General features: G+C 70.7%; 205 protein-coding genes, 4 tRNA genes and 4 pseudogenes (1 of these 213 running past the window's edge). 101 read left to right on the plus strand and 112 right to left on the minus strand.

Features of this window, described 5'->3' with window-relative positions; translation table 11 throughout:
- A protein-coding gene (locus ABIA38_RS03730; protein WP_424636929.1) for a carotenoid oxygenase family protein crosses the window boundary here: on the plus strand, positions 1-963 show its 3' portion. 324 nt of this gene lie to the left of the window's left edge; 963 of the gene's 1287 nt are visible here — the last part of the coding sequence; the start codon falls outside the window, past its left edge; its stop codon occupies positions 961-963.
- A 382-nt stretch (positions 964-1345) separates the two neighbouring features.
- Here the strand turns inward: ABIA38_RS03730 and ABIA38_RS03735 are convergent, their stop codons facing one another.
- The 5 genes from ABIA38_RS03735 to ABIA38_RS03755 all read right to left on the minus strand — a co-directional run bounded on the left by ABIA38_RS03735 (position 1346) and on the right by ABIA38_RS03755 (position 6399).
- The gene (locus tag ABIA38_RS03735; RefSeq protein WP_424636930.1) at positions 1346-1639 is read right to left on the minus strand and encodes a hypothetical protein; all 294 of its coding nucleotides are present in this window, start codon (positions 1637-1639) and stop codon (positions 1346-1348) included.
- A 102-nt stretch (positions 1640-1741) separates the two neighbouring features.
- The gene (locus ABIA38_RS03740; RefSeq protein WP_424636931.1) at positions 1742-2857 is read right to left on the minus strand and encodes a hypothetical protein; all 1116 of its coding nucleotides are present in this window, start codon (positions 2855-2857) and stop codon (positions 1742-1744) included.
- Between the two features lie 3 nt (positions 2858-2860).
- On the minus strand, positions 2861-3133 hold the full coding sequence (locus ABIA38_RS03745; protein ID WP_424636932.1) for a hypothetical protein: 273 nt from the start codon (positions 3131-3133) through the stop codon (positions 2861-2863).
- A gap of 527 nt (positions 3134-3660) precedes the next feature.
- A complete protein-coding gene (locus tag ABIA38_RS03750; protein ID WP_424636933.1) occupies positions 3661-4617 on the minus strand; it encodes a pirin family protein in 957 nt (318 codons plus the stop codon).
- Positions 4618-5154: 537 nt separating this feature from the next.
- Entirely contained in the window at positions 5155-6399 is a 1245-nt protein-coding gene (locus tag ABIA38_RS03755; protein WP_424636934.1) for an ROK family transcriptional regulator, read from the minus strand.
- A 174-nt stretch (positions 6400-6573) separates the two neighbouring features.
- Here ABIA38_RS03755 and edd point away from each other — a divergent pair, with 174 nt between their 5' ends.
- The 4 genes from edd (at position 6574) to ABIA38_RS03775 (ending at position 11791) form a co-directional block, all read left to right on the plus strand.
- The gene (gene edd / locus ABIA38_RS03760) at positions 6574-8433 is read left to right on the plus strand and encodes a phosphogluconate dehydratase (RefSeq protein WP_424637174.1); all 1860 of its coding nucleotides are present in this window, start codon (positions 6574-6576) and stop codon (positions 8431-8433) included.
- Complete coding sequence (gene glk / locus ABIA38_RS03765; RefSeq protein ID WP_424636935.1) at positions 8430-9449, plus strand: glucokinase; 1020 nt, start codon at positions 8430-8432, stop codon at positions 9447-9449. Before edd ends, glk begins: the two co-directional genes overlap by 4 nt.
- Positions 9446-10066, plus strand: coding sequence for a bifunctional 4-hydroxy-2-oxoglutarate aldolase/2-dehydro-3-deoxy-phosphogluconate aldolase (gene eda, locus ABIA38_RS03770; RefSeq protein ID WP_424636936.1), 621 nt, complete (start codon positions 9446-9448; stop codon positions 10064-10066). The genes glk and eda overlap by 4 nt, the downstream gene beginning before the upstream one ends.
- 819 nt (positions 10067-10885) lie before the next feature.
- On the plus strand, positions 10886-11791 hold the full coding sequence (locus tag ABIA38_RS03775) for an LPXTG cell wall anchor domain-containing protein (protein ID WP_424636937.1): 906 nt from the start codon (positions 10886-10888) through the stop codon (positions 11789-11791).
- Positions 11792-11874: 83 nt separating this feature from the next.
- On the opposite strand, the gene ABIA38_RS03780 is transcribed toward ABIA38_RS03775, so the two are convergent.
- Entirely contained in the window at positions 11875-12945 is a 1071-nt protein-coding gene (locus tag ABIA38_RS03780) for a PP2C family protein-serine/threonine phosphatase (protein ID WP_424636938.1), read from the minus strand.
- A 237-nt stretch (positions 12946-13182) separates the two neighbouring features.
- On the opposite strand from ABIA38_RS03780, the gene ABIA38_RS03785 reads away from it, so the two are divergent.
- From ABIA38_RS03785 to ABIA38_RS03795, 3 genes are all read left to right on the plus strand, one after another.
- On the plus strand, positions 13183-13809 hold the full coding sequence (locus ABIA38_RS03785) for a TetR/AcrR family transcriptional regulator (RefSeq protein WP_424636939.1): 627 nt from the start codon (positions 13183-13185) through the stop codon (positions 13807-13809).
- Positions 13810-13975: 166 nt separating this feature from the next.
- Positions 13976-15670 (plus strand): N-acyl-D-amino-acid deacylase family protein, encoded by a 1695-nt coding sequence (locus tag ABIA38_RS03790; RefSeq protein ID WP_424636940.1) that lies wholly within the window; start codon positions 13976-13978, stop codon positions 15668-15670.
- Positions 15671-15694: 24 nt separating this feature from the next.
- A complete protein-coding gene (locus tag ABIA38_RS03795; protein ID WP_424636941.1) occupies positions 15695-15820 on the plus strand; it encodes a hypothetical protein in 126 nt (41 codons plus the stop codon).
- Positions 15821-15871: 51 nt separating this feature from the next.
- Here ABIA38_RS03795 and ABIA38_RS03800 read toward each other — a convergent pair whose 3' ends face one another.
- Positions 15872-16270, minus strand: coding sequence for an SseB family protein (locus ABIA38_RS03800; protein ID WP_078976240.1), 399 nt, complete (start codon positions 16268-16270; stop codon positions 15872-15874).
- A 217-nt stretch (positions 16271-16487) separates the two neighbouring features.
- On the opposite strand from ABIA38_RS03800, the gene ABIA38_RS03805 reads away from it, so the two are divergent.
- Entirely contained in the window at positions 16488-18314 is a 1827-nt protein-coding gene (locus ABIA38_RS03805; RefSeq protein WP_424636942.1) for an acyl-CoA dehydrogenase, read from the plus strand.
- A 180-nt stretch (positions 18315-18494) separates the two neighbouring features.
- Positions 18495-19781 carry a M18 family aminopeptidase gene (locus ABIA38_RS03810; protein WP_424636943.1) on the plus strand — a complete coding sequence of 429 codons (1287 nt, stop codon included), beginning with the start codon at positions 18495-18497 and terminating at the stop codon, positions 19779-19781.
- A gap of 322 nt (positions 19782-20103) precedes the next feature.
- On the opposite strand, the pseudogene ABIA38_RS03815 reads toward ABIA38_RS03810, so the two are convergent.
- A pseudogene (locus ABIA38_RS03815) lies at positions 20104-21549 on the minus strand (thioredoxin-like domain-containing protein); the annotation flags it as partial.
- A gap of 175 nt (positions 21550-21724) precedes the next feature.
- Between ABIA38_RS03815 and ABIA38_RS03820 the strand changes: the two are divergent.
- The 3 genes from ABIA38_RS03820 to ABIA38_RS03830 all read left to right on the plus strand — a co-directional run bounded on the left by ABIA38_RS03820 (position 21725) and on the right by ABIA38_RS03830 (position 23596).
- Positions 21725-22282, plus strand: coding sequence for an LURP-one-related/scramblase family protein (locus ABIA38_RS03820; protein WP_424636944.1), 558 nt, complete (start codon positions 21725-21727; stop codon positions 22280-22282).
- Between the two features lie 70 nt (positions 22283-22352).
- Positions 22353-22916 (plus strand): SigE family RNA polymerase sigma factor, encoded by a 564-nt coding sequence (locus ABIA38_RS03825; RefSeq protein ID WP_424636945.1) that lies wholly within the window; start codon positions 22353-22355, stop codon positions 22914-22916.
- A gap of 11 nt (positions 22917-22927) precedes the next feature.
- Positions 22928-23596, plus strand: coding sequence for a hypothetical protein (locus ABIA38_RS03830; protein ID WP_424636946.1), 669 nt, complete (start codon positions 22928-22930; stop codon positions 23594-23596).
- Between the two features lie 19 nt (positions 23597-23615).
- On the opposite strand, the gene ABIA38_RS03835 is transcribed toward ABIA38_RS03830, so the two are convergent.
- Complete coding sequence (locus tag ABIA38_RS03835; RefSeq protein ID WP_424636947.1) at positions 23616-24389, minus strand: carbon-nitrogen family hydrolase; 774 nt, start codon at positions 24387-24389, stop codon at positions 23616-23618.
- 149 nt (positions 24390-24538) lie between these two features.
- On the opposite strand from ABIA38_RS03835, the gene ABIA38_RS03840 reads away from it, so the two are divergent.
- Entirely contained in the window at positions 24539-25360 is an 822-nt protein-coding gene (locus ABIA38_RS03840) for a maleylpyruvate isomerase family mycothiol-dependent enzyme (RefSeq protein ID WP_424636948.1), read from the plus strand.
- Positions 25361-25369: 9 nt separating this feature from the next.
- On the opposite strand, the gene ABIA38_RS03845 is transcribed toward ABIA38_RS03840, so the two are convergent.
- The 4 genes from ABIA38_RS03845 to pdhA form a co-directional block, all read right to left on the minus strand.
- On the minus strand, positions 25370-26704 hold the full coding sequence (locus ABIA38_RS03845; RefSeq protein WP_424636949.1) for an MFS transporter: 1335 nt from the start codon (positions 26702-26704) through the stop codon (positions 25370-25372).
- A 99-nt stretch (positions 26705-26803) separates the two neighbouring features.
- On the minus strand, positions 26804-28204 hold the full coding sequence (locus ABIA38_RS03850; protein WP_424637175.1) for a dihydrolipoamide acetyltransferase family protein: 1401 nt from the start codon (positions 28202-28204) through the stop codon (positions 26804-26806).
- 32 nt (positions 28205-28236) lie between these two features.
- The gene (locus ABIA38_RS03855; RefSeq protein ID WP_424637176.1) at positions 28237-29202 is read right to left on the minus strand and encodes an alpha-ketoacid dehydrogenase subunit beta; all 966 of its coding nucleotides are present in this window, start codon (positions 29200-29202) and stop codon (positions 28237-28239) included.
- A 35-nt stretch (positions 29203-29237) separates the two neighbouring features.
- Positions 29238-30365 carry a pyruvate dehydrogenase (acetyl-transferring) E1 component subunit alpha gene (gene pdhA / locus ABIA38_RS03860; RefSeq protein WP_424636950.1) on the minus strand — a complete coding sequence of 376 codons (1128 nt, stop codon included), beginning with the start codon at positions 30363-30365 and terminating at the stop codon, positions 29238-29240.
- 364 nt (positions 30366-30729) lie between these two features.
- Between pdhA and ABIA38_RS03865 the strand changes: the two genes are divergently transcribed.
- Positions 30730-31392, plus strand: coding sequence for a response regulator (locus tag ABIA38_RS03865; protein ID WP_424636951.1), 663 nt, complete (start codon positions 30730-30732; stop codon positions 31390-31392).
- A gap of 9 nt (positions 31393-31401) precedes the next feature.
- On the opposite strand, the gene ABIA38_RS03870 is transcribed toward ABIA38_RS03865, so the two are convergent.
- The 6 genes from ABIA38_RS03870 to hisC all read right to left on the minus strand — a co-directional run bounded on the left by ABIA38_RS03870 (position 31402) and on the right by hisC (position 42139).
- Positions 31402-32460, minus strand: coding sequence for a medium chain dehydrogenase/reductase family protein (locus ABIA38_RS03870; protein WP_424636952.1), 1059 nt, complete (start codon positions 32458-32460; stop codon positions 31402-31404).
- Positions 32461-32554: 94 nt separating this feature from the next.
- Entirely contained in the window at positions 32555-34309 is a 1755-nt protein-coding gene (locus ABIA38_RS03875; protein ID WP_424636953.1) for a GAF domain-containing protein, read from the minus strand.
- 106 nt (positions 34310-34415) lie between these two features.
- A complete protein-coding gene (gene cydD / locus ABIA38_RS03880; RefSeq protein WP_424636954.1) occupies positions 34416-38009 on the minus strand; it encodes a thiol reductant ABC exporter subunit CydD in 3594 nt (1197 codons plus the stop codon).
- A 135-nt stretch (positions 38010-38144) separates the two neighbouring features.
- Complete coding sequence (cydB, locus tag ABIA38_RS03885) at positions 38145-39182, minus strand: cytochrome d ubiquinol oxidase subunit II (RefSeq protein ID WP_424636955.1); 1038 nt, start codon at positions 39180-39182, stop codon at positions 38145-38147.
- 12 nt (positions 39183-39194) lie between these two features.
- Positions 39195-40631 carry a cytochrome ubiquinol oxidase subunit I gene (locus ABIA38_RS03890; RefSeq protein ID WP_424636956.1) on the minus strand — a complete coding sequence of 479 codons (1437 nt, stop codon included), beginning with the start codon at positions 40629-40631 and terminating at the stop codon, positions 39195-39197.
- A gap of 386 nt (positions 40632-41017) precedes the next feature.
- Positions 41018-42139: a histidinol-phosphate transaminase gene (gene hisC / locus ABIA38_RS03895; protein WP_424636957.1), complete on the minus strand. Its 1122-nt coding sequence runs from the start codon at positions 42137-42139 to the stop codon at positions 41018-41020.
- A 205-nt stretch (positions 42140-42344) separates the two neighbouring features.
- Here hisC and ABIA38_RS03900 point away from each other — a divergent pair, with 205 nt between their 5' ends.
- The 5 genes from ABIA38_RS03900 (at position 42345) to ABIA38_RS03920 (ending at position 47268) form a co-directional block, all read left to right on the plus strand.
- Positions 42345-43364, plus strand: coding sequence for a LacI family DNA-binding transcriptional regulator (locus ABIA38_RS03900; protein WP_424636958.1), 1020 nt, complete (start codon positions 42345-42347; stop codon positions 43362-43364).
- A gap of 277 nt (positions 43365-43641) precedes the next feature.
- Entirely contained in the window at positions 43642-44583 is a 942-nt protein-coding gene (locus ABIA38_RS03905; protein WP_424636959.1) for a metallophosphoesterase family protein, read from the plus strand.
- Between the two features lie 169 nt (positions 44584-44752).
- Complete coding sequence (locus tag ABIA38_RS03910; protein ID WP_424636960.1) at positions 44753-45376, plus strand: hypothetical protein; 624 nt, start codon at positions 44753-44755, stop codon at positions 45374-45376.
- Positions 45377-45508: 132 nt separating this feature from the next.
- Positions 45509-45718: a hypothetical protein gene (locus tag ABIA38_RS03915; protein ID WP_424636961.1), complete on the plus strand. Its 210-nt coding sequence runs from the start codon at positions 45509-45511 to the stop codon at positions 45716-45718.
- Between the two features lie 122 nt (positions 45719-45840).
- Positions 45841-47268 (plus strand): flotillin family protein, encoded by a 1428-nt coding sequence (locus ABIA38_RS03920; RefSeq protein WP_424636962.1) that lies wholly within the window; start codon positions 45841-45843, stop codon positions 47266-47268.
- Between the two features lie 14 nt (positions 47269-47282).
- Here the strand turns inward: ABIA38_RS03920 and ABIA38_RS03925 are convergent, their stop codons facing one another.
- Both ABIA38_RS03925 and ABIA38_RS03930 read right to left on the minus strand, forming a co-directional pair.
- Complete coding sequence (locus tag ABIA38_RS03925) at positions 47283-47489, minus strand: hypothetical protein (protein WP_424636963.1); 207 nt, start codon at positions 47487-47489, stop codon at positions 47283-47285.
- Positions 47490-47546: 57 nt separating this feature from the next.
- Positions 47547-48122, minus strand: coding sequence for a Uma2 family endonuclease (locus tag ABIA38_RS03930; protein ID WP_424636964.1), 576 nt, complete (start codon positions 48120-48122; stop codon positions 47547-47549).
- Between the two features lie 171 nt (positions 48123-48293).
- On the opposite strand from ABIA38_RS03930, the gene ABIA38_RS03935 reads away from it, so the two are divergent.
- Positions 48294-49646: a phosphomannomutase/phosphoglucomutase gene (locus ABIA38_RS03935; RefSeq protein WP_424636965.1), complete on the plus strand. Its 1353-nt coding sequence runs from the start codon at positions 48294-48296 to the stop codon at positions 49644-49646.
- Positions 49647-49782: 136 nt separating this feature from the next.
- Here ABIA38_RS03935 and ABIA38_RS03940 read toward each other — a convergent pair whose 3' ends face one another.
- From ABIA38_RS03940 to ABIA38_RS03960, 5 genes are all read right to left on the minus strand, one after another.
- Positions 49783-50094, minus strand: coding sequence for an antibiotic biosynthesis monooxygenase family protein (locus tag ABIA38_RS03940; protein WP_424636966.1), 312 nt, complete (start codon positions 50092-50094; stop codon positions 49783-49785).
- Between the two features lie 183 nt (positions 50095-50277).
- The gene (locus ABIA38_RS03945) at positions 50278-50673 is read right to left on the minus strand and encodes a VOC family protein (RefSeq protein ID WP_424636967.1); all 396 of its coding nucleotides are present in this window, start codon (positions 50671-50673) and stop codon (positions 50278-50280) included.
- Complete coding sequence (locus tag ABIA38_RS03950; RefSeq protein WP_424636968.1) at positions 50648-51109, minus strand: deaminase; 462 nt, start codon at positions 51107-51109, stop codon at positions 50648-50650. Before ABIA38_RS03950 ends, ABIA38_RS03945 begins: the two co-directional genes overlap by 26 nt.
- Complete coding sequence (locus tag ABIA38_RS03955) at positions 51102-51791, minus strand: RibD family protein (protein ID WP_424636969.1); 690 nt, start codon at positions 51789-51791, stop codon at positions 51102-51104. Before ABIA38_RS03955 ends, ABIA38_RS03950 begins: the two co-directional genes overlap by 8 nt.
- A gap of 591 nt (positions 51792-52382) precedes the next feature.
- Entirely contained in the window at positions 52383-53222 is an 840-nt protein-coding gene (locus ABIA38_RS03960) for an SDR family oxidoreductase (protein WP_424636970.1), read from the minus strand.
- 91 nt (positions 53223-53313) lie between these two features.
- On the opposite strand from ABIA38_RS03960, the gene ABIA38_RS03965 reads away from it, so the two are divergent.
- Positions 53314-53685, plus strand: coding sequence for a winged helix-turn-helix transcriptional regulator (locus ABIA38_RS03965; RefSeq protein ID WP_424636971.1), 372 nt, complete (start codon positions 53314-53316; stop codon positions 53683-53685).
- A gap of 492 nt (positions 53686-54177) precedes the next feature.
- Here the strand turns inward: ABIA38_RS03965 and ABIA38_RS03970 are convergent, their stop codons facing one another.
- From ABIA38_RS03970 to ABIA38_RS04000, 7 genes are all read right to left on the minus strand, one after another.
- Positions 54178-54534 (minus strand): hypothetical protein, encoded by a 357-nt coding sequence (locus ABIA38_RS03970; RefSeq protein ID WP_424636972.1) that lies wholly within the window; start codon positions 54532-54534, stop codon positions 54178-54180.
- Between the two features lie 173 nt (positions 54535-54707).
- Positions 54708-54878 (minus strand): DUF397 domain-containing protein, encoded by a 171-nt coding sequence (locus ABIA38_RS03975; protein ID WP_424636973.1) that lies wholly within the window; start codon positions 54876-54878, stop codon positions 54708-54710.
- An 8-nt stretch (positions 54879-54886) separates the two neighbouring features.
- On the minus strand, positions 54887-55126 hold the full coding sequence (locus ABIA38_RS03980) for a DUF397 domain-containing protein (protein ID WP_424636974.1): 240 nt from the start codon (positions 55124-55126) through the stop codon (positions 54887-54889).
- 48 nt (positions 55127-55174) lie between these two features.
- Complete coding sequence (locus tag ABIA38_RS03985) at positions 55175-55354, minus strand: DUF397 domain-containing protein (protein ID WP_424636975.1); 180 nt, start codon at positions 55352-55354, stop codon at positions 55175-55177.
- Positions 55355-55794: 440 nt separating this feature from the next.
- Entirely contained in the window at positions 55795-55995 is a 201-nt protein-coding gene (locus tag ABIA38_RS03990; protein ID WP_424636976.1) for a DUF397 domain-containing protein, read from the minus strand.
- 134 nt (positions 55996-56129) lie between these two features.
- On the minus strand, positions 56130-56324 hold the full coding sequence (locus ABIA38_RS03995) for a DUF397 domain-containing protein (RefSeq protein WP_424636977.1): 195 nt from the start codon (positions 56322-56324) through the stop codon (positions 56130-56132).
- The gene (locus tag ABIA38_RS04000) at positions 56321-57178 is read right to left on the minus strand and encodes a helix-turn-helix domain-containing protein (protein ID WP_424636978.1); all 858 of its coding nucleotides are present in this window, start codon (positions 57176-57178) and stop codon (positions 56321-56323) included. The genes ABIA38_RS03995 and ABIA38_RS04000 overlap by 4 nt, the downstream gene beginning before the upstream one ends.
- A 756-nt stretch (positions 57179-57934) precedes the next feature.
- Here ABIA38_RS04000 and ABIA38_RS04005 point away from each other — a divergent pair.
- The gene (locus tag ABIA38_RS04005) at positions 57935-58387 is read left to right on the plus strand and encodes a hypothetical protein (RefSeq protein ID WP_424636979.1); all 453 of its coding nucleotides are present in this window, start codon (positions 57935-57937) and stop codon (positions 58385-58387) included.
- Between the two features lie 420 nt (positions 58388-58807).
- Here ABIA38_RS04005 and ABIA38_RS04010 read toward each other — a convergent pair whose 3' ends face one another.
- From ABIA38_RS04010 to ABIA38_RS04030, 5 genes are all read right to left on the minus strand, one after another.
- Positions 58808-59038 carry a FitA-like ribbon-helix-helix domain-containing protein gene (locus ABIA38_RS04010; RefSeq protein ID WP_424636980.1) on the minus strand — a complete coding sequence of 77 codons (231 nt, stop codon included), beginning with the start codon at positions 59036-59038 and terminating at the stop codon, positions 58808-58810.
- 119 nt (positions 59039-59157) lie between these two features.
- On the minus strand, positions 59158-60936 hold the full coding sequence (thiC, locus tag ABIA38_RS04015; RefSeq protein ID WP_424636981.1) for a phosphomethylpyrimidine synthase ThiC: 1779 nt from the start codon (positions 60934-60936) through the stop codon (positions 59158-59160).
- 182 nt (positions 60937-61118) lie between these two features.
- Entirely contained in the window at positions 61119-61319 is a 201-nt protein-coding gene (locus ABIA38_RS04020) for a hypothetical protein (RefSeq protein WP_424636982.1), read from the minus strand.
- 147 nt (positions 61320-61466) lie between these two features.
- Positions 61467-62132: a thiaminase II gene (gene tenA, locus ABIA38_RS04025; protein WP_424636983.1), complete on the minus strand. Its 666-nt coding sequence runs from the start codon at positions 62130-62132 to the stop codon at positions 61467-61469.
- Between the two features lie 94 nt (positions 62133-62226).
- Positions 62227-62544, minus strand: a complete 318-nt coding sequence (locus ABIA38_RS04030; RefSeq protein WP_424636984.1) for a cupin domain-containing protein — start codon at positions 62542-62544, stop codon at positions 62227-62229.
- Between the two features lie 83 nt (positions 62545-62627).
- Here ABIA38_RS04030 and ABIA38_RS04035 point away from each other — a divergent pair, with 83 nt between their 5' ends.
- From ABIA38_RS04035 to ABIA38_RS04050, 4 genes are all read left to right on the plus strand, one after another.
- Positions 62628-63005: a phage holin family protein gene (locus ABIA38_RS04035; RefSeq protein ID WP_424636985.1), complete on the plus strand. Its 378-nt coding sequence runs from the start codon at positions 62628-62630 to the stop codon at positions 63003-63005.
- A gap of 103 nt (positions 63006-63108) precedes the next feature.
- Positions 63109-64230 carry a cystathionine gamma-lyase gene (locus ABIA38_RS04040; protein WP_424636986.1) on the plus strand — a complete coding sequence of 374 codons (1122 nt, stop codon included), beginning with the start codon at positions 63109-63111 and terminating at the stop codon, positions 64228-64230.
- A 73-nt stretch (positions 64231-64303) separates the two neighbouring features.
- A complete protein-coding gene (locus tag ABIA38_RS04045) occupies positions 64304-65203 on the plus strand; it encodes a LysR family transcriptional regulator (RefSeq protein ID WP_424636987.1) in 900 nt (299 codons plus the stop codon).
- A gap of 109 nt (positions 65204-65312) precedes the next feature.
- The gene (locus tag ABIA38_RS04050; RefSeq protein WP_424636988.1) at positions 65313-65774 is read left to right on the plus strand and encodes an NUDIX hydrolase; all 462 of its coding nucleotides are present in this window, start codon (positions 65313-65315) and stop codon (positions 65772-65774) included.
- 33 nt (positions 65775-65807) lie between these two features.
- Here ABIA38_RS04050 and ABIA38_RS04055 read toward each other — a convergent pair whose 3' ends face one another.
- Genes ABIA38_RS04055 through ABIA38_RS04065 form a run of 3 tightly spaced genes read right to left on the minus strand, consistent with a single transcriptional unit; the run spans position 65808 to position 69996 of the window.
- A complete protein-coding gene (locus ABIA38_RS04055) occupies positions 65808-66476 on the minus strand; it encodes a response regulator (RefSeq protein ID WP_424636989.1) in 669 nt (222 codons plus the stop codon).
- Entirely contained in the window at positions 66473-67798 is a 1326-nt protein-coding gene (locus ABIA38_RS04060) for a sensor histidine kinase (RefSeq protein WP_424636990.1), read from the minus strand. The genes ABIA38_RS04055 and ABIA38_RS04060 overlap by 4 nt, the downstream gene beginning before the upstream one ends.
- A 23-nt stretch (positions 67799-67821) precedes the next feature.
- Positions 67822-69996, minus strand: a complete 2175-nt coding sequence (locus ABIA38_RS04065; RefSeq protein ID WP_424636991.1) for an MMPL family transporter — start codon at positions 69994-69996, stop codon at positions 67822-67824.
- Positions 69997-70269: 273 nt separating this feature from the next.
- Here ABIA38_RS04065 and ABIA38_RS04070 point away from each other — a divergent pair, with 273 nt between their 5' ends.
- Complete coding sequence (locus ABIA38_RS04070; protein ID WP_424636992.1) at positions 70270-70446, plus strand: hypothetical protein; 177 nt, start codon at positions 70270-70272, stop codon at positions 70444-70446.
- On the opposite strand, the gene ABIA38_RS04075 is transcribed toward ABIA38_RS04070, so the two are convergent.
- Together ABIA38_RS04075 and ABIA38_RS04080 are read right to left on the minus strand one after the other, a co-directional pair.
- Entirely contained in the window at positions 70428-71087 is a 660-nt protein-coding gene (locus ABIA38_RS04075) for a sensor domain-containing protein (protein ID WP_424636993.1), read from the minus strand. The two genes, ABIA38_RS04070 and ABIA38_RS04075, sit on opposite strands and share 19 nt — an antisense overlap.
- A gap of 163 nt (positions 71088-71250) precedes the next feature.
- Positions 71251-72867, minus strand: a complete 1617-nt coding sequence (locus tag ABIA38_RS04080; protein WP_424636994.1) for an MFS transporter — start codon at positions 72865-72867, stop codon at positions 71251-71253.
- A gap of 46 nt (positions 72868-72913) precedes the next feature.
- Between ABIA38_RS04080 and ABIA38_RS04085 the strand changes: the two genes are divergently transcribed.
- Positions 72914-73804 (plus strand): LysR family transcriptional regulator, encoded by an 891-nt coding sequence (locus ABIA38_RS04085; protein ID WP_424636995.1) that lies wholly within the window; start codon positions 72914-72916, stop codon positions 73802-73804.
- A gap of 159 nt (positions 73805-73963) precedes the next feature.
- Here the strand turns inward: ABIA38_RS04085 and ABIA38_RS04090 are convergent, their stop codons facing one another.
- Positions 73964-74533 (minus strand): TetR/AcrR family transcriptional regulator, encoded by a 570-nt coding sequence (locus tag ABIA38_RS04090; protein ID WP_424636996.1) that lies wholly within the window; start codon positions 74531-74533, stop codon positions 73964-73966.
- Between the two features lie 70 nt (positions 74534-74603).
- Between ABIA38_RS04090 and ABIA38_RS04095 the strand changes: the two genes are divergently transcribed.
- Positions 74604-75497: an NADP-dependent oxidoreductase gene (locus tag ABIA38_RS04095; protein WP_424636997.1), complete on the plus strand. Its 894-nt coding sequence runs from the start codon at positions 74604-74606 to the stop codon at positions 75495-75497.
- Between the two features lie 216 nt (positions 75498-75713).
- On the opposite strand, the gene ABIA38_RS04100 is transcribed toward ABIA38_RS04095, so the two are convergent.
- Positions 75714-77003 carry an FAD-dependent monooxygenase gene (locus tag ABIA38_RS04100; RefSeq protein WP_424636998.1) on the minus strand — a complete coding sequence of 430 codons (1290 nt, stop codon included), beginning with the start codon at positions 77001-77003 and terminating at the stop codon, positions 75714-75716.
- A gap of 293 nt (positions 77004-77296) precedes the next feature.
- Entirely contained in the window at positions 77297-79939 is a 2643-nt protein-coding gene (locus tag ABIA38_RS04105; RefSeq protein ID WP_424636999.1) for a replicative DNA helicase, read from the minus strand.
- 403 nt (positions 79940-80342) lie between these two features.
- On the opposite strand from ABIA38_RS04105, the gene ABIA38_RS04110 reads away from it, so the two are divergent.
- Positions 80343-81779, plus strand: a complete 1437-nt coding sequence (locus ABIA38_RS04110) for an MATE family efflux transporter (protein WP_424637000.1) — start codon at positions 80343-80345, stop codon at positions 81777-81779.
- Between the two features lie 45 nt (positions 81780-81824).
- Here ABIA38_RS04110 and ABIA38_RS04115 read toward each other — a convergent pair whose 3' ends face one another.
- The 10 genes from ABIA38_RS04115 to rpsF all read right to left on the minus strand — a co-directional run bounded on the left by ABIA38_RS04115 (position 81825) and on the right by rpsF (position 90678).
- Positions 81825-84209: a heavy metal translocating P-type ATPase gene (locus tag ABIA38_RS04115; RefSeq protein ID WP_424637001.1), complete on the minus strand. Its 2385-nt coding sequence runs from the start codon at positions 84207-84209 to the stop codon at positions 81825-81827.
- 125 nt (positions 84210-84334) lie between these two features.
- Positions 84335-84544 carry a heavy-metal-associated domain-containing protein gene (locus tag ABIA38_RS04120; protein WP_424637002.1) on the minus strand — a complete coding sequence of 70 codons (210 nt, stop codon included), beginning with the start codon at positions 84542-84544 and terminating at the stop codon, positions 84335-84337.
- A gap of 186 nt (positions 84545-84730) precedes the next feature.
- Positions 84731-85696: a hypothetical protein gene (locus ABIA38_RS04125; RefSeq protein ID WP_424637003.1), complete on the minus strand. Its 966-nt coding sequence runs from the start codon at positions 85694-85696 to the stop codon at positions 84731-84733.
- A gap of 5 nt (positions 85697-85701) precedes the next feature.
- Positions 85702-86814 (minus strand): hypothetical protein, encoded by a 1113-nt coding sequence (locus ABIA38_RS04130; RefSeq protein WP_424637004.1) that lies wholly within the window; start codon positions 86812-86814, stop codon positions 85702-85704.
- Complete coding sequence (locus ABIA38_RS04135; protein ID WP_424637005.1) at positions 86811-87266, minus strand: DUF4188 domain-containing protein; 456 nt, start codon at positions 87264-87266, stop codon at positions 86811-86813. Before ABIA38_RS04135 ends, ABIA38_RS04130 begins: the two co-directional genes overlap by 4 nt.
- On the minus strand, positions 87263-88807 hold the full coding sequence (locus tag ABIA38_RS04140; RefSeq protein WP_424637006.1) for a phenylacetate--CoA ligase family protein: 1545 nt from the start codon (positions 88805-88807) through the stop codon (positions 87263-87265). Before ABIA38_RS04140 ends, ABIA38_RS04135 begins: the two co-directional genes overlap by 4 nt.
- Before the next feature lie 158 nt (positions 88808-88965).
- Positions 88966-89412: a 50S ribosomal protein L9 gene (gene rplI, locus ABIA38_RS04145; RefSeq protein ID WP_424637007.1), complete on the minus strand. Its 447-nt coding sequence runs from the start codon at positions 89410-89412 to the stop codon at positions 88966-88968.
- Between the two features lie 17 nt (positions 89413-89429).
- Complete coding sequence (gene rpsR, locus ABIA38_RS04150) at positions 89430-89666, minus strand: 30S ribosomal protein S18 (protein WP_020557174.1); 237 nt, start codon at positions 89664-89666, stop codon at positions 89430-89432.
- A gap of 66 nt (positions 89667-89732) precedes the next feature.
- The gene (locus ABIA38_RS04155; RefSeq protein WP_424637008.1) at positions 89733-90311 is read right to left on the minus strand and encodes a single-stranded DNA-binding protein; all 579 of its coding nucleotides are present in this window, start codon (positions 90309-90311) and stop codon (positions 89733-89735) included.
- Between the two features lie 76 nt (positions 90312-90387).
- Positions 90388-90678, minus strand: a complete 291-nt coding sequence (rpsF, locus tag ABIA38_RS04160) for a 30S ribosomal protein S6 (RefSeq protein WP_020557172.1) — start codon at positions 90676-90678, stop codon at positions 90388-90390.
- Positions 90679-90923: 245 nt separating this feature from the next.
- Between rpsF and ABIA38_RS04165 the strand changes: the two genes are divergently transcribed.
- The 3 genes from ABIA38_RS04165 to ABIA38_RS04175 all read left to right on the plus strand — a co-directional run bounded on the left by ABIA38_RS04165 (position 90924) and on the right by ABIA38_RS04175 (position 93727).
- Positions 90924-91250 carry a hypothetical protein gene (locus ABIA38_RS04165; RefSeq protein ID WP_424637009.1) on the plus strand — a complete coding sequence of 109 codons (327 nt, stop codon included), beginning with the start codon at positions 90924-90926 and terminating at the stop codon, positions 91248-91250.
- A 196-nt stretch (positions 91251-91446) separates the two neighbouring features.
- Positions 91447-92565 carry a lipid II:glycine glycyltransferase FemX gene (locus tag ABIA38_RS04170; protein ID WP_424637010.1) on the plus strand — a complete coding sequence of 373 codons (1119 nt, stop codon included), beginning with the start codon at positions 91447-91449 and terminating at the stop codon, positions 92563-92565.
- Positions 92566-92695: 130 nt separating this feature from the next.
- Positions 92696-93727: an alanine racemase gene (locus tag ABIA38_RS04175; RefSeq protein ID WP_424637011.1), complete on the plus strand. Its 1032-nt coding sequence runs from the start codon at positions 92696-92698 to the stop codon at positions 93725-93727.
- Positions 93728-93775: 48 nt separating this feature from the next.
- On the opposite strand, the gene ABIA38_RS04180 is transcribed toward ABIA38_RS04175, so the two are convergent.
- Complete coding sequence (locus ABIA38_RS04180; RefSeq protein WP_424637177.1) at positions 93776-95215, minus strand: glycosyltransferase family 87 protein; 1440 nt, start codon at positions 95213-95215, stop codon at positions 93776-93778.
- A 97-nt stretch (positions 95216-95312) separates the two neighbouring features.
- Positions 95313-97868, minus strand: coding sequence for a transglycosylase domain-containing protein (locus ABIA38_RS04185; protein ID WP_424637012.1), 2556 nt, complete (start codon positions 97866-97868; stop codon positions 95313-95315).
- A gap of 374 nt (positions 97869-98242) precedes the next feature.
- On the opposite strand from ABIA38_RS04185, the gene ABIA38_RS04190 reads away from it, so the two are divergent.
- From ABIA38_RS04190 to ABIA38_RS04210, 5 genes are all read left to right on the plus strand, one after another.
- Positions 98243-98905, plus strand: coding sequence for a PadR family transcriptional regulator (locus ABIA38_RS04190; protein WP_424637013.1), 663 nt, complete (start codon positions 98243-98245; stop codon positions 98903-98905).
- Between the two features lie 48 nt (positions 98906-98953).
- Positions 98954-100033: an inositol-3-phosphate synthase gene (locus tag ABIA38_RS04195; RefSeq protein ID WP_424637014.1), complete on the plus strand. Its 1080-nt coding sequence runs from the start codon at positions 98954-98956 to the stop codon at positions 100031-100033.
- Positions 100034-100176: 143 nt separating this feature from the next.
- Positions 100177-101496, plus strand: a complete 1320-nt coding sequence (locus tag ABIA38_RS04200; protein WP_424637015.1) for an MFS transporter — start codon at positions 100177-100179, stop codon at positions 101494-101496.
- A 133-nt stretch (positions 101497-101629) separates the two neighbouring features.
- Positions 101630-102073: an LppU/SCO3897 family protein gene (locus ABIA38_RS04205; RefSeq protein ID WP_424637016.1), complete on the plus strand. Its 444-nt coding sequence runs from the start codon at positions 101630-101632 to the stop codon at positions 102071-102073.
- A 146-nt stretch (positions 102074-102219) separates the two neighbouring features.
- Positions 102220-102942: an LppU/SCO3897 family protein gene (locus tag ABIA38_RS04210; protein ID WP_424637017.1), complete on the plus strand. Its 723-nt coding sequence runs from the start codon at positions 102220-102222 to the stop codon at positions 102940-102942.
- Positions 102943-103005: 63 nt separating this feature from the next.
- On the opposite strand, the gene ABIA38_RS04215 is transcribed toward ABIA38_RS04210, so the two are convergent.
- Positions 103006-104493 carry a CCA tRNA nucleotidyltransferase gene (locus ABIA38_RS04215; RefSeq protein ID WP_424637018.1) on the minus strand — a complete coding sequence of 496 codons (1488 nt, stop codon included), beginning with the start codon at positions 104491-104493 and terminating at the stop codon, positions 103006-103008.
- Between the two features lie 128 nt (positions 104494-104621).
- Between ABIA38_RS04215 and ABIA38_RS04220 the strand changes: the two genes are divergently transcribed.
- The 9 genes from ABIA38_RS04220 to ABIA38_RS04260 all read left to right on the plus strand — a co-directional run bounded on the left by ABIA38_RS04220 (position 104622) and on the right by ABIA38_RS04260 (position 117186).
- Positions 104622-105083: an NUDIX hydrolase gene (locus ABIA38_RS04220; protein WP_424637019.1), complete on the plus strand. Its 462-nt coding sequence runs from the start codon at positions 104622-104624 to the stop codon at positions 105081-105083.
- The gene (locus ABIA38_RS04225; protein ID WP_424637020.1) at positions 105080-107512 is read left to right on the plus strand and encodes a DUF6049 family protein; all 2433 of its coding nucleotides are present in this window, start codon (positions 105080-105082) and stop codon (positions 107510-107512) included. Before ABIA38_RS04220 ends, ABIA38_RS04225 begins: the two co-directional genes overlap by 4 nt.
- A gap of 52 nt (positions 107513-107564) precedes the next feature.
- Positions 107565-110168 (plus strand): murein biosynthesis integral membrane protein MurJ, encoded by a 2604-nt coding sequence (murJ, locus tag ABIA38_RS04230; RefSeq protein WP_424637021.1) that lies wholly within the window; start codon positions 107565-107567, stop codon positions 110166-110168.
- Positions 110169-110590: 422 nt separating this feature from the next.
- On the plus strand, positions 110591-112534 hold the full coding sequence (locus ABIA38_RS04235; protein WP_424637022.1) for a protein kinase family protein: 1944 nt from the start codon (positions 110591-110593) through the stop codon (positions 112532-112534).
- A gap of 85 nt (positions 112535-112619) precedes the next feature.
- Positions 112620-113333 (plus strand): RNA polymerase sigma factor SigM, encoded by a 714-nt coding sequence (gene sigM, locus ABIA38_RS04240; RefSeq protein ID WP_424637023.1) that lies wholly within the window; start codon positions 112620-112622, stop codon positions 113331-113333.
- Positions 113330-114307, plus strand: coding sequence for an anti-sigma factor family protein (locus tag ABIA38_RS04245; RefSeq protein WP_424637024.1), 978 nt, complete (start codon positions 113330-113332; stop codon positions 114305-114307). Before sigM ends, ABIA38_RS04245 begins: the two co-directional genes overlap by 4 nt.
- A gap of 166 nt (positions 114308-114473) precedes the next feature.
- On the plus strand, positions 114474-115421 hold the full coding sequence (gene trxB, locus ABIA38_RS04250) for a thioredoxin-disulfide reductase (protein WP_424637025.1): 948 nt from the start codon (positions 114474-114476) through the stop codon (positions 115419-115421).
- 65 nt (positions 115422-115486) lie between these two features.
- Entirely contained in the window at positions 115487-115813 is a 327-nt protein-coding gene (trxA, locus tag ABIA38_RS04255) for a thioredoxin (protein WP_424637026.1), read from the plus strand.
- A gap of 194 nt (positions 115814-116007) precedes the next feature.
- Positions 116008-117186, plus strand: a complete 1179-nt coding sequence (locus ABIA38_RS04260) for an N-acetylmuramoyl-L-alanine amidase (protein ID WP_424637027.1) — start codon at positions 116008-116010, stop codon at positions 117184-117186.
- 147 nt (positions 117187-117333) lie between these two features.
- Here ABIA38_RS04260 and ABIA38_RS04265 read toward each other — a convergent pair whose 3' ends face one another.
- From ABIA38_RS04265 to rpmH, 8 genes are all read right to left on the minus strand, one after another.
- Positions 117334-118446: a ParB/RepB/Spo0J family partition protein gene (locus ABIA38_RS04265; RefSeq protein WP_424637028.1), complete on the minus strand. Its 1113-nt coding sequence runs from the start codon at positions 118444-118446 to the stop codon at positions 117334-117336.
- Positions 118443-119375, minus strand: a complete 933-nt coding sequence (locus ABIA38_RS04270; protein ID WP_246126980.1) for a ParA family protein — start codon at positions 119373-119375, stop codon at positions 118443-118445. Before ABIA38_RS04270 ends, ABIA38_RS04265 begins: the two co-directional genes overlap by 4 nt.
- A gap of 270 nt (positions 119376-119645) precedes the next feature.
- On the minus strand, positions 119646-120407 hold the full coding sequence (rsmG, locus tag ABIA38_RS04275; RefSeq protein WP_424637178.1) for a 16S rRNA (guanine(527)-N(7))-methyltransferase RsmG: 762 nt from the start codon (positions 120405-120407) through the stop codon (positions 119646-119648).
- An 82-nt stretch (positions 120408-120489) separates the two neighbouring features.
- Positions 120490-121041, minus strand: coding sequence for a protein jag (locus tag ABIA38_RS04280; protein WP_424637029.1), 552 nt, complete (start codon positions 121039-121041; stop codon positions 120490-120492).
- Positions 121042-121109: 68 nt separating this feature from the next.
- Positions 121110-122279, minus strand: coding sequence for a membrane protein insertase YidC (yidC, locus tag ABIA38_RS04285; RefSeq protein WP_424637030.1), 1170 nt, complete (start codon positions 122277-122279; stop codon positions 121110-121112).
- A gap of 2 nt (positions 122280-122281) precedes the next feature.
- On the minus strand, positions 122282-122626 hold the full coding sequence (gene yidD / locus ABIA38_RS04290) for a membrane protein insertion efficiency factor YidD (protein WP_424637031.1): 345 nt from the start codon (positions 122624-122626) through the stop codon (positions 122282-122284).
- A complete protein-coding gene (gene rnpA, locus ABIA38_RS04295; protein WP_424637032.1) occupies positions 122623-123126 on the minus strand; it encodes a ribonuclease P protein component in 504 nt (167 codons plus the stop codon). Before rnpA ends, yidD begins: the two co-directional genes overlap by 4 nt.
- Before the next feature lie 16 nt (positions 123127-123142).
- A complete protein-coding gene (gene rpmH, locus ABIA38_RS04300) occupies positions 123143-123280 on the minus strand; it encodes a 50S ribosomal protein L34 (protein WP_010849920.1) in 138 nt (45 codons plus the stop codon).
- A gap of 351 nt (positions 123281-123631) precedes the next feature.
- Here rpmH and dnaA point away from each other — a divergent pair, with 351 nt between their 5' ends.
- From dnaA to ABIA38_RS04345, 9 genes are all read left to right on the plus strand, one after another.
- A complete protein-coding gene (gene dnaA, locus ABIA38_RS04305) occupies positions 123632-125617 on the plus strand; it encodes a chromosomal replication initiator protein DnaA (protein ID WP_424637033.1) in 1986 nt (661 codons plus the stop codon).
- Positions 125618-126460: 843 nt separating this feature from the next.
- Positions 126461-127594: a DNA polymerase III subunit beta gene (gene dnaN, locus ABIA38_RS04310; protein ID WP_424637034.1), complete on the plus strand. Its 1134-nt coding sequence runs from the start codon at positions 126461-126463 to the stop codon at positions 127592-127594.
- Between the two features lie 256 nt (positions 127595-127850).
- Positions 127851-128774, plus strand: a complete 924-nt coding sequence (gene gnd / locus ABIA38_RS04315; protein WP_424637035.1) for a phosphogluconate dehydrogenase (NAD(+)-dependent, decarboxylating) — start codon at positions 127851-127853, stop codon at positions 128772-128774.
- An 18-nt stretch (positions 128775-128792) separates the two neighbouring features.
- Positions 128793-129938, plus strand: coding sequence for a DNA replication/repair protein RecF (gene recF / locus ABIA38_RS04320; RefSeq protein WP_424637036.1), 1146 nt, complete (start codon positions 128793-128795; stop codon positions 129936-129938).
- Positions 129931-130443: a DUF721 domain-containing protein gene (locus ABIA38_RS04325; protein WP_424637037.1), complete on the plus strand. Its 513-nt coding sequence runs from the start codon at positions 129931-129933 to the stop codon at positions 130441-130443. Before recF ends, ABIA38_RS04325 begins: the two co-directional genes overlap by 8 nt.
- A gap of 395 nt (positions 130444-130838) precedes the next feature.
- A complete protein-coding gene (gene gyrB, locus ABIA38_RS04330; protein WP_424637038.1) occupies positions 130839-132875 on the plus strand; it encodes a DNA topoisomerase (ATP-hydrolyzing) subunit B in 2037 nt (678 codons plus the stop codon).
- Between the two features lie 80 nt (positions 132876-132955).
- Complete coding sequence (gyrA, locus tag ABIA38_RS04335) at positions 132956-135580, plus strand: DNA gyrase subunit A (RefSeq protein WP_424637039.1); 2625 nt, start codon at positions 132956-132958, stop codon at positions 135578-135580.
- A 390-nt stretch (positions 135581-135970) separates the two neighbouring features.
- The gene (locus ABIA38_RS04340) at positions 135971-136390 is read left to right on the plus strand and encodes a DUF3566 domain-containing protein (protein WP_424637040.1); all 420 of its coding nucleotides are present in this window, start codon (positions 135971-135973) and stop codon (positions 136388-136390) included.
- Positions 136391-136475: 85 nt separating this feature from the next.
- Positions 136476-136549, plus strand: a tRNA-Ile gene (locus ABIA38_RS04345).
- 82 nt (positions 136550-136631) lie between these two features.
- Here ABIA38_RS04345 and ABIA38_RS04350 read toward each other — a convergent pair.
- The 6 genes from ABIA38_RS04350 to ABIA38_RS04375 form a co-directional block, all read right to left on the minus strand.
- Positions 136632-137396, minus strand: a complete 765-nt coding sequence (locus ABIA38_RS04350; RefSeq protein WP_424637041.1) for a class E sortase — start codon at positions 137394-137396, stop codon at positions 136632-136634.
- Positions 137397-137461: 65 nt separating this feature from the next.
- Complete coding sequence (locus ABIA38_RS04355) at positions 137462-138532, minus strand: class E sortase (protein ID WP_424637042.1); 1071 nt, start codon at positions 138530-138532, stop codon at positions 137462-137464.
- A 215-nt stretch (positions 138533-138747) separates the two neighbouring features.
- A complete protein-coding gene (locus tag ABIA38_RS04360) occupies positions 138748-139386 on the minus strand; it encodes an aminodeoxychorismate/anthranilate synthase component II (RefSeq protein ID WP_424637043.1) in 639 nt (212 codons plus the stop codon).
- The gene (locus tag ABIA38_RS04365; RefSeq protein WP_424637044.1) at positions 139383-139637 is read right to left on the minus strand and encodes a hypothetical protein; all 255 of its coding nucleotides are present in this window, start codon (positions 139635-139637) and stop codon (positions 139383-139385) included. The genes ABIA38_RS04360 and ABIA38_RS04365 overlap by 4 nt, the downstream gene beginning before the upstream one ends.
- A 63-nt stretch (positions 139638-139700) precedes the next feature.
- Positions 139701-140408, minus strand: coding sequence for a class E sortase (locus tag ABIA38_RS04370; protein ID WP_424637045.1), 708 nt, complete (start codon positions 140406-140408; stop codon positions 139701-139703).
- 34 nt (positions 140409-140442) lie between these two features.
- Positions 140443-141192 carry a DUF881 domain-containing protein gene (locus tag ABIA38_RS04375; protein ID WP_424637179.1) on the minus strand — a complete coding sequence of 250 codons (750 nt, stop codon included), beginning with the start codon at positions 141190-141192 and terminating at the stop codon, positions 140443-140445.
- Between the two features lie 130 nt (positions 141193-141322).
- On the opposite strand from ABIA38_RS04375, the gene crgA reads away from it, so the two are divergent.
- A complete protein-coding gene (crgA, locus tag ABIA38_RS04380; protein ID WP_355530707.1) occupies positions 141323-141574 on the plus strand; it encodes a cell division protein CrgA in 252 nt (83 codons plus the stop codon).
- Between the two features lie 198 nt (positions 141575-141772).
- Here the strand turns inward: crgA and ABIA38_RS04385 are convergent, their stop codons facing one another.
- Both ABIA38_RS04385 and ABIA38_RS04390 read right to left on the minus strand, forming a co-directional pair.
- The gene (locus tag ABIA38_RS04385; protein WP_424637046.1) at positions 141773-142654 is read right to left on the minus strand and encodes a rhomboid family intramembrane serine protease; all 882 of its coding nucleotides are present in this window, start codon (positions 142652-142654) and stop codon (positions 141773-141775) included.
- A 59-nt stretch (positions 142655-142713) separates the two neighbouring features.
- Complete coding sequence (locus ABIA38_RS04390) at positions 142714-143244, minus strand: peptidylprolyl isomerase (protein ID WP_424637047.1); 531 nt, start codon at positions 143242-143244, stop codon at positions 142714-142716.
- Positions 143245-143456: 212 nt separating this feature from the next.
- On the opposite strand from ABIA38_RS04390, the gene ABIA38_RS04395 reads away from it, so the two are divergent.
- Positions 143457-144068 carry a DUF5324 family protein gene (locus tag ABIA38_RS04395; RefSeq protein WP_424637180.1) on the plus strand — a complete coding sequence of 204 codons (612 nt, stop codon included), beginning with the start codon at positions 143457-143459 and terminating at the stop codon, positions 144066-144068.
- A 136-nt stretch (positions 144069-144204) separates the two neighbouring features.
- On the opposite strand, the gene ABIA38_RS04400 is transcribed toward ABIA38_RS04395, so the two are convergent.
- From ABIA38_RS04400 to ABIA38_RS04410, 3 genes and pseudogenes are all read right to left on the minus strand, one after another.
- Positions 144205-144277, minus strand: a tRNA-Ala gene (locus ABIA38_RS04400).
- 136 nt (positions 144278-144413) lie between these two features.
- The gene (locus tag ABIA38_RS04405) at positions 144414-144551 is read right to left on the minus strand and encodes a DLW-39 family protein (protein WP_424637181.1); all 138 of its coding nucleotides are present in this window, start codon (positions 144549-144551) and stop codon (positions 144414-144416) included.
- A gap of 175 nt (positions 144552-144726) precedes the next feature.
- A pseudogene (locus ABIA38_RS04410) lies at positions 144727-145284 on the minus strand (NAD(P)H-dependent oxidoreductase); the annotation flags it as partial.
- Positions 145285-145341: 57 nt separating this feature from the next.
- On the opposite strand from ABIA38_RS04410, the pseudogene ABIA38_RS04415 reads away from it, so the two are divergent.
- Positions 145342-146255 (plus strand): annotated as a pseudogene (locus tag ABIA38_RS04415) (helix-turn-helix transcriptional regulator).
- A 90-nt stretch (positions 146256-146345) separates the two neighbouring features.
- Here the strand turns inward: ABIA38_RS04415 and pknB are convergent.
- The 6 genes from pknB to ABIA38_RS04445 all read right to left on the minus strand — a co-directional run bounded on the left by pknB (position 146346) and on the right by ABIA38_RS04445 (position 154719).
- The gene (gene pknB, locus ABIA38_RS04420; protein ID WP_424637048.1) at positions 146346-148238 is read right to left on the minus strand and encodes a Stk1 family PASTA domain-containing Ser/Thr kinase; all 1893 of its coding nucleotides are present in this window, start codon (positions 148236-148238) and stop codon (positions 146346-146348) included.
- A 206-nt stretch (positions 148239-148444) separates the two neighbouring features.
- Positions 148445-149974, minus strand: coding sequence for a peptidoglycan D,D-transpeptidase FtsI family protein (locus tag ABIA38_RS04425; protein ID WP_424637049.1), 1530 nt, complete (start codon positions 149972-149974; stop codon positions 148445-148447).
- Positions 149975-150011: 37 nt separating this feature from the next.
- Entirely contained in the window at positions 150012-151712 is a 1701-nt protein-coding gene (locus ABIA38_RS04430; RefSeq protein WP_424637182.1) for an FtsW/RodA/SpoVE family cell cycle protein, read from the minus strand.
- Complete coding sequence (locus ABIA38_RS04435; protein WP_424637050.1) at positions 151678-153276, minus strand: PP2C family protein-serine/threonine phosphatase; 1599 nt, start codon at positions 153274-153276, stop codon at positions 151678-151680. Before ABIA38_RS04435 ends, ABIA38_RS04430 begins: the two co-directional genes overlap by 35 nt.
- 5 nt (positions 153277-153281) lie before the next feature.
- Positions 153282-153818, minus strand: a complete 537-nt coding sequence (locus ABIA38_RS04440; RefSeq protein WP_424637051.1) for an FHA domain-containing protein FhaB/FipA — start codon at positions 153816-153818, stop codon at positions 153282-153284.
- A 10-nt stretch (positions 153819-153828) separates the two neighbouring features.
- Positions 153829-154719 carry an FhaA domain-containing protein gene (locus tag ABIA38_RS04445; protein ID WP_424637052.1) on the minus strand — a complete coding sequence of 297 codons (891 nt, stop codon included), beginning with the start codon at positions 154717-154719 and terminating at the stop codon, positions 153829-153831.
- 387 nt (positions 154720-155106) lie between these two features.
- Between ABIA38_RS04445 and ABIA38_RS04450 the strand changes: the two genes are divergently transcribed.
- Positions 155107-155190 (plus strand) — tRNA-Leu (locus ABIA38_RS04450).
- Positions 155191-155303: 113 nt separating this feature from the next.
- Positions 155304-156686, plus strand: a complete 1383-nt coding sequence (locus ABIA38_RS04455) for a DUF2252 domain-containing protein (protein ID WP_424637053.1) — start codon at positions 155304-155306, stop codon at positions 156684-156686.
- A gap of 274 nt (positions 156687-156960) precedes the next feature.
- Here ABIA38_RS04455 and ABIA38_RS04460 read toward each other — a convergent pair whose 3' ends face one another.
- A complete protein-coding gene (locus ABIA38_RS04460; protein WP_161358939.1) occupies positions 156961-157548 on the minus strand; it encodes a TetR/AcrR family transcriptional regulator in 588 nt (195 codons plus the stop codon).
- Positions 157549-157730: 182 nt separating this feature from the next.
- On the opposite strand from ABIA38_RS04460, the gene ABIA38_RS04465 reads away from it, so the two are divergent.
- Together ABIA38_RS04465 and ABIA38_RS04470 are read left to right on the plus strand one after the other, a co-directional pair.
- Positions 157731-158552, plus strand: a complete 822-nt coding sequence (locus ABIA38_RS04465; protein ID WP_424637054.1) for a hypothetical protein — start codon at positions 157731-157733, stop codon at positions 158550-158552.
- Between the two features lie 246 nt (positions 158553-158798).
- Entirely contained in the window at positions 158799-159131 is a 333-nt protein-coding gene (locus ABIA38_RS04470) for a rhodanese-like domain-containing protein (protein ID WP_424637055.1), read from the plus strand.
- A gap of 24 nt (positions 159132-159155) precedes the next feature.
- Here the strand turns inward: ABIA38_RS04470 and ABIA38_RS04475 are convergent, their stop codons facing one another.
- Positions 159156-159845 carry a PaaI family thioesterase gene (locus ABIA38_RS04475; protein WP_424637056.1) on the minus strand — a complete coding sequence of 230 codons (690 nt, stop codon included), beginning with the start codon at positions 159843-159845 and terminating at the stop codon, positions 159156-159158.
- 122 nt (positions 159846-159967) lie between these two features.
- Here ABIA38_RS04475 and ABIA38_RS04480 point away from each other — a divergent pair, with 122 nt between their 5' ends.
- The 16 genes from ABIA38_RS04480 (at position 159968) to ABIA38_RS04555 (ending at position 178982) form a co-directional block, all read left to right on the plus strand.
- Entirely contained in the window at positions 159968-161614 is a 1647-nt protein-coding gene (locus ABIA38_RS04480; RefSeq protein WP_424637057.1) for an AMP-binding protein, read from the plus strand.
- Between the two features lie 159 nt (positions 161615-161773).
- On the plus strand, positions 161774-162598 hold the full coding sequence (locus tag ABIA38_RS04485; RefSeq protein WP_424637058.1) for a DUF5819 family protein: 825 nt from the start codon (positions 161774-161776) through the stop codon (positions 162596-162598).
- Entirely contained in the window at positions 162585-163874 is a 1290-nt protein-coding gene (locus tag ABIA38_RS04490) for an HTTM domain-containing protein (RefSeq protein ID WP_424637059.1), read from the plus strand. Before ABIA38_RS04485 ends, ABIA38_RS04490 begins: the two co-directional genes overlap by 14 nt.
- Before the next feature lie 66 nt (positions 163875-163940).
- Positions 163941-164687, plus strand: coding sequence for a TrmH family RNA methyltransferase (locus tag ABIA38_RS04495; RefSeq protein WP_424637060.1), 747 nt, complete (start codon positions 163941-163943; stop codon positions 164685-164687).
- A 127-nt stretch (positions 164688-164814) separates the two neighbouring features.
- Positions 164815-165669 (plus strand): NTP transferase domain-containing protein, encoded by an 855-nt coding sequence (locus tag ABIA38_RS04500; RefSeq protein WP_424637061.1) that lies wholly within the window; start codon positions 164815-164817, stop codon positions 165667-165669.
- Positions 165670-165689: 20 nt separating this feature from the next.
- Complete coding sequence (locus tag ABIA38_RS04505) at positions 165690-166880, plus strand: molybdopterin molybdotransferase MoeA (RefSeq protein ID WP_424637062.1); 1191 nt, start codon at positions 165690-165692, stop codon at positions 166878-166880.
- Entirely contained in the window at positions 166877-168025 is a 1149-nt protein-coding gene (locus ABIA38_RS04510; RefSeq protein WP_424637063.1) for a potassium channel family protein, read from the plus strand. Before ABIA38_RS04505 ends, ABIA38_RS04510 begins: the two co-directional genes overlap by 4 nt.
- A gap of 9 nt (positions 168026-168034) precedes the next feature.
- Positions 168035-169015 carry an NAD(P)H-quinone oxidoreductase gene (locus ABIA38_RS04515; protein WP_424637064.1) on the plus strand — a complete coding sequence of 327 codons (981 nt, stop codon included), beginning with the start codon at positions 168035-168037 and terminating at the stop codon, positions 169013-169015.
- A 165-nt stretch (positions 169016-169180) separates the two neighbouring features.
- Positions 169181-169882, plus strand: coding sequence for a hypothetical protein (locus tag ABIA38_RS04520; protein WP_424637065.1), 702 nt, complete (start codon positions 169181-169183; stop codon positions 169880-169882).
- 201 nt (positions 169883-170083) lie between these two features.
- Positions 170084-170848, plus strand: a complete 765-nt coding sequence (locus tag ABIA38_RS04525; protein ID WP_424637066.1) for a hypothetical protein — start codon at positions 170084-170086, stop codon at positions 170846-170848.
- 101 nt (positions 170849-170949) lie between these two features.
- Positions 170950-171528 carry a PadR family transcriptional regulator gene (locus tag ABIA38_RS04530; protein ID WP_424637067.1) on the plus strand — a complete coding sequence of 193 codons (579 nt, stop codon included), beginning with the start codon at positions 170950-170952 and terminating at the stop codon, positions 171526-171528.
- Positions 171525-172274 (plus strand): ABC transporter ATP-binding protein, encoded by a 750-nt coding sequence (locus tag ABIA38_RS04535; protein ID WP_424637068.1) that lies wholly within the window; start codon positions 171525-171527, stop codon positions 172272-172274. Before ABIA38_RS04530 ends, ABIA38_RS04535 begins: the two co-directional genes overlap by 4 nt.
- Positions 172271-175093 carry an FtsX-like permease family protein gene (locus ABIA38_RS04540; RefSeq protein ID WP_424637069.1) on the plus strand — a complete coding sequence of 941 codons (2823 nt, stop codon included), beginning with the start codon at positions 172271-172273 and terminating at the stop codon, positions 175091-175093. Before ABIA38_RS04535 ends, ABIA38_RS04540 begins: the two co-directional genes overlap by 4 nt.
- A gap of 27 nt (positions 175094-175120) precedes the next feature.
- Positions 175121-175654 (plus strand): bacterial proteasome activator family protein, encoded by a 534-nt coding sequence (locus tag ABIA38_RS04545; protein ID WP_424637070.1) that lies wholly within the window; start codon positions 175121-175123, stop codon positions 175652-175654.
- 200 nt (positions 175655-175854) lie between these two features.
- A complete protein-coding gene (locus ABIA38_RS04550) occupies positions 175855-177024 on the plus strand; it encodes a protein kinase domain-containing protein (protein WP_424637071.1) in 1170 nt (389 codons plus the stop codon).
- 395 nt (positions 177025-177419) lie between these two features.
- The gene (locus ABIA38_RS04555) at positions 177420-178982 is read left to right on the plus strand and encodes a protein kinase domain-containing protein (protein WP_424637072.1); all 1563 of its coding nucleotides are present in this window, start codon (positions 177420-177422) and stop codon (positions 178980-178982) included.
- An 88-nt stretch (positions 178983-179070) separates the two neighbouring features.
- On the opposite strand, the gene ABIA38_RS04560 is transcribed toward ABIA38_RS04555, so the two are convergent.
- The 4 genes from ABIA38_RS04560 to ABIA38_RS04575 all read right to left on the minus strand — a co-directional run bounded on the left by ABIA38_RS04560 (position 179071) and on the right by ABIA38_RS04575 (position 182675).
- Positions 179071-180045 (minus strand): phosphotransferase, encoded by a 975-nt coding sequence (locus tag ABIA38_RS04560; protein WP_424637073.1) that lies wholly within the window; start codon positions 180043-180045, stop codon positions 179071-179073.
- A gap of 169 nt (positions 180046-180214) precedes the next feature.
- Positions 180215-181021, minus strand: coding sequence for an HAD family hydrolase (locus ABIA38_RS04565; RefSeq protein ID WP_424637074.1), 807 nt, complete (start codon positions 181019-181021; stop codon positions 180215-180217).
- Between the two features lie 86 nt (positions 181022-181107).
- Positions 181108-181995, minus strand: coding sequence for an LLM class flavin-dependent oxidoreductase (locus ABIA38_RS04570; RefSeq protein ID WP_424637075.1), 888 nt, complete (start codon positions 181993-181995; stop codon positions 181108-181110).
- A gap of 41 nt (positions 181996-182036) precedes the next feature.
- The gene (locus tag ABIA38_RS04575; RefSeq protein WP_424637076.1) at positions 182037-182675 is read right to left on the minus strand and encodes a TetR/AcrR family transcriptional regulator C-terminal ligand-binding domain-containing protein; all 639 of its coding nucleotides are present in this window, start codon (positions 182673-182675) and stop codon (positions 182037-182039) included.
- 105 nt (positions 182676-182780) lie between these two features.
- Here ABIA38_RS04575 and ABIA38_RS04580 point away from each other — a divergent pair, with 105 nt between their 5' ends.
- From ABIA38_RS04580 to ABIA38_RS04590, 3 genes are all read left to right on the plus strand, one after another.
- Positions 182781-184247, plus strand: coding sequence for an MFS transporter (locus ABIA38_RS04580; protein WP_424637077.1), 1467 nt, complete (start codon positions 182781-182783; stop codon positions 184245-184247).
- 202 nt (positions 184248-184449) lie between these two features.
- Entirely contained in the window at positions 184450-185235 is a 786-nt protein-coding gene (locus ABIA38_RS04585; RefSeq protein ID WP_424637078.1) for a FadR/GntR family transcriptional regulator, read from the plus strand.
- A complete protein-coding gene (locus ABIA38_RS04590) occupies positions 185232-186464 on the plus strand; it encodes a CynX/NimT family MFS transporter (protein WP_424637079.1) in 1233 nt (410 codons plus the stop codon). Before ABIA38_RS04585 ends, ABIA38_RS04590 begins: the two co-directional genes overlap by 4 nt.
- Positions 186465-186638: 174 nt before the next feature.
- Here the strand turns inward: ABIA38_RS04590 and ABIA38_RS04595 are convergent, their stop codons facing one another.
- Together ABIA38_RS04595 and serS are read right to left on the minus strand one after the other, a co-directional pair.
- Positions 186639-187430, minus strand: coding sequence for an HAD family hydrolase (locus ABIA38_RS04595; protein ID WP_424637080.1), 792 nt, complete (start codon positions 187428-187430; stop codon positions 186639-186641).
- A complete protein-coding gene (gene serS, locus ABIA38_RS04600) occupies positions 187427-188704 on the minus strand; it encodes a serine--tRNA ligase (RefSeq protein WP_424637081.1) in 1278 nt (425 codons plus the stop codon). Before serS ends, ABIA38_RS04595 begins: the two co-directional genes overlap by 4 nt.
- A gap of 185 nt (positions 188705-188889) precedes the next feature.
- On the opposite strand from serS, the gene ABIA38_RS04605 reads away from it, so the two are divergent.
- Both ABIA38_RS04605 and ABIA38_RS04610 read left to right on the plus strand, forming a co-directional pair.
- Positions 188890-189705 (plus strand): phosphatase PAP2 family protein, encoded by an 816-nt coding sequence (locus ABIA38_RS04605; protein WP_424637082.1) that lies wholly within the window; start codon positions 188890-188892, stop codon positions 189703-189705.
- Between the two features lie 30 nt (positions 189706-189735).
- On the plus strand, positions 189736-191379 hold the full coding sequence (locus ABIA38_RS04610; RefSeq protein ID WP_424637083.1) for a diacylglycerol kinase family protein: 1644 nt from the start codon (positions 189736-189738) through the stop codon (positions 191377-191379).
- Positions 191380-191486: 107 nt separating this feature from the next.
- On the opposite strand, the gene pheA is transcribed toward ABIA38_RS04610, so the two are convergent.
- Entirely contained in the window at positions 191487-192434 is a 948-nt protein-coding gene (gene pheA / locus ABIA38_RS04615) for a prephenate dehydratase (RefSeq protein ID WP_424637084.1), read from the minus strand.
- A 232-nt stretch (positions 192435-192666) separates the two neighbouring features.
- On the opposite strand from pheA, the gene ABIA38_RS04620 reads away from it, so the two are divergent.
- A complete protein-coding gene (locus ABIA38_RS04620) occupies positions 192667-193416 on the plus strand; it encodes an ABC transporter permease (RefSeq protein WP_424637183.1) in 750 nt (249 codons plus the stop codon).
- Here the strand turns inward: ABIA38_RS04620 and ABIA38_RS04625 are convergent.
- A complete protein-coding gene (locus tag ABIA38_RS04625) occupies positions 193386-194222 on the minus strand; it encodes a BRO family protein (protein ID WP_424637085.1) in 837 nt (278 codons plus the stop codon). The genes ABIA38_RS04620 and ABIA38_RS04625 overlap by 31 nt on opposite strands.
- 652 nt (positions 194223-194874) lie before the next feature.
- Here ABIA38_RS04625 and ABIA38_RS04630 point away from each other — a divergent pair.
- The 3 genes from ABIA38_RS04630 to ABIA38_RS04640 all read left to right on the plus strand — a co-directional run bounded on the left by ABIA38_RS04630 (position 194875) and on the right by ABIA38_RS04640 (position 197212).
- Positions 194875-196503, plus strand: a complete 1629-nt coding sequence (locus ABIA38_RS04630) for an alpha/beta hydrolase (RefSeq protein WP_424637086.1) — start codon at positions 194875-194877, stop codon at positions 196501-196503.
- Positions 196504-196653: 150 nt separating this feature from the next.
- The gene (locus ABIA38_RS04635) at positions 196654-197046 is read left to right on the plus strand and encodes a hypothetical protein (protein WP_424637087.1); all 393 of its coding nucleotides are present in this window, start codon (positions 196654-196656) and stop codon (positions 197044-197046) included.
- A gap of 13 nt (positions 197047-197059) precedes the next feature.
- The gene (locus tag ABIA38_RS04640) at positions 197060-197212 is read left to right on the plus strand and encodes a hypothetical protein (protein WP_424637088.1); all 153 of its coding nucleotides are present in this window, start codon (positions 197060-197062) and stop codon (positions 197210-197212) included.
- Positions 197213-197542: 330 nt separating this feature from the next.
- On the opposite strand, the gene ABIA38_RS04645 is transcribed toward ABIA38_RS04640, so the two are convergent.
- From ABIA38_RS04645 to ABIA38_RS04660, 4 genes are all read right to left on the minus strand, one after another.
- Positions 197543-197701 (minus strand): hypothetical protein, encoded by a 159-nt coding sequence (locus ABIA38_RS04645; protein ID WP_424637089.1) that lies wholly within the window; start codon positions 197699-197701, stop codon positions 197543-197545.
- Positions 197702-198368: 667 nt separating this feature from the next.
- A complete protein-coding gene (locus ABIA38_RS04650) occupies positions 198369-198641 on the minus strand; it encodes a hypothetical protein (protein ID WP_424637090.1) in 273 nt (90 codons plus the stop codon).
- 86 nt (positions 198642-198727) lie between these two features.
- Positions 198728-199972 carry a helix-turn-helix domain-containing protein gene (locus tag ABIA38_RS04655; RefSeq protein WP_424637091.1) on the minus strand — a complete coding sequence of 415 codons (1245 nt, stop codon included), beginning with the start codon at positions 199970-199972 and terminating at the stop codon, positions 198728-198730.
- A gap of 241 nt (positions 199973-200213) precedes the next feature.
- Positions 200214-201026 carry a TetR/AcrR family transcriptional regulator gene (locus ABIA38_RS04660; RefSeq protein ID WP_424637092.1) on the minus strand — a complete coding sequence of 271 codons (813 nt, stop codon included), beginning with the start codon at positions 201024-201026 and terminating at the stop codon, positions 200214-200216.
- Positions 201027-201169: 143 nt separating this feature from the next.
- Here ABIA38_RS04660 and ABIA38_RS04665 point away from each other — a divergent pair, with 143 nt between their 5' ends.
- Both ABIA38_RS04665 and ABIA38_RS04670 read left to right on the plus strand, forming a co-directional pair.
- On the plus strand, positions 201170-202177 hold the full coding sequence (locus ABIA38_RS04665) for an ATP-binding cassette domain-containing protein (protein WP_424637093.1): 1008 nt from the start codon (positions 201170-201172) through the stop codon (positions 202175-202177).
- On the plus strand, positions 202174-202998 hold the full coding sequence (locus ABIA38_RS04670; RefSeq protein WP_424637094.1) for an ABC transporter permease: 825 nt from the start codon (positions 202174-202176) through the stop codon (positions 202996-202998). Before ABIA38_RS04665 ends, ABIA38_RS04670 begins: the two co-directional genes overlap by 4 nt.
- 117 nt (positions 202999-203115) lie before the next feature.
- Here ABIA38_RS04670 and ABIA38_RS04675 read toward each other — a convergent pair whose 3' ends face one another.
- From ABIA38_RS04675 to ABIA38_RS04705, 7 genes are all read right to left on the minus strand, one after another.
- Positions 203116-203547: a hypothetical protein gene (locus tag ABIA38_RS04675; RefSeq protein ID WP_424637095.1), complete on the minus strand. Its 432-nt coding sequence runs from the start codon at positions 203545-203547 to the stop codon at positions 203116-203118.
- A 5-nt stretch (positions 203548-203552) separates the two neighbouring features.
- Positions 203553-204821 (minus strand): iron uptake transporter deferrochelatase/peroxidase subunit, encoded by a 1269-nt coding sequence (gene efeB, locus ABIA38_RS04680; RefSeq protein WP_424637184.1) that lies wholly within the window; start codon positions 204819-204821, stop codon positions 203553-203555.
- A 1094-nt stretch (positions 204822-205915) separates the two neighbouring features.
- Positions 205916-207688 (minus strand): copper resistance protein CopC, encoded by a 1773-nt coding sequence (locus tag ABIA38_RS04685; RefSeq protein ID WP_424637096.1) that lies wholly within the window; start codon positions 207686-207688, stop codon positions 205916-205918.
- Positions 207675-208316 carry a copper chaperone PCu(A)C gene (locus ABIA38_RS04690; protein WP_424637097.1) on the minus strand — a complete coding sequence of 214 codons (642 nt, stop codon included), beginning with the start codon at positions 208314-208316 and terminating at the stop codon, positions 207675-207677. Before ABIA38_RS04690 ends, ABIA38_RS04685 begins: the two co-directional genes overlap by 14 nt.
- Positions 208313-209032 carry an SCO family protein gene (locus ABIA38_RS04695; protein WP_424637098.1) on the minus strand — a complete coding sequence of 240 codons (720 nt, stop codon included), beginning with the start codon at positions 209030-209032 and terminating at the stop codon, positions 208313-208315. Before ABIA38_RS04695 ends, ABIA38_RS04690 begins: the two co-directional genes overlap by 4 nt.
- 166 nt (positions 209033-209198) lie before the next feature.
- Positions 209199-209945, minus strand: coding sequence for a YcnI family protein (locus ABIA38_RS04700; RefSeq protein WP_424637099.1), 747 nt, complete (start codon positions 209943-209945; stop codon positions 209199-209201).
- A 120-nt stretch (positions 209946-210065) separates the two neighbouring features.
- On the minus strand, positions 210066-210728 hold the full coding sequence (locus ABIA38_RS04705) for a hypothetical protein (protein ID WP_424637100.1): 663 nt from the start codon (positions 210726-210728) through the stop codon (positions 210066-210068).
- A gap of 318 nt (positions 210729-211046) precedes the next feature.
- On the opposite strand from ABIA38_RS04705, the gene ABIA38_RS04710 reads away from it, so the two are divergent.
- From ABIA38_RS04710 to ABIA38_RS04725, 4 genes are all read left to right on the plus strand, one after another.
- Complete coding sequence (locus tag ABIA38_RS04710; RefSeq protein ID WP_424637101.1) at positions 211047-211481, plus strand: ATP-binding protein; 435 nt, start codon at positions 211047-211049, stop codon at positions 211479-211481.
- A 68-nt stretch (positions 211482-211549) separates the two neighbouring features.
- Complete coding sequence (gene larB / locus ABIA38_RS04715) at positions 211550-212338, plus strand: nickel pincer cofactor biosynthesis protein LarB (RefSeq protein WP_424637102.1); 789 nt, start codon at positions 211550-211552, stop codon at positions 212336-212338.
- Between the two features lie 178 nt (positions 212339-212516).
- Complete coding sequence (gene larC, locus ABIA38_RS04720; protein ID WP_424637103.1) at positions 212517-213710, plus strand: nickel pincer cofactor biosynthesis protein LarC; 1194 nt, start codon at positions 212517-212519, stop codon at positions 213708-213710.
- A 79-nt stretch (positions 213711-213789) separates the two neighbouring features.
- A complete protein-coding gene (locus tag ABIA38_RS04725) occupies positions 213790-215919 on the plus strand; it encodes a hypothetical protein (RefSeq protein ID WP_424637104.1) in 2130 nt (709 codons plus the stop codon).
- Here ABIA38_RS04725 and ABIA38_RS04730 read toward each other — a convergent pair.
- Positions 215852-217327 carry a hypothetical protein gene (locus tag ABIA38_RS04730; RefSeq protein WP_424637105.1) on the minus strand — a complete coding sequence of 492 codons (1476 nt, stop codon included), beginning with the start codon at positions 217325-217327 and terminating at the stop codon, positions 215852-215854. The genes ABIA38_RS04725 and ABIA38_RS04730 overlap by 68 nt on opposite strands.
- A gap of 49 nt (positions 217328-217376) precedes the next feature.
- Positions 217377-218138: a glycosyltransferase family 2 protein gene (locus tag ABIA38_RS04735; protein ID WP_424637106.1), complete on the minus strand. Its 762-nt coding sequence runs from the start codon at positions 218136-218138 to the stop codon at positions 217377-217379.
- 498 nt (positions 218139-218636) lie between these two features.
- Between ABIA38_RS04735 and ABIA38_RS04740 the strand changes: the two genes are divergently transcribed.
- On the plus strand, positions 218637-219290 hold the full coding sequence (locus ABIA38_RS04740) for a bifunctional DNA primase/polymerase (RefSeq protein ID WP_424637185.1): 654 nt from the start codon (positions 218637-218639) through the stop codon (positions 219288-219290).
- Positions 219291-219469: 179 nt separating this feature from the next.
- Positions 219470-220093, plus strand: coding sequence for a hypothetical protein (locus tag ABIA38_RS04745; RefSeq protein ID WP_424637107.1), 624 nt, complete (start codon positions 219470-219472; stop codon positions 220091-220093).
- Between the two features lie 335 nt (positions 220094-220428).
- Here ABIA38_RS04745 and ABIA38_RS04750 read toward each other — a convergent pair whose 3' ends face one another.
- Positions 220429-222666 carry an MMPL family transporter gene (locus tag ABIA38_RS04750; RefSeq protein WP_424637108.1) on the minus strand — a complete coding sequence of 746 codons (2238 nt, stop codon included), beginning with the start codon at positions 222664-222666 and terminating at the stop codon, positions 220429-220431.
- A 158-nt stretch (positions 222667-222824) separates the two neighbouring features.
- Here ABIA38_RS04750 and ABIA38_RS04755 point away from each other — a divergent pair, with 158 nt between their 5' ends.
- Both ABIA38_RS04755 and ABIA38_RS04760 read left to right on the plus strand, forming a co-directional pair.
- On the plus strand, positions 222825-223568 hold the full coding sequence (locus ABIA38_RS04755) for a response regulator transcription factor (RefSeq protein WP_424637109.1): 744 nt from the start codon (positions 222825-222827) through the stop codon (positions 223566-223568).
- A 119-nt stretch (positions 223569-223687) separates the two neighbouring features.
- On the plus strand, positions 223688-225244 hold the full coding sequence (locus tag ABIA38_RS04760) for a sensor histidine kinase (protein WP_424637110.1): 1557 nt from the start codon (positions 223688-223690) through the stop codon (positions 225242-225244).
- A 182-nt stretch (positions 225245-225426) separates the two neighbouring features.
- On the opposite strand, the gene ABIA38_RS04765 is transcribed toward ABIA38_RS04760, so the two are convergent.
- The 3 genes from ABIA38_RS04765 to ABIA38_RS04775 all read right to left on the minus strand — a co-directional run bounded on the left by ABIA38_RS04765 (position 225427) and on the right by ABIA38_RS04775 (position 228189).
- Positions 225427-226398 carry a DUF5926 family protein gene (locus tag ABIA38_RS04765; RefSeq protein ID WP_424637111.1) on the minus strand — a complete coding sequence of 324 codons (972 nt, stop codon included), beginning with the start codon at positions 226396-226398 and terminating at the stop codon, positions 225427-225429.
- A gap of 192 nt (positions 226399-226590) precedes the next feature.
- Positions 226591-227064: an ATP-binding protein gene (locus tag ABIA38_RS04770; protein ID WP_424637186.1), complete on the minus strand. Its 474-nt coding sequence runs from the start codon at positions 227062-227064 to the stop codon at positions 226591-226593.
- A 201-nt stretch (positions 227065-227265) separates the two neighbouring features.
- Positions 227266-228189 carry a glycerophosphodiester phosphodiesterase gene (locus tag ABIA38_RS04775; protein ID WP_424637112.1) on the minus strand — a complete coding sequence of 308 codons (924 nt, stop codon included), beginning with the start codon at positions 228187-228189 and terminating at the stop codon, positions 227266-227268.
- 429 nt (positions 228190-228618) lie between these two features.
- On the opposite strand from ABIA38_RS04775, the gene ABIA38_RS04780 reads away from it, so the two are divergent.
- Together ABIA38_RS04780 and ABIA38_RS04785 are read left to right on the plus strand one after the other, a co-directional pair.
- Complete coding sequence (locus ABIA38_RS04780; RefSeq protein WP_424637113.1) at positions 228619-230178, plus strand: trypsin-like peptidase domain-containing protein; 1560 nt, start codon at positions 228619-228621, stop codon at positions 230176-230178.
- 102 nt (positions 230179-230280) lie between these two features.
- Positions 230281-230369, plus strand: a tRNA-Ser gene (locus ABIA38_RS04785).
- 204 nt (positions 230370-230573) lie between these two features.
- On the opposite strand, the pseudogene ABIA38_RS04790 reads toward ABIA38_RS04785, so the two are convergent.
- Positions 230574-230681: pseudogene (locus ABIA38_RS04790) on the minus strand (hypothetical protein); the annotation flags it as partial.
- Between the last annotated feature and the right edge of the window lie 5 nt (positions 230682-230686).

A 230686-nucleotide genomic window follows, 5' to 3' on the forward strand; every position in this document is an offset into this window, starting at 1 on the left:
GGCCACACCTTCGCGCTCGTGGAGAGTTCGTACCCGTACCGACTCACCGAATCGCTCGACACGATCGGCCCGTACGACTTCGGCGGCCGGTTGCGCACCTCGATGACCGCGCACCCGAAGATCTGCCCGACCACCGGCGAGTTGCACTTCTTCGGCTACGGCTCACCAATCCCGCCCTACCTGACCTACCACCGCGCCGACGCGGCCGGCGAACTGGTGGTCAGCCGGGACATCGACGTGCCGGGCCACACGATGGCGCACGACTTCAACCTCACCGCCGAGCACGTGGTGTTCATGGACCTGCCGGTCGTCTTCGACCTGGCCCGCGCCCGGGCCGGGACCATGCCGTACGGGTGGGACGAGGGCTACGGGGCGCGGCTCGGCGTGCTGCGACGCGACGATCCGCACGGCGCGGTGCGCTGGTTCGGCATCGATCCCTGCTACGTGTTCCACACGCTCAACGCGCACGACGAGGGCCCGAACCGGATCGTGCTCCACGTGATGCGCCGCCCGTACCTCTATCGCGAGGGCATGGCCGACCCGGCGGCGACGTTGTGGCGATGGACGATCGACCTGCTCGCGGGGACCGTACGGGAGGAGCAACTCGACGACCGGCACGCCGAGTTCCCGCGCATCGACGACCGGCACACCGGACTCGCCGCGCGGTACGGCTTCGCCGTGGCCGGGCGGTCGGTGGTGCGCTACGACCTCGCCGACGGCAGCACGGTCGCGCACGACTTCGGTCTCGGGCGGACCCCGGGCGAGGCGACGTTCGTGCCGGCGGACGGACACGCGGGCGGGCCGGGGTGGCTGCTGACGTATGTATACGACGCGGCCGAGGACACCAGCGACCTGGTCGTGTTGGCCGCGGACGACCTCGGCGCCGATCCGGTCGCCGCGGTGCGGTTGCCGTGCCGGGTGCCGTTCGGGTTCCACGGCAACTGGCTGGCCGACGAGGGTTGACGAGTACGGATCAGCCGGCCAAAGGGGCAACGACCGTCCCGGGTCCAAGGGCCGGTGCCGGTGCCGGTGGCGACGCTGAAATCGCCGACCACGATCACCGCGACACCGGTGAACTCGGGGGCCGACGACCGAAGTTGATGCCGGCGACCCTCCTGGGTGCCGAGCACGTGCGGGTGTTCGCGGCGCGGCAGCTCCAGCACGAGCGGGTAGCACTCGCGCCAGGAGTTCGGCACCGGGTTCTCCGGCCCGCGCAAATTGAAGGTCAGCACGTGCAGGGGGTCGCTCATGTCCTGGGGACTACCTCCGAGACGACCACCGCACGCCCGACCGCATGTCGCATCGCCCGTGCCACTCGCGGAGGTTCACGAGTGCCGGGCCCGGCTCAGCTGAACGTGTCGCTGACCGCGTTGACGCCGGCCGTGACGAAGTGGTCGACCAGCTCGGAGAGCGAGGACGCCACCTGTGTGCCGGACAACATCACTCCGGCCACGAACGCCAGCACCAGGCCGAGGATCTTGTGGTTCTTGTGCGTGACCAGGTAGAAGAGGATGAAGATGATCAGGATCGGGACCCCGACGGTCACCCCGCGACCGACACTGCTGGTCTGGGTGGTCACCGCCGCGTGGTAGTCGACGATGTAGTCGGGCGCGGCAGCGGCCACGGCACTCAGCGACATGTGCATGATTCCCCTCCGGTCCCGCGGACGTCCCCCGGTCCCTGTTTGCCTTGGCGTACCCGTGATATGACGGTTCGTAAGCTACTCACGTCGCACGCACCGTCATCCGCCACCGATGGGGATGGTTGCCCCGGCCATCAGACCGGCGAGCACCCAGGCCCAGCGCATCAGCCGTAGCAACGGCCACTTCGCGCTGACGATCACGATCCAGAAGCCCATCATGAGCCACAGGCAGAAGGCCGCCATGAAGCCGGCCTCGTGGGAGCAGCTCACGAAGAGCCCGGCTCCGTAGTAGGTGGCGAATCCGGCGGGAACCAGCATGATCAGGTCGGGACTGCTGAACGGGCCGCGGCTGGGTCCGCCGTCCCCGCCGGCGAACGGCGGTTGCCCTCCGGACGTGCCCGAACCGCCCTGCGGATCGGAACCGGCGGCGCCGGCCGCCTCGTTGCCGGCGTTGCCGGTGACCTTCTTGCGCACGAATCCGGCCAGGCCGGCCGGGCCGGACGCGGCCGTCGGGGCGGTGTCGGCCCCCGTACCCGTCTCGGTGGCCTTGGCGGACTTGCGCCACAGGGGCTTGCGGGCGGGCTCGGCGGGGGGCGTGGGGGTGCTGGGGGGCGCCGGGGCCATCGGGGCCTTGGGCGGGTTGTACCGGCCGCCCGGGTCGCGCGGCCGCATCGCGCGCCGGACGGCGGAGGACGCGGACGGCGCGGCGGGCGTGGCCGGTTTGGCCGCCTTGGTCGCGGCGCCGGGCCCGGGCTCGGCGCGGAGGGCGTGCTCGACGTCGCCTCGGCGGGCACGATCGGTCTCGCCGCGGCGGGCGCGCTCGGGGCGGGACCGCTCGGCGCGGGTGGCGTCGTCCGCGGCTCGGCCGGAGCGCGGGTCGGGGGCGGCGGCGCCGCGGTCGGTGCCACGACGGGGTTGGGGCGTACGTCGAGGCTCGGTCGGCCGGCGGGACTCGGGGGCGACCTCCCGCTCACGCTCCCGGCGCGCGCGCAAGTCCCGCCGCCAGGACGGCTCGTCGTCGTCCCGGGGAGCGTACGTCGCATGTGAGTCGCGGGGCTCGCGCGGCTCGCGCCGGGGTTCGCTCGCACGTTCGGCACGCGCGGTGGGGAACGCCGGTTCCTCTTCCTCGGGATCGGAGAGGTGGCGTCTGCGCACCAGATCGCCGAGGCGAAGTCCACGTGCCTCGGGGGGCGGTGGCGGCTCGTACGCGCTCATCGCCTATCCCCCTCCCGACTGACGTGGACACGGCTTGCAGGTGCGACTGTGTCGATATGCCGCCAGTATCCACGGCACGGCGATCGCAAGCGCGAACAACTCGCCATCGCGCGCGCGTCCTTTGACATGCAGGACCACCGCGAACACCGCCGCGGTGCCGAGAATGAGCATGGTGAGCACGTTCGAGTGAATGATCCTGAGCGCGAGCCAATTCGTGGACGAGGTCCGGGTCTTGACCGTGTTCTCCACGAACTTCTTACGCCAGTCGGTGGCCATCACGGCCTCCGCGACCGGAACGCGCCGAGCCCACCGAACGAGCCGGTCACGGCGTTCGCACCGGTCACGGCGTTCGCACCGGTCGCACCGGTCGTATCGGCGGTACGGATCGCACCGGTTGTACCGATCGACACATTGGCGAAATATGAGGCATGGGGCGGCCGTCGGTCACCGTCGCCGATGCCGTGTGCCACCCGGGAGGGCCAGGACATACGCGGACTCCTCTCGTCCGGTGTCACATCGCACCCGTCGACCGGGGCCACTTCGACCCGGCGGCGGAGCTCACGGTGGTGAGGTGACGGCTCCACTCCTCTTTCCGCAGGCCGCGCTCATAGCGCGGCAAACCGGTACGTTCCATTTGACCTTGTTCAGTGTGGCCAGTGCGCGGGACAGCGTCAAGGGGCGACCGGTCGGCTGCATTGGGTAGCCCACGCGCTCGCCCCTATGAGGCATTCCCTTGCACTCTAAGGGCTCTGACGATGCGTCAGATCCTCGGCCGATGATCTTCGGCCACTGTTGATCGGTCGTCAGATCCGGTCCGCCGGGATCCGGCCCATCCGGCCCGCCTTGAAGTCGTCGAACGCCTGCGCCAGTTCGGCGTGAGTGTTCATCACGAACGGGCCATACCAGGCTACTTCCTCCCCGATCGGCTGCCCACCGAGAACGATCACTTCGAGGTTCGGCTTGTTCGAATCCTGCCGCGCGTCCGCCTGGAGGTCGATGGTGTCCCCGGCCCCGAACACCGCGAGCCGGCCGGTTTCGATCGGTCGCCGATCGGTCCCGACGGTCCCGGAACCGGCGAGCACGTAGACGAGCGCGTTGTAGTCCTTGCGCCAGGGCAGCGAAAGCCGGGCGCCCGGGTTGACCGTGGCGTGTACGAGGGTGATCGGGGTGTGCGTGATGCCGGGGCCGTCGAAGCCGCCGACGGAGCCGGCGATCAGCCGGACCAGCGCACCACCGTCGTCCGAGGCCAGCAGCTTGACGTCACCGGCGCGGATGTCCTGGTAGCGCGGGTCGGTCATCTTCTGCGCGGACGGCAGGTTGACCCACAACTGGATGCCGTGGAAGAGGCCGCCACTGGTCACCAGCGCCTCCGGCGGCGCCTCGATGTGCAGCAGCCCGGAGCCGGCGGTCATCCATTGTGTGTCGCCGTCGGTGATCACCCCGCCACCGCCGGCCGAGTCCTGGTGCACGAACTCGCCGTCGATCAGGTAGGTGACCGTCTCGAAGCCGCGGTGCGGGTGCCAGGGGGTGCCCTTGGGCTCGCCCGGCGCGTAATCCACCTCGCCCATCTGGTCCATCATGATGAACGGGTCGAGATAGCTCTGGTTGACGCCGGCGAACGCACGCCGGACCGGGAAGCCCTCCCCCTCGACCCCGCTCGGGGCGGTGGTGACGGCAAGCACGGGCCGCGGACGCGCGTCGAGACCGGGCTCCGGCAGACGCGGCAGGTCCAGCGGGTTGGAAACGGTAACGGCGGGCATGACCTGCTCCTCGAAACGAGTACGGTCCCGGCTTCCCCGGGCCTTGCACGCTCCAACGATAGTTGCCCTCTCAACATTCCCCACGCGGAGGATCCCCTTTCGGGCAGGCCGGAGCAACACCCGAGGCGAGACGAAGCCAATCCACGAGGACGGCACACGCCACGCACGAGGCACGCCAAAACCAACTCGCCCCGGCCGACACCTGAGCTCAACGCAGAGCAAGCCACGGCCGACTCTCCAACCCGGCCGACGCCCGAGCCCAACCCAGGGCGAGCCACGCCCGACACTCCAGCCCGGCCGGCGCTTGAGGCCACCCCAGGGCAAGTCACGCCCAAGGCGAGCCAAAAACAACTCAGCCCGGCCGGCGTTTGAGGCCAACGCAGGGCGAGTCACGCCCAAGGTGGGACGAAAACACTCCAGCCCGGCCGGCGCTCGAGGCCAAGCCAGGGCGAGCCACGCCCAAGGTGAGCCAAAATCAGCCCGGCCGGCGCTTGAGGCCAAGCCCGGCCGGCGATTAAGGCCAGAAACGGCCCGCCATCAAGCCGGCAAGGCCCGGTTCACGCTCGGCAGCGCCCGCCCACCCGCGAGCCGCGCCAGCGTCGTGTCCACCGAGTCGGGCGACAGGATCTGGTCCAACGCCATGAACGCACAGCCCGTGAGCCCCGCGGCCTCCCCCAACACACTGGGCACGATGCGCAGTTCGCGCGTGGCCACCGCCGTGGACCGCTTGTACACGACCTCCCGCACGCCCGCCAACAACGGATCACCCGCGTCGGCAAGGTCGCCACCCAGCACGACCACCGCCGGATTCAGCACGTTGACCACACTCGCCAGCACCTCACCGAGCATCCGCCCGGACTCGCGCACCAGCCGCACCGCCTCGGGCTGTCCCGCCGCCGCCAACGCCACGACGTCCCGCACGCTGGACACCTCGCGTCCGTCCGGGAAGCGTGCGCCGTGCGCGGCCAACGTCTCGATCAAGTGCCGCCCACTGGCCAGTACTTCGAGGCAGTCCACATTGCCGCACCAACACCGCACCCCGGTCCCGCCGGCCACCGGGATGTGCCCGATCTCGCCGGCCGCGCCGAGCGCGCCCCGGTAGACCTTGCCGTCGGCCACTATCCCCGCGCCGATACCGGTGGACGCCTTGACGAAGACCAGGTCGCCCGCGTCCGCCCGGGCCCGATACTCGCCGAGCGCCATCACGTTCACGTCGTTGTCCACGTAGACCGGTACCGGCAACCGGCGTTGCAACGTGGGGGCTATCGCCACCCCGTCCCATCCCGGCAGGGTCGGCGCACCGGCCGCCCGCCCGGTGTCCAACTCGACCGGCCCCGGCACCGCGACCCCGACCCCGCGCACCCGCGCCGGATCGAAACCCTCCTCCGCGAGCATCGTGTCGATCCAGTCCGGCAGGCCGGTCAGTACCGCATCCGGCCCGCCCTGGGCGGCCATCCGGGTCTCCCGGCTGGCCAGCACGCGCCCGGTCAGATCGCAGACCGCGAGCTGACCTCGGCTGCTGCCGAGCGAGGCGGCCAGCACCAGGCCGCCCTCGGGATTGAGTTCGAGGCGGATCGGCGGCCGGCCGCCGGTGGACACCCCGTCGGCGCGCTCGGCCAACAGCCCCGCGTCGACCAGTTCGTCGATCCGGGCCGCCACGGCGGATCGGGACAGCCCGGTGAGCCGGGCGACGTCCGCCCGGGTCTCGGCATCCCCTTCGCGCACCAGGCGAAGGACCTCGCCTGCACTGCTGTGCGGGATGGGGTTTGCGCGTCGGGCCATGCCATCCAGTGAACCAGGGCGGCTTTCCCTCGGTCAAAGCCCTAAGTTCACTACTTCGACACCCGAGCGTCACTCTTTTGCTTGCCAAGAGGCAAAAGTACCCCTAGTTTGGTACCCGAACCGGCAGAGCACGCCGCCGACAGCAGGGGCACGAAGACCGTGAGCGAGCAGAGGATCCACCCGACGGTGGCCGCAGTGACGGAGCGCATCGCGCGCCGCAGTGCCGCCACGCGTTCTGCTTACCTGGAGCGGATCCGGGCGGCGGCCTCCGAGGCGCCCGCCCGCGGTCAACTCGGTTGCGCGAACTTCGCGCACGGCTTCGCCGCCTGCTCGCCGAGCGAGAAGCTCGGGCTGCGCGGCGTCGGCCCGCAGGGTCCGGTCAAGCCCAACGTGGCGATCGTCTCCTCGTACAACGACATGCTCTCCGCGCACCAGCCGCTGCGCACCTACCCCGAGCAGCTCAAGGCCGCGGTCGCCGAGGTCGGCGGCGTGGCCCAGTTCGCCGGCGGCGTGCCCGCGATGTGCGACGGGATCACCCAGGGCCGCGCGGGCATGGAGCTGTCCCTGTTCAGCCGCGACGTGGTCGCGATGGCCGCCGCCGTGGCGCTCGCGCACGACATGTTCGACGGCGCGCTGATGCTCGGCGTGTGCGACAAGATCGTCCCCGGCCTGGTGATCGGCGCGCTGTCGTTCGGGCACCTGCCGACGATCTTCGTACCGGCCGGCCCGATGTCCTCGGGACTCCCGAACAAGGAGAAGGCCCGGGTCCGGCAGCGCTTCGCCGAGGGCAAGGTCTCCCGCGAGGAGTTGCTCGACGCCGAGGCGGGCGCCTACCACGGCATCGGCACCTGCACGTTCTACGGCACCGCCAACACGAACCAGCTGGTGATGGAGGTGCTCGGGCTGCACCTGCCGGGCGCCAGCTTCGTGCACCCCGACCAGCCGCTGCGCAAGGCGCTGACCGACGAGGCGGGTCGCCGGGTCGCGGCCACCACGTCGCTGGGCGACCCCACCTCGCTGGTCCGCGAGTACACGCCGATCGGCGAGGTGCTCGACGAGAAGGCGTGGGTCAACGCGGTGGTGGCACTGCTCGCCACCGGCGGTTCGACCAACCACACACTGCACCTGGTCGCGATGGCCGCCGCCGCCGGAATCACGCTCACCTGGGACGACTTCGCCGAGTTGTCCACCGCGGTGCCGCTGCTGACCCGGATGTATCCGAACGGCCCGGCCGACATCAACCACTTCCACGCCGCGGGCGGCACCGCGTTCCTGATCGGCACGCTGCTCGACGGCGGGCTGCTCAACGAGGACGTGCGCACCGTCGCGGGTGACGGGCTCAACCGCTACCGGCGCGAGCCGCAGCTGACCGAGGACGGCTCGATCGTCTGGGTCGAGGGCCCGACGGAGAGCCTGGACCTGGAGGTGCTGCGGCCGTACGACAAGCCGTTCGCGCCGGACGGCGGGCTGCGGATGTTGCACGGCGACCTCGGTCGCGCGGTGATCAAGGTGTCCGCGGTCGACCCGTCGCACCATGTGGTGACGGCACCTGTGCGGGTGTTCGACGGTCAGGCCGAGTTCCTCACCGCGTTCGAGCGGGGCGAGTTGGACCACGACCTGGTCGCCGTACTGCGCTACCAGGGCCCGCGTGCCAACGGCATGCCCGAGCTGCACAAGCTGATCCCCGCGCTGGGGGTGTTGCAGGACCGGGGCCACCACGTGGCGCTGGTCACCGACGGCCGGCTGTCCGGCGCGTCCGGGAAGATTCCGGCGGCGATCCACTGCACGCCCGAGGCGGCGGCCGGCGGCCCGATCGCCAAGGTCCGCGACGGCGACATCGTGACGGTGGACGCGGTCGCGGGGACGCTGACCATAGACGCCGACCTGAGTGAGCGTCAGGTCACCGGGGCGGCGCCGACGGATGCCGAATGGCTCGGTACCGGACGCGAGTTGTTCACCGCGTTGCGTGCCGGGGTGGGCCCGGCCGACCTGGGCGCGGGCGTGTTCGGCGCGGTCGCGGGCGGTGTGGCGTGAGCGCGACCGTGGCGCAGCCGACGCCCGAGCGGCCGTGGCTGGTCGCCGACATCGGCGGCACCAACGCGCGCTTCGCCGTGGTCAGCGAACCGGGCGGGCAGCCCGAGCGTGTCCTGGGCCTGCGCAGCGAGGACCACGTGGACCTGGCCGCCGCGATCGAGGACTACCTGGACCGCTCCGGCGCGGCCCGACCGAGCGCGATCTGCGCGGCGGTCGCGGGGCCCGTACACGGTGACCGGTTCCGGCTGACCAACGGCGCGTGGGTGTTGTCCATCGCGGAGACCCGGACCAAGCTCGGCGTGGCGGACCTGCACCTGATCAACGACTTCGAGGCGCTGGCCCTTTCCCTGCCGCACCTCGCCGGCGACGACCTGATCGTGGTCGGCGAGCGGCTGCCCGACCCGATGTTGCCGATGGCGGTGCTCGGTCCCGGTACCGGGCTCGGCGTGGCCGGTCTGGTGCCGATCCCGGGCGGCGGCTGGGTGCCGCTGCCGGGCGAGGGCGGGCACGTACTGCTGCGGCCGGCGCACGGTCCGGACGCCGCAGCCCTGGAGGTGCTGCGCGACGAGCGCGGCGGCCTGGGCACGGTGACCGCGGAGCACGTGCTGTCCGGTCCGGGACTGTGCCGGCTGCATCGCTGCACGGCCGCCGTGCACGGCGTCACCGCCGAGGCACTCAGCCCGGCGGACATCTCCGCCCGCGCGCTGGACGGCTCCGACAAGGTGTGCGTCGCGACGGTGGAGACCTTCTGCCGACTGCTCGGCACGTTCGCCGGTGGGGTGGCCCTGACGTTGGGCGCTCGCGGCGGTGTCTTCCTGGCCGGGGGCATCCTGCCCCGGATCACCGAGATGCTGCTCGAGAGCGAGTTCCGGATGGGCTTCGAGACCAACCCGACGATGGCGCCGTACCTGCACCGCATCTCCACCGCGCTCGTGGTGGCCCCGCATCCGGCCCTGCGCGGCGCGTCCGCGTGGTTGGACGCGCGCAGCACTCGACTCGTGGAGGTGGCGGCGTGAGCACGTCCGCTCTGGACCTGGCACCGGTGATCCCGGTGGTGATCGTGGACGACGTGGAGTCGGCCGTACCACTGGCGCGCGCGCTGGTGGCGGGTGGACTGCCGGCCGTCGAGGTCACCCTGCGCACGCCGGCGGCACTGGGCGCGATCGAGCGGATCGCGGCCGAGGTCGAGGGCGCGTTCGTGGGCGCCGGTACGGTGCTGACGCCGGATCAGGCCAAGGCGGCGGCGGCAGCCGGGGCCCGCTTCCTGGTCACGCCGGGCTGTACCGAGACGCTCTACGGGGCACTGGTCGAGACCGGGCTGTCCTTCCTGCCCGGGACGTCGACGGTGTCCGAGGTACTGCGGCTGCGCGAACTGGGCGTACGGGAAATGAAGTTCTTCCCGGCCGAGGCCTCGGGCGGCGCGCCGTACCTCAAGTCGCTGGCCTCGCCGGTGCCGGACGTGCGGTTCTGCCCGACGGGCGGAATCACCCCGGCGTCGGCCCCGACCTACCTGGCACTGCCGAACGTGGCGTGTGTCGGCGGGTCCTGGATGCTTCCCGCGGACGCGGTCGCCTCGCGCGACTGGACACGGGTGGAAAAGCTCGCTCGCGAAGCCTCCGGGCTGCGCGGGTAACAAATCGTCCCCTGGCGCGCTCTGCCCTGAGGTGCGCCAGGGGCACGGACCGCGGATGTTGGGCCGTATGAGGGTTCGGCCCACGAACGAGCAGGTCGTATGAGGGTTCGACCTGCGGAGACCGCGAATAGAGACCCGCTCTTCGGCGAGGAGAGCGGGTCTCTTCCTGTTTTGGGCGGCTTCGCCGCCGGCTCGCGAGGTGCCGCTTTTTTGCTCCCCCCGCTTCGCTCCTCCGCAAAAAAGCGGCACCTCGCTCGGGGCGCGGCGTCCCTCCGCTTCGCTCCGGGCCACCCCACCCAACCTTGCGGCTCCGCCGCTCTCCGCGCTTTGCGCGTCGATCACTTGGGGCGGCCCATCTCGTGGGCGCTGACGCGCCCGGTGGGGCGTCCCGGGTCGGGTACGCGGCCGAGGCGGGAGGCCGGGTCGCGGGTGGGGTGGGTGGTGAGCCGTGTTCGGAGCCGTCGCCGGGCCTCTCGGGCGGGCCGGACGAAGCGGTCGCCGGGGCCGGCTGTCCGGCGGCGAGCGCCGGCGCGTGGTGGTGGCCCCGGCCATCGTGCGCTGCCCCGGGTGCTGCTCCTGGGCGAGGCCGCGTCCCCCGGGTCGGGCGTCACGCCGAGGCCGCCGGCCGGGCCGTCGCCGACTACCTTCAAGATTGCCGGCAACCGGCCGCAACCCCCCTGGGGGGATGGGCGTCGTAACGGTTGAGAGCAAGCAAGACGGGAGCCCGGGATCGGGGCCCGCCACGGCATTCGGCTCCGCCTCGAAATTCTTCGGCACTTCTGTCTCCCGGGGGAGAACTCCGTCATGCACATGCCCGGTATGAACCATTTCACGAAGAAGGTCGCCATCTCCGGTGCGGCCGCCATCGCCTTCGCCCTCGCCACCCCGGTTCTGCCCGGCATGGCCGGAACTGCCTACGCCTGCGGGGGCGGCGGCGACTCCGGACCAGACACCACCGCGCGCACGGCCACCCAGGCGGACTGGGACAAGGTCTCCGCCACCCTGTCCGGTGTCCCGGCCAAGGTCACGCGGGGCAGCAGCTTCACCGCCAAGCTCACCGTGACCAACAACTCCAAGGTCGAACTCGGTCGCATCCCGGTGGGGGTCAGCCTCGGACTGCTCGACAACTCCATGAGCGCCCCCGACGGCCGGCTGCACCACGGCACCGCCAAGGACGTCTACATCAGCTACACGCCCCCCGGCCGAAGCCCGCAGACCCTCGCGGTCAAGCCCGGCTGCGACCCTGTCCTGAACGGACGGTTCGTCATCAGCGGCGGCGGCCACCCCGGCAGCAGCACCACCGTCGCGATCCGGGTCACCATCAAGGAGTCCACCCCGGTCCAGGTGGTCGACGGCCGGCTCAGCGCGGGCACCTTCCGAGGCGGCCAAGACTCCAAGGCGTTCACCCTCGCCAAGTCCACCCCGACCAAGCCCACCACCCCCGCCGAACCCACCCCCGCCAAGCCCACGCCGGCCAAGCCCGCCCCCGCGAAGCCCGTCGTCGACAAGGACGTCGCCAAGCCCGCCGTCCCGGTCACCGCGACCAGCCCGGCCGCCACACACTCGGCCGCGCCCACGACCGAGCCGCTGCCCGCCGCGCTGCCCAAGACCGGTGGACCGTCGCACCTGCCCGTGTTGGTCGGCGCCGCAGGTGGGCTCGTCCTGGTCGGCACCGCCACCATCGTCGTCACCAGGCGGCGCCGCAGTGCCGTCCCGACTGCCTGACGATCCGTCAATAACCGTGACGGCCCTGGGAGTTCCCTCTCCCGGGGCCGTCGTGTGGACGGCCGCCCGGGAAGCGACGCCGCCTACGCCGGATTCCGCGCCGGTTCCAACGTCCGCGCCGGTTTGACCACCTTGAGCAGCGGACCGGTCAGCGTCACCGCGAGCATCGCGGCGTCGTCCTCGAGGTTGCCGCCCACGTGGGCCAAGAGGCTTTGTTCGACCGCGTCCAGCATGGCCCCCGCGTCGTTGTGCGCGAATACCGCCAGGTGGCGGGCCAGCGCGTAGAACTCGCCGGCGGCGTCCCGGGCCTCGGTGACGCCGTCCGTGTGCAGCAGCAGGACGTCGCCGGGGCGGAAGGGGACCTGCTCGACGCGGCGGGCGGTGGCGGCCGGCAGCAGGCCCATGCCGAGCGGCAGACCCGCCTCGGCGATCACCTCGCCGACCGTGCCGCTGCGCACCAGCAGCGGGGACGGGTGGCCGCACGCGAGCACCTGCATCGTGCCCTCCCCGGGGCACAGTTCGACCATCACGGCGGTGACGAAGTCCTCGGCGCCGAGTTGCCGATTCAGGCTCCGGTCCACCCGGACGCCGACCTCGTCCAGGGTCGGCGCGTCATAGGCCGCCTCGCGGAACGCGCCCAGCGTTCGGGCCGCCATGTCCACCGCCTCCAGGCCCTTGCCCCGCACGTCGCCGAGCAGCACGCGCACCCCGTAGGGCGTCTCCAGCACCTCGTACAGATCCCCGCCGATCGACGCCTCCTCGGCCGCCGCCCGATAGCGGACCGCGAAGCCGAACCGGCCGATCTTCCTGGGCACCGGTCGCAGCAGCGCGCGCTGGGCCACCTCGGCCACCGACTGCACACGGTGCAGCCGGGCGTCCTGGCGCCGCCGTTCCCAGCCGACCCAGCAGCCGAACAGCGTCACGATCAGGATCGCGGCCGAGACGCCGGTGGAGTTCTTGTAGTCGCCGTTCTGCAGCTGCGGGTGCAGGAGCAGCCGGGTGACCAGGGCGATCAGTCCGGCCGCCGCGGTCAGCCACGGCCGGTAGGCCATCGCCACCACCGCCGGGACCGCGATCAGCACCGCGTGCATGTCCAGGTAGTCCGGGGCGAACACCCGACTCACCAGCACCGCCACGTACAAGCCCACTGCCACCGGAACTGCTCGGCTAGCGGGGAGGGCCAGGGCAGGCATGTGTCGGGACCTTTCGTTGACGCGCAGGGGGGACGTACCGACGACCGACTCCAACCATCGTCACCCGCGCCGAGGCACCTGGACAGGGGCGAAGGTCCCATTAGGTTCAAAACGTATCCAAACCTGGCCAAACAGGCACTTGACAGTGCCGCCATTCGGGTTCGAACCCGGGCCATTCCCAGGCCATATGCTGCGCGCATGCCCCGTGACTCCGGCCCCACCAGGCGCCGCATCGTCGAGGCCGCCGAGCTGTTGTTCGCGCGGCACGGGCTCGACGTGCCGTTGCAGGACATCACCCGCGCGGCCGGGCAGCGCAACGCCGGCGCGATCCACTACCACTTCGGCGGCCGCGAGGGATTGTTGCGCGCGATCGTCGAACAGCACGTCCCGGTGGTGTACGCGCGCCGCCAGGAGCTGCTGGCCGGCGCCCGGGAGCAACCGGCGGACCTGGCCGGCTTCGCGCGCGCGCTCGTGCTGCCGATCACCGAGCTGCTCAACGGCTCGCCGGCCGATCGGGCCTATCTGCAGATCTCGGTGGAACTGCTGCGCGATCCGAGCTCGCCGGTCACCCCGCTGCTCGGCGGCGCGGACGTCCAGGACGTGGTGGACGCGGTCGCGGCGGCCCGGCCGGAGCTGGGCTCGACGGCGCTGCAGACCCGGACGTTCCTGGTCACCCAGATGGTCGGGATGTTGTGCGCGGCCCGCGCGGCGCGATACAGCCGACCGCCCCGCCCGGACGCGATCGTGGCGACCGGCCTGCTCGGCCCGGACGCCTTCGACGACCACCTGACGGCGATCGTCGCGGGCGCGCTGGCCGGCGGCTGAGCCACCCGCGCGACCCGGCACCCGACGCGCCCCGATCCGACCCGGCCCGGGTCCGGCTGAGCCCAGCCCACACCGCGGAATCCCTTGACTCCTTCGACCCCTCGTATTAAACACACTCTTTAATTAACTGAATCCTGCGCAAGGGCTCGCCGAGGGAAGGAACGCCGTGGCGAACTACGACGTGGTCATCAAGGGCGGCATCGTCGTCGACGGTTCGGGAGGCCCGCGTTTTCGCGGCGACATCGCGATCACCGACGGGGTGATCAGCCGGATCGGCCGGATCGCGGCGGCGGACGCGGATCGGGTGATCGACGCGAGCGGCCTGATCGTCGCGCCCGGCTTCATCGACCTGCACACCCACTACGACGGCCAGGTCTTCTGGGACCCCTACCTGACCACGTCCGGGCCGCACGGGGTGACCTCGGTGGTCACCGGGAACTGCGGCTTCGGCTTCGCGCCGGTGCGCGAGGACATGCGCGAGCGCGCGATGTTGTCGATGACCGCCGTCGAGGACATCCCCACCGAGACGCTGCGCGAGGGCATGCCGTGGGACTGGGTCACCTTCCCCGACTACCTGGACAGCGTCGAGCGCACCCCCAAGGCGGTCAACGTACTCCCGTACGTACCGGTGAACCCGCTGCTGATCTGGGTACTCGGCCTGGACCGGGCCAAGGCCGGCGCCGAGCCCACCGACGCCGAACACGCGGAGCTGGCCCGCCTGTTGGCCGAGGCGATGGACGCCGGCGCGGGCGGCTGGTCGGCGCAGTGCCTGGGTGAGCCGGGCAACCCGAACGGGCGGCTGATGCAGGGCGACTTCGACGGCACGCCGATGCCCACCGACATCATGTGGCCGCAGACCCGTCTCGTACTGGCCGAGGTACTGGGCCGGCAGGGACGCGGCTTCATGCAACTGTCCGGGACACAGATCACCGAGGCCGAGTACGAACACCTGGTCGAGGTCAGCGGCCGACCGCTGATCTGGAACGCGGTGATCGCCAATTCGCGCAGCGGCGGGCTGTACAAGCGCAAGATCGAGTGGTTGCGCAGCTGCCAGGAGCGCGGCATCCCGATCTACGGCCAGGCGATGACCACCGACGTCCCGGTGCCGTTCAGCTTCCTGTACGGCGGCGTCTCCACTCGCCCGCCGGTGGCCACGATCTTCGCGGCCGAGACGGTCGAGGAGAAGATCGCGCTGCTGAACGATCCAACCGTGCGGGCCGAACTGCGGGAATTCGACCCGCTGTTCTACCACCTCTACCCGGACATGAAGCTGCACCGCACGTTCACCGAGGACTACCGACGGTTCGAGGGCCGGTCGTTCAAGGAGATCGGCGCGGAGTTGGACCGGCATCCGGTGGACGTGCTGTGCGACGTGACGATCGCGGACGGGCTGCGCACCGAGGTGCACACCGGCCAGTTCAACGCGACCTTGGCGGGATTGAAGGAACTCGTCGACTACGAATACCTGCTCCCCGGGCTGTCCGACGGCGGCGCGCACCTGAAGACGCTGAGCGCGGGCATGTACGGGACGGAGTACCTCGTCGAATACGTCCGCAAGCACGCCTGGACCTCATTGGAGCAGGCCCACTGGCGGCTCTCCGCGCTGCCCGCCCGCTGTGCCGGATTCACCGACCGAGGGGTGCTGACCGAGGGCGCCGCGGCCGACATCATCGTCTACGACTACGACGAACTGGCCTATGGCGACCCGAAGTTCGTCCACGATCTGCCGGCCGGCCAACTTCGCACGGTGATCGACGCCAAGGGCTACCGCTACATCCTGGTCAACGGCCGGGTCACCGTCGAGAACGACGAGCCCACCGGCACGCACAGCGGCCGACTGCTGCGCCACGGCGGCCGATAGCGGCGATCCCGGTGGGAACGGGGCATGAACGCGGCCCGCTCGGGGGTAAGCATGCGGCACGACGAGCAAGGGAGCGCGATGTCGAAGAAGACCCGCAAGCGCAAGTCCCGCCGCAAGCACCGGGCCAATCACGGCCACCGCCCGTCCTGACCGACTCCACCCGGCGCCGACGACCACACGGGTCGTCGGCGCCGCTGTGGTTCAGCCGTACATTCGGCGCATCGCGAAGGCGATCATCTGCTCTATCGCCTTGGCGTCGAACATCACCCGGTGCTCGCCGTCCAGGTCCAGGACGAAGCCGTAGCCGTTGGGGAGCAGGTCCAGCACCTCTGCACCGGTCACGGTGAAGTGGCGGGACTCCTCGCCGGCGTACTTCTTCAGCTCGGCGAGCGAGCTGAACATCGGGATCACCGGCTCGGGGGTGTTGTGCAGCGCCAGGAAGCCCGGCCGGTCGCCTCTGGGGCAGAAGACCTTCGACGCGATGAAGATGGACTGGAAGTCCTCGCCGTTCATGACGCCCGTGGCGAACGCGCGCACGGCGTCGGTGAGCGCCGGCGCCTCCGCCCGGGCCTGGGGTTCTTCCGTTGCGTAGCCGTACACACCACGAGGCTAGCGGGTCGGCGGCCCGGGTTTGCGCCCTCCGCCGAGACGGTCATCGGTACCTGGTGGTAACCCGATGGGAACCTCCTGGGCATTGAAAAAGTTACCCATGGGTACGATCATTATGTTACTGACCAGTACACTCGGATTCAGTGCGGTTCGGTTCGACCGGATCAACCAGTCAGTCCACACGACGCAACCACGGGCGGAGCCTGTCATGGGTCACTACAAGTCGAATCTCCGCGACCTGGAGTTCAACCTGTTCGAGGTCTTCGGGCGCGAGCAGGTCTATGGCACGGGTCCGTTCGCGGACATGGATGTCGAAACCGCGAGGTCGATCCTGGCCGAGGTGGAACGCCTCGCGGTCAACGATCTCGCCGATTCCTTCGCGGAGGCCGACCGCAACCCACCGGTCTTCGATCCCGCGACGCACTCGGCCACGCTGCCCGAGGCGTTCAAGAAGTCGTACAAGGCCTACATGGACTCGGAGTGGTGGCGCCTCGCGCTCCCCGAGAGCATGGGCGGCACCAACTGCCCGCGTTCGCTGCGCTGGTCGGTGGCCGAGCTGGTGCTCGGCGCCAACCCGGCGCTGTGGATGTACGCGGCGGGCCCCGACTTCGCCCAGGTGCTGCACACGCTCGGCACCGAGGAGCAGCGCAAGGTGGCCGGCTTCATGGTCGACCGCCAGTGGGGCTCCACCATGGTGCTGACCGAGCCCGACGCGGGTTCGGACGTCGGCGCCGGCCGAACCAAGGCGGTCCGCCAGGAGGACGGCACCTGGCACATCCGGGGCGTCAAGCGCTTCATCACCTCGGGCGACCAGGACATCACCGAGAACATCATCCACCTGGTGCTCGCGCGCCCGGAGGGTGCCGGCCCCGGTACCAAGGGCCTGTCGCTGTTCGTGGTGCCCAAGTTCCACTTCGACCCGGAGACCGGCGAACTCGGCGAGCGCAACGGCGCGTTCGTCACCAACGTCGAGCACAAGATGGGCCTGAAGGTCTCCACGACCTGCGAGCTCACCTTCGGCGAGCACGGCGTCCCGGCGGTCGGCACGCTGGTCGGCGAGGTGCACAGCGGCATCGCGCAGATGTTCAAGATCATCGAGTACGCGCGGATGATGGTCGGCACGAAGGCCATCGCGACGTTGTCCACCGGCTACCTCAACGCGCTGGAATACGCGAAGGAGCGCTACCAGGGCGCCGACCTCGCGCAGATGACGAACAAGGCCGCGCCGCGCGTGACCATCACCCACCACCCGGACGTGCGCCGCTCGTTGCTCACCCAGAAGGCATACGTCGAGGGCATGCGCGCCCTGGTGCTGTACGCCGCCGCGTGGCAGGACCGGATCGAGGGTGCCGCGCTCGTCGGCGCCGGCGACGAGACCGCGGACCGGGTCAACGACCTGCTGCTGCCGATCGTCAAGGGCTACGGCTCGGAGAAGTCGTACGAGCAGCTCGCACAGTCGCTGCAGATCTTCGGCGGTTCGGGCTTCCTCCAGGAATACCCGATCGAGCAGTACATCCGCGACGCCAAGATCGACACCCTCTACGAGGGCACCACGGCGATCCAGGGGCAGGACTTCTTCTTCCGGAAGATCGTCCGCGACCAGGGCAAGGCGCTGACCGTGGTGGCTGGCGAGATCCAGGAGTTCATCGCCGCACACGCCGAGGGCGAACTGGCCGCGGAGGTCGCGTTGCTCGCGACCGCCGCCGAGGACGTGCAGGGCATGGTCGCCGCGATGATCAACCAGCTGATGGCGTCCGAGCAGGAGATCGACTCGATCTACAAGGTCGGCCAGAACACCACGCGGCTCCTGCTGGCCGCCGGTGACCTGGTGGTCTCCTGGCTGCTGCTGCGGCAGGCGTCGGTGGCGCTCACCAAGCTGGCCGGGACGCCGGGGCGGGACGAGGCGTTCTACCGGGGCAAGGTGGCCGCGGCGAAGCACTTCGCCCGCGAGATCCTGCCGTTGCTGACGCCGCAGCGGTTGATGGTGGAGCAGATCGACAACACGATCATGGAACTGCCCGAAGCGGCGTTCTAGTCGCACGGGTTCGATCTCGAACGCCGGGCGGGCCGAATTCGGCCCGCCCGGCGTTCGGCGTTCCCGGGACCGGTGCCGAAATCCGCGCCTGGGCCTCCCGGGATCGTGGGTCGTAGGCTCTGGGGCGGAGACCCCGCAACGATCTTTCGCGGCCGATCGGTCGTGGACCTTGGAGTATGTATGAGTTCGCCTCGCTTCGACCGGAGTCACACCGACGATCTGATCGAGTTCGTCGGCGCCAGTCCCTCCCCCTACCACGCGGCGGCGAACGTGGCCGCCCGGCTGGAGGCCGCGGGCTTTCGCCGGCTCGCGGAGACGGCCGCGTGGGACGGCGAGGCGGGTGGGCGGTACGTGCTGCGCGGGGGCGCGGTGGTGGCCTGGTACGTACCGGAGGGGGCCGAGCCGACGCGTGGCTTCCGGATCGTCGGGGCGCACACCGACTCGCCGACTCTGCGGGTCAAGCCGCTACCCGACACCGGTACGGTCGGCTGGCGGCAGATCGCCGTCGAGATCTACGGCGGCCCGCTGTTGAACTCCTGGCTGGACCGCGACCTCGGGCTCTCCGGCCGGCTCGCGCTGCGCGACGGCGGCGAGCGACTGGTGTTCGTCGACCGACCGCTGCTGCGCGTACCGCAGTTGGCGATCCACCTGGACCGCTCGGTGAACGAGGCCGGCCTCCAGTTGGACAAGCAGCAGCACATGACCCCGATCTGGGGACTGGGCCCGGTGGACGAGGGCGCGCTGATCCGGTTCGTGGCCGAGGAGACCGGGGTCGCGGCGGGCGACGTGATCGGGTGGGACCTGATGGTCCACGACGTGCAGAAGCCGAGCTACCTGGGCCGCGATCGCGAACTGCTCGCGTCGCCGCGGCTGGACAACCTGCTGTCCGTGCACGCGGGCCTGGCCGCGCTGCTCGCCGCCGCGCACGAGGGGGTGGCGCACATCCCGGTGTTCGGCGCGTTCGACCACGAGGAGACCGGCAGCGCGTCCACGACCGGGGCCGCCGGACCGCTCCTGGAGACGGTGCTGAGCCGGATCGTCAGCTCGCGCGGCGGCTCGCCCGACGACCGGGCCCGGGCGTTCGCCGACTCGTTCCACCTCTCCAGCGACGTCGGGCACGCGGTACACCCGAACTACGTCGGCCGGCACGAGCCCGGTCACCACCCGGTGCCCAACGGCGGGCCGATCCTGAAGGTCAACACCAACCAGCGCTACGCCACCGACGCGCGCGGTCGGGCCGAGTGGACGTTGGCCTGCGAGCGGGCGGGCGTACCGGCGCAGATCTTCGTCGGGCTCAACTCGATCCCGTGCGGCTCCACCATCGGGCCGATCACCGCGACCCGGCTCGGCATCGAGACGGTGGACGTGGGTGTGGCGTGTCTGTCGATGCACTCCGCGCGCGAACTGTGCGGCGCCGACGACCCGTTCCTGTTGGCGTCGGCGGCGGCGGCGTTCCTGGCGGGCTGAACCCGGACGGGTCGGCGCGGTTGCGTTGCACTTGGCTCGGGAGGTGTACCCGCCCGCTCCACCCGTTGCGTTCGGCTCGATGGCTGCGGGATTTGAGGCTGCGGGGCGGGCTGGTCCGGCCCCGCAGCCCCCGCCCGGGGTGGCGACCGGGTTTGGTGGCTTGGCTGCGGTTTCGAGGCGGGCCTTTCCCGGGGCGCCGGCGGTGGCTGTGCCCCGGCGCGTCAGCGACCCCGAGATGGGTTGCCCCGAGTGATCGACGCGCGGAGCGCGGAGAGCGGCGGAGCCGCGCGCCGGCGGCGAAGCCGCCCAATGACTACGTGTGCGGCATGCGGATCTTGCGGACGCGGTGGGCGGCGGATTCGACGATGGTCAGGTATAGGTCCTCGTCCAGGTCCGCCACCACCGCGACCGCGGCAGGTTCGGCCAGGTCGGTGAGCAGGGTGGAGACGTAGCCGTCGGTGGGGTCGTAGCGGCGCAGCGCGCCGTTGTAGGTGTCGGCGATCAGCACCGAGCCGTCGGGCAGCGTGTCCACGCCCAACGGGTGTTGGAACAGCGCGTGTTCGGCCGGGCCGTCGCGGCGGCCGAAGTCGAACAGGCCGCGGCCGACCACCGTTTCGATGCCGCCGTCCACCAGCCGGCGCAGCGCCGAGCTCTCCGCGTCCACCAGCCACAGGGTGTGCCCGTCGGGCGACACCGCCAGGCCCGAGGGCTGGGCGAAGCAGGCCGTGTCGACCGGGCCGTCCGCCATGCCCTCGTCGGCGGTGCCGGCCAGCACCGCGACCCCCTCGCCGACCGGGTCGAACTCCCACAGCTGGTGCACACCCGCCATCGCCACGATGATCCGGCCGCCGAACCAGGCCACGTCCCACGGGCTGGAGAGGTCGATCGTGCGGGCCGCGCCGTCGTCGGCCGCGCCGCGCCGACGTTTGCGGCCGGTGCCCGCCACCGTGCGGATCGACCCGGTGGCCAGCGAGACGCCGCGCAGCGCGTGGTTGGCGGTGTCCGCGACCACCACGTCGTAGCGCACATGCGCGGCCACCTCCGGCGGCAATACGGCCATCCCGTGCGGCTCGGCCAGCATCGCGTGCCGGGGCCCGCCGTCGAGCAGCCCGCGCCGCCCCGTACCGATCCGGCGCAACACCGTGCGCCCGTCGTCGGAGAGTTCGGCCAGCGAGTGGTGCCCGGTGTCGGCGACCAGAAGCGCCCCGGACGGCAACCGCAACACCTGGCCCGGGAAGCGCAGGTCGGTGCGCGGCGCATCGGGCCGGTCGTACTCCTCGCCGGCCCGGCGCAGCGTGCCCTTGCCCTCGTGCTCGACCACCAGGTCGGCGATCAGCGCCGCGAGCTCGGCCGCGTGCCCCTCGCCGGAGAACCGGGCGACCACGTAGCCCTCGGGGTCGACGAGCACCAGCGTCGGCCATACGTGCACCGCGTACTGCTTCCAGGTGCTCGACTCCGGGTCGTCCAGGACCGGGTGCCGTACCTCGTGCCGCTGCACCGCGCGGACCACCGTGTCGTGCTCGGCCTCGTACTCGAACTTGGGCGAGTGCACACCGAGTACGGTCAGCACGTCGCGGTGTCGCTCCTCCAGGCCGCGCAGTTCGGCGAGTACGTGGTGGCAGTTCACGCAGGCCGAGGTCCAGAAGTCGAGGAGCACGATCCGCCCGCGCAGTTCGGCCAACGTCGGGCCGGGGCCCTCGGTGTTGATCCAGCCGCCGGACCCGGACAACTCGGGGGCCCGGGCCCGGGCCGGTCTCGCGCTGCTCATGATCCGAAGTGAACCATCCGGGTCGGCCGCCGGCGGCCGGCTCGCGCGGACCGAGACCGTGCCCCACCCGACCGGGCGTATCCGCGCCCGTCGCACGCCGGCGCGGCACAGCCGAACGGACGCCCGCGACTGAACGCCCCCGTTTCGGGCACTGTGCCGACAAGGTGGACGAACCATGGAGGCAGCGGTGTTCGGGGACGAGTACGACGGAGCGCAGCTCTATCCGGGCGCGGCGCCCGGTCGCTATCTGGTGCGCGAGCGGATGTTCGCGATCGGGGACGACTTCTGGGTCACCGACGAGGCCGGCGAGAAGGTCTACCTGGTCGACGGCAAGGCGTTGACCCTGCACGACCGGTTGGACCTCAAGGACGCGGCGGGCACGGTGTTGGCGACGGTGAAGAAGAAGATCGTCGCGATCCACCACACGATGAAGGTCGAGGACGCGACCGGCGCGACGGTGGCCACCGTGCGCAAGAAGATGTTCACCCCGCTGCACGAGGCGTTCGGGGTGGAGCTCGCGGTCGGCGGCGAACTCGCGGTGCGCGGCAACATGTTCCACCACGAGTACGGCATCACCGGTCCGCACGGCCCGGTCGCCCAGGTCACCCGCAAGTGGCTGCGGGTGCGCGACACCTACGCGGTGGACATCGCGCCCGGATGGGACCATGCGTTGATCATCGCGATCGCGGTGTGCGTGGACCGGTTGAGCGACGACGAGCACGACGACGACTGAACCGGGCTCGACCGGGCCGGGCATAGAAGGGCCGGCTCCCCCACGTTTGTTCGGGTGAGAGGGGGCACGGTTGAGATCCCACGGGGAAGAGGAGTTCCGGGCCTTCGTCGCGGAGCGTCGGACGGCTCTGGTGCGCACCGCGTACCTGCTGTGCGGCGATCGCGACGAGGCCGAGGACCTGGCCCAGGTCACGCTGACCAAGACGTATACGTCCTGGGCGCGGGTGGCCTCGGTCGAGAATCCGGACGCCTACGTGCGCCGGATCATGGTGAACACCAATCTGTCCAGGGTGCGTCGCCGGCGGGTGACGCACTTCCTCACCGACCGGCTGCCGGAGCGTGCCGGGCCGGATTCGACCGGTGGCGTGGCCGAACGCAGCGTGCTGATGGCCGCGTTGGCCCGGTTGCCGGCGGGTCGGCGGGCGGCGGTGGTGCTGCGCTACTGGGAGGACCGCTCGGAGTCCGAGGTCGCGCAGATCCTCGGGTGTGCGGTCGGCACGGTACGCAGCCAGACGTTCAAGGGACTCGCCCAATTGCGCAAGGATCCTCAACTCGCCGATCTGATCCCGCGTCAGACGGAACCCTCGACTTCGGACACGGAGGTGCGGCCATGGCCGACGACGGCACCGCACTGAGGGAGGCGTTCATGGCAGAGATTCGGGCGACCGAGCTGACTCCGCCGACGGCGGAGGCGGCGATCGAGCGGGCGGGCAGGCCGCGCAGGTGGCGCGGGTTCACGGTGGGGGCGACCCTGGCGACCGCGTTGGTGGTGGGCGGCGGCGGTGCGGTCATCGCCGGGGGTGTGCTGGACGAGAAGGGCCAGTCCACCGACATCGTCTCGGCCGACGGCGGCACCAGGCCGCCCGGTGCGGGCCCGGACATCGTGGGTGCGGGCGTGGTGGCCGGGAAACCGTGGAAGTTCCGAGCCTGGACGGAGGGTCCGACACGTACCTGCTACGACGAGGTCGAGAAGCAGTTGTTCCCGGAAACGATGTCGTGCGAAGAATCCCCCGGCCGGACCGCGCAGAGCAAGGCCGCCGAACGGAACCGCTTCGGCGGCGGCGGCACGACCGGCCGGGTCCAGGGGCAGAAGAACCTTTTCGCGGCGGTGTTCCAGGCCGAGGTGTCTCCCGACGTGGACCACTTGGAGGTCACCTGGAAGGGGTCCAAGGAACCCGTGGTGATCCGCCCCGTACAGATCGACCCCACCACGCGCGTCTACGTCCTCGTGGTGACCTCCCACACCGCCGACCCCGCGTACGACCTCAAGGCGTATGACGCGGCGGGCAAGGAGATCAAGAACATCAACCTGTAGACCGCAGACCCGCGCGGACTCAGAACACCCGGTTCCGCAACACCGGGAAGTCCTCCCGGGTCTTGGTCACCAACGCCGGGTCGATCTCGGCGGTCAGCACGGTCTGTTCGGTGCCCGCCTCGGCGACGATCTCGCCCCACGGGTCGATCACCATGCTGTGTCCGCCCATCGCCAGGCCGCCCTGCTCGCCGGTGACGTTGCAGGCGAGTACGAACATCTGGTTCTCGATCGCGCGGGCGCGGGCCAGCACCCGCCAGTGCTCGACCCGCCGCGCCGGCCACGCGGCGGGCAGCACCAGCACCTCCGCGCCCGCGTCCAGGATTCGTCGGAACAGCTCCGGGAAGCGCAGGTCGTAGCAGGTCGCCAAACCCACCTCGGCCCACGGCAGGCGCACCTGCGCGATCTCGGTGCCGCGCGAGATCCGGGTGGCCTCGCCGTCGGTGAAGCCGAACCGGTGGATCTTGCGATAGGTGGCCCGCAATGCGCCGTCCGGGTCGAAGACCAGCGACGTGTTGTAGAGCTCGTCGTCCGCGCCGCGCTCGATGATGCTGCCCGCGTGCAGCCACACCCCGGCGTCGCGGGCCGCGCGGGCCATGGTCTGCGCGAACGGGCCGCGCACCCCCTGGGCATCGCTCTCCCAGCCGTCGTAGACCCAACCGATGTGCCACCACAACTCGGGCAGCACCACCAGATGATCGCCGCGCCGACTGCGCACCAGAGCCGAGACCTCGGCCAGTCGTTCCCGGGCCGGCACCGCCGGATCGACGTCGAGTTGTACGAGCGAAACGCGCACTTTCCCCTCACCTACACCGCTTGCTTCCCGCGAACGGGCTGACCACGGGATCCTTTGCAGCGTAACGTGCCTGCCGGGATCCCGGACCCCGGCATTTCGACGGTCGCGCCCGTCCGGTCGACCGGTGACGCAGCGACAAGAGGTGGTACGTGACCTACGCGACCAACGACCTGAAGACGCACGCCGACGCCTGGGAGCAGTCGGTACGCTCCCTCAAGGATCTGGTCTCCACCCTGACCGAGGGTCGGTGGAGCAGCGCGACCGAGTGCCCGGGCTGGTCGGTCCGCGACATCGTCTCGCACGTGATCGGGATCGAGCTGGAACTGCTCGGCGAACCACGGCCGATCCATACCCTGCCGCGCGATCTGCGGCACGTGCACGACGAGTTCAGCCGCTATACGGAAATACCGGTGGACGTCCGGCGCTGCCACACCTCGCCGGAGATGACCGGTGAGCTGGAATACGTGATCCTGCGCCGGCGGCGGATGCTGGACGAGAACGATCGTGGTCCGGACGACGAGGTACGCGGCATCATGGGCCGCAGCGTCCCGTACCGATTCCTGCTCACCCAGCGGGTGTTCGACGTGTGGGTGCACGAGCAGGACGTCCGGCGCGCGATCGGCGAGCCGGGCAATCTGGACTCGCCCGCCGCGCTGATCACCCGCGACTTCCTGCTGACCGGGCTGGCCCGGGTGGTGGCGAAGGACGCGAAGGCGCCAGCCGGCGCGTCGGTGGTGTTCGACGTGCACGGGCCGGTGGAGTTCATGCGCACGGTCACCGTCGACGAGGGTGGTCGGGGGCGGCTGGACGGACGTGTCCCGCTGGGGCCGCTGGTGCTGATCTCCACCGACTGGGAGACGTTCGTGCGGCTGATGTGCGGCCGGGTGGCGCCGGGGCGGGCCGAGGCGCGGGTCGAGGGGGACCCGGATCTGGCCCGGCGGATCCTGGCCAACATGGCGGTCACGCCCTAGCGCCGGAGGTCAGCCGGCGTCGGGCACGCTCTCCCGATCCGGGGCGCGTTGGGCGACCACGCACACCGGTTCGGCCGAGCGGCCCCGGCCGGCGACCTTGCGGGCGTAGCGCAGCACCTGGACCACGCCCAGAAGCAGCGGCACCGCCTGCACGGCCATCGCGACCCGGTACGCGTTCAGCCCGTGGGTGCCGCCGCCCGGCTCGACCAGGTCCAGAACCAGACCGATCGCGAACAGGCACAGCGTGGCGGCGGCGAATCCGCCGACGTTGACGATGCCGGACACGGTGCCGAGCCGGTGCGGCGGATTGCCCGCGCGCGCGAACTCCATGCCGACCAGGGACAGCGCGCCGCCCGGGCCGATCACCAGTGCGAGCAGGACCAGCAGCCACAGCGGCGAGGGTGCGGCGGGGATCAGTACGGCCGCCCACAACAGCATGGCCAGCAGCGGCTGCCCCACGCACAGCGCGAGTCGGCTGCCCGGCCGGCGGGTCACCAGCGGGCCGACCACCAGGCACGCGAACATGTTGATCACGATCGCGACCGTGAGCACGGCGCTCGCGGCGCTCTTGCTCAGGCCCTGGCCCTCGACCAGGAACGGGAAGCCCCACAACATCAGGAAGACCTGTGGCAGGCAGCCGCACGCCCAGTGCGCCCACAGGCCGAGCCGGGTGCCGGGTTCGGCCCAGGCCGCGCGGACCTGGGACCACATGGTCGGCCCGCCGGTCGGCCGGACCCGGGTCACCGGGCCGGGGCTGTCGCGCAGTACGAGCAGCACCACGACCAGTACCAGCACACCGATCCCGGCGGAGACCGCGAACGTCCGGCTCCAGCCGAACGCGCGCAGCGCGCCGGCCAGCGGGGTGGCGCCGGCCAGGTTCCCGGCCATCCCGAGCAGCGCGGTCAGCTGGGTGAGCACCGCGACCCGGCGCACGGGGAACCAGACCGCGACCACACGCAGCACACTGACGAAGGTCATCGCGTCGCCCATGCCCACCAGCACCCGGGCGAGCACCGCGCCGGCGAAGCCGTGCGCGAACGCGAAGGTGAACTGACCTGCCGTCATCAACACCAGTCCGCAGCTGAGCACCCGCTTGGCGCCGAAGCGGTCGGTGAGCGCGCCGACGGGTATCTGCAGGCCGGCGTAGACCAGCAGTTGGAGCATCGGGAACAGCGACAGCTGGGACGCGGAGACGCCGAATCGCTCCTGCGCGTCGATCCCGGCGACGCCGAGACTGCTGCGGTGGAACACCGCGACCACGTATACCGAGGCCGCGACCGCCCACATGATCCAGGCGATTCGGCCGCCGAGCCGGGAGGGGGCTGGATCCGCAGATGGGTTCACAGTACATACACATTAGGGGACGCGCTCGGACATACGTACGGCCGGGCCCATTTCGGGTCCCGGCCGTACGTCCTGTTCGCCGCCGTTCGGGCCGAATCGTCAGCCGCGGGCGAAGAGCAACTTCGGCCGTTCCAGCATCTCGGCGACATCCGCCAGCACGCGCGAGCCCAACTCGCCGTCCACCATGCGGTGATCGAAGGACAGGGACAGTGTGGTCACCTGCCGCGGCTTGACCTTGCCCTTGTGCACCCACGGTTGCTCGCGGATCGCGCCGACCGCCAGGATCGCGGCCTCCCCCGGGTTGAGGATCGGGGTGCCGCCGTCCACCCCGAACACGCCCACGTTGGTGATGGTGGCCGTGCCGCCCGCCATGTCGGCGGGCGAGGTGCGCCCGTCCCGCGCGGTGGCCACCAGCTCGGTGAGCGCGCGGGCCAGCGCGGTCAGGCTCTTGGCGCCCGCGTCCTTGATGTTGGGGACGAGCAACCCGCGCGGCGTCGCGGCGGCGATGCCCAGGTTGACCCGGTCCCGGACGACGATCTCCTGATTGGGCTCGTCCCAGGACGCGTTGATCTCCGGGTGCCGGGCGATGGCCACCAGGAAGGCCCGGGCGACCAGGAGCAGCGGGGAGACCTTGGTGTCCGCGAAGTCGGGCAACTCGCGCAGGCTGCGCACGAGCCGGACGGTGCGGGTGACGTCGACCGTCACCCACTCGGTGACGTGCGGCGCGGAGAACGCGCTCGCCACCATCGCCTGCGCGGTCGCCTTGCGCACGCCCTTGACCGGGATCCGTCGCTCGCCCGGGATCGTCTCGCCGGGTCCGGTCGCCGGGAAGGCGGCCGGGACCGCGGCCGGCGCGGCGGGGCGGGCGGCGGCGTGAACGTCCTCGCGGGTGACCGTGCCGCCGGGGCCGGAGGGGTGCACCGACGCGAGGTCGACGCCCAGGTCCCGGGCCAACTTGCGGACCGGGGGCTTGGCGAGGGCGATCGTGCGTTGACCGGGGGCGGATGCGGCGGGGGCGGTCGGGGCCGGCGACCCGGAGCCGTTGACCACCGGTACGGAAACCGCGTCGCTCTTGCGGGCGCGGCGGCGGCCGGTGGTGGTGCGGACGCCGTAGCCGACCAGGACGGCGGTGCGGGCGTCCTTTTTGTTGCCCTTGGTCTCCTCTTCGTCCTCGGCCTCGGCCCCGGTCTGCTCCGGCTCGGCGGTCGCGACCGGCTCCGGTACGAGGTCGACCGCGAGGGCCGCGGCACGTGTCTCGGCGGCGGCCGGCACGGCCGTACCGCTCGGCGCCACCGTGATGATCGGCGCGCCGACCGCGACCGTGTCGCCCTCGGCGGCCAGCAGTTCGGTGACCACCCCGTCGTACGGACACGGCAGTTCGACCAGCGCCTTCGCCGTCTCCACCTCGACCATGAGCTGGCCGTCGTGCACCGCGTCGCCGACCTTGACGTGCCAGACGACGATGTCGGCCTCTTCCAGGCCCTCGCCGACGTCGGGCATCAGGAACTTCTGCACCTCGGACACGGGCTTCCTCACCAGGCCAGGGAACGGTCGACGGCATCGAGCACACGGTCCAGGTCGGGGAGGTACTCCTCCTCGACCCGGGACGGCGGATACGGCATGTGATACCCGCCGACCCGCAACACCGGTGCCTCCAGGTGGTGGAAGCAGCGCTCGGTGATGGTGGCGGCCACCTCCGCGCCGATGCCCAGGAAGGACGGCGCCTCGTGCACGACCACCAGGTGTCCGGTGCGCTTGACCGACGCCTCGACCGCGTCGAAGTCCAGCGGGGACAACGAGCGCAGGTCGATCACCTCCAACTCGCGGCCCTCCTCGGCGGCGGCTGCGGCGGCCTCCAGGCAGGTCGCCACCATCGGCCCGTAGGCCACCACGGTGCACGCGTCGCCCGAACGCACCAGGCGCGAGCCGTACAGCGGGTCCGGCGTCGCGGCGGTGTCCACCTCGCCCTTGGTCCAGTAGCGCCGCTTGGGCTCCAGGAAGATCACCGGGTCGTCGGCGGCGATCGCCTGCCGGATCATCCAGTAGGCGTCCGAGGGGTTCGAGCAGGACACCACGCGCAGACCCGCGGTGTGCGCGAAGTAGGCCTCGGGCGACTCGCTGTGGTGCTCGACCGCGCCGATCCCGCCGCCGAACGGGATCCGGATCACGATCGGCAGCCGGACGTAGCCGAGCGAGCGGGCGTGCATCTTGGCCAGCTGGGTGACGATCTGGTCGTAGGCGGGGAAGACGAAGCCGTCGAACTGGATCTCCACGACCGGCCGATATCCCGCCAGGGCCAACCCGATCGCGGTGCCGACGATGCCGGACTCGGCGAGCGGGGTGTCCACCACCCGGTCCTCGCCGAAGTCCTTCTGGAGCCCGTCGGTGACCCGGAAGACACCGCCGAGCTTGCCGATGTCCTCACCCATGATCAATACCTTGGGGTCGCTCTCCAGGGACTTGCGCAGCCCCGTGTTGAGCGCCTGCACCATCGACATCCGACGGGTCGTGCCCGTCGACTGTGTGGGAGCCATCAGTGCTCGTCCTCCCCGGCGTCGACGAAGGACGCGTGATATGCCTCGAACTCGGCCCGTTCCCGGTCCACGAGCGGGTGCGACTCGGCGTAGACGTGGGCGAACATCGACACCGGATCCGGGTCCGGCATGGTGCGTACGCCGTTGCGTACCCGCTTGCCCAATTCCTCGCTCTCGGTCTCGAGCGCGGCGAAGAACTCGGGGGTTCCGATGCCCTGCTTGTGCAGGTATGCCTTGAGCCGCTCGATCGGGTCCTTGAGCCGCCATTCCTCCAGTTCGGTGTTGAGCCGATAGCGGGTCGGATCGTCCGAAGTGGTGTGCGCGCCCATTCGGTAGGTGAACGCCTCGATCAACATCGGCCCCGCACCGCGTCGGGCCCGGGCCAATGCCGCCCTGGTCACCGCGAGACACGCGAGCACGTCGTTTCCGTCGACCCGAACTCCGGGAAAGCCGAATCCGGCGGCGCGCCGATACAGCGGCACCTTCATCTGGCGTTCGGTCGGCTCCGAGATCGCCCACTGATTGTTCTGGCAGAAGAACACCACGGGCGCGTTGAAGACGGCCGCGAAGGTGAATGCCTCGTTGACATCGCCCTGGCTGGAGGCGCCGTCGCCGAAATAGGTGACGACCGCGGCATCGCTGCCGTCGCGTTGCAGGCCCATCGCGTATCCGACGCCGTGCAGGCTCTGCGCGCCGATGACGATCGTGTAGAGCTGGAAATTGTTCTCGCGGGGATCCCAACCGCCGTTGTTGACGCCGCGGAACATGCCGAGCAGATTCAACGGATCCACGCCGCGACACCACGCGACGCCGTGCTCACGGTAAGTGGGAAATACATAGTCGTCCGAACCCAACGCCCGCCCCGAACCGATCTGCGCGGCCTCCTGGCCGAGCAGCGAGGCCCACAGGCCCAGTTCGCCCTGCCGCTGGAGCGCGGTGGCCTCGGCGTCGAAGCGCCGCACCAGGACCAGGTCGCGGTACAGGCTCAGGTATTCGTCGTCGGACAGGTCGATCGAATAATCGGGATGCTCGACCCGTTCGCCCTCCGGGGTGAGCAACTGGATCAGTTCTGGACCGGCTCCGGATTCGGGCGGAAACAATGTCCCGCCCGTACTGTCCACTGCCACGTTCTCTCCTCCGTCTGTCCGGTCCGCGGGGTCGCCGTGGACCGGGTCCGGATCGCCGGGCCCGGTTCCGCGCGGGGTGTGCGCGGCTACCTTGATGTGCAGACACGGCGATTGGTGGCTGTACTTCCTAGGATTTCCTAGGAATTCCCGGGTGAATCCGGGAGGCGCCTGCGCACAGGCATGCGGTTCGGAAACCGCACACCGCAACGTTACCCATCGGTCCGCCCGGTACGTAGTGGCGACCGGCCCGAAGGTTGCCGCGTGCTTTGTCGTCCCCCGACAAAGCGCCGCCGGTTCGGGGTCGAACCACCCGTTGTCGCGGCATCGCACGACACTCGAACGGTGCACATGCGAACCTGGACAAGTGAACGATCAAGGAAGTATCCGGGTATTTCTCCTCGATGATCACGAAGTGGTGCGCCGCGGTGTCCACGAGTTGTTGTCGATCGAGGACGACATCGACGTGGTCGGCGAAGCCGGCACCGCCGCGGAGGCGCTGGCCCGCATCCCGGCGACCCGCCCGCAGGTCGCGGTGCTCGACGTGCGACTGCCGGACGGCAGCGGGGTCGAGGTGTGTCGCGAGATCCGTTCGCAACTGCCGGACGTGCGCTGCCTGATGCTCACCTCGTTCTCCGACGACGAGGCACTGTTCGACGCGATCATGGCGGGCGCCTCCGGCTACGTGCTCAAGGACATCCGCGGCTCCGACCTGGTCGGCGCGGTCCGCGACGTGGCCGCCGGGAAGTCCCTGCTCGACCCGGCCGCCACGGCCCGGGTCCTGGAACGCCTGCGCAGCGGCAACCGAGGCGACGAACGCCTGTCCTCGCTGAGCGACCAGGAACGCCGCATCCTCGACCTGATCGGCGAGGGCATGACCAACCGCCAGATCGGCGCGCAGATGCACCTGGCCGAGAAGACGGTGAAGAACTACGTCTCCAGCCTGCTGGCCAAGCTGGGCATGGAACGCCGCACCCAGGCGGCGGCGTACGTGGCGAAGCAGAAGGCGGAGCGGGGACGGGGACGCTGAGGGGGCCGCTCAGCCCGCGTCGGGGACCAGCACGACCTTCCCGGTCACCGTGCCCGACTCGGCCAGGGTCAGCGCTTCGGCGGCGTGGCTCAGCGGGACGCGGGCCGCGACCTGGGCGGTGATCGCGCCGGCGGCCAGCAGCCCGAAGACCTCGGCGAGGTCGGTGCGCAGCCGGGTGCGGAAGCTCGCCGGGCGGCGCTTGCCGGTCCAGATGTTGTAGAAGTGTGTGCGTCGGCCGTTGGGCAGCAGGTGCCACCACATCAGCCGACCGATCAGCTTGAACACCGGCAACCGGGACGAGCCCGGCTGGTCCTTGGTGGCCGCCGTCCCGTACGAGACCAGCGTGCCGCCTCGGGCGAGCAGCCGGAACGAGTCGACGATGCCCTCCCCGCCGACATGGTCGAAGACCGCGTCGACGCCGTTCGGGGCCAACGCGCGCACCCGCGCCGGCAGGTCGGCCGCCCGGTAGTCCAGCGGGATCGCGCCCAGCGCCCGGACCGCGTCGTGGTGGCGCGGGGAGGCGGTGCCGATCACCCGGACGCCCGCGTGCGTGGCCAACTGGACCAGGGCCGAGCCCACTCCGCCGTTGGCGCCGTGCACCAGGATCGTCTGCCCGCGCCGGATCGCGGCCACGCGGTGCAACATCTGCCACGCGGTGATCCCGTTGACCACCAGGGTCTCCGCCTCGGCCGGGTCGATCCCCTCCGGCACCTCGACCAGTTCGGCGGCCGGCAGCACGATCCGGCTCGCCCAGCCGCCCACCTTGGTCAGCGCCGCGAACCGGCGGCCGACCAGCGCGGCGTCCACCCCGGGCCCGACCCGGGACACCGTGCCGACCAGGTCGTAGCCGGGCACGAACGGGAAGGCCGGCTGGTCGTAGTACTTGCCCCGGCGCATCTGCTGCTCGGCGAAGGACACCCCCGACGCCTCGACCGCGAGCAGCGCCTGCCCGGCCCCCGGCTCCGGCGTGGGGCGCACCCGAACCTCCAGGCCGGCGGGTTCGACCAGGCCCGGAAGCACGATCTCCGTGGTCTGCCCGAGCACGTTCGCGGCCCCGTTCACACTCATCGCGACTCCCGTTCAGCGACTACCAATAATGTTTGTTATGCCCTCTAACTTATGTGCGTACCAATAGACTGTCAAGCGTCGGCGCGGAGCTTCCCTAGAGGGGCACCGACCACGTCACCGTCGTCCCCGAGGCATCCGGTCCCGGTCCGAACTCCGCCCGGCCGCCCAGCTCTTCGGCCCGCCCGGCCAGGTTGGCCAGACCGCTGCGCCGGCCGCCGGCGGGGATGCCCACGCCGTCGTCGGTGACCTCGAGGGTGACCGTGCCGCCCGCCACCACCAGGGTCACCTCGACCCGGGACGCCCGCGCGTGCCGCGCCGCGTTGGACAGGATCTCCCGTAGCGCGGCCAGGAGTTGCTCGGCCGACTCGTCCGAAACGGTCGAGTCGACCGGTCCCACGAAGGTGACCGCCGGTTCGAAGCCGAGCGCCGACGCCGACGCGCTCACCTCGCGCAACACCCGGCCGCGCACCCCGGTCGGCCCCTCCCGCGGTGGGTTCTGCAGCGCGAAAATGGTGCTGCGCACCTCGCGGATGGTCGCGTCGAGTTCGTCCACCGCCCGGTTGATCCGGGCGGTCACCGCCGGCACCTTGGCCAGCCTGGCCGCGCCCTGGAGCATCATCCCGGTCGCGAACAACCGCTGGATGACCAGGTCGTGCAGGTCGCGGGCGATCCGGTCGCGGTCCTCGAACACGGCCAGCCGCTCCCGATCGCGCTGCGCGCCGGCCAACATCAGCGCGATCGCCGCCTGGCCGCCGAACGCCTGGGCCATCGAGCGCTCGGTCCGGTTGAACGGGACCGCGCCGATCCGCTTGTCCAGTTCGAGGGCGCCGAGGATGCGGCCGTTGGCGATCAGCGGGACGAACAGTCCGGGGCCGAAGCAGCGGGACTTGGCCACCATCACGTGCGGGTCGGTGCTCATGTCCGCGATGAAGATGCTGCGCCCGGAGACGATCGCCTCGGCGAGCGGCGAGCCCTGCTCCACGACGGTGCCGCCCAGACCCGCGAGGTCCTCGCCGGAGGTGACCTCGATCAGGTACGAACCGTCCGGCTGGGGCAGGTACATCGCGGCGAAGTCGGCCTCGGCGAGACTGCGCGCCCGCTCGGCGACCACGGCGAGCGCCTCGTCCGGGTCCTGCGTGGTCAGCAGCGCCGTGGTGACATCGGCCGAGCCCATGATCCACTTCTCCCGGCGGGCCGCGCTCTCGAACAGGCGCGCGTTCTCGATCGCCACCCCGGCGGCGGCGGCGAGCGCCCGGACGATCTGCTGGTCCTCGATGCCGAAGCCGGGCCGACCGCGCTTCTCGGTCAGGTACAGATTGCCGAACACCTCGTCGCGCACCCGGATCGGCACGCCCAGGAACGAGTGCATCGCCGGGTGGTTGGGCGGAAAGCCGTAGGAGGCCGGATGCCGGGTCAGATCGTCCAGGCGCAGCGGTTCGGGATGCTCGATCAGCAGGCCCAGGATGCCCCGGCCGTGCGGGAGTTCGCCGATCCGCTCGCGCTCGGCCCGGTCGATCCCGACGGTGATGAAGTCGGACAGGTTGTTCTCGCCGCCGATCACCCCGAGCGCGGCGTAGCGCGCGTCCACCAGCTCGGCCGCGGCCTCGACGATCCGGCGCAGCGTGGTGTGCAGGTCCAGGTCGGCGCCGACCGCGATCACCGCCTCCAGCAACCCCTGGAGTCGGTCGCCGCCGGCCGCCGCCGAGCCCAGCCGCTCGACCACCTCGGCGACCAGGTCGTCCAGACCGAGCTCGGCCGATTCGGGCGCCGTCCGCCGCCCGGGGCGCTCGGGCCGATCCGGCCCGTCGGCGCGGTCCGCGCTGTCGGAACTGCCGCTGGCGTTCACCATGGCTGAAGCCTACGTGTACAAATCGGTACGAAAGCGACTGAAACCCTTGGACACGCGTACGGATCCGCCTGCCGGGGCGCTGCCGGCGCGGGTCTTCCAGCCCCGCTCACGCCCCCGCCGCGACCACCACGTTCGGCGCCGCCGCGTACTCCCGCTCGAGCAGCGTGCGAAACGCCCCGGGGGTGCTGCTCAGTTCCGCCCACGTGCCGCGCTGCCGGACCCGTCCCTCGGCCAGGACCACGATCTCGTCCACCGCGTCGAGTCCGGTGAGCCGGTGGGTGACCAGCAGTGTGGTCCGCCCCCGGGTCGCATCCAGCAGGTCCGCGGTGAGTGCGTCGGCGGTGGGCAGGTCGAGGTGTTCGGCGGGCTCGTCGAGCAGCAAAATCTCGAAGTCGGCGAGCAGCGCGCGGGCCAGCGCGAGCCGTTGCCGCTGACCACCGGACAGCCGGGCGCCGTGCTCCCCGACCATCGTGTCCAGCCCCTCGGGCAGCGTGTCGACCCAGTCCAGGAGCCGGGCCCCGGCCAGCGCCGCGCGCAGCGCCGGCTCGTCGCAGTCCGGCCGGGCCAGCCGCAGGTTCTCCCGCAGCGAGCTGTCGAAGACGTGCGCGTCCTGGGCGCACAGCCCGATCACCCGCCGTACCTCGTCCCCGGCCAGGTCGGTGATCGAGACGCCGCCCAGGGTCACCGTGCCGCCCGCCGGCTCCAGGAAGCGCAGCAGCACATGGGCCAGCGTGGTCTTGCCCGAGCCGCTCGGGCCGACCACCGCGACCCGCTTGCCGGGGGTCAGGTCGAGGTCGACGCCGACCAGGGCCGGCGGGCCGTCCGGGGTCCAGCGCGCGGCCAGGTCGCGGACCCGCAACGCGCGCGGCGCGGCGGGCAGCTCGATCGGCGTGGCCGGCTCGTGCACCGGTTCCGGCGCGTCCAGCACCTCGAACACCCGGGCCGCCGCCCGTCGGGAGCCCTCCAGGTGCCGCCCGGCGGCGGGCAGTACGACGGTGGCCTCGAACGCGGCCAACGGGGTGAGTACGACCAGCGCGAGCAATACGCCGCTCAGCCGGTCGGCGTGCACGGCCGCGACGCCGACCAGGGCGGAGGCCCATACCGTGGCGCCGGCCACCAGCGCGGCCAGCCCGGCGCCGACGCCCGCGCCGCGCGCCTGGCCCGCCTCGGTGGCCCGCAGCCGGGCGTCCACCTCGGCCACCTCGGCGAGCCGGTCCGGCGCCCGGCCGGTCGCGATCAGTTCGGGGGCACCGCGCAGCAGGTCCACCACGGCGGCGGACAACTCGCCGCGCACGGCGGCGAGTCGACGTTCCGCCCGCCGGGCCACCCGGCCGGCCAGCCACGGCACCAGCACCCCGGCCGCGAGCAGCCCGAGCAGCAACACCCCGCCGGCCTCGGGCAGGACCAGGGCGACGGTCAGTACCGCGCCCGCGCCGACCACGGCCGCCACCGCCGCCGGGAGCAGTGCGCGCAGGAAGAAGTCCTGTACCGCGTCCACGTCCGCGACCAACCGGGAGAGCAGATCGCCGCGGCGGAACGCGGGCAGCCCGGTCGGCGCGAGCCGCTCCAGGCGTTCGTACACCCGGACCCGCAGTCGGGCCAGGATGCGAAACGCGGCGTCGTGCCCGATCAGCCGCTCGGCATAACGGAACACCGCGCGCGAGACGCCGAACGCCCGGACGCCGGTGACCGCGACCATCAGGGTGAGTACGGGCGGGTGTTCGGACGCGCGTGAGATCAGCCAGGCCGACGTGGCCATCAGGCCGACCGAACTGCCCAGCGCGAGCGCCCCGCACAACACGGCGAGGGCGAGTCGGCCGCGCAACGGGCGGGCCAGCGCGAGCAGGCGGCGACCGGGGCCGGCGGCGCCGGCCCGGCTCGCAGACCCGGCTTCGATTTCGGTTCCGGCACCGGTTCCCGCTTCGGCCTCGGCCTCGGGCAGTTCCGCCGGTCCGCCGACCACCTCCGCTCGGGCCACCTCCGCCTCGACCCGGGCCGCGACCGCCGCGTGTGCGCCGGCGGTCGGCGCCGAGCCCGAGCCCGAGCCCGACGCCGACGCCTGCGCGCCCGCCAACGCCACCACCCGATCGGCCAGTGGCAGCAGCGCCGGGCGATGTGCGACCAGCACGACCGTACGGCCCACCGCCAACCGCCGGACCGCCTCGACGACGCCCGCCTCGCTGTCCCCGTCCAGGTTCGAGGTCGGCTCGTCGAGCAGCAGGATCGGCCGATCGGCCAGGAACGCCCGGGCCAGCGCGAGCCGTTGCCGCTGGCCGGCGGACAACCCCGCACCGTCCTCGCCGAGCGGCGCGGTCAACCCGCCGGCGGCGGCCACGAATCCGTCGGCCCCCGCCGCGACCAGCGCGGCCCGTACCTCCGCGTCCGTCGCGTCCGGCCGGGCCAGCCGGACATTCGCCCCGATCGTCCCCGCGAACAGGTAGGGCCGCTGCGGAACCCAGGCCACCCGCGCCCGCCACGCGTCGGCGTCGAGGTCGGCCAGGTCCACCCCGCCCACGGTGACCCGCCCGGCACTCGGCCGGGTGAACCCGAGCAGCACCGCGAGCAGTGTCGACTTGCCACACCCGCTGGGCCCGGTCAGCGCGAGCGTCTCGCCGGCCCGCACGGTCAGGTCCAGGTCGGCCGGCGCGGCGTCCGCCCGGCCCTCGTGCCGCACACTCACGCCGGTCAGCACCAGGTCGGCCGAGCGCGGGTCCGGCACCGGCGCGGTCCCGGCGGGCGCATCCGGCACGGTCTCCAGGACCGCGAACACCCGGTCGGCGGCGGCGACTCCCTCGACGCTGGCGTGGTACTCGGCACCCACCTGACGCAGCGGCAGATATGCCTCGGGCGCCAGGATGAGCACCACCAGCGCGGTCTCCAGGCCCAGATCCCCGTCGACCAGGCGCAGCCCCACGCCGACCGCGACCAGCGCGACCGAGATGGTGGCGAGCAGTTCGAGGGCGAACGAGGACAGGAACGCGATCCGCAGCGTCTTGAGGGTGGCCCGGCGGTAGTCGTCGGTGATCGTCCGGATCGACTTCGCCTGCGCCTTGGCCCGGCCGAACACCTTGAGCGTGGGCAGCCCGGCGACCACGTCCAGGAAGTGCCCGGCCAGCCGGTTCAGCACCGTCCACTGCCGGTCCATGTACTTCTGGGTGGCCATCCCGATCAACGCCATGAACAGCGGGATCAGCGGCAGGGTGACCACGATCGTCACCGCCGAGATCCAGTCGCCGAGGACCACCCGCGCCAGCACCGCGACCGGCACCGTGACGGACAGGATCAACTGCGGCAGATAGCGGGCGAAGTAGCCGTCCAGCGCGTCCACGCCCCGGGTGGCCAGCGTGGTCAGCTCGCCGGACCGCTCCCGGTTCAGCCAGGCCGGCCCGAGTCGGATCACCTGCGCGAGGAGCCGGGCGCGCAGTTGCGACTTGACCGCCGCCGAGGTGCGCTGCGCGATCACCTCGGTGAGCCAGGAGATCGCCGAGCGGGCCACGATCACGCCCGCCAGCAGGCCCAGTTCGGGCCACAGGTCGCCCACGCCCGCGTGCTCCTGGAAGGCGGCCACGATCACCCGGGCGAGCAGGCCCGCCTGGACGAGCACGAGACCCGCGCCCGCCGTGCCCAGCACCACGGTCAGGGCCAGAAAGCCCCGGGTGGCACGGGCGTGGGTCAGCAGGCGCGGGTCTACGGGCTTCACGAGCCGCTCTCTCCTCGTTACTGCGGTACTTGCGGTACTTGCGGTACTTGCGGTACTTGCGGTACTTGCGGTACTTGCGGTACTTGCGGTGCTTGCGCGGTACTTCGGTACGTCCGCGACCAGGCCGCAGGGTGGCTACTTGCCTACCAGGTCGGCCTCGGCGGCGCCGAAGGCCGGCTTGGTCGGGATGCTCTTCGTACTGATCCGCTTGCGGAACACCCAGTACGTCCAGGCCTGATAGCACAGCACGATCGGGGTCATGAAGCCGGCGACCCAGGTCATGATCTTCAGTGTGTACGGCGTCGAGGACGCGTTGTGGATGGTCAGGTTCCAGGCCGGGTCCAGGCTGGAGGGCATCACGTCCGGGAACAGCGACAGGAACAACATCGCCACCGCGGCGATCACGGTCAGCCCGGACAGCGCGAACGCCCAGCCCTCGCGCCCGATCCGGTTCATCGCCAGGGCGCCGACCAGGGCGGCGATCGCGACGATCAGCGCGGCCAGGGTGCGGCCGTTGCCCTCGTCCACCTGGGTCCAGATCAGGAACACCGCGGCGACCACGGCGGTGACCAGGCCGAGCCGGCCGGCCAGCACGTTGGCCCGGACCCGGATGTCGCCGTTCGTCTTGAGCGCGACGAACACCGCGCCGTGGAAGGTGAACAGGACGGTGGTGACCAGGCCACCGAGCAGGGCGTACCCGTTGAGCAGGTCGAACAGGTCGCCGGCGAACTCCTTGTTCGCGTCGATCGGCACCCCGCGCGTGATGTTCGCGAACGCGACGCCCCACATGAACGCGGGCACCAGCGAGCCCCAGAAGATCGCCTGTTCCCAGGCGCGCTTCCAGCGCTCGTCGTCGCGCTTGGCCCGGTACTCGAACGCGACGCCGCGCAGGATCAGCGCGACCAGGATCAGCAGGAGCGGCAGGTAGAAGCCGCTGAACAAGGTGGCGTACCACTCCGGGAAGGCCGCGAAGGTGGCACCGCCCGCGGTGATCAGCCACACCTCGTTGCCGTCCCAGACCGGGCCGATGGTGTTGATCAGCACCCGGCGCTCGGTCTCGTTCCGGGCCAGCACCCTGGTCAGGATGCCGACGCCGAAGTCGAAGCCCTCGAGGAAGAAGTAGCCGATCCACAACACGGCGATCAGCAGGAACCAGAATTCGTTGAGACCCATGACACGTCTCCCTTAGTACGCGAAGGCGAGCGGCCGGTCGGCGTCTTCGCCGTCGCCCGACGGGTGGTCCGGGTCCTTGGCCGCGGCGGGCTTGATCGGTTCGGGTCCGGCCTTGACGTAGCGCCGGATCAGGCCGAGTTCGACCACCGCGAGCGCGCCGTAGAGCAGGGTGAACACGATCAGCGAGGTGAGCACCTCACCCGTGGACACGCTCGGCGACACCCCCGCCTCGGTCTTGAGTACGCCGAACACCAGCCACGGCTGGCGGCCCATCTCGGTGAAGATCCAGCCGAACGAGTTGGCGGCGAACGGGAACGCGATGGTCCACAGGCCGATTCGGTACACCCACGGATTGCTCGGCAGTTCGCGCTTGCGCCGGGTCAGCCACAGGCCGACCAGACCGATCCCGGCGGTGACCATGCCGACGCCGATCATCAGCCGGAACGACCAGTAGGTGACGAAGATGTTGGGCCGGTAGTCGCCGGGGCCGTACTTGACCACCGACTGCTCCTGGAGGTCGTTTATCCCCGGCAGCTTGGCGTTGAAGTCGGTCTTGGCCAGGAAGGACAGCGCGCCCGGGACCTCCAGGGCCATCCGGTTGCGGCCCTTGTTGACGTCGCCGACCGAGAAGATCGAGAACGGCGCGGGCTTCGAGGTCTCCCACAGCGCCTCGGCCGAGGCCATCTTCATCGGCTGCTGGTCGTACATCAGCTTGCCCTGCACGTCACCGGTGAGCGCGAGGCCGACGCCGGCGAGCACCGAGACCCACAGGCCGAGCCGCAGCGAGGGGCGGAACACCGCGACCTCGTTGCGCTTGCGCAGGTGCCAGCAGCTGATCCCGATCAGGAAGCCGCCGGCCACGAGGAACGCGGCCGGGAGGATGTGCAGGAAGGCGGCGATCGCGGTGTTGTTGGTGAGTACGGCGCCGAAGTCGGTCAGTTCGGCGCGGCCGGTGGTCGGGTTGATCTTGTACCCGACCGGGTGCTGCATCCAGGAGTTGGCGGCCAGGATGAAGTAGGCCGACAGGATGGTGCCGATCGCGGCGGCCCAGATCGTGGCCAGGTGGATCTTCTTCGGGAGTCGCTCCCAGCCGAAGATCCACAACCCCAGGAAGGTCGACTCCAGGAAGAACGCGACCAGGGCCTCGATGGCGAGCGGGGCGCCGAAGATGTCGCCGACGAAGCGCGAGTAGTCGGACCAGTTCATCCCGAACTGGAACTCCTGCACGATGCCGGTGACCAGGCCGAGCGCGAAGTTGATCAGGAACAGCTTGCCCCAGAACTTGGTCGCCCTGAGGTAGTGCTCCTTGCCGGTGCGCACCCACGCGGTTTGCAGACACGCGACGAGGATGGACAAACCCATCGTCAGTGGCACGAACAGGAAGTGGTAGACGGTTGTGATGCCGAACTGCCAGCGGGCTACGTCGAGTGTTTCGACGGCGAGGTCCATGGGCCCCTCATTCCTCCTGATCGCCGGTCGTGTCTCGCACGCGAGCGCACGTTTGGTTCACGATGCACACGGCGCTCCCGCGCACCCCGCCCGACACTCCGTCGGACGAACCCGGATGAACCGGGATGGATGTGCGGGTTTGCCGGGCACGACTTTGTGAATGGGTTCACAAAGTCGAGCTTGTGCATCCGTTCACAAACACTAGCGAGCCCTCCCCGGCACCCCTTGAGGGGGGTGCCCGAGAGGGCTCGAAGTGGTTCGAACGGACCGGAACGGCCGCAAACGCCGAGGATCGGCTGCTTCCGGGTCGGCTGCTTCCCGATCCGCTGCTTCCGAATCGGCTGCTTCCCGATCCGCTGCTTCCGAATCGGCTGCTTCCGGGTCGGCTACCTCTGAATAAACTGCGCGGCCTGCTCCAGGAAGATCGTGTTCGCCTCGGTCTCGCCGATGGTGATCCGGCACCCCTCGTCGCCGAACGGCCGCACCGTCACCCCGGCCGCCTCGCACATCGCGGCGAACTCGCCGGTCCGCTCGCCCAGTCGCAGCCAGACGAAGTTGGCCTGCGAGTCGAAGATCGTCCAGCCCTGGGTGATCAGCGTCTCCAGCACCCGGGTCCGCTCGCCGACCAACGCCTCGACCCGCTCCAGGAGTTCGTCCTCGGCGCCGATCGAGGCGATCGCGGCGACCTGGGCGAGCCGGTTGACCGCGAACGGCATCCCCGCCTTGCGCAGCTCGTCGGCCACCGCCTCGTGCGCGATCGCGAAGCCCACCCGCAGGCCGGCCAGACCGTACGCCTTGGAGAAGGTACGCAGCACCACCACGTTGGGCCGGTCGCGGTAGATGTCCACGCCGTCCGGGACCCGCTCGTCGCGGATGAACTCGCGGTAGGCCTCGTCCAGCACCACCAGTACGTCGCGCGGCACCCGGTCCAGGAAACGTTCCAGCTCGGCGCGGTGGATCACCGTGCCGGTCGGGTTGTTCGGGTTGCAGACGAAGATCAGCCGGGTGCGGTCGGTGATCGCGGCGGCCATCGCGTCCAGGTCGTGGCTCTCGTCGGCGAGCAGCGGGACCGGCACCGGCTTGGCCCCGGCCAGCAGGACCATCAGCGGGTATGCCTCGAACGAACGCCACGCGAAGACGACCTCGTCGCCCTCGCCTGCGGTGGCGATGACCAACTGCTGGGCCACCGACACCGATCCGGTGCCGGCCACGATGTGCGACGCGGGCACCCCGAAGCGCTCGCCGAGCACCTGGGCCAGCTCGGCGTTGGTCGGGTCCGGGTAGCGGTTTATCTCGCCGACGGCGTCGGCCACCACCTTGTGCACGCTGGGCAGTGGCGGGTACGGGTTCTCGTTGGACGAGAGCTTGTACGCCGGCATGCCCTCGGCGACCGCCGGCGGTCGACCCGCCTTGTAGATCGGCATCTCGGCCAAAACGGCCCGGAACTTGGGGATGCCGGCCGCGTCGGTGCCTGCGGCGTCGGTGCCTGGGGCGTTGTGCTGGGTCACGCCCGTCCTCCTCGGATACTGGTCGGGGTGCCTGGGCGCACGTCCCGGTCGTCTCACTCTATGGGCCCTCGGACGGCGGCGGGATTACCGGGAGGTGTCCGTTCCTTCGGCCAACCTTCAGGGGCAGGTATGGGACGATACGTTTCTTCGTAAAGCAATGACATGAACCCGACCAGGGCGGCGCATTCGGCCTACTGTCGGGACGATGACAGCGCCAGATGTACCGCGTGTGGGGCGGCGGATCCGGGTGGGCATCCGGGACGTCGCAGCGGCTGCCGGGGTGTCGATCACGACCGTCTCCGACGCGCTCAACGGCAAGGGCCGACTGCCCGACACGACCCGGCTGCATGTGCGCGAGGTCGCGGACCGGCTCGGCTACCGCCCCTCCGCCGCGGCACGCACGCTGCGTACCGGGCGGTCGGGACTGCTCGGGCTGACCACGACCATGCGCTCGACCGAGCCGTTCGCGCTGACCGAGTTCGCGTGGTTCGCCGAGCTCGTGCGCTCGGCCACCGCGACCGCCCTGGACCTGGGCTACGCGCTGGTCGTGCTGCCCGCGTCCTCGCCGCACGACGTGTGGGGCAACGTGGCGCTCGACGGCACGATCGTGGTCGATCCGGTGGACGACGATCCGCTCGTGCACGAGCTGCTGAGCCGGGGGGTGCCGGTGGTCAGCGGCGGGCATCCGGGCTCGACGCCGGTCTACGGCTGGGTGGACAACGACCATGTGGCCGCCGTGCGTTCGGTGCTCGACCACCTCGCCGAGTCCGGCGCCGGGCGGATCGGGCTGCTGGCCGCGGCGGACGGGCCGGGCGCGGACAAGGGCGTCGCGGGCTATCGGGCGTGGTGCGCGGACCGGGGTGTGCCGGCGATCACCGAGGAGTACGAGGCGCGCACCCCGGGAGCGGGGCGGGCCGCCGCCGCGCGGTTGCTCGACCGGGCGCCCGACGCGGTGTTCGGGCTGCACGAGGGATGCGCGGCGGAGTTGCTGGAGGCGGCCCGGGCGCGGGCCTTGCGGGTGCCCGAGGATCTGCTCCTGGCCTGCTGCGGCGAGGGGGCCGATCCGTCGGTGACCTCGCTGAGCCTGCAACCGGCGCTGGCCGGCGCGTGGGCGGTGGAACTGCTCGTCGGGGTGATCGAGGACGCCGGCTCCGGGCCGCTGTTGCCCGCGCAGCGTACGGTGCCCACCCGGTTGTCGGTCCGGGCCTCGTCCACGCGCGGCTGAAGCCTGCGGTCCCCTTCGTCCCTTCCGAGTGGGCTCGGTGTGGGCTGGGTGTGGGCCGTGTTTGGGCGAGTGGGGCCGCCGGACCGAAGCGGCGCGGGTCCACGCACAATTGAGCGTGGTCCGTTCCACCGTGCCCGCACGAGAGATACGGTCCAGGAATCATCCGAATCGGACCGGGTGAGCCGCAGCCGAACCCGGCTGCTGTGCGTCTTGGTTCACAACGGGTGTCGGCATCGCCGTACGGCGGTGGTGCGGACGTGAAGAAAGGACCCTTCTGGTGAGCAACGTCTCGGCTACACCGGCCCCGATGGGCGCCGCAGCGGAGCAGGACGCCCCGCTGTACGTGGTCGGCGACGTCCACGGTCATCTGGAGGAGCTCAAGGCCGCCCTGCGGGCCCGGGATCTGATCGACGCGGACGCGCACTGGAGCGGCGGCCGGGCCCGGTTGTGGTTCCTGGGCGACTTCACCGACCGCGGCCCGGACGGGATCGGGGTGGTCGAGTTGGCGATGGCGCTGGCCCGCGAGTCGGCCGAGGCGGGCGGCAGCACCCGGATGTTGCTCGGCAACCACGAGATCCTGCTGCTCGGCGTGTACCGCTTCGGCGACCACCCGGTGCCGGTGGCCGGCGGCTCGACCACCTTCCGGGAGATCTGGCTGCGCAACGGCGGCATGCAGTCCGACCTGGACCGCTTCACCGACGAACAGGCCGGGTGGCTGGCCGCGCAGCCGGTCGCCGCGGTCGTGGACGGGCATCTGCTGATCCACTCGGACAGCAACGCCTACCTCGAATACGGCGACACCATCGAAGAGGTGGACGGCACGGTCGCCGACATACTGCGCGAACCGGACCCGCTGGCCTGGTGGGACCTGTTCCGCAACCTGACCCGACGCGGCGCGTTCATGGGCGAGGTCGGCCCGTACGCGGCGGCCGACCTGCTCGGCGAGTTGGGCGGGCGGCAGGTCGTGCACGGCCATACGCCCATTCCGTACCAGACCGGCGAGGACCCGTCGACGATCGTCGGGCCGCGCGTGTACGCGGACGGGCAAGCGGTCAACCTGGACGGCGGCATCTATCTGGGCGGCCCGTGTCTGGTCGCGCGCCTGCCGCTGAACACGCCCGAACCGGGCGCCTCCGTCGTCTCGTTGGAGGAGACGCAGGGTCGCGAATACGACCTGGGCGCCCTCGGCGCCGGCCCCGACGAAGAACCCGAGTCGTAGGGAACTCCCTGCCCAAAAGGCGGAGGTGCACCCTATCATCAATAGGTATCCGCCTCGACACCGTCAGGTGCGCTTTTGCGGGTCGTTGATCCACCGACAGCTTGCACGGGTCCCCTGACGGGCCCGGCGGACGCGGGAAACGCCCGCGCGGCCTCATTCGGGGGATCCGATGCAACACTGGTTTGGAAGTGACGAGCACCGCCGTCAGTACGAGCAGTTCGTCGACGACGCACTGCACCTGGAGGAAACCCGCTCCGCACTGGCGGCAGTACCCAACCTGAACGTCGAACAACTGCGGACGGCCACGTTGGACGCGACACCGTCGATCGCCGAAGCGGCGCGCGACGAATACGACCGCTACGAACGTACAGAGCAGCGTTTCGAAACGGGGATCCGAGCGGACTTCGGCGCGTCGATGATCGAAGCCGGGGAAAGCTTCGGCTGGTTCGCCCTGGCCACCGCGATGGCGGTGATCGTGGCGGGCATCTCGGCGATCGTGTTCCTGATCGTCGGCTACGTCCTGCTGCCGCTCACCATGAACGACCCGAGCATGCAGGACACGATGCAACTCGCCGCGATCGCGGCCGTCGCCATCTCCCTGGGCGCGGCGGCGATCGGGGGACTCGCGATGTTGGCGGTCGCCGCGCGCAATCGCGCCCGGCCGACCGGCGAGGTCGAGGTGTACCTGGCTCGCGAGGAGTGGCGTCGGGCGGTCACACACCGGGGCATCCTGCCGTTCCTGCGCTCGCGCCTGCGCGAGGCATCGGACGAGGGCACCACACTCCTGGGCTGACGACCGACGCCGGCTCTTCCGCTCCCCGTTGGCCGGGGGCGGGAGAGCCGGATCACGTCGGGGTCGGCCGGCGGTCGGTCGGCGGTCGGTCGGCGGTCGGTCGGCGCCGTGGGAGCCGGGTGAGGCACCACAATGGGCGACATGGTCGGCAAACGCGGGAAGGTCACCGGGGGAATCGGTCCCGGGCTGGTGGGCGAGGTCATGATCGAGGTGCGCGGTGGTGTGGAGGCGTTCCTCGCGTACTCGGCGCTGCCCGGCGAGGAGCACGGGGTGGGCGCGTTGGTGGTGATCGTGGACTACCTGCCGCCGCGCACGGTCTACGTGGCCGCCGCCTTCGGCTGATCGGCGCGTCCCGCGCCGAACCGGCCGCAACTTCCGCTGCCTTTCCCCCATTTCCCCTGGGGAGCTCCCTCTTGGCGCCCGGCCGCCCGGCGAGGACACTCCGAATCAGGCAAACAGGGGGGATGCAGGTGCTCACTACCGTGCTCGTCGTGCTCGGCCTGTTGGTGATCCTGATCGTGGTCTTCAAACTCATGTGGCGTGTCGCCGAACCCAACGAGGCGCTCGTCATCTCCGGCTCCCGGCACCACACCGAGGGGCTGGGCGAGGGCATGGGATTTCGCATCGTCACCGGTCGCGGCACGCTGGTACTGCCGTTCGTACAGGCCGTCCGCAAGCTCTCGCTCGACCTGAACGAGGCAGAGCTGAGCGTTGAATGCGTGACCACCCAGGGCATCCCGCTGCGGGTGCAGAGCGTGGTCATCTTCAAGATCGGCGACGACTACGTCTCGATCGCCAACGCCGCGCGGCGGTTCCTGGACCAGCAGAAGCAGATGGAATCGCGGGTGCGCAAGGTGCTGGCCGGCCATCTGCGTTCGATCGTCGGCGGGTTGACCGTCGAGGACATGATCCGGGACCGGGAGAAGCTCACCGCGCATGTGCGGGCGGCGTCCGGGTCGGACATGGAGAAGCTCGGGCTGATCGTGGACAGCCTGCAGATCCAGGAGATCGACGACCCGACGGGCTACATCAAGAACATGTCCGCGCCGCACACCGCGGCGGTGATCCGGGACGCGCGGATCGCCGAGGCACTGGCCACCCGCAAGGCCACCGAGGCCGAACAGGACGCCAAGGCGCGGATGGCGCAGGCGACTCGGGACAGCGAGATCCAGCAGGCGGGCTACCAGGCCGAGCGGGACGAGGCGACGGCGCGCTCCCGGCAGGCGGGACCGCTGGCCGACGCCGCCGCCAAGCAGGAGGTGGTGGTCCAGGAGACCCGGGTGGCCGAGTTGGAGGCCATGCGGCGCGAGCAGCAGCTCCAGGCCGACGTACGCAAGCCGGCCGACGCGCGGGCGTACGAGACCCGCACCCGGGCCCAGGCCGAACGGGACGCCCGCATCTCGGCGGCCGAGGCGAATGCACGCGAGACGGAACTGGCCGCGATCGCCGAGGCGGAGGCGGTCAAGGTCCGCGGCCTGGCCGCCGCGGAGGCCACACTCGCCACCGGGAAGGCCGAGGCGGAGGCGGCCAAGGCAAAGGGCCTGGCCGAAGCGGCAGCCATCGCAGCCCGAGCCGCAGCCCTCGCCGAAAACCAGGAAGCGGTCGTCGCCCAGCAACTCGCCGAAAACTGGCCGGAGATCGTCCGGGCGGGCGCCGAAGCCTTCGGCAACATCGACCACATGGTCCTGCTCAACGGCGGCGACGGCATGAGCGACCTCTTCGCGAAGGCCCTCACCATGGGCGGCACGGGTCTGGGCATCGCCCGCCAACTCCTGGCCGCCACAAAGCCGGAGCCCAACGGCAGTGCGCCCAGGGAGGAAGCCGTCCGCATCGAGGTGGAGGTGGACGAGGTCCCGACCTCGACCCGGCTCACCAAGGACTCGGCGGGCTGAGCCCAGTTATCGGCTCACCCTTCGCCCCGCTTCTCGGCGTCGTGAAGGCGCTGCCACCCCTCGTAGTCCCAGGACCGGGCGGCCCGCATATGCCGGGCACGCCGGGCGGCCCGGTCCTGGCGTTCGGCGGCGACCATTTCCGCCTTGATCGCGTCGATCCGCGCGCGCTGCTCCGGAGTGAGGTTGGCCGTCAGATCGGCCATGGTGCCGAGCTCCATCATTCGTCGCCTTCCTTCGCCATACGTGGAGTCCCGGGCCCCGCCCGATGACCCGTCGACTCAATAGGGCAGCAGCACCGACGTGTCGAGGACGAACCCGAAAGGCTCGGGGATATGGACTTCTTCCCCGAAGTCGGCGTCTTCTCGCATCCGATATCGACCCGCTTCAGGCTCGCGGAAGAGCGTGACGCTCTTCCGGGCGGCGTCCACCAGCAGATAGAGCGGGATCTGCATGAGTGGGTAATCGCGGAGCTTCCCCACCCAGTCGTTCTCGGGGTTCGAGGGCGAGACGATCTCGACGGCGATCAGCGCGAGCTCGGCAGGGACCTGGTTCTCCGTGGTGACCAGGGCGTCTTCCGGGAGGTAGGTGAGGTCGGGATTTCGGAGCTTCGCCACCTGGGGAGAGCTCAGGTCCATATTCCCCGTGGGCAGATAGCCGACCGGTGCATGCGCCTCGAACTGGCGTCGGACGACGGAGAGGTTCCGCTCGTGGATGGCGGACGGGGGCCTCTGCATGATCACGGTGTCGCCGGAGATTTCAATCTTGACGTTCGACGGGGCGGACCTGCGCAACTCCTCGATCAGGGCAAGGTACTCGGGGTGTATATCTCCTCCAGGATCTCGGCCCGCCCCCACGCTACAGGTCGAACGGGTCGTTTACGGTCCCCGCGACGACGAGCCTCAACCCCGGTGTCGGCGCTCCGGCCTCCGCACAGGACCCGATGACGGCCGCCCGGCAGCTGTGTTCGAATGACCACCGTCGGTAGTGTCTCGTTCGACGAGCCCAACTCCCGGAAGGAAGGCTCCATGCCCGACTATTCGCGACTGGTCAAGGCGTACGACATCCGTGGCGAGGTACCCGTCCAGCTCGACACCGACATCGCCGGCAAGGTCGGAGCCCTGTTCGTCCGACTCACCGGCGCGAGGCGAATCGTCATCGCCCGCGACATGCGCGCGACCTCCCCCGACCTCGCCCAGGCGTTCGCGGCCGGCGCCAACCGGGCCGGGGCCGACGTCGTCGACGCCGGGCTCGGCTCCACCGACTACCTGTACTTCGCCAGCGGCAGCCTGGACATCCCCGGCGTGATGATCACCGCCAGCCACAACCCCGCCAGGGACAACGGCATCAAGCTCTGCCGGGCCGGTGCCGCGCCCGTGGGCGAGGACACCGGACTGGGCGAGATCCGGGCCTGGTTGGCGGCCGACGACATCCCCGCCACCGCCGCCGAGCCGGGCACCACCACGACCCGCGACCTGCTCGCCGACTACGCCGACCACCTCAACTCCCTCGTCGACCTCACCGCGAGCCGACGGCTCAAGGCAGTCGTGGACGCTGGGAACGGCATGGCCGGACACACCGTGCCGGCGGTCTTCGCCGACCTGCCCGTCGACCTGGTGCCGCTGTTCTTCGAACTGGACGGCACCTTCCCCAATCACGAGGCCAACCCGCTGGAGCCCAAGAACCTCCTCGACCTCCAGGCGAAGGTACGCGCGAGCGGCGCCGACATCGGCCTGGCCTTCGACGGCGACGCCGACCGGTGCTTCTTCGTCGACGAGCGCGGCAACGCCGTACCGCCCTCCGCGATCGTCGGCCTGGTCGCCGCACGCGAGTTGGCCCGCCGGCCGGGCTCGGCGGTCGTACACAACGTGATCACCTCCGCCGCCGCGGCCGAGATCATCCGCGAGCACGGCGGCACCCCGATCCGCTCGCGCGTCGGCCACTCGTACATGAAGGCCGAGATGGCCGCGCACGACGCGGTCTTCGGTGGCGAACACTCCGGCCACTACTACTTCCGCGACTTCTGGCGCGCGGACACGGGCATGCTGACCGCCCTGCACGTGCTTGCCGCGCTGGGAGAGCAGGACCGGCCGCTGTCCGAACTCCTTGCCGCATACTCCCGATACGCCACCTCGGGCGAGATCAACACCGTGGTCGGCGACATCCCCGCCAAGCTCGACGAAGTCGAGTCGGCCTACCGCCGATTCGACGGCGTCACCACGGACCGCCTCGACGGATTGACCGTGGACCTGGGCGCCGGCCGCTGGTTCAACCTCCGCCCCTCCAACACCGAACCACTCCTACGACTCAACGTCGAGGCCCGTGACCAAGCGGCCGTCGACGCGCTACGGGACGACGTCCTGGCTCTCGTCCGGGCCTGAACAGAGCGCAGCCGCCGGGCGGGCACCGAAGGAAAGATGAGGAGCGATCGGCCGAGCGACCTCGCGCTTCGAGCGCGCGAAGGCCGCGGCTGCGTCCGTCCGGCGGCGTCGGTCGGTCGGTCGGTCGGTCAAGGATTCAGCTCGGTTCACCGAACGTGAGGTGGTGGACCTTGACGTCGAACAACGCGAGCACGGGGTCGGCGCCGACTTCACGAAAGAGCCGGGGCGCTGCCGGGCCCTCCGGGGACGCGCGCATGGCGTCCAGGGCAGCGCGGTCCCGCCACAACGTCTGAATACGCCAGTGCCCGTCCTGTCCGCCCAGCAACTCGGTGCGCAGCAGCCCATCGGGCAGCGGAAGGGCGACAAGCTCGCGATAGGCCGCGACGAGGTCGCCCTCCCGCTCGGCCGCGACGACCGCACCGACCTCGGTCAATACCTGTCCGGTCATGACCCTCATCTCCTCCCCCTCCACGCTACGCGGCGGGCTCCGAGACTGCCTGAGCCAGGTGTCGTGCGCCGAGGGCTTCCGGTGGTGCCGGTGGCCCTCGCACGGAGTCGGAGCTCACCCGTGTGGGTGTGGTCGGCGTGAGCCGGGTGGGCGGCCAGTGGCGCGCGACCCCTTCCGTGGAGGTCAGAATCCGTCGATGCCGATCACGTTGCCGAATGGATCGGTGATCTGTGCGACCTTGCGGCCGGTGCCGTCGCCGACATCGAGGGGGCCTCGGTGGTGCGTACATCCGGCATCCGGCAGACACCGGCGTACGGCATCGACGTCGTCGACCGACCAGTACGGCACCGGGCTGCCGCCGCGCCGGTTGCGCTTCTCGTCCAGCGGGTGGAAGCCGAACTCGACACCGGCCACGTCCAGCCACGCGTACACGGAGCTGCCGTCGACGTCGAGATGAACCTCGGCGTCGAGCACACCTCCCCACCAGCGGGCCGACTTCTCGGGGTCTTCAGCGAAGATCATGATGGTGCGGATGCCGTTGAACACGTCGTCCTCAGGAGCCGGCGAGCAGATGGGCATTCACCGCGCGCACCAGTCCGGCGAGCGCGGGCATCTCGACCACCTCCACCCCTGCGGCGCGCAGCAGTTCGGCGCCCTCGCAGTCCACGAACAGCGACGGCTCGCGCCACGCGAACACCACCCTGGGGATGCCCGCCCGCAGGATCAACTCGGTGCAACTGCGCGGGCGCGACGCGCGGACGCTGCACGGCTCCAGCGAGCTGTACATCGTCGCGGACCGCAACCGGGGATCCTGCTCTCCCAGCTTGGTCAGCGCCGCCTCCTCGGCATGGTCGAGCGGGTCGCCTTCGCGCGAGTATCCGTCCGCGAGCACACTGCCATCCGCGCCGACCACGACCGCACCAACCGAGAACGCGGATGTCGACGGAGGGCAGTTCCGCGACAGCTCGACCGTGTATCGCAACCACCGCTCGTCTGCCGGCACGGTTTCAGGCATCGGGGGCGCCTCCCGTCAGGTAGCGCAGCAACACGCAGTCACCGATCTGCCGGGTCTCGGCCAGGTGCATGCGATGGCCCGCGTCATGCGGAAACACGCCGGGGTTCACGAAGCGTGGCGCCGTCGCGTCCCCCACGAAGAACGGCGCGAACACCGCGTGGATCTCGTCGACCAACCCGGCCTGGAGGAACAGGGTGTGGACATGGCCGCCACCCTCCACCATCAGCCGGCGCACCCCACGCCCATGCAGATCCGCCAGGACCGTTTCCAAGGACAGCGGCGATCCCGCGTCCACGACGGCGGCAATCGCGCCGACCCGGTCACGCGCCTTCTCGACGCCCTCGCCGGAGCAGTAGACCACCTTGTCCACGTCACCGGCGGTGAAGAACGCCGCGCCGGGGTCGAGATCGCCCGTACTCGACAACATCACCTTGATCGGGCTCTCCGTCAGCCCACGCGCCACGCGCGCCTCACGGTGCGCGGCCGAGCGAACGAGCAACCGCGGATTGTCCCGGCGAATGGTCGTCGCCCCCACCAGGATCGCGTCACACCCGGCACGGACCTCGTCGACCCGGGCGAAGTCCTCGTCGTTCGACAACAACAGCCGCCGGTCGGTCGCATCGTCTATGTATCCGTCCAAGGACGCGGCGAAGGAGAGCAGGACATACGGACGTTCGGTCACGCGAAGCTCCCGATTCGATGGTGACGAGCAGGTGTTCGATGAACCGGCCTCGACGTCACGACGGCGTCGAACCCAACGAACCCGATCATCCGCCACCCGGGCCCACAACGAAGAATCGGCCCGAATGAGCTCGCGGGATCGCCGAGCGGTGCCGCCTGGCGAGGAGATCGAAGCCACGCCCGCATGGGACATGGCCCTGGTCGTCCTCACGTGGGCAAAGAGCCTTCGACTCAGGATCGAAGCCGCCGTCCGAGAGACTCACGACCGGGTGGAGGCGCGGACTCGGGAGGCCGAGGGTCGAATCCCGAACCGTGGGCGTGACCGACCTCGTGCGAGCCGTCGGCGCCTGATCGTGGCATACGCCCAAAACGGGGTCGGAGAAGCCCCGCCACCCTCGCTGGGGAAGATGGCGGGGCGGAGGCGCGGGGACCCCCTTCGGTGGAGGGCGGAAGCCGTCGATGCCGATCACGTTGCCGAACGGATCGGGGATTCCGTGCGACCTTGCGGCCGGTACCGCAGTCCGTCCGCTACGACCGGCCCATCAGTGGGATCGCCGAGCACGCCGAGCGGTTCCGGCGGCGCTGACCAGGTTCAGCGGAACGCGGCGATATTGCGGGCGGCCCAGTCCGCGAACGAGCGCGGGGCGCGGCCGAGGACCCGCTGGACGTCCGGGCTGACGCGCAGTTCGGCCGGGTTCGGGGCACCGAGGATGTCCAGGGTGTCGTCGGCGAGTTCGGCCGGCATGCTCCGGGCCATGCCGGCCTTGGCCTCGTCGCGGGTGAGCTCGTGGAACCGCACCGGCGAGCCCAGCGCGGCGGCGATGGCCTGCGCCTGCCCGCGCGGCGTGATCACCGCCGGGCCGGTCAGCTCGTACACGCTGCCGGTGTGCCGGTCGTCCAGCAGGCAGGCCGCCGCGACCTCGGCGATGTCCGCCGGGTCGATGATCGGCACCCCGACATCGCCGAAGGGAGCGGCGACGACCTGCTCCGCCCGGATGGACTCGGCCCACCACAGAGCGTTGGAGGCGAAGCCGCCCGGCCGCAGGATGGCCCACTCCAGGCCGGACTCCCGCAGCACGTCCTCCAGGGCGCGCATCGCGATCCGCGTCGCGCCGAAGGGCCTGGTCGCCACGCCCAGTGTGGAGAGCAGGACGACCCGGCGGACCCCACACGCCGCAGCCTGGCCGATGATGTCGGCCGGGTTGGCTCCGGCGGCGTGCAGATCGCCGGACAGCAGCAGGAAAAGCGCATCCGCCCCGGTCAGCGCGGGTTCGAGGGAGACCGGCTCGGCCAGGTCGGCCACCACGTGGCGGACGCCGTCCGGCACCGCCGCCGCGTGGCGCGACACCGCCGTCACCTTCCGGCCCGCCTCGGCCAGTGCCTGGGTCAACGGCCGGCCCACATTTCCGGTAGCCCCGGTTACCACGATCATGTGCTGCTCCTTGTCAGATGTTCTATGTGGCCTTGACGGTAGGAGCCGGGCTAACTCTTGGTAAGGACATACCTCGGGGTAAGCTCATCACGTGACGGGAAGCGCGCAGCACACACGGGCCGAGGCAGCGGAGCCGTATGAGGTGTTTCACACCGACTGCCCCGCGCGCGACGTGGTCGACCATGTGACCAGCAGGTGGGGCGTCTGGGTGTTGATCTCCTTGCGGAACAAGGACCTTCGGTTCTTCGAGCTGCGCGAGAGCATCCGGGGCATCAGCGAGAAGATGCTCGCCCAGACCCTGCGCGCGCTGGTCCAGGACGGCCTGGTCTGGCGAGAGGTCGAGCCGACGACGCCACCCCAGGTCACCTACGGACTGACCGAGTTCGGCCGGGACATCGGCGAACCGCTGTCGGAACTCTTCGACCGGATTACGCAGCGACTCTCGCCAAGCAACGCGGGATAGCACGGTAGCGGCCGACCCCGAAACCGCAGCCGGCGTGACCGAACACCCCACGCCCCGAGGTCCTGGTCCGCCGGGAGGAGAACTTGAGCCACGCTCGGCTCGCGCCAAGGCGGCCGATGCTGTGCGCCGACGGGCCAGTGACGTCCGGGCCGAGCAACCGGCAACTGTCCGACGGAAGCGACCAGTTGGTCCCCCAGCGCCACGCACTCGCCGTCTGACACGCCGGTTCATGGGAGGTCGGCCTCCGACGAGTGCAATCGAGTCCTCCACCGGCAGGGCCGCCGCGCGGATGCGCTCGAACCCACCGGTGAAGGGTGCCGCACCGTCTCCTTCAACGTAGGAAGCTCCGCCGAGGTTCTCCAGCAGCACGACATCCGGCGTCGATCCGGGAAAGCCCACCAGGGCGCATCCGGGTTTTGCGGAATCCCGGGTGGGTCGCGTGCCGACTGCCTCGGGTCAGAAGCGGAACCAGCCCCCAATGAAGGGCGGGTATCAAGGGCGCAGCGACCGTTGAGCGGTGGCCAGCGTTACCTCGATGTCGTCGCTCCAAGAACAGACCTCCAGCCACGACAGGTAGCCACCCTGCGCGAAGACCAGGACCTCGCCGGGACACTCTCCATCCTCCGTAAAGATCAGGGCCTCGGCCGCCACCACGGTGCTCGGCCCAGACGGCGCCGGCTCCACCGCTTCCGTGTCGAGATCGAAGTATGCGGTGCCGCAACCACACGTGCAGCGTTCTCGCACACGAATGTGCGGCACCTGCCGGCGAAGTGCGACGTGAACGGGATCCTCCTCGCCGAGGAGGGCCTCCAGCACGAAGGCCACATCACCGGGCAGCGTCTCCGTCACGTCGTCACCGTATCCCCTGCCCAGATGTTCCATGTGCGGCCCAAGGTGCTGATGGGACCGGGCCGGTGGAGGTTCGACGAACGAACCTCGGTTCGGCGGTCAGCCGAGAATCCCGGCAATTCGGATGAGAACGAGTGGGAATCCGCCAGTTGCACTGCGACAGGACACCAAGCTCAGACGTCGAGCCGCAGCGCGCCGGTAAGGGACGACCACGACACGTGAGAGAACGTCAGATACCCAAGGCCCGGATCCTTGCCGTCTCGCACCGGGACAACCGCATAGCCATCGACAATCTCGACGCAGTTCCCTTGGTCGCCGCTATGAGCGGACTTACGCCATGCCATGGTCCGAGTCACTCTTCGCTCCCTTCGTTCCGAACCGCTCGGAACTGACTTGTCCGAGGCCAGTGTCGCGCCGAGTCTGTGAGTGCGCGCCACGAGATGGGAGGAATGACTATGAAACCTCGCGCCCGATCCTTGCTGTCCCGCACGGCGGTAACAGCACTCCCGATCGGGGCTACTTCAACACAGCTGCTTTCGGCGTTGGTGTAGGTCGATGTGCGCCAAGTCCACGAACTTTGAGGAAGTTCCATCGCCTCTCCCGAACAGGATTGACCGCGCCCCCAGTTCGCTGGGTGGGGTCAGCCTCGGAGCGCGCCGATGAGCACCGTCCACGCTGCCGAGCCGATCACCAAGTAGCCGGCGCTCGGGTCCTTACTGTCGCGGACGGGAACGATGCCCAGGAAGCCGTCGGCCACTTCGATACAGTCGCCTTGATCTCCGCTGTGGGAGGACTTGCGCCATGCGATGGTCCGAGCCACCTTCGATCCCTTCGTTCCGAGTTGCTTGGAACGCTGCCGACAACCGCTCTCGCATCTGACTCTCGCTTCGCAACCTACCCACGGCCGGCAGTTGTCAGCCCTCGCCGCTTGATCATCGGTGTCGCAACCGCGTGCCCGGTCAGACGTGGATCATGTAGCCCAAGATCGTCCGATCCGCTGACTGGACGATCGGGCACACAGCCTCAAGCACATATCCGCCGCCGTCAGCATGTGGCAGGTGATTCCGGGCATCGGTACGGGCGACGAAATGCAAAGCACCTTGCCCTAGTTGGACATGGGCAACCTGGCGGTCAGCACCTCGATCACCTGCATCACATCCTGCGCACGCCTCGCGTGGATCGTTCGAACCTCACTGAACACAGAGCTCGCGAAAGCCCCGCCACCCTCGCTCGGGAAGATGACGGGGCATCCGGTGTGCGCTATGAGCCCAAAGCGGCTGTCAGGGCCGCCCAAGAGGAGGCGTCGACAACGAGGTGACCGACGCCTGGGTCCTTCGAGTCACGGACTGCCCGCGCACCAGACTTGATCGACGCGGTTTCCACACAGTTGGCCCCGGAATCCGAGTAACTTGACTTGTACCAGTCCGAAACAATGTCCTGGTTCACAGTTCCCCTATTCATTCCGTCTTCGCTGTCATGAAACTTGCGGAGTCTTGGGTACTGAGAGCGCCGTGCGCAGCGTTGTCATACTTGATGTTCGTTTGCCGCAATCCGCCTGAACGGGGCAGACAGGGCTTCCGGTTCGCCGGGTGTGGTCAGCCCCGGAGCGCAGCAGTGAGTGTCGTCCACGCTGCCGCACCGATCATCAAGTGGCCGACGCTCGGGTCTTTGCTGTCGCGGACGGGAACGATGCCCCGGAAGGCGTCGGCCACTTCGACGCAGTCGCCTTGGGCTCCGCTGTACGTGCTCTTCCGCCACACGAAGGGATATTCGTTCTCGTTGTGCGTCACGTCATGTCCTTAACGATCTCAAGTGCCAGGTCTCGAGACTGCTCCACGTCTGATGCCGACGCACGAAGCAAGTCGAAGGCGTGGCCGTACGTCGTCAGATCATCGTCTCTTTCGAGGTAGAGACTACTCGTCGGCCCTTCGAGGTACACCAGGTCGAGATCCCCCTTGACCGGGAACTCCAAGTGCACGAACGACCCCAGTAACCCGGCGTGTGCGCCCGCTGAATACGTCAACGCTTGGAACGTGACGTGTGGTTGCTCGGCGGCTTCGAGTAGGCGGTTCAACTGCTTCCGCATGGTCGCCGACCCGCCCACCTTTCGGCGTAGCGCCGACTCATCAAGGATGCACCAGAGCTTGAGAGGGTCCTCCCGGTTGAACGCGGCACTTTGCCGCTGGATGCGGACATCGACGAGCGCGTTCACTTCGGCAGCCGTCAAGGCTGGTTCCAACGCCCGGGTAACTGCTCGCGCGTAATCCGGCGTCTGTAGCAACCCAGGGATGAGCGACTGTTGGAAGCTACGGGCCGAGACTGCCTCGGCTTCGAACACGATGAAGTTCGAATACCGCTGCGTCAGTACGTCGTTGTACGGCGTCCACCACACACGCACCTTGGAGTTCTTCGCCAGATCCGCCAACCCTTCGCGGACGTCATGGTCGTCGACTCCGTATACATCGAGCAGCCGCGTCAGTTCGGTCGGGCGGACGCCGGAGCGCCCGCCTTCGAGGCGGGACATCTTCGTCGGGTGCCAACCCATCCGGGTGGAAGCGTCCTCGGATGTCAGGTCGCGCCCCTCCCGAAGCTTGCGCAACTCCAAGCCAAGCATGCGGCGGCGCACGGTTGGGATCGCAGCCATGGTTACCCCTTTCGGCAGTCGTGCGCACAGTGTGGCGTGGCCTGGTTACCCGGCGCATGATTTCTCAGAAGTGCAACCTCACTTTGATGAAGCGGCTTGCATGATGGCTGGATCTGGAGCACGCTAACTGATAGCAACTCCCCTTTCACGGCGTGTTGTCACACGTGTCAGGTGTGTCCGCTTCGTCTGCGTTCGGTCGCCCTGGGAGTTGCCCCGGTACTCGTGCGAGTGAAGGGAACAGCACGTGAAATTCAACGCGTTCGCGCCGAACCCCGAGGGTTGCCGGTTGCTGGACGCCCTCAAGACCCAACCTGAGCGCGGTACCCGACCGGGCGTCCGAGTCGTCCCGGTGGCCGTCATCGACGGCATGGCCTACGCGCGGGTGCCGAGGCGGCGGGAATCAGAGCGCGGTCTGCCCGGTCGACAGGCGACGGGCGAAGGGGGTGGGGCTCGACCTGGAAAGTGGACCCCACCCCCGGCGTGCCCCCAACAGAAAGGACACGTACCTACGATGACAGATCAATTCGGGTGGACCCGATGCCGTTCGGCGCACGCTCCGGTGGTGGTGGATCGCGGCCAGCAGGACGAGCAGCTGACCCTGCTGGTTCGGACCTGGGTCGACGGGCCGGCTACCGGCACTTCCTCGGTCGCCTCGCCCCCGGCGCCGGTGCGGCGGCCCCGCCCGCTTCGGTGGTGGCGGGCCTGGCGGTTGTCGGTACGGTTTCGGGCGCTGCACCCGGGTGGACGGAGTACGCGGTGACCACGCGGCAGCGGCTGTCGGGGAGTACGCAGGAGGACATCGACCGGGGCCGAGCGTTCTTCGAGCGGTATCGGCATGCGTGGTGTCGCGATGCGTACTCGGGTCGTGAGGGTGTGCTGATGGACGTGCAGGGCCGGGTGGTTCACCTGCGACTCCGGAGCGGGATCGAATTCGCCTGCCGGGTCGGGGACTTGGTGATTCTTCGGCCTCCGCCGCCGATCCTGCATCAGAGTGTTCGGTACGTCGGCAGGGAAGACATGTCCACGCGGCCGGACGGCGTGCTCACGGAACTGTGCGCGGTGGACCAAGGCATGCTCGCGACCGTGCAACCCGCCGACGGGCCCGCATGGTTCGCGCTGTTGGCCGATCTTGAGCAAGTCGGTTGCCGCCTGGGCGCGGTGGCCGAGTGGGCGGAACCCCCGTTCCTGCCGGGTGAGGAGGCGGAGTGACTGCGGACTTCCCTTTCACCGTTGGGGACTTCGTGCACACGTACCACTCCGACGGCGACCAGATCGGTTCGGGTCACGTCGTGTCCGTGGACGTAGTCGGCGGCGACGTCACGGTGGACCTGAGTGACGGGCGACGGGCCTCGTTCCCGATCGATCAGGTCGAAGCGGTACCAAGCTCGCGACGCCGTAACGCGTGACGGCCGGACGCCCGGCCTCGGCCTTCGAACGCTCGAAGGCCGGGGCCCCAGCCGACCGGCGAACCGCCTCAGTCGGCCGGCGGCAAATACACGCGCCCGCCCGACGCCGCGAACTTCGCCGACTTGGCACGCACCCCCGCCTCGGCCACCCGGCTCCGGACGAGTTCGCCATCGGGGCTGTGGGCCGTGAGAGCCGGCACCAGAGCGGAACGGTCGATAGCGATCAACGCCCTGCTCGTCCCTCGTCGATGGCAGCGACAATGTCGGTGGCACTGACGCGGGCGGCGGTCTCCCGGTTCAACCGCTCCATCATCTCCGCCATCGTGGACTTGGACGCTTCCCTTGCGATCAGGTCTCGCATGAATGCCTGGAGCGACTTGCCGGCCTGGGCGGCGCGGAACTTCAGGATCTGGATCTGATCGTCAGGGACATCCCGGATGGTAAGCGCTGTCATATCTGCACTCTGGCATCGGCATTACTGGCTGCAAAATGCAGAAACCGGGGCAGGTTGGTCCTGTCCAGCGGCGAGCCCTCCCCCGCATCCGGGAGAGGGCTCGCCCATGCGCTGGAGCGTCAGTCCGCCAGTGGCAGGTAGACCCGGTTGCCGTGGGCGGCGAACTCCTCGGACTTGGCCTGCATGCCGGCCAGCGCCTCGGCGTCGAAGTCGGTCCGGACGGCGCTGGAGCCGTCGCCGTGCTCGTCACGGATCTTCTGGGAGATCTTCATCGAACAAAACTTCGGCCCACACATCGAGCAGAAGTGGGCCGTCTTCGCCGGCTCGGCCGGCAGCGTCGCGTCGTGGTACGCCCGTGCCGTGTCCGGGTCCATCGCCAGGTCGAACTGGTCCTGCCAGCGGAACTCGAACCGTGCATCCGAGAGCGCGTCGTCCCATGCCTGTGCGCCCGGGTGCCCCTTCGCCAAGTCGGCGGCATGGGCGGCGATCCGATACGCGATCACGCCCGCCTTGACGTCGTCCCGGTCCGGCAGCCCCAGGTGCTCCTTCGGCGTCACGTAGCACAACATCGCCGTGCCCCACATGCCGATCATCGCCGCGCCGATCGCCGACGTGATGTGGTCGTAGCCCGGCGCCACGTCCGTGGTCAGCGGGCCCAGCGTGTAGAACGGCGCCTCGTCGCAGATGCGTTGCTGGAGGTCGACGTTCTCCTTGATCTTGTGCATCGGAACGTGCCCCGGGCCCTCGATCATCACCTGTACGTCCATCGACCGGGAGATCCGGCCCAGTTCGCCCAGCGTCTCCAACTCGGCGAACTGCGCCGCGTCGTTGGCGTCGGCGATCGACCCCGGCCGCAGCCCGTCACCCAGCGAGTAGGTCACGTCGTACGCCCGCAGGATCTCGGTCAGTTCGGCGAAGTGTGTGTAGAGGAAGTTCTCCTGGTGGTGCGCCAGACACCACGCGGCCATGATCGAGCCGCCGCGCGAGACGATCCCGGTCTTGCGGCGCGCGGTCAGCGGTACGTAGCGCAGCAGCACGCCCGCGTGCACCGTCATGTAGTCGACGCCCTGCTCGCACTGCTCGATCACGGTGTCCCGGTAAAGCTCCCAGGTGAGTTCCTCGGGCTTCCCGTTCACCTTCTCCAGCGCCTGGTACAGCGGCACCGTGCCGATCGGGACCGGCGAGTTGCGCACGATCCACTCGCGCGTCGTGTGGATGTCCTTGCCGGTGGACAGGTCCATCACGGTGTCCGCGCCCCACCGGATCGCCCACACCAGCTTGTCGGTCTCCTCCTCGATCGACGAGGACACCGCCGAGTTGCCGATATTGGCGTTCACCTTGACCAGGAAGTTCTTCCCGATCACCATCGGCTCGATCTCGGGGTGGTTGATGTTGGCCGGCAGCACCGCTCGCCCGGCCGCGATCTCGTCCTGGACCAGCTCCGGCGCGAGCCCCTCGCGGATGGCCACGAATTCCATCTCCGGGGTGACCAACCCCCGCCGGGCGTAGGCGAGTTGGGTCACCGCCCCGGTCCCCGAGGCGCGCCGCGGCCGGGCCCCCGCGCCGGGTACCGCGAAGCCGGCCGGGGTCAACTCCGCGATCCGGCCGTCGTACCGGACCGTGTCGCCGCGCTCCTCGATCCACGCCTCCCGCAACGCGGGCAGCCCGCGCCGGACGTCCACCTCGAAGGCGGGATCCGTGTACGGGCCGGACGTGTCGTACAGGCGAACCGTCTCGCCGTTGGTCAGATGCACCGTGCGAACCGGTACGCGCAGATCCTCGCGCGAACCGGGGACATAACCGCGGTGGTGGGCGGGTGAAATCGGCCCGCTGGTGACCCCCTGCGAAGCAGAAGCAGAAGCAGCGGCAGCGGGCAGCGAAGTGTCGTGCGTGGTCATGGAAAGGCTCCCTACGCCGGCATTACCCGGTCAGGTTCTGCGGTCGGCGCGGCCTCAGCGCCCTCTCAGCCCGGTGCCCCGAGCTCCCGTGTATCTCCGTGTGGTGCGCCCCAACCCTCGCACACCGCCGCCCGCACGACCAGCGCCGGGTTCGGTCGATCGAGTTCGCCGGGTCCGCCGGTTCAGTCGAGCGGCTCGCGCGGTCCCCGCTCACCCGCCGCGGTGCGCACGAGCACGATCATCCCGACCACGACGGCCAGCCCCACGACACCCTTGACGATCAACATCAGGAACGCCGAGAACAGCCAGATCAGCAACCAGCACAGCAGTACCAGCGCCAGTACCGGCACGCCGACGCGCGCCCATCGCGGCCAACTCTCCATCGTCCAACCCCCAAGTCACGCGAACCCACGCGAGACGTACCTACCCGGGGACCACATTCCCCGGGAGGACACGTCGTACCCGGGCGGACCGGTTCCGGTCCGCGCGCACGCGACCCGGCGCCCCACCCGGCACGCGACCCGGCGCGCTCAGACCGGCCAACGCTCCCCGCGCCAGGCGGCGTCCCAGAACATCCATTCGTAGCGCGCGGTGGTGGTGAAGTGTTCCACCATCCGGGCCCGTTCCCGCACCGAGAGGTCCTCGCCGATCCGGTCCACCAGGTCGAGCACCGCGCGGACCGTCTCCTGGAACTCCTCGGCGCCGTACGTGGCTATCCACCGCGCGTACAGCTCGTCCGGCGAGCCCTTGGCCAGCAGTGCGTCACCCACCCGGGCGTAGATCCAGTAGCACGGCAGCACCGCCGCCACGCCCTCCGCGAACGAGCCGTTGTGCACCGTGGCCATCAGGTAGCTGACATATGCCCGCGTACTCGGCAATACCGGCTCGGTCGCCGTCGCGGCGGCCACCGAGCTGCCGAAGTCGACCATGAAGCCCTCGTGCAGCGACCGCTCCGCCGCGATCGCCCCGGCCGCATCGTTCGCGAACTGTACGGTCGTCGCCTCGTCCGGCGCCTTGGCCGCGCACACCGCGAGCGCCTTCGCGTAGTCGCGCAGGTAGTGCGAGTCCTGCACCACATAGTGCCGGAACGCCTCGCGCGGCAGCGTGCCGTCGGTCAGCCCGTGGATGAAGGGGTGGTCGAGGATCGCCGCGTAGACGTCCTCGATCCCGGCCCAGAGTTCGTCGCGCAGCGCCATCAGCCGTACTCCCGATCGTCGGATCCCGTGAAGCGATTGTCGTACACGGGCCCCCGCCGATCCGGGCCGGTGCGAGCCGGCCCGTACGTCCCCCTCACGACTCCGGCGGCGAGAAGAACACCAGCACCCGCAGCGGTTCCGTCACCCGATGGAAGTGGTGCGCCACCTGCGCCGGTACGTACACCACACTCCCACGCGCGACATCCGTCGACTCGTTGCCCACGGTCAGCGTGGCCCGCCCGCTGATCACCACGTACGCCTCGTCCTGCCGGTGCGGCTTCTGGGTGTCGGTCTCGCCCGGCTCCAACGCGTACAGACCCATCGAGAAGTTCCGCTCGTTGAGAAACCTCAGGTAGGCACCCTTCTCGAACGCACGCTCCGCGTCCAGGTCATCGAGCCGAAAGACCTTCATGTGTGACCAACTCCTTACCGACACGGACAGACTTTCTCGCCGGGCGCGAGCGGGAGAGACCCGCCGGGTGCCAGCATCAAGATATGAAAAGCCTGATCGTCAAACTTGTGGCCAACGCACTCGCCATCTGGTTCGCCAGCTGGTTCGTGTCCGGAATCGACCTCGCCGACGGCGCCTCGGCCGGCACCAAGGCCAAGACGATAGTTGTCGTCGCGCTCATCTTCGGCATCGTCAACACGGTAATCAAACCGATCGTCAAGCTGCTCTCACTACCGCTGTTCGTGCTGACTCTGGGGTTGATCACGTTTGTGATCAACGCGCTGATGCTCTACGTCACCCAGGCGATCTCCAACAAACTGAACTTCGAGTTCCACATCCACGGCTTCGGCCACGCGCTGCTCGCCGCCCTGGTGATCGGCCTGGTCAGCTGGTTCCTGAACCTGATCCTGGACCGCGACTGAGCACACACCTCGAGTGGTTTCACGTGAAACGTGAGCCATGGCACTCCGCGCACAACACAGAGGCAGCGACAGGGGCAGCGACAGGGGCAGCGAAGGAGTCGCAGTGAACAGCGCATGGAGCGACGGGACTCGCGCGGTCCGGGCCGGTAGCCCGGGCCGCGTCCCGGGCGACCCCTTCCTGCCCGGACCCGTGTTCGCCGGCACCTACCACCTGCCCGGCGAGCCCACCGGGCCCTACCAGTACGGGCGTTACGCCAACCCGACCTGGGTCGGCCTGGAGACGGCGATCGGCGCCCTCGAAGGCGCCGCCGACACGGTCGTGTTCGCATCCGGGATGGCCGCGATCTCCGCCGTCCTGCTCGGCCTCACCGCACCCGGCGAGGTGGTCGTGCTCCCCTCGGACGGTTACCCGGCCACCCGCACGGTCGGCGAGCACCTCGCCGCACGCGGGGTCACCGTACGCCTCGTCCCGACCGCCGGCGACCAGCTCGAACGGGCCGTCTCCAGCGCCGACCTGGTCTGGCTGGAGACCCCGAGCAACCCGGGCCTGGACGTCTGCGACATCGAGCGGATCGCCGAACTCGCGCACCGCGCGGGCGCCCTGGTCGCCGTGGACAACACGCTGGCCACCCCGCTCGGCCAACTCCCGCTCGCCCTCGGTGCGGACATCTCGGCGGCCAGCGGCACCAAGGCGCTGACCGGACACAGCGACGTCCTGCTCGGCTACGTCGCCTGCGCGGACGCCGAACTCGCCGACCGGGTACGTTCCTGGCGCTCGCTCACCGGCGCGATCCCCGGGCCGATGGAAGCCTGGCTGGCGCATCGCTCGCTGGCCACCCTCCAGTTGCGGGTGGACCGGCAGGCGGCCAACGCCCTGGCCATCGCCCAGGCGCTGGTCGGGCGCGCCGAGGTCGCCGACGTGCGCCACCCCGGGCTCGCGGGTGATCCGGCCCACCCGCAGGCCACCCGGCAGATGCGGCGGTTCGGCTGCGTCGTGGGCTTCACGCTCGCCGACGCGGACACCGCCCGGCGTTTTCTGGCCGCACTCGAACTGGTCGCCGACGCCACCAGCTTCGGTGGTGTACACAGCATGGCCGAGCGCCGCGCGCGCTGGGCCGGGAACGATGTGCCCGAGGGGTTCGTCAGATTCTCGGCGGGTTGCGAGGACACCGAGGATCTCGTCGCCGACGTGCTGCGGGCCCTGGCTGCCGCCGGCCGGGGCTGACCGGGCACTCGGGCAAGATCACGTGAGGTCCCCGGCTCTCGGGAGTGGTCGGGGGACACGAGACGGGGGACCCGTGGACCTGACGCTGTTGCGCACTTTCCTGGCCGTACACCGGGCCGGTTCGTTCACCCGGGCCTCCGCGTCGCTCGGGCTGTCCCAGCCGGCGATAACCGCGCAGATCCGCACCCTGGAAAAGCAGGTCGGCAAGCAGCTGTTCGAACGGCTGCCGCGCGGGGTCGCGCCCACCGGCCCCGCCGACGAACTGGCCCGCCGACTCGCGCCGCACCTGGACGCGATCGAGGAGATCGCGGCGCGCGAGGTGCGCGGCGTGGACTCGCTGCGCCGCACCGTGCATCTGGCCGGCCCCACCGAGTTGACCGCGCTGCGCGTACTGCCGTCGCTGGCCGACCTGATCCGGCGCGGCCTGCGGTTACGGGTGACCCTCGGCCCGGGCGAGGTACTGCTCGCGGGCCTCGCGGCGGCCCGGCACGACCTGGTGATCTCCGACATCCGGCCACGCGCGCGGGGCATCGTCGGCACGCCGCTCACCGACGAGGAGTACGTGCTGATCGGCGCGCCGAGTTGGGCCGCGCGGTTGCCGCAGAGCCGGATCCTGGCCCAGGGGCCGGCCGCCCTGGAGGGGATCCCGCTGGTCGGCGAGGCCGAGGAGCAGCCGCTGATCCGGCGCTACTGGTCCACCGTGTTCGACGCGAAGCCCACCGCGCCGGCCGCGGTCACCGTGCCCGACCTGCGCGCCGTCCTGGAGTGTGTGCGCGCCGGGCAGGGCATCGCCGTACTGCCGCGCTACCTGTGCGCCGAGGCGCTCGACCGGCGCGCGGTGGTGGCCCTGTTGGAGCCCGAACTACCCCCGCTGAACACGGTGTTCCTGGCGGTTCGGGAGGGCACGCTGAGTCAACCGCACATCGCGCGGCTGCACGGGGAGTTGCTCGCGCGCGCCGCGCGCTGGGAGTGATCCCGAAGGCGCCCCCGCACAGGCATAAAGCGCCCGGCCGGCCGGAAAGGGAGACTTGAGACGGGGGCAAGGCCTGGCACGGAAGCACGGAAAGCAGAGGGCACCGACGATGCGTTCAGTGGTGAAGCGGACGGCACGCGCGATCCTGCTCGACGACGAGGACCGGATGGTGCTGATCAAACGCACGAAGCCGGACAGCTCCCCGTATTGGATCACCCCCGGCGGCGGGGTCGAACCCGAGGACACCACGGTGGCCGAGGCGCTGCGCCGCGAGGTGTTCGAGGAACTCGGCGGCAAGATCGGCCGGCCGGTACCCGCGTTCGTGGACACCGTGCCCGAGCCCGGCGGGGTCAAGGTCCAGCACTTCTTCGCCTGCCGGCTGGAATCGATGGACCCCGCGCTGCGGCACGGCCCCGAGGTGGACGAGCCGAACGGCGAGTACGACATCGTCCGGGTCCCGTTCACCCCCTCGGGGCTGGCCTCGGTGGGTCTGGTCCCGGCGAGTCTGGCCGCCTATCTGCGGGCCAACATCGAGGGCATCCACACCCTGCTGGCGAGCGACCTGGGCTGAGTCGTGAGGGGACGCGGCGGCGCCCGGTGGTCCTCAGCCGCGTCCCGGCCGAACCATCCCCGACTCGTACGCGATCACCACCAGCTGCGCCCGGTCGCGCGCGCCGAGCTTGACCATCGCACGGCTGACGTGCGTCTTGGCGGTCAGCGGGGACACGAACAGGTGCTCGGCGATCTCGTCGTTGCTCATCCCGGCCGCGACCAGCGAGAGCACCTCGCGCTCGCGGTCGGTGAGCGCCTCCAGCCGATCCGGCGCGGCCACCTTGGGCTCGGGCTGGGACAGGAAGCGGGCCACCAGCGCGCGGGTGGCCCCCGGCGAGAGCAGCGCGTCGCCGGTGGCGACCGTCTTGATCGCCTTGAGCAGGTCCTCCGGGTCGGTGTCCTTGACCAGGAACCCGCTGGCCCCGGCACGCAGCGCCTCGAAGACGTACTCGTCCACCTCGAACGTGGTCAGCACCAGCACCCGGACACCGGCGAGTTCGTCGTCGCGGACCAGCCGGCGGGTGGCCTCCAGGCCGTCCATCCCGGGCATCCGGATGTCCATCAGCACCACGTCCGGCCGGGTCTGCCCGGCCAACGCGAGTGCCTCGGCGCCGTTCGCCGCCTCGCCGACCACCTCCAGCTCGGGGTCGCTGCCGACGAGCACCTTGAAGCCCGAGCGCACCAGCAACTGGTCGTCCGCGATCAGCACGCGCACCTTCATGAGGAATCTCCGTCCCGACGCGCGACGAGCGCGCCCTTGTGGTGCGGCAACACCGCGTGTACCGAAAAACCGCCGTTGGGGCCGGGTCCCACCGCGAGCGAGCCGCCCACGGCGACCGCCCGTTCCCGCATGCCGAGCAGCCCGTGTCCGGTGCCGTCGGCACTCTTGCCGCGCGCCGGCTCGGGGGTGCCCCGGCCGTCGTCGAGCACGTCCACCTCGACCGCGTGCTCCCCGTAGACGACCCGCACGATCGCGGACGCACCGTCGCCCGCGTGCTTCATCGCGTTGGTCAGCGACTCCTGGACGATCCGATACAGCGCGAGGCCGACCGGCGCCGACGGGCTGCGTACCTCGCCGGACTCCTCCAGGTGCACCGGCAGACCCGCGTTGCGGTAGGACGCCACCAGCGCCTCCACGTCGTCCACCCCGGGGGTCGGCTCGGTGGGCAGGTCGTTGTCGCCGTCCTGGCGCAGTACGCCGAGGGTGGTGCGCAGTTCGGCGAGCGCGTCCCGGCTGGCCACCTTGATGTGTACGAGTGCCTCCTTGGCCTGCGGCACGTCCCGGTCGATCACGTGCGCGGCCACCCCGGCCTGGATGTTGATCATCGCGATGCTGTGCGCGACCACGTCGTGCAACTCGCGGGCGATCCGCATCCGTTCCGCGGTGACCCGGCGCCGGGCCTCGTCCTCGCGCTCGTGCTCGGCGCGGGCCAACCGGGCCTGTACCTCCGCCCAGTAGGCCCGCTTGGCGCGGACCGCCTCGCCGATGGCGACCGGCAGATACATCCAGATCCCGGACAGGTACTTCTCCGGGGACAGGAACCCGTCCGGGGTCAGCCCTATCCGCATCCCGGTGTGGATCACCGCGACCGCCGAGGCGATCAGCACCGAGCGGCGCAGCTGCCCGCTCGCGGCCACCGTGTACAGCGCCACCATGGTCGGCATCAGGATCGGCCCGTCCAGGCCGTCGGCGGCCAGATAGAACACCTGACCCGCCTCGGTCAGGGCCAGCACCGTCAGCGGCCGGCGCAGCCGCCCCAGCAACGCCAGGGAGGTCACCGCGGCGATGGTCAGGTTGACCGCGTCGGGGTGACCGAAGGTGTGGTCACGGTTGGACCCGCCGATCGAGCCGCCGATCACACACGTCAGCACCAGCGCGACCAGCAACAGCTCGCCGACCCAGGGCGGGCAGGGCAACCACCGGGACAACGACCTGGGCACCGGCAGCAGCCCGGGCTCCACCGAATCGCTCGGCGGCGGGGAGCCGCCCGCGGACGCGGGAAGGCCCCGCACGGCGACTCGCGCGGGGCCTTCCCTGAGCATCTGTTCTCCTCGGTCCTACCGGATCACCGGTCCCCGGCGAATACCGGCTTCCGCTCCTGCTCGCCCCGACCGGCGGCCCGGGGCGGCGCGGCACGATCGGCGTGTCCGGGCCACCACGCGGCGTGCCCGATCAGGGCGGTCACCGAGGGGACCAGGAACATCGACATCACGAACGCCGAGATGCAGATGCCGACCGAGACCGCGAAGCCCATCTGGGTCATCATGTCGATGCCCGCCATCATCAGCGACGCGAACGTCCCCGCCAGGATGACACCCGCGGCGGCGATCGAGGGACCCGCGTGCTCGACCGCGAGTGCGGCGGCCTTCCTCGGCTGGTGCCCCTCCTTCGCCTCCTCGCGCAATCGGGCGACCATCAGGATGTTGTAGTCGGTGCCGATGGCGACCACGAACATGTAGATCATCACCGGCAGCATGAACATCACGCCGGAGTTGCCGATCAGCGTCTGGAAGACGAAGACCGTCGCGCCGATCGTGGAGATGAAGCCCAGGACCACCGCCAGCATCAGGTACCACGGGGCCACCACGCTGCGCAGCAGCAGGCCGAGCACCAGGGCGATCAGCAGACCGGCGACCGGGAAGATCACCGACAGGTCGCGGTTGGTGGCCTTGCGGATGTCGGTGAAGGCCGCGGTCTGGCCGCCGACCATCACCTTGGTGCCGTCGGGCTGGTGCGCGTGCGCGAAGTCGCGCAGCGGCGCGATGGTGTCCAGCGCCTTGTTCGCGAACGGGCTCTCCTTGAGCACGATGGCGATCTCGGCGGACATCCCGTCGGCACTGGCCTTGACGTGCGAGCCGTTGGCGTTCTCGCCGGCCTCGTTGAGGTCGCCGACGCCCTTGACGTCCTTGAGCGAGAGCGCGAACTTCTCCGCCGCGCCCGTGTCGATCGGCCGCCCGTTGGTGCTCTTGAGGTAGACCTGCGTCGGGTTGAGCGTGCCCGCCGGGAAGTCGATCTGCATGTCCTTCATCGACTTGGCCGACTCGGTGTTCCCGGGCAGCTGACCGAACTGGTCGTAGTCCGCCTTGAAGTTCAGCGCGCCGGCGGCGAAGGCCACCATGATCACGCCGGAGACCAGCGCGACCGCGACCGGCTTGCGCCCGACCAGGCCGCCGATCTTGTGGAACGCGGTGCCCTTGGGCTGCTGCTGCCAGGTCTTGGACGGCCAGAACACCTTCGGGCCGATCAGCGACACCACGGCGGGCACCAGGGTCAGCGCGGCGATCGCCATCACGATGACCGCGATGGCCAGACCCGGACCCATCGACTTGAACGCGCCGAAGGTGGCGAGCAACATCGCGCCGAACGCGATCACCACGGCGCCGGCGGCCGAGGCGATGGCCTCGCCGACCCGCTCGACCGAGACGATCATCGCCTGCTTCTTGTCGTCGCCCGCGCGCAACCGTTCCCGATAGCGGAACAGCAGGAAGAGGATGTAGTCGGTGCCGATGCCGAACAACACCACGATCAGGATCGTGTTGAGCGACTGGTCCACCTGCAGGCCGGTCGCCTTGCCCACGATCGCGATCACCGGCGACGCGACCTGGGATACCAGGGCGACCATGATCACCGGCAGCAGGGCCGCGATCGGGCTCCGGTAGATCACCAGGAGCAGCACGATGATCAGCACGATGGTGACGATGCCGACGATCGCCTCGGCCTTCTTGAAGGCGTCCTCGTTGTCGACGTTGATCGCCACGCCGCCGGTGAAGCCGAGCTTGAGGTCGGTCCCGTCGACCATCGGCTTGGCCTTGTCGCGCAGGTGCTTGAGCGCCTCGTTGACGAACTTGTCCTGCTGATTGCCCTTGATATAGGCATGGCCCAGGGCGATCTTGTCCTTGGCCGCGCCCGCCTCGACCTTGCTCACATGCTCGACGCCGGCCGCACCGAGCTTGCCGGTGATGTCCTTGACCCTGGTCTTGTCGGCCTCGGTCAGGTTCTTCCCGTCACCACGCTTGAAGACCATCAGCGCGGTCTGATCGGTGGACTGTGGGAATGCCTTCTCGGCCAGTTTCTGCGCCTGCACGGACTCGTACTTGCTGGGCAGGAAGCTCGACTGGTCCTGGTTGGTCAGATCGCTCAGCTTCGGCGCGAACATGACCAGGGCCACCGCGGCGATCAGCCAGGCGGCGATGACCTTCCAGGGGTTGTGGACGACGAGCCTGCCGAGTCGTCCGAACATTGATCTCTCCTCGGTCGCGTGCGCGATCCCGCGGTGTGACCGGCCCCCGAGGACAGTTTGTGATTGATTTCACAAGCCGTGCCGATCGCCGCACGAGCCGAGAGAACGCTGGTGGTGTCAGCCTCGAAGGTAGCCGGCGCCGAACGGGCACTTCAACCGAAATCACGACCGGGGACCCAAGTTCCGCCCCCGGGACTAGAGGGGCGCACCGCCGGCGCAGACACGTCCCCGACCTCGTACTCCAGCGGAAGTACGCGGGGATCGTGCGCGGGGATGAACGGTGATCCGACCGTCACCAAGCGCGAATCCGGCGAACGCCGGGCGGGCGGCGCCGCGCGCCCGGTCGAGCGATACACGCACGCCGCGGGCTGCCGGGACCCCCGTGCGTCCCGGCAGCCCGCGGCGTGCGCGGTATCGCTCGACTCGGTGCGCTACGCGGCGGCGGCGTAGGCGACCGGCATCACGCTCGGCTGCGGGGCGGCGGGCGGGGCCAGCAGCGTCCGGGTCCACCGGGCGTGCGCCCGCAGCAGCGCCGGACCGGTCAGGAAGCCGGCCACCACCGACACCGCGCCCAGCGCGACCGCCCAGTGCGCGTCCGAGGCGCCGCGCACGTGGATGAAGCCGTACCAGTTCGAGCCCCCGTGGTTCGCGATCGGCTCCCAGATGTACGGCATGATCAGGCCCTCCACGCCGAACACGATCAGCGCGATCGGGAGCAGCGCGAGCAGCACCCCGATCACCGGGTTGACCAGCGTCCACAGCAGATCCCGCCAGGTCGCCGGGTCGGACAACAGCGCGACATTGCGCCGCCACAGGCCACTGATCCCGCCGCCGGCCGCGGGCACCGGGCGGTACGGCTGCGCGATCTCGACCCCCGACCAGCGCGCGGCCTGTCGCCGCGAGCGCCGGGCCAGCAGCCGCGTCGCGTAGACGGCCGGCGGCAACATCAGCAGGCCGACGCCGGCCGGGATGGTCCCGATCGCGGTCGCCGTCACCGTGCACAACGCGACCTGCGGCACCGCCTGTGCGCCCAGCGCCAGCCCGCGCAGCGGTGCAACGGCCGTCGAGCCCAGGGTCCCCGTGGTGTTCATGATCGCGATGTCCTTTCGCTGTTCGTTCCGCTCGGCCGCCCCGGCCTCGCAGGAACAAATCTGCCGGCGCGCAGGGGGCGGGACACTGCGTCGAAACCCCGATCCGGGGTGGGTCTGGACCCACCCCGACCGGGGGTACGACGCCCCGCCGGGCGGGCCCGGGTCAGCTCGGCGTCGCCGCCGGCTCCCGAGCGGGCCGCGTGGCCGCCCGGTCGGCGGCCGGCGTCGGCGTCGGGCCCGGCCGCATCAGGAAGGTGACCAACCCGGCGGCCAGGACCCCGACGACGCCCGCCACCAGGTAGGTCGACTGCACGCCGGCCACCGCCGCGTGGTGCGCCGCACCGTCCAGGAACGCCCGGCCCTCCGGCCCGGCGGCCCGCACCAGGCCGGGCGTCTGCCCACCGGCGATCATGTGCGCCGTGCCCGCCGGGTCGGCTACCCCGCGCCCGGCCAGGTCCTCCCGGGCCCGCGCGGTGAACACGCTGCCCAGCGCGGCGATGCCGAACGCGAAGCCCAGCTGCCGGGTGGTGTTGACCGCGCCGGCGGCCATCCCGCCGCGCTGCGCCGACACCAGCGACATCGAGACCGAACCCAGGATCGGGGTGGCCAGCCCCACCCCCACCCCGACCAGCGCGAACCCCGGCACCAGCGCCGGCCACCCCGCCGAACCGTGCAGCAGCGCCGCGGTGACCAGCCCACCCGCCCCGACGAACAACAACCCGCCACCGATCACCAGATCCGGCCGGCGCCCGTGCAACATCCGCCCGAGCACCGCCGAGACGCCGAACGCGACGATCGACATCGGCAGCCCGGTCAGCCCCGCGCCGATCGGGCTCATCCCCCGCACCGACTGCAACCAGATCGAGGTGTAGGAGAACGCGGCGAAGGCCGCGAAGGTGAGCAGGAAGCCCGCGAGCAGCACGCCGACGAACGAGCGGTTGCGCAGCAGGGCGAGGTCGAACATCGCGTGTTCCGAACGCAGTTCGATCACCACGAACGCGGCCACCGCGAGCACCGAGGCGGCCAACAGCCACCAGACGCCGGCGTCCGACCAGCCGTCCTCATTGGCCCGGATCAGCCCGTAGGTCGCCGCCGCCGCGGCGACGGTGAAGCCGACCATGCCGGCCGGGTCCAGCCGACCCTTGACCGGAGTGTGCGCGTCCACCAGCACTCGCACGCACAACCCCATGGCCACCGCGCTGACCGGCAGGTTGACGAAAAAGATCCAGCGCCAGGACACGCCCTCGGTGAGCAGTCCGCCCAGGATCGGCCCCACCGCGGCCGACGCACCCGCCACCGCGCCCCACACGCCGTACGCGCTGCCCCGGTCGCGCCCGGTGTAGGCGCTGTTGAGCAGGGCGAACGTGGTCGCGAACATCGCCGCGGCGCCGATCCCCTGCACGGCCCGCGCCGCGATCAGCACCCCCGTACCCGGCGCGAGCCCGCAGACCAGCGACGAGATCGCGAAGACCGCGAGTCCGCCGACGTAGATCCGGCGGTGCCCGAACCGGTCGGCGATCGAACCGGCGCCGAGCACGAGTGCGGCCGGCGCCAGGGCGTAGGCGTCGATCACCCACTGCAGCGCGCCGAACGAGGCGTCCAGGTCGCCGACCATGTCCGGCAGGGCGACGTTCACGATCGTGACGTCGATCAACAACATGAAGGTGCCCAGGCACACCGTGATCAGTGGCAGCCACTTGCGCATGTCGATACCCGTGTTTCCGGCGAGGGTGGTGATGGGTCGGGACCGGCCCGGATGCCAAGTCTGATGGTCCGTCATCCAGAAATCCAACAGCTGGTAATGCTGCGAGCTAGAATCCACAGTCATGGAACTGAGGCAGCTCGAATACTTCGTCGCGGTCGCCGAGGAGCGGAACTTCACCCGGGCCGCGGAGCGCGTACACATCAGCCAGTCGGGGGTCAGCGCGCAGATCCGGCAGCTCGAACGCGAGCTCGGCGCCGAGCTGTTCGAGCGCTCGGCGCGTACGGTCACGCTCAGCGTCACGGGCAAGGCCGCGCTCGAACACGCCCGCGCGGCGCTGGCCGCCGTCGGGGCGGTCGGTCAGGCGGTCGGCGAGGTGACCGATCTGATCCGCGGCCGGCTCACCGTCGGCATGGTCATCGGCTGCACCATCACCCCGCTCTTCGACGCCCTCGCCGGGTTCCATCGGGCCCACCCGGGCGTGGAGATCTCGCTCCTGGAGGACAACTCCGACCGACTGATCGAAGCGGTCCGGGCCGGCACCACCGACCTGGCCCTGATCGGCGCCGCCGGCAGCACCCCCGAGGGCCTGGAGGCGCTGACCATCATCAGCGAACGCCTGGTCGCGGTCTTCCCGCCCGACCACCCGCTGGCCGACCGCCCGCACCTGACCCTGGCCGACCTGGCCGCCCACCCGATCGCCTGCATGCCCCCCGGCACCGGCCTGCGCACCGTCTTCGACCGAGCCTGCCTGGCCCGGGACGTACACCCGGTGATCGCCCTCGAAGCCAGCGCGGCCGACGCCATCGCCGACCTGACCACCCGGGGCCTGGCCGTCGGCATCCTCAGCGAGTCGATCGCCACCCGCTACCGCGACCACCTGACCGCGAGCACGATCGACGACGTCGAACTGCCGGGCCTATTGGCCCTGATCTGGAAGGACCCGCGCAACCCCGCCGTCCGCGAACTCCTGTCCCACACCCGCCGAGCCTTCGCGCGCCCCACCCCGCTCTGACCCGAAGCCACCCGGATCCGTCACGCACCACGGGCGGCACTCGGCTGCCGGACTGCGCGCCGAGCCGATCGCCGAACCGGAATTCCTCGACCGGGTACGCCGGATGCCCGCCGGCACCCGCTGCACCATCTCGGTCTGCACCCGCGCACGTCGAGAAGGTCAAGTGACCTCCCAGGCCGCCTCGATCATCGGGAAGATCTCGTCCACCGCGCCGTCCGGATCGGCCGCCTCGCAGGCCAGTGAATAGGCGTCGATCACGAATCTGGCGATCGCCCGGCAGGCCGTCGTGGTCCGTGCCGGGTCGAGTTCGGCGGCGATGGCCGTCGCCAGCGAGTCCGCGTGGCGCAGCCTCATCGACTCCTCGTACTCCCGCAGGGCACGGGATTCGTCGATCAGGCGCCGGATCGGGGCGGCGCCGTCCGCCGTGCAATGGCGCACCATGGCCAGGACCTCGCTGCGCAGCGCGGGGATCAGCGGCTCGTCCGGCGCCCGGCCGGTGACCGCCTGCGTGAGGCGTTGCTCGAAGTCCCGGTCCTGCTCGAACACCAGGGCCTCTTTCGAGGCGAAGTGGGAAAAGAGCGTGGTCACGGCCACGTCGGCCGCGGCGGCCACGTCACGGATGCCCACCGCGTCGTACCCACGTTCCAGGAAGAGCCGCAGGGCCGTGTCGGCGATCTTCCGGCGGGTCGCGGCCTTCTTGCGCTCACGGCGTCCGGGCGGCTCGATCATGGCGTGACACTATCAGATACAAAGCCGTAACCGTTGTTGAACACTAACCGTTAGTGTTATGTTCGCCCGCATGAAAAAAGTGAGCTTCGCCGAGTTCGGCGGTCCGGACGTGCTGCGCCTCGTGGACGCCGAGGAGCCCCACGCGGGCCCCGGCCGAATACGCATCGCGGTGCGGGCCGCGGGCGTGAACCCCGTCGACTGGCGGATCCGTGAAGGCCAGATCCTGCAGGCCCATCCGATCGAGTTGCCCGCCGGAGTCGGGCTGGACGCCGCCGGGGTGGTGGACGAGGTCGGCGAGGGCGTCGCCGATGTCCGGATCGGCGACCACGTGTTCGGCGAAGGCTCGAGCACCTATGCCGAGTTCGCCGTGTTGTCGGCCTGGGCCCGGATGCCCGATGGGCTGACCTTCGAGGAGGCGGCCGGATACCCCTCCGTGGTGGAGACCGCGCTGCGCGTCATCCGCGAGGTCGGCGTGCAGCCGGGGCAGACGCTGCTGGTCAGCGGCGCGTCCGGGGGAGTCGGCTCGGCGGTGCTACAGATCGCCCGCGACCGCGGCATCACGGTGATCGGCACCGCCGGGGCCGCGAACCAGGACTATCTGCGCGGCCTGGGCGCCGTCGCCACGACGTACGGCGAGGGCTGGGTCGAGCGGGTGGGCCGGCTCGGCCGGGTCGACGCGGCTCTCGATCTGGCCGGCTCGGGCGTGCTCCGCGAACTCGTCGAGCTGACCGGGGATCCGCAGAAGGTGATCTCCATCGCCGATCTCGCCGCGCCCGAGTTCGGTGTGCGCTTCTCCGGCGTGGCCGGGAGCGTGCCGGCCGCACTCGCCGAGGCCGCCGACCTCATCTCACGGGGAAGGCTGCACATCCCGGTCGAGAAGTCGTACCCCCTCGCCGAGGCCGCGGCGGCGCACATCGACAGCCGAGCCGGCCACGCACGCGGCCGCCGAGTCGTGATCGTCTGAGCCCTTCCCCACCCGATCACCCGCCCCGGCAGGCCGAATTCCTTCCCCGGAAGACCGGCCGGCCGGTGCAGGGTCTCGCGGCTCGTGTCGGACGCCGACCCCGTGACCGGCAAGTGCATCCGCCGGCTCGTGCCGGGTCGGATGTTTGGCGTCTCGGCTCGTGTCGGAAAACCGAGGGCGTCGCCGGCCGCCGGCCGCCAGGCGGCTAGGTGACACCTACGGCTTGGCCGACGAGGTGACCGCCGATCCGACCGGGACTGCCGAGTCCGGCACCCCGGCGTAGTCGGGCAGCTCGACGCCGTTGAGCGCGCGCCCGACCAGCTCCATGAACCATTCGCCGGCGAAATCGGGGCCCGGCTCGGCGTCCGGCCCGCGAACGTCGCGGCTGCGGGCGTTCAACCGGCCGATCTCCTGGTTGGCCTCGACGAACGAGCGCATCCGCGCCTCGTAGCGAGCGAACCCCACGTCGGGGTCCCATCCGGCGGCGGCCAGCTCTGCGGCCAGCACGTAGGCACCGACCAGGGCCAGCCCGGTGCCCTGCCCGGACATCGGCGACGAGCTGAACGCCGCGTCCCCGAGCAACCCCACCCGTCCACTCGACCAGCGATCCATCACCACCTGGGCGACCTGGTCGAGGTAGAAGTCCGGGGTGTCGTCCAGGTGCGCGAGGATGTCCGGGGTCAACCAGCCCAGGCCCGCCATCCGCTCCCGCAGCAGGACCTTCTGGGCCGCGACGTCACGGTGGTCGACGTCGAAGTCGGCCGAGGCGAAGTAGAACATGGCCATCGCCCGGGTGGCGTCCTGGATGGGCCGCAGAAGGGCGGAGCGCCCGGACTCCTGATCCTGGTACTCGAGCAACCAGCGGTCCAGCCCGAACTCGTTGGGCACACTGTAGAAGGCCAGCACGTGCCCGAGGTGGCGGAGAAACCGCTCATGCGGCCCGAAGACCATCGCTCGCAGCTCCGAGTGCAGCCCGTCCGCCCCGACCACCAAGTCGAAGCGCCGCCGGTTGCCGCCCGCGAAGACCACGTCGACCCCATCCGCGTCTTGGACGAGGTCGACGATTCGGTCTCCGAAGACGTACTCGATGTCGTCGCGGGTGTGGTCGTAGAGCACCTGGGACAGGTCCCCGCGCAGGATCTCGATGTCTGCGATGAACCCGTCGCCACCGTCGTCGTCGACCCGAAAGGTCTCCAGCACCTGCCCGTCCGCGTCCACGGTGTGCGCACCGGCGGTGTCGGTGCAGGCCGCGCGCACCGCCGCAGCCAATCCCATGCGCCCGATGACCTCCCTGGCGACCCCGCGCGCGTCCACCGCCTGCCCGCCGGGACGCAGCTCGGGAGCCCGCTCCACCACGGTCACCTCAGCCCCCCGCCGGCTCAGCCAGTGGGCCAGCGCGGGTCCCGCGATGCTCGCCCCCGCCACCAACACCCTGGGACCGCTCACCCGCGTCCCGTGCCCGCCCGTCCGGATCGCATGAACCTGGTCGGAGTCGTCGACGCTCATCACTGCCTCCTGTGCTTCCTCCCGCGCTGGAACGCTCCCGGCACAGGCCCATCGCTGTCGGTGTATCCAGCCGTATCGACCACGGATCCGCACAAAACTCATCGGTCACGGCAGACATTGATGAGAAACGCCAACTCCGATGAGACTCACATCAACCCAGACTGGTGCAAACCAGGCGAACCAGCCTGGCTGGGCCGCCGCCTGAGACTTCGCCAGATCTGCGCGCAACACAGTGAAACTCTGGAAAGACCAGTGAAAACGGGCACCGAAATTTGGGACCCCACAGCCGGGGCTCAGCTCTGCGCCATGTCCACGAACCGCGAGTAATGCCCCTGGAACGCAACGGTGATCGTCGCGGTCGGCCCGTTGCGGTGCTTGGCCACGATCAGGTCCGCCTCACCGGCTCGCGGCGACTCCTTCTCGTACGCATCCTCACGATGCAAGAGAATGACCATGTCGGCGTCCTGCTCGATCGAATTGTGGATGTTGATCCCGTTTGCAACGAAGTTGTGCGTGCCGAGCACGGTGGCGTCGTAGACCTCCTGCTCGCCGAGGCTCTCGATCTCGGTGATCTGGTCCCAGAACACGTCGCTGGTCGCGAGCAGATCCAGGTCCGCACTCTCCAGGATGCTTGCCACGGTGGCCAGCCGGGTCCGGCTCGGTGCCGCCTTGTACAGGGCCGAGCCGCAGTACTTGGTGCCCAGGGCGGCCTGGAAGGCGCGCGTGGTCATCCGGCGGTCCTGCATCGCCGCCTTGACCGCCTCCCAGACCTCGCGGGGGACGGTGTCCAGGTTGGTGTTCGCCGTGACTCCGTCGAGCCGCTCCAGGGCCGCGGCCGCCCGCTCCCCGCGCGCACCGTGAACGCCCACGTCGGCCAGGAAGCGCCGCTGATCCTCCACTCCGGAGATGTCCACGGTCCAACCCGGACGCCCCTTGGTGTTACCCACCCGGCGCAGTCGCGCCCGGATGTCCAGCCGCAGCAGCAACAGTTGCAGATCGCGGGCGAGCCGCTCACTGGTGCTCGCGTAGTAGACGCGTACGGCCCCTGCGGCCGACACCGTGACCGAACCGTCGGTGGCCCACACGTGCCGCAGGAACAGGCGCACCTGATCGTCGGGCAGCCCGAAGACCTCCGCCGGCAGGAACTTCTCGTGCGAGCGCTTGCCGTAGAGGCCGAACCGGTCGAGCCAGGCGGCGATCGGGTTCCGCCGACCGTGGGTGAGGCGCTGCGGAGCCGGCAGGTATACGTGCCACCACGTCTGCTGCGCCACGCGGCGCGGGGTGATCCCGAAATGGGCCGCCGCCTCCTCCACGGCACGGAGGTTGGCCTCGTCGTTGCTCGTGTAATGGATGGGCTGTCGCGGCGCGACACAGCCGTCCCCGAGCAGGTGCGCCAGCATCACCACCTCGGCCTCCGGCCAGGCCACCGGCGCCATGGGCGCGTCGATCCGGCGCGGCACGGCAACTCGCGCCCCGACGGCCAACGCGCCCAATGGCTGCCACCCGTCGTAGGTCTGGAAGGGGTGGTTCGCGGTCGCCTCGATCTCCCGCCCGGATGCCAGTCGTAGCCGGAAGACCTCCTTGACCCCGCTGGGAAAGACATGCGTCATGGTGCGCGGCACCAACCGCAACTGCTCGTCCAGCGACCAGACGGGAATGTCCCGGGCTCCGGTCGCCAGCAGTTCCCCCATGGAGACCTCGGCCCCGGTATCGGCCCGCAGCACCCGGGTCGAAGCCGTCACACAGCCGGATTCGCGAAGGTCGGAAACCATCGGTTTCTTGTCGGTTCGTTGTTCCGGGCCACGGTTCAGCTGGGACATCGCGACCACCGGGACCTCGAGTTCCTTGGCCAGGAGCTTGAGGTTTCGGGACATCTCGGAGACCTCCTGCTGCCGGTTCTCCGCCCGGCGGGAGCCGCCCGACTGCATCAGCTGGAGGTAGTCGATGATCACCAGCCGCAGATCGTGCTTCTGCTTGAGCCGGCGGCACTTGGCCCGGATCTCCATCATCGACAGGTTCGGCGAGTCGTCGATGTACATCGGCGCCGCGGTGACCTCGCCCATCTTCCGGGACAGCCGAGTCCAGTCGTCGTCGGTCATGCTCCCCGACCGCATGTGATGCAACGCCACCCGCGCCTCCGCCGACAGCAGCCGCATCATGATCTCGTTGCGCCCCATCTCCAGCGAGAAAATCACACTGGCGAGACCGTTTTTGATCGAACAGGCGCGAGCGATGTCCAATCCGAGCGTCGATTTGCCCATGGCCGGCCGCGCCGCGATCACGATCATCTGGCCCGAGTGGAGGCCGTTGGTGAGGGAGTCGAGGTCGGTGAAGCCGGTGGGGATGCCGGACATCTGGCCGCCTCGGGAGCCGATCGCCTCGATCTCGTCGAGGGCGCCCTCCATGATGTCGGCCAGCGGTGCGTAGTCCTCGGTGGTGCGCTGCTCGGTGACCTTGTAGACCTCGGCCTGGGCGTTGTTGACGATGTCGTCGACCTCGCCGTCGGCCGCGTAACCCATCTGCACGATCCGGGTGCCCGCCTCGACCAGGCGGCGCAGCACCGCCTGTTCGCGCACGATCCGGGCGTAGTACTCGGCGTTGGCCGCGGTCGGCACGGACGAGATCAGGGTGTGCAGGTACGGCGCGCCGCCGACCCGGCCGATCTCGGTGCGCTTGGTGAGTTCGGCGGCGACGGTGACCGCGTCGGCCGGTTCGCCCCGGGCGTAGAGGTCGAGGATCGCGTTGTAGACCAGCTCGTGGGCGGGCCGATAGAAGTCGATCGGCTTGAGGTTCTCCACGACGTCGGCGATCGCGTCCTTGGACAACATCATGCCGCCCAGGACCGATTGTTCGGCCGCGATGTCCTGCGGCGGGGTCCGCTCGAATCCCTCGCGGGCCGGTTCGGGCCGGGCCTCTTCGAACTCGGAGACGCTCATGCCCGAAGTCTCCTTTCACCAAGGCTCACGCGAGATCGCACCGCAGTAACACCGTGTCTTTCATACGCCACACGGCCGACAGATCCGCCGCACGACGCGGCGTGCGGCCCTTCACCGTACGGGTGGACCCGTGACCGGCCAAGGCGGTCATGCACAGGCCCTGTGGATAACTGTGGATAACCTGTGGAGAGGGGTGGGTCCAGCTGTGTAAAAGCTGTGCGCAGTCGGCCACGAACGCTTCGCAACCATGTCCACAAACCCCACCTGACCTGCGATTTCTCTATCCACCGGCTGTGTATGTGAAAAACTGTTGGGCGAATCATGCGGCTATCGCCCCACGTGTGCACCCGCGTACGCCCCGCGCTCGCCGGTAATGACCAGGAGCGCATTGTGGCCCTTACCTGTGGATGACTACGGTGGACGAGTGCCGTCCCCGGTCCCGTCCCCACCCCCCACGCAGCCCGGCCCCCAGCCGCCGGCCACCCCCGAACCGCCCACCCCGCAGGCCGACCAACCGCCGACCGAAGCCCCCCGACCACGCGCCCACGACCGCGACATCCTGCGCCTGGCCGTGCCCGCCTTCTTCGCCCTCGTCGCCGAACCACTGTTCGTCCTGGTCGACTCGGCGATCGTCGGCCGGCTCGGCACACCCCAACTGGCCGGCCTCGGCGTCGCGGGCGCGATCCTGACCACGCTGGTCAACCTGTGCGTATTCCTCGCCTACGCGACCACCGCCGCGGTCGCCCGCCTGCTCGGCGCCGGCGACCCGCGCGCGGCAATCCGCCAGGGCCTGGACGGGGTCTGGCTCGCCGCCCTGCTCGGCGCACTGCTCCTGGTGGTCGGCCTGGTCGGCGCCCCGTGGATCGTCGACGCGTTCGGCGCCTCGGCCAGCGCGGCCCCACCCGCGGTGACCTACCTGCGAATAGGCTCACTCGGCATCCCCGCCATGCTGATCGTGCTCGCCGCCACCGGCGTACTGCGCGGCCTCCAGGACACCCGGACCCCGCTCCTGGTCGCGGTCCTCGGGTTCGCTGCCAACCTGCTGCTCAACGTCGGCTTCGTCTACGGGCTGCACTGGGGCATCGCCGGATCCGCGTGGGGCACGGTGCTCGCGCAGACCGGCATGGCCCTGATCTACCTGGTCACCGTGGTACGCGGGGCCCGCCGACACGACGCGTCGTTGCGCCCGGACCGGGCCGGGATCCGTGCCTCCGCCGCCGCCGGCGCGCCGCTGTTCGTACGTACCGTCAGCCTGCGCGCCGTACTCGTGGTCGTCACCGTCGCGGCCACCAGGATGGGCGACACCTCGATCGCCACCCACCAGGTCGCCTGGCAGATCTGGACGTTCCTCGCCTTCGCGATGGACGCCCTGGCCATCGCCGCGCAGGCGATCGTCGGCCGAGCCCTCGGCGCGGGGGACGCGGCCGGTGCCCGGGCGGCGACCCGGCGGATGCTGGTGTGGGGGGTGTGGACGGGCGTCCTGTTCGCGATCGTCGTGGTCGCCGCACGCCCCCTGTACATCCCGCTGTTCAGCACCGACCCGGCGGTCCGCGACCTGCTCGCCGGCACGCTGCTCGCGGTCGCCGCGCTACAACCGCTCGCAGGCGCGGTGTTCGTGCTCGACGGGGTGCTGATCGGCGCGGGCGACGGCCGCTATCTGGCGTTCGCGATGCCGGTCGTACTGGCCGCGTTCTGTGCGGCCCTCGCCCTGGTCCTGGCCCTCGGCGGCGGCCTGCTCGCGGTGTGGTGGTGGGCGATCGGCACGTTCATGCTCAGCCGCGTACTGCTGCTCGGCCACCGGGCGTACGGGGATGCCTGGTTGGTGACCGGCAAGCGCTGACGTACGCGGGACGCGCGACCCCGTCCCGCGTACGCCAACACCCGCTCACCGCACCACAAGCTCGCGAACCGGCCGCTCGACCCCGGTCGCCGCCGCGAGCCCCGACGCCTGCGCCACCGACGCGAACCGGCGCAACCGCAGCGAGTTGCCGACCACGAACACCGACGAGAACGCCATCGCGGCCCCGGCGATCATCGGGTTCAGCAGCCCGGCCACCGCGAGCGGAATCGCCGCCACGTTGTAGCCGAACGCCCAGAACAGGTTGGTCTTGATCGTCCGCAGCGTGGACCGGGCCAGCCGGATCGCGTCCACCGCGGCGGTCAGATCGCCCCGGACCAGGGTCAGGTCGGCCGCCTCGATCGCCGCGTCCGTCCCCGTCCCCATGGCCAGACCCAGGTCGGCCACCGCGAGCGCCGCCGCGTCGTTGACCCCGTCGCCGACCATCGCGACCACCCGGCCACGCGCCTGCAACGCCTTGACCGCGTCCACCTTGCCCTGCGGCAACACCCCGGCGATCACCTCGTCGATGCCCACCTCGGCGGCCACCGCCCGCGCCGCCCGCTCGTTGTCACCGGTCAGCAACACCGGAGTCAGCCCCAGCGCACGCAGCCCGGCGACCGCCCGGGTCGAGGTGTCCTTGATCGTGTCGGCCGTCACCAACACACCCCGTACCTCGCCGTCCCACGCGACCGCGATAGCGGTCCGCCCGGCGCCCTCCGCCTCGTCCAGCGCGGCCACCAGTTCGACCGGGAGCGCGAGCCCCCAATCGGCGAGCAGCGTCGGCCGCCCGGCGACCACCGCGTGTCCCTCGACCACACCCTCCACGCCCAGGCCCTCGCGGTTGGTGAACCCCGCCACGGCGGGCAGCGGCCCGAACCGGTCCTCGGCAGCCGCGGCGATCGCCTTGGCGATCGGGTGCTCACTCGCGTGCTCCAACGCACCGGCGATCCGCAGCAGTTCGCCCGCATCGCCGCCGGACACCGGGACCGCCGCGGCGAGCGACATCCGGCCGGTGGTGACCGTGCCGGTCTTGTCCAGGACCACGGTGTCCACGCGCCGGGTCGATTCGAGCACCTCGGGACCCTTGATCAGCACCCCGAGTTGCGCACCGCGCCCGGTACCGACCAGGAGCGCGACCGGCGTGGCCAGGCCCAGGGCGCACGGGCAGGCGATCACCAGCACGGCCACCGCCGCGGTGAACGCCGCCTCGACCCCCGCACCCGTACCGATCCAGAACCCGAGCGTGGCCACCGCGAGCGCGATCACGACGGGTACGAACACCCCGGAGACCCGGTCGGCCAGCCGCTGTACCTCGGCCTTGCCGGTCTGCGCGTCGGACACCAACCGTGCCATCCGGGCCAGTTGGGTATCCGCGCCGACCCGGGTCGCCCGCACCACGAGCCGTCCGCCCGCGTTCAGCGTGGCCCCGGTCACCTCGTCGCCGGGACCGACCTCGACCGGCACCGACTCGCCGGTGAGCATCGACGCGTCCACCGCGGACGAACCCTCGACGACCACACCGTCGGTGGCGATCTTCTCGCCGGGCCGGACCACGAACCGGGTGCCCACGGTCAACCGGTCGACCGGAATCCGCTCCTCGCGCCCGTCGTCGCCCAGCACCGACACGCCCCGCGCGCCCAGTTCGAGCAGCGCCCGCAGTGCGGCACCCGCCTTGCGCTTGGACCCGGCCTCGAAATAGCGGCCCGCGAGCAGGAACACGATCACGCCCGCCGCGGCCTCGAGGTAGATCTCCGCATGTCCGCCGGTGCCCGCGGTCGGCGCGAACTCCATCTTCATCCCGGGCTCGCCCGCGCCGCCCAGGAACAGTGCGTACAACGACCAGCCGAACGCGGCGAGGGTGCCGAGCGAGACCAGCGTGTCCATCGTCGCGGTGCCGTGCCGAAGGTTCTTCGCGGCCACCCGGTGGAACGGCCACCCGCCCCACACCACCACCGGCGCCGCGAGCATCAGCACGGCCCACTGCCAGAACCGGAACTGCAAGGCCGGGATCATCGACACCACGATCACCGGAACGGCCAACGCGGTGCTCACCAGGAGCCGCTCCCGCAACGACCGCAACACCCCCGTGTGCTCGTCGACCGAATCCGCCGAGTCGGCCGATTCGGCAAAACCGCCGGAACCGGCGGAGGCCGCCGCCGAGCCGGCCCCGGCGCCCCGCTCCTCGATCGGCTTCGCGGTATATCCGGCCGCCTCGACCGCCGCCACCAACTCGTCCGGCCCGACGCCGGCCGGGTAGTGCACGGTCGCCTTCTCCAGCGCGAAGTTCACCGTCGCGCGCACCCCGTCGAGCCGGTTGAGCTTGCGCTCGATCCGGTTGGCGCACGAGGAGCAGGTCATTCCGCCCAGTTCGAGCTCGATCCGGGTCGACGGGTCGTCGGCCGGGACGGTCTTCGGGCTGTCGGTGCTCATCACTGCTCCTCGGGTCCTCGAGTCCGTTTCGAGTATCCCTACCGGGTAGGGGTACCGCGACGGCAGGGGTGTGCGCGGCGAAAAAATTGCCGTTCCGCCGGCCCACCCGGCGGAACGGCACGGGCTCACGCCCCGACTACCTGATAACCCGCCTCGACGACGGCGGCCCGGACCGCCTCGGTGTCCACGGGCTGCTCGGACGTCACGGTGACCAGACCGGAGGCCAGCTCGACCTTGACGTCGGTCACGCCCGACACCTCGGAGACCTCCTCGGTGACGGACGACACGCAGTGGCCGCAGGTCATCCCGGTGACGGTGAAGGTGGCGGTGCTCATGACGGTGTTCCTTTCGTCGACGCGGTGACCATGGTCGGCCCCACATCCCCGAAACTATACCCCCTAGGGGTATTAGGGCAACCCGGCACACCAACTCTTTCGAGCGGACCCTCGACACCGACCCACCGACTCACCCACCCACCCACCGATCTGTCGCACCACCGACCTGTGGACCCACCGCCCCCCTCAGTCCGTCAGCCGCGCCGACCGCACCGGCTCCACCACCGGCCGCCCGACCCGGAACACCGCCAGCGGCACCTCGCCCACCAGACCCGCCAACTCCCGCGCGGTCCGCCCGCAGTCGAGCAGCTGACTGATCGGATGCGTCGCGTAGCCGTGCCGAGCCAGCGTCAACCAGCACCGGAACAATCCCCGCCCCGGTTCGAGCAACTCCGCCGCCGACCCGGGCCCGGCCGGCGCGGTCAACACCAGCACACTCCCGTCGTAGCGCAGCGTCCCCCGCGACCCCGCCGCCAACGCCCCGGCCAACCCGACCCGGCGCAACACCCGATACGCACCCGGCCGCAACACCGCGTGCAGCGCCCGCGCCTGCACCCGGGACAGTGCCAACGCCGGCCCGGTCAACCCGTCCCGGGCCACCGTCGCCCCGGCCCGCACCGGCCGCAGCCGCAACCACCCCCGCAGCTCGGCGACCACCGCCGGCTCCCCGAACAACCACCGATCCGCCCGGTCGAGCAACGGCGCCAGCTCCCGCGTGCCGCCCCGCCACAACCCCGCCGACCCGGCGAGCGCGACCGCCGCCTCGGCGAGCAGCACATCCGGCAGCGCCCCCGGCAGATACGCCCCACGCGCGGTCCGCCGCCCGGCCAGATCCGCGGCCGTGAACGGCGTCGCGTAGCACTCCTCGGCCCGCACGAACCGGGCCGGCACCCGCGGCTCGGCCGGTGTACCCCACTCCACCCGCAGCGGCACCCCGAGGGCCGCCGACGCGATCAGGAACGCCTCCACGAACGCCCCGAGCGAGAGGAACAGATCCCGCCGCTCGGGATCCCCCACCGGCAGTTCACGCGCCGGATCCCAGGACAGCGCGTACCCGAGCGCCCCGCTCGGCGACACCGTCCACGGCTGGGTGTTGTGCGCACTCGGCGCCCGCCCGGCCAACCGCGACAACTCGGCAAGCTCCGTACTCACCGCGCTCACCCCGCACTCCCCACCTGTTTCACGTAAAACGTGTGCCCGTGCAACTCGCGTCCGCCGATCCGGCGGTACTGCGCCGCCGACGCCCGGTTGTCGTCCTCGACCCACGTGCTCCGCAACGTGTCGTAGCCGCCCGCGCGCAGCGCCCGATACTGCTCGCGCGCCAACAACGTCAGATAGCCGCGCCCCTGGGCACCCGGCACCGTCCCCTTGATGATCAACACCGCCTCCCGGCGGTAGCGCCCCCGGGTCGCCAACAGCCGCAGCTGATTGCCCATGTGCAGATCGCCGCCGATCCGGACCAGGAACTCCGAGATGTCCGGCACGGCCAGCGTGAAGGCGATCGGCGCACCGGCCCGCTCCAGGAACAGCAGCAGCGACTCGTCCAGCAGATACGCCAACCCGTCCGTCTGGGCCCGCAGTTCGTCGAGGCTGATCGGGGTGTAGTAGCCCAACTGCGCGAAACTCGCGTTCAGCATCGTGTGCAGGATCGGCAACTGCTCGGCCAGCCGACGCCGCGACCCGCGCCGGATCACCAACCCCTCGGCGGCGATCCGCGCGTCGTCGAACACATACGTCGCATCGGGATCGTCGGTCCGCTCCCGCAACCTCGCACAGATCCAGGTGGCCGCCGAGAACCGCCGGGCGAACCCGGCTCGTTCGTAGGTTTCCGGATACCGCGCCGGATTCCACGCCGAGTCCACGAAGCCACGCTCGGTGAATCCCGAGGTGATCACCCCACCGGTCTGATTCGGCAGCAGCGCCACCGGCCCGAACAAAAACCCCCGCCCGGAGTCCGTGGCGCGACGCGTCAACAGCTCCACCAGCGTCCCGAACACCGCCGGGTCGTCGGCGAACTCGGTGAGCCCGAACAGCTGATGCCGCCCGCCCAGCTTGGCGTCCATCCGCTCGTCGGTGTGCAGACACGTCCGCCCCACCGCCCGCCCGGCCCGATCGCGCACCAGATAGAGCCCGATCCCGTCCCGCGACCACTGCCGCACCTGGCCGCGCAGCACCGGTATGTAACGCCCCTTCGGGTGCAGCCGCAACGGGAGTTCGCAGAAGTCGCGCAACCCGCGCCGAGAGTCGACCCGCTCCACGGTGAGCGTCACGACGTCGCCTTCCGGTGCACCGGCGCGCCGGTCTCCTCGCGGCCGATCGGGGTGAACGCGTCGATGTGCGCCATCCCGTCGCCCTCGGCCCGCCACGCGCCGTTGCTGTAGCCGCTGGGCTGCGCGTCGAAGAGTCGGATGAACCCGGCGGTGCCGTTGTACTCGCCCCGGTCGGTCATCCAGCACATCAGATCCCGGTGCGCCTTGGACCGGGCGAACCGGAGCAGCGCGTCCCGGTCGGCGAAGACCGCGACCGTACCCAGGGTGAACGGCCCCTGGAAATAGACCTTGTGCCAGCGATAGCCGTCCATCCGCCGCATCGTGCGCACCATCCGCAACCACGGCCGGGCCAGCGAGAGCAGTGCGCGCAACCCGCTGTAGTGCGTGGCCCCGATGAACATCGCCTCGCCGCGCGCCTGCGCCGGCGCCGCCGAGAAGTCGGTGGTCCTCATCGTTGCTCCCCCTCCACGAGGTAGACGTTCTTGATCCGGCTGGTGCCGCGCAGAAACGGCCCGGTCCGGAAGTCGTGTACGAGCACCCGCACATCGGCGGCGGTCGGATCCTCCGCGAGCGACTGGGCGAAGTCCCGGCTGACCCGGGCCAGATGCCGCACCACGCCCGCACGGCACACCAGGGCGAGCCGGTCCCGCTCCGCATCCGCCAGCGAAGTACCGTCGCGCAGTTGGAGATTGACCACGGGCCGGCTCTCCAGATCGGCGTACTCGTCGACGGTCAGGCAGAACCCCTCCAGGTGCGCCGCCATCGGGTTGTCCTGGTACAGGCCGTACTCGACGTCCTGCGGATAGATGTTGGCGCCCATGTACGAGATCGTGCTGTCCTTGCGCCCGAACAGCAGAAGCAGCGGCAGGCGCATCCCCTCGACCCGCGCGGCGCGCTGCCAGTCGGCCCACGCCGCCGCGTCCGGCCGGATCAATGCCTCGACTTCGGGGAAGGTCAACAACCGACCCTCGTCGCCGATGTTGTAGCGCACCTTCGGACTCAGCACCGCGGTCGAGTTGATCGTGCAGATCACCTCGTCCTCGGCGTTGGTCTCCAGGTACGTCTCCATCGGGTTGTACTGGAACACCATCGGCACCCGACCCTCGTCCGGCCCGAGCAGCCGGGTGCGCAGCCGTTCGTCGGTCAGCAGCCGCTTGCGCAGCCACACCGTCGCGTCGCTCTCGCCGGCCATCCCGATGGTCAGGTCCGAGGCGCCGTAGCCGGAGCGCACCTTGACGAAGCGCTCCTCGAGGTAGTCGCGCAGCGCCTCGGTCATCCCCTCGCCGCCGACGAACCCGTACATCGCGTGCCGATGCCAGTCGAAGCCCTCGGCGTCGAGCCGATCGCGCAGGTGCTTGAGGAACGGGGGGTACGCGGTGACCAGGTAGGTGAAGCGCGGCCCGAAGTGGCGCAGCGTGTCCACGATCTTGTCGAGGTCGGGGCCGGTGTTCTTGACCATCGCCACCCGGGCCATCGCGATCCCGGTGTTGGTGCCGGTGGCCCACGCGCCCATCGAGTAGGCGTTGATCACGAACAGCCTGCGCCGGGGGAAGACCAGTGACGTGTAGCCGGCCAGGTTGCGGTGCACCGACTTGAGTTCGCGCCGCGAGCGCAGCCAGTTGTGCGGGGTCCCGGAGGAGCCGGACGACTCGTCCACGACCGTCCCGGCCACCGCCAACTCGCCCAGCCAACACCGGGTTTCCTCGGGGTAGGCCTTGACGTAGTTCTCCTTGGACGTCTCCGGGTACGAGGTGAGGTCGAACCAGCGAAAGCGCCACCGGTGCCGGCGCAGGAAGTCCCGGTAGGCGGGCACGTCCAGGGCGGCGAACTGGCAGGTCAGCCAGGCGTGTCGGCGGGCGAACCGCTGCATCCACGGCCGATAGTGCGTCGCGGTCCAGCGCCAGACCACGGGATGGACCCGGTAGAGCTGATACAGAGCGGTCAGCGCGAAGCCGACCGCGCGCAGCAACCACTGTCGGATGAATCTGGCCATGACCGTCCGCCCCTTTGCCCCGCCGGCCCGCCCGGCGTGTTCCTCCAGACTGGGCCGCGGCGGGTGGGTGGGGCATGAGTACCGCTACTCATTCGGTACTCGAAAAACGCCGAACGGCCCGACCCCGCAAGGGGGTCGGGCCGTTCGGATGCGTCCGGTCAGGCAGGCACGACGTCGAGGTCGAGCGCGGCCGAGACCTCCTGGTGGAGGCGAACCGTGATGCGGTGCGAGCCGACGGTCTTGATCGGCGTACCGATCTCGACGCGACGCTTGTCGATGTCCGGACCGCCGGCGGCCTTGATGGCCGAGACGACGTCCGCGACGGTGACCGAGCCGAACAGGCGACCCGTCTCACCGGCACGCGTCCGGAGCGTCACCTTGAGACCCGAGAGCTGACCCTTGACCTCGGCGGCCTGGTCGAGCGTGCGGATCTCGCGGACCTTGCGGGCGCGACGGATGGCCGCCACGTCCTTCTCGCCGCCGCGGCTCCAGCGGATCGCGTAGCCGCGCGGGACGAGGTAGTTGCGGCCGTAGCCGTCCTTGACCTCGATGATGTCGCCGGGCTCACCGAGACCGGTCACCTCGTGGGTGAGGATGAGCTTCATTACAAGATCACCCTTTCTCAGCGAGCAGTGCTGGTGTACGGCAGCAGCGCCATCTCGCGGCTGTTCTTGACGGCCACGGCGACGTCACGCTGGTGCTGCGTGCAGTTACCGGTCACGCGACGAGCGCGGATCTTCCCGCGGTCGGAAATGAACTTCCGCAGCAGGTTGGTGTCCTTGTAGTCCACATAGGAGATCTTCTCCTTGCAGAACACGCAGACCTTCTTCTTAGGCTTGCGCGCAGGCGCCTTCGCCATTGTGCTCTCCAGATCGTTTCAGAAGTCTTCAGCTCGGGATGCGAACCGTTCCCTCGGCCGTGCGGCCTAGAAGGGGGGTTCGTCCGAGTAGCCGCCCGGCGGGGGACCCCAGCCCCCCGCGCCGCCGCCGCCCTGCTGCTGGCCGCCCCCTGCGGGAGTGGCCCACGGGTCGCCGGCGGGTGCGCCACCGCCCTGCTGGGGACGGCCGCCATAGCCACCGCCACCCTGCTGTCCGCCGCCTTGCTGGCCGCCGCCGAACCCACCCTGACCGCCGCCACTGCGGCTGCTCTTGGTGATCTTCGCGGTGGCCCACTTCAGGCTCGGGCCGATCTCGTCGACCTCGAGCTCCACGACGGTGCGCTTCTCGCCCTCTTTGGTCTCGTAGGACCGCTGCTTCAGCCGGCCCTGGACGATGACGCCCGTGCCGCGCTGGAGGGATTCCGCCACGTTCTCGCCCAGCTGCTTCCAGGCCGAACAACGAAGGAACAGCGCTTCGCCGTCCTTCCACTCGTTCGTCTGCCGGTCGAACGTGCGCGGCGTGGACGCCACGGTGAAGCTCGCGACTGCGGCACCGCTTTGCGTCCAGCGCAGTTCCGGGTCGGCAGTCAGGTTTCCGACAACAGTGATGATGGTCTCGCCTGCCATGCTGACCCCTTCGCTGATTTCAGCGCAGTGCTGCGTTTCGACGTGCGGTGCGGTTGGTGGTGCGCGCGAGCTCGGACTAGCGCTGGTCGGGGCGCAGGACCTTGGTCCGCAGGACCGACTCGTTGAGGTTCATCTGCCGGTCGAGTTCCTTGACGGTCGCGGGCTCCGCGGCCAGGTCCACGACGGCGTAGATGCCCTCGGACTTCTTCTTGATCTCGTACGAGAGCCGGCGACGGCCCCACGTGTCGATCTTCTCGACCTTGCCACCGTCGTTGCGGATGACATTGAGGAACTGCTCGAGCAGCGGCGTGACCGCGCGCTCTTCGAGGTCCGCGTCGAGGATGACCATGAGTTCGTAGCTACGCATGTGAACACCCACCTCCTGTGGACTGATCGGCCACGGAATCTCCGTGGCAGGAGGGCTTGCGTAATGCCGCCACACCCGGGCGGCCCCCGATACGCGAACGCGCGGGGGTGCCGAAAGGGCAGCGGACGGTACAGCGTACCCGGACCGGGAGACAGTCTCGAAATCCGAGCATGCCGCCGGTCACCCCGGGGGATGGATATATGGACAAATTGGTCCGTCCCGCAGTCACTCACCGGAGGTGTGTGATGGCACATCCGACCCGCCACACGGCAACGGCGGCCCCCGCCGGAGCACACCGGCCCCGACTGACCCTCAACTCCGACGGCCGGGCCCATCCGCGCGAGAACGCGCTGGTGGCCGCGGTGGTGCTGTTCGCCCTGGTGGCGGGCGTCAGTGCGTTCTTCAAGGGGACCCACGTGCTGGGCGCGTGGACGGCCCTCGCGGGGGTGCTGACCGGTCTGATCAGCCAGATGTTCTCGGCGACCACGGAGGAGCGGGTGGTCACGGTGCTCGCACTGGGTGTGTCCGCCGTCGCCCTGTTCATGAACATGTTCCACGGCGGCCTGTACTGACCGGCCCGCATCCGCGTACCCGCCCCGACCGACTCGGCCCGCCGGATCCGGACCCGGCGGGCCGAGTCGGTCCGTTTCGACGGAAAAGGTCCGCCTCGTCCTCGTACGCTCCCCCTCGGGTCGCCCGGCCCGATCCATAGCGCCCAAAGGCGCAGTAACCTCTGTCACGGCCGCACCGAACCCGAGGAGCCCTTACATGTCTTTGCGCCTGAGGACGCTCACCGCCGAGGAGCATCTCGCCTTCATCAAGGGCAGGCCCTCCGTGAGCTTTCTTCAGTGCCCCTCCTGGGGCGCGGTGAAGAGTGAGTGGCGGTCCGAGAGCATCGGTTGGCTCGACGAGACGGGCGAGGTGGTCGGCGCGGCGCTCGTGCTCTATCGGCAACTGCCGAAGATCAAGCGTTATTTGGCGTACATGCCCGAGGGCCCGGTGATCGACTGGTTCGACGGCGATCTGCGCAAGTGGCTCGACCCGATGCTGGCGCACCTCAAGAGCCGCGGTTCGTTCTCGGTCAAGATGGGCCCGCCGGTGGTGATCGCCCGCTGGGAGGCGGAGACGATCAAGAAGGCGATCGCGGCCAAGTCGGCGAACCGGCTGCGCGATCTGACCCCGGACTGGACCGACGAGCGCGGCGCCGAGTTGGAGCGGCAACTGCGCGGCCTGGGCTGGCAGCAGGACGCCTCGGGCGGGGCCGGCTTCGGCGACGTGCAGCCGCGCTACGTCTTCCAGGTGCCGCTGGTCCGGCGCAGTCTCGACGACGTGCACGCGGGCTTCAATCAGCTGTGGCGACGCAACATCAAGAAGGCCGGCAAGGCCGGCGTCGACGTGGTCCAGGGCGGCTACGACGACCTGCCGATCTTCCACGAGGTCTACAAGGTCACCGCGGTGCGCGACCACTTCACCCCGCGGCCGCTGGCCTATTTCCAGGGCATGTGGAAGGCGCTCAACGCCGAGGACCCCGAGCGCATGCGGCTCTACCTGGCCAAGCACGAGGGCGAGGTGCTCGCGTCCACCACGATGGTCACCGTCGGCGACCACGTCTGGTACTCGTACGGCGCCTCCGCCAACCACAAGCGCGAGGTGCGGCCCTCGAACGCGATCCAGTGGCGGATGTTGCGCGACGCCTACGCGCTCGGCGCCTCGGCCTACGACCTGCGCGGCATCAGTGACACCCTGGACGAGAACGACCACCTGTTCGGCCTGATCCAGTTCAAGCTCGGCACCGGCGGCCAGGCCGTCGAATATCTCGGCGAGTGGGACTTCCCGCTCAACAAGATGCTGCACAAGGCGCTCGACATGTACATGTCCCGCCGCTGACGCAACGTCGGCGGCACCTGTGTCGTTGGCCTGTCACGAGACCATCGCGGCGCACCCGGCGTCGCGTGCCCCGCCTCCGCCCTGCGTCCGCCAAGGGCAAGTCCCGCACACGGAAGGCCCCGAAACGCCCATGTCGCTCACGCTCTACGTCGATGCCGCCCGCTGGCGCAAGCACCAGGACGAGGTACGCGACACGTTCCCCGGTCTGGTGCCGGTGATGAAGGGCAACGGGTACGGCTTCACCAATCCCCGGCTGGCCGAGGAGGCCGCCCGGATGTGTGTGGACACCGTGGCCGTGGGGACCACGTACGAGGCCGCGGTGGTCAAGGACCACTTCGACGGCAAGGTCCTGGTGCTCACCCCGTATCTGCGCGGCGAGGAGGCGGTCCCGCTGCCGGACCGCACCATCCGCACCGTCTCCTCGGTGCAGGCGGCCCGGGATCTGGTGGGCTGTCGGATCGTGGTCGCGTGCATGACCACGATGAAGCGCGACGGGGTCACCGAGGAGGAGTTGGTCAAGCTCCGCACCGGGATGGACGACGTGCGCCTGGAGGGCTTCTCGCTGCACCTGCCGCTGGATCACCCGGACGGCTACGACCCGGTCGCCGAGGTGGTGGCCTGGGTCGAGCGGCTGCGCGCGGCGCGGCTGCCGGTGCGCACGATGTACGTCAGCCACCTGACCGCCGGCGAACTGGCGGCACTGCGCGAGCGCTACCCCGACACCGAGTTCCGGCCGCGGATCGGCACCGACCTGTGGCTGGGCGAGCACGACGCGCTGGCCAGCCGAGGCACGGTGCTCGACGTGGTGCGGATCGCGCGCGGCGAGCGGTTCGGTTACCGCCAGCGCAAGGCGCCCAGCGACGGGCACCTGGTCGTGGTCAGCGGCGGCACCGCGCAGGGCGTGGGCCTGGAGGCGCCCAAGACGGTGCGCGGGGTGATGCCGCGTGCCAAGGGCGTCGCCCGCGCGGGCCTGGCCACGGTCAACCGGTCGTTGTCCCCGTTCACCTGGGCGGGCAAGCAGCGCTGGTTCGCCGAGCCCCCGCACATGCAGGTCAGCCTGCTGTTCCTGGCCAACGACGTGGCTCCGCCCAAGCCCGGCGACGAGTTGGAGGCGGCGCTGCGGCACACCACGACGCACTTCGACCGGATCGCCATCCGCTGACCCTCGCGGCGCCCGGAGCCGGGCGGCCCGCGGGCCGCCCGGTATCGCTCAAAGGCCCGCGCGGGCGAGCGGCGGGGTGAGCACGAACACGTCCGGTGCCCGGTCCAGCACCCCGCCCGAGGGATCGTCGCCGCCGTCCGCGCGCACCGGATCCCGCTCCGGACGCAGGATGTCGCGCACCACCACCAGGCAGATGTACGCCGTGCCGAGCAGGTGCAGCAGGATCACCACGTGGTACGCGTTCTGCGACAGGCCCTTGCCGGAGAACGAGGCGATGTACATCCACACGCCGAGGAAGTAGGTCACCTCGCACGCCTGCCAGATCAGGAAGTCCCGCCAGCGCGGCCGGGCCAGCACCACCAGCGGGATCAGCCACAACACGTACTGCGGCGAGTAGACCTTGTTGGTCAGGATGAAGACGGCCACGATCAGGAACGCGACCTGGGCGAACCGCGGCCGCCGTGGCGCGAACATCACCAGCGCGGCGATCGCGAGGCCGCACAACACCAGGCTCAGCGTGACGTAGGTGTTCAGATGCTCCAGCGTGCGCCCGTTGCGCTGCTGGATGATCAGCCACAACGACCCGTAGTCGGCGGGGCGGTCCTGACTGAACGTGTAGAACAACTTCCAGCCCTCGCGGATGTGCAGCCCGCCGTCGAAGTCCAGCATCACCGGCAGGTTCACCACCAGCCACGAGGCGGTCGCCGCGGCGGCCGTCTTGGCGAACGCGACCAGCTTCCCCGAGCGCAGACACAGCAGGAACAGCGGCGCCAGCAACAACACCGGATACAACTTCGCCGCGGTCGCCAACCCGATCAGCACCCCGGCCACCACCACGTTGCGCCGGGCCCAGGACCACATGCCCACCGCGGTCAACGCGACCGCGACCAGGTCCCAGTTGATCAACCCGTTGAGCGCGAGCGCCGGCGCGCAGGCCACCATCGCCGCGTCCCAGGGCCGGCGTCCGGAGGTGCCCTTGACCGCGATCACCGTGACCACGGCGCAGGCCATCATGATCAACGCGTTGATCATCACGAACCACAACTGCTCGTCCTGGATGTCACCGCCGGTGATGTCCCCGGCGGCGCGCGCCAGGGTCCCGGCGAAGGCCATCACCCCGCCGGTGATCACCGGATACTCCAGGAACTTCATGTCCTTGTCGCCGGTCTCCTGGAAGTACGGGATCTTCCCGTCCGCGAGACCACGATTGACGTACAGATGCGGCATGTCGCTGTAGCACGCGTGCGAGTACTGCGTGCTCCCGGAGAACCAACCGCCGTCGTAGCAGGGCTTCTTCTGCACGATGCCCAGCGCGAAGCAGACCACCGCGAGCAGCACCAGCACCCGGACGGGGGTCCACCACCGGTTCGGCACGAAGCGGATCCGGCGCCCGGCCGGCCCACCGACGAGTTCGCTGCCCGCCCGGACCACCGGATCGTCCCGAGTGGGCAGGACGGGTTCGGTCGATGTCGGCGTCATGGCGCCCATCCTCTCGTGCTCCACGAGGAGGTCGCCCTCGCCGGCCGGATACGACAACGCGTGCCCCACCGCCGAGGCGATGGGGCACGCGTAAGGCTAGTGCCGGTCAACCCCCGCCCCGGCCGCCGCCGATGATGAATCCGTTCGCGCCACCGCCGCGGGTCCCGCCCTGCGGTCCACCGCCCGGTCCGCCCGTCGTTTCGGTGGGCGGCGGCGTACTCTTCGGCGGCTTGGGGGTCTGGCTGCCTCCGGGATCGCCGGTGCTGCCCTGCGGACCGTTACCGGGCGGGGGCGTGTTCGACGGCGGCGGCGGCGTGCTCTGCGCCGGGCTCGACGGCGGCGGACTGGACGGCGCGCGCGCGCTCGACGGCGGGGCCGACGTCGACGGCGCGACCTTGTTCTTCTCGTCGTACTTCTCGCCCGGCTGGGCGAAGTCCTGGCTCGGCATGTTCTGCATGGCGGCCTTCATGTACGCGGTCCACACCAGCGTCGGAACATCACCGCCGTGCACCGCGTCGCGATTGCCCAGACCCTTGAGCGACAGGCGGGCGTGGGTGTTCGGGTCCTCCCGGAACAGCGCCACCGAGGTGGCCAGGTTGGGCGTGTAGCCCACGAACCACGCGGAGTTGTTGCCGTCGGTGGTACCGGTCTTGCCGGCCACCGGGCGACCCAGCTTCTTCGCCTCCCGGCCGGTGCCGTCGCCGAGCGGCGGGTTGTCCACGACCCGCATCATGACCTGGTTGACGGTGTCCGCGACGTTCTTGTCGAACACCTGCTTGGGCTCGTGCCTGGGCACGTCCTTCTTCGACCCGTTGGCGGTGATCTCCTTGATGAAGTACGGATCCGCGTGCAGGCCGCGAGCCGCGAAGGTGGCGTAGGCGTCGGCCATGTCCAGCGCGCTCGGCGGCGCGACCCCGAGGGCCATCGTCGGGGTCGCCTGGAACGAGGACAGGTCCGGCGGCAGACCGGCGTCGATCGCCGCCTGCTTGACCTTCTCCGGGCCGACGTCGGCGGCCAGTTGCAGGAAGACGGTGTTGACCGATTTCTCCATGGCTCTGGTGATGGGGATCGGCCCGTAGCTGGTATCCCCCTCGTTCGGCGCCAGGTAGGGCTGATTGGTCTTGTCGTCCTTGAAGATCTGCCCGTTCTGCAGCTTGATCGGGATCTTGCTGTTGCCGTCGTACATGCTGTCCGGCCCGATCGGTTTCCCGTCCGCGCCGCCGTTGCGCAACGCCGCCGCGAGCACGAACAACTTGAACGTCGAACCGGCCTGGATGTCGCGTCGGACCGCGTCGTTGTACTCCTGCTGGATGAAGTCCGGCCCGCCGTACAACGCGACCACCGCCCCGTCGCCGGGGACCACCGAGGCCAGACCGGTACGAACGTACTTGTCCGCCTCGTACTTCTCCGGCTTGAGCTCGGAGGTCAGCTGGTCATGGACCGCCGCGACCGCCGCGTCCTGCTTGTCCTTCTCGAACGTGGTGACGATCTTGTAGCCGCCCCGGGCCAGGTCCGCCTCGGGGATCAGCTTGTTCGCCTTGATGTACTGGTCGGTCACCTTCATCAGGTAACCCGCCTGACCCGCCTTGTTGGCGGCCGGCTTGGGCTTGATCGGCATCGGGAATTCGAGCTTCTCCCGCTCCGCCTTGTCCAGCCAGCCCTCCTTGACCATGCCGTCGAGCGCGTAGGCCCAGCGCCCCTTGACCTTGTCGATCTGGCCGGGGAACTCGATCACGTCGTAGATGCCCGGCGCGTTCAGCAGCGTCGCCAGATAGGCGCCCTCGGCCACGTTCAGGTCGCCGACGTTCTTGCCGTAGTAGGCCTGCGAAGCGGCCTGGATCCCGTACGCGTTGCGGCCGTAGAAGGCGGTGTTGAGGTAGCCGACCAGGATGTCGTCCTTGCGCATCTGCCGGTCGACCTTCAGCGCGATGAAGATCTCGCTGAACTTGCGCTTGAAGGTGCGTTCCTGGCTCAGATAGGTGTTCTTGACGTACTGCTGGGTGATCGTCGAGCCACCCTGCGTGTCGCCACCCTTGACCATGGTGACCCCGGCGCGCAGCAGACCCTTGGGCGAGACGCCGGAGTCGCTGTAGAACGACCGGTTCTCGGCCGCGATCACGGCCTTCTGCACGTGCTTGGGGATCTGGTCCACCGTCACGTTCTGCCGGTTGACCTGCCCGGTACGACCTATCTCGGTCTTGCCGTCGGCGTAGTAGTAGATGTTCGACTGGTAGGTCGTGTTCGCGTTCGGGTCCGGCACCTTGACCATCGCGTAGGCCAGGGCGGCCAGGCCCATGATCGACGCGAGGAAGAACAGGATCATCGCCAGGATCTGCTTGATGGACGGCAACCAGCGACGCACGCCGGTCTTGCCGTACCTGGGGTAGTCGATGAACCGCTTCTTCTTGGCCGGCCCTGCCTCGGCTCGGGATCGGCCGCCGGCCGTACTGCCGTTGGCGGCCCGCCGGCCACCCGAGCGGGCGGCCTTTCGGGCCTCCACGCGCGAGAGCGGGCGCTCCTCGTCGCCCCCTCCGGGCCCGTCGGGCAGCGCCGAGCCACCGGGCGGCGTCCCGCCGCCTCCGGCTCCGCCGGCGCCCCCCGAATACGAGTCACCGCGCCCCTCGGGACGCGGCTCTTGTGATCTACGGCGATGTTCACTCATGCGTTCGCTACTCCTCGGCCGTACGACGCGGAGGTCGGACGCACGGGTCGTGGCTCTCCGCTCCCCAGGACGCACGCGCGGGGGGGGGCGGTTCCGCAGGAAGCGGGGCTTGAGGTACCACACGGCGGAACAGACTACGCGGATCCGCTTTCGCGACCCCACTGTGACCTGTCTGTGACCCGAGTCACCGGCAGCCTCCTTGCCACCACACGGCAAGGAGACCTATCGTCTCGATGTATCGGTTCGATACATCGGGCCGGTACATCGAGCCTGGGGCACGGCAGCCCCGGCCGGACGAAGGTCGGTTGCGACCGTATCCCACGATCGCGGCAACACCCGGGTCCGGCCCGGCGCGCAGCGGATGGAGGAAGGCGATGAGCAGGCGCGGTGGCGTCCTCGAATTCGCGATCCTCGGCCTGCTGCACGACTCCCCCATGCACGGCTACGAACTGCGCAAGCGGCTCAACACCGTGCTCGGCTCGTTCCGTGCCATCGCCTACGGCACCCTCTATCCGTGCCTGAAGTCCCTGCTGGAACGGGGTCTGCTCGCGGAGGAGGTGCCCGAGGTGACGGCACTCGCCGGCAGCAAACGATCCCGGATCGTCTACCAGCTGACGGCACAGGGCAAGGAGCACTTCCAAGAACTGCTGTCCGAGTCCGGGCCCTCGGCCTGGGAGGACGAGAACTTCGGCGTGCACTTCGCCTTCTTCGGTCGAACCGACCACGAGGTGCGCATGCGTATCCTCGAGGGTCGGCGCAGCCGGCTCGAGGAACGCCTCGACCGGGTGCGCGGGTCGCTGACCCGGACGCGGGAGAAGCTCGACGGTTACACCCTCGAGTTGCAGCGACACGGCTTGGAGTCGGTCGAGCGCGAAGTGCGCTGGCTGAACGAGCTCATCACCGCCGAGCGGCATGCCGGAGCCACTCCGGACGCCACCGGCCCCGAACGCCCGGTCGACGCGTCGAAGGACGCCGACGACCGGCTTCGGACCCCCACCCAGGACGTGGCCTCGGACCCGTCCGCATCCAACAACTGAGGTCGCCGGTTCATGGCGACTTCGTCGAGATCACAGGGAGCAACCGGAATGGGTTCGGTTCGCGTAGCCATCGTCGGCGTGGGCAACTGCGCCGCTTCGCTGGTGCAGGGCGTCGAGTACTACAAGGACGCCGACCCGAACAGCCGCGTCCCCGGCCTGATGCACGTGCAGTTCGGCGAGTATCACGTGCGTGACGTCGAGTTCGTGGCCGCTTTCGATGTGGACGCCAAGAAGGTCGGCTTCGACCTGACGGACGCCATCGGTGCCAGTGAGAACAACACGATCAAGATCTGCGATGTGCCGCTGTCGGGCGTCACCGTGCAGCGTGGGCACACCCTGGACGGTCTCGGCAAGTACTACCGCGAGACCATCGAGGAGTCGACCGAGGCCCCCGTCGACGTGGTCAAGGTCCTCAAGGACCAGGCCGTCGACGTCCTCGTCTGCTACCTCCCGGTGGGCTCCGAGGACGCGGCGAAGTTCTACGCCCAGTGCGCCATCGACGCCAAGGTCGCGTTCGTCAACGCTCTTCCGGTCTTCATCGCCGGTACCAAGGAGTGGGCGGACAAGTTCACCGAGGCAGGCGTGCCGATCGTCGGCGACGACATCAAGTCGCAGGTGGGCGCCACGATCACGCACCGCGTGATGGCGAAGCTCTTCGAGGACCGCGGCGTCCTGCTCGAGCGCACCATGCAGCTGAACGTCGGCGGCAACATGGACTTCAAGAACATGTTGGAGCGCGAGCGCCTGGAGTCGAAGAAGATCTCCAAGACGCAGTCCGTCACGTCGCAGGTCGACCGCGACCTCGGCGCGGACAACGTGCACATCGGCCCGTCGGACTACGTGGCCTGGCTCGACGACCGCAAGTGGGCGTACGTGCGCCTCGAGGGTCGCGCCTTCGGCGACGTCCCGCTGAACCTGGAGTACAAGCTCGAGGTCTGGGACTCGCCGAACTCGGCCGGTGTCATCATCGACGCCGTGCGCGCCGCGAAGATCGCCAAGGACCGCGGCATCGGTGGCCCGATCCTGTCGGCGTCCTCCTACTTCATGAAGTCGCCGCCGGTGCAGTACTTCGACGACGAGGCCCGCAACGCGGTCGAGTCGTTCATCAAGGGTGACATCGAGCGCTGACCCGCTCCGCCCGACCGGCGCCCTCGCGGTGTCGTCGGGTGATCGAAGGCCCGGCTCCGCTCCAGGAGCCGGGCCTTCGGCGTGCCCGGCCGGATCGGTGCCGGTTTGGGGAGGGCCGACGCCGGCCGGCTACGGTGGGCGCCGTGCCCCTCATCCGTGATCTGCGCTCGTTGCTGAAGCTGCGCGACTTCCGTCGGCTCTTCGCCACCCGGTTGACCTCGCAGCTGTCCGACGGGGCCTTCCAGGTCGCCATCGCGGGACAGGCGTTCTTCGCGCCGGAGAAGCAGACCTCGGCCGGCGCGATCGCGACCGCGTTCGCCGTACTGCTGCTGCCGTATTCGCTGGTCGGGCCGTTCACCGGGGTGCTGCTCGACCGGTGGCGGCGGCGTCAGGTGCTGGTCCTGTGCAATGTGCTGCGCGCCGTCCTGGTCTCCGTGACCGCGGGTCTCGTGCTGCTCGGGGTGCCCGATCCGGTCTTCTACGCCGCCGCGCTCGTGGTGCTCTCGGTGAACCGATTCGTCCTGGCCGGGTTGTCCGCGTCGCTGCCGCGCGTGGTGCCGGCCGGGCAACTGGTGACGGCGAACTCGGTGTCGCCGACGGCGGGCACGGTCGCGGCGGCGCTCGGCGGCGGGGCCGCGGTGCTCGTGCACGCCTTCCTGGCCGCGGGATCCGGCGCCACCGCGCTGGTGATCGTGGTGTCCGGGCTGCTCTACCTGAGTTCGGCGGCGGTCGCCGCGACGATGCCGGCGGATCTGCTCGGGCCCGATCCGGATCGGGTGTTGCCCGGGCTGCGGGAGGCGCTGGGGTCGGTGGCGCGCGGGCTGCGCGAGGGGGCGGTGCACGTGTGGCAACGGCGGGCGCCCGCGCACGCGTTGGCCGCGATCACCGCGATGCGGTTCTGCTACGGCGTGCTGACGGTGATGACGGTGTTGTTGTGTCGCAACACCTTCAACGAGCCGAGCGATCCGGACGGGGGACTGGCCACCTTCGGGATCACCGTGAGTGTGTCCGCGCTCGGCTTCTTCGTCGCGGCCGTGGCAACACCCGCGATCACCACCCGGATCGGCGTGCCGGCCTGGATCGGCACCTGCGCGCTGGCCGCGGCGGTCCTTCAGGCGGCGCTCGGCCTGCCGTTCGCGTTCGCACCGCTCCTGGTCGCCGCGTTCCTGCTCGGGGTGACCTCGCAGGGCGCCAAGATCGGCGTGGACACGATCGTGCAGACCACCGTCGACGACGCGTATCGCGGTCGGGTGTTCTCGGTCTACGACGTGTTGTTCAACGTCGCGTTCGTGGCCGCCGCCGCGGTCGCCGCACTCGGCCTGCCCGACGACGGCCGCTCGCCGGGGGTGCTGCTCGGGGTGGCCGCGGTGTTCGCGCTGACCGGCTCGTTGTACACCCTGGCGTCACGCCGCCACCCTCCGGTGATCGTCGCGGCGTTGCCGACGGACTCCGGCCGGTCCTGATATCCCTTTTGGCAATACCCGGGGCTTTTCGCCGCGCGCTCGTCTCCAGGAAATTACTCGTGGGTAGTGCAATGCCGAGGCCGAGGTTCTAGCCTGCACATCCAGCGAATTTCGGCACCTCTGGAGATACTCCATGTCCAATAACGCCGGTTCAGGGGAAAACAAGCCGTTACCGTACGTACCGGCGTGGACCGAGAACACCACGCCGGACGCCGCACCGCCGACCGGCCGCCGGGCACGGGCCGGCAGTCGCTCGAGCCGGCGGCGCGGGCGGGTGGCGCTGATCACGCTCGCCGCCGCGCTGCTCGTCGGCGCCGGGTCCGCCGGGGGCTGGTGGTACGTGCACAAGGACGACGGCGGGCCGCGCATCCACGAGGGCGATTGTCTGCGCAGCAGGGCGAGCGTCGATCAGGACCCGGTGGACTGCGAGGACCCGGCGGCCCGGTTCGTGGTGGTCGAGCGGATCGAGTGGACGACGTCCGCCGCAGTGTGCGGTTCGGTACCGGGCGAGCCCATCCCACTGGCCTCGAACCCCGCCCCGGACGGCTTCGTCCTGTGTCTCGCCGCACGGAAATAAGCGATCGTGAATGCGAATAGCAGGGATATGCCCGTTATTTCGCTCACATTCCGTCGAGACAAGGGGAATCCCCGCTGCGCGTGTCCGGCCGGACCCCTAGTGTTCCGGACTGTCTCACCAGTCCCGTGCAACGGAGAAGCGTCCCCATGTCCAATCCCTTCCCGCCCGGCCCCGAGGGGCCCCAGCAGCCGAACCAGGGCTGGAACCAGCAGCCGGGCCAGCCCCAGCAGCCCCAGCAGGGTGGTTGGGGTCAGCAGCCGGGTCAGCCCCCGCAGGGTCAGCCGCCACAGGGCCAGCCCCCGCAGACCTGGAACCAGCAGCCCGGCCAGCCGCAGGGCGGTTTCCCGCCGCCCGCCGGCGGCTTCCCGCCCGGTACTCAGCCGGGCTTCTACGGCAGCCCGCCGCCGCCCCCGCCGCGCAAGAGCAAGCTGAAGAAGATCCTGATCGCGGTCGCGGTGCTGATCGTCCTCGCCATCGTGAGTTTCGTCGCCAAGAACGCGCTCAACAAGGACGACGCCACCAGCGCGAAGGCCGGCGACTGCCTCGGCCACATCGAGGGCGGCATCGGCAAGTCCAAGATGCCGAAGATCGCCAAGTGCGACTCGCCGGACGCCAAGTGGAAGATCGTCAAGAAGGTCGACGGCTCCTCGGACACCGGCAAGTGCAAGGACCTCCCGGAGAGCTCGGGCGTCTTCGCGACCTTCTACTGGTCCGGTACCAAGGACGGTGTGGTCTGCCTGGCCTTCACCTCGAAGACCACGCTCGCGGACGTCAAGGCGATGGACCCGATCAGCACGATGGGCGTCACCGAAGAGACGTTCGAGGCCGCCAAGAAGGAACTCGAGAGCAAGGGCGCCAAGTTCGAGTAACCCCGCGCCCCACTCGCACCTCGAAGCCCGCCGGTCGTCCCCACCGGCGGGCTTCGCGCGTACCTACACCCCGGCGTTCGCCGTCCACCACTCGCGCAGCGCGGCGACCGCCGCATCGTGCTCCATCGGGCCGTGCTCCAGGCGCAGTTCGAGCATGTGCCGATACGCCTTGCCGACCAGCGGGCCGGGCGGCACCTCGAGCAGCTTCATGATCTCGTTGCCGTCCAGGTCCGGCCGGATCGAGTCCAGTTCCTCCTGCTCGGCGAGCTGCGCGATCCGCTCCTCCAGCGAGTCGTAGGCACGCGCCAGCGTGGCCGCCTTGCGCTTGTTGCGCGTCGTGCAGTCCGACCGGGTCAGCTTGTGCAGTCGGTCGAGGAGCGGACCCGCGTCGCGCACATATCGGCGCACCGCCGAGTCGGTCCACTCGCCGGTGCCGTAGCCGTGGAAACGCAGGTGCAGCTCGACCAGGCGCGTGATGTCGTCGGTGACGTCCTTCGGATACTTCAGCGCCTTCAGCCGCTTGCGGGTCATGTGCGCGCCGACCATCTCGTGATGGTGGAAGGAGACCCGACCGTCCGGCTCGAAGCGCCGGGTGCGCGGCTTGCCGATGTCGTGCAGCAGCGCGGCCAGGCGCAACACCAGGTCCGGCGCGCCCGGTGCCTCCAGCTCCATCGCCTGTTCGAGCACGATCAGCGTGTGCTCGTAGACGTCCTTGTGCCGGTGGTGCTCGTCCACCTCCAGGCGCAACGTCGGCAGCTCGGGCAACACGTGCGCGGCCAGACCGGTTCCGACCAGCAGTTCCAGGCCCTTGCGCGGGTGGTCGGAGACGATCAGCTTGTTCAGCTCGTCGCGCACCCGCTCGGCGGAGACGATCTCGATCCGCTCGGCCATGTCCGTCATCGCCGCGACCACCTCGGGCGCGACCTCGAAGTCGAGCTGCGCGGCGAATCGCGCGGCGCGCATCATCCGCAGCGGGTCGTCGCTGAAGGACGCCTCGGGGGTGCCCGGCGTGCGCAACACCCGCGCGGCCAGGTCGGCGAGCCCGCCGTGCGGGTCGACGAAGGTGATCCCGGGCAGCGCGACCGCCATCGCGTTGACCGTGAAGTCGCGGCGGACCAGGTCGTCGTCGATGGACTCGCCGTAGGAGACCTCCGGCTTGCGCGAGGTGCGGTCGTAGGCCTCGGAGCGGTAGGTGGTGATCTCGATCTGGTAGTCGGGCGAATCGGCGAGCTTCTTGCGGCAACCCACCGTGCCGAACGCGATCCCCACGTCCCACACCGCGTCCGCCCAGGGCCGGACGATCGCCAGCACCTGTTCGGGGCGCGCGTCGGTGGTGAAGTCGAGGTCGTTGCCGAGCCGACCGAGCAGCGCGTCCCGTACCGAGCCGCCGACCAGCGCGAGCGAGTGCCCGGCCGCCTGGAAGCGGTGGGCGAGGTCGTCGGCGACGGGGGCGACGCGCAACAGTTCGGTGACGGCGCGGCGCTGTACGGCGCTCAGTTCGCCGGTGACCGGCGGGTCGTCCGGATGGGGTGTGTTCTTGGCGTTCGGCACGGGAGACAAGGTTACGGGTCGAGGCCGCGCCGCTCGCGCGCATTACCCCGCGGCCGGTGCCTCGACGGGCCGCATGACGCGGTGATCATGGCGCAATGGCGTGGCGCATGTCGCACTAAGCTTGGCGGATGCCTTCCGAGACCACGCCGCCGCGCCGTCGGTTGCAGGTGGTCGAGGAGATCTCGGCGGGCGGCCTGGTGGTCGATCGGCTCACCCTGCGGGCGGCGTTGATCGCCCGCCGGGATCGGCGCGGCCGACTGTTGTGGTCGCTGCCCAAGGGGCACATCGAGGACGGCGAGAGCGCGGTCGACGCCGCGCTGCGCGAGGTCGAGGAGGAGACCGGCATCGTGGGTCGGGTGTTGGCTCCGCTCGGCGTGATCGACTATTGGTTCACCGCGCCGGACCGGCGGGTGCACAAGACCGTCCACCACTACCTCATGGAGGCGGCGGGCGGGGATCTGTCGGACGACGACATCGAGGTCGAAGCGGTGGCTTGGGTTCCGCTCGGCGCGCTCACGGCGCGTCTCGCATACCCCGACGAGCGGCGGTTGGTCACGCTCGCTCCGGAGCTGTTGGCGGACAGCGCGTGAGCAATCGCCGGTCCCGGCCCGGGACCAGGGTCGGGCCGCCGCCGGGGCGGGTGTTCGGCGTGCTGATCCTGGCCCTGGTGCTCGCCGCCTCGCTGCTCGGCATGCTGCCGCCGACGCTCGCCCGCGCCGCCGACGGCGATCGGGTCCAGGTGCTGATCACCAAGATGACCCCGGTGGCCAGGGCCGGCGGCACGGTGAACATCGAGGGCCAGGTGCTGAACACCGGCTCCAGGGTGCTCGACCAGGTCGAGGTCGCGGTCCGGGTGCGCACCTCCGAGCCGCTCTACCGCGCCGGCATCGCCTCGCCCGAGGAAGCCCAGTCGACCGGCGCCCTGCTGAAGGACAAAACCGTCACGCTGCGCAATCTGGCCGTCGGGCCGGGCGCGGCCCAGCCCTGGGCGATATCTTTCCTGGCCAACTCGCTCGGCCTGGGCGAGACCGGCGCGTACCCGCTCACGGTCGAGGCCAGGGTCGGCGGCAAGCCGATCGGCAGCACGCGCACCTTCCTGCCGTGGATCGCCAAGAACGGCCTCAAGGACGTCACCCCCAACCCCCTGCGGGTGGGCCTGGTCTGGCCGCTGGTCGACCGGCCGCACCGGGACGGCACCACGCTCGGCGACGAGGGCCAGACCCCGGTGTTCCGCGACGACGACCTTGCCGGGCTCTTCGCCCCGGGCGGGCGGCTGTACGACCTGGTCAACATCGGCAACGGGCTCAAGGTGGACTGGGCGATCGATCCCGAGCTGTTGGATTCCGCCGCCGAGATGGCGGGCGGTTATCGGGTCGCGCCGCCCGGCAGCCTGGATCCGGACAAGCCGAAGAAGACCAAGGGCGGCAAGGCGCCGTCCGCCGAGGACACCGCCAAGGCGACGCCGAACCAGGTCGCCGACACGTTGGCCGGCGGCGGCGGTCCGGTCGCCGGTACCTGGCTGGAGCGGCTCAAGGCCGCCATCGGCATGCAGTCCGTACTCGCGTTGCCCTACGCGGACACCGACCTGGCCGCGGTCGCACACGCCCTCGACGCGGGCAAGGCGGACCTGCGCACCCAACTCGGCGAGGCCCAGCTCGAATCGACCGCGGTGATCCAGCGCACGCTGGGCAAGTCGGCGCGCACCGACATCGCCTGGCCGGCCGGCGGCGCGGTGGACGCGGCGGTGATCGATCTCGCCCGCGGCAGCGGCGCGAGCACCGTGCTCGCCTCGGGGGCGAGCCTGGCGCCGAAGGGGGAGTCCAACGTCACCCCACTGGCCACGGCCACCCTGCCGGGCACCGACGGCAAGGGCACCGCGCTGGTCACCGATCCGGACATCGACAAGATCCTGACCGCCGACACCAAGGCGCCGGGCCAGGCGGTGCTGACCACCCAGCAGTTGCTCGCCGAGTTGCTCACCATCGTGCTGCAGGAGCCCAACCTCAAGCCCGCGCGCAGCGTGCTGATCACCCCGCCGCGCACGATGGACGCCTCGCTCGCCGGCGTGCTGCGCGACGTGCTCGCCGCCTCGACCGACTGGGCACGCCCCGCGCCGCTGGCCGAGTTGGCCAACGAGCCCGCCCCGCTGCCCGCCCGCCGGCTCGCCGGCTACCCCAAGGACGTCCGCGCCGCCGAGCCGACCACGCAATACCTCACCGAGATCGACAACCTGGCCCGGTCGATGCAGACCTTCGCCTCGATCCTGACCAAGCCCGAGCGGGTGACCGGCCCGTTCAACCCCGCGCTGCTGCGCATGTTGTCCACCGAGTGGCGCGGCGACCCACCGGGGGCGGACCGCTATCGGCTCGGCGTCACCCGAGGGCTGCGCGAGCTGGAGAAACTCGTCTACATCATCCGCAGAACCGGTGTGACGTTGTCCGGCGACCAGGGCAGCATCCCGGTGACCGTGGTGAACAACCTCCAGCAGCCGATCACCGTGAAGATCGCGGCCACCTCGCATCAGCCGAACCGGCTCAAACTAGGCGATCCGGTAACCGTGACCGTGCCCGACGGACGCCGCCGCGAGGTGCCGATCTCGGCCAAGTCGGCGGCGAACGGCAAGGTCATGGTCAACGTCGAGCTGCTCACCCCGGACGGCCGGCAGGTCCGCACGCCCGAGTCGTTCTTCGTGAACACCACCACGATCGACGTGTTGACCCGGTGGATCATCGGCGGCCTGGCCTTCCTGCTCGCGGTCTTCTCGCTGCGCGCCTTCCTGCGCAAGCGGCGCGAGGCGGCCCTTGCCCGGGAGGCGAACGGCGAGGATGGTGAGGACGGCGACGCCGAGCCGGCCGATCCGGGTCCGGCACGGGACCCCGTCCCGGAGCCGAACGGGCCGATATCCGGGTGGCCGCCGGCCCACCCCGCGGCCCCGCACGCCGGCGCGAACGGACCGCCGGATCCGGCCGACCCGCACGGACACACACCGTCGGGATCCACGACCGACCGCCCCGAATGAGAAAGTGGGCACCGGACACTCAACCTGACCGAGAAGACGAGGGCCCGCCCGCATGAGCGACCGGAGCGACGAACGTCAGCCGTACACCGGCGGCTCCGCCGAGCCGGACGGCGGCGCGCACGACGATCCCTACCGGGGTCGGCCGCCCGCCGACCCCTACCTGCAGCAGTACGTCGATCCCTACGGACAGCCGGCCGACCCCTACGCCGCGCAGCCGCCGGATCCGTACGCGCAGCCGGGATACGCCGAGCCCGAGTATCCGCAGCAGGGCTATCCGAGTCAGGGCGGTTACGGCGCCGGTCCGGAGCCGGTCTACGGGGATCCGTACGCCGCGGGCGGCTACGACCCGTACGCCCGACAACAGCAACAGCAACAACAGCCGCCCGCGCAGGACGGCGGCGGCGCGTGGTTCCGGGACGAGCTGAGCGACCCGCCGGCCAACGACCCCTACGTGGGTGTCGAGGAGATCTTCACCCCGGAGCCGGCCCAGCAGCAGTACGACCCGGCCCAGCACTACGACCCGTCCGCCCAGGGGCAGCAGCACTACGGCGGCGGTGGCGGCGGCTACGGCTCGGGCGACCCGTACCAGCAGCAACAACAACAGGTCCCGCAGGCGCAGCACCACCCGCAGCAACAACACCACCCACAGCAACAGCCCCAACAACAGCCCTACCAGCAGCAGGCGTACGTCCCGCAACAACCGATCCCGCAGCAGGGCCAGGGCGGCTGGGGCGACTACGACCGTCCCGGCGGCTGGCTGATGGACCAGACGCTGACCGGGATCAACCTGGGCCTGGCCGGCGACGTCGCGGGCATGCCCTCCTACACCGAGGCCTACCAGCGCTACGAGACCCAGCACCGGGCCGAGGCGGCGGCCGCGTCGGCCTCCGCGAGCGCGGTCCTGGACGCCCCGCCGGTCCCGCTGAACCCGTCCACATCGCCCGTCTACCGGATGCCCGGCTCGGGCGCCGAGGAGCGGATGGCCGGGATCCCGGTCGGCGGGGAGGGCAAGAAGGGCAGCAAGCTCGGCGGCATAATGCGCTCCTCCGCCGTGATGGCGGCGGGCACCATCGTCTCCCGGATCACCGGCTTCGCCCGCAACCTGGTCGCCGCGGCGGCCCTGGGCACCGCGATCCTGGCGAACACGTACAACGTCGCCAACACGATGCCGACGCTGCTCTACATCCTGGTCGGCGGCGGCGCGCTGAACGCGGTCTTCGTTCCGCAGCTGGTGCGCGCGATGCGCCAGGACGACGACGGCGGCGAGGCGTACGCGAACCGGCTGCTCACGCTGGTGATGACGGTGCTCGCGGGCCTGGTGCTGATGGCCTGGCTGGGCGCGCCGCTGCTGATCCGGGCATTCGCCAACTCGCTGGCCAAGCACCATCAGGACTACGAGCTGGCGATCACCTTCGCCCGCTACTGCCTGCCGATCATCTTCTTCATGGGCCTGCACGTGTTGTTCGGGCAGATCCTGAACGCGCGCGAACGCTACGGCCCGATGATGTGGACCCCGGTCCTGAACAACATCGTCATCATCGCGACCTTCGGTCTCTACATCTGGGTGGCCGGCACCGCGAAGAACACCGGGCAGAACTCGGACACCATCACCCCGGACGAGATCCGGTTGCTCGGCCTGGGCACGCTGCTCGGGATGATCGTGCAGTCGATGGCGATGATCCCCTACCTCAAGGCGGCCCGGTTCCGCTTCCGACCGCGCTTCGACTGGCGCGGCTCGGGGATGGGCAAGGCGCTCGGGCTGGCCAAGTGGACGTTCCTGTTCGTGCTGGCGAACCAGGCCGGCTACCTGGTGGTGACCCAGCTCGCCACCGCGATCGACACCAACGCGCGGGACGAGAACATCCAATTCGGCGTCGGCTTCACCGCGTACAGCAGCGCGCTGTTGATCTGGCAGTTGCCACAGGCGGTGATCACCGTGTCGGTGATGACCGCGATGTTGCCTCGGATGAGTCGGGCCGCCGCCGACGGCGACCTGGCCAGTGTGCGTGGCGACATCTCGTCCGGCCTGCGGCTCTCGGCGGTGGCGATGATCCCGTGTGCGGCGATCTTCGTGGCCCTCGGCCGGGACATCGGCGGCTTCATCTTCGCGCCCACCGGCATTCAAAGCGCGCACTGGATCGGCTACATGCTGATGGCGCTGGGCCTGGGGCTGATTCCGTACTCGGCGCAATATGTGCTGCTACGCGGGTTCTACGTCTACGAGGACACCCGAACACCGTTCCTGAACACGGTGTGGATCGCGGGCGCCCAGGCGGCGTTCGCGGGTCTCGCCTACGTCGCGCTGCCCACCAAGTGGGCCGGTGTCGGCATCGCGGGCGGCTACAGCCTGGCCTATCTGGTGGGCGTGCTACTGGCCGCCCAGCGGCTCAAGAAGCGGCTCGGCGACCTGGACGGCCGCCGGGTGACCCGGACCTACACCCGACTGCTGATCGCCGCCGGAATCGGTGGGGCCGCGGCGTTCTTCGTGGCCCGGCTGTGCACCGGCCACTTCGGCTCGGCCATGGGCGGCTCGGCGATAGCGGTGGGCGCCGGGATGGTGACGATGCTCGTGGTCTTCTTCATCGCGGCCAACCGGATGCGGGTCGAGGAGATGACCGCGATGACCGGGATGATCAAGGGCCGACTCGGCCGCTGACCCGTCGGCGCGAGCGCCGGGACGACTGCGCCCGTCGAGTTCCCACCGGGAATTCGGCGGGCGAATCCGTGTGGGATGTACCACCATGGGCCAAGTGAGGGTGTGCGGCGCCGCGAAACCGGGGTAAAGCTCCCGTTACGCCGGTCTCGGTTTCCTTTCGGATCTTGCGACGAGGCAACCCGAGGTGGGGTCCGGGAGTCTCTTGTCGTGTAGAGGTCGTCCCTGACCAACGGCCCGAGATGCCTCACCTCTACCATGAGTATGCCGACGAGGAGGATGAGGCCGAGGTGACGGACCGAACCGCAGGATCCGTCGACCTAGCGACGGGTGAGGCAACCCCCGTACCGGCCAAGACTTCTGACGCACCGTCGGACAATCCGGTCGGTTCGGACGGCAAGGGCTCGGCAAACACCACCACGGTTGTGCCCATCGGTTCCGTACCCGAACCCGCCCTTGACGAAGTGGTCGGATCCGCGCCCGCCGAAGCCGACCCGGCCGCGAACGGGCCAGCCCTGAACGGCGCTTCGGCCCACCCCGGCAAACCCGTGGCCGAAGAAATCCCGTCCCCCCACCCCGAGTCCACCGAGCCCACCGAGTCCGCAGCGGTGAAGGACGAGCCGATCAAGAACGTGACACCCGACGTCGAGGCGACCGAAACCGAGTCGGCGTCCGACAAGTCGGCGCAGAGCAAGGCCGCCCCGGGCAGGCCCGCCGCCGAACCGGCACCGCAGCCGGCCCCGAAACCCGAACCCGAGCCGGACCCCGAGCCCGAACCCGCGCCGCCGCGGGTCAACCGCGGCACCCGGCTCGCCGAGCGCTACCGGCTCGAACACCGCCTGTCGCAAAACGGCCGCAGCGAGACCTGGCGTGCCGTCGACGAGAAGCTCCGCCGCGCGGTCGGCGTGCACATCGTGCCCGCCGGCGGCGAACACGGCCGCGCGGTGATCGCCGCCGCCCGCGCCGCCGCGCTGATGGGCGATCCGCGCTTCGTCCAGGTGCTCGACTGCGCCGAACAGGACGGCCTGATCTACGTGGTGAAGGAGTGGCTGCCCGACGCGGACAACCTCACCAAGGTCTTCGAGAGCGCGCCGCTGCCGCCGCACGAGGTCTACGAACTCGCCCGCGCGGTCGCCCAGGCGATGTCCGTGGCGCACCGGGCCGGCCTGTCGCACCTGCGGCTGACGCCGGAGAACGTGCTGCGCATGCACACCGGCCAGTACAAGATCGTCGGCCTGGCGGTCGAGGCGGCGCTGTACGGGCACGACACCACCGACGCGGCGCGCGACGACACCCACGCGGTCGGCAGGCTGATGTACGCGGCGCTCACCCGGCGCTGGGTCGACGGCGCCGAATACGGGCTCCAGGCCGCGCCGTTCACCGGCGGCAGGCTGTGCGCGCCGGGTCAGATCCGGGCCGGCGTGGACGGCACGCTGGCCGCGCTGACGATGCGCGCGCTCGGCCACGAGGTCAAGCACGAACCGGCGTTCGAGACGCCGGGCGAATTGTCCGCGGCGATCGCCTCGATCCCGGAGATCCATCCGCCGGAGCAGGGCGAGATCGTCGGCGGACCGGAGGCGGACGAGTACCCCGTCTACACGCCCACGCCGACCCGCACGGTCTACACGTCGACCGGCTACCCGGGCGGCGGCAACGGCCCGGCCCGCCCCCCGGTGGCCCCACCGCCACCGCTGGGCGGCCGATTCGGCGCGTCGGTCAAGGGCGTGGTCGCGGTGCTCGTGGTGCTGGCGATCGTGCTGGTGACGTGGCAGGTGGCGAGCCACGTGGGGGACGGGGAGAAGAAGCAGGACCCGCTGAAGCCGGGGGCTCAGACACCGACCTCGCTGCCGACGAGCACGGCCCCGCCGACCCCGGTCGTCAAGAGGCCGGTGGCCGGCAAGGAGATCTCCATCGGTGGTGGTACGCCGATCCAACCGGACGCCGTGAAGCTGACCTACGACGGCAAGGACTCGACCTACTGGCGCACGAACTACATGGTCGACGGCCCGGAGATCACCTTCAACCGCAAGGGCTACGGGATCGTCTACGACCTCGGCGAGGTGCGCGAGGTGCGCGGGGCCGAGATCAAGCTCGGCGCCGGCGGGTCGCACACCGACATCAAACTGCTCGCGGCGGCGCCCAACGCGAAGTCGATGCCAACCTCCGAGGACGCGTTCGTCGACGTCGGCAAGAACACCACGAACGACGACGACCTGAAGATCGAGGTCGACAAGCCGGTTCGGGCGCGGTACGTGCTCCTGGTGATGACCGCGATGCCCAGGGTCGACTCGAGCATCGGCGATTACCAGATCTACAACCCCGGCTACCAGAACGCGTGGCGCGAGGTCACCTTCACCACCGTGCCCTGACTCCTCCCGGCGATCGAGGCGAACCCCTCCCCATCCCGCGTGTCCTCCATGCCAGGATGATCCCGGGCCCAGGGGGAGGTAGGCGGTGAGCACCGAGCGCGGCGGATCGGCGTACGCGGACGTCACCGACGCCGAGTTGCTCTCCCGGCACACCGGCGGCGACCCCGACGCGTTCGGCGAACTGGTGCGCCGGCACCGCGATCGGCTGTGGGCGGTGGCCCTGCGCACCCTGGGGGACCGCGAGGAGGCCGCTGACGCCCTCCAGGACGCGCTGGTATCCGCCTACCGTGCGGCGGGACGGTTCGAGGGCCGTTCGGCCGTCACGACGTGGCTGCACCGGATCGTGGTCAACGCGTGCCTGGACCGGGCCCGGCGCCGGGCCGCGCGGCCGGCCGTACCACTGCCCGAGGACCTCGACCAGCGCCTGCCCGCGCCGCTCCAGGAGGACCCGGCGATCCGCGGCGAGACCCGGCAGGCGGTGTTCGCCGCGCTGGCCACGCTGCCTGCCGAACAACGCGCCGCACTCGTCCTGGTGGACATGGAGGGCTACCCCGTCGAGGAGGCGGCCCGGATCCTGCAGGTCGCGTCGGGCACGATCAAGAGTCGCTGCGCGCGCGGTCGGGCCCGGCTGTTGCCGCTGGTGCGACACCTGCGCGAGGCGGGGCCACCGGGACCGGACGGCGCGCGGGGGAACCCCGGAGCCGGACGATCCGTCCCATCGACGGACGACCACCCGCACGCCGACGGGCCGACCCCGAACCCGGGCGGCACGAGCATCGAGGGAGGTGGCACACGATGAGCGAGCACATCGACGTCGAGGTGCTGTCCGACCTCGTCGAGGGGCTGCTCACGGCCGAGGAAGCGGCGGCGCTCGACGCGCATCTCGCCGAGTGCGCCGAGTGCCGCGACACTCGGGATGCGCTCGCGGAGGTCCGCGAGTTGCTCGGCGGACAACCCGCCGAGCCGATGCCGGCCGACGTGATCGCCCGGATCGACGACGCGCTCGCGCCGGCCGCGCTGCCGCCGCCGCGTCCGGCCGAGCCGCCGGTATGGCTGCCGGCCGCACCGATCCCGGCCGGCCCGACCGCACCGGCACCGGTACCCGCCGCCAGGCCCGCGCCCGCCACCGAGCACCTCGTCGTCCCGCTGGACCGGGAACGCCGCCGACTGCGCCGCGGCCCGCTGCTGCTCGCGGCGGCCGCGGTCGCCGCGGTGGCGCTCGGCGTCACCGTCCTGGTCGGCACCGGCGACGACGAGAAGTCCGGCGGCAAGTCCGTCGCCGGCGCCGACCGCAAGTCCGACGCGTCCGCGCCACAGGCCGCCGCACCCACCGGTCAGGTGGGCGAACGACCGGGACAGAACGCGGAGGAGCAGACGCCGTCGACCCCCGCGAAGCCGTCCGGTGTGGCGCCGAAGATCTATACCCGGGACGGACTCACCGAGCAGATCGACCGGTTGCTCCGCTCCGGCCGAGCCCCCGCCGCATTGCCCGGATGCGTCGCCGGCGCGGTGGGACCGGACGCCGTCCACGCGCTGGCCACCGACACCGGCAGCTACGCCGGCGCGCCGGCGTGGGTGGTGGTCCTGCCCGGGCCGAACGCCGGCCGGGTCCGGGTGGACATCGTCGACGCGTCCTGCGTGCAGCGGTCCGCGGCGGACACCTCGGGCGGCTCCACCGGTACGTCGAGCGTTCCGCCGGCCGGCCCGTCGACCCTTCCCGCGACGCCGCTCGCGGGGTCCGTACTGCTGCGCACCGAGGTCCCCCGGAGGTGATCCCCGGCACGCCGCGCTCGTGCCGTTGGGAGCGGGGAATGGTGCGCACCTAGGATCCGTTGTCGAACGAGACACCGCATCTCATCGGGGCGCGGGACTCGCAGGCCCGCACAGCCGACGCCGGCCACCGGCACGAGGCTCGACAAGGAACCAGGAAAGGCTCAGCGTGAGCGACGTCCGCAACGTGATCATCATCGGATCCGGTCCGACCGGGTACACGGCAGCCGTCTACGCAGCGCGCGCGGACCTGAAGCCGCTGGTCTTCGAAGGCGCCGTCACTGCGGGCGGCGCGCTGATGAACACCACCGAGGTCGAGAACTTCCCCGGCTGGCCGGACGGCATCATGGGTCCGGACCTGATGGACAACATGCGCAAGCAGGCCGAGCGCTTCGGCGCCGAGCTGATCCCGGACGACGTGGTGGCGGTCGACCTCGCGGGCGACGTCAAGACCGTCACCGACAGCGCCGGCACCGTGCACAAGGCGCGCGCGGTGATCCTGGCCACCGGGTCGGCGTACCGCAAGCTCGGTCTGCCCAACGAGGACGCGTTGTCCGGGCGGGGCGTCTCCTGGTGTGCCACGTGCGACGGCTTCTTCTTCCGCGACCAGGACATCGCGGTGGTCGGCGGCGGCGACTCGGCGATCGAGGAGGCCACCTTCCTGTCCCGGTTCGCCCGCTCGGTGACCGTCATCCACCGCCGGGACGAGCTGCGCGCGAGCAAGGCCATGCAACATCGGGCGTTCGCGGACGAGAAGATCTCGTTCGCCTGGAACAGCGAGGTCGCCGAGATCCAGGGCGACGGCAAGCTCAGCGGGGTCAAGCTGCGCGACACGGTCACCGGCGAACTGCGCGACCTCGCGGTCACCGGCCTGTTCATCGCGGTCGGCCACGACCCGCGCACCGAGCTGCTGACCGACCAGATCGAGCTGGACGCCGAGGGCTACGTCAAGGTCGACGCACCGACCACGCACACCAACCTCACCGGGGTCTTCGCGGCGGGCGATGTCGTGGACCACACCTACCGCCAGGCGATCACCGCGGCCGGCACCGGCTGCGCCGCCGCGCTCGACGCGGAGCGCTACCTCGCCTCGCTCGCCGACGGCACGAGCGCCTGACCCACCACCTTCGTCCCACCCTCCTGCACCCGAGCAGACCGACCCGAGCACACCGAGGAGAAACCATGGCCGGGGCCACCACCACCGTCACCGACAAGACCTTCGACACCGACGTCCTGATGAGCGACAAGGCCGTCCTCGTCGACTTCTGGGCCGAGTGGTGCGGCCCGTGCCGCCAGATCGCCCCGGCGCTTGAGCAGATCGCGGCGGAGAACAGCGACAAGCTCACCGTCGCGAAGTTGAACATCGACCAGAACCCGGAGATCACCACGCGCTACGGCGTGCTGTCGATCCCGACCCTGCACGTGTTCAAGGGCGGCCAGATCGTCAAGACGATCGTCGGTGCCAAGCCGAAGGCGCTGCTCCTCAAGGAGCTCGAAGAGTACGTCTGAGTCGACCCGTTCGACCCGGCGGCCGATCCACGCGGAGGGCGCTTCCCGGAACCGGGGAGCGCCCTCCGCGCGTGTCCGGACGTATGCCCGGTCCGGCCCGCAATCCAGGCGCCGAGACCCCGCTCCGGTACGGGAACGGCCGGCCGCGCGCGTACGATCGAGTGTTGCGTCAAAACTCGGGAGGACTCCTTTCCATGACCATGCAGCGGCGGTACCGACGCGGTGACACCGGCCCCGCAGTGGCCGAGATCAGGTCCAAACTGGTGCTGCTCGGCCTCCTGCCCGCCGGTGCCGCCACGATCGCCGGCACCGGCGACGCGGCCGGCCACGACGGCTCCCCGGACGCGGTGTTCGACCACTCCGTCGACCTCGCCGTCCGGCACTTCCAGCAGCAGCGCGCGATGACCGTGGACGGCGTCGTCGGCCCGGAGACCTACCGCCACCTCGACGAGGCCCGCTGGCGGCTCGGCGACCGCATGTTGTCCTACTCGATCGGTCACCCGACGGTCGGGGACGACGTGGCCACCCTGCAGCAGCGGCTGCTCGACATGGGCTTCGACTGCGGCCGGGTGGACGGCATCCTGGGCCCGGCCACCGAGCGCGCGCTGCGCGAATTCCAGCGCAACTACGGACTCGGCGCGGATGGCACGTGCGGACCGGCCACGTTCCGAGCCCTCGACCGGCTCGCGCGCACGGTCGTCGGCGGCCAACCGCATGCGATGCGCGAGTCCGAACTGCTGCACCGCTCCGGCCCGTCGCTGGCCGGCAAGACCGTGGTGCTCGACCCGGGCCACGGCGGCACGGACCGGGGCGTGGTGGCACACGGTCTGGCCGAGTCCGAGGTGGTGTGGGACCTCGCCCGGCGTCTGGAGGGCCGGCTGTCCGCGCTCGGGGTGCAGGCGTACCTGACCCGGGGCCTGGACGTGGACGGCATCGGCGAGGAGGAGCGCGCGGCCTTCGCCAACGCCACCGACGCCGACCTGGTGATATCCCTGCACGCGGACCGCAACGACAGCCCGCGCGCGGCCGGCGTCTCGTCGTACTACTACGGCAGCGGCACCGACCGGTACGGGCGACGCTCGCCGACCGGGGAGCACTTCGCGAGCCTGGTCCAGCGCGAACTGGTGGCGCGTACCGGGATGGTCGACGGCCGCACCCACGGCAAGGCGTGGACACTGCTGCGGCGCACCCGGATGCCCGCGGTGCGGATCGAGTTGGGCTACCTCACCAACGCGGGCGACGCGGCCCGACTGGCCACGTCCGAGTTTCGCGACCACGCCGCCGAATCGATCGTGGTGGCGCTCCAGCGGCTCTATCTGCCGCCGGACGAGGACGTCCCCACCGGCATGTTGCGGCTGCCGGTCTTCACCTGACCGGCCGGCCGGCACCCGACCCGTTTCACGTGAAACACCCCCGCGCACGGCGGCCCGTTTCACGTGAAACATGAGCAGGGACAACGGGGGAAGGGGCCCGCGGTCGTCGACCGCGGGCCCCTTCCCCCGTTGTCCCTCGCACGCCGACTACGGAACCAGCACCGAGGGTTCCTCGTCCTGCGGCTCGGACCGTGCCTGCTCGGGGTGTTCCCGTTCCGGCTCCGCCGCCGAGTGTGGTTCGCTGAGTCGCTTGGCGAAGTGGTCGCCCTCGCCGGGGGCCATCGAGGCGAGGATCCGTTCGAGATCCTCGACCGAGGCGAACTCGACGACGATCTTGCCCTTCTTCGGACCGAGAACCACCTTCACCTCGGTCTCGAACCGATCCTTGAGCCGGTCCGCGAGCTGTTTCAGTGCCGGCGCGACGATCCCCCCGGCGCGCGGCTTCTGCGCCCTGGTCGGTCGCCGATCCTCGCCCTTGATCTGCGAGGCGATCTCCTCGACGGTACGAACCGTCATCCCCTCGCGGATGATCCGCTTGGCCAGCTTGGCCAGTTCGTCGGGATACTCCTCGATCTTGAGCAGCGCGATCGCGTGTCCCGCGAGCAGCGTCCCGGCCGCCAGACTGGTCCGCACCTCCACCGGCAGCTTCAACAGCCGCAGGGTGTTGGACACATACGGCCGCGAGCGCCCGATCCGCTTGGCCAGACTCTCGTGGCTGCACGCGAACTCCTCCAGCAACTGCTCGTAGGCCATGGCCTCTTCGAGCGGGTTGAGTTCGGAGCGGTGCAGGTTCTCCAGGAGCGCGTCGAGCAGCAGCTTGTCGTCGTGGGTGACCCGGACGATCGCCGGGATGTGCGTCAGCCCCGCCTCCCGGGAGGCCCGCCAGCGCCGCTCGCCCATCACCAGTTCGTAGGTGCCGTCGCCGGTCGAGCGGACCACCACCGGCTGGAGAACGCCCACCTCCCGGATCGACTGGACCAGTTCGGCCATCGCGCCCTCTTCGAACACCTCGCGCGGCTGGCGCGGGTTGGGCGTGATCACGTCGAGCAGCAGTTCGGCGTAGAGCGCGGCCGGGGCAGCCGGCGCCGCCCGCCGGGGCGAGTCCTGGACCGGTACCGACGCCGGCGACATGGCCGGCTCGTCGGTCGCTATTTCCGCCATCCTGCGCAGGGTCTCCGCTGCGGAGGAGGACGGCTTCAACGACCGGTTCGGGATGAGCGATTCGAGCCCCTTGCCCAATCCCCTGCGTTGTCCGCTCATACTTCCTCCTTCGCCTTCGCCACGCCGCGCAGCGCCATCTCCCGAGCCGCTTCAAGATACGACAACGCCCCGGTGGAGCCCGGGTCGTAGGTCATCACGGTCTGCCCGTAGCTGGGCGCCTCGGAGATCCGCACCGAACGCGGAATGGCGGTCGGCAGCACCTCGTCCGGGAAGTGGTCACGCACCTCCTGGGCCACCTGGGAGGCCAGCCGGGTCCGGGCGTCGTACATGGTCAGCAGGATCGTGGACACGCCCAGATTCGGATTCAGGTGCGCCCGGACCAGTTCCACGTTGCGCAACAACTGGCCGAGCCCCTCGAGCGCGTAGTACTCGCACTGGATCGGGATGACCACCTCGGCGCCCGCCACGAGTGCATTGACCGTAAGCAGGCCCAGCGACGGGGGGCAGTCGATCAGGATGTAGTCCAACGGCTGTTCGTAGGCCGCGATGGCGCGTTGGAGCCGGCTCTCCCGGGCGACCAGCGAGACGAGTTCGATCTCGGCTCCGGCGAGGTCGATGGTGGCCGGTGCGCAGAACAGGCCCTCGACGTCGCGGACCGGCTGTACGACCTCGGCCAGGTCGCGGCCCTCGACGAGCACCTCGTAGATGGACGGTGTGCCGGCGTGGTGGTCGACCCCGAGCGCGGTGGAGGCGTTGCCCTGCGGGTCGAGGTCTATCACCAGCACGCGGGCGCCGTGCATGGCCAGCGCCGCCGCGAGGTTCACGGTCGACGTGGTCTTGCCGACGCCGCCCTTCTGGTTCGCGACCACCATGACGCGGGTGCGCTCCGGTCGGGGCAGCCCCTCCGAGGCTCGCCCCATCGTCTCGACGGCCTGTCTGGCCGCTCGGGCGATCGGCGTGTCTTCGATACCGGGCGCCTCTGTTTCACGTGAAACGTCGACAGCGGCGCCCACTCGGGGCGCCGGCATCGAGGCTGTCGGATACTCGGACGGCAACGGTCCACTCTCCTCTCCTGCCGCGGCGACATGGGAACTCGGGCCGACGGAATGACCACGCACTGCGGCGGCACCCTCAGAGGGTGTCACGTTCCGGCGCGCCTCAGGCGAGTAGAAGCGTTTCCACGGAAGACGTTTCACGTGAAACACGATCGCGGGTACGGCGATCGCACAGCGTTCACGACACACCCCGAGCGGGCGGGAACGGCGTTTCAGCCGTCCGGCCCAACTCCGCCGGCCGGGCTACTTCGCGGGACGTCGCCGGGCCGTCTTGGCGGTTCGGCGCGCCTTCGCCGCCCTGGACTCCCGCGACTCCCTGGCCACCACCGTGCCGATCCGGACCCGGACCACCGTGGTCAGCGGATCCACGATGCCCGCCCCGGCGTGGGCGACGGTCCACGACACCGCGCCGAGCTTGCGCAAATCGGCCTCGGACTCCAGGAGTTCCTCGGCGGCCGAGTCGCCCTTGAGCGCGAGCATCTCGCCACCCGAGCCGAGCAGCGGCAGCCCCCATCCGGCCAACTTGGCCAACGGCGCGACCGCGCGCGCGGTGACCACGTCGGCGGAGGTACGCCCACGCAGCTCCTCGGCGCGACCGCGCAGCACCTCGACGTTGTCCAGGCCGAGTTCCTCGACCACCTCGTCCAGGAACGTGGTGCGCCGCAGCAGCGGCTCGACGAGGGTGATCCGCAGGTCCGGTCGGACCAGGGCGAGCGGGATGCCCGGCAGCCCACCGCCCGAGCCGACGTCGTGCACGATCGCGTTCTCCGCGATCAATTCGGCGACCACCCCGCAGTTGAGCAGGTGCCGCTCCCAGAGCCGGCCGACCTCACGCGGGCCGACCATGCCGCGGCGTACGCCGGGGCCGGCCAGCAGATCGGCGTAACGGATCGCCCGGTCCAGGTTGGCACCGAAGAGGCGGCCCGCCGCTTCCGGCGCCGCTGGCGCGCGCTCGTCCACCGGCGGGTCGGGGGTCGTGTCGTCCTGACGTTTCACGTGGAACATCATCCCAGGAACGGCGCCGGCCCCACCTGTGGTGCAGGTGGGGCCGGCGCGACGGTTTGCGGAAACGGATCCGTGGACCCGATCAGGCGGGCAGGACGACGACGCAGCGATTGGGCTCCTCGCCCTCCGACTCGCTGCGCAGTCCGGCCTCCGCGACGGTGTCGTGCACGACCTTACGTTCGAACGGGGTCATCGGCGCCAGCTTGAGCGAGGTACCCCCGGCCTTGACCTGTTCCACCGCCTCGGTGGCGATCTCCGCCAGGTTCGCCCGCTTGGCGGCACGGAACCCGTCCACGTCGAGCATCAGCCGGCTGCGCTCGCCGGTCTCCCGGTGCACGGCCAGCCGGGTCAGCTCCTGGAGGGCTTCCAGGACCTCGCCGTCGCGGCCGACGAGGCGCTTGAGATCGGCGCTCGAGGATTCGCTCTCCTCGCTTGCGATCACCGAGACCGACGCCCGGCCACCCTCGACGTCCATGTCGATATCGCCGTCGAGATCGGCGATGTCGAGCAGGGCCTCCAGGTAGTCCGCGGCGATCTCGCCCTCCTGCTCCAGCCGGCTGATCTCCTCCGCGGTGAGCGTGATCCGACGCGACGCGGCGGGTGAGTCGACGGCGGGGGTCGTGCCTTCCGTCACAGGGGAACTCCTTTGTGGGCGAGTGAGCGAGTCGTTGGCGTGGGCGGCGGCCGGCCCGTCGAGGGCGGTCACTTCTTCCTCGGGTGCTTCCGGCTCTGGGTCTGCTTGCGCGGCCCTGCGTTACGCGCGCCGGAGTGCGGCGTGCGCGCGGTCGAGCCCTTGACCGAGCCGTTCGATCGCGCGGTGCCGGTGGTGCCGTTGCTCGCCGCGGTGCCCGCCTCGGAGGTCTCCTCGGCATCCCGACCGGCGGCGGCGTCCGCGTCGTCTCGGGCGCGGGCCTTGCGCTGCGACTTGGTCAGCCTGGTGGGCTGCTGGCGGCGGGCGGCCTGGGCCTTCAGCTCGGCCTGCTGCGCGTCGTACTCGGCCTGGTCCATCAGCTTGCCGTCGGGGAGCAGCACCTTGCCCTGCTTGCGCGCCTTCTCCGCGAGCTTGTCCTGCCGCACCTTGAACGCCGGGCTGCCGGGGGTGGGGTTGCGGTTGATCACGAACAGCTGCTGGCCCATCGTCCACACGTTGGTGGTGAGCCAGTAGATCAGCACGCCGACCGGGAAGTTGATGCCGAAGACCGCGAACATGATCGGGAACGCGTACATCATCAGCTTCTGCTGCTTCGCGAACGGGTTGCCCACGAGCGAAGCAGGGTCGGTGTTCTTCGTCATCAGCTGGCGCTGGGTGAAGAACTGCGACCCGGACATCAGCACGATCATCACGATGGTGACGATCCGCACGGTGGTCAGATCGGCCCCGAGGCTCGCGATCTTGTCCGCCGAGTCGGTGAACTTCGCGGCGATCGGCGCGCCGAAGATGTGCGCCTGCTGGGCGCTGTTCACCAGGTCGCGGTCGATCACGCCGACCGTCTTGTTCTGCGAGACCCGCTGCAGCACGTGGAAGAGCGCGAAGAAGAACGGCGACTGGACCAGGATCGGAAGGCAGCTCGAGAGCGGGTTGGTACCCGTCTCCTTGTAGAGCTTCATCATTTCCTGGGACTGCCGCTCGCGGTCGTCCTTGTACCGCTTCTGGACCTCCTTGATCCGCGGCTGCAGGGCCTGGAGTCCGCGGGTCGCCTTGATCTGCTTCACGAAGAGCGGGATCAGGCAGATCCGGATGACGACCACGAGGCAGACGATGGACAGCCCCCACGACCAACCGCTGTTCTTGCCGAAGATCGGGCTGAACAACGAGTGGAATTGGACGATGATCCACGAGACGGCGGTATATAGGGGGTTAAGAATCCCCACGGTCAAGCTCCTCGGGCGGTGGTGTTCGCACCGGGCGCGGGCTCGGTACGGCCGGTGCTGGACGTCTGCTGCCGCTCGTGCGGCTCCGACTCCGAGCGCGACTTCCGCTCCGGAAGTCGCCACGGTCGGCGTGTGCGCGGCGGCACAGGATCGACACCGCCAGAGTTCCAGGGGTTGCAGCGCAGGATGCGCCACACGGTGAGGTAGGTGCCTTTGAACGCACCGTGCACGGACATCGCCTCATACCCATAATGCGAGCACGACGGGTAGAAGCGACACACCGGCCCCAGCATCGGGCTGATCGTCCACTGATAGACCCGGATGATCCCCATGAACAGGTACTTCACGCCGTCGCTCCCGGCTTGGCCGCGGGCCCATCCGCTCGAACCGCGACAGGGCGTCCGGTCCGGCCCAGGAGCCGGTCGAACGCTGCGTCCAGATCCCGTGCCAGAGCGGAATGGTCCGCCCGGGCCGCGGGTGGCAATGCCCGTACCACGACCAGGCTACCTGCCGGAAGCAGGGCCATCCGATCGCGTATCAGGTGGCGTAGTCGACGCTTGACGACGTTACGGACAACCGCGGGGCCGACGGCCTTGCTCACGACGAAACCCGCACGCGGTGGTGGAGCCAGCTCCACATCCGCGTGCGGGTCCTCTGCCACACATTGGCGCAGGGTGTCCGGCTCGGACGGCCGTGCGGTCGCCGGGGTGCGGGCGGACGTGTCGATCCCGCTCGTCTCCTGGCGATGCAGGTGGACGACCAGGTTCGGACGGCTGGCTCGACGCCCGCGGCGAACCGCGATCGCGAAGTCCTCGCGCCGCCTCAGCCGATTGTCGGCAGGCAGCACGGAGAGATCCGCGAACTCAGGCGGAAAGCTCCGCGCGGCCCTTGCGGCGACGGGCAGCAAGGATGGCGCGACCGGCACGGGTGCGCATGCGCAGCCGGAACCCGTGGGTCTTCGCCCGGCGACGGTTGTTCGGCTGGAAGGTGCGCTTGCTCACTCGGGGGCTCCAGGATTTGAATCGTGGGCCGGCAGAAAAGACCGCCGGCCACCACCGTACGTCCGCATCGACATGATCTCGGACATGCGGCAGCGGTCGTCAGACAACTAGACCGGCCCACGGTACGTACCAACAGGCGACGGGGTCAAATGGGGGATCCGGGGCACGTCGCCCACCTGCGAAAACGTCCTGCCGAGCGGTCTGTACACAGGCTGTGGACAACGGCTTGAGCGGGCTTCCGGGCGCCACTACCGTGAACAGGTGGAGTCGGACCGCAGCGCTCGCTCGCGGGGTCCGGGACACTGGGAGCCCTCCCGAGACCCGCGTCGATGCAATGAAAGAGCGTGCACTGTGGCTGACATCACCAGCGACCTCGCCGCGGTCTGGGCACGGTTCCTGGAACGACTGGCCACCGACGACTCGGTCACGGCCAAGGACAAAGGATGGCTCCAGCGCACGCAGCCACTGACCCTGTTCTCCGACACCGCGCTGCTCGCGGTGCCGAACGAGTTCGCCAAGGAAGTCCTGGAGACCCGGCTGCGCCAGGTGGTGACCGACGCGCTCAGCCACGGCTTCGGCCGGCCGATCCGCTTCGCGGTCAGCGTCGAGCCGGGCGCGGGCGAGCCGGAGCAGGTCCCCGAGCGGCACGATCGTTCGCCGCGGCACGACGACTACAACCCCGGCCCGTACGGGCGCCCGTCCTACGGCGGCGACCGCTACGGCCGCGACGGCTACCCGCAGGAGCCGTACGGCCAGCAGCCCTACCGCCAGGACCGCGATCCCTACGCCGAGCCGCAGTACCAGCAGGACTATCCGCACGACCGCTATGCGCCGGGACCGTATCGGGACCAGCGCGACCCGCGCGACTCCCGGGAGGCGCGTGAGCAGCGCGAGCTGCGGGATCCCCGGGAGGCACGCGAGCCCCGGGACGGTCGGGATCCGCGAGACCCTCGGGACCCGCGTGATTCGCGGGAGCAACGCGACCAACGCGAGCAATACGGATATGGCGGCAATCCGAATGGTTCATCGGATCATCCGGGAATTCCGACGTCCGATGGCACCCTCTTCGCCGATCGTGAAGACCTGTTCGGGCCGCCCGGCTTTTCCACACCTTCCGTCCACAGCTTTGTGGATAATTCGACACATCAATCCGGCGACAGAGAACCGTCGCCGGGTGCCGCGCAGCCGCCCCAGCAGCCCTCGCCGACCCACCAGCCGCCGCCCGCACCGCCGGCCGACGTGCCCGGCAATCGGCCGCTGCGGCTCGCCCGACCGGGCACCGGGCGCGAGCACGGGGTGGTCGAACACGAGCCGGCCGCCCGGCTGAACCCCAAATACCTGTTCGAGACCTTCGTCATCGGCTCCAGCAACCGCTTCGCGCACGCCGCCGCGGTGGCGGTCGCCGAGGCACCGGCGAAGGCGTACAACCCGCTGTTCATCTACGGCGAGTCGGGTCTGGGCAAGACCCACCTGCTGCACGCGATCGGGCACTACGCGAAGAGCCTGTATCCGGGCACCCGGGTGCGCTACGTGAGTTCGGAGGAGTTCACCAACGAATTCATCAACTCGATCCGCGACGGCAAGGCCGACGGCTTTCGCCGACGTTATCGAGATGTCGATGTTCTGCTGGTGGACGACATCCAGTTCCTGGAGACCAAGGAGCAGACGCAGGAGGAGTTCTTCCACACCTTCAATACGCTGCACAACGCGAACAAGCAGATCGTCATCTCCTCCGACCGGCCGCCCAAGCAGCTGGTCACGCTGGAGGACCGGCTGCGCAACCGGTTCGAGTGGGGGCTGCTCACCGACGTCCAGCCGCCCGAGTTGGAGACCCGGATCGCGATCCTGCGCAAGAAGGCGATCCAGGAGGGGCTCAACGCGCCGCCGGACGTGCTGGAGTACATCGCCAGCAAGATCTCCCGCAACATCCGCGAACTGGAGGGCGCGCTGATCCGGGTGACCGCGTTCGCGAGCCTGAACCGGCAGCCGGTGGACCTCCAGCTGACCGAGATCGTGCTGAAGGACCTGATCCCGGACAGCGCGGGACCGGAGATCACCGCGACCACGATCATGGCGCACACCGCCGCCTACTTCGGGCTGTCCGTCGAGGACCTGTGCGGTACCTCGCGCAGCCGGGTGCTGGTCACCGCGCGCCAGATCGCGATGTATCTGTGCCGCGAGCTGACCGACCTGTCGCTGCCCAAGATCGGCGCCCAGTTCGGCGGGCGCGACCACACCACGGTGATGCACGCGGACCGCAAGATCCGCTCGCTGATGGCCGAGCGGCGGTCGATCTACAACCAGGTGACCGAGTTGACGAACCGGATCAAGAGCTGATTCGGCGCTCTCGAGCCCGCTCGACGCGGCCGGCGTTCCCATTCGGGGGCGCCGGCCTTCCCATGTGTCGTGTGAGCTTCGTCACATCGGCTCCATTTGCGCCGAGTTATCCACCGATCGGCGCCGAGTCGGCCGTCCACACCGTGGGGATGACGCGTTTACCGCCGAGTTCCCCACAATGACTGCGGGAACCTGGGGAAAAAGCCGGCGAGCCGGCAGGTCAGGTTCCTGTGGTGATGTGGATCGGATTCCTCCACAGACTGTGGATAACTTTTCCGCAGCGAGCCGTCCGCCATCGTGTTGTCCGGTTGTCCACGTCCCGTCCACCGAAATTCCGACCTTGTCCCCAGGTTGTCCACGGATCTGTCCACAGTCGGGCCGGTTTCACCCCTTACGGTGAATCCGGAGCCGAGCGGCGTCCGCAGAGGGTGGGGACAAGTGGGCCTCAACCTGGGGATTGTTTGGGGACAAGTACGGGTACGGCTGGGGACGGCCTGTGGACCCAATTCGGGCATCCACAGACACAGGGGGTTTATCCACGGGTTCACCCACAGCTCGCAGTGGACAAAAAACCGGCCCTGACCTGCGCATATACCGGTTATCCACGGTATCCACACCCCCTACTACTACGACCACGCGTAGTTCAAGAGAGATCCCCGGAAAACGGTCGGGTCGGCCCGAATCTGTGGACTGCGGGTTTGCCGGGGGCTGCGCGGGCTGTCGGCGCGGTGCGTCAGACTGTGTCCCGGTGGTAGGCCCCGACGGCCCGACACCGATGCCGGACAACCGAACGGCAGACACACCACAGACAGACGGCCGGCAACGGCAGGAGGCGGTGAACCGGTGAAGTTCCGGGTCGAGCGTGACGTTCTCGCTGATGCGGTGGCGTGGACCGCGCGGAGTCTCCCGGCGCGGCCGGCGGTTCCCGTCCTCGCCGGATTGCTCCTGGAGGCCGCGGACCAGCGGCTGACGCTGTCCAGCTTCGACTACGAGGTCTCCGCCCGCGGCGGCGTCGAGGCCGAGATCGACGAGCCGGGCCGGGTGCTGGTGTCCGGGCGACTGCTCGCCGACATCTCCAAGAGCCTGCCCAACCGCCCGGTGGAGGTGTCCACCGACGGCGCCAAGGTGACCGTGGTGTGCGGCAGCGCCCGCTTCACCCTGCCCACGCTGCCCGTGGAGGACTACCCGGCGCTGCCGGAGATGCCCACCGCCGCCGGCGTGGTCGAGGGCGACGTGTTCGCCGCCGCGGTGGCCCAGGTGGCCATCGCCGCGGGCCGTGACGACACGCTGCCGATGCTGACCGGTGTCCGGGTCGAGATCGAGGGCGACCTGGTGACCCTGGCCGCGACCGACCGATACCGGCTCGCGGTCCGCCAGTTCCACTGGAAGCCCGAGGCCGACGGCCTGTCCTCGGCGGTGGCCCTGGTGCCCGCCAAGACGCTCAACGACACCGCCAAGTCGCTGACCCAGGGCGACAGCGTGCAGATCGCACTGTCCGGGGACAAGATCGGCGAGGGCATGATCGGCTTCGAGGGCTCGGGTCGGCGCACCACCACCCGCCTGCTCGAAGGCGAATTCCCCAAGTACCGGGCGCTGTTCCCGGAGCAGTCGGAAACCGTCGCGACGGTGGAGACCGCGCCGTTCGTGGACGCGGTCAAGCGCGTGTCGCTGGTCGCCGAGCGCAACACCCCGGTGCGGCTGTCCTTCTCCGACGGCCGGCTCGTGCTCGAAGCCGGTTCCGGCGACGAGGCGCAGGCCTCCGAGGCGATCGACGCGACCCTGGAGGGCGAGGAGATCTCGATCGCCTTCAACCCGACCTTCCTGCTCGAAGGGCTCAGCGCGATCGGTTCCCCGGTCGCCCAGATCTCCTTCACCACGTCCACGAAGCCCGCCGTGATGACCGGCAAGCCGGACGTGGAGGCCGAGGCCACCGACGAGTACCGCTACCTGATCATGCCGGTGCGCTTGTCCGGCTGAAAACCAGGCTGCGGCTGAAAACCGAGCTGCGGCTGAAACCGGTCCGATGTCGAGTCGACCGCGGCCGAACCGGGCCGATGCCGCGCCCGGGTTCGGGCGCGGCCGGCGTGCATGACCCCGCAGCGGCACGGGCAACCGCTACCCGCGTACCGTCGACGCGGTGAAAAGCCCCCGCCCCTACAAGGGCAGCGGGGGTGGAGAAGCGGCCTCGGTGGTGCCCCACCCGGCATCGCAGCAGCGAACGAAGGATTTCAGGATGCAGCTCGGACTCGTCGGCCTCGGCAAGATGGGTGGCAACATGCGCGAGCGTCTGCGGCGCGCGGGCCACACGGTGGTGGGCTACGACCGCAACCCCGACGTCGCGGATGTACACAGCCTCAAGGAACTCGTGGACACGCTCGCCGCGCCGCGCGTGGTGTGGGTGATGGTGCCGGCGGGCGCCCCGACCCAGGCCACCGTCGACGAGCTGGCCGAACTGCTGTCCCCCGGTGACGTGGTCGTCGACGGCGGCAACTCGCGCTGGACGGACGACATCAAGCACGCCGAGGCGCTCGCCGACAAGGGCATCGGCTTCGTCGACTGCGGCGTCTCCGGCGGCGTCTGGGGCCGGGACAACGGCTACGCGCTGATGTGCGGCGGCGACGCGAAGAACATCGCCACGGTCCAGCCGATCTTCGACGCGCTCAAGCCCGAGGGCCCGGCCGGCTTCGTGCACGCGGGCAAGGTCGGCGCCGGGCACTTCGCGAAGATGGTGCACAACGGCATCGAATACGCGTTGATGCAGGCCTATGCCGAGGGCTGGGAACTGCTCGAGGCGGCCGACGTGGTCACCGACGTGCGCGAGGTCTTCCGTAGCTGGCAGGAGGGCACCGTCATCCGCTCCTGGCTGCTCGACCTGGCCGTGCGCGCGATGGACGACGACGAGCACCTGGACGGCCTGCGCGGCTACGCGGACGACTCGGGCGAGGGTCGCTGGACCGTCGAGGCGGCCATCGACCACGCCGTCCCGCTGCCCGCGATCACCGCGTCGCTGTTCGCCCGGTTCGCGTCCCGCCAGGACGACTCCCCGCAGATGAAGATGATCGCCGCGCTGCGCAACCAGTTCGGCGGACACGCGGTCACCACCGCGGCGCCGCACGCCGACGCCGCCACGCCGTCGAAGGAGGCCGACGCGGGCTGACCGGCAGCCTGCTCGCCCATGCATGTAGCGCACCTGTCACTCGTCGACTACCGGTCGTACGCCCGGGTCGAGGTTCCCCTCGAACCGGGCGTGACCGCGTTCGTGGGTCCCAACGGCCAGGGCAAGACCAACCTGGTCGAGGCGATCGGCTACCTGGCCACGCTCGGGAGTCACCGGGTCGCCTCCGATGCGCCGCTGGTCCGGCTCGGCGCGGAGCGCGCGTACGTCCGGGCGAGCATCGTCCGCGAGGACGGGCGCAGCGCGCTGGCCGAGTTGGAGATCAATCCGGGCAAGGCCAATCGGGCCCGGATCAACCGCTCGGCCGCGACCCGGCCGCGCGATCTGCTCGGGCTGCTGCGCACCGTGCTGTTCGCCCCGGAGGACCTGGCCCTGGTCAAGGGTGATCCGGGCGAACGGCGCAGGTTCCTCGACGAGTTGCTGACCGCGCGTACGCCGCGCCTGCTCGGTGTGCGGCAGGACTACGACCGGGTGCTCAAGCAGCGCAATTCGCTGCTGCGCACCGCGGCGCTGGCCCGGCGGGCGGGTGGCGGGCGCGCTGGCGCGCTGAGCACGCTGGACGTGTGGGACCAGCATCTGGCCGCGACCGGCGCCGAGTTGACCGCGGCCCGGCTCGACCTGGTCGCCGCGCTGCAGCCGTTGGTGGACAAGGCCTACGACGCGTTGTCCACAGGCGGTGGACCGATCCTGCTCGACTACCGCAGTTCGATGTCGGAGGATCCGCTGCCCACCGATCGGGCCGGCATCCACGCCGTGCTGACCGCGGCGATCGCGGCGGGGCGGGCGGCCGAGGTCGAGCGTGGGCAGACGCTGATCGGCCCGCACCGCGACGATCTGGTGTTGCGGCTCGGTCCGCTGCCCGCGAAGGGCTACGCCAGCCACGGCGAGTCCTGGTCGTACGCGCTGGCCCTGCGGCTGGGCTCCTACGACCTGCTGCGCGCGGACGGCGGCGAGCCGGTCCTGGTGCTCGACGACGTGTTCGCCGAGTTGGACGTCACCCGCCGCGAGCGGCTCGCCGAGCTGGTTGCGCACGGCGAGCAGGTACTGGTCACGGCCGCGGTGGCCGAGGACGTGCCGGCCGCGTTGGCGGGCGCGCGCTTCGACGTGGCCGCGGGAGAGGTGCGGAGGGTGGTCGGGAGTGAGTGACGAGGGGCACACCGCGCCGAGCGGGCCGGGCGCACCGGCCGAGCCGCCGCGCGGGATCGATCTGGCCCGCGCCGCGCTGACCCAGGCCCGGGCCCAGGCACGCACCCGGCACGACCATCGCCAGGACCAGGCCCAGGCCCGACGTGGCTTGAAACGCAGCGGTTCGGGGCCCGACGACCGCGACCCGCAACCACTGCGCCAGATCATCGGACGCCTGGTCACCGAGCGCGGCTGGCAGACCCCGGCGGCGGTGCACGGTGTGCTGCAGCGCTGGCCGGAAATCGTCGGCCCGGCGATGGCGGCCAACTGTCGTCCGGAGCGCTTCGAGGACGGCGAACTGGTGGTACGGGCCGAATCCGACAACTACGCCACCCACGTGCGCTGGCTCGCGCCGAAACTGCTCGCCCGACTCAACCAGGAGCTGGGCGACGGCACCGTCACCTTCATTCGGGTCCTCGGGCCGGCGCAGGAGCGCCGCCGGGGACAGTGGCGCGCGCAGCCGTAGGCGGTTTCCGGCCATGGGCGCGCGCACCCGGGGTCGGCGCGGGCCCGCCGGCCCGCGCCGATTCCGGGCCACGTCCGGGGTCGATGTGTCCGGTGTCATACCGGTCTGACACGCTGTCACCACCCGAGTCGGCCGCACCGCGTGGACAGGCATGAGAGCGATTCGGGACCCCGGGGCAAGTGGGGGGACATGCGACAGGGCACATCAGGGCGCCACACGCGGACACAGGCCCCTTGGGAACCCATCTTTGTGTCGCCCCGACCGGTAGACTGAACCAGCAATACCGCTCATGCGGATCCTGTTTCGACTTCCGCGGCTCCGTGCCCGGGGGCGTGTCGGGTCCGGCTTGCCGCCGACCGACGCTCCCTGCCGATCCTGCTCCCGGGCAGGGAGCCGTGCTGTGCCAGAAAGGGCGCTTCGTGGCCGATTCCGGCAACCCCAAGGAGAATGACGTGGCCGGCTCGCCGGAAACCTCTGCCGCGACCAACGCGCAGTCCTACGGCGCGAGCGACATCCAGGTCCTGGAGGGCCTCGACGCGGTCCGGAAGCGCCCGGGCATGTACATCGGGTCCACCGGTGAGCGCGGCCTGCACCACCTGGTCTACGAGGTGGTGGACAACTCGGTCGACGAGGCGCTCGCGGGGCACGCGACGCACATCGAGGCGACCATCCTCGCCGACGGCGGGGTGCGCGTGGTCGACAACGGGCGAGGCATCCCGGTCGACATGCACCCGGTGGAGAAGAAGCCCGCGGTCGAGGTCGTGCTGACCATCCTGCACGCGGGCGGCAAGTTCGGCGGCGGCGGCTACTCGGTCTCCGGCGGCCTGCACGGCGTCGGCGTCTCCGTGGTCAACGCGCTGTCCTCGCGCCTGGCGGTGGACATCCGCCGGGACGGCTACCGCTGGACACAGGACTACAAGCTGGGCACCCCCACCGCGCCGCTGGAGCGGCACGAGGCGACCACCGAGACGGGCACCCAGGTCACCTTCTGGGCCGACCCGGACATCTTCGAGACCACGGTCTACTCGTTCGAGACGTTGTCCCGCCGGTTCCAGGAGATGGCCTTCCTGAACAAGGGCCTGACCATCTCGCTCACCGACGAGCGCCCGGACCACGTGAACGAGAAGGGCGAGCAGCTCTCCGTCACGTACCACTACGAGGGCGGCATCGCCGACTTCGTGCGCTACCTCAACTCGCGCAAGGGCGAGCTGGTGCACCCGTCGGTGATCGACATCGAGGCCGAGGACAAGGCGCGGACCATCTCGGTGGAAGTCGCGATGCAGTGGAACTCGCAGTACACCGAGGGTGTGCACAGCTTCGCCAACACGATCCACACGCACGGCGGCGGCACCCACGAGGAGGGCTTCCGGTCCGCGCTGACCGCGTTGATCAACCGCTACGCGCGCGAGAAGAAGCTGCTCAAGGAGAAGGACGAGAACCTCGCCGGCGAGGACATCCGCGAGGGGCTGACCGCGATCATCTCGGTCAAGCTCGGCGACCCCCAGTTCGAGGGCCAGACCAAGGACAAACTGGGCAACACCGAGGCCAAGACGTTCGTCCAGCGGGTCGTGCACGAGCACCTCACCGACTGGCTGGACCGCAACCCCAGCGAGGCCGCGGACATCATCCGCAAGTCGATCCAGGCGGCCACCGCGCGGATGGCGGCCCGCAAGGCGCGCGACCTGACCCGGCGCAAGGGCCTGCTCGAGACCGCGTCGCTGCCGGGCAAGCTCAGCGACTGCCAGAGCAACGACCCGTCCAAGTGCGAGATCTTCATCGTCGAGGGCGACTCGGCCGGCGGCTCGGCCAAGTCCGGCCGGGATCCGATGTACCAGGCGATCCTGCCCATTCGCGGCAAGATCCTCAACGTCGAGAAGGCCAGGATCGACAAGATCCTGCAGAACACCGAGGTCCAGGCGCTGATCTCGGCCTTCGGCACCGGTGTGCACGAGGACTTCGACATCGAGAAGTTGCGCTATCACAAGATCATCCTGATGGCGGACGCCGACGTCGACGGCCAGCACATCAACACCCTGCTGCTGACCTTCCTGTTCCGCTTCATGCGGCCCCTGGTCGAGGCCGGACACGTCTACCTGTCCCGGCCGCCGCTGTACAAGATCAAGTGGAGTCGGGACGACTTCGAGTACGCGTACTCGGACCGCGAGCGCGACGCGCTGCTCGAACTCGGCCGGCAGGCGGGCAAGCGGGCCAAGGACGACTCGATCCAGCGCTTCAAGGGCCTCGGCGAGATGAACGCCGAGGAGCTTCGGGTGACCACGATGGACATCGACCACCGGGTCCTGGGCCAGGTCACCCTCGACGACGCGGCCCAGGCCGACGAACTGTTCTCGGTGCTCATGGGTGAGGACGTCGAGGCCCGCCGCTCCTTCATCCAGCGCAACGCCAAGGACGTCCGGTTCCTGGACATCTGACCGGCCGGGGCATCCGCAACACGCGGATATCCACATCCGAGTCGGCCCCACGCCACAGCTCGAAAGGACTTTGACCAGCGATGGCCGAAGAGAACACCCCGGCGCCCGAAGGCGACCAGGCGGACGCGGTGAACAGCACCGGCGGTCTGCGGATCGAGCCCGTCGGGCTCGAGACCGAGATGCAGCGCAGCTACCTCGACTACGCGATGAGCGTGATCGTCTCGCGCGCGCTGCCCGACGTGCGCGACGGCCTCAAGCCGGTGCACCGACGTGTGCTCTACGCGATGTACGACGGCGGCTACCGGCCCGAGAAGGGCTTCTACAAGTGCGCCCGCGTGGTCGGTGACGTGATGGGCACCTACCACCCGCACGGCGACACCTCCATCTACGACGCGCTGGTGCGACTGGCCCAGCCGTGGTCGATGCGGATGCCGCTGGTGGACAGCAACGGCAACTTCGGCTCGCCGGGCAACGACCCGGCCGCGGCCATGCGGTACACCGAGTGCAAGCTCAAGTGGCTGTCCATGGAGATGCTCCGGGACATCGACGAGGACACCGTCGATCTCCAGGACAACTACGACGGCCGCAACCAGGAGCCGACGGTCCTGCCGGCGCGCTTCCCGAACCTGCTGGTCAACGGCTCCGCCGGGATCGCGGTCGGCATGGCGACCAACATCCCGCCGCACAACCTGCGCGAGGTCGCCTCCGGCGCGCAGTGGTTCCTGCAGAACCCGGACGTCTCCGCCGAGGAGCTCCAGGACGCGCTGATCGAGCGGATCAAGGGCCCGGACTTCCCCAGCGGCGCCCTTGTGGTCGGCCGGCGCGGCATCGAGGACGCCTACCGCACCGGGCGCGGTTCGATCACGATGCGCGCGGTGGTCGAGGTCGAGGAGATCCAGAACCGGCAGTGCCTGGTGGTCACCGAACTGCCCTACCAGGTCAACCCGGACAACCTCGCGCAGAAGATCGCCGACCTGGTCAAGGACGGCAAGATCGGCGGCATCGCCGACGTGCGCGACGAGACCTCCTCGCGCACCGGGCAGCGCCTGGTGATCGTGCTCAAGCGCGACGCGGTGGCCAAGGTCGTACTGAACAACCTCTACAAGCACACCCAGCTGCAGGACACCTTCGGCGCGAACATGCTCGCCCTGGTGGACGGTGTGCCGCGCACGCTCTCGATCGACCTGTTCATCCGCAACTGGGTCGAGCACCAGATCGAGGTGATCGTCCGGCGGACCCGATTCCGACTGCGCAAGGCCGAGGAACGGGCGCACATCCTGCGCGGTCTGCTCAAGGCCCTGGACGCGATCGAGGAGGTCATCGCGCTGATCCGGGCCTCGAACACGGTCGACGAGGCGCGCACGGGCCTGATCGGGCTCCTGGAGATCGACGAGATCCAGGCCAACGCGATCCTGGAGATGCAGCTGCGCCGGCTGGCCGCCCTGGAGCACCGGAAGATCACCGCCGAGCACGACGAGCTGATGGCGAAGATCACCGACTACCAGGCGATCCTGGCCTCGCCGGACCGGCAGCGGCAGATCATCAGCGAGGAACTGGCCGCGATCGTCGACAAGTTCGGCGACGATCGGCGCAGCGCGCTGGTGCCCTTCGACGGCGACATGTCCATCGAGGACCTGATCGCCGAAGAGGACATCGTCATCACCATCACCCGGGGCGGCTACGTCAAGCGCACCCGGACCGACCTCTACCGTTCGCAAAAGCGCGGCGGCAAGGGGGTGCGCGGCGCACATCTGAAGCAGGACGACATCGTCGACCACTTCTTCGTGACCACCACACACCACTGGATCCTGTTCTTCACGAACAAGGGCCGGGTGTATCGGGCCAAGGCCTACGAGCTGCCGGACACCGGTCGTGACGCGCGTGGACAACACGTGGCCAACCTGCTCGCGTTCCAGCCGGACGAGAAGATCGCCCAGGTGCTGGACCTGCGCGACTACGAGGTGGCGCCCTACCTGGTGCTCGCCACCAAGGCCGGGCTGGTGAAGAAGACCGCGCTCAAGGAATACGACACCAACCGCGCGGCCGGCGTGATCGCGATCAACCTGCGTTCGGACGAGGCCGGTGACGACGACGAGGTGATCGGCGCCGAACTGGTCTCCGCCGCCGACGATCTGCTCCTGGTCAGCAAGAAGGCGCAGTCGATCCGGTTCACCGCCACGGACGAGACGTTGCGGCCGATGGGTCGGGCGACATCCGGGGTGAAGGGGATGAGCTTCCGCGAAGGCGACGAACTGTTGTCGATGAACGTGGTGCGCGAGGGCACGTTCGTGTTCACCGCCACCGATGGGGGCTTCGCGAAGCGAACCAGTGTGGACGAGTATCGCGTCCAGGGACGTGGGGGCCTCGGTATCAAGGCCGCCAAGATCGTCGAGGACCGGGGTTCGCTCGTCGGTGCGCTCGTCGTGGACGACACGGATGAAATCCTCGCCATCACCCTCGGCGGCGGAGTGATCCGTACCCGCGCCGCGGGTGTCCGGCACACCGGACGTGACACGATGGGCGTGCAGCTGATCAACCTGGGTAAGGGCGACGCCGTTGTCGGCATCGCACGTAACGCCGAACCTGAGCCCGAGGCCGAGATCGACCCTGAGGTCGACGGGGCCGAAGCCGGTGCGGCCGATGGCACGCACGAGCCGACCTCCACCGTCGAAGGGGAGGTCGCGCCCGGCGGGCAGGAAGGGTGACGCGTGAGCACAGACCGGAAGTCGGCCGGCGGGAGAGGCGAGCGCGCCGACCGGGGTCGGGCCGCCGGCGGGCGCGCTGACAACACGGGCCGCGGCGAAGCGGCACCGCCCCCCACCGGGCCGGTGCCGCCGAGGCCGGTCGCCCCACCCCCCGCGAACGTGTCCGCTCCCGCCCGGGACGCGGCGGCCCAGCCGTCGCGTCCCGCGGGGCCCACCCCGTTCGCGTCCCCTTTCGCTCCGGCGGGCGAGGGCTCGGAGCGGCCGCCGGCCCCGGTCAACGGCAGGCAGGCCGCCCGGCCACCGGGCGGCGGCACGATCACCACGCCACGTCCGAGCCGGGGCACCCCGGCCGGCGGGGTCCCGTCGAGCGCTCACCAGGTGGGGCAGCCCATGGCGCAGCAGGGGCGGACCGGGCCGGAGGGGCCGATCCGGAGCGCGCGCACCCGACGGGCGCGGTTGCGCGCGGCGCGGGTGGACCCGTGGTCGGTGATGAAGGTCGGTTTCCTGCTGTCCCTGGCACTGGGTGTGGTGCTGATGGTCGCGGTGACCGTGTTGTGGCTGGTGCTCGACGGACTGGGCGTGTTCGCCTCGGTCGGCAAGACGGTCAAGGAGGCGACCCAGTCGGAGACCAACTCCGGCTTCGACCTCCAGCACTTCCTGTCGCTGAAGAACACGATGTTCTTCAGCGGCATCGTGGCCATCGTCGACGTCATCCTGGTCACCGCGCTGGCCACCCTCGGCGCGTTCCTCTACAACCTCACCGCCTCGTTCACCGGCGGCATCGAGGTCACCCTGGCCGAGGAGGACTGACCGCGTTCCGGGGCAGGTCATGGGGCAGGCCATAAGGATTTTGGTGGCGGGCAAGCGGTGCGGTACGCTCTTCGAGCACGCACGCGGGCCTATAGCTCAGACGGTTAGAGCGCTTCCCTGATAAGGAAGAGGCCACAGGTTCAAGTCCTGTTAGGCCCACTCTCGCAAGTGCAGATCAAGGGCACCTTCCCGGCTTCCGGAAAGGTGCCCTTGAGCGTTTTGCGGCGTCTTCGGGGGTGCTTCAGGAGCGATTCAGGGCCGCCGGCTTGCTTTTGTTGCCCTGCTTTTGGTCCGTGACGGTGAGTTCGCCCCAGTAGATCATTCGGTTCTTGGACGTGAACTCCGGGTCGCAGGTGGTCAGGGTGATCAGCCGGCGGCCGGACGGGCCGCCCAGGTCCGGGGGTTGGGCGGTCAGTACCGAGCCGTTGGAGGGCTTGGTGATGAACGGGCCCTTGACGATCGTGTAGGTGAACCACTGGGTCCTGGTCTCGACGACCACCTTGTCGCCCGCCTTGAGTTGGTTCAGGTGGCGGAACGGCTCGCCGTGGCCGTTGCGATGGCCCGCGAGGCCGAAGTTGCCCGGGCCACCGGGGCCGATGTAGGGCGGGTACGTGTAGTGGCCGACGCCCTTGGACAGCGAGTCCAGGCTCGAGCCCTCGATGATCGGCTGGGCCCAGTCCGAGCCGAACCGGGGGATCCACAGGATCGCGATCGTCTCGCCGCGGATGCTGCCGGGCGAACCGGGCACCTTCTGGCCGTCCTTGCCGCCGTCGACGCTGACATCGGTGGGGCCGTCCAGGACCTCGGTCGGTGCCGCCGCCGCGGGCGGTTCGGTGTCCGCGCGGGCCCAGTCCCGGTGCAGCTGTTCGACTTCGCTGCGGGCCTCGGCCCGGGCCTCGAAGTTGGTCCAGTAAAGCTGGTGTACACACAGCAGCAGACCGATCAGGCCGAGCGTCAGCAGGAGTTCCGCCCCGACCCGGATCGTCTTGCGCACGACAACGCCCATGAGCCGACAGCTTGGCACAGACAAGCAGTTTGGTCAGGACCCGGAGACCGGAATGTGATGCACCGTCACTTGGCCGCGGCCAGCAGCGCGTCCGGTTTGCCCTGGGCGCGCGGTCGTTCCTCCTCCAGATGGCCCCAGACGATCAGCCGATACGTCGAGGTCCCCTGGGGGGTGCACGTGGTCAGCGTGAGGTAGCGGCCGGGCTGCTTGTACGGGCCCTTGTCGGGGATCGGATCGATCACCTCGATGTGCTTCGGCGAGGTCTGCGGCAGGTCCGCGTCGATCGTGTAGGTGAAGTACGTGGTCGCGGTCTCCACGACCACCTTGTCGCCGGGCTTGAGCTTGTTGATGTCGTGGAACGGCTGGCCGTGCCCGTCGCGGTGCGCGGCCACCGCGAAGTTGCCCTGGGCGTCCCACGGCATCGCGGTCTTCGGGTCGCTGTAGTGGCCCACCAGGCCGTTGTTGAGCACCTTCTCCCGATCCGTGCCCTCGGCTATCGCCTGCTTCTCCATCCCGATCCGGGGGATGTACATCAGCGCGAAGCCCTTGTTCGGCGCGACGTATTGGCCCGGGTTGCGCGGATCGACCTGCCCCGGCGCGGTGTTCCAGCTCTGCTGTATGTCGTGCGCCTCGCTCTTGGCGTGCTGCTCCGCCACGATGTTGGTCCACCAGGTCAGGTAGACCACGTACAGCACCAGCAATACGCCCACGGTCATCGCGAGTTCGCCGACCAGCCGGGCACCGATGGTGAGCACCCGCGAGGCCGGCGACGGCTTGGCCGCCCGCCGCCGCGCGGCCCGACCGGCGCCCTCGGCGACCGCGGCACCGGTCGGGCCCGCCGGCGGCCGGGACGGGGCCGCCCGGCCGGGCTTTCGCCGCTGCTGTGCCCTGCGCCGAGCCGCCCGCCCACCGGGAACCGCCGCGCCCTCGACCGCCGGACCCGCCACCGAGGCCGTGGCCGTGGCCGACAAGGACGCCGCGGCGCCGATCGGCTCGGTTGTCGAACCGGCGGGCCCCACACCCGCGTCGGCCCGAAACCACGCGTCCAAGTCGGCCGCGGGCTCGACCGGCGAGGGCTCCGCGAGCCTGGGGTCCGGCACGATCCGGGACGGCGCCAACGGTGGCGCGGCCGGCATGTGTACCGTCGATTCCGACCGCGTTTCGGCCAACCGGGCCTGCGCGGCCCGCCGCCGGGCCGCCCGACCACCGGGATTCGGTTCCGAAACGGCGGGAAGGGCCGCTGTGGGCGGCGCCGCGAAGCCGGGCTCGACCAGGTCGCCCGTGTACTCCCCGGGCGCGTACGGCGCGATCTCGCCCGATCCGTACCCGCTGTCGGGTATCGGCGCGTCGGTCAGGCCGGGAGCGGCGTGCGCCCGACGACGGGAGCCAGTCCCGCCGAGCGGGCCGGCGCCGTCGGGTCCCCGCAGGCCACCAGCCAGTTCGCCAGCATCCGGTGGCCGTACTCCGTCAGCACCGACTCCGGGTGGAACTGCACGCCTTCGACCGGTCGGTCGCGGTGCCGCAGGCCCATGATCACGCCGGTCCCGGTCCATGCGGTCACCTCCAGTTCGGCCGGAATCGTGTCCGGATCCACCGCGAGCGAGTGATAGCGCGTCGCGGTGAAGGGCGACGGCAGGCCGGCGAAGACGCCCGCCCCCTCATGCACCACCGGGCTGGTCTTGCCGTGCAAGAGCTCGGGTGCCCGGCCAACGGTAGCGCCGTGCGCCGCCGCGATGGCCTGCATCCCCAGGCAGACGCCGAAGACCGGCACCCGGCCGCCCTCGCGGCGGACCATCTCCATGCAGATCCCGGCGCCCTCGGGTGTGCCGGGACCGGGCGAGAGCAGGACGCCGTCGAACTCCTCGGCCTCCTCGACGGTCACCGCGTCGTTGCGCCGGACCTCGCAGGTCGCGCCGAGTTGGTACAGGTATTGCACGAGGTTGAAAACGAAGCTGTCGTAGTTGTCCACGACGAGAATGCGCGCGCTCATCCGGGCAGTCCTCCTGCGGGCAGCGATGCCGGGGACGTCGCACCGGCCGGGCGCGGGGTGCCGCCGGGCCCGGTGGTGTTCGTCCCGTTCTGCTGCTGATCGACCGTCACATCGCTGAACGGCAGCAGCGGTTCCGCCCACGGGAAGATCCACGTGAACAGCGAGTACACGATCGCCAACACCAGGACCAGGGAAAGCACCAGCTTCACCCACACGTTGCCCGGCAGAGTGCGCCAGATCCAGCCGTACATCAGGCCCAGGCCCTCTCTCGCTCGCCGCCAGCGCGGCTCGACTCGCTCATCCCCGCACCTCGTTCATCCCTGCAACGCCGCCGGCTTGCCGGCCGCCAGTGGCGTGCGCGACTCGAGATGGCCCCAGACGATCAATCGGTGCGTGCTGCCGAACTCAGGTTCGCAGGTGGTCAGGGTGATGTATTTCCCGGGCGTCGTATAGGCCTTCTCCGGCACCGGGTCGAGCACGTGCACGTCCTCGGGGACGGTTTTCAGCACCGCCTTGTCACCGCTGAGGCTGACCGGCTTGTCGATCGAGTAGACGAACCACTCGGTGATCCCCTCGATCACGATCTTGTCGCCCACCTGGAGCTTGGGCACGTTCAGGAACGGGTCGCCGTAGGTCTTGCGGTGCCCCGCGATCGCGAAGTTGCCGTCCTCGCCCGCCTGCGCGCTGCCCTTGTACCAGCCCAGGCCCTTCTGCAGCTCGTGCGGCGAGACCCCGGGGCGGATCGTCTTGTACCAGTCGGAGCCGAACCTCGGCACGTACATCGTGCCGAACGGTTCGCCGTCCTCGTAGGGCGCCTGCTTGGGGGTCTGCGCGATCGGGATGTCCTTGGGCACGGTCGCCACGATCCGCTTGCGGGCCGCCTCCAGCTTGCGCATCTCGTCCGCCCGGGCCCGATCGGCCAGCACCCCGGTCCAGTAGAGCTGGTAGACGACGAACAACAGGATGACGACGCCCAGCGTGATGAAGACCTCGCCGAGGCCACGCATCGTGGTCCGCAACACTGCCGTCAGACTCCCCTCGGTGCATTGCCGGCGATCACGTCCCGGAGACTTTCGCATACTCCAGACCCAGGGGGCCGGTGTACCCCGGCGCATCGAGGCGCTTCTTTTCCTCGACCTTCCAGCCGAGCCCGAACGCCTGCACGTAGTCCGTGTAGTTGGACACGCTCTTGCTCTGTTCCAACGCGTGACGCAGCACATTGGTGTCGCCCACGGCCGAAATCACGTACGGCGGCGAGTAGACCCGGCCGTGCAGGATCAGCGTGTTGCCGACGCAGCGCACCGCGGAGGTGGCCACCACCCGCTGGTCCATGATCTGGATCGCCCGCGCGCCGCCGCTCCACAGCGCGTTGACCACACCCTGGATGTCCTGCTGGTGCACGACCAGGTCGTCCGCGGTGGGCTCGCGCACGCCGGGCACCCGCGACTTCGCGTCCGGCGGGGCGTCGGTCAAGGTCACCGTCAGCCCCTCGCCGGACACCGGGGTCACCCCGGCCGGATCCGCGACCGCGTCGATCCGGCCGCGCGCCTGGGGGTCGTTGGCCTGCTCCTGGACGAGCGAGTCCACGTCCTTCTGCAGCTTGGACAGATCCTGTTGGGCGCCCTCGTTGCGCCGGCCCTGGTCGCGGATCACGTCGGAGAGCCGGAGCATCTGCGCGTCGCTGCGCAGATTGGTGCCGTGCGAGGTGTCGGCGCTGATCCAGAACAGCAGCCCGGCCAGGGCGAAAACCACAAGAGCGGACAACCGGGGTACGATCGCTCGCCAGGACATCCCGGATGGCCGCATGGCGGAGATACGCACGTCGCCGTACCCTCCTTCCGGACCTGACAGCGACTACGCTAACCGACACATCACCGGATCGTGTCGCGTGTGCTGCGCACCCACTCGTCCGGCTACATCGACAGGAGAGACTCTCGTGCCGAAGTCCCGGATCCGTAAGAAGGACGACTTCACCCCGCCGCCGCCCAAGAAGACGACCATAAAGCTGGACTCGCGCCGCTGGGTGGCGCCGTTCATGCTGGCTCTCTTCGCGATCGGCCTGCTGTGGATCGTGGTCTTCTACGTGACCGACATGCGCTTCCCGATCGAGTCCCTGAAGAACTGGAACATCGTCGTCGGCTTCGGCTTCATCGCCGCCGGCTTCGGTGTGTCCACGCAGTGGAAGTAGCGCGTTCGCGCAGCTCAGCGAGTTTTCCACGGAAGACTCCACAGAGTTATCCACAGTGGGGATAACTCGGCAGATCCTGTGGATAACCCTTTACGGTCCAACGAGCGACCGGGATGCGGGTCACGGCTCGCATCCCGGATTCATCACTCTGGGTCATTAGCATGATTCACCGCGCCATCGTTCGGAGCAGCGGCCCGGTCAGCCGAGCTGCGCGGTCCGGATCAGCACGACGGCCACGATGACCGCCGACACCGCGAGCAGACTGCCGACCTGGATCGGCGTGCGATTGCGCTGCGGCGCGTAGACCAGCCCGATCGCGGCGAGGGTGCCGGTGATCAGCCCGCCGATGTGCGCGCGCCAGTCGATCGTGCCCATGTTGAGAAACGTGATCATCAGGTTGAGCACGAGCAGAATGACCAGCGGGCGCAGGTCGTGGTTCAACCGGCGGCCGAGCACGATCATCGCGCCGAACAAGCCGAACAGCGCCCCCGAGGCGCCGAGCGAGCCCTGGTGCGGATCGGCGATCAGATACGACGTCGCGCTGCCGCCGAGCCCGGAGACCAGGTAGAGGGCGATGAACCGGGTCCGCCCGAGCGCGGCCTCGAGGGGTGGCCCGAGCATCCACAGGCCGACCATGTTCAGCGCGATGTGCCAGAACTGCTGATGCAGGAACGTCGCGGTGAGCAGGCGATACCACTGGCCCTCGGCGACCCCCTGCCACCGGCCGCCCATGAAGAAGCGGCCGAACAGGAGCATCCGGTCGACGAAGTTGTTGCCGATCACCAGGACCAGTACGAAGACCGCGAGGTTGAGCCCGATCAGCGTCTTGGTCACGATCGCGCTCGCGGATGTGGGCACGACCCGACCACCGGCCACGGTGCGGGCCTCGCGCACCCGGCGGCCGCCCTGGCGTACGCAGTCCGGGCATTGGAAGCCGACGGACGCGCTCACCATGCAATCGCCGCAGACCGGCCGCTCGCAGCGGGTACAGCGGATGTTCGACTCCCGGTCGGGATGCCTGTAACACACGGGCGGCCCGGTCGGCCCGGTCGCGCCCGGCTGCTGCTCGTCGGGACTCATGCTCACCTTCGACAACGCGACGCGGACCGGGACCCGAAGGCGCCGGCCCGCGTCGGGGTTCAGGACTTGACGGTCTCGACCTCGACCGAGTTGATCACGACCTCGGCGGTGGGTCGCTCGCGCAGGTCGGTCGGGGTGCCGGCGATCGCGTCGACGACCTTGCGGCCCTCCGCGTCGGCGACCTCGCCGAAGATGGTGTGCTTGCGGTTGAGGTGCGTGGTGGCGTCCACGGTGATGAAGAACTGCGACCCGTTGGTGCCCGGTCCCGCGTTGGCCATCGCCAGCAGGTAGGGCTTGGCGAAGTGCAGGTCCGGGTGGAACTCGTCGGCGAAGCGGTAGCCCGGGCCGCCCGTGCCGGTGCCCAGCGGGTCACCGCCCTGGATCATGAATCCCGCGATCACCCGGTGGAACACCGTGCCGTCGTACAGGCGAGCGGTGGTCTTCTCGCCATTGCCGGGGTGGACCCACTCGCGCTGCCCCTGGGCGAGTTCCACGAAGTTGGCGACCGTCTTCGGTGCGTGGTTCGGGAACAACCGGATGCGGATGTCCCCGTGGTTGGTCTTGATGGTGGCGAAAAGTTCCTCGGCCACTGCTGCGCCTTCCCTACGGTTACCCAAACGGTTACACGGACGGTCTGCTCGATCCTCGAAATCCTCGCATGCCGCGACCGACCCCGACCACGAGACCGCCGTCGGCACCACTCCACCGTACGGACCTGCGGGCGACGAGTGGCGCATGATCCCCGGATCGTCGGGAAGAGGTAGCGGATGACCCCGGCGAGTAGGAGGATGTCGTGACCCGCATGGATCCGGTCCGCGAGGCGACCGGCAAGACCAGGGAGCGGCTCGCCCCGCACGCCGCGCACGCCAGGGACGCGGCGGCCCACTACGCGGGAACGGCCCGAGAGCGCGCGGTCGAGGCCACCCGGGAGCGGGTGGTCCCCGCCCTGGCGCACGCGAGGGAGACGGCCGGGCCGCGCGTCGAGCACGCCGTCGAGGTGGCGCGGCATCGGGTCCGGCACGAGGTGGCGCCGCGGGTGTATCTGGCGGTCGACCAGGCCCGGATCGCGGCCGAACCGGTGCGCGACGAGGCCCGGTTGCGGGCCGGCGCGGCACTGTCGGCGATCAAGGGCGAGGTGACGGCGGCGGACCTGGCCGAGATCGATCGGCGGAAGCAGTGCCGGGGGCGGCGACGAGGCCGGCGCCTGCTGCTGCTCGCGGTCGTCGCCGGTGGCGGTTTCGCGGCCCTGAACTGGTGGCGCCGACGCAACGCCCGGCCGCAGTGGCTGACCGACGAGCCGGACGGGGCGTACCAGGGTTCCGCGACCACACCGCAGCCCGCCGAGTCGCGCGACAACGAGGCCAAGCCGGCGGACGAGTTCCGCTCCGAGCGGCCGGACCCGGACACCGACTGAGCCATCGACCGTCGAGCGGGCGCACATCGTGCAATCCGCCACGCGGGCCGGTCTGTTCTCGTTGGAAGCCGTCTGATTCGGGCAGCAAAAAGGATCCCGCCGACTGTGTCGTCACAGTCGGCGGGATCCGATCATGTGGAGCCTAGGGGAGTCGAACCCCTGACATCTGCCTTGCAAAGGCAGCGCTCTACCAGCTGAGCTAAGGCCCCTCGATGCCGTACCAGATTAGCGGAGATCGGGTTCGGCGGTCACGAATAACGCACCTGGGGAATGGGGCGTTTCACGTGAAACATCCCATTCCCCGGGTGGGTTCAAGCCTCTGCGGGGTCGGCCCACAGGATCTGTTCAGCGGGTGGGAGCGCCCGCCGGAACCGCGTCCGTCGCCTCGGTCCACAGATCCTGCTCGGCGCGATCCGCCTGGATCTGCCGGTAGACCAACAGGCCGCCTACAGCAGCCAAAGCCACCAGGATCAGCTTCTTCATCAGCGTGGCCTCTCCGTCCTGCGAGTGACGTTCGTGCACCTGTCCGCACGTCCGGGACGCCGCGGTCGGGTTGGGCTCGACAATAACAGGTGGGCCGAGGGCCCGACCAATACCGAAAGCCCCGGTCCGAAAGCCGATCGCGGTCCCCCGGGAGAGTCGATCGAGCTCGGTCGGAGAACGACGTCTCGCGGGCCCCGACGGTGACCGACACCAGCGCCCGCCGACCGCCCAGTGGGCCCTCGGTGTACGGCGGGGCAACCTTCGGGCCGTAGGCGAACCCGGCGGTGAACACCCGGTCGAACCAGCCCTTGAGGATCGCCGGCGCGCCGAACCACCACATCGGGAACTGCAGGATCACCGCGTCCGCCCAGCGCAGCTTCTCCTGCTCGGCGGCGATCTCCGGCGCCAATCGCCCGGCCGGCGTGGCCCGTTGCGAGGTGCCCAGCACGTCCGGGCGGCCGGCCGCGACGTGCTCGGGGAAGTCGTCGGCGTCCACCACCGCCTTCCACTTCATCGCGTAGAGGTCGGACACCCGCACCTCGTGCCCGGCCGTGCGCAGTTCCTCGACCGCGAAGCGGGCCAACGCGGCGTTGAGCGAAAGGGGATCGGGGTGGGCGGTGACGACGAGGACCTTTTTCGGCTTCGGCCGCGGCGGCGTGGATTCGCTCATGTCCCCACGTTCTCCCGGCCGCGACCGGGTAGCCAGGACCCGGCGCAACCGGTGGAACGGCATTCCTGGTACTCCCAGGACCACTCGGCCGCCGCAGTGGGGCCGCGCATACTTGAACCCATGAACGGGGTCGAGCGCATCGAGCGCGCACAGGCCGTCGACGAGGGCACCGAGGAGCCCGCCGGGGTGGACGGAATCGGCGACACCGGGCGGGCCCTGGGTGCCTTCCTGCGCGCCCGCCGCGGGCGCGTCGCACCGGAGCAGGTCGGCCTCGTCGCCGGCGGCCGGCGCCGGGTCCGGGGGCTGCGCCGCGAGGAGTTGGCCCAGCTCGCCGGGATCAGCGTGGACTACTACGTACGCCTGGAACAGGGCCGGGCCACCCAACCCTCCCCCGAGGTGCTCGACGCGCTCGCCCGGGCCCTCGGCCTGGACGTGGCGGAGCACCGGCACCTGATCACCCTGGCCGTCGCCCGCCGCGGCCCCGCGCCGGCGTTCCCGGTCAGCCTGCTGCTTCGGCAGGTGCTGGACTCGATGACCCGGCTGCCGGCCTTCGCCACCAACCACCGCCTCGACGTGGTGGCCTGGAACGCACTGGGCGCCGAACTGGTCGGCGGCCCGGCCGACCCGGACCGGCGCGACCGGAACAACGCCAGGTTCCTCTTCTCGACCCCGGCGCCCGGGTCCTGTTCCCGGAGTGGGAGGAGCGCGCGGAGGACGCGGTGGGCCGGCTGCGGGTCGCCGCGGGACGCTACCCCGACGACGCGGACCTGGCCGCGCTGATCACCGAGCTGTCCACGCGCAGTCCCGACTTCCGCCGGATCTGGGCCACCGGCAAGGTACTCGTCTGCGGAGCGGGTCGGAAGCAGATCCGGCATCCGGTGGTCGGCCTGCTGCACCTGGACTACGAAACGTTGCAGGTGCCCGCTCCCACCGGCGAGACCGCCTTCGAGGTGCACGTCTTCTGCGCCCCCGAGCACTCCCCGGCCGCCGCCGCGCCGGCCCGACTGGCCGCGATCGTGTCGCCGGCGGGCTGAGCCCGAGCGGGTCGGAAACGGGCCGAGGCCCCGGGAACGATCAGCTCCCGGGGCCTCGGCCCGTGATGTGTCCGACGCGTTCGGCCGGGCCTAGTTGGTCCAGCCGCCGTGGCCGCCACGCAGGTCGGCGCCCGCGATCGGGTTGCCGTTGGCACCGCCGCGGTTGTCGCCCGAGGGGGGCGGGCTCGAGTTGCCGGTGTTGCCGCCGGGGGTGCCCGCCGGCTGCGTCGGCGGCGGCGAGCTGGCCGGCGGCGGGCCCTTGGAGACGGTGAGGTTGACGGTCTGACCTTCGGCGAGCTTCGTGTTCTTGCCGGTCTGGTTGGTCACCTGGCCTGCCGGCTTGTCGTTGTACACCTCGCTCTTGGTGACATTGAAGCCCAGGTTCTTCAGCACGGTTTGCGCGTCGTCGAACGTCTGGCCGATCACGTTCGGCACGTCGTGCTGTGGCTTGCCGGTGAAGATGGTCAGGGTGACCTTTTCGCCCTCGCTGATGTCGGCACCGGAATCGGGACTGACCGAACACACCCGATCGCGCACACAGTCGGTCTGCGATTGGGTGCTCTGCACCTCCGCCACCAGGTTGGCGTCCTTGAGCTTCTTGGTGGCCTCGTCCGCGGTGGCGCCCTTGAGGCCGGGCGGGACCTTGGTCTTCTTCGGCCCGCCGAAGAACCAGACCTGGATGGTGTCGCCCTTCTTGGCGCTCGTCGCGGCTTCGGGGGTCTGCTTGCAGATGTTCCCCTTCACCCCGGTGGCGCCGTCCGGGCACTTCGCCGGGTCGTCGTTCGGATTGAGCTTGAAGCCCGCGTTGTCCACCGCCTTGGTGGCCTGCTCCTGGTTCATCCCGATCAGCGACGGGGTCGCCGCCGACTTGTCCTCGCCGCCGCCCATCAGGGTCTTGCCGATGAAGAACGCGGCGACCAGGACCGCGACGCAGGCCAGCGCGAGCAGTATCCAGGCGCCGCCCCTGGACTTCTTCGGCTCGTTGCGGCGCCGATCGTTGTCGTCGAGTTGGTACTGCCCGGTGGCCGGCCCCTGTCCGTGTGCCGGGATGACCTGGGTCGCCCCACCCGCGGTCGGCGGGAGGTATTGCGTCGCCGGGTCGGCCCCCATCGGCGCGGCCATCACGCTCGGCGCGCCCACCGGGAGCCCGTGCAGGGCCCGCTCGATGTCGGCGCGCATCTCGTCGGCGCTCTGGTAGCGGTTGTCCGGGTTCTTGGCCAACGACTTGAGCACGATCGAGTCGATCGTCGGCGAGACCTCCGGGTCGAAGGTGCTCGGCGGCAGCGGGTCCTCGCGGACGTGCTGATAGGCCACCGCCACCGGCGAGTCGCCGATGAACGGCGGACGCTCGGTGAGCAGCTCGTAGAGCAGGCAGCCGGTGGAGTAGAGGTCGGTACGCGCGTCCACCGTCTCGCCGCGGGCCTGCTCCGGGGAGAGGTATTGGGCGGTGCCGATCACGGCCGCGGTCTGCGTCATGGTCATGCCGTTGTCGGCCATGGAGCGCGCGATGCCGAAGTCCATCACCTTGACCGTGCCCTGCCGCGTCAGCATGACGTTGGCGGGCTTGATGTCGCGGTGGATGATGCCGTTGCGGTGGCTGTACTCCAGCGCCTGGAGCACCCCGGCGGTCATCTCCAGGGCACGCTCGGGCAACAGCCGACGGCCGGAGTGCAGCAGCTCGCGCAGTGTCGAGCCGTCCACGTACTCCATCACGATGTACGGGATCGAGATCCCGTCGATGTAGTCCTCGCCGGTGTCGTAGACCGCGACGATCGCCGGGTGGTTCAGCGAGGCCGCGGACTGCGCCTCGCGTCGGAACCGGGCCTGGAACGTAGGGTCACGGGCGAGATCGGCGCGCAGTGTCTTGACCGCCACACTGCGTCCCAGACGAATGTCACGGCCCATGTACACCTCGGCCATGCCACCACGGCCGAGGACCGCGCCGATCTCGTACCGGTCGCCGAGGCGACGCGGCTCTTCCATAACTTCCAGCCCTTCCCTTACCGGTCCACGGCCTTCGGTCTTCGGCCGGCCGGGACCGGGGCGGTTGCCCGAGCGGTCCGGCGCGTTCTCCGACACGGTACCGGTGTGTCGGCCCGGCGGGCCGTCACACCCGAGTCACGAGGGCACGTCGATATCTGATTGCAGTAGTGGTCGCAGTGACGATTGGTGGGGTCGTGTGCCATGGCTCACTTCTTGACCACGGCTTCCATGATGGCCTTGGCGATGGGACCGGCGAGCACGCCGCCGGCGATGTCGTCGCGCTGGATGTTGTCGTCGGGCTCGACCACGACCGCGACGGCGACCTTCTTGCCGTCGGCGCCCTTGGCGTAGGAGACGAACCACGCGTAGGGCTTCTTGCCGTTGTTGAAGCCCTGTTGCGCGGTACCGGTCTTGCCACCGACCTCGAGGCCCTGGATCGCGGCCGGCTTGCCGGTGCCGTTGTTGACCACGCCCTGCATCATGTCCCGCAGCTGGGCGGAGACCTCGGGGGTGACCGCCTGGCTGAGCATCTCGGGCTGGGTCTTCTCCAGGACCGAGAGGTTCTGCGCGCGCAGCTCGTCCACCAGATACGGCTTCATGACCTTGCCGTTGTTGGCGATCGCGGCGGCGACCATGGCCATCTGCATCGGCGACGCGGCCACGCTTTCCTGGCCGATCGACGAACGCATCAGCTGGGCCTGGTCCAGTCCCGGGGGGAACACACTGGGCGTGACCCGGCTCGGGATGTCGAGCGGGTTCTGGTTGATGCCCTTGCCGAAGTTGTTGAAGCCGAACGCGTCGGCCTGCGCCTTGACCTTCTCCTCGGTGAGTTGCTGGCCGACGCTGGCGTACACGGTGTTGCAGGACAGCTCCAGGGCCCTCTGCAACGACGCGCCGGCGCAGTCCGCGGGGTGCGAGTCCGGGAGGGCCATGTTCGAGTTCGGGTAGAACAGCTTGCCGTCCTTGAGCGGGACGTTCGGCACCGTGTCCGGCTTGAACTGACCCGAGGACAGCGCCGCCGCGGCGGTGACCAGCTTGAAGGTCGAGCCGGGTGCGTAGGTGTACCGGATCGCCCGGTTGTCCATCGGCATCTTCGGGTCGAAGTTGGTGTCCGGCGTCTTGCGCTTGGGGTCCTTGTCCAGGGTGAGCGCGTCGTACGCCTTCGCCGCCGCGTTGCGGTCGTTGGTGGCGAGCACGTTCGGGTCGTAGGACGGCGTGCTGACCATCGCGAGCACCTTGCCGGTGTCCGGATCGAGCGCCACCGCGGCGCCGGTCTTGTCCCCGAGGCCGTTGAACGCGGCCTCCTGCGCCTTGGCGTTGATCGTCAGCGCGACGTTGCCGCCGCGGGTGCCCTTGTTGGTCACCGTGTCCAAGACCTTGCGGACGAACAGCCGACTGTCCTTGCCGCTGAGGATGTCGTCGTCGAGCTTCTCCAGGAAGTTGCTGTCGACGTACGGCGAGATGTAGCCGGTGACCGGCGCGTACATCTTTCCGTAGAGGTACTTGCGGACGTATTCGTACTGTTTGTTGTCGGTCTTCTCCGACGCGGTGATCGGCTTGCCCTCGACCAGGAAGTCGCCGCGCGGGTGCGAGTACTTCTCGTAGGTCGCCCGCTTGTTGTGGCTGTTGGTCGCGTAGTCGTCGGCCTTGACGACCTGGACCCAGTTGGCCCGCAGCATCAGTGCCGCGACCAGGATCAGGCAGAAGACGGAGACCCGCCTCAAAGGCTTGTTCACGGTATGTCCCTCCCCTGGGCGTGCGTTGCGGCGGCCGTCACGACTGCGGCCCGCCGGATCCGCTCTGGCCCGGTGGGCCGTACGGTGTTCCGCCGCCGGAGTTCGGCGGGGGAACGAATGGTCTCGCCGGTGTGCCGGAGCCGGCCGCGGGCGCCGGTCCGCCGGGCACCCCGCCCGCCACGGTCAGCGCCTCGGGATCGGGCGCGCTCGAGCCGTCGGCCGGCGTCGAGCTCGGCGGCGGCGTGTTGCCGCTGGCGGGGGTGCCGTCCCGGCCCGACGCGCGCGAGCCGCGTCGGGGGGCCACGCCCGCGCCCGGGTCGAACACCCCGGCCGCCGGCGCGGGTCGGCGGGCGGTGTCGCTGATCCGGATCAGGATCGCCACCAGCGCCCAGTTGGTGATCACCGACGAGCCGCCCTGGGCCAGGAACGGCATCGTCATGCCGGTGAGCGGGATCAGGCCGGTCACCCCGCCCGCGACCACGAACACCTGGAGCGCGATGGTGACCGACAGACCGGCCGCGAGTAGCTTGCCGAACGGATCGCGCGCGGCCAGCGAGGTGCGCAGGCCACGTTCGATCAGCAGCGCGTAGACCATGAACAGGCCCATCATCCCGGCCAGGCCCAGTTCCTCGCCGACCGTGGTGAGGATGAAGTCGCTGCGCGCCGCGAAGCCGATCTCGGTCGGGTGGCCCTGGTTGAGGCCGGTGCCGAGCAGACCGCCGGTGCCGTAGCCGAACAGCGCCTGGGCCACCTGATCGGACTGCACCGAGCCGGAACCGTCGTAGACCGCCAGCGGATCCAGCCAGGCCGCCACCCGGTCGTGCACGTGCGGCTCCAGGGTGCCCACCACGACCGCCCCGCCGACCGCCATGATCAGGCCGAACAGCAGCCAGCTGGTGCGTTCGGTGGCCACGTAGAGCATCACCACGAACAGGCCGAAGAACAGCAGCGAGGTGCCCAGGTCACGCTCGAACACCAGGATCAGGATGCTCAGCAGCCAGACCACCACGATCGGGCCCATGTCCCGACCACGCGGGAAGTAGAGCCCCATCACCTTGCGGCTGGCCAGCGCGAGGGCGTCGCGCTTGGCCATCAGGTAGCCGGCGAAGAAGATCGTCAGCACGATCTTGGTGAACTCGCCGGGCTGGAAGTTGAACGGGCCGAGCCGGATCCAGATCTTCGCGCCGTACATGTCGCCGGGGAACGGGATCGGCGACACGAGCAGGACCAGCGAGAGGGCCATGAACGTGTACGTGTAGCGCTGGAGCAGGCGATGGTCCTTCAGCAGCATCACCACGCCGGCGAACAGCGCGATGCCGATCGCCGAGTACATCAGCTGCGAACCGGCCGCCGCGGTGCCGTGCTTGCCGGCCGGCAGGCCGACCCCCTTGACGATGTCCAGGTCGAGCCGATTGATGAACATCAGGCCCATGCCGTTGAGGAACGTGGCCAACGGCAACAACAACGGGTCGGCGTAGGGGGCGAACCTGCGCACCAGCAGGTGCGCGCCGAACGCGAAGACGCCGAGGCCGAATCCGTACTTGAGCACACTGACCAGCGGCAGTGACCCGTCCCCCGCCAGTCCCACGTTGGCATAGGCCAGCATCGGCACCAGGACCGCGAAGCCGAGCATCATCAGCTCGGTGTTGCGCCGGTTCGGTGCGGCTTGGGGGGTGATCGTCGTGTTGCTCACGGCGCTCCCCTCAGTTCGTTCCGGTGGTTCCGGCCGGTCGCGGATAACACTGTTTGGCCAGGTCGGCGTCCTCCGGGGAGAGCCCGGATCCGGGGGTCTCGGACGCCGCCGCCGCCGGTGGCGGCGAACTCGGTGGTGGCGTGGAGTTGGTCGAGCCGGTCGGCGACGTGGTCGAGGTGCCCTTGTTCTTGCCGCTCGGGTCGGTGGCGGGCGGCGCGGTCGAGTTCCGGCCGCTGCGCGAGGCGGTGGTCGGGGTGTGCTTGCCGATCGTGTTCGGGCTCTGCAGCGTGGCCGGCAGGCCCTGGTTCTGCTGCGGGAACAGGTCCGGGCTGCCTGCGGGCTGGGCGCCGGGAACGGCGCCGCCCTCGATCTTCTTCGCGTCGTCCGCCGCGTACGACCTGCGGCACACGTCGGCCTGCCGCTTGAGCCGGTCGATGGTGTGTCGCGCCTCGGTCAGACCGGCCACGTCCAGCGTGCTGTTGACCGCGTCCCGGTTGGTCTGGCCGATCATCGTGAGCTTGAGGTCGTCGTAACTCTGGTAGGTGCTCGCCAGGTTCACGCCCAGGACCTTCGCGTCGATCCCCCGGTAGATCGCGACGTGATCTCCTTTGTCGGCCACGAAGTATTGCGTCTGGGTCCAGTAGTACGCGCCGCCGAGCGCGGCCACCAGGACCGCGACACCGCCCCAGATGGGCAGCGTCTTGCGCAGCGTGGACCGGGGCTTGGGCTTGCGCCGGCTGCCCGGCTCGGCGACCAGGGCCTCGGTCTCGTACTCGCCGGCGGTCAACTCCCGGGCCCGGGACGCGGGCGTGGTCGGCAGTGTCGAGGTCTCGTCCACCACGGTGGCGACCGCGCCGACCACGATCGGGCTGTCCGAGGGCTGATCGGCCGGGTCCACCACGTCGGCGACGATGCAGGTGATGTTGTCCGGGCCGCCGCCGCGCAGCGCGAGCTGGATCAACTCCTGCACCGCGTCGCCGGGGTTGCCGTAGGTCAGGAGGGTGGCCTCCATCGTCTCCCGGCTGACCACCCCCGACAGGCCGTCGCTGCAGATCAGGTAACGATCCCCGGGCCGGGCCTCGCGTACCGACAGGTCCGGCTCGACGCTTCCGCGCCCGTCCAGGGCGCGCATCAGCAGCGAGCGCTGCGGATGGTGGTCGGCCTCCTCCTCGGTGATCCGACCCTCGTCGACCAGGCGTTGCACCCACGTGTGGTCCTGGGTGATCTGCTCCAGGGCGCCGTCACGCAGGAGGTAGGCACGGGAGTCGCCGATGTGCGCGAGGCCGAGTCGGCTCCCCGTCCACAACAGCGCGGTCAGCGTGGTCCCCATGCCCTCGAGCTGGGGATCGTCGTCGACCATCACACGCAGTCGGTCGTTGGCGCGATCGACCGCCGAACGCAGCGCGTCCAGCAGATCGGCTCCGGGCACGTCCTCGTCGAGTTCGACGATCGTGGACAGGACTTCGGAGCTGGCGACTTCGCCCGCTGCCTGCCCGCCCATGCCGTCGGCGACCGCGAGCAGGCGAGGGCCGGCATAGCCGGAGTCCTCGTTGCCTTCTCGGATCATGCCCTTGTGGGATCCGGCGGCGAAGCGGAGAGAGAGGCTCATTCAGGCTACCTGCGCAGCTCGATAACGGTCTTGCCGATACGGATCGGCGCACCGAGCGGCACGGGGGTCGGACCGGTCAGGCGCGTACGGTCCAAGTAGGTACCGTTCGTCGACCCGAGGTCTTCGACCACCCAGCTGCCGTCGGGCGCAGGGTAGATGCGGGCATGCCGACTGGACGCGTAGTCGTCGTCGAGCACGATGGTCGAGTCGTGCGCCCGGCCGATGGTGATCTGCTGATCCGTCAGATTTATCGTCGTGCCGGTCAGCGAGCCCTCGGTGATCACCAACTTGCTGGGAGTGTTGCGCTGGCCGCGGCGCGGCCTGGTCTGTTGCCGCTGCGGGGGCGGGGCCGGCTGCGCCTGCTGAGGCGCAGCGGCACCTCCCGCGCCGGCGGCGGGCGCGGCGGTTCTGCGCCGCGCGGGTCGTTGGGTCACGCGTGTGCCGAAGAGGTCGCTACGGATCACCTGTACGGCGACGATCACGAACAACCACAGCACAGCGAGGAAACCCAACCGCATAACGGTGAGGGTCAGCTCAGACATGCGCCCGTTGTCACCCCTCGGCTTGGCGGAACACGACAGTGGTGCTGCCGAGCACGATGCGTGATCCGTCACGGAGGCCGGCACGTTGGCAGTGCTGGCCGTCGACGACGATCCCATTGGTCGAACCGAGGTCCGTGATCGACGCCGGAGCGCCGATGCGGATCTCGGCGTGGTGCCGCGAGACGCTCGGATCGTCCACGCGAACTTCCACATCGGTGCTGCGGCCCAACTTCACGACCGGGGCAGTGAGCTCGTGACGCACCCCGTTGACCTCCAGCCAGGTACGCAGCCGTGGTGCCGGCGGCGGATTCTGGCCGTAGGCCGCCTGCTCGCCCGGCTGCGGCCGGGGCGGAGTCGGCGTTCCCGGGGTTCCCGGCGGGCCGAAGGGCGGTGGTGCGGGCACCCCGGGCGGGGGTGGCCCGCCGGGTCGACCGTATCCATAACCCTGTGGTGGCTGCTCGGGTTGCGGCCCCCCGCCCGGGAAGGGCGCTGGTGGTGGGGGCTGCTGCTGTTCGAGGTGCGACTGACTGCCCGCGAGTGCCTGACTGCGCACACGGTACAGACCCGTGTCCAGATCGTCGGCATGCTCGAAGTGGACCTCGACCGGACCGATGAAGGAATAGCGCTGTTGTTGCGCGTAGTCCCGCACCACGGTGGCCAGCTCGCCGCCCAGTTGCTGCACGTACGGGCTCAGGCGCTCATAGTCGTGTTGGCCGAGCTCGACGACGAAGTCGTTCGGGACCATGGTTCGGTCACGATTCCAGATCGTCGCGTTGTTGTCGCACTCGCGCTTGAGCGCACTGGCGATCTCGACGGGCTGGACATCCGACTTGAACGCCTTCGCGAAGGCGCCGTTGACCAGGCCCTCGAGCCGTTGCTCGAACTTCTTCAGGGGACCCACGGGCACCTCCTTCCGTACGCGATCGGCCGGTCCGGTCCTACAGTCTGCTCACTGATCGTATCCACGCGTGGGAAACGGGCGCGGTTCCCTACCGTGGCCACTGTAAGGAGTGTTGGCTTTCACAGGGATTCCTACACCCTGTCGACCCCTCGGTGGCTCGCTTGCAGTAGTTGTGCCGCGACCGTGTGCGTGGCCCGGGTCGAAGCCCGTTCACCGTACGGTGCAGGGCAAGCATGCCGGAGAGGCGGGGGTCGTGGGGATCCCGGTACACAAAGATGAACCGTTGGTTGCGCTGAGTGTCCGTACGGGTGCTCATGGTGTGAGCGATGGGGCCTGCGGGTATGGATTCGTAATGGGTCTCGGGCCCGTGCTAATCTTTGATTGCTCGCGCGGGTGGCGGAATAGGCAGACGCGCTGGATTCAGGTTCCAGTGCCCGAAAGGGCGTGGGGGTTCAACTCCCCCCTCGCGCACCGAGCAAAGGCCCCAGGTCATCGACCTGGGGCCTTTCTTTATGTCTGTTTTGGGATGTCCGTTTTTGCCGGCTCGGCTGTGTTCGTGGGCCGGCTCCGGGGAGGATCGGTACATGTCGGGGGCTTCGATGGGGCGGGAATTCGTCGTTCCGGGTTTTCGGGACAGGTCGGACGTGGCGTCCAGGGCGCTGGGCAAGGGTCTGCGGGAGCGGGTGTCCCGGGCCGCGCACGCGGTGTTCGAGCCCGCGGTGGATCGGCCCGACGTGGTGGAGAGCGTGGAGCGGTCCAACGCCGGGCGGCTCGAGCACCTGGTGCCGTTGCGGATCGGGCGGATGGTGGCCTCGCCGTTCGCGTTTTTGCGCGGCTCGGCGGGGTTGATGGCGGCGGACCTGGCGGCGGCGCCGGCGACCGGGCTGACCGCACAGATATGCGGTGACGCGCACGCGGCCAACTTCGGGGTCTTCGGCACCGCCGAGGGTCGGTTGGTGATGGACCTCAACGACTTCGACGAGACCGTGCAGGGCCCGTGGGAGTGGGACCTCAAGCGCTTGGTCGCCTCCCTTGTGGTGGCCGGGCGGGTCGGCGGGCTGGCCGCGGACGCGTGCCGCACGGCCGCGTACGACGCCGCCGCCTCGTATCGCCGGACGATGGCGCTGCTGGCCCGGATGCCGGTGCTCCAGGCCTGGGACACGATCGCCGACGATTCGCTGGTGACACACGCGCAGGCGAGCGAGTTGTCCGGCCTGCTGGCGCAGGTCACCGCGAAGGCCCGGCGCAACACCAGCGCGCGGTTCGCGGCCAAGGCGACCCGGCGCCGATCCGACGGCACCTGGCACTTCGTCCCCGAACCGCCGGTGCTCACCGCGGTGGACGACGAGGTCGCCCGCGCCGTGGCCGGCGGCCTGGAGAGCTATGTGGACACCCTCTCCACCGAACGCCGCCCGCTGCTGGCCCGGTTCGCGGTCGAGGACGTGGCGTTTCGGGTGGTGGGCACGGGCAGCGTGGGCACCCGGGCGTATGTGGTGTTGTTGCTGGGCAACGGCGACGAGCCGCTGGTGCTCCAGGTCAAGGAGGCGCGGCCGTCGGCGCTGGCGCCCCACCTGCCGGCCACCCGGGTCGAGCACGAGGGGCGGCGGGTGGTGGTCGGGCAGAAGTGGATGCAGGCGGGCACCGATTCGCTGCTCGGCTGGACCTCGATCGAGGGGCGCGCGTTCATGGTGCGCCGGTTCCGCAATATGAAGGGCAGCATCGACGCGAGTGTGCTGGCCGCGCACGAAATGGACGACTACGCGCGGATGACCGGCGCGCTGTTGGCCCGGGCGCACAGCCACTCGGTGGACCCGAAGGTGCTCGCCGGCTACTGCGGGAAGAACGATCGGCTCGAGGACGCGTTCGCCCGGTTCGCGGTGCGCTACGCGGATCGCACCGAGGCGGACCACGAACAACTGCTCGCCGCGGTCCGGTCGGGCCGGCTGCCCGCCGAGACCGGGGTCTGAGCGAGGCGGCACCGCCCTCGTGCGCGTTGCCGCGCACGAGGGCGTCGTGCTCCGCACGCGCGACCGGGGTCACCGGTGCGGCCTCCGCTTCGGGGGGGATGAGGCGGCGGCGGGTGCGGCGGGGGTTCTGGGTCGAGCGGAACCTCTGGTGTGTCCTCTTCCCCCGGGGGGAGCGGATCGGGAAGGCGGACACGTCGTTGCTGCGTGCGGTGTTTCGTTCGCTGCTTCGCTCGCTTGCCGGATGAAGGGTGGACCCTTCATCCGGCCGTGCGCACTATGACTGCTTCATCGACGCGATGGACGCTCGCGTGAACTCGATGAGGTGCTTGCGCCGGTTCGCCCGGGCCTCCTCGGATTCCGAGTCGGCCCCGATCAGTACCCGCGACATCTGCGGCATCGTCTGTTGCCAGGCGGCGACGCCGATGAGCGAGAAGAGCAGTTGGGCGACGTCGGGCGAGGGCTTCACGCCGAGGTGATCGGCGAATTCCTGAAGTTTCGCGGCGTAGCTCGTGACTCGCCGCTCCTCGTCCGGAACCGGGTCGTGGCCGTAGTACAACGCCTCCCACACCAGCAACCGGAGCAGCTCCGGGCGGGCGCAGTAGAAGTCGTAGACCTGGGCGATGTATTCGGCCGGGTCGTCGTTGGGCATGGTGACGACCGTGTTGAGCTCCTGGAGCGACTCCGTCAGCACGTGCTGGAAGAGCTGCTCCTTGTTGCCGAAGTACGCGTAGATGCGCTCCTTGTTCACCCCGGCGCGCAGGGCGATGCGGTCGACGCGGGCGCCGGCGATGCCGTGCTCGGCGAACTCCGCGCGGGCGGCGTCGAGAAGTTTGGCTCGGGTGCGTGCGGTGTCGGGCGGCATGGCTGGATCTTATCCCCTCTAGCCAACTGCTTTGTTGGATCGACTGGCCAGGGACGGCCTGACCATGCTGCCCTACCACATAGGCTGCTGGGGGGTGTTGCGAGTGATTTGATCTTCAAAGTCCGGCAGACGCGCCCGCCGGCCGGTGTCGCGCGGGAACAGAACAGCACACAAGGGACGTGATGGACGAGGTCAGCGCGCCGACCCCCTGGTCGGACCCCGAAATCGCCGAGTTGGAACGACAGGTCGCCGCCGCGGAGACCGCGTTGCTCGACGACGAAGTGGATGTGACGACCCTTCAGGTCGAGCTGGACAACCTGGCGATCGTGCACCACCGCCGACTCGGCCCGCTCTACGAGCGGCTCGACGAGCTGGACGCGTTGATCGCGGAGGCGATCGCGGCGCACACCGGTGATCCCGCGGACATCCGGCGTGCGGTCGAATTGCGTGGTGTGGTCACGGACATGCCGGACTTGGACTCGCTTTTGGGCGCCCTGGACGGGGCGACCGGCGCCGCCGGGGCCGAGGACGGCACGGCGGCCGAGGAGCCGATGCCGGTGCCGGAGGTGCACCGGGTCAGTCCGGGCGCCGAGGCGCGCAAGCTGTTTCGCGAGTTGGCCCGCCGGGCGCACCCGGACCTGGTCCAGGATCCGCAGGAAAAGCAGCGGCGCGGCGCGTTCATCGCCCGGGTCAACGCGGCCTACGCGCGCGGCGACGTGACCGAGCTGCTTTCGTTGGGTACGGAATGGGCCACCTCCCCGGAGGGGGCGATCGGTCACGACGCGGAGAGCCGGGGGCAGTGGCTGCGCAGCCGGCTGGCCTGGCTCACCCACCGGCGCACCGAGCTGGCCACGCAGCGCGAGCAGCTGATGGAGGGCGCGATGGGGCAACTGCTCCAGCTCGCCCCCCAGGACCCGGACGGGCTCCTGGAACACCTGGCCGATCAGCTGCTGCACGACATCGCGGAGAAGGAGAAGGTGCTCGGGACGCTGGTCGAGTCCTGAGCGGGCGGATGCCGGGCGCTGCGCTTCGGGCCGGTGCGGTTTTGGGCCCGGCCGGGCCCGTCGGCCCGGGCGGGGTGCCGTTCACGACGCCGGCGCGCGTCGTACCGGGCGGCGCTTCGCGCCCGGGTCGGGGGTGACGAGTGGCCGGTTCGTGCTTTCGCGGTGCCCGCGCGCGGCGCCGATGACCGACAATGTGCGATGAGCGCGGCCGGACGGGTTCCGGGCGCCCGACCACCCGGAGATCCGATGCACCAGTCGCCCCCGCCGGCCGTGCCTGCCGCCGCGGTCCCTGACGACGCCTTCGTCCTGGACGTACGGGAGGTGCACGAATGGGACGCCGGTCATGTGGCCGGCGCCCGGCACATCCCGATGAGCACGCTCCTGGAGCGGATCGACGAGGTGCCGCACGACACCCGGGTCCATGTGATGTGCCGGGTCGGCGGCCGGTCCGCGCAGGTCACCCACTACCTGGGCGAGCGGGGCTGGGACGCGATCAACGTGGACGGCGGGATGCTGGCGTGGGAGGCCGCCGGGCGCCCCATGGTCAGCGAGACCCAGGCCCCGCCCGCGGTGGTGTGATCCCGGACCGGCTGCCGGGCCCGATCAGCGGCGGCGTTCGGCGATGAAGACCGCGGTCGCCTCGGCGGTGACCACCCCGGCGGCGCGGATCTCGCCGGTCGCGAAGCTCTTGCGGCCGTCGCGGCCGGTCCAGCGGCCGGTCAGCTCCAGCGGCGCGTCGTAGGGCGTGGCCCGGCGGTAGCGCACGTCCAGGCCCGCGGTCAGCCCGGGCGCCCCCGCCGCGGCCGCGGCCACGCCGAGCAGCTGGTCAAGGAGCACCGCCACGATGCCGCCGTGCGCGCGCTCGGGCGGGCCGCCGTGCGCCGCGGTCAGCGTGCAACGGGCGTGGATCTCCACCGATTCCGGCTCGGCGCCCGGCTCGGGCCCGGCCGCGACGTCGGCGAAGACCAGCCGGGGCGCCTGCGGGTTGAGCCGGCCCGAGCCCATCTGGGTCAGGTGCTCCAGCCGGCCGTCCGGATGCCGGATCAGTGAGACCGCGCGGTCGCGGCGGGCGGCGCCGAGTTCCGCGGTCAGTTCGGCGATCCGCCGGGCCGCGTCCGCGCGTACCGCCGCGTCGACGTCCGTCCACACCACCGCCTCGACCAGATCGCGGACCCGATCCGCGAGGTCGAGCGCCGAGGCCGACACGCTCGACGGATCGGGCAGCGTGCCGGCCATCAGCTCGGCGAGCGCGGTGGCCGAGGCCGGCGGCAGCGGCCTGGTGTTCGAGTTCATACCCGTACCTCCGTGACAGTTTTCTTGATCTTGCCAAGAATGCGGGCAAAGAATGTGACGGTGCATCAGATCCAACGGTCTATCAGATCCGGCCGGACCGGATCGTGGTGAGGGAGTGCGGCATGGTGACGATCGCGGAGCTCGTGCATCGCCAGTGGAACGACGAACGGATCGGCCTGTACTTCGAGGACCGGACCTGGACGCACCACGAACTCGCCCGCGGCGCCGCCGCGCGGGCCGCGCTGCTCGCCGAACTGCTGCCGCGCGGGGTGGAGCCGCACGTGGGCGTCCTGCTCGACAACGTCCCCGAGTTCCCGCTGTGGTTGTCCGCCGCGGCCGTCGCCGGCGCCACCGTGGTGGGGGTGAACTCCACCCGGCGCGGCGCCGAGTTGGCGCGCGACATCACCCACGCGCAGTGCGCGGTCCTGGTCACCGAACGCGCCCACCTGCCGCTGCTTGCCGGGCTCGACCTGGGCATCGCGGCGGAGCGGATCCTGGTGGTCGACGACCCGGCCCACGCCGAACTGCTGCGGCCCTACGCCGATGCCGCGCTGCCCGCGCCGGTCGCGGATCCGGCGGATCGGCTGCTGATCGTGTTCACCTCGGGATCCACCGGCGCGCCCAAGGGGGTGATCTGCTCGCAGGGCCGGCTGGCCGCCGCCGGTAGCGCGCTGACCAGGCAGTTCGGCTTCGGTCCGGACGACGTCAACTACATCTGCATGCCGATGTTCCACGGCAACGCGCTGATGGCGAACTGGGCGCCGGCGCTGCGCGCGGGCGGCGCGGTGGCGTTGCGCCGGCGGTTCTCCGCGTCCGGGTTCCTGCCCGACGTACGACGCTATGGCGCGTCGTACTTCACCTATGTGGGACGGGCCGTCTCCTACCTGCTGGCCACCCCCGAGCGGGCCGACGACCGGGACAATCCGCTGCGCGCCGGGTTCGGCACCGAGGCGGGGGCGGTGGACATGGCCCGGTTCCGGGCGCGGTTCGGCTGCGCGTTGACCGAGGGGTACGGCTCGTCGGAGGGCGGGATGAGCGTCAACTGGCGGCCCGGGACCCCGGCCGGCGCGGTCGGGCCGTGTCCCGAACAGGCCGCGGTGCTCGATCCGGCGACCGGCGCGGAGTGCGCCCGGGCCGAGTTCGACGCGGCCGGGCGGCTGGTCAACGGGGACGCGGCGATCGGCGAGTTGGTCAACACCGGGCGCAGCGGCTTCGAGGGGTACTGGCGCGACGCGGCCGCGTCGGCGGCCCGGGGGCGGGACGGGCGGTACTGGACGGGGGACCACTTCTACCGGGACGCGGCGGGTTATCTGTACTTCGCCGCGCGTGCCGCCGACAAGTTGCGGGTGGACGGGGAGAACCTCGCGGTGGCCACGATCGAGGGGATCCTCGCCCGGTTCGCGCCGTTCGAGGTGGTCGTGGTCTACGGGGTGGCGGACCCGGTGACCGGGGATCAGGTGATGGCGGCGGTGCAACTGCGCGAGGGAACTTCGTTCGATCCGGTCGGCTTCGCCGCGTTCCTGGCCGAACAGGCGGACCTGGGCACCAAGATGGCGCCGACGTTCGTCCGGGTCGTGGCCGAGGTGCCGACCACGGCGACCAACAAGGTGCACAAGGTGGGCCTGCGTCGCGCGGGCTTTCGGGCGGCGGGAGAGGTGTGGTGGCGGCCCGAGCGGGGCGCGACGTATCGAGCGCTCGACGACGCGGGTCGAGGCGATCTGCTGGCCCGCTACCGCGCGCACGGCCGCGAGGGCGCGCTCGACCTGTGACCGGTCGGCCGGGCGCCCGAGGTGGAACACGTTCCAGGGTCACGGAACTCGCCACTACCGAGCGGTTGGCAGCGGTTTCGGTACGTCCGGCGGACCGGACCCGGTAGCGTGCCGGCAGCACGGGTCCGGACCGGCGGACCCATCGACCACGGGAGAGGCATGCAGTCGCCTGACGACACGGTGCCCGAGGAACCGGCGGATCGGTCGCGGCCCGACCCCGAGCCGGGCACGGCGGTGGGCACCGCGACCGACGGGCCGCCCGCGGCGCAGGTCCCGGCCCGGGTCGCGGACCCGCCCGCCGCCGTCCGGATCCCGGAACAGCCGGGCGAACGTGCCCCGGTCGACGTGCCCACGGAGCCGGCGGTGCCCGCCGACGAACGGCGCTCGACCGCGGTGCGCTCGGTCACGGCGGTGTTCGCGGTGCTCGCGATCCTGGTCACCCTGGTCCACGTCTTCTTCGTGTTCCTGCACGTCGCGCCCAGCAACACGCTGACGAAGGAGTACCAGAAGGAGACCGGCACCTGGGTCTATCCGTACTTCGAGCAGAACTGGGCGCTGTTCGCGCCCAATCCGATGTCGGAGAACTTCCGCGTGCAGGCGCAGTCGCGGGTACGCAACCCGGACGGCACGCTCACCGAGTCCGGCTGGTCCGATCTGACCGGGGACGACCTCGACCACATCCGGCACAACCCGTATCCGAGCAAGGCCGACCAGAACATGATCCGGCGCGCGTGGTCGAGCTACACCGACAGCCACGACCCCAAGGACGAGACGGCCATCGGCGGCCGGGGCAGCCTCATGGAGCGTTATCTGCGCCGGATCGTGGTGCACCGGTTCCAGGACGCGGGGCGGAACCGCTCGATGGAGTCCATCCGGATCCGGGTCGCGACCACGGTGATCGCCAAGCCGGACGCGAAGACCAAGCCGGAAACCCAATACCGCACGCTCGGCTGGTGGGAGACGAAGCCCGATGACTTCCGCTGAGGCCGGGACGCGTCCCGCGCCGACCGTCTTCCGCCGCGTGGAGGACGCCGTCGGCCACTGGCTGGTCCAGGCGCTGGACGCGGTCGGCACCCGCACCTTCGCGGTGCACCAGGCGGCGCTGTTGCGGATCGGCTACGGCCTGGTCTTCCTGGCCAGTCTGCTGCGCGAGTACCTCAACCGCCGGGAGATCTGGGGCGATCAGTCGGCCTGGTCGCCGGACATGGCCAAGGAGTTGCTGCACGGGATCGGCGGGGTCAGCCTGCTCCTGGCAAGCGACTCGCGGTGGTGGTTCGAGGGTGTCTACCTCGCGGCGATCGTGGTCAGCGCGCTGTTCGTGCTCGGGTGGCACACCCGGGCGACGAGCATACTGTTCGCGATCATGGTCGTGTCGTTCAACAGCCGGTCCATCCTGATGACCGACGGCGGCGACACGGTCCTGCTGCTGATGTCGATCTACCTCGCCTTCACCGCGTGCGGCCGGGTCTGGTCGCTGGACGCCCGGCGGGCCAGGCGTACCGGGATCCGGCCCGGCACCGGTCCGGGCCACGAGGTCGGCGTGCTGGTCGGGCTGATCGCGATGGTCGCGCTGGGCACCACCCGCCCCGGCGACTCGTGGGCGTTCCACCCGCAGCTCTCCTTCGCGTTCGTGTGCCGGTGGATCTGGATCCCGGGCATCGTGCTGGTGTTCGCCGCGCTGTGGCGGCTGCCGCGCGCGCTCGAACAGGTACGGGCCGGCCTGGTGACCGCGGTGCACAACTGCGCGCTGTTCGTGATCGCCGCCGAGGTGTGCTTCATCTACGGCGCGGCCGGGCTGTACAAGGTGCAGGGCTCGTACTGGCAGGACGGCACGGCGATGCACTACGTGCTCAACCTGGAGTACTTCGCGCCGTGGCCCGGGCTCGCCCACGCGCTCGGCTCGAATGCCGAACTGGGTGTCCTGATGGGCTACCTCACGGTGTTCGTCCAGGTCGGCTTCGTCTTCATGTTGTTCGCCAAGCGGGTCAAGTACGTCGCGATCGTGCTCCTGCTCGGGATGCACTTCGGCATCGCGGTCCTGCTCGGGCTGCCCGCGTTCTCCGCGTCGATGTCGATCGGCGACGCGTTGTTCCTGCCCACCGCGTTCCTGATTTGGACCCGATCGCGGGTGGTCGGGCGACTGGTGGACCGACTGCGCCGGCGACCCGCCGCGCGGGCCGAGACGCCGACGAGCGCAGCTCGGCCCGTCGGCGCCGACGGCGGACTGGAAGGGGTGTCCTCGACCGCGGGTCGGGTCTGATCGGTGCGGCCGGCCCGGTGCCCCGGCCCGGCCGGGGCACCGCGCGCCACGTCCTACCCTGCTGTCATGAACCCCCACGAGGTCGAGACCCTGGCGCTGTGGCGGGCCGCGGCGCCCGGGGCGGTCCTGCTGGACGGCTTCCACGCGGTCAAGCACGCGCTGCGGTTCGGCGCCGAGATCCGCCTGGTGCTGACCACCGACCGGGCGGCGGCGCGCGCCCTCGCCGACGAGCTCGCGGCCGACGTGGGCGGCTATATAGAGGAGACGGCGCGCGAGGTGTCCGCCGAACTGCTGCGCGAGCTGGCCCCGCGCGCCGGTCCGACCGGGGTGCTCGCGCTCGCCGGTCGGCCCGACCCCACGCTCCCCGCCGAGCGCGACGCGCCGGTCGTACTCCTGGAGAATCCGCGCAACCTGGGCAACGTCGGGGCGGTGGTCCGGCTGGCCGCCGGGTTCGGGGTGGCCGCCGTGCTGACCACCGGCGAGCTGGACCCGTGGCATCCGCACGTGGTCCGCGGCAGCGCCGGACTGCACTTCGCCACCTCGGTGGCCCGGGTGCGCCCGGACGAACTCCCCGCCGGACCGCTCTTCGTGCTCGACCCCGAGGGCGCCGACCTGCGCACGATCGAGATCCCGGACGACGCGGTCCTGGCCTTCGGCACCGAGCGGCACGGCGTCTCCGCGGCGCTGCGCGAGCGGGCCGATCGACTCGTGGCCATCCCGATGCGGCCGAAGGTGTCCAGTTACAACCTGGCGACCAGCGTCGGGATGACGCTTTTCCGCTGGTCCACCACCTCCGCCAACGCCCCCACGTGAGCGGCTGGGCGGCGGTGGATTCGGCCGGCGGGGTGGGCGAGCCGGGGTTGTCGGTGGGTGCGGGTGCGGGTCGGGGTGGTGGGGGCGGGTGGGTTGTGTGGTGCGCGGTTTTCGGGGGTGGTCCGACGTGAGCGGCTTCGACGTGGTGGTTCTGGCCGGTGGCGCGGCTCGGCGGCTGGCCGGTGCGGACAAGCCGGGCCTGCTCGTGGCCGGGGTGTCGCTGCTCGACCGGGTGCTCGCCGCGGCGGCCGGGGCCGAGCGGATCGTGGTCGTCGGGCCGCGCCGACCCACCGCCCGCGAGGTGGTGTGGGTGCGCGAGGACCCGCCCGGCGGTGGACCGGTGGCCGCGCTGGCCGCCGCGCTGCCCTCGGTCCGGGCCGCGAACGTCGTCCTGCTCGCGGCCGATCTGCCGTTCGTGCCCGCCGCGTTGATCGATCGGCTGGTGGCCGCCCTGGAGCCCGGCGCGGCCGGCGCGGTCGCGGTGGACGCCGACGGGCGTGATCAGTTCCTGCTCGCCGCGTACCGTACCGCCGCGTTGCGGGCCGAGGTCGCGGCCCTGGCGCGGCCGGCCGGCGTCGCGCTGCGCCGGGTGGTCGCACCGCTCGCCCCGCGCCGGATCCCGGCCGGGCCGGACGCCGGGTTCGACTGCGACACCTGGGCGGATGTCCGCGAGGCGCGAGCGCGGTCGGGGAGGATGGGCACAGCCCCGAAGAGGAGAGACATGACTGGCTTGGCAGAGTGGACCGAAGCGGTCAAGCGGGAACTGGGCATCGAACTGGACGTGGACATCCCGGCGTTGCTCGACATGACCCGGGTGGCCGCGCACCACGTGCAGCGCCCGGCTGCGCCGCTCACCGCCTTCCTGGTCGGCTACGCGGCGGCCAGTCGCGGCGGCGGGGAGACCGAGGTCGCCGAGGCGTTGCGCCAAGCGCAGGAGCTCGCCGAGCGGCACGGCCCCGACGCCGAGCCGGACACCCGATGATCTCTCGGGAGAGCCGGGCCGTGCCCCGACCCGAGCCGCGGCCTCGGCAGGTCCTGGGCTGGCCCGAGGCCCGGGCCACCGCCCGCGCCGCCGGTCGCCCGCTGCCCGCGGTCTCCCGCACCCTGCACCACGCGCGCGATCACGTGTTGGCCCGGCCCATCGTCGCGCTCACCGACCTGCCCTCGTTCGACACCTCGGCGATGGACGGTTGGGCGGTGGCCGGACCCGGACCGTGGCGGGTGCACGGCCGGCTGCTCGCGGGCGAGTCGGGCGCCGAACTCGCGGTGCTGCGCGACGGGGACGCGGTGGAGATCGCCACCGGCGCGCGGGTGCCGCACGGGGCCACCGCCGTGCTGCGCAGCGAACAGAGCCGGGTCGAGGGCCGCACGTTGTTCGGCGACGTGCACATCCAGCAGGGCACCGACATCCGCGCGTGCGGCCAGGAGTGCCGGCAGGGCGACGAGTTGTTGCCGGCGGGCAGCACCGTCACCCCCGGGGTCACCGGCCTGGCCGCCGCCGCCGGCTACGACGAACTGGTCGTGGTGGACCGCCCGCGAGTGGAACTGCTGGTCCTGGGCGACGAGTTGGTCGACTCCGGGCTGCCCAGGGACGGGCGGATCCGGGACGCGCTCGGCCCGCTGCTTACGCCGTGGTTGCGGACGCTGGGCGCCGACCTGCTGCGGGTGCGCCGGGTGCCGGACCGCCTGGACACCCTGCGCGGCCACGTCACCGCCTCGCGCGCCGACGTGGTGATCACCACCGGCGGCACCGCCGACGGCCCGCGCGACCACGTGCATCCGCTGCTCGTCGATCTGGCGGCGGACATCCTGGTGGATGGCGTCGCGGTGCGCCCGGGGCATCCGATGTTGCTCGCCCACCTGCCCGGCGAACGGCCGGGCGCCGGGCGTTATCTGGTCGGCCTCCCGGGCAACCCGCTGGCCGCGGTGGCCGGGATGCTTACCCTCGCGGTGCCGCTGCTGCGCCGGCTCTCCGGTCGGCCGGAGCCGCGTCCGCGCCGGATCCGGGTCGGCGCCGACCTGGCCGGCCACCCGCGCGACACCCACCTGGTGCCGATGCGCGGGGATCGGCCGCTGGCCTTCGCCGGCCCCGCGATGTTGCGCGGACTCGCGGTCGCGGACGCCATCGCGGTGGTGCCGCCGGGCGGGGTACGGGCCGGCGATCGGGTCGAGGTCCTCGGGGCGCCCCGATGAGGACCGTGCGCTTCCCCGACGACCGGCCGGCCGATCGGCGCGGGCCGCGTGGCGCGTTGGCCCGGCCGTTGCCGGCGCTGAAGCGGCGCTCGGCCGAACCGGCGGGCCTGGCCGGGCAGGCGGGTGCGACCGTACACATCCCCAAGGACCGTCCCGGGCCGCTCGCGCAGGTGTTGCGCCGGTTCGGGATGGCGCTGCTCGTGCTCGCGGCGACCATCCTGGTGGTCTACCTCGACCGCGACGGCTACCGCGACACGGTGGACGAGCATGTCTCGTTCCTGGACGCGGTCTACTACGCGACGGTCACCCTGTCCACGACCGGCTACGGCGACATCACCCCCGCGAGCGACGGCGCGCGTTTCGTGAACGTCGTGGTGATCACCCCGTTGCGGGTGGTCTTCCTGATCATCCTGGTCGGCACCACGCTCGAGGTGCTCACCGAGCGCACGCGCGAGCAACTGCGGCTCAACCGTTGGAGGTCCACGTTGCGCGACCACACGATCCTGGTCGGCTACGGCACGACCGGCTACAGCGCGGTACACACGCTGATGGCGCAGGGGGTCCCGCGCGAGCACATCGTGGTCGTCGACGCCGACCCGGAGGCGGTCGCCGAGGCGAGCGAGGACGACAAGCTGGTGGTGGTCTCGGGCGACGCGACCCGGGCCGAGGTGCTGCGCCGGGCCGAGGTCGAGCGGGCGCGGAACATCATCGTCGCGGTCAACCGGGACGACACCGCCGCGCTGGTCACGCTGACCGCGCGGCAACTCAACCGGCGCGCCTGGATCGTGGCCGCGGTCCGCGAGGACGAGAACGCGCCGCTGATCCGGCAGAGCGGGGCCGACTCGGTGGTCACCACCGCCAGTGCGGCGGGCCGGCTGCTCGGGGTCTCCATGCTCAGCCCCAACGTGGGCGAGGTGATGGAGGACCTGATGCACTACGGCGCGGGCATGGACCTGGTCGAGCGGCCGATCGACAAGCGCGAGACGGGCCGTTCGCCGGGCGAGTGCGGCGATCTGGTGGTGGCCGTGGTGCGCGGACACCGCACACTGCGCTACGACGATCCGGAGGCAGCGGTGCTCGGCGCGGGCGACCGACTCGTGGTGATCAAGACGCATAAGCCCCGCGCGACACCGGCCGACTCATAGGCTGAGGGCATGTACGCCATCACGATTGCCGAGCCGGGCGGACCCGAGGTATTGACCTGGGCCGAGGTCCCGGACGAGAAACCCGAACCGGGCGAGGTTCTGGTGGAGGTGACCGCGTCCGCGGTCAATCGGGCCGATCTGTTGCAGCGGCAGGGCTTTTATCGGCCGCCGGCGGGCGCGTCGGCGTATCCGGGTCTGGAGGCCTCGGGCACGATCGTCGAGGTCGGCGCCGGGGTGTCCGGCTGGGCCGTCGGGGACCGGGTGTGCGCGCTGCTCGCCGGCGGCGGGTACGCCGAGCGGGTCCGGGTGCCCACCGGCCAACTCCTCCCGGTGCCCGAGGAGATGGACCTGGTCTCGGCCGCCGCGCTGCCCGAGGTGGTCTGTACGGTCTGGTCGAACGTGTTCATGGTCGCCCACCTGCGCAAGGGCGAGACGCTCCTGGTGCACGGCGGCTCCAGCGGCATCGGCACGATGGCGATCCAACTGGCCGCGGCCGCCGGTGCCCGGATCCTGACCACCGCGGGCTCCGCGGCCAAGCTGGCGCGCTGTCGCGAACTGGGCGCCGAGGTCACGATCAACTACCGGGACGAGGACTTCGTCGCCCGGGTGCACGAGGCCACCGACGGCGTCGGGGTCGACGTGATCCTGGACAACATGGGCGCGAAGTATCTCGATCGCAACGTGGACGCGCTCGCGGTCAACGGGCGGCTCGTGGTGATCGGCCTCCAGGGCGGCGCCCGGGGCGAGTTGGACCTGAGCAAGCTGCTCGCCAAGCGGGCCGCGGTGGCCGCGACCACACTGCGGGCCCGACCGCCGGCCGAGAAGGCGGCGATCGTGGCGGCGGTGCGGGAGCATGTGTGGCCGCTCCTGGAGTCCGGGCGGGTCGAGCCGATCATCGATCGGGTGTTGCCGATCGCCGACGCGGCCGAGGCACACCGGGTGGTCGAGGAGAGTGGGCACATCGGCAAGGTGTTGCTGAAGGTGCGCTGAGCGTGCGGTGCGCCCCGGGCCGCGGTGGCCCGGGGCGCAGTGGCCCGGGTCGGGCCGAGGCAGGGCCGCACGCCCTGCCGCCGGACGAATGAAAATCGGATGATCATCCCGATGTGATGAATGTCGCTCAATGGGTCCTTTGTCGATTTTCCTTAGCCTGACGACATGCCTACCCCCGGCGGCTTCGCACGTCGACTGGCTGCCGGGTGTGTATCGGCGGCGACCCTCGTCCTCCTCGGTGCCCCGGCGTTCGCCGGGGCACCGGCGCCCGGCCCCCGGCCCGCCTCGGCCGGGGGGTTCGCGGCGCCCGCGCCTTCTGCCGCGTCGTCGCCGGCCGCCACCCCGCGTGGTCTGGCGCCCGCGCTGCACCCGGATCCGCCGGTGCCCGCGCGTATGCCGGTCGTGCCGACCGGGCCGAACCGGCCGGCGCCGACCGCGAACGCCGCCACCCAGGAGGAGTGGGAACGACTGCTCGACCGACTGGCCGCGCACGGCGTCCGGCCGCTGACCGACGAGTCGGGTCAGGCGGTCCTCGACGTCGAGCACGAACTCGTGCTCACCGGCGGGAACGAGGGCCTGGACGCGCTGCGTTCGTGGGGGGCGGAGATCACCGCGGACGATCGCCCCGGGGTGTACGCCGTGCGCTCCGGCGGTCGAGTCGTCGCGTGGTATCTCCTCGAACCCGACCCGGCAGGCTCGCCCGCCACTCCCGCTCCGGTCACGCCTCCGACCTTCGATGCGCCGCCCACACTGCCCACAACGGGTCCGTCCGTTGTCGATTTGACTCTGATCGCCCTCGGAGGAGCCGGTATCGTCTGCGCCGGTGGCCTGCTCGTCCGGTGTTTCCCGGCGCCGCGACGACGCTGAGCCGCACGACGGGCGTCGGTTCCGCCGGGCAGACTGTGTGTCTGGCGCATCGTTGATGAAGGGTGCAGGCTCGTCGAGGATGCGGATCGTGACACGGCGACACCTTCCGGCAACGTCCGACCGGTGGTGGGGGAGGCAGGCGTGATGTGGTCGATCCGCGGGTTTCACCGGCGGATGCCGTTGGGCCCGACGATCATCGCGTTGACCCTCATCACGCTGCTCGTGCTCACGAACGTGTGGAATTCCGGCCCCGGCATGCGCGCCCGACACGACGGATCCGCGCCCAGCCCCGCCGACATCCCCCCACAACTGCCCGCCCAGGACCAGAGCGTCGAGGCCACCCCCGCGCCGGGCGGTGGTGCCACCCCCGGGCCCGGCGGCGCGCCCGCCAACGGACAACCGGTCCCGGTGCCCACGATCACCGTGACCGAGACGACGACCGCGCCGGCCGGTTCGGCGGGCAACACCGGCAGCCGGCCCGGCGGCACGAGTGCCGCGCCCGGCGCGAGCGGGCCGTCCGGCGGCTCGGGCGGCGGCCCCCCGGCCACCGCCGGCGGCTCCGGCGGTTCCGGCGGCGGCTCGCCCACCGCACCGCCCCCGATCGGCGAGCGGTTCCGGGTGACCGACGTCCGGCTCGTCGCGGACCGGGCCAACGGCTCCTACGTACGCTGCAACGGCCTCGACCAGGTGCAGTTCATCGGCACCATGCTGGTCGACGGCACGGGTGAGGGCGACGTCGTCTACCAGTGGATCTACGACAAGGTCCGGGCGTTCCCGCAGGACGTCATGCACTTCACCGGCACCGGCCCGCGCCAGCAGAGCGTGCCCGTGCCGTGGCCGATCCCGGCCCAGCTGATCGGCGGCTTCACCGGCGCGGTCCAACTGCTGATCCTCCAGCCGATCGCCAACGCGCAGACCAAGTACTACACGTTCAACTTCAACTGCCGGTTGCCGTTCACCGACTGATCGCGGCGCCCCCTCTCACCTCTCACCGCACGGCTCACCCGTGTCGGCTTCCCGACGTGCCGCCCTTGTGGTTTCGAGCATACCGGGTATACATACTCGGTATGTCCATCAAACACGGCCTGCTCGCCCTGCTCGATCAGGGTCCCCGCTACGGCTATCAGCTGCGGACCGAATTCGAGGCCCGGACCGGATCCACCTGGCCGCTCAACGTCGGCCAGGTCTACACCACGCTCGGTCGACTGGACCGGGACGGACTGGTCGCGCCCGACGGCGAGGACGACGAAGGGCACGTCTTCTACCGGATCACCGACCGGGGCCGGACCGAACTGCGGGCCTGGTTCGACGCGCCGGTCTCGCGTACCAACCCACCCCGGGACGAACTCGCGATCAAGCTCGCGATGGCCGTCACCGTGCCCGGAATCGAGGTCGGCGCGGTGGTCCAGGGACAACGCGCCCACACGCTGCGCGCGTTGCAGGACTACACCCGGCTCAAGACCCGCGCCGCCGAGGACGACCTGGCCTGGCAACTCGTCCTGGAATCGCTGATCTTCCACGCGGAGGCCGAGGTGCGCTGGCTGGACCACTGCGAGGCGCGACTGGCCCGGCGGGCCGCCGAGCGCGAACCGGCCCCCGTGGCCGAGCGGCCCGCACCCACCCGCAGGCGCGGAGCACGCCGATGACCACACGCACAGGGGGCAGCGTGGCACCGGTGTTGGAACTCAGGTCGGTGGGTCGGATCCACGGCCGGGGCGAGGTCCGGGTGCAGGCCCTGGCCGAGGTGAACCTGACCGTCGTACCGGGCGAGTTGCTCGCCGTGATGGGGCCCAGCGGCTCGGGCAAGTCGACCCTGCTGATGCTCGCCGGCGGACTGGACACGCCCACCGACGGCGAGGTCCTGGTCGAGGGACAGCCGCTCGGCGCGCTGGGCCGGCGCCGACTGGCCGCGCTGCGCCGACGCAGCGTCGGCTACGTCTTCCAGGACCTCAACCTGCTCCCGGCCCTGACCGCCGCGGAGAACGTCGCGCTCCCGCTCGAACTCGACGGCGGATCGATCCGCAAGGCCCGATCGGCCGCGCAGGCGGCGCTGACCGAGGTCGGCCTCGAACACTTCGGGGAGCGCTTCCCCGACGACATGTCCGGCGGTCAGCAACAACGCGTCGCGATCGCCCGGGCGTTGGTGGGCGCTCGTCGGCTGGTGCTGGCCGACGAGCCGACCGGCGCGCTGGACTCGACCACCGGCGAGGCGGTGTTGCGGGTGTTGCGGGCGCGCTGCGAGGCGGGCGCGGCGGTGGTCCTGGTCACCCACGAGGCCCGGCACGCCGCGTGGGCGGACCGGATCGTCTTCCTGCGCGACGGCCGGCTCGTGGACGACACCGGCCATACGGCCTCCGCCGAGTCGCTGCTCTCCCGGGGCGGTTCGCGATGAGCATCGGCTCGTGGCGGGCGACCCTGCGGATCGCCCGGCGGGACGCGCTGCGGGCCAAGGGGCGCAGCGCGTTGATCGTGGCGATGATCGCGATCCCGGTGCTGGGGATGAGTGCGGCGGATGTGACCTGGCGCAGCGTGCAACTCGATACCGACGAGGTGATCTCGCGCTCGATCGGGCAGGCGGACGCCCGGGTGCAGGGCTTCGTGCATCGCGACGGCGCGTCGGTCCCGGACCAGTTTTCGGCCGCGATCCGGCAGGAGCCGGGGGGCAACAACTGGCAGTTCGTCAACCGGGGTTCGTCGACGGCTCCCGGGACTTCGTCCCCGAGCACGGTCGGTATGCCGGTGGTGCGGGACCTGGGCTCGGTGATACCGGGGATCACCGAGACGTCGGTCGACCGCACCGCCTGGGGAATGGTGGCGACCGCGCACGGTCGGACCGACGTGCCGATCCGCGAGTTCGACTACGCCGGGCCGCTCGCGAAGGGCATGGTGTTCCAGCGTGCGGGTCGGGCTCCGCGCGCCCTCGACGAGGTGGTCGTCACCGAGGCACTGCGCCGCTCGGCCGGCTATCGGGTCGGCGGAGACCTGATCGAGAAGGCCAGCGGACGGACCTTTCGGATCGTCGGCACGGTGGATCTGCCGAATGATCTGCGCGCGCGTACGGTGATCGCCGCGCCGGGGGCCGTGCTCGACGCGATGACCTCCCGTCAGGGGACGAGCGGGTCCGCGGTGGAGACCTCCACGCTGATCCGGGTCCGGGGCGGCGTGCCCTGGGACCGGGTCCTGGCGGCGAACCGCCAGGGATTCGTGATCCGGTCCGCCGCGGTGTTGCGGCATCCGCCGGCCAGGGCGGACTGGACCTACGAGAGTCCGCAAACGTGGGCCGACTCGCGCGCGCTCCGGCTCGGCGGTATCGGCCTCGGGCTCGGATTGCTGGAGATGATCCTGCTCGCGGGTCCGGCGTTCGCCGTGGGCGCCCGCCGCAAGCGGCGCGAACTCGGGCTGATCGGGGTGGCGGGCGGCAGCCGTCGGCACATCGGCGGGGTGGTTCTCGGCGGCGGGGTCGTGCTCGGTGTGGTCGGCGCCGTGCTCGGTACCGCGCTCGGCATGGTGGTCGCGGCCCTGATGCGCTCGTGGTTCGCCGAGCGGTCCGGTCGGCTCCTGGGCCGATACGACGTGCGGGTGCTCGAATTGCTCGGCATCGGCGTGGTCGGGGTCGTGGTCGGCATGCTCGCCGCGCTGATCCCGGCCTGGCTCGCGGCCCGGGAGGACGTCGCGGCGTCGTTGACCGGCCGCCGCGGGGTGCGTCGCGGCTCGCGCGTGTTGCCGATCGTCGGGATCGTGGCCGCCGCGCTCGGCACCGGCATCGCGATTTACGGCGCGGATCGCGCGGACGACACGATCATCGTCGCCGGCCTGGTGGTGGCCGAACTCGGCCTGGTCGCGTGTTGTCCGGCGCTGATCGGGACGGCCGCGAGGCTCGGTCGGTTCCTGCCGCTGAGCCCGCGGTTGGCGCTGCGCGACGCGGCCCGCAGCCGGCCGCGCAGCGCGCCCGCGGTGGCCGCGGTGATGGCCGCGGTGGCGGGCTCGGTGGTGGTCGCGGTGGTGTGGTCCAGCCAGACGGCGGACGAGCGGAACATGTACCGACCCAGAGTGCAGAAGAACCACGTCGTGGTCCAATTTTCCGACCGTGCGCCCATTCCCGGCGTGCCGGACAGCGGGCGGGTCACCACAAAGCAGGCCGAGGAGGTGCGCCACGCGGTGGAGCAGACTCTGCCGGGGGCGAAGGGCGGTCTGCTCGACGAGCTGAAGGGGCCGTGTACCCGGGGCCCGGCCGGATGCCTCGTCTACCAGGCCGAACAACTGCCCGAGCTCCGGTGTCCGAGGGATGTCGACGCCGACCCGGTGCGGCGGTGGAACGATCCCAGGTGCGGGCTCGGGCCCGAGACGGCCAACCACTTCTTCCAGTCCGTGGTGGGGGACGCGGACACACTGCGCCGACTCACCGGGGCGGACGACCCACGAGCGGCCGAGACGTTGGCCCGGGGTGGGATCGTGCTGTTCAAGGACGGCTACGTCGGCGCGGACGGCACGGCCGAAGTGTGGACGTTCGAGAACGGCAGCTCCCGGGTTCGACCCGATGGGCGGCGCGAATCGGTTCGACCCGTCGTCCGGCTGCCTGCGGTGACGGTGCGGGCGCCCTTCGCACTGAGCGGCATGTTCGCCTCGCCGGCGGCAGCCGCCACGCTCGGTGCGACTCCCAAACCGGGCGGCGTGGTCTACGACGCCGGGCGTTCGCCCTCGGACGCGCAGAAGGAGCGACTGCAGGAGCGGTTGGCCGGGATCTCCGAGGCCACCTCCCTGTATATCGAGCGCGGCTTCCAGGGCAAGGACGACGCGCGCCTGCTGCTGCTCGCCGTCTTCGCGCTGGTGATCACCATCGGCGCGTCCGGAGTGGCCACCGGCCTCGCGCTCGCCGACGCGCAGCAGGACCTGGCCACGCTCGGTGCGGTGGGCGCGCCGCCGGGGGTGCGGCGCAGGTTGTCCGCGTTCCAGAGCGGGGTGATCGCCTTCCTGGGCACCGCGCTCGGCCTTGCCGCCGGGGTGCTCGCGGGGGTGGTGGTGCAGCGCGGGCAGAAGTCGGCGCTGTGGGACGAACTGCCGGCCGAGGCCAAGCTTCGGCTGCCCACCCCCGAACTGGTGATCCCGTGGCCGCAGCTCGGTCTCGCGCTCGTCGTGCTGCCGATCCTGGCGGCCCTGCTCGCGGCGCTTTTGACTCGATCGCGTGCTGTGCTGCGTACCAGGACGGGTTAGCCGGCCGACGCTCCTAGGATGAGATGTATGGAGACGCCGAACAACGCAGCGAATGGTGAGAACCCGCAGGTGGTGATCGTCGGGCCGGATGGCATGGCGCTCGGCGGCGGCCTCGGTGAAGAGGGCGGTGAACTCGCGGTGACCGACATGGTCGAACAGCCCGCGAAGGTCATGCGCATCGGAAGCATGATCAAGCAGCTCCTGGAGGAGGTGCGGGCGGCTCCTCTCGACGAGGCGAGCCGGGTGCGTCTGAAGGAGATCCACGCCAGCTCGATCAAGGAACTGGAGAAGGGGCTCGCCCCGGAACTGGTCGAGGAGCTGGAGCGGCTGTCGTTGCCGTTCACGCACGACTCGGTGCCCAGCGAGTCCGAGCTGCGGATCGCGCAGGCACAGCTGGTGGGCTGGCTGGAGGGGCTCTTCCACGGCATCCAGACCGCGCTGTTCGCGCAGCAGATGGCGGCCCGCGCGCAGTTGGAGACGATGCGTCGGGCGCTGCCGCCCGGCGTGGTCCCCGGCGGACCGGGTGAGCCGCCGCACACCCAGTCGGGTCCGTACCTCTAGGTCCGGTCGCGACCGGACCCGGGACGCCGGATCGGCGTCCCGGCCGGGACGTGGGTCGGGTCGGTGTCCGATGGCGCCGGCCCGGTGCGCTCTCGTCGTGTCTCTGACAGGCTGTCGGCGATGCGACGGGAGCGCTTTTCGGTAGGTCGACCCGGGCGGACGTCGTGTCCGAGTCGTGAAGCGTGGAGGGCGGCCTGACGGTGACCGTTTCGGGGGACCCGGCTCGGGCGGGCGGGCGCGTCTTCGGCGGCGGGCGGTATCGCACCGGGCGCCGGATCGGCGGCGGCGGCATGGCCGTGGTGTACGAGGCGCACGACCTGGTGCTCGATCGCCGGGTCGCGGTCAAACGGCTGCGCAGCGACCTGGCCGAGGACACCGTCGCCCGCTCCCGGTTCGCCCGCGAGGCCGCGCACGCGGCCGGGCTGCACCATCCCACCATCGTCACCGTGTTCGACACCGGCGCCGATCCCGGCGAGGACGGGGTGTCGGTGCCGTGGATCGTGATGGAGCTGATCGAGGGCCTGACCCTGCGCGATCTGCTGGAGGCACACGGGCCGGTGCCCTGGCCGCGCGCGTTGGCGATCACCGCGAAGGTGCTCGAGGCGCTGGAGTACAGCCACGACCGCGGCCTGGTGCATCGCGACATCAAACCGGTCAACGTGATGATCACCCCCGGCGGCGCGGTCAAGGTGATGGACTTCGGCATCGCCCGTGCGCTGTTCGTCACCGACGGTGCGCTCACCGATCCCGGCCGGATCATGGGCACCCCGCAGTACTTCTCCCCCGAGCAGGCCTTCGGGCATCCTGCCTCCACCCGCAGCGACCTGTACTCGGTGGGCTGCCTGCTGCACGAACTCCTGGTCGGGGTGCCGCCGTTCGACGGCGGTACGGCGGTACACATCGCCTATCGGCACATGCGCGAGGACCCGACCCCGCCCTCGGCGTACCGCCCCGACCTGCCGGGCGCGATCGACGACCTGGTGCTGCACGCGCTGCGCAAGGATCCGCAGGAGCGCTTCGACACCGCCGGGCGGATGCGCGAATCGGTGCGTCGGATCCTGCCGGAGGACGTGTGGGATTCGGTCCTTTACGGCGCCGGCGTCCCGCCGCCGGCCGCGCCGCTCCCGGGACACCCGATGCCCCCGGGGCCGATGGGACATCCGGGGCCGATGGGGCAACGACCGGGACGACCGCCGGTCGGGGTGCCGCCGTGGGTGCGGATGTTGTCCGGGTTCGGGCCGCGGGCCCGGTCGGCGGGCGCGCACAGCGCACCGGGCGGGCCGGGCCGCAAGGCGGGCGCCGGTGCCGCGTTCGCCGCGACGGTGCTGGGCGTACTCGCCGTGCTCGCGTCGATTCTGATGTTGCGTTGACCGGTGCCGGCCGGAACTCGTGGCCGACCCGGTCCGGCGCGCGGGACGCATCGGCCGGGGCTCCGGAATCCCGTTACCATGGGCTCTTCACCCGGGAGTACCGCTGATCCCGGTATCGTTTCGGGACTTGAAGCGAGGATGCACCACATTTCATCTGCACCTGGGCGCGGGCCCACGCCCCGGCGCCACGTGAGGGGACTGCCGAGGATGATCGCCGAGTCCCCGACCTCCACCCCGACACCCGAGGCGGCGTGCCTTTGCGGCGCGCCGATCGTTGGAACCGTCGTGCTCCCCCGCTCGCGTGGTGTTTTCCGCTCTGCCCTGCTCGCGGCGGACCCCATCGCCACAGTTCGGCGGCCCCGGGCGGGCCGCCCCGACGTGCAGGGCGAGGAGCGATGACCCTGGCGAAGGGACCGGACGACCACGAGGCGCCCGGCACACAGGTCAAGACGGTCGGCTCGGGCCGCTACGAACTCGGCCGCCAGCTCGGTCGCGGCGGCATGGCCGAGGTGCTGATGGCGCACGACGTGCGGCTCGGCCGTACGGTCGCGGTCAAGACACTGCGCCCGGACCTGGCCCAGGACCCGGTGGCCCGCTCGCGGTTCGGCCGCGAGGCGCAGAACGCGGCGTCGCTCAACCACCCCGCGATCGTGTCGGTCTACGACACCGGCGAGGACCGGGTCGGCGACGAGTTGGTGCCGTTCATCGTGATGGAGTGCGTCGAGGGCCGCACGGTGCGCGAACTCCTCGGCGAAGGCAATCCGATACCGCTCGAGCAGGCGCTTCGGGTCACCGAGGGGATCCTGGAAGCACTCGAGTACAGCCACCGGCACGGCATCATCCACCGCGACATCAAGCCCGCGAACGTGATCATCACCAACTCGGGCGCGGTCAAGGTGATGGACTTCGGCATCGCCCGCGCGATGCACAGCGCGGCGACCACGATGACCCAGACCGGCATGGTGATGGGCACCCCGCAATACCTGTCGCCGGAGCAGGCCCTGGGCCGCACCGTGGACGCGCGCAGCGACCTGTACTCCAGCGGTTGTCTGCTCTACGAACTGCTGGCGCTGCGCCCGCCGTTCAATGGCGACACCCCGCTGTCCGTGGTCTACCAGCACGTTCAGGACGACCCGCGCCCGCCGTCGATGATGGATCCGCGGGTGCCGCCGCACCTGGACGCGATCGCGCTCAAGGCGCTGGCGAAGAATCCGGACGACCGGTATCAGACCGCCGACGAGATGCGGATGGACATCCGGCGCGCGCTGGCCGGCCAGCAGGTCTCGGTCGCGGTGCCGCCTCGGGTGCCCACCCAGGAGAGCCGGCGGCCCGAGTTCGGTTCCTGGAGCCAGGTGGCCCCCGGCACGGCCGCGGCGTCCGCGCATCCCGGTTCGGCCGCGCCCACCGCGGCGATGCCGCCGCTGGCCGGGCACCCGAACACCGGATCGGCGCAGCGGCCGAACGGCGGCGACACCGGGCAGATGCCGATCCTGCCGCCGGAGTCGGCGCCGCCCAAGCGCCGGATGCCGATCTACCTGGCCACCGCGCTCGCGGTGATCCTGGTCGCGGTCGGCGCGGTGTTCCTGGTCAAGGGGGTGGGCGGGGGCGGCGACAGTCCGTCGAAGACGAACAACACGACGACCGGGACGCCACCCGCCCCCGGCGGCGCGCAGCCGGGGCAGCCCAATCAGCAGCCGGACCCGGCCACCACCGGCAAGACGACGCCGCCCCCGACCTACCCGTCGCAGACTTCGCGGACGCCGGGGACGCCGACGAACACGGCGCGCGACTCGGGCGGGAATACGGGGCAGACGCACCAAGCGACTTCGACGCCGACGAAGCCGGTCGATACCCCCACCAAGCCGCCCACATCGCCCACGCCGCCGCCCGACAACACCAAGGGCAGCAGCAGCGGCGGCGGCTCGACCGGGCAGCCGACCGGCAATACGCCTCCCTGATCCGACCCGGACAGCAAGACCCGAAACCCGCGCCGGCCACGATCGGTGGCTCGCGCGGGTCGGGTCGGGTCGGGATCGGGCCGGTTCGTCAGCCCAGGAACGCCTCCAGCACCTCGTCGTAGGCCATCGTCCACCACACGATCAGCGCGGCGGACGCGGGGAACAGCGGGGCACAGCGCGGGTCGTGGTCGAGGTAGTGCCGGGTCAGCATCCAGAAGTCGTTCAGCCGCTCCCACCACAACCGGTGCACGGCGGCGGCGAGTTGGGTGGGCCCGGGGTCGAGCACGGCGCGGTAGCCGCCGACGAAGCCGCGTACCCGATCGAGGTCGAGCGTGCCGGAGATCGGGTCGGTGAAGAAGATCAGCGCGGCCCGGACCAGTTCCTCGGTGTCGGGCAGTGCGGCGAGCCGGTCCCAGTCGATGATCGCCACCGGGTCGTTGCCCCGGTAGAGCAGGTTCAACGGATGGAAGTCGCCGTGCACATAGCCGGTGTGCGGCGCCTCGTGGTCGCGCGGTCGCCGATGCGCGTGCCGCAGGAGCAGCGCGCGCCGCTCGATCAGCCGCAGTTCGGCGAGCCGGTCGAACGGCGTGCCGCCGGGGCGGGCCCGGATCCGGGTGAGCAATCGCTCGATGGTGGCCAGCGATTCGCGCGGGTCGGCGGTGGGCACGAGCAGCGGCTGCTGGATGGGTGGCAGCAGCTTGGGCAACATCACGTGCACCCCGCCGAGCAGCGTGCCCACCCGGGCGCAACCACGCGCGTCGAGTTCGGTGCCGCGTCGGTGGGTGCCCTCCACCCAGGGGTAGAGCGCGAACCAGCGTCCGCGCGAGGCGAGTACGGTACGCCCGCGCCGGTCGGTCACCGGCGCGATCGCGGGTATCCCGCGAGCGGCGAGCCGCTGGGTGATCCGGTGTTGGAAGCGGATGGTGTCGGGTCGTTGGTCGAGATAATGCTTGAGAAACCAGCGTCCCCTGGTGGTGACGACCTCGTAGCCTCGGTTGAGCAGGCCTTCGGCGATGGGTCGGAACGAGAGGGCCTTGCCGACCCGATAGCGGTCGATCGTCACAGCCAGTGGGGACCCTGGCCGGGAGGGGGAGTACACGGCGTCAATCTATGTCACGGTAAGCAATCGTGTAGCTACTCTGTGCAACCTTCATGCGTAAGCGTGTCTTCGTGGTCACGCGTTCGGGGATGCGCTTGCTTGGGTCGCCGGTTCCGTCGGTCGGCGGACCGGCTCAGCCGAACAACTTTTCCAATACCTGGGCGACGCCGTCGTCCTGATTGCTCCCGGTATGCCGGGTCACCGCGGCCAGCACGTCCGGATGTGCGTTGGCCACCGCGTATGCCTGGCCGGCCCAGGCGAGCAGCGGCAGATCGTTGGGCATGTCGCCGAACGCCACCACGTCCTCGGTGCGGATCCCGCGCTGTGCGCAGAACCAGGCCAGCGTGCTGGCCTTGCTGATCCCCAGCGCGCTGATCTCGACCAGCGCGATCGAGGGCGACGAGTGGGTGAACTCCGCGTACGCGCCGGCCCGGTCGTGGGCGAGGGCGAGGAAGACGTCGGGGTCGAGGCTGTGGTGGCGGGCGAGCAGCTTGAGTACCGGCCCGGTCAGCAGTTCCTCGACCGGTCCCACCGCGTGCACGATCGACACGTCGCGCTCCAGGGCCGGGTAGTCCGGCTCGTGCATGAAGCCGGTCTCGGTCTCGACCGCGAAGCTGACCTCGGGTACCGCCTCGCGCAACAGCCGGGTGACCTTGCGGGCGGCGGTCACGTCCATCGTGTGGGTGCCCACCACCCGCTCCGAGCGCAGGTCGTAGACGACCGCGCCGTTCCCGCAGATGGCCAGCCCGTGATGGCCGGTGACCTCGGCGACGCGGCTCATCCAGCGTGGTGGGCGGCCGGTCACGAAGACCACCTCGGCGCCGCCGGCCTCGACGAGTTCGAGCGCGGCGAGGGTGCGGTCGGAGATGGACCCGTCGTCGCGCACGATGGTGCCGTCGAGGTCGGTGGCCACTAGGCGTGGGCGATTCGTGATCGTCACGGGTACATCCTCGCTCAGAAACGATTCGTCGAGTCCGGCGGTCCCGGGCCGGGCGGAAGAGCGCCGCCGGCCGGGACCGGTCCGGCTCAGTCGAGTTGCCGCAGGCCCTCGACGGCGATGCGTTCGAACACCGCGCGATCCGCCGCGAACACCGAGTCGGGCACCGGCCAGTGGATGACCAACTCGGTGATGCCCAGTTCCCGGTAGCGGCCCGCGTAGTCGACGAACGCGTCCAGCGAGTCGAGCGGGCGCTCCCGGGTCGAGCCCTGGAGCAGCACCTTCGCCAGTTCCTCCGGCTTGCGGCCCTCGGCCGCGCAGACGTCGGAGAGCCGGGCCAACTGGTCGGCGATCACCTTCGGGCAGTCCTCGACCGCGATGCCGCCCGGGTCGCGGGTGTCGCCGTAGCTGATCCACCCCTCGCCGTGCCGGGCCGCCAGTCGCATCCCGCGCGGCCCGCCGGCCGCGATGTAGAGCGGCACGCGCGGGCGCTGCCGGCCGCCCGGGATCATCCGGACGTCCTCGGCGGTGTAGTGGGTGCCCCGAACGGTCACCGCCGGTTCGCTGAGCAACCGGTCGAGCAGCGGGACGAACTCGGCGAACCGGTCCGCGCGTTCGCGTGCGCTCCAGGGTTGTTGGCCGAGCGCGGTGGCATCGAAGCCGGTGCCGCCCGCGCCGATGCCCGCGATCAGCCGACCGGAGGAGATGTCGTCGACGGCCGCGAGGTCCTTCGCGAGGGTCACCGGGTGGCGGAAGTTGGGCGAGGTGACCATCGTGCCCAGGCGCAGCCGCTCGGTGACCGCCGCGGCGGCGGTCAGCGTGGGCACCGCGCCGAACCACGTGTGCTCGCGAAAGCTGCGCCAGGACAGGTGGTCGTAGGTGTACGCGGCGTGGAACCCGAGGTCCTCGGCGCGGCGCCACACCTTCCGGCCCTCGGTCCAGCGGTAGATCGGCAGGATCACGGTGCTCAGCAACATCCATCGACCATACGTGCTCACGGTCGAGCCGCCGGACGGGCCTACCGTACGTAGGCTCCCGCCCGGGTCGCCGCGTCGGCGGCCACGGCCGCGCGGTCCGCGCTCGCCTCGTCGAGGGGGTCGCCAGTGGCCAGCAGGCGGTGGTACAAGGGGGCCGACACCGCCCGGATCACCTCGTGCGGGTCCGTTCCCGCCGGTGCCTCGCCGCGCCGGATCGCGGCCTCGACGCAGGGCGCCCACTCCTTGATCCGGGTCGCGTAGAACGCGTGCAGCGCCTCGGCCGTGCGCGCGTCGCCCGTCGCCGCCGCGATCACCGCCTTGAACAGCGCGCCCTGTCGTGGGTCGGTGAGGGTGCGGCGGACCAGGTGCGCGTTGGCCCGCAGGTCGCCGAGCAGCGACCCGGTCTCGGTCCGCGACACCGAGCTCTCGGCCATGTCCACCAGCAGGTCGGCGACCAGTCCCGTGGTGCTGCCCCAGCGCCGATAGACGGTCGTCTTGCCGACCTCGGCCCGCTGGGCCACCTCGGCCGGGTCGAGGCCGGCGAAGCCCTTCTCGGCGAGCGCGTCGCCGGTCGCGCGCAACACCGCTTCGCGGACCCGGGCGGTACGTCCGCCGGGGCGGACCGTACCGGGATCGGCGGAGCCGGGGGCGGGAGCGCCGGCGAGATCGTCGGAGGTCATAACGGGACTCCTGTTCCATTAAGTCGATCGAGAGTGCTACCTTCGGGGCATCTTAACGGGAATAAAGACCCGTTAGGGCTTGTCAGAACATCTCGGGAGGTTCCCATGTCCACCCTCGATCACCGCACGAGGCCCGCCGAGGCTCCGTCCATCGCACTCCCCGAGCCGACCGCCGGTCACCGGATGACCAGGCAGCAGAAACTGGTGCTCACCCTGCTCCTCGGCGCCCAGTTCATGATCGCCGTGGACTTCTCGATCCTGAACGTCGCACTGCCGGTGGTCGGCCGGGGACTCGGCTTCTCGCTGAACAACCTCCAGTGGGTGGCCACGGCGTTCGCGCTGACCGCCGCCGGCTTCACCCTGCTGTTCGGCCGGGTCGCGGATCTGTTCGGCCGCAAGCGCCTGTTCCTGGGGGGCATGGCGGTCCTCGGCGCCTCCTCCGCGCTCGGCGGCTTCGCCACGTCGCCCGAGATGTTGCTGATCGCCCGGGTGCTCCAGGGACTCGCCACCGCGGCGGTGACCCCGGCCGGCCTGGCCCTGCTGACCACCGCGTTCAAGGAGGGACCGCTGCGGGAGAAGGCGCTCGGCCTCAACGGCGCGCTGATGTCGGCCGGATTCACCGCCGGTGCGATCCTGGGCGGACTGCTCACCGATCTGCTGTCCTGGCGCTGGGCGTTCTTCGTCAACGTCCCCGTCGCCGCGCTGGTGCTGATCCTCGCGCCGAGGGTGATCACCGACTCGCGGCCGAGCGACCGGCCCAAGCTGGACGTGCCCGGCGCGATCGCGGTCACCGGCGGCCTGCTGGCCCTGGTCTTCGGTTTGACCCAGGCCGGCGCCGAGGGCTGGGGCAAGCCCACCACGCTCGGCGCGCTGCTCGCCGGCCTCGTGCTCCTGGTCGCCTTCCGGTTCATCGAGCAGCGCTCGGCCTCGCCGCTGGTCCCGGTTTCCATCATGAAGCGCCGCACCGTGCTGTGGGGCAACGTCGCCGGCCTGATCGCGTTCGTCACCGAGACCTCGCTGGTCTTCCTGCTCACGCTCTATCTCCAGGAGGTACTGGGCTACTCGCCGCTGGCCACCGGGCTCGCGTTCGGCGTCCTGGGCATCGGCACGGTCATCGGCGGCACGCTCGGCGGCCGGGCGGTCGGCCGGTTCGGCACCCGCAGCACGATCGTCGCGGGCGGCGTCGTACAGGCCCTGGCCACCGTGTCGCTGGTCGCCCTGGGCAGCTCCGGCGCCTGGATCTGGCTGCTGCTCGCGGCCACCTTCGTCGGCGGCATCGGCAACATGCTGATGATCGTCGGCTTCATGGTCACCGCCACCTCCGGCCTGCCGGACGCCGAACAGGGGCTGGCCACCGGCCTGGCCACGATGACCCAGCAGGTCGGCATCACCATGGGCATCCCGATCATGAGCGCCATCGCCACCGCGCGGATGGGCGGCAGCACCGGCCCCGACGCGGTCCTGTCCGGGGTCGGCGTCGCGATCCTGATCAACTCGGCCCTGGTCCTGCTCGGCGCCCTCCTCGCGGGCCTGTTCCTGGCCCCGCGCCGGGAACGCCGGACGACGGCCTGATCCCCCCGTGGAAACCGCCGACCCGACGCGACCCGACTCGCCTACGCGTCGGTTCGGTCGCTGCGGGGAGTCGGGTGACGGCGGAGACGGAGCGGGCGGCCGGCGTACGGGTTCGTACGCCGGCCGCTTTTCCACCCTGTCGTATGCACTATGCAGCTACTTGTAGGATGACTGGGCAACCCCACGAATTCGGGAGAGTCCAATGTCGCTCCAGGCAGCCGGCCGCAGATCCCTCGTCGACGACGCGATCGATCAGCTCCGGTCCCAACTGACCGCCGGCACCTGGCCGATCGGCGCGCGGATCCCCAGCGAGAGTGTGATCGCCGAGCGGCTCCGGGTGGGCCGCAACACGGTGCGCGAGGCGATCCGGGTGCTGGTGCACGCCGGGATGCTGGAGTCGCGCCAGGGCGACGGGACCTACGTACGCTCCACCACCGACCCCGGCGATCTGGTCCGCCGGATCGAGCACGCGGACCTGCGGGACATCTTCGAGATGCGCCGCGCGCTGGACGTGGAGGCCGCCCGGCTGGCCGCGCACCGCCGCACCGCCGACGACCTGGGCCGGATCCGGGCCGCGCTGGTGCGTCGTGCCGCCGCCGACGGCAGCGCGGACACCCCGGAGCCGCACGACTTCGACCGGGGCGAGCCGGCCGAGGGCGAGTTGGACGACCTGGTCGAGCAGGACGTGGCCTTCCACACCGCGATCGCGCTCGCGTCGCACAACTCGGCGATGGTGGCCACCTACCGCTGGTTCAGCGACTCGTTGTGGCGCGCGATCCGCACGGTGCTCGACGACGGCACGCTGCCGGACGCGTCGCACGCGCTGCACGTGGCGCTGGCCGACGCGATCGAGGCGGGCGATCCGGACGCGGCCGAGCGGGCGGTGCGGGAGATTCTCGAACCCGCGGTGGTCGCGCTGGACGCGTTGTTGTACGACCCGACCGAGTCCGATTCGGGCCGGTCCCATTCGACGGAGCACGACGCATGAGCACGACCGAGGTGCGGGCGACCGGCGGTGCCACGACCACCGTGAAGGCAACCGGTGGCGCGCTGTTGCTCACGGGCATCGTGCTGATCGCGCTGAACATGCGGGCCGGGTTGTCCAGTGTGTCGCCACTGGTGGGCGAACTGCGCGAGGTGTTCCACCTGTCCGCGACCACGGGCAGCCTGATCACCGCGATACCGGTGCTGTTCCTGGGCCTGATCTCGCCGCTCGCGCCGATCGCGGCGCGCCGGTTCGGGACGGAGCTGGTGCTGCTCGGTGCGCTGGTCGTGGTCGGCGCCGGGATATTGCTGCGGGTGATTCCGAACCTGGGCGCGCTGTTCGCCGGCGGGGCGCTGGTGGGCGGCGGGATCGCGGTGCTGAACGTGCTGATGCCGGGTGTGGTCAAGCGCGAGTTCCCACAGCGGGCGGCGGCGATGATCGGCGTGTACAGCGCGGCCATGGTGCTCGGCGCGGCGGTCTCGGCGGGGGCGACCGTACCGCTGGAGAACGCGATCGGCCACGGCTGGCAACCGGCGCTCGGGTGCTGGGCGTTGCTGGCCGGCGCGGCGGTGGCGGTATGGCTGCCGCACGTACGCCGGCGGCGCGGGGCGGTGGCGGCGGCGATGCCGCATGTGTCCGGTCTGTGGAAGTCGCGACTGGCCTGGCTGGTGACCGGGTTCATGGGGCTGCAGTCGCTGCTGTTCTATGTGTTGCTGGCCTGGATGCCCACGATCCTGACCGATCACGGGATGAGCAAGGGCACGGCGGCGGCGATCTTCGCGTTCAACACGTTCGTCCAGATCCCGGCCTCGTTCGCCGGGTCGATCATCGCCGGGCGGATGCGCAATCAGAGTGCGCTGGTGATCGGATCGATCGGACTGGTCGCGACGGGGTACGTGGGGCTGATGGTCGCGCCGGTGGGCGGGGCGTGGGTATGGGCGGTGCTGCTCGGCCTCGGGCAGGGCGGGGCGGTGTCGCTGGCGCTGACGTTGATCGTGCTGCGCTCGCCGGATCCGAACACGGCCGCGCAGTTGTCGGGGATGGCCCAGGCGGTGGGGTATGTGGTCGCCGCGTTCGGGCCGTTGGCGGCCGGGGCGCTTCGGCAGGTCACCGGGGGGTGGACGGTGCCGATCGGGTTGATGCTGGGGCTTTGTGTCTGTGCGGTGGCGTGCGGGGTGGGCGCGTCGCGCCCGATTCATGTTGTTGTGCCCGCCCGCCTACCCGTTGCGTGAGGTGGAGACGCTGCGGGATTCGGGCCTCGGGGTGGGCCGACCGGGGCCTCGTGGCCGGATGGAGAGGCTGCGGGGTTTGGGTGTCGGCCGTGACGGGGCCTCGGGGCCGGGTGGAGGTGCTGCGGGATTCGCCCATCGGCCGGGCCCGTCGGGGCCTCGTGGCCACTCGGTGGGTCAGGGGAACAGGCGTTCCAGGACTACCGCCACGCCGTCTTCCAGGTTGGACAGGGTTATCTCGTCGGCTACTTCGAGGAGATCGGCGTGGGCGTTGGCCATTGCCACGCCGTGCGCGGCCCACTTGAACATGGTGACGTCGTTGGGCATGTCGCCGAATGCGATGGTGTCGGCCGCCCGCACACCCAGTTTGCGGGCGGCCAGGGACAGGCCGACCGCCTTGCTCAGGCCCGGCGGCAGCAGTTCGATGATGCCGGTCCCCGCGTGGGTGACGTCGACCAGGCCCTGGCAGATCTTGCGGGCATACGCGGTGAGCCGGTCGTCGTCGTAGTCGTCGTGGTGCACGTAGAGCTTGAGGATCGGCTCGGACCACAACTCGGCGCGGTCGGCGACCACACGTACCGGCAGCAGCGAGTCGTAGTGATAACCGCGCTCGATCACCACCTCGCCCGACAGGCCCGCCCGGCTGACCGCGAACCGCGCATCGCCCAGCTCCGCGCTCAGCCGCTCGGCGGCCAACCGGGCCAGTTGCCGGTCCAGCGTGATCGAGGTCAGCAACCGGCCCTCGCCCGCGTGGTAGACCTGTGCGCCCTGCCCGCAGACCGCCAGCCCGCGATAGCCCAACTCGTCGAACACCGACCGGGTCCAGGACACCGCGCGCCCGGTCACTATCACGTGCTTCGCCCCGGCCGCGGTGACCCGGGCCAGAGCCGCGCGGTTGCGTGCCGAGACGGTGTGGTCGGGGCGCAGCAAGGTGCCGTCCAGGTCGGTCGCGACCAGGGAGAAGGTCACGCCTGCACCGGTTCCAGCACCTCACGGCCGCCGAGGTAGGGACGCAGCGCCTCGGGGACGACCACCGAGCCGTCCTCGCGCTGGTGGTTCTCCAGGATTGCCACGATGGTCCGCGGCACCGCGCACAGCGTGCCGTTGAGCGTGGCGAGCGGCCGGGTGCCCTGCGCGTCGCGCATCCGCACCTGGAGCCGACGGGCCTGGAACTCGGTGCAGTTCGAGGTGGAGGTGACCTCGCGATACTTGCCCTGGGTCGGGATCCACGCCTCGATGTCGAACTTGCGCGCGGCCGAGGCGCCGAGGTCGCCGGACGCGACGTCGATCACCCGGTAGGGCAGTTCGAGGCGGTTCAGGAACTCCTTCTCCCAGGCCAGCAGCCGGCGGTGCTCCGCCTCGGCCTCCTCCGGCGCGACGAAGCAGAACATCTCCACCTTGTCGAACTGGTGCACCCGGATGATCCCGCGCGTGTCCTTGCCGTACGTGCCGGCCTCGCGGCGGAAGCACGGCGAGAACCCGGCGTAGCGCAGCGGCAGTTCGCCGGCCGGGATGATCTCGTCCATGTGGTACGCCGCGAGCGGTACCTCGGCGGTGCCGACCAGGTAATAGTCGTCGGCCTCCAGGTGGAACACGTTCTCCGCGGCCTGGCCGAGGAAGCCGGTGCCCTCCATCGCGGGCGGGCGCACCAGCGCGGGGGTGAGCATCGGCGTGAAGCCGGCCTCGGTCGCCTGCGCGATCGCCATGTTGACCAGCGCGAGCTCGAGCAGCGCGCCGACACCGGTCAGGTAGTAGAAGCGCGAGCCGGACACCTTCGCGGCCCGCTCCACGTCGATCGCCTTGAGCAGCCGGCCCAGCTCGACATGGTCGCGCGGCTCGAAGCCCTCCACCGCGAAGTCGCGCCGGGGGCCGACCTCTTCGAGGGTGACGAAGTCCTCCTCGCCGCCGACCGGCGCGTCCGGGTCGATCAGGTTGGCCAGCGCCTTGAGCAGCCGCTCGGTCTCGGCCTTGGCCTCGAGCTGTTCCGCGTCCGCGGCCTTGACCTCGCCGGCCAACGTCTGGGCCCGGGTCAGCAGCTCCTGCCGCTCGTCGCCCTTGGCCTTGGAGACCTGCTTGCCCATCGACTTCTGCTCGGCCCGCAGCGCGTCGAACCGGGAGCCGGACGAGCGGCGCAGCTCATCCGCCGCGAGCAGCGCGTCGACGATGGTCTCGTCCTCGCCGCGGGCGCGCTGCGAAGCGCGGACACGGTCGGGATCCTCACGGAGCAGTCGCAGGTCTATCACGGGCAAAGCCTACCGGGGGCGGCCAACGGATTTCCCGACTATGGCGCCGGCGAGGTGGTCCGCGCAGGATGCGGAGGGTTCGGCGGTGGTTCGTGGGCGGCTCGGGGGTGATTCATCGCCGATTCGAGGGCGATCCCGGGCGAAGTCGGGGACGGGCCGGACCGGATTGCGGCTATGAATGAGCCATGACCTCCACCTCGGCCCGGGCCAGGAAACGCTTCGACCCCGATCGGCGGTTCGGGCTGCGGATGGCCATGGTCGCGCTCGCGCTGCCGGCGGGCGCGCTCCTGTTCGGGCTGCTCGCGGCGCTCGTGGAGACCAAGTGGTCGCCGCTGCTCGACCTGGACACCGACGTGGCGACCGGGCTCAACGACTGGGTACGCGAGCACACCGCGTGGCAGCACGTACTGCTGTTCCTCACGAACTGGGTCTGGGATCCGAACGTCTATCGCGTACTGATCGCGATCATGTGCGCGTGGTTGTGGTGGCGCGGCGCCCGCCGGCTCGTGGTGTGGGCGGTGGTCACCACGATCGTCGGCGGCCTGCTCGGCGCGCTGCTCAAGGAGGTGTTCACCCGGGCCCGGCCGACCCTGCCGCACCCGGTGCACCACTCCGACGGCTGGTCCTTCCCGTCCGGACACGCGCTGATGGGCGTGGTCGGCCCCGGGGTGTTGCTGCTCGCGCTGTTGCCGCTGATCCCTCGGGGGTGGCGGCCGGTGGCGTGGGTGGTGGCGATCGGCTCCGCGGTGGGTGTCGGGTTCACCCGGGTCGCGCTCGGCGTGCACTTCGTGACCGACGTGGTCGGCGGCTGGGTGCTCGGCCTGATCGTGCTCCTGGCCACGTCCGCGGTCTTCGAATGGTGGCGGCACGATGCCGGGCTGCGTCGCGTGGCCGCCGGTGAGGAGGGCCTGGAGCCGGAGATCGACGGCGCGGACGCGGATCCGGAGATTCCGCGCATTCGCCCCGGAACCGACCCGGACTCCCCGGATGGGCGGAACTGAAAGATCCGGGGCCGGGTAAGAATGTCGGTCATGCTGACCGAAGCAGGACGGTTCCTGCGCCGTATCGTCCTGCCCCTTGTCATTTTGACGTGCGCAATGGTCGGGCTCGGTCTGCTGATCACGAAGACCCTCGACGGCGTCTGGCCGTTCACCGTCGAGGACGACCTGGAACGCACCTTCGCCGAGCATCGCTCGAGCGGTTGGAACGACGTCAGCGACGCGTTCTCCACCCTGGCCGACACGCGTGTGATCATCGCCACCACGCTGGTCGCGCTGGTGGCGACTCGGCTCCTCGGCCGCTCCTGGCGCGGCCCGCTGTTCCTGGCCTGCTCGGTGGCCGGGCAGGCGCTGGTGTTCTGGATTGTCCAGCTCTTCGTCTCGCGCGAGCGCCCGGACGTACCGCGCCTGGACCCGGCCGCCGCGACGGCGAGTTTCCCGTCCGGGCACACCGGTGCGGCGTTCGCGCTGTACGGCGGGCTGGCCGTGTTGCTCGCGCGCCGGTTGCGCAGACGCGGACTCGTGGTCCTGGTGTGGGTGTTGCTCGGCGCGGTGCCGGTGGCGGTGGCCGGGAGCCGGATGTACCGGGGCATGCACCACCCCAGCGATGTGCTGATGTCGCTGCTGTACGCGAGCGTCGTATTGGTCGTGATGAACCGCGCGTTGTTGTCCCCGAAGTCGATCTGGGGCTATCGGGCCCGGCGCCGCGAGGCCCGGCAGGGCGCCGACGGCGGGTTGCCGCGGGCGGCGCTCGTGGTCAACCCGATCAAGCTGGACGTCGCCGAGTCGCGCACCCGGATCGACCGGATCATGCACGACTCGGGCTGGGCCGAGCCGGTGTGGCTGGAGACCACGGTGTCCGACCCGGGGGCCGGGGTGACCGCGAAGGCGCTGGCCGAGGGCGTGGACCTGGTGATCGCGGCGGGCGGCGACGGCACGGTCCGCGAGATCGCCGGCGCGCTGGCCGGCACCGACACCCCGCTCGCGGTGATCCCGGCGGGCACCGGCAACCTGCTCGCCCGCAACCTCGGCCTGCCGATCGACATCGCCGACGCGCTGCACGTGGCCATGCACGGGCGCGACCGGCGGATCGACCTGGGCACGGTGGACCCGGACGCCGAGCCGGACGGGCCCGCGGAGCCGCGGTGTTTCACCGCGATGGCCGGCATCGGGCTCGACGCGGCGATGGTGGCCGACGCCCCCGACGCGTTGAAGAAGAAGGTCGGCTGGCCCGCCTATCTGGTCTCCGGCGCGCGCCATCTGCGCGACCGGCGGATGCGGGTGACGTTGACCGTGGACGACGGCGAGCCGATCCGGCGCCGGGCCCGGATGGTGCTGGTCGGCAACGTCGGTGCGCTACAGGCCGGCATGCAGTTGCTCCCGGGGGCCGCGCCGGACGACGGGCTGCTGGACGTGGTGGTGTTCGCGCCGTACGGGATGACCGGCTGGGCGCACGCGACGGTACGGGTGATAGGTCGGCGGCGGCGCGATCAGGAACCGGCCGTGGTGCCGGTCAAGCAGCAACGGCTGCGCCCGATCGAGCACTTCACCGGTCGCAAGGTGCTGATCGAGACCGACCGACCGGAGCCGCGCGAGCTGGACGGCGACCCGATCGGTCCCGGCACCAGGCTCGCGGTGTGGATCCGACCGGGCTCACTCACGGTGCGCGTCCCCTGAGCGGCGGGGGTGTTGCAGGGGCGACTCGGGCTGCCTCGGATGTTGCTGCGGGTCTTGCCCCGCGTCGTGGTTTTGGTTCGGTTGGTTCGGGTTCGGCTGGTACGGGTTCAGCTCACCCCGCCGCGGGCGCGGGCGAGCCAGTCGCTCGCGTTCGCGAACTCCGCGTCCGAGGTACCGCGGCGCAGTTGCGGGCGGACCCGGTCGGCGCGCGGATACGAGCCCAGGAAACGCACCGCCGCGCAGACCCGGCGCAGCCCCATCAGCGCCTCGCCGACCCGCGCGTCCGCGACGTGGCCCTCGGCGTCGATCGAGAAGAAGTAGTGGCCCAGGCCGTCGCCGGTCGGGCGCGATTCGATCCGGGTCAGGTTGACGCCGCGTACCGCGAACTCCTGGAGGATCTCCAGGAGTGCACCGGGGTGGTCGTCGACGATGTACGCGACCACCGTGGTGCGGTCCGCGCCGGTGGGCACGGCGGGTCGGTCCGGGCGCTCGACCAGGACGAACCGGGTGACCGCGCCCTCGATGTCGTGGATGTCGGTGATCAACGGCACCAGGCCGTAGGGCGCGGCGGCGAACTCGCCCGCCAGGGCCGCGTCGTAGCGCCCCTCCTGGACCAGGCGCGCGGCGTCGGCGTTGGACGCGGACGAGTACCAGTGCGCGTCGGGCAGGTTCGCCGCGAGCCAGTTGCGCACCTGCGGCTGGGCGTGCGAGTGGCTGGAAATGGTCTTGATGTCGTCCAACTGCACGCCGGGACGGACCAGCAGCGCGAAGGCGATCGGCAGCAGGATCTCGGCGGTGATCACCAGCGGCGAGCCGGTGGCCAACTCGTCCAGCGTGATGGACACGGCACCCTCGACCGAGTTCTCCAGCGCGACCACGGCGCCGTCGGCATTGCCTCGGCGGACCGCGTCGAGGGCGGCGGGCACCGATTCCATCGGGGTGGCCTCGGCGTGCTCCGCGCCGGGCAGGGTGCGCAGGGCGGCCTCGGTGAAGGTGCCGGCCGGGCCGAGGTAGGTCCAGTGGGGCGCGGCGGCGGGCGTGCGGGCGTCGGACATGTCGTCACTGTACTGAGCCGGCCCGGGTGCCTCGGGTGTGTTCCGCGCTGTGGACGGTCGGGCCCCTCGTGGTGTGGGCGGTGTGCACGGTCGGGTGCTCCGTGGCGTGGGCGGTCGGGCGTTTCGCGGTGTGGACGGTGTGCACAGTGCGGCTGCCCGCACTGCGCGGTACCGCCGAGAGGGTGAGGCTGAGCCTGTGGAAAACGCTGCGACGTTGTTGCCGGTGACCCCGATGTTGGGGGTCGTCGCCGTAGTGCTCCTGGGCGTCGCGACGGTGATCACCGGGGTGGCCCGGCTGGGCCACGGCCGGGCCGTGGTGCTGTCCGGGGTGCGGGCGGCGGTGCAGTTGCTCGCGGTGTCGTTCGTCATCACACACGTGGTGAACCGGCTCGGGTTCGTGGGTCTGTTCGTGGTGGTGATGTACACCGTGGCGGCGCTGACCGCGGCCGGGCGGGTGACCGCGAACCGGCGGTTGGGGTGGCCTGCGGTGCCGATCGTGGCGGCGACCGGGCCGACCCTGGTACTGCTGTGGGCGACCGGTCTGGTGCCTGCCAAGGGCATCGTGCTGATCCCGATCGCGGGGATCCTGATCGGCGGCGCGATGACCGCGACGGTGCTGGCGGGGCGGCGCGCGCTGGAGGAGTTGGCACAGCGGCACGGTGAGGTGGAAGCCGCGCTGACCTTGGGTTTCTCCGATCGGGACGCGGCGATGGAGATTTGCCGACCGGCCGCTTCGGGAGCGATGATCCCGGCCCTGGACCAGACCAGGACGGTGGGTCTGGTGACCCTGCCGGGGGCCTTCGTGGGGATGTTGCTCGGCGGCGCGACGCCGTTGCAGGCGGGGGCGGTGCAGCTGTTCGTCCTGGTCGCGTTGCTTCAGGTACAGGCGGTCGCGGTGACGCTGACGATCGAGTTGGCGGCGCGGGGGCGGCTGGTGCGGGCGGCCGCGGATCAGGGGCGTACGGGGGGCTCGGGGACGTAGCGGTAGGTCTGCCCGCGCACCGCCGCGCGCATGGTCGAGTCGCTCACGCTGTGCTCGCGGGCGAGCCGATAGATCGACACCCCGTCCCGGGCTTGCCGCCGACACTCGGCGACGACCTCGGGGGTGAGCCGGCGCCGATCCCCGGGTGTGGGTAGCCGTGCGGGCCTGTGGATAACCCTGTGGAAATCGCTGTGGAGAACTCGGGTGGAGCTGTGGGTTTCCGAGGTGGGAGGGGTCGTGCGAGGAGTATCTGTGGACAACCGCGACGCCGGCTCAAGCCCGGCGGTGAGCCGGGTGACGGCCATCGTGTTGATCTCCACGGCCTTGGTCAGATCGCCGGTGCGGTCCGCGAGATCGCTGATCGAACCGATGGCGCGGGAGAGCAGCGCGTCCATGCTCTCCGTGTTTCCGCTGGTGGTAGGCGTCGCGGGGGTGTAGCGGCCGGTGCGGCGGATGGTGGGGAGGACTTCGCGGGTGACCCAACGGCGGAAGGGCTTGGCCTCGGGCTTGTTGCTGCGCAGGATCAGCGTGTAGAGGCCCGACTCGCTGACGAAGGTCATGTTTGGATTGCCCCGATTAATTCCGTAACCTTTGCTTACGGTATTCCCTTGACCTGCGGTTTTGCTGATGTCAACGACAATCCTCTCGTCTGTGTCCAGGATGCCGACCGCGGCGCGTGAGTTGCTGTGTTCGAGGATCTTGCAGACGTCGTTCGCGCAGAACCAGGGATCGTCGGCGATCATTGCGACGCGCATCCGGCTTGTGCCGCCGAAGGTGAAGATCTCGACCCTGTTCTCGTGGCTCATCCCAGCCCCCTCGCTCATTCGGACCGGATGGTCCTGTTTGTACAGATAGATTCCGTACGGATTTGACACGGTATTCGTCTGACCTGCGGCTTTGCAGACGAGACGCGGTCCGCGCGATGCGCTGGCGACTGCTGTCTACGACTGCTTGGAGTAGCCCGTGCCCCCCGGACGGCTCATCGTGTTCGCCCATACGTATGAACGAGGTTGACCCCGTTGGGGTTACGCGTTGGTTGGCCGACCTGTTCGCCCCTGGTGGATTCGCGGGGTTGGGCGGCCGAGGGTCGAGTTTCGGTAGGTATCGTTGATCGCGTTCCGTGATCAAACGACCACCTGGAGGGGTCTTGGCTGGTGGTGGTGGGGGCGGGTCGGCGCGGATTCGGGTCGAGACCGGGGCATTGCGGCAGGGGGCGGCGGTGGCGCGTGACGTGGCCGGGGGGTTGTGGAAAGCGGCCGGTGGGCTGGGGCCGGTGGTGGGTTGTCCCGGGTTCGCGGTCGCCACGGCGGCCGGTGCGGTGACGGCGGCGTGGGTTGCGCAGGTGCGGGCGCTCGGGGATGGGTACGGCGGGGTCGGTGACGTCCTGACGGGCAGCGCCGATGCGCACGATCGTGCCGATCAGGGGGTCGCGGGGGGATTCGCAGGGGTACCGCGCTGATGGTGACGCTGCCTCAGCTGCGGGACGCGGTATTGGGCGGGCTGGATCGAGCGGTCGTCGAGTGGACGGAACTGGCCGCCGCCTTGGACGGGTTGGTCGGGCGGGCGACGAACGGCGTGGGTGGGCCGTTGCGGGCCTCGCGCTGGGAGGGTGCGGATGCCGACGCGGCGGCGCGGGGGTTGGCCGCGCGGGGTGAGCAGCTCATGGTGGCGGCGCAGGAGGCCCGCTGTGTGCTGACTGTCCTGGACACGGCGGCCGAGCAACTCCGAGCCGCGCAGCGCGACTTGCGGGCGAGGTTGGAGGAGGCGACGGCCGCGGGCTTCACCGTGTGCGAGGACGGGCGGGTCGAGGCGACCGATCCGGGATGGCGGGCGGATTCGGCGACGATCGCACGGCAGCACGAGCTGGAGCGGCGGCTGGCCGAGCCGGTGCGGCGGGCCGGCGAGACGGACGTGCGCTGTGCGGAGGCATTGGCCCGGCTCTACCCGACGGCGACGGCCGACTGGGCGGATACGGCCGCCGACGGGGCGTCCGTGATGGGGTTGGCTGGCTTGGGCCTCGGCGGCGTTCCGAAGGATGATCCGGCCGCGGTGGCCAAGTGGTGGGCGGGGTTGGGGCCGGCCGAGCAGGCGATGTATCTGGCCGGATATCCGGCGGAGTTGGGGGCGATGGACGGGTTGCCGGCCGAGGTCCGAGACCGGGCCAACCGGGTCGCGCTGGCCGAGGCGAAGACCGCGCTGAGTGCGGAACTGGCGGTGGCGCGGGCGAAGCGGGACGCGGCGGGCCGGACGGACGACGCGAAATGGCGCTTCCGGGTGACCGCGCTCAAGGACCGCCTGGCCGCGATCGAGGGTCTGGAGGCCACTCTGCGCACCGGTGACGACCTGTTCCTGCTGGGCTTCAACGCCAAGGACGACGGCCAAGCCGTCGTCGCCATCGGCAACCCCGACACGGCGGCCCATACGGCGGTCTACGTCCCGGGCACGGGGGCGAGGTTGGCCGGAATCGACGAACACGTACAAAGAATGCGACGCCTGACGGATGCCGCTCGTGGTTATGCCGGCTCCGAGAAGGTCAGTGCCATTACCTGGATTTCCTACGACGCCCCCGACGACTTGTTGCATGCGATGAGCTCGGCCGACGCGGAGAAGGCGGCTCCCGTGCTGCGTAGATTCCTGCGTGGGGTGGGCGTCGCCCAGGGAATCGACTCGAAGCGCCACGTGACGCTGATCGGCCACAGCTATGGGTCGGTGGTGATCGCCGACGCGGCGCGCAATGACGGCGGCGTTTACGCCCAGGACATCATCGTGGCGGGCAGCCCCGGAATGCACGTCGCCAAGGCGGCGGAACTGGACGTGAACCCGAGTCACGTCTGGGTATTGGCGGCCGACGACGACCCCGTCCCGATTCTGGGATCCGGCGCACACGCACCGGTAGTCGACGACGGCCGAATCACCCGCCGAACCCCCGACGACCGAGCCTTCGGCGCCAACCGACTGACCACGAAGCGCGCGGAAGGCCACAGCGACTACTGGAGCGCGGACCATCCGGACAGCCTCGACAACCAGGCCGCGGTGGTCGCGGGCCGCTACGACCGAACGAATCTGCTGTGGGGCAATCGGCCGTGAGATGGGAATCGGGCGGTGGTTCCGGTGACGTGCAATCGTTTGGCACGAGTGTCGGCCGGGTCGACTTCGCGCCATATGCCGCTTCACGAACATGCCGGCTCAGGTGCACACTGACTGTAGCCGGGCCGTGACGCTTGCCGAAGGAAGCCTATGGACGAGCACCCCAACGAGCACGAGTACCAGGACGGGCCGGAACCGGACGGGCGAACGTTCCGGACTCTGGTTGGTGACGAGTGGATCGTGACACCCGCCACGATCGCGGGCATCCGCGACGCGCTACCGGAAGACCGGCGCGACGAGTTCACCAAGACGATCGAGGACACTCCCGCGCGGGACATGGCCCTGATCATGAACCGGTGGGCACGTCGGACCCGCCCCGAAATCGATGAGGCCACCCGGCGCGAGATGGACAGGATCGAAGGACTCGGCATCCAGGCACAGACCGAGCTGATCATGGGGGACGATCAGGATGCGGTACAGGATCGCTTTTACACCAGAGTGCGAGAGGGCGGTACGTGGCCTGACGCCGGGTCAGCGCGCTGACCTGGACCGGGGAATGACCGCAGTGGCAGACGACCCCTACGGGTGCGGCAGCACGCAGACCTACCACAAGGACCGGCGCGAGGTGACCTGCGGATCGGTCATCGCCGAGTACATGGTGAGTGTGGAAGGAATCACCGTCACGGTGGTACGAGTGCACGCTCTCTGACGTACAGCGCAAGGAAGCCCCCGATCCCATGCATGCAAGGGGATCGGGGGCTTCCGGTCGATAGGTCATCGCCGATAGCAGCCGTACTGACGAGGGGCTCGTACGCCGGGCGGAATCGGGAAGGGAGAGGACCGCGCCGGCCTGGCCCCGTCCTCCGGGTACCAAATGCCAGTGTCGGCGACAACGGCCGTCAGGTCCGCCGTCCATGCCGGGCGCTCCGGGTCGAACGGCTGCACCCGGACCGTCGTCCCGCCCTCTACGCTCACGATCACCCCGGGCGGACGCCCGCGCCGCATGCCCTCGTCTACATGCATGACCTCGCGCCCGATTTCACTGTTCATCGACGCGCCCCCACTGTGTTTGATCCGCGTGCAACACCAGCTGCTCGCCGGGCACCACGAAGTCGAACGGCACCACCCACCAACCGCGCACCCGGCAGTAGACACCGTCCGCCCGCTTGATCACCCGTACGACCAGAGAGCGGGGCACATGCTGGTAGACAGGTCCGTCGTCCGCCGTGACCGTGCGAACCCACCGGCGGCGCCCAACCACGTACTGCCCGCGACTGAACCGGACTTCGGCCTCATCGGCCATGTCACGCCGCAGCCTCGTCGCCGTGGCACTCGCTGACGGGTCGCGCGCTCGCTTCGTCGAACTGGTGGGCCACGTCCATGTTGTTCTCACTTTCACTCTCATTCGCAGACGGAGGGTGGGCGACCACCGGCGCCGTAAGGTGGCCGCCCCGCTCGGCACCACGGTGCGCCGAGCGACCTCTCCGCCGACCGGGCCATGGGAGGGCGGAGGGGACTGCGCCGTACCGCCGATCGCGATAAACGACCAGGTTCGGTGCGGCAGTTCGGATGGGGAGCACCTCGTCTGTCATCCCCCACAGGCGAGGTGCTCCCGCCGGCCACACGCCAGGAACGGAAACGGGCGCGTGGCCGGCCATCCCCTGGCGCGCCTAGCGAACGCGAACAGGGGGTCCAGCGCTGCACCGCCCAGCCTGGGCAGGTGAGGGTGGGCAGCGCAGCAGGTCAGGGGATTCACGTGCGGCGCCAACTCGGTGGCCCCGGTGACCCCTTGGTACCGAGGTCCCGACACAGCTTCCGCGCCTGCCGGTGAGCACGGCCTTGACCTCACGCGATACGACCCACCGTCAGGGTGGGACATCGGAGGGGGCGGCGGCGCCCAAGTCGCCGGCGGCGAGCATGATCTCGAATACCGAGTGCAAAGACTCGATGTCGCGACTGTCGAGCACAAGGGCTGTATCAGCGATGAACACGCCGTCGTGTGTGAGCCAGACCGGAACAGCTAAGCGGCCGGCTCGTGTTCGGTATGGAGCCTGGTTGGGCACGCGGGCAACTCGCCATCCCTGTGCAGGATTTGCGGTCACCTCGTCCCCTTGGGTCGAGTTCGCCATGGTCGCCATGTCGCAGACCGTATGCCGGACGTAACAGAGCGACCCGGAGGATTTCTCCGGGTCGCTCCTGGTTCCGGGTCGATGCCCTGTCCGGGCTACTCCAGTACGCCAACCTGCGCCGCCAAAGACCGCAGCTCAGCGCGGTACGTGGGCCGTTCGCGCTTCAGCAGATCGCGCACGGCGTCGCGAACCAAGGGGAAGAACCTCACCTCTTCGGGTGACTCCGTGGCGATCTGTTGCAGGACGAACAGGGTTCCGAGGTCATCGCGCTTCAGCCGGTGCGACGCCATCACCTCCACCCGGTACCGAGTTCGTCGCTCGAGCGGCAGAATCGGGTTCACCTCGACGTGATCGGCGAGTCGCAAAGCTTCCGCCGCATCTCCTTCTTCCGCTGCCAAATGCACGCCATGCATGGCCACGTTGCACGGGCCGAAGCTCGTTCGCCAGTCGTTGCGATCCTCGCCATTGCGGCGCGCTACTTCGTCCGCGGCTCGAAGGTGGTCCCACGCTGCGGGGGCATTGGAACCACGAACCGCAGCGATGACGGCAGCCAGGTGCAGGGCACCGTAGACGGATACGTGCTCTGCGGTTGCGTCTTCACCCGGCGCGTAGGCGTCCATGGCCGAACGGGCGAGATCGAGCGACTCGGCTACGTGACCTCGCACCGTCAAGACGCTGCACAGGTTCCAGGCACTGGCCGCGGAGAGCACGGGATCGCCCGTCGATTCGGCGAGCATGAGTGCGCGATCGGCCACCACGCGCGCAAGTTCGGGTTCGCCCACGCGACGCAGGTAGATCTGTAGCAGGTGGTACAGACTCACCAGCGCCACGACAGCGCGTGTTTCCTCGTCTCCACGAGACCGGCGCAAGGTGAGGTTCGCCTCATGCAAGAGATTCGGCAGAACGGGCCCAACGAGCGCGTACCGGTCGACGTCCTGCTCGTACGTCATCCATATCTCGTCGACACGTTCGGCAAGCTGCTGGGCTGTCAGGGGGTCACCTGGGAGGTTCTGCCCCAGAGCCGACGGAAGACTGTTGATCGCTGCGCGGATGGCAGGCACGGAAGGGTGTTCGAGGCTGTCGCCAGGGGTCAGCGCAAGGGCCCGGCCCGTAAGGTCGGTCAGTTCTCGCACGCCCAGGACGCGCATGATTTCCAGCAACAGCGACAGGCGATCGATCGGCAGTACGCCGCGCTCGACGCGCGACACCCAATCCTCGGACCGACCGATGAGCCCACCAAGTACGGACTGCGAAATGCCCTTGCGCGTACGGTGGATCCGGATACGGTCACCGATGCTTAGTTCTGCGCCGATCTCCACTTTGGCCCCCGGGCTCGACATGTAGGCAACTTCAGGGTAAGCGCATCCCGGGAGAATCGGACTGGTTCAGTCGGTGCGTTCGTTTGCCGGTGGGTACGTTGGACACGTCCGGAAAGCGACGGTACGTGACCTCACGCCGGGGCAGCGTGCCGACCTGGACCGGGGGATGGCCGTCGCCGCGAACAACCGCTATGGGTACGGTAGTTCGCTGACCTGTAGTACCCGCCGACCACACACGAGAGGTCGGTGGTTCCTCGTTGGGCTAGCAGTCGTCCTTCTCCTTGGCCTCGCCCGCAACGTGCTTCGTGTGGTGGGCGATGTGGGTTTCCAGGCCGTCGAGGAGGAGTTTCAGGCCGAATTCGAAGTCGGCTTCGCCGTCTGCGGTGAAGGCGCTTTGGTCGAGGGCGGCCAGGTGGGGGTAACTGCCGCTGGTCATGGCCTGGTTCAGGATCGGGGCCTGGGCGGACCAGAATTGTTCGTCGCTGATGCCGGTGCGCTGTGCCGCGTGGGTCGTGTTGAGGTGGGTGCGGGCCATGCCGCTGACGTAGCCGCCGTCGAGGATGGTCAGGACCGTCATCTTCTCCCGGTCGGACAGCGCCGCGTCGCCGATCGCGGCGAGGGTCGTCTCCAGGGCCCGGAGCGAGTTGGGGCCGAGGACCGGTCTGGCCTGGTCGACGCCCAGTAGCCAGGGATGGCGGGCGTACATCCGCCAGATTCCGCGCGCGACCACTTCCAGCGCGCCACGCCAGCCGACGTCGGGGGGGAACTCGGCGCCGTCGCCCGGGGCGTTGACCCGGTCCACCATCAGGTCCAGCAGCTCGGCCTTGCCCGGGACGTAGCGGTAGAGCGACATCGTGCCCGCGCCGAGCTCGGCGGCCACGCGCCGCATCGACACCGCGTCGAGGCCCTCGGCGTCGGCGACGGCGATCGCGGTCGTGACGATCGCGTCCAGGGTCAGCGCCGGCTTGGGACCTCGGGCCGGTTTCCGGTCCAGGCCCCACAGCAGTTCGAGGCTGCGCGCCAGATCGCCGCTGCCGGTGGTGTGGGCGCGGGGGTGAGGGTCGGGACTCGTCATGGTCTTCCCATCGTAGGAGTCCGGCCGACCGGGCCGTCCATCCGCCCGACAAAAAACCGGGTACGGCGTACGCGAAATAGGGTACGGTGTACCTGGTTGACGGAAGGTGGCGGACAGAAGGTGACGGAAGGTGAAGGAGGGTGATGGAGACGACGACGAGCCACGTGGTCCTCGCCGAGGGCCTGACCAAACGATTCGGCGCCACCCGCGTCGCACTCGACGGATTCGAGCTGGCCGTCCCGCGCGGCACCGTTCAGGGATTGCTCGGCCCCAACGGAGCGGGCAAGACCACGGCGGTCCGGATCCTGTCCACGCTGCTGCGCCCGGACGGCGGTCGTGCGTTGGTCGCCGGCTACGACGTGACCGCCGACCCCCGCCGGGTGCGCCGGCACATCGGGCTGGTCGGGCAGTACGCGGCGGTGGACGACAAGGTGACCGGGCGCCACAACCTGATCCTCTTCGGGCGCCTGTTCCACCTGGACAAACGCCAAGCCGTACGCCGGGCCGACGAGTTGCTGGAGCGGTTCGGCCTGGCCGAGGCCGCCGATCGGGGAGTCGGGGAGTACAGCGGTGGCATGCGGCGACGGCTCGACCTGGCCGCGAGCATGATCCTGGCACCGGACGTGCTCTTCCTCGACGAGCCGACCACCGGGCTCGACCCGCGCGGGCGCAACGAGGTCTGGGAGGCGGTGCGTTCGTTGCTCGCGGGCGGTACGGCCGTACTGCTGACCACGCAATACCTGGACGAGGCCGACAAGTTGGCGGACCGGATCGCCGTCCTCGACCGGGGCCGCAAGATCGCCGACGACACCCCCGATCGGCTCAAGCGCCAACTCGGCGGCGACCGGATCGAGATCGTGGTGCGCGAGCCGGCGCACCTGGATCCGGCGGTCCGGGTGCTGGCCATGGTCGCCGAACCGGGCCACGAACCGGCCGTCGACCCCGAGGAACGCCGGGCCACCGCCCCCGTCGCGGACCGGGCCGCGGCGCTCGCCTACGTCGCCCGGACCTGCCAGGACGAGGGAATCTCGATCGAGGACCTCGGGGTGCGCCGGCCGACCCTGGACGAGGTCTTCCTCCGGCTGACCGGCCACCGCACGCACGAGCCGACTCCCGAATCCGTCCCCGAGAAGGAGGCGGTGCGCCGGTGAGCACGACTGTCGCGCCGACCGAGGCCGCCGAACGCCGGCTCTATTGGGCGATCGCCGACTGTCTGACCATGGTCCGCACCGAACTGACCCACATCGCCCGCCAACCCTCCATATTGGCCTGGCAGTTGGGCTTCCCGATCGTGTCCGTGCTGCTGTTCGTGTACGTCTTCGGCAGTGCGATGGACGTGGGCGTGGCGGTCGACTACAAGGACTACGCGCTCCCCGGCATGTTCGCGATGACCATGGCGCAGGGATTCATGAACACCGCGACCGTGGTCGCCGTCACCCGGCAACTCGGCGTGATGGACCGCTATCGCTCGATGCCGATGGCGCCGTCGGCGGTGGTCAGCGGACGCGGGGTGGCCGATGTGCTCGGGGCGAGCCTGGACCTGGCCGTACTGGCCTCGATCGCGCTCGTGGTCGGTTGGCGACCGCACGGCACGCCGCTCGAGATCCTGGCCGCGTTCGCGCTGTTGTTGCTGCTGCGGTTCGCGCTGACCTGGGTCGGGGTGTACCTCGGTCTCCTGGTGCCGAACGCGGAGGCGGCGGGCAACCTGTTCGCGGTGGCCCTTCCGTTCGGCATCGTCTCCAGTGTGTTCACGCCGCCGTCGATGATGCCGCAGTGGCTGGGCACGGTGGCGATGTGGAATCCGGTCTCGTCCACGGCGAACGCGATCCGCGAACTGTTCGGCGACCCGGCTCCGCACGGGGGCAGTTGGATCGAGGCACACGCGCTGCCGATGGCGGTGCTCTGGCCGCTGGTGATCACCGCGATCTTCCTGCCGCTGGCGGTACGGCGGTTCCAGGGGCTCGGTCGTTGACCCGGCGGCACAGGAAGGTCTGCCGAGGGCCCGCCGCCGGCGGCGGCCGTGGCGAACCGGGAACACGCCCGAACGCGCGTCCCCGGCCGACGACGCCGAGCGGGGTGCCGACCCGGCTCAGTCGCTGATCTCGATCGTGCCCGCCATGCCGCTGCCCACGTGGTACATGCAGTTGAAGGTGTACGAGCCGGCCTTGCCGAAGCTCAGCCTGATGTCCTGGGACTTGCCGCCCTCGGACGGGGCCACCGGGGCGCCGCCGGGCAGGATCATCTGGTGTGGGGTGATCCCGGTGTCCGCGAGGGTGATCACCAGCGGGCCGGTGCGGGCCCGGATCACCGACGGCGAGAAGCGCAGCTTGTCGTCGACACGCAACTCGATCCGTTGCACGCCGTCGTTGCCCATCGCGGCGGTGCCCTCGGACGCCGCGGCGGTGGCCTCGGCCTCGCTCATGTATGAGCCGGGGCCACCCTCGGCGCCCCAACTTCCGCACCCGGTGAGCAGAAACGGCAGGGCGATCGCCCCGACCCCGGCCCAAACCCGACGTCGCATCCGGATCAGCCCTCCAACAACGATTGGCCGACATACCCGCCCGGCGCGCAGCCCGGCGGGACGACGAACAGCGCGCTCGCCTCGTGCCGGAGGAACGGGGACAGCGCGTCGCCCCGGGCCAGTTTGCGCTGGATCGGGACGAACGCCTCGTCCGGGTCGTGCTGCCACGCGACGAACAACAACCCCGCGTCCGGTGCGCCGTCGCTGCCGAAGCCGTCGTGGTAGGAGTAGCCGCGGCGCAACATGGTCGCCCCCCGGTTGAACTCCGGCGCCGCCACCCGCATGTGGGCATTCGCGGTGATCACCAGCTCGCCGTCCGGGCCACGCTTGCCGAAGTCGGCGGCGCTGTGTTCGCCGCCGCCGGTCAGCGGTGCGCCGGTGTCCTTGGTCCGGCCGATCACCCGTTCCTGATGGGCCTTGTCGATGCCGTCCCAGGCGTCGAGCAACATCCGGATCCGGCGGAAGACCACGTAGGTGCCACCGGTCAGCCAGCCCTGCTCGGGGCCGGCCGCGGCGGTGACGAAGATCTTCTCGTCGAACTTCGGGTCGGCCGGCTTCGGGTTGTTGCTGCCGTCGATCTGGCCCATCAGGTTGCGGTGCGTCATCGGCTTGGCGGTGGCACCCGGCGAGCGGGCGAAGCCGTTCATCTGCCAGCGGATCCGGGCCACCCCCTTGGCCAGCTTCTGCAGCGCGCGGACCGCGCCGAAGGTGACCAGGCCGTCGTCCGCGCAGACCTGGACGAACAGATCACCGTCGCCCCGGGCCGGGTCCAACGCGTCGTCCGGGAACGGCGGCAGCGGTTTGAGCGCGGCGGGTCGGCGGGCGGCCAGGCCCACCTTGTCGAACAGCGTGCCGCCGAAGCCGAACGTCACGGTCAACGAGCAGGCCCCGGCGTCCGCCGCCACCTGGTCGTCGCCCGGCCCCGGTTGCCCGGCGGTCAGCCGCGCCGCCGCGTCCGACCAGCGCCGCATCAGCGCGGCGACCGCGGCCCGGTCCGCGCCCGGTTCCAGGTCCCAGGCCAGGAAGACCGCCTTGGCCTGGGCCGGCGTGGTGATGCCGGCCTGGTACTTGCCGTGGAACGGGACGACGGTCGAGCCGAGTCGGGTCAGCGGCACACCGCCGTCGTCGGCCGACTCGCCGGCGAACGCGACCGCGCCGCCGGTCGCGCCGACCACCAGGCCGCCCGCGCCGGCGGCTCCCGCGACGCCGACGAAGCGGCGGCGGGAGACCCGGGCGCCGACGCTCGTTTGTTCGGCGGGTTCAGGGCTGCTCATCACGTCGTCCTTCGCATTCGGTACACCGACCACATCCACCACATCCACCACGCCCGCCGCCCGGTAGGGCCCCCGGCGTACCACCACGACCAGGGCGAGTGCCGCGCCGAGCCCGGCGCCGAGCACCGACACGGTCAGCGCCCGGTCGAGGGCGAGGCCGCCGACGAACGGCGACGACGAACGCCACAACACCGGCAGGTCGTAGCCCGCCACCCGCAGCGCCAGGACACCGAGCGCCGGCGCGGCCAACCACGCGCCGCCCACCCGCCCGCGCACCAGCAGCACCGCACCGGCGAACGCCACCGCGCAGGACAGCAGTTGCAGCAGATTGCCGCCCAGGAACGCGCCCGCCCACGCGCCGAATCCGCCCGCTCGGGCCGCCGCTACCAGGCCCAGGTGCAGCACGCTCGCCGCCGCGACCAGACCCGCGAGCACGCCGTACCCGACCAACGCCCGTCGATACACCGGCCGCAGCCACACCACCGCGAACACCAGCACCGCGAGCACGATCGAGCCGACGATGCCCGGCCACGGGCTCGGCCCCGGCTGCCAGCGCAGTTCGCCGGTCGCGGCCAGTTCGCGATCGCCGATCCGGATCGGCACGGTCCAGGCGGCCACCTTCTGGGCCCGGTCCGGATCGGCCATCACCCGTGGTGGCAGGCGCTGTTGCACGATCCAGTGCACTCGCTGGTCGTACCAGCGGGCCACCGGTTCGGTGCCGATCCGGTGCCACTGCGGGGCGCCGGTCGGTTGCAGGTTCGACTTCTCGTCGACCGAGCCCCACCGCTCGCTGCTGAGTTGTACGGCGGGCGACTGGCGGTTCTCGAACACGCCGTCCCGGCCGATCCGCAGGAACGGCTCGCTCATATAGCCGAGCACGATCACGTCCTGCGCACCGGTGTTGCGCACCTGCATCCGCGCGCCGTTCTCGATCACCTCGATGCTCAGGCCCGGGGCGAGTTCGCGCGGCGAGGTCATCACCGTGTGGAAGTTGCTCGGCCCCTGACCGGACAACTCCTGGGCGACCGCGCTGCCCGCCGGGGCCAGGCACACCAACACCCCGACGCATAGCAGCAATACCCGGCGTACGTGCCTCACCTGACCTCCACGGGCACCGTCACGGTGATCCGATCCACGTCGGAGGTACGGATCGCGAACGACAACTCCCAGCGACCCGCCATCGGCATCGACAGATCGCCCAGCCAGTGCCCGGGACCACCCCGGCGCACCTGGACGTCCGCGCCGTCGATGCCCTTGCCGGGCAGCGCCATCGACACGGTCAGCTCCTCGACCTCGCGAATCTGCCCGATCGGGTCGGCGAAGTAGATGTGCAACTCGTTGGGGCCGACCCGGGCCGGGTCGACCGTGACATCGAGCTTGCCCTTGCCCGCCGCACCGCCCGCGTCGAACGGGACGCTGCGACTGACCGGTCCGGCCGCCTCGGCCTGCTTGCGCTCGTGCGCGGTACGGCCCGGTTCGGTGTCGGTGAGCACCGTGGTCACGCCGAGCACCGCGATCGCCAGCGCCGCCTCGATGGCCACCGCCTTGCGCAACACGCCCCACTTCGGGCCGGTGCCCTTCCCGAGCCCGCCCTTGCGCCCGGCCGCCGCCACCGCCAACTGCCGCATCAACCAGCGCCGGGAGACCCACGCGCCGGCCAGCATCAGCAGCACCAGGTCGACCTTGAACACCAACAGCAGGCCGAACGTGGTGTCGAACAGCGCGGCGAACGAACCCACCTGCCGCCACGCGGCATACAGCCCGGTGGCCACGAGCACGCACACCGAGCCGAACGCGACCCGGGAGAAGATCCGCACGGTCGGTACGTCCAGGCCCGCCTCCGGCGCCGGCTCACCCGGTCGCACGATCAGCGTGACCACCAGGGCCAGGCCACCCAGCCAGGTGGACATCGCCAGCAGATGCAGGGTGTCCGCGGCCATCGCCAGGTCGACCTGGCGGCCCACCGACGCGTGGTTGGCGATCGGCCAGGTGACCGCGATCGCGGCACACAACGCGGCCCAGCCGCCGGCCACGATCCGCCGGGTCCGGGTGCTCGCGTGGGCGAGTGCGGCGATCAGCCAGCCGAGCAGCGCGCCGGCCGCGCCGAGCAACAACACCCGCGCGGCGATCGCCTTGCCGAGCTTGGTGTCCAGCGTCGCGCGCAGCACGTCCGCGTCGAACGCCGAGGAGGGGCCCAGGCCGGACGCGTTCGGCCCGTGCAACATCAACACTGCGAGCGAGGACACCAACAGCCCGCCCCACGCGGCGGACAGCAACAACCAGACCCGGAATCGGCCGACCGCGGCAGGGCGGGCGATCAGCAGCAACAACACCGCGCCGCCGAGCACCGCGAAGGACAGGTAGGCGACCCCGGTCGCGGCCCGCTCCAGCACATCGGTCGTGGTCGAGCCCTGATCGGTCAGGTCGGAGACCTGCACACCACCCGAGGCCTGGCCGATATTGAAGGTGAACGCGCCCGAGATCGGGTGCGAGTCGGCGGAGACCGCCCGCCAGGCGACGGTGAACGTGCCGGTCGGCAGGCCGCCGCGCAGCGGCGCCACCACGGTGGTGTCGCCGTCGGGGCCGTGTTTGGTCTGGTTGTTGTCCACCCGGGTGCCGCTGGGGTCGAACACCTTGACGCCGCCGAGGCCGATCTCGACAGCCTCGCTGAACCGCAGGGTGACCGTCGCGGGCGCGCTCGACGGGGTCGACCCGGACGCCGGGTTGGACGACTCCAGGACGGCGTGCGCGGACGCCGCCCCCGCGCCGCCGAGCATCAGCGCGGCGAGCAGCAGGGGCAGCGCGAGGAGCCGGGCGAGCGCGCGGCGTACGGCGCGCGGCCGGTCGGCCCGGTCAGTGACCCGCATGACCCGAATGGTCTTCCGCGGGCGTGCCCGCCGTGGCCTGGCCGGCGCCCGCCGCCGAACCGGGGTCCGGCGCCGGTACGTTCGCGCCCGACGCGGCCGGGGCACTCGGAGCCGGCGCGTCGCCCGGTCGTTCGGTCACCCCGAGCACCGGCACCTGCACGGTGACCGGACCGGTCTGCTGGAACGTGAGCGTGAGCGGCACGGTGTCGCCCTTTTGCACAGCCTTGTTCGGATTCATGAACATGATGTGGCTGCCGCCGCGGGCCAGCACACCCTTGCCGTGCGCCGGCACGTCCAGACCCGTCATGTGCTGCATCGAGTTGCCGCTGGTCTGATGCAGCATCACCTCGCCGGACAGCGGGCTGGCCACCGAGAGCAGCCGGTCGGCGGTGTCGCCGTCGTTCTGCACGATCAGGTAGCCCGCCGCGACGTCCGCCGACGAGGGCTGCGGGATATAGGGGTCGACGATGCGCAACTTCGGCGTGCCCTTGGCGGCGGCCGAGTCGGACGACGAGGAGGACCCGGACCCGGAGTCGGCGCAGGCCACCAGCACGCCGCCGATGCCGAGCGCCAGCACGCCGCCGACGGCGAGCGGGACGGCCTTGCGGGGGAGGGGGGAGAGCTTCACTTCTTGGCGTCCTCGGGGTGGATCAGCAGCGGCAGGTCGTGCGCGAAGTCGTCGGAGGAGTTCCCGTTCGGCGTGCCGTCCGGGGTCAGTCCGCTGCTCGCGCTGTACATGACCGGCCCCAGGTTGTCGGGGGCGAACGCGATCACCTGCGTACCGTGGGTGCTCACCACCTTGCCGTCCGGGCCGACCGTGGGCGGGTCGATGGAGATGCCGACCTGGCGCGCGGCGGCCTGGATCTTGTCGAACGAGCCGGTCAGGCCGACGAACGACTTGTCCAGCGAGTCCAGCCACTGGCGCAGCGCCGCCTGGGTGTCCCGCTCCGGGTCGGTGGTCACGAACACCACGTCCACGGTGGCCCGGTCCGGCGCGGGCAACTTGCCGAGCGCGCGCACGATGTCGCCCATCACGGTGGGGCACGCGTCGGGGCAGTGGGTGTAGCCGAAGTACAGCAGCGTGGTGCGCCCGGCGGTCTTGGCGCGGAAGTCGTACGGCTGTCCCGAGGTGTCGGTCAGCGTCAGTTCCGGCTTGGTCCACGGCGGATCGACGGCGATGCCCTTGTACTTGGACTTGGCCTCGCGCACCTTGACCGGCGAGCCGCCATCGGATTTATCGGAGTTGCCGCATCCCGTGGCCAGCAGCAGCCCGGCCGCGGCCAGCGCGGCGAGGCGAAGGCCGGTGCGGCGGGTCCGGCCGAGGGACTGCGTTGCGTTGCTCATCACTTCTCCATGTCCTTGCTACCGAAGGCCCGCGGCCGACGTGTGCGACGTCGGCCCGGGCCCGGTGGCCCGGGACGCGGGCACGGAGTGGATCCGTGTCCGGGTCCCGGGCCGGGAAGTTCAGGCCCGAAACCGGGGCGGCGGCCCCGGTCGGGAGCCGGACCGATCAGGCCGAGGTGCCCCGACGCGACGCGCGCAGGACGGCGAACACCCCGGCGCCCAGGCCGAGTACGCCGACCACGATGCCGACCACGCCGAGCGTGCGGGCGGTCGAGTCGTCGCCCTCCTCGTCGGCGACCGCGGCGACCGACGCCTTGCCGTCGGCGGCCTTGCTCGGCGCGGCGGAGGCCGGTGCCGGGGCGCCGGCCTTGGCGGTGAGCTTGAGGGTCGGCGCCGGGTACTGCGGCTCCTTGCCGTCCGCGCCGGCCAGGTCGATCCAGCGCACGACCTCGCCGCTGTCGTAGGTCTGGACGGCCTTGAAGACGAGCTTGTCGGTGTCGGTGGGCAGCTTGCCCATGGACACCTCGAAGTCCTCGAAGGTGCCCGGGTTCACCCGGGTGCCCGCGTCCGCGGTCCAGGTGATCTTGGAGACCACCTCGGTGAGCGGCTTGCCGTGGTTGTCGATCGGAGTGGCCAGCTTGGTCTTCTCGACCTCGGCCTTCCAGCCCGGCATCGCCCGGGTCTGCACCGACGTGAGCGGCTTGTCGGTGGGCAGGGTGACCTCGAGCTTGGTGGTCCCGGCATCCTCGCGCTCGTTGGGGACCCGGAAGGCGACCTTGGCGTAGGAGCCCTGGTCGGCGGTGCCCGGCTGCACGCTCACATGCGCCGAGGCGGAGCCGGCGAAGAGGAGGACGCCGGCGCCCGCCGAGGCGGCGAGCACGGACAGTCGGCGACGCGTGGTGGACATGGTCATCGGGGTTCTGCTCCATCAGTGATCCGTCCGCGGGCGCGCGGGGGCGCGCGGCGGTACGGGAGGGGACGACGGGAAGGCGGACGCGCGCCACCGCCGATCCGACACCGGTCGAGCGGGGGATCAGCAGGCGAGCGCGTAGGCCGCCGGCGGGCCGCGCCGGGTCACCGCGTGGCGCAGCAGGGTCTGATCGCTCGCCACCGCCGTCGGGCCGGTCCGGCAAATCGCGCCGGGGGTTTCGACGGCCGGGCGGAACCACGCGGACAACACCGCCAGGACCAGCCGCAGCGGCGCCGAGGCCAGGCCGATCAGGGCGAACAGCGCGGCCTCGCCGCGGCGCAGCCACCAACCGGTGAGCAGGGCCGCGACCACGTGCGCGGCCAGCATGCCGGTGCCGCCGTCGAGCAACATCGGGCCCGAGCCGGACATGTGGTGGTGCCCGCTCGGCGCATCCCGGGCGAACAGCGTCGGATCCACGCGCGCGTTGCGCACGATCGTCTCGGGAGACCAGCCGGCCGGCAGCAGGATGTGTCCGGTGGAGTCGCGCGGCCCGCACAGCAGTCGATCCAGCAGGCCGCTCGGCCCCGAGGCCCCGGAGCCGGCCATCGCGGTCGACCCGGCGGCGGACGCCCACGCGAAGAAGGTGTGCAGCGCGAGCTGGCCCGCCGCGAGCAGTGCGGTGATCGCGCCCAGGGAGCGCTGTCGACCGGCACCGGCGAAGGCCGCCGTGAACACCGCGCCGAACCCGAGGACCGGCGCCCACCAGGGCAGCGGATCGGGGGACATCCAGGCGTGACCGCATGCCGAAAGCGCGGCGCAAACCGCCGCGAACACGGCGGCGCGCACAGCGCGGAAAGGTACGGACACGGCCTGCATGACGCCCCATCGTCTCATCGCGCGACGGCCCCTCGTCCGGGGGGCCGGCACCGGCCGCCCGGCCGCATGGTCTCCTCTCGATGCGGCCGAACGAATCGTCTTCACGGGGTATTGACGACCGATCAAGTGATGTGCGCATACCGCGACCGAGCGGAGGCAATAAAACCAGGTGTGTGATCCGCCGGATTCAACCGGACGCCCAGAGATGTCGAAAGGCCGCTCATGGACATGAGGTGGACTGTCCACCTGCCACGGGATACGGCGAGCGTGCCGATGGCGCGTCGGCTTTTGGTCGGTGCGATGGAGACGGCGGGGGTGGATCGCGAGATCGCGATGGAAATCGGCCTCGCCCTGTCCGAAGCCTGCGCGAATGTCGTCGAACACGCCCGTGGCGGGCCATATGCGGAATATCAGATTCGTGCCGGAATTACCGGTGACCGGTGCCGGGTCGAGATCATCGACGGCGGTCCCGGCTTTCCGGTCGACCGGTTGCAGGGGAAGGCCGCGGTGGCCGGACCGGGCGCGGAGAACGGTCGCGGGCTGATGTTGATCCGGGCGATGACGGATCATGTGCAGCTCAGCAACCACCCCAGGCGCGGCGCGGTGCTGCGCTTCGAGAAGACCCTGCGCTGGCGCAAGGACGCCCTGGTCTCGGTGTCGTAGCGGGCGCGGCGGCGGCGAACCGCCTTGGTGGGCCGGGGTGTTCCGGCGGGAGGCTACGATCGGGGGCAGTGGACCGGGCCGAGGTACGGGAATTGCTCGACCGCGTGGCCGCCGGGGAGGCGGGCGTGGACGAGGCGCTCGACGATCTCGTGCGCGGGCCGACGGCGGGTTTCGCGGACCTGGGCTTCGCCCGGGTGGACACCCATCGGGCGCTGCGCACCGGAGACCCCGAGGTGGTCTTCGCGGCCGGGAAGACCCCCGAGCAGACCGTCGCGCTCTTTCGCCGACTGCGCGAAGCGAGCAGTCGGCGACCGGCGTTTGCCACCCGGGCGTCGGCGGCCGTGGTGGACGCGGTGCACGCGGCGTTTCCCGGCGAGGCCTACACCGACGACAGCGGGACGTGCGTCGCGGTGGGCGCACCACCGGCGCCGCGCGGTTTGGTTCGGGTGGTCTCGGCGGGCACCTCGGACGCGGCGGTGGCGGGCGAGGCCGCGTTCACCGCCCGGCTGTTCGGCGCCGAGGTGGAGCGGATCGAGGACGTGGGGGTGGCCGGCATCCATCGGCTGCTCGCGGTACACGCCGAACTCGACGCCGCCGACTGCCTGATCGTGGTCGCGGGCATGGAGGGTGCGCTGCCCAGTGTGGTCGCCGGCCTGGTGTCGGTGCCGGTCCTGGCGGTGCCCACCAGCGTCGGCTACGGCGCCTCGTTCGGGGGCCTCGCGGCGCTGCTCGCGATGCTCAACTCGTGCGCCCCCGGGGTCGCGGTGTGCAACATCGACAACGGCTTCGGCGCGGGCGTCTTCGCGGCCCGGGTCGCGAGGGCGGCGCGGCCGGGCCGGAGCGGCGCGGAGCGGTAACGCGGGGCGGTTGGCGCCGCGCCACACGACGCCGCGTCGTACACCCGCCCGTAACACCCACCCGTGACGCCGCGCCGCAACCAACGCGCAAGAAAGTGGTCGGTTTCGGTCGGTTCGTGGTTTTCCCGGCGGGACCCCTCGGTGGCTGCCACAGTGGCCGCGACGGGAGGTTATCCGCTTGGCCATCGCATGGTTCCAGTGCCAGGCCGGTGCGAGCGGCGACATGCTGCTCGGGGCCCTGATCGACGCCGGCGCCCCGCTGGAGGCCGTCCAGCAAGCCGTCGACGCGGTCGGCGTCGAACCGATTCTGATCACCGCCGAGGCCACCGATCGGCACGGCATCGCCGCCACCCGCGCCCGGGTCAAGACCGCGCACAGCCACGTGCACCGCACCTGGCACGACGTACGCGACCTGCTCGATCGGGCCGAACTGCCGGAGCCGGTACACCGGCGCGCGCACGACGTGTTCGAGCGGCTCGCGCACGCCGAGGCCCGCGCGCATCGATGTCTGCCCGAGGAGGTGCACTTCCACGAGGTCGGCGCGCTGGACGCGATCGCCGACGTGGTCGGCACGTGTACCGCGCTGCACACGCTCGGCGTCGAGGAGGCGATCGGCTCGCCGGTCGCGCTCGGCAGCGGCACCGTCCGGGCCGCGCACGGCGTGCTGCCGGTGCCCGTACCGGCCGTGCTGGAACTGATGCGGGTGGCCGCCGCCCCTGTCTACGCGGGCCCCGCCCCGTACGAGATGTGCACGCCCACCGGCGCCGCCCTGCTCACCTCGGTGTGCGGCAGTTGGGGGCCGATGCCCGCGCTGCGGATCAGCGCGGACGGGACCGGCGCGGGCGGCCGGCAGGTCGAGGAGGTGCCCAACATCCTGCGGGTGGTGCTCGGCGAGCGATACACCGCGGAGCGGGCGGGTCCGCCCGGCGAGGACGTGCTGATCGAGACCAACGTGGACGACCTCGACCCGCGCCTGTGGCCCGCGGTGCTGGCCAAGCTGCTCGCGATCGGCGCGGGCGACGCCTGGCTGGTGCCGATCCTGATGAAGAAGGGCCGGCCCGCGCACACCCTGTGTGTACTGGTCCCGGCCGACCGGCTGGACGCCGCGCTGCACACGGTGTTCGTGGAGACCTCGACGATAGGGGCGCGGATCGCACCGGTGGCGAAACGGGCGCTGGCCCGCGAGTTCGGCACGGTCCGGGTGGAGGGCCTGCCGGTGCGGGTCAAGACCGCGAGGTTCGACGGCCGGGTGGTCAACGCCCAGCCGGAGTACGAGGACGTGGCCGCGGCGGCCGCCACGCTCGGCCGACCGATCAAGGTGGTGATGGGCGCGGCGACCGCGGCGGCGTACGCGGCCGGGCTGCTGCCGTGATCATGGCGGCGGCCGGCGGCGCTTAGCCTGGGGCGATCATCCGTCCGATGTCGCCGCGTATGTCTAGGAGCAGGCACCCGTGATCGCTCGCCCCCTCCGGTTGCTGCTCGCCGTGCTCGCGGCGCTGGTCGCGCTTTCCGCGTTGCCCGCGCCGGCCGGTGCCGCGCCTGCCCGCGCGGCCGGCGCCGACCATGTCGTGCTGCTCGGGATCCCGGGCCTGACCTGGGCCGACATCGACGCCCGGGGCACTCCCGGGCTGACCGCGCTGGCCGGGCGCGCGACGTCCGCGGCGATGTCGGTGCGTACCGTGCATCCGCGTGCCTGCCCAGTCGACGGATGGCTCACCGTGGGTGCGGGCGCGCGCTCCACCGACAACCGGACCAGTGCCGCGAGCGCCGAGCCGTGCGCCGAACCGCTGCCGCCGACGATCGCCGCGGACGGCTCGGCGACCGTGCCGAACATGCGCAGGATCGTCGAGCGCAACGACGACTTCGGCTACAGCCCCGGGTTCGGCCGACTCGCCGCCTCGGTCGCCGAGCACGGCCGGGTGGTCACCGCGGTGGGCCCCGGCGCCGGCTACGCGAGCGCCGATCCGACCGGCCGGGTGCGGGCCGGCTACCTGCCGGACCCGGCCGCCGTGGACACCGCGCTGCTCGAGCGCTCCGCGCTGACCCTGGTCGACCTCGGTGGCCTGACCGGCCCCGGTGTGGACCGCGCCGAACGGCTGCGCGCGGTGGACGCCCAGGTGACCCGGATCGCCGCCGCCCTGCCGCCGCGCAGCCAACTCGTGGTGGCCGGCCTCGCCGACGACACCGGCACCCCGCATCTGCGCGCGCTGTTGGTCGCCGGCCCCGGGACCGCGGCCGGGAGCACGTTCGAATCCGGCTACCTGACCGCGACCTCGACCCGCGACGACGGCATGGTCCAGCTCACCGACCTGACCCCGAGCCTGCTCGCGCCGCTGGGCATCGATCCGCCGAGCGAGCTGGTCGGCGCGGTGTACACCCGCGCGGCCGGCCCCTCCGGGCAGCGCACGATCGACGAACTGCGCCTGTTCGACGTGGGTGCCCAGGCGTCCCGGAAGGTGCGCGAGGCCTGGTACTTCTTCACCTGGATCACCCTGCTGCCGCCGGCCTGCGCGGCGATCGCACTGGGCCTGGCGGTCCGGTTCGGCCGGCACGGTCGGACCCGGGCCCGGCGCGTGGTGATGGACACCACCAAGGGGATCGGGGTGTTCTTCGGCGCCGTCCCGGGCGGGTCCTTCCTGGTCGGCCTGGTGCCCTGGGAGCAGGCGGGCGACCCGGCGTGGGCGCTGCTCGGCCTCACCGTCGCGTTCGCCGCCGCCTTGGCCGCCCTAGCCCTGCTCGGCCCGTGGCGCCGGCATCCGTACGGTCCGACCGTTGTGGTCGCCGCGGTCACCGCGGTGCTCCTGGCCGCCGACGTGATGGTCGGCTCACCGCTGCAGATGAACACCCTGTTCGGCCTGTCTCCGCTGGTCGCGGGCCGGTTCTACGGCTTCGGCAACGTCGCCTGGACGATCTTCGCGATGGCCGTCGTGCTCGCGGTCGCGTGGCCGGTGGCGCACCTGCTCGCGGTCGGCCGGCGCCGCACGGCGGTCGCGGTGCTCGCGGTGGTCGGCGCGGTGGCGGTGGTGGCCGACGGCTGGCCCGCCTTCGGCAGCGACTTCGGCGGTGTGCTCGCGCTGATCCCGGGCCTGGCGGTGCTCGGCTTCCTGCTCACCCGGACCCGGATCTCCTGGGCCCGGGTCGCCCTGGTCGGGGCCGGCGCGGTGCTGGTGATCGGCACCATCGCCGTGCTCGACTGGCGGCGCCCGGCGGCGAGCCGCTCGCATCTGGGCCGATTCGTCCAGGAGTTGGTCGACGGCGCGGCCGGGGACACGCTCTATCGCAAGGTGATGGGCAATCTGCACTCCTTCACCTCGCCCTTCACGCTGCTCATCCCGGTCGTGTTCGTGCTGATCGTGCTGGTCGTGCGCAACCCGGAGAAGTGGCGCGCGCCGGCCCTGGCCCGGGCCTTCGCGGCGGTGCCGTGGTTGCGCCCGACGCTGATCGCGTGCTGGGTGACCGCGGTGGTCGGCTACGCGGCGAACGACTCCGGCATCCAGATCCCGGCGGTCTCGCTCACGATCGCGGCACCGCTGGCGATCGCGGTGATCGCGGCCGTGCAGGCCCGCCTGCCCGCAGACTGACCAGCACCACCGCGCCCAGGAGCGCCGCGCCCGCCCACGGGCCGACGGTGGCCCGCAGGGTGTGCTGGAGGGAATCCACCGAGTCCGGCAGCGGGACCTCCCGGCCGGGGATGTACGCACACACCAGGACCGTGCTGCGGGCCAGCAGCAGTCCGTCCAGCGCGGACGGGGCCAGCAGCACCAGCGGCGCCCATGCGGCCACGTCGTACCAGGGCAGGCTGTAGGGCGTGGTCAACAACCAGGCCAGGACGAGCAGCGCGGCGGCGGCGGCACTGTCGCGCGCGACCCGATCGAGCGCGACGGGCCGGGCCCGGGCGGCGGTCCGGGCCAGCAACCACACCACCAGCACGGCCAGCAGCCAGCCGAGCAGGCCGATCAGGGTGCGTGCGGTGTCGTGCCCGAACGCCGACTCCATCGGCTTGAGCACCAGCCGCAGCGGAACCGCGAGCGAGACCAGCCTGCTGTTCTCGCGCAGCTGATCGAACGCGCCGAAGCCGACCGGCAGATAGGTCGCGACGCCGACCGCGAGCGCAGAGCCGAGCAGTGTGCCGAGCGCCCGCGGCCGTCCGCGCAGCCCCCAGGCCAGGGCCAGTACGTACAGCCCCAGGGAGATCTTCGTCGCGCACGCCAGACCGACCAGCACGCCGGCGAGCGCGGGGGAACGGCGTACCGCGGCCAGCGCGCCGACCGCGAACACCAGGGCGAATGCGTCCAGATGCCCGGCGCCCACCGCCACGAACAGCAGCAGCGGATTGAGCGACCACAGGATCGCCACCCGGGCCCGAGCCGGGCGATCCGGCCCGGCCACCCGCTGGAGCAGCAGCCCGGTCAGCACGAACGCGAGCGCGCCGAGCAGGGTCAGCACGAGCACGATCGTGTGCACCGACGAGCCGCCCAGGCGCGCCGCGAACCACTCCTGAGCGGTGCCCACCGGCCCGTACACGGACGGCACATCGGTCCACGGCGCCTCCACCGCGGCCCCGACCGGATCCCCCTGCCGGACCAGCGTCGCCGCGGTGTCCCGGTAGGGATCGCCGCCGGTGGCCGCGAGTCGCCCGTACGCGGCGTAGACCAGATGATCGGCCGAGCCCATCGGCGGCACGCACACCACCGCGAGCGCGGCCACCACCCCGGCGACGGTCAACCGCCCCGGATCCGGCGCCCAACCGCGCCCCAGTTCGCGCATCGCCAACCCGAGCCCGAGTGCGCCGAGCAGCGCCGCCGCGAGCAACAGCCCGGTGACCAGACCCGCACTCGGATGCGCGGAGAAGCGGTACGGCGGCAGCCAGGACGGCCCGCCGGGCAGCGGCGGCTGGGCCGCCGAGGGCCCGAGCAACCCGGTCAGTACGACCAGCGCGAGTGCGAGCGCGAGCAGGCCGAGTGCGGCGTACCCAAACGGATGTTCCACGTGAAACATCGACTCGGACCGCGCCGGAGTGCGCCGGCGCGTCACCGAATCAGCCACGACCGCGAATCGCCCCGGGCAGCGCCCCCGCCGCGCCCCGCTCGGCCAACGCCCGTGCGACATGCGCGTATTGCCGGGCCCGGTGGCGCTGCGCGGCCAGGTCCGTGCCGGTCACCCGGTGATGCAGCTCGACCTCGACCTCCTCGACCGCGAATCCGCCGCGGACCAGATCGATGGTCAACCCGGTCTCCACCCCGAAGCCCGCCGCCAGCGGCAACGCCGCCTCGAACGCCTCGCGGGTCAGGCAGCGCTGTCCGGAAAGCGGCTGCGTCGCGGTGAACCCGCAGGCCCGGGCGATCCCGTCGCGCGCGGCCCGCACCACGAACCCGTGCCCGCCGCCGGCCCGCAGCTGCGGGGGCAATACCGCGATGGTCATCGCCGCCCGGCCGGCCCGCACCGGCTCGATCAGCGGCCCGGCGGCGCCCGCCGTCCGCTCCAGATCGGCGTCCAGGAACAGCAGGTGGCGCGGCGCCGTGCGGCCCTCGCGCAGGTCGATCGCGGCGACCACGGCGGCGCCGGTCTCCATCGCGCCGGCCTTGCCGCGATTGCGCCCGTGTCGGACCGGCACGGCGCCCGCCGCGCGGGCCCGCGCCCCGGTGTCGTCCGTCGAACCGTCGTCCACCACCACCACAAGATCCACGCCCGCAATCGAGCGCGCTGCCAGGGCCGTGGCCGAGATCCGCCGTGCCTCGTCGTATGCCGGGATCACCACGGCCGTGTCGCCGGTCGGTGTGCCGGTCGTGTGCTCCGCCATGGGCGTGATCCTACGAGCCGACCCGGATGCCGGCCGGTTCCACCCGTACTGCCCAACGACGCGGCGCGGCGGCGTGAAGGTCCGCGAGGATGCGGGTACAACGGAAGGGAGCCACATCGCGGGTACGCTTCGGGACCCTGTGATCGCGGTCTCGTGACATCTGCGGAACCTCCGAGGGCCGGCCGTTCGTCGTCCTCGGTGAGGAGTGCTGGAACAGGCGCGGTGTCGAATCGGACGCGGTGTCGGCCCAGGCAGAGACCAACAGACCCAACCGCAGCGCAAACCGCAGCAACGGATGGCACAACGGTCCGCTCGGGAGTTCCCATCTCCCGCCCGAGGTCCGATTCGCGAGGGCAACACCCGTACCGGGCGCCGTAATTCGCCACCCCTGCGCCACCTCGCGCCATGTGCCGCCAAGCGGCCTCGTCATGGTCGGCTGCGGAGTACCTGAGTATCACGCATAGTGCTTCCACCTTCACGGAAAGGAACGAGCGCATGCTGCGCGAGATCCTCGGAAGACGACGGAGGGAACGCACCGCACTGATGTCGGCAGTGCTGACGTGTGCGAGATGGCGCTGGCCCGTGGTTCCCGGCGTCGGATACGACCGCTGGTCGGGCGTGTGTCGTTGTGGTGCGACCGATTGCCGCGTGCCGGGCGCCCATCCGGGTGAACCTCCCCTGCTCGCGGCCACCTGTGACGAGCGGATGGCGCGCTGGTGGTGGCAACAGACTCCGGACGCGTCGGTGATCCTGGCGACGGGTGTTCGGGTGGCGGCGCTCAGCGTGCCGTCGGAGGCCGGTGCCCGCTCGTTGGACCAACTCGCCCGGCTCGGCGTACGCACCGGTCCGGTCGTCGCCGCGCCGGGCCGATACGCGTTCCTGGTCGAGCCGTACGAATTGGGCGAACTCGGCGAGTTGCTGGACCGATACGGCCTGGACCGGTACGGCACGGTGCCCTCGTCGCTGCGCTTCCACGGCGACGGGGGATATCTCGCACTGCCCCCGTCCCGGGTGCAGGGGGGCCAGTTGCGCTGGGCCCGACCACCGGCGCCGGCCGCCGATCCGACCGCCGGCGGGCCATGGTTGCCGGCGGTGGCCGACCTGGTGCGAACGCTCGTGGACACCTGCCAACACGCCGAGCCCCGGGCCTGATTCGAGGCGCGCCGGCACCCGATGCGGTAACCGTTGTGGCGTAACCGCAACATGTGGTGATCGCTGCGCGTAGTGGCGGCGCGATAGGCTCGGCGCGCCGATCATTCCGGCCCCGTTCCACCCCCTGATCTCCCTTTCGGGGAGCGGGTGGAAGGGGGCTTCGCGCGCTAGGAGACACCATGCAGCGCCCACGCACGGGTCACGTCCGCACAGTGGCCCTGGGCGCGGTCGTGGGCCTGTGCCTGATCGTTCCGCTCGCCGCCGCGTCCGCGGACTCGGCGGGTCCGGACAAGGGCCGCCACACCGCCGACTCGGGGCCGACCACCCGCCCGAGTGCCGCCAAGGCGGCCGAGTTCGGCAACGGGGTCGGCGACGGCGATCGTTCCGGTTCGGCCGGGCTGCTCGACCTGATCGGTGCGAAGCCCGCCGCGAAGTCCTCGGCGGCGCCCACCGGTTCGCCCGCCGCCGGCACGGAGAGTGTGTGCGGCAAGGCGATCGACGGCCCCGGCGGGGTCCGGGCCCAGACGTGTGTCGAGCGCGACGGCTCCGAGGTGTGGGGCCGGGTCTACTACAAAAACCCAACGCCCGACCCGCTGTTGCTGGTAATGAGCGTGCTCCAGCCGGGCGGCAGCACGCTGCGGGTGACCTGCACGGTGGACGCCAAGGACACGCAGGGCCGCTGCGACAGCCCGCGGGTGCGTGCGCCCAAGGGCCTGGACGGCTGGTCGGCGGTGGCCGAACTCGCCGCCAAGGACGGCCTGAACAAGCTGCTGCGGGCCGGCTCGGCGACCGCTCAGCGGTGACGCGCGAGGCGGGTCGGCGCCTTTTGGAAAAGCATCGATACGTGGCCGAAAAAAGCCCGGAAACTCGGGAGAGCAGCCCGAAAAACGACCGGAAAAGCCGGGCGCGAAATCGGGAAAAGGCCCCGGATAACTGAAAGGCCCGGCCGCTGAAGACGGGGGATGCATCAGCGGCCGAGCTGGGTCAAAGGTAACAACAAGCCGGCGGATCTCCAATCCGGGGCACGCCGACCATCGCCTCGGACCGATTCCGCGCGCCCGTTCCCGGGCGCGCGGCCGGTTTTCGTCGGTGCCGCGAGCCGGGCGCCGAGCAGGCCGATTCCGCTGGTCCCGACCCGCTACCGGCTGGGCGTCAACACCTTCTCCGCACTGTCCCCGGCGGCATCGGGCGAGCCGGGGACGGGCCGGTCGGGCGGGTCCACCGCCACATGCGGCAGCCGCCGGTCCAGCCACCCGGGCAGCCACCAGTTGGCCCGGCCGAGGATGTGCATCACGGCGGGGACGAGCAACATGCGCAGGATGAACGCGTCCAGCGCGACCGCGCCCGCCAGACCCAGACCCGCCATCATGGCGCCGCGGTCGCCGCTGAGCACGAACGAGCTGAACACGAAGATCATGATGAGCGCGGCCGAGTTGATCACCCGCCCGGTCCCGGCCTGGCCCACGCGTACCGCCCGGGCGTTGTCGTGCGTGTGCAGCCACTCCTCATGCATCCGGCTGACCAGGAAGACCTGGTAGTCCATCGAGAGCCCGAACAACATCGGCAGCATGATCACCGGCAGGAAGGAGACGATCGGTCCCTCCTTGCCGAGCCCCAGCAGATCCAGGCCCCAGCCCCACTGGAACAACGCGACCAGCAGGCCGAACGACGCGCACGCGGCGATCAGGTTCATCAGCGCGGCGGTCAGCGGCACCAGCAGGCTGCGGAACGCGATCAGCATCAGCAGCGCGCCCAGTCCGACGATCAGCGTGATGAAGCCCGGCATCCGGTCGCCGACCACGGCGGCGAAGTCCTTCTGCAGCGCGGTCTCGCCGCCGATGTGGACCTTCAGCGTGCTGCCCTTGGCGGCGGCGGGGACGATCTTGTCGCGCAATCGGTCGATCAGCTTGTCGGTGGCCTCGGCCTGCGGGGACGTCGTGGGCACGATCTGCACGACCCGGGTCGCGGCGGCGAGGCCGCGGGCGTCGGCGGGCACCGGGATCTCGACCGCGTGCACCACCCCGGGGGTGTGGCCGACCTCGGCGATCAGGGTGTCCAGCGCCTGCCGGTCCTGCGGGCCGGGCAACTCGGCGACCATCAGCAGCGGGCCGTTGAAGCCGGGACCGAAGCCCTCGGCGAGCATGTCGTACGCCCGCCGGATGGTCTGCGAAGTCGGCTGGTTGCCCTGATCGTTGGCGCCCAGGCGGAGCGACAGGGTCGGGATCGACAGCAGCCCCATGACCACCAGTGCGACCAGGCCCAGGGTGCGGGGCCGGCGCTGCACCATGCGGGCCCAGCGCAGCGCGGCGCGCCCGGCCTCTTCGTTCCACGCGGTGCCGGCGGCGGATCGCGCGGCCAGTTCCCGGCGTTCGCGGCGGCTGAGCACGCGCGGGCCGAGCAAGCCGAGCAGCGCGGGCAGCAGGGTGGCGGACGCGAGCACGGTGAGCACCACGACGAGCGTGGTGCTGATCGCGATTCCGTCGAACAGGGCGATGTCGACGGTGAACAGCGCGAGCAGCGCGATGCACACGGTGCCGCCGGCGAACAGGACGGCCCGGCCGGAGGTGTCCAGCGCCCGTACCGCGGCCTGTTCGGGAGTCAGGCCCGCCTTGAGGCCGTTGCGATGCCGGGTGACGATGAACAGGGCGTAGTCGATACCCACGCCGAGCCCGATCAGGCTGCCGATGAGCGTCGCGGTCTCGGGGATGTCGGTGACGTGGCTGAGCAGGATCACCGTCGAGATCCCGGTGCCGACCGCGAACACCCCGCTGATCAGCGGGAGCAGCATGGCGAACAGCGAGCCGAAGGCGAGGAAGAGGATGACGCCCGCCGCGACGACGCCGACGAGCTCGGCGCGCCCGGCCGGGGCTTCCTGGGCGGACTCGATCGCGGGGCCGCCGAGTTCGACCCGCAGTCCGGGGGCGCGCGCCTGCTCGGCGCGGTCGATCAGGTGCCTGACATTCTTCTTGTCCAGCTCGAACTGCTGCTTGACGAAGGTCACCTGGGCGAACGCGGTGTGGCCGTCGGCGCTGACCTGCGCGGCGCCGTCCGGCTCGTACGGGCCGAGCACGCCGCCGACGTCGGGCATCCGGGCGATGTCGGCGAGCAGCGCGGTCATCCGGTCGTGTACCGCCGGATCGCGCACGGTGCCGCGCTCGGTCCGCCACACGATGTTGTCCACGTCGCCGGCCGCGTCGGGGAACGCCTTCTGCAGGCGCTCGTAGGCGGACGACGACTCGGTCCCGGGGATCTTGAACACGTTGGAGTACGCGGTGCCCGCCGTCACGCTCGCCGCGACGGTGCCGAACAGCGCGGCCACCCATACCAGGAGCACCGCCAACCGATGGTTGAGGCACCATCTCGCCCAAGCCGCCATGGTCGCTTCCTTCCTCGTGCGGGCCTCGCGGCCCGGTCGTGCGTCTTCGGGCCAGACTCGGTCGGCGCCGGGGGCGGTGCGGCAGCCGGCCGGCGGACTCACAGGAAGCTCACAAGCTGTCCCCCGAAGTTCCGCAACTTCACCCGGATACTGGGGAGATGAGCAGCAGTCAGCCACGCGCGGGCGCCACCGTCCTGGTCGTCGAGGACGAGCCGAGCATCACCGACGTCCTGGCCATCACCCTGCGGTTCCACGGCTTCGAGGTGGTCACCGCGGCCGGCGTGCACGAGGCCCTCGAGGTCGCCCGCAGGGTGCGGCCCGACGCCGTACTCCTGGACATCTCGCTCCCGGACGGCGACGGACGCCAGGTGTGCCGCGTGCTGCGCGCCGAACGGCCGGACCTCGCGGTGGTGTTCCTCACCGCCCGCGATGCGCCCGCGGACGTGGTCAAGGGGCTCACCCTCGGCGGCGACGACTACATCACCAAGCCGTTCAACGTGGACGAGTTGGTCGCACGTACGCGCGCGGTGTTGCGGCGCACCAGGCCGACGCCGGAGGAGACCGCGCCGCCGGCCCCGCGTCCGCCCGTACTGCGGCACGGCGACCTGGAGTTGGACGAGGCGACGTACACGGCGCGCCGAGGCGGGCACGGCGTGGAGTTGACCCCGACCGAGTTCGCCCTGCTGCGCCACCTGATCCGGCACGCCGACCGGATCGTGCCCAAGGAGCAACTGCTGCGCGAGGTATGGCGCTACGAGCACGCCGTGGAGTCGACGGTGGTGGAGACGTACATCAGCTATCTGCGCCGCAAGCTCGACCCGCTGGTGCCGGACGGGCCGCCGCTGATCACCACGCGGCGCGGTGTCGGGTACGGGCTTCGGGCGGCGGGCCGCGGGGCGTGAGCGGCGGACGCGCGCAACGGAGCGACGCGGGTGCGCCGGGCAGGTCGGTCCGCCGACTGGAGCAAATCCGCCGGAAGTTCCCGTGCACGCTGGTGCGGCAGCGTCCGCACATCGTCGCCATGCGGGCGAAGCTGGCGTTGAGCAGCATCGCGGTGCTCGCGATCGGGCTGGCGCTGCTGATCTGGTTCAGCATGATGGGGGTTCGGCACTACCTGGAATCGGGCGTCGACAGCGACTTGACCGCAGGCCGGGTCGCCATCGAGCGGGCCGACATCACCCGCGCGCAGTTGTCCGAGCTGGGCCCGACCGCGAACCTGCGCGACGTGCTGATGTCGGCCGGGCTGCACGGCAAGACCTTCGTGCTGGTCGACTCGCAGGCCATCGCTCTGCCGATCGGTGACCGGGCGCCGGACGCCCTGCAACGCGCGTTGGCCGCGGTGTTCCGGGACCCGCACGGCAGGCCGCCGCACGCCGAGCCGCGCGGCGTCTCGCTGGCGGGAGACGACTACCGGGCCGTCGCGGCGCGTCTCGGCGACGGCCACTACATCCTGCTCGCGCGCTCGACCGAGGACGTCAACGGCGTGGTCGACAACGTCGTCGACTTCGAACTGCTGGTCGGTGGCGCGCTGTTGGTGCTCCTCGGCGCGTTCATCTACTTCGGCGCCCGGTGGCGGCTGCGGCCGTTGGAGGACATGGTCGAGACCGCGTCGGGCATTGCCGAGGGTGGTCCGGACCGGCCCGATCTGTCGGCGCGCGTGGCGCCGCGCAAGCGGTCGTTCAGCGAGGTCGAGCAGCTGCGCACCGCGTTGAACGCGATGTTGCAGCAGGTGGAATCGGCGTTCGAGATTCGCGAACACGCGGCGACGCACCTCAAGCGGTTCGTCGCCGACGCGTCGCATGAGCTGCGGACGCCGTTGGCGGCCATTCGCGGCTACCTGCAGCTGTACGAGAAAGGCATGCTGGCGTCGGAGGAGGAGCGCACGCGGGCTCTGGCTCGGATGGGGGCCGAGGCCGAGCGGATGGCCCGCCTCGTCGACGAACTGTTGGCGCTGGCGCGGCTGGACCAGCGCCCGCAGTTGTTGCCGCAGGCGATCGACCTGGTCGGTGTGCTGCGCGGGGCGGTCGCCGACCTGCGTGCGCAGCAGCCGGCCCGGCGGGTGCACGCGGATCTGCCGGACGTGTGTGTGGTGTCGGCCGACGAGGCGACGCTGAACCAGATCGTCGGCAATCTGCTGGCCAACGTGCGGGCGCACACGCCGGTGTCGGCGGACGTGCACGTGTCGGTGTCGGTCTCCGAGGCGGCGGGTGACGGTGGGGAGCGGCGGGTCGTGCTGCGGGTGCGGGACGAGGGACCGGGCCTGGGCGCGCGGGATGCCGAGCGCATCTTCGACCGCTTCTTCCGGGCCGCGCGGGAGCACGGCGGGCCCGGTGCGGCGGGCGGTGGTTCGGCCACCGGCAGCGGGCTCGGCATGGCCATCGTGCTGGCGGGGGTGGTCGCGAATCGGGGTGAGGTGCGGGTCGAGACCGAACCGGGGGCGGGCCTGACCGTCGTCGTCGAGCTGCCGGCGGCAGCCGCCGACGCGCTGCGGCACGCCGGTGCGGCGGAGGGGACGAACGGCGCGGTTCCCGACCCGCGACCACCCTCGCTGGTGTCCCGGACTCCCGACTCTCGTTAGTGCCGGGCCCGCGACAGGCCCGGTGCGCCGGACTTGACTCGGGGTGCTCGTGGCCGGCCGGGGCGTGCGGAACGGGCGGATGCTCGGTGGTCGGCGAGTGCCCGGGTCGGCCGTGGGTGCGGCCGACCCGGGCGATCCACGTCGGTGCGGGTCGGGTCGGCCGGCGCCGCCCTGGTGTCGCCCTAGTTCAGCGTGATCTGCCGGTTCAGCAGCCCGTTGCGGGCGCTGCGCTGACGCGGCGTCAGCGGGCTGGTGTCGGCCATCGCCGCAGCGAGCCGTTCACCGAACTCGCGGGCCGGCTTCTCCACGTCCTCGGCGCTCATCGTGGTCGGCAGGTCCCACACCGGCACGAGCAGCCCGTGGGCGCGGAACGAGCCGACGAAGCGGGTGCCCTCGCCCAGGCTCGACTCGCCGGCCGCGTGCAGCCGGGCGATCGCGTCGAGCAACTCCTCCTCGGCGTACGGCATCACCCAGCGCAGGTGGTTCTTCTCGGTGGTGCCGCACCAGTACGCGGCGTCCACCGAGGTCAGCCGTACGGTCGGCATCGCCGCCGCGTTGGCCCGCTCCAGCGACGCGCTCACCTCGGCGTTCATCGCGGCCGGGTCGTCCACCCAGAAGTCGAAGCCCTGGTGGACGGTGATCTCCAGCGGCTTGGACAGGTCGAGCAGGTCCTGGAGCCGGTCGCCGGACTCGGGCAGCGGGCCCGGGGCGACCGAGGTGCCGTCCTCCTGGTCGAGCGCGCGCTCCAGCGCGTGCGCCAGATCCCGGCTGACGTCGCCGGAGCTGGTGTGCGTCTGCAGGCCGACCAGGATGGTGCCGTCGGCGCGGCGCAACGCGGGCCAGGCCATCGGCAGCACGGTCGCCAGCGTGACGGTCTGCTCGGCGTGCGCGCCGGTCAGCGTCAACCGCGCGGTGGCGGCCGGGACCAGCTCGCGCAGCGCGATCCAGTCGCACTCGTTCGGGAGCCCCTGGAAGGGACGCAGGACGAGCGTCTCGGCGGCGGAGGCCGCCTCGCGCCCGTGACACGCCTTGTACCGGCGGCCCGAGTTGCACGGGCACGGCTCGCGACCGCCGACGGCCGGGACGGATCCCGTGACGGCTGCGGTCTGGGTCTTGTTGCCGGTGTGGCCCTTCAGCGCGGCCTTCTTGCCCATGCTGCGGTCTCTCCGCCTCGGTGTCGGGGGATGGTGGTCGACGACTCACCAGGTCCGAGGGTACTGAGTTCCGCGGGCCCGGGTCGCCGCCCGAACGTGCGCACGGGTGGGGCGGGCCGGTGCGGGGGAGGCGTTGCCCGGGGCGCCGCGCGGGCGGGGGCGGCGGGGGCGATGGGGCTTCGCGGCGCGGGTTCAGTCGAGCGGGTCCACGGCGTCCAGGTCGAACTCGTCCCACAGTCGGTCGGCGGCGCGCGACTCGATCGGGATCAGGGCCCACACGGTGACCTCGTCCGGCGTGCCGCGCACACCCCAGTCGGCGGCGAGGGTGCCGATGATGGACAGTCCCCGGCCGCCGTGCGCGCTCAGCGAGGGGCTGGCCTGCCGGGGGCGGGTGGAGCTGCCGCCGTCGGTGACCTCGATGGCGAGCAGTCCGTCGGGACGCACCCACCACGCGGCCCGGACGTTGCCGGACGGCAGCGCGCGGGCGTGCCGCAGCGCGTTGCTCAACAATTCGGAAAGGATCAGCACCGCGTCGTCCGCGACGTCACCGGCGATGCCGCGTTCGTCGAGGTCGCCGGCCAGGCGGTGCCGAGCCGCGGACACCCCGACCGGAGCGTGCGGTACCAACACCGCCGCGGAATCGGGCACCCCACGGGCCACGACCATTGCCACCCCCGGCCTCCTTAGTGCACACGCCTGCCTCGCGCACATGTCTCGCGCGTCGGGCTTGAGATGCCCGATGCCGACGGACCGGAAACGGCGGTGCGCCACGCGCTCCGACGCGCACAGGGGCGTGCCGGGGGATGCGATCCTGCCAAGTCGGATATAACGGCTCGAAAGGCTACCAGCGTACGCCCCCTAATGGGGCTAACCGGACACCTGGGCCAATACCTGTCGTGGCCGATTCGTGATGATGGCGTCCACGCCGAGCCGCAGGCACAGTTCGACGTCCTCGGGGGTGTCCACGGTCCACACGTGCACCCGGTGGCCGGCCCGGTGCAGGCGCGCGACATAGCGCGGATGGGCGCGGACGATGTCGATGCTCGGGCCGGCGATGCGCACCTCGCGCGGCAGCGTGCCGTCGCGGAACAGCAGCGGGACGTGCTCCATCAGGAACACCGTGGGCAACTCGGGCGCCAGCAGCCGCATCCGACGCAGGGACAGCTGGGAGAAGCTCATCACCCGGACCAGCGACGGGTCCTCGCCGCCGGGCCGGGACAGGCCGAACCGGTCGAGCAGGTCGACCAGGCGACGCTCGACCAGACCCGCGTACCGGGTGGGGTGTTTGGTCTCGATCGCCAGGCGCACCGTGCGCGGCGCGTCGACGACGAGTTCGAGCAGGCGCTCCAGGGTCAGTACGGAGGTGCGGTCCCAGTCGGGGGCCTCGGGCTCCTCCGGGTGTACGCGGTCGACGCCGGTTTTCTCGCCCGACTCCTGGCCGGACTCCTCGCCCGACTCCTGGCCGGACTCCTCGCCCGACTCCTCGCCGGACTCCTGGCCGGACTCCTGGCCGGATTCCTTCCAGGAGCCGAAGTCGAGCGCCGACAACTCGGCGAGTTCCAGCGTCGAGACGATGCCGCTGCCGTTGGAGGTGCGATCGACCCGGCGGTCGTGGACGCACACCAGATGGCCGTCGGCGGTCAGTCGGACATCGCATTCGAGTGCGTCGGCGCCGTCCTCGATGGCCTGTTTGTAGGCCGCGAGCGTGTGTTCGGGGACGGTGTCGGACGCGCCTCGATGGGCGACGACCTGCACGTTGGCGCGCAGTGGGCGCGCCCCGGTGGTGGACACGGAACAATCGTGCCATCCCGAGGTGAGCACCGGGTGACGGCAGGGTGTCCGCCGTGTCCGCCGGCGGCGCGGGCCGCGCGGGACCCCTCGGTGGGGTGGCGCGGGGTCGGCGATACGGTCCTTTCGGCGCCCTGGTGCAGGCCGTCGAGCGGCGGTTTCCGACGTCTCCCGCTGCGGATTGCGCGGATTGCGCGGATTTCGCGGATCTCGCGGATCTCGCGGATCTCGCGGATCTCGCGGATCTCGCGGATCTCGCGGATCTCGCGGATTTTCGGCTCGCGCTCGCCTCGGCGTACGGGGTGCGACCTGCGCGGATAACCCCGGGATAAGCGGGACGGGGGAACCGACCGCCCGGTGCTTACGGTGTTCAGACAGGGCGTCGGGGAGTCTGTGACCACCAACGATTCCGAAGTGTGTGGGAGGAAGACCGTGAGCGACGACCGCGACGTGACCGGCGGCGAAGTCGGTTCACCGGTGCCGGGGGAGGGCCACGGATCGTCTCCCGCCACACCAGCACGATCCGAGTCGGCCGAGCCGGTGGTTCGGGCCGAGGCCGAGGAGCCGGAATTCCGGTCCGGCGCGGCCGAGCGTGAGGTGCGCTCGGAGGTGCCGGCCAAGCCGGTGCAGGCGCCGACCATCGGGCAGCCGCACGGCGAGGCGACGCCGGTCGCGCCGGTGACCGCGCCGCTGCCGCCGGTGGGCGAGCCGGGCGCCGAGGTGCCCGCCGCGTTCGCGGCCGGACCGGCCGCGGGGGCTGCGGGGGGCGCGGGGGTGCCGCCGTTCGGGACCACCGGCGCCTACCCCGGCTACCCGGGCTACCCGGGATTCGCGGCGCCGCCGAAGCCGCGGCGCAAGCCGTCCGGGATCCTGGTCGCGGCCGTGCTGGCCGCGCTGCTCGCCGGTGGCGTCGGCGGCGGCGTGGGCGCGTGGATCGTGGACAAGGACGACAAGCCGGCCTCGGCGGGCGTCAGCCCGTCCTCCTCGCCGGTGGATCCGGCCTCGCTGAACCGCTCGCCCACGAGCGTGGCGGGCATCGCCAAGCAGGCGGTGCCCAGCACCGTGACGATCAAGACCAAGGGCAAGGTGTCCGGCCAGGGCACCGAGACCGGCACCGGCGCCGGCTTCATCTACGACCGGCAGGGCCACATCCTCACCAACAACCACGTGGTCTCGCTGGCCGCCGCCGGTGGCGACCTGAGCGTGACCTTCTCCGACGGCACCACCAAGCCGGCCAAGATCGTCGGCCGCGCCCAGGGCTACGACCTCGCGGTGATCAAGGTCGACGACATGCCCGCGAACGTGCAGCCGATGCCGCTGGGGGACAACGACAAGATCGCGGTCGGCGACCCGGTGATCGCGATCGGCGCGCCGTTCACCCTCTCCAACACGGTGACCACGGGCATCGTGAGCGCCAAGGACCGCCCGGTGGCCTCCGGCGACCAGCAGCAGGTCTCGTACATGAACGCGATCCAGACCGACGCGGCGATCAACCCCGGCAACTCCGGCGGCCCCCTGCTGAACGCGTCGGGCGAGGTGATCGGGATCAACTCGGCAATCCGCTCGACCGGTGGCGGCGGCCAGTCGCCGTTCGGCCAGCAGCAGGAGTCCGGCAGCATCGGCCTCGGCTTCGCGATCCCGATCAACCAGGCCCGGTGGGTCGCGGACACCCTGATCCAGGGCAACAAGCCGGTCTACGCGCAGATGGGCATCCTGCCCGACTCGCGCTACACCGGCACCGGCGCGCAGATCGTCGCACAGAGCACCAACGGCCAGGACCCGGTCACCGCGAACGGCCCGGCGGCCAAGGCGGGCCTGAAGCCCGGCGACGTGATCACCAAGCTCAACAACCGCCCGATCGGTTCCTACGAGGACCTGTTCAGCGAGATCTGGAGCCACCACCCCGGCGACAAGGTGAAGGTCACCTACCAACGCGACGGCAAGGAAGCCGGCACCGACGTCACCCTGGGCCAGCGCGTCGGCGACAACTGACCCACCTCCCGCCGCCGAACCCACCGGCCCCGAATCCCCAGTGATCCGCCGCATCGCTCATGAGAGACTGATGCCGCCCGCACCCGACCCGGTCGCGGCGCTGGAGGACTCGCCTAGTGGCCGATGGCGGCAGTCTTGAAAACTGCTAACAGGGGTGACTCTGTTCGTGGGTTCGAATCCCACGTCCTCCGCTGACCTGCAAGGTTGTCGGTGGACAGTACCGCCGGTGTCTCACCAGGGCTCGTAAGTGAGCCCGAAGTGAGCCCGGCGGTACTTGCGTTGGCCCTGGGAACGAGCCGCGCGGCGGCTCCGGCGGCGGCTCGCGCCACCTCGGGCAGCACGCTCGTATAGATGTCTGCGGTGATCGCGATCGTGGAGTGGCCGAGCATTTCCTTGATCGTGTTCAGGTCGGCACCGCCGGCGTGGGCGAGCGTCGCGGCCACATGCCGAAGATCGTGCAGCCGAATCGGCGGAAGGCCGGTGCGCCCGCAGCGCAGACACACAGCCG

It is taken from the genome of Embleya sp. AB8, from assembly GCF_049739465.1.
Lineage (GTDB): Bacteria > Actinomycetota > Actinomycetes > Streptomycetales > Streptomycetaceae > Embleya.

Coding starts and splice junctions, on each gene's coding strand:
- ABIA38_RS04655 (WP_424637091.1), bottom strand. CDS start 199,972: ATGTCGAGCCCGGGGGCCAAAGTGGAGATCGGCGCAGAACTAAGCATC.
- ABIA38_RS04470 (WP_424637055.1), top strand. CDS start 158,799: ATGCACCAGTCGCCCCCGCCGGCCGTGCCTGCCGCCGCGGTCCCTGAC.
- ABIA38_RS04585 (WP_424637078.1), top strand. CDS start 184,450: ATGTCGCTCCAGGCAGCCGGCCGCAGATCCCTCGTCGACGACGCGATC.
- ABIA38_RS04535 (WP_424637068.1), top strand. CDS start 171,525: ATGACCACACGCACAGGGGGCAGCGTGGCACCGGTGTTGGAACTCAGG.
- ABIA38_RS04060 (WP_424636990.1), bottom strand. CDS start 67,798: ATGCTCAGGGAAGGCCCCGCGCGAGTCGCCGTGCGGGGCCTTCCCGCG.
- ABIA38_RS03960 (WP_424636970.1), bottom strand. CDS start 53,222: ATGATCGTGGTAACCGGGGCTACCGGAAATGTGGGCCGGCCGTTGACC.
- ABIA38_RS04195 (WP_424637014.1), top strand. CDS start 98,954: ATGGGTTCGGTTCGCGTAGCCATCGTCGGCGTGGGCAACTGCGCCGCT.
- ABIA38_RS04375 (WP_424637179.1), bottom strand. CDS start 141,192: ATGCGGCCATCCGGGATGTCCTGGCGAGCGATCGTACCCCGGTTGTCC.
- ABIA38_RS04245 (WP_424637024.1), top strand. CDS start 113,330: ATGAGCGAGCACATCGACGTCGAGGTGCTGTCCGACCTCGTCGAGGGG.
- ABIA38_RS04000 (WP_424636978.1), bottom strand. CDS start 57,178: ATGGCTGCGATCCCAACCGTGCGCCGCCGCATGCTTGGCTTGGAGTTG.
- ABIA38_RS04770 (WP_424637186.1), bottom strand. CDS start 227,064: ATGGTCGTGGCCCGTGGGGTGCCCGATTCCGCGGCGGTGTTGGTACCG.
- ABIA38_RS04385 (WP_424637046.1), bottom strand. CDS start 142,654: ATGAGTCCCGACGAGCAGCAGCCGGGCGCGACCGGGCCGACCGGGCCG.
- ABIA38_RS04455 (WP_424637053.1), top strand. CDS start 155,304: ATGTCGGGGGCTTCGATGGGGCGGGAATTCGTCGTTCCGGGTTTTCGG.
- ABIA38_RS04575 (WP_424637076.1), bottom strand. CDS start 182,675: ATGACCTCCGACGATCTCGCCGGCGCTCCCGCCCCCGGCTCCGCCGAT.
- ABIA38_RS03950 (WP_424636968.1), bottom strand. CDS start 51,109: ATGCCTGAAACCGTGCCGGCAGACGAGCGGTGGTTGCGATACACGGTC.
- ABIA38_RS04460 (WP_161358939.1), bottom strand. CDS start 157,548: ATGCCGCCCGACACCGCACGCACCCGAGCCAAACTTCTCGACGCCGCC.
- ABIA38_RS04395 (WP_424637180.1), top strand. CDS start 143,457: ATGGATCCGGTCCGCGAGGCGACCGGCAAGACCAGGGAGCGGCTCGCC.
- ABIA38_RS04090 (WP_424636996.1), bottom strand. CDS start 74,533: ATGATCGAGCCGCCCGGACGCCGTGAGCGCAAGAAGGCCGCGACCCGC.
- efeB (WP_424637184.1), bottom strand. CDS start 204,821: ATGAGCAGCCCTGAACCCGCCGAACAAACGAGCGTCGGCGCCCGGGTC.
- ABIA38_RS04590 (WP_424637079.1), top strand. CDS start 185,232: ATGAGCACGACCGAGGTGCGGGCGACCGGCGGTGCCACGACCACCGTG.
- rsmG (WP_424637178.1), bottom strand. CDS start 120,407: ATGTTCCACGTGAAACGTCAGGACGACACGACCCCCGACCCGCCGGTG.
- ABIA38_RS04685 (WP_424637096.1), bottom strand. CDS start 207,688: ATGCGGGTCACTGACCGGGCCGACCGGCCGCGCGCCGTACGCCGCGCG.
- ABIA38_RS03850 (WP_424637175.1), bottom strand. CDS start 28,204: ATGCCCGACGTCGGCGAGGGCCTGGAAGAGGCCGACATCGTCGTCTGG.
- ABIA38_RS04260 (WP_424637027.1), top strand. CDS start 116,008: ATGACCATGCAGCGGCGGTACCGACGCGGTGACACCGGCCCCGCAGTG.
- ABIA38_RS03795 (WP_424636941.1), top strand. CDS start 15,695: ATGAACGCGGCCCGCTCGGGGGTAAGCATGCGGCACGACGAGCAAGGG.
- ABIA38_RS04020 (WP_424636982.1), bottom strand. CDS start 61,319: ATGGAGAGTTGGCCGCGATGGGCGCGCGTCGGCGTGCCGGTACTGGCG.
- ABIA38_RS04140 (WP_424637006.1), bottom strand. CDS start 88,807: ATGGCCAGATTCATCCGACAGTGGTTGCTGCGCGCGGTCGGCTTCGCG.
- ABIA38_RS03740 (WP_424636931.1), bottom strand. CDS start 2,857: ATGAGCGCGTACGAGCCGCCACCGCCCCCCGAGGCACGTGGACTTCGC.
- ABIA38_RS04210 (WP_424637017.1), top strand. CDS start 102,220: ATGTCCAATCCCTTCCCGCCCGGCCCCGAGGGGCCCCAGCAGCCGAAC.
- ABIA38_RS04135 (WP_424637005.1), bottom strand. CDS start 87,266: ATGAGGACCACCGACTTCTCGGCGGCGCCGGCGCAGGCGCGCGGCGAG.
- ABIA38_RS04165 (WP_424637009.1), top strand. CDS start 90,924: ATGGCACATCCGACCCGCCACACGGCAACGGCGGCCCCCGCCGGAGCA.
- gnd (WP_424637035.1), top strand. CDS start 127,851: ATGCAGCTCGGACTCGTCGGCCTCGGCAAGATGGGTGGCAACATGCGC.
- ABIA38_RS04665 (WP_424637093.1), top strand. CDS start 201,170: ATGGAGACGACGACGAGCCACGTGGTCCTCGCCGAGGGCCTGACCAAA.
- ABIA38_RS04120 (WP_424637002.1), bottom strand. CDS start 84,544: ATGAGCACCGCCACCTTCACCGTCACCGGGATGACCTGCGGCCACTGC.
- ABIA38_RS04190 (WP_424637013.1), top strand. CDS start 98,243: ATGAGCAGGCGCGGTGGCGTCCTCGAATTCGCGATCCTCGGCCTGCTG.
- ABIA38_RS04475 (WP_424637056.1), bottom strand. CDS start 159,845: ATGAACTCGAACACCAGGCCGCTGCCGCCGGCCTCGGCCACCGCGCTC.
- rplI (WP_424637007.1), bottom strand. CDS start 89,412: ATGAAGCTCATCCTCACCCACGAGGTGACCGGTCTCGGTGAGCCCGGC.
- ABIA38_RS04155 (WP_424637008.1), bottom strand. CDS start 90,311: ATGGCAGGCGAGACCATCATCACTGTTGTCGGAAACCTGACTGCCGAC.
- ABIA38_RS04050 (WP_424636988.1), top strand. CDS start 65,313: ATGCGTTCAGTGGTGAAGCGGACGGCACGCGCGATCCTGCTCGACGAC.
- ABIA38_RS03910 (WP_424636960.1), top strand. CDS start 44,753: ATGCAACACTGGTTTGGAAGTGACGAGCACCGCCGTCAGTACGAGCAG.
- ABIA38_RS04205 (WP_424637016.1), top strand. CDS start 101,630: ATGTCCAATAACGCCGGTTCAGGGGAAAACAAGCCGTTACCGTACGTA.
- ABIA38_RS03925 (WP_424636963.1), bottom strand. CDS start 47,489: ATGATGGAGCTCGGCACCATGGCCGATCTGACGGCCAACCTCACTCCG.
- pheA (WP_424637084.1), bottom strand. CDS start 192,434: ATGTCCGACGCCCGCACGCCCGCCGCCGCGCCCCACTGGACCTACCTC.
- ABIA38_RS04710 (WP_424637101.1), top strand. CDS start 211,047: ATGAGGTGGACTGTCCACCTGCCACGGGATACGGCGAGCGTGCCGATG.
- ABIA38_RS04085 (WP_424636995.1), top strand. CDS start 72,914: ATGGAACTGAGGCAGCTCGAATACTTCGTCGCGGTCGCCGAGGAGCGG.
- ABIA38_RS04065 (WP_424636991.1), bottom strand. CDS start 69,996: ATGTTCGGACGACTCGGCAGGCTCGTCGTCCACAACCCCTGGAAGGTC.
- ABIA38_RS04580 (WP_424637077.1), top strand. CDS start 182,781: ATGTCCACCCTCGATCACCGCACGAGGCCCGCCGAGGCTCCGTCCATC.
- ABIA38_RS04010 (WP_424636980.1), bottom strand. CDS start 59,038: ATGACAGCGCTTACCATCCGGGATGTCCCTGACGATCAGATCCAGATC.
- ABIA38_RS04030 (WP_424636984.1), bottom strand. CDS start 62,544: ATGAAGGTCTTTCGGCTCGATGACCTGGACGCGGAGCGTGCGTTCGAG.
- gyrA (WP_424637039.1), top strand. CDS start 132,956: ATGGCCGAAGAGAACACCCCGGCGCCCGAAGGCGACCAGGCGGACGCG.
- ABIA38_RS04750 (WP_424637108.1), bottom strand. CDS start 222,666: ATGGCGGCTTGGGCGAGATGGTGCCTCAACCATCGGTTGGCGGTGCTC.
- ABIA38_RS03785 (WP_424636939.1), top strand. CDS start 13,183: ATGCCCCGTGACTCCGGCCCCACCAGGCGCCGCATCGTCGAGGCCGCC.
- ABIA38_RS04490 (WP_424637059.1), top strand. CDS start 162,585: ATGACTTCCGCTGAGGCCGGGACGCGTCCCGCGCCGACCGTCTTCCGC.
- ABIA38_RS04355 (WP_424637042.1), bottom strand. CDS start 138,532: ATGCCGGCCGCGCCACCGTTGGCGCCGTCCCGGATCGTGCCGGACCCC.
- ABIA38_RS04070 (WP_424636992.1), top strand. CDS start 70,270: ATGAACGGTGATCCGACCGTCACCAAGCGCGAATCCGGCGAACGCCGG.
- ABIA38_RS03810 (WP_424636943.1), top strand. CDS start 18,495: ATGAGTTCGCCTCGCTTCGACCGGAGTCACACCGACGATCTGATCGAG.
- ABIA38_RS04095 (WP_424636997.1), top strand. CDS start 74,604: ATGAAAAAAGTGAGCTTCGCCGAGTTCGGCGGTCCGGACGTGCTGCGC.
- ABIA38_RS04625 (WP_424637085.1), bottom strand. CDS start 194,222: ATGAGCCACGAGAACAGGGTCGAGATCTTCACCTTCGGCGGCACAAGC.
- ABIA38_RS03775 (WP_424636937.1), top strand. CDS start 10,886: ATGAACCATTTCACGAAGAAGGTCGCCATCTCCGGTGCGGCCGCCATC.
- cydB (WP_424636955.1), bottom strand. CDS start 39,182: ATGGGTCTCAACGAATTCTGGTTCCTGCTGATCGCCGTGTTGTGGATC.
- ABIA38_RS04695 (WP_424637098.1), bottom strand. CDS start 209,032: ATGAGCAACGCAACGCAGTCCCTCGGCCGGACCCGCCGCACCGGCCTT.
- ABIA38_RS04675 (WP_424637095.1), bottom strand. CDS start 203,547: ATGCGACGTCGGGTTTGGGCCGGGGTCGGGGCGATCGCCCTGCCGTTT.
- ABIA38_RS03750 (WP_424636933.1), bottom strand. CDS start 4,617: ATGCCCGCCGTTACCGTTTCCAACCCGCTGGACCTGCCGCGTCTGCCG.
- ABIA38_RS04180 (WP_424637177.1), bottom strand. CDS start 95,215: ATGGGCGCCATGACGCCGACATCGACCGAACCCGTCCTGCCCACTCGG.
- ABIA38_RS04105 (WP_424636999.1), bottom strand. CDS start 79,939: ATGAGCGTCTCCGAGTTCGAAGAGGCCCGGCCCGAACCGGCCCGCGAG.
- ABIA38_RS04660 (WP_424637092.1), bottom strand. CDS start 201,026: ATGACGAGTCCCGACCCTCACCCCCGCGCCCACACCACCGGCAGCGGC.
- ABIA38_RS04760 (WP_424637110.1), top strand. CDS start 223,688: ATGCGGGCGAAGCTGGCGTTGAGCAGCATCGCGGTGCTCGCGATCGGG.
- ABIA38_RS04080 (WP_424636994.1), bottom strand. CDS start 72,867: ATGACGGACCATCAGACTTGGCATCCGGGCCGGTCCCGACCCATCACC.
- ABIA38_RS04465 (WP_424637054.1), top strand. CDS start 157,731: ATGGACGAGGTCAGCGCGCCGACCCCCTGGTCGGACCCCGAAATCGCC.
- ABIA38_RS03820 (WP_424636944.1), top strand. CDS start 21,725: ATGGAGGCAGCGGTGTTCGGGGACGAGTACGACGGAGCGCAGCTCTAT.
- pknB (WP_424637048.1), bottom strand. CDS start 148,238: ATGGAAGAGCCGCGTCGCCTCGGCGACCGGTACGAGATCGGCGCGGTC.
- ABIA38_RS04035 (WP_424636985.1), top strand. CDS start 62,628: ATGAAAAGCCTGATCGTCAAACTTGTGGCCAACGCACTCGCCATCTGG.
- ABIA38_RS04705 (WP_424637100.1), bottom strand. CDS start 210,728: ATGTCCCCCGATCCGCTGCCCTGGTGGGCGCCGGTCCTCGGGTTCGGC.
- trxA (WP_424637026.1), top strand. CDS start 115,487: ATGGCCGGGGCCACCACCACCGTCACCGACAAGACCTTCGACACCGAC.
- ABIA38_RS04700 (WP_424637099.1), bottom strand. CDS start 209,945: ATGACCATGTCCACCACGCGTCGCCGACTGTCCGTGCTCGCCGCCTCG.
- ABIA38_RS04570 (WP_424637075.1), bottom strand. CDS start 181,995: ATGTTGCTGAGCACCGTGATCCTGCCGATCTACCGCTGGACCGAGGGC.
- thiC (WP_424636981.1), bottom strand. CDS start 60,936: ATGACCACGCACGACACTTCGCTGCCCGCTGCCGCTGCTTCTGCTTCT.
- ABIA38_RS04270 (WP_246126980.1), bottom strand. CDS start 119,375: ATGCCGGCGCCCCGAGTGGGCGCCGCTGTCGACGTTTCACGTGAAACA.
- ABIA38_RS04435 (WP_424637050.1), bottom strand. CDS start 153,276: ATGAGCCTCTCTCTCCGCTTCGCCGCCGGATCCCACAAGGGCATGATC.
- ABIA38_RS03755 (WP_424636934.1), bottom strand. CDS start 6,399: ATGGCCCGACGCGCAAACCCCATCCCGCACAGCAGTGCAGGCGAGGTC.
- ABIA38_RS04620 (WP_424637183.1), top strand. CDS start 192,667: ATGTTGGGGGTCGTCGCCGTAGTGCTCCTGGGCGTCGCGACGGTGATC.
- ABIA38_RS04650 (WP_424637090.1), bottom strand. CDS start 198,641: ATGGCGACCATGGCGAACTCGACCCAAGGGGACGAGGTGACCGCAAAT.
- ABIA38_RS04075 (WP_424636993.1), bottom strand. CDS start 71,087: ATGAACACCACGGGGACCCTGGGCTCGACGGCCGTTGCACCGCTGCGC.
- ABIA38_RS04495 (WP_424637060.1), top strand. CDS start 163,941: ATGAACCCCCACGAGGTCGAGACCCTGGCGCTGTGGCGGGCCGCGGCG.
- ABIA38_RS03945 (WP_424636967.1), bottom strand. CDS start 50,673: ATGCCCATCTGCTCGCCGGCTCCTGAGGACGACGTGTTCAACGGCATC.
- ABIA38_RS04605 (WP_424637082.1), top strand. CDS start 188,890: ATGACCTCCACCTCGGCCCGGGCCAGGAAACGCTTCGACCCCGATCGG.
- ABIA38_RS04360 (WP_424637043.1), bottom strand. CDS start 139,386: ATGAGCGCGCGCATTCTCGTCGTGGACAACTACGACAGCTTCGTTTTC.
- ABIA38_RS03920 (WP_424636962.1), top strand. CDS start 45,841: ATGCAGGTGCTCACTACCGTGCTCGTCGTGCTCGGCCTGTTGGTGATC.
- ABIA38_RS03980 (WP_424636974.1), bottom strand. CDS start 55,126: ATGGAACTTCCTCAAAGTTCGTGGACTTGGCGCACATCGACCTACACC.
- ABIA38_RS03935 (WP_424636965.1), top strand. CDS start 48,294: ATGCCCGACTATTCGCGACTGGTCAAGGCGTACGACATCCGTGGCGAG.
- ABIA38_RS04340 (WP_424637040.1), top strand. CDS start 135,971: ATGGCGCAGCAGGGGCGGACCGGGCCGGAGGGGCCGATCCGGAGCGCG.
- ABIA38_RS04440 (WP_424637051.1), bottom strand. CDS start 153,818: ATGTCTGAGCTGACCCTCACCGTTATGCGGTTGGGTTTCCTCGCTGTG.
- ABIA38_RS03855 (WP_424637176.1), bottom strand. CDS start 29,202: ATGTCGATGGTGCAGGCGCTCAACACGGGGCTGCGCAAGTCCCTGGAG.
- ABIA38_RS04630 (WP_424637086.1), top strand. CDS start 194,875: ATGGTGACGCTGCCTCAGCTGCGGGACGCGGTATTGGGCGGGCTGGAT.
- rpsR (WP_020557174.1), bottom strand. CDS start 89,666: ATGGCGAAGGCGCCTGCGCGCAAGCCTAAGAAGAAGGTCTGCGTGTTC.
- ABIA38_RS04265 (WP_424637028.1), bottom strand. CDS start 118,446: ATGAGCGGACAACGCAGGGGATTGGGCAAGGGGCTCGAATCGCTCATC.
- ABIA38_RS03900 (WP_424636958.1), top strand. CDS start 42,345: ATGACAGCGCCAGATGTACCGCGTGTGGGGCGGCGGATCCGGGTGGGC.
- ABIA38_RS03875 (WP_424636953.1), bottom strand. CDS start 34,309: ATGGTGAACGCCAGCGGCAGTTCCGACAGCGCGGACCGCGCCGACGGG.
- ABIA38_RS04735 (WP_424637106.1), bottom strand. CDS start 218,138: ATGGCGGAGCACACGACCGGCACACCGACCGGCGACACGGCCGTGGTG.
- ABIA38_RS03975 (WP_424636973.1), bottom strand. CDS start 54,878: ATGGCATGGCGTAAGTCCGCTCATAGCGGCGACCAAGGGAACTGCGTC.
- ABIA38_RS04485 (WP_424637058.1), top strand. CDS start 161,774: ATGCAGTCGCCTGACGACACGGTGCCCGAGGAACCGGCGGATCGGTCG.
- ABIA38_RS04510 (WP_424637063.1), top strand. CDS start 166,877: ATGAGGACCGTGCGCTTCCCCGACGACCGGCCGGCCGATCGGCGCGGG.
- ABIA38_RS04515 (WP_424637064.1), top strand. CDS start 168,035: ATGTACGCCATCACGATTGCCGAGCCGGGCGGACCCGAGGTATTGACC.
- recF (WP_424637036.1), top strand. CDS start 128,793: ATGCATGTAGCGCACCTGTCACTCGTCGACTACCGGTCGTACGCCCGG.
- ABIA38_RS04100 (WP_424636998.1), bottom strand. CDS start 77,003: ATGAGCGTCGACGACTCCGACCAGGTTCATGCGATCCGGACGGGCGGG.
- ABIA38_RS04520 (WP_424637065.1), top strand. CDS start 169,181: ATGCCTACCCCCGGCGGCTTCGCACGTCGACTGGCTGCCGGGTGTGTA.
- ABIA38_RS04545 (WP_424637070.1), top strand. CDS start 175,121: ATGGAGACGCCGAACAACGCAGCGAATGGTGAGAACCCGCAGGTGGTG.
- ABIA38_RS03805 (WP_424636942.1), top strand. CDS start 16,488: ATGGGTCACTACAAGTCGAATCTCCGCGACCTGGAGTTCAACCTGTTC.
- ABIA38_RS04365 (WP_424637044.1), bottom strand. CDS start 139,637: ATGTACGGCTGGATCTGGCGCACTCTGCCGGGCAACGTGTGGGTGAAG.
- ABIA38_RS03940 (WP_424636966.1), bottom strand. CDS start 50,094: ATGACCGGACAGGTATTGACCGAGGTCGGTGCGGTCGTCGCGGCCGAG.
- ABIA38_RS04115 (WP_424637001.1), bottom strand. CDS start 84,209: ATGAGCACCGACAGCCCGAAGACCGTCCCGGCCGACGACCCGTCGACC.
- ABIA38_RS04055 (WP_424636989.1), bottom strand. CDS start 66,476: ATGAAGGTGCGCGTGCTGATCGCGGACGACCAGTTGCTGGTGCGCTCG.
- ABIA38_RS03745 (WP_424636932.1), bottom strand. CDS start 3,133: ATGGCCACCGACTGGCGTAAGAAGTTCGTGGAGAACACGGTCAAGACC.
- ABIA38_RS03890 (WP_424636956.1), bottom strand. CDS start 40,631: ATGGACCTCGCCGTCGAAACACTCGACGTAGCCCGCTGGCAGTTCGGC.
- ABIA38_RS04755 (WP_424637109.1), top strand. CDS start 222,825: ATGAGCAGCAGTCAGCCACGCGCGGGCGCCACCGTCCTGGTCGTCGAG.
- ABIA38_RS03735 (WP_424636930.1), bottom strand. CDS start 1,639: ATGTCGCTGAGTGCCGTGGCCGCTGCCGCGCCCGACTACATCGTCGAC.
- ABIA38_RS04220 (WP_424637019.1), top strand. CDS start 104,622: ATGCCTTCCGAGACCACGCCGCCGCGCCGTCGGTTGCAGGTGGTCGAG.
- ABIA38_RS04765 (WP_424637111.1), bottom strand. CDS start 226,398: ATGGGCAAGAAGGCCGCGCTGAAGGGCCACACCGGCAACAAGACCCAG.
- ABIA38_RS04530 (WP_424637067.1), top strand. CDS start 170,950: ATGTCCATCAAACACGGCCTGCTCGCCCTGCTCGATCAGGGTCCCCGC.
- ABIA38_RS04170 (WP_424637010.1), top strand. CDS start 91,447: ATGTCTTTGCGCCTGAGGACGCTCACCGCCGAGGAGCATCTCGCCTTC.
- tenA (WP_424636983.1), bottom strand. CDS start 62,132: ATGGCGCTGCGCGACGAACTCTGGGCCGGGATCGAGGACGTCTACGCG.
- ABIA38_RS04405 (WP_424637181.1), bottom strand. CDS start 144,551: ATGAAGAAGCTGATCCTGGTGGCTTTGGCTGCTGTAGGCGGCCTGTTG.
- ABIA38_RS03830 (WP_424636946.1), top strand. CDS start 22,928: ATGGCAGAGATTCGGGCGACCGAGCTGACTCCGCCGACGGCGGAGGCG.
- ABIA38_RS04640 (WP_424637088.1), top strand. CDS start 197,060: ATGACCGCAGTGGCAGACGACCCCTACGGGTGCGGCAGCACGCAGACC.
- ABIA38_RS03870 (WP_424636952.1), bottom strand. CDS start 32,460: ATGAGTGTGAACGGGGCCGCGAACGTGCTCGGGCAGACCACGGAGATC.
- rpsF (WP_020557172.1), bottom strand. CDS start 90,678: ATGCGTAGCTACGAACTCATGGTCATCCTCGACGCGGACCTCGAAGAG.
- ABIA38_RS04480 (WP_424637057.1), top strand. CDS start 159,968: ATGGTGACGATCGCGGAGCTCGTGCATCGCCAGTGGAACGACGAACGG.
- ABIA38_RS04635 (WP_424637087.1), top strand. CDS start 196,654: ATGGACGAGCACCCCAACGAGCACGAGTACCAGGACGGGCCGGAACCG.
- ABIA38_RS04555 (WP_424637072.1), top strand. CDS start 177,420: ATGACCCTGGCGAAGGGACCGGACGACCACGAGGCGCCCGGCACACAG.
- ABIA38_RS03915 (WP_424636961.1), top strand. CDS start 45,509: ATGGGCGACATGGTCGGCAAACGCGGGAAGGTCACCGGGGGAATCGGT.
- ABIA38_RS04175 (WP_424637011.1), top strand. CDS start 92,696: ATGTCGCTCACGCTCTACGTCGATGCCGCCCGCTGGCGCAAGCACCAG.
- ABIA38_RS04610 (WP_424637083.1), top strand. CDS start 189,736: ATGCTGACCGAAGCAGGACGGTTCCTGCGCCGTATCGTCCTGCCCCTT.
- ABIA38_RS04185 (WP_424637012.1), bottom strand. CDS start 97,868: ATGAGTGAACATCGCCGTAGATCACAAGAGCCGCGTCCCGAGGGGCGC.
- murJ (WP_424637021.1), top strand. CDS start 107,565: ATGAGCGACCGGAGCGACGAACGTCAGCCGTACACCGGCGGCTCCGCC.
- ABIA38_RS04540 (WP_424637069.1), top strand. CDS start 172,271: ATGAGCATCGGCTCGTGGCGGGCGACCCTGCGGATCGCCCGGCGGGAC.
- ABIA38_RS04350 (WP_424637041.1), bottom strand. CDS start 137,396: ATGGGCGTTGTCGTGCGCAAGACGATCCGGGTCGGGGCGGAACTCCTG.
- ABIA38_RS03990 (WP_424636976.1), bottom strand. CDS start 55,995: ATGAATAGGGGAACTGTGAACCAGGACATTGTTTCGGACTGGTACAAG.
- ABIA38_RS04745 (WP_424637107.1), top strand. CDS start 219,470: ATGCAGCGCCCACGCACGGGTCACGTCCGCACAGTGGCCCTGGGCGCG.